The organism is Stenotrophomonas sp. FR024 (genome assembly GCF_047500745.2).
GTDB classification, from domain to species: Bacteria; Pseudomonadota; Gammaproteobacteria; order Xanthomonadales; family Xanthomonadaceae; genus Stenotrophomonas; species Stenotrophomonas maltophilia_A.
Genome location: NZ_JAXAXM020000005.1, coordinates 110092 through 284600, shown reverse-complemented (window position 1 = coordinate 284600; position 174509 = coordinate 110092). Strand labels below are relative to the sequence as shown.

167 protein-coding genes and 1 pseudogene (1 of these 168 running past the window's edge) are annotated in these 174509 nt (G+C 65.1%); 82 read left to right on the top strand and 86 right to left on the bottom strand.

The genetic code is table 11. The features are described 5' to 3' along the window. Positions 1–63: 63 nt before the first annotated feature. Positions 64–705 carry a TetR/AcrR family transcriptional regulator gene (locus ACMZ91_RS08455; protein WP_414576608.1) on the bottom strand — a complete coding sequence of 214 codons (642 nt, stop codon included), beginning with the start codon at positions 703–705 and terminating at the stop codon, positions 64–66. Between the two features lie 123 nt (positions 706–828). Between ACMZ91_RS08455 and ACMZ91_RS08450 the strand changes: the two genes are divergently transcribed. Then, a complete protein-coding gene (locus ACMZ91_RS08450) occupies positions 829–3117 on the top strand; it encodes a TonB-dependent receptor (RefSeq protein WP_277778378.1) in 2289 nt (762 codons plus the stop codon). A 17-nt stretch (positions 3118–3134) separates the two neighbouring features. Further along, positions 3135–4049 (top strand): tyrosine-protein phosphatase, encoded by a 915-nt coding sequence (locus tag ACMZ91_RS08445; protein WP_277778379.1) that lies wholly within the window; start codon positions 3135–3137, stop codon positions 4047–4049. Between the two features lie 53 nt (positions 4050–4102). Here ACMZ91_RS08445 and ACMZ91_RS08440 read toward each other — a convergent pair whose 3' ends face one another. From ACMZ91_RS08440 to ACMZ91_RS08425, 4 genes are all read right to left on the bottom strand, one after another. After that, entirely contained in the window at positions 4103–5767 is a 1665-nt protein-coding gene (locus ACMZ91_RS08440; protein ID WP_277778380.1) for a tyrosinase family protein, read from the bottom strand. 276 nt (positions 5768–6043) lie between these two features. After that, a complete protein-coding gene (locus tag ACMZ91_RS08435; RefSeq protein WP_032127215.1) occupies positions 6044–6301 on the bottom strand; it encodes a hypothetical protein in 258 nt (85 codons plus the stop codon). Beyond that, positions 6298–7650 carry a TFIIB-type zinc ribbon-containing protein gene (locus ACMZ91_RS08430; RefSeq protein ID WP_414576605.1) on the bottom strand — a complete coding sequence of 451 codons (1353 nt, stop codon included), beginning with the start codon at positions 7648–7650 and terminating at the stop codon, positions 6298–6300. The genes ACMZ91_RS08435 and ACMZ91_RS08430 overlap by 4 nt, the downstream gene beginning before the upstream one ends. A 21-nt stretch (positions 7651–7671) precedes the next feature. Further along, entirely contained in the window at positions 7672–8811 is a 1140-nt protein-coding gene (locus ACMZ91_RS08425) for an SPFH domain-containing protein (RefSeq protein WP_414576603.1), read from the bottom strand. Between the two features lie 251 nt (positions 8812–9062). On the opposite strand from ACMZ91_RS08425, the gene ACMZ91_RS08420 reads away from it, so the two are divergent. Both ACMZ91_RS08420 and ACMZ91_RS08415 read left to right on the top strand, forming a co-directional pair. Continuing rightward, positions 9063–9371, top strand: a complete 309-nt coding sequence (locus ACMZ91_RS08420; protein ID WP_152906899.1) for a Pepco domain-containing protein — start codon at positions 9063–9065, stop codon at positions 9369–9371. Positions 9372–9375: 4 nt separating this feature from the next. Beyond that, positions 9376–10635, top strand: a complete 1260-nt coding sequence (locus ACMZ91_RS08415; protein ID WP_414576601.1) for a phage exclusion protein Lit family protein — start codon at positions 9376–9378, stop codon at positions 10633–10635. A 61-nt stretch (positions 10636–10696) separates the two neighbouring features. Here the strand turns inward: ACMZ91_RS08415 and ACMZ91_RS08410 are convergent, their stop codons facing one another. From ACMZ91_RS08410 to ACMZ91_RS08385, 6 genes are all read right to left on the bottom strand, one after another. Beyond that, entirely contained in the window at positions 10697–11989 is a 1293-nt protein-coding gene (locus ACMZ91_RS08410) for a transporter (RefSeq protein WP_032127219.1), read from the bottom strand. Positions 11990–12035: 46 nt separating this feature from the next. Continuing rightward, positions 12036–12785, bottom strand: coding sequence for a hypothetical protein (locus ACMZ91_RS08405; RefSeq protein ID WP_414576599.1), 750 nt, complete (start codon positions 12783–12785; stop codon positions 12036–12038). Positions 12786–12798: 13 nt separating this feature from the next. After that, positions 12799–13503, bottom strand: coding sequence for a C39 family peptidase (locus ACMZ91_RS08400; protein WP_049401488.1), 705 nt, complete (start codon positions 13501–13503; stop codon positions 12799–12801). Between the two features lie 99 nt (positions 13504–13602). Beyond that, positions 13603–14919, bottom strand: a complete 1317-nt coding sequence (locus tag ACMZ91_RS08395; protein ID WP_277778385.1) for a FapB/FapC family functional amyloid domain-containing protein — start codon at positions 14917–14919, stop codon at positions 13603–13605. 43 nt (positions 14920–14962) lie between these two features. Continuing rightward, positions 14963–15580 carry a FapB/FapC family functional amyloid domain-containing protein gene (locus ACMZ91_RS08390; RefSeq protein WP_121503352.1) on the bottom strand — a complete coding sequence of 206 codons (618 nt, stop codon included), beginning with the start codon at positions 15578–15580 and terminating at the stop codon, positions 14963–14965. After that, a complete protein-coding gene (locus ACMZ91_RS08385; protein WP_049422221.1) occupies positions 15577–16107 on the bottom strand; it encodes a FapA family amyloid fibril periplasmic chaperone in 531 nt (176 codons plus the stop codon). Before ACMZ91_RS08385 ends, ACMZ91_RS08390 begins: the two co-directional genes overlap by 4 nt. A 396-nt stretch (positions 16108–16503) precedes the next feature. On the opposite strand from ACMZ91_RS08385, the gene ACMZ91_RS08380 reads away from it, so the two are divergent. Then, a complete protein-coding gene (locus tag ACMZ91_RS08380) occupies positions 16504–17859 on the top strand; it encodes a sigma-54 interaction domain-containing protein (RefSeq protein ID WP_414576596.1) in 1356 nt (451 codons plus the stop codon). Here ACMZ91_RS08380 and ACMZ91_RS08375 read toward each other — a convergent pair whose 3' ends face one another. The 5 genes and pseudogenes from ACMZ91_RS08375 to ACMZ91_RS08355 all read right to left on the bottom strand — a co-directional run bounded on the left by ACMZ91_RS08375 (position 17860) and on the right by ACMZ91_RS08355 (position 20684). Next, positions 17860–18168, bottom strand: a complete 309-nt coding sequence (locus ACMZ91_RS08375; RefSeq protein ID WP_106468122.1) for a DUF6958 family protein — start codon at positions 18166–18168, stop codon at positions 17860–17862. Beyond that, complete coding sequence (locus tag ACMZ91_RS08370; protein ID WP_414576595.1) at positions 18161–18583, bottom strand: GFA family protein; 423 nt, start codon at positions 18581–18583, stop codon at positions 18161–18163. The genes ACMZ91_RS08375 and ACMZ91_RS08370 overlap by 8 nt, the downstream gene beginning before the upstream one ends. 15 nt (positions 18584–18598) lie before the next feature. Next, positions 18599–18697: pseudogene (locus tag ACMZ91_RS08365) on the bottom strand (GFA family protein); the annotation flags it as partial. Positions 18698–18765: 68 nt separating this feature from the next. Further along, positions 18766–19647 (bottom strand): TolB family protein, encoded by an 882-nt coding sequence (locus tag ACMZ91_RS08360; protein WP_257471206.1) that lies wholly within the window; start codon positions 19645–19647, stop codon positions 18766–18768. Next, positions 19644–20684 (bottom strand): hypothetical protein, encoded by a 1041-nt coding sequence (locus ACMZ91_RS08355; RefSeq protein WP_414576593.1) that lies wholly within the window; start codon positions 20682–20684, stop codon positions 19644–19646. Before ACMZ91_RS08355 ends, ACMZ91_RS08360 begins: the two co-directional genes overlap by 4 nt. Positions 20685–20775: 91 nt before the next feature. On the opposite strand from ACMZ91_RS08355, the gene ACMZ91_RS08350 reads away from it, so the two are divergent. Beyond that, on the top strand, positions 20776–21702 hold the full coding sequence (locus ACMZ91_RS08350) for a LysR substrate-binding domain-containing protein (protein WP_414576591.1): 927 nt from the start codon (positions 20776–20778) through the stop codon (positions 21700–21702). Further along, complete coding sequence (locus ACMZ91_RS08345) at positions 21699–22166, top strand: helix-turn-helix domain-containing protein (protein ID WP_414576589.1); 468 nt, start codon at positions 21699–21701, stop codon at positions 22164–22166. The genes ACMZ91_RS08350 and ACMZ91_RS08345 overlap by 4 nt, the downstream gene beginning before the upstream one ends. A gap of 43 nt (positions 22167–22209) precedes the next feature. On the opposite strand, the gene ACMZ91_RS08340 is transcribed toward ACMZ91_RS08345, so the two are convergent. Beyond that, positions 22210–24687 (bottom strand): aminotransferase class V-fold PLP-dependent enzyme, encoded by a 2478-nt coding sequence (locus tag ACMZ91_RS08340; RefSeq protein ID WP_414576587.1) that lies wholly within the window; start codon positions 24685–24687, stop codon positions 22210–22212. 237 nt (positions 24688–24924) lie between these two features. Between ACMZ91_RS08340 and ACMZ91_RS08335 the strand changes: the two genes are divergently transcribed. Further along, complete coding sequence (locus ACMZ91_RS08335) at positions 24925–25350, top strand: VOC family protein (protein ID WP_414576585.1); 426 nt, start codon at positions 24925–24927, stop codon at positions 25348–25350. Further along, complete coding sequence (locus tag ACMZ91_RS08330) at positions 25347–25577, top strand: hypothetical protein (protein ID WP_121503346.1); 231 nt, start codon at positions 25347–25349, stop codon at positions 25575–25577. The genes ACMZ91_RS08335 and ACMZ91_RS08330 overlap by 4 nt, the downstream gene beginning before the upstream one ends. A gap of 7 nt (positions 25578–25584) precedes the next feature. Here the strand turns inward: ACMZ91_RS08330 and ACMZ91_RS08325 are convergent, their stop codons facing one another. Together ACMZ91_RS08325 and ACMZ91_RS08320 are read right to left on the bottom strand one after the other, a co-directional pair. Further along, positions 25585–26280 (bottom strand): HAD family hydrolase, encoded by a 696-nt coding sequence (locus ACMZ91_RS08325; RefSeq protein WP_414576582.1) that lies wholly within the window; start codon positions 26278–26280, stop codon positions 25585–25587. A gap of 34 nt (positions 26281–26314) precedes the next feature. Further along, the gene (locus ACMZ91_RS08320) at positions 26315–27244 is read right to left on the bottom strand and encodes a LysR family transcriptional regulator (RefSeq protein WP_414576580.1); all 930 of its coding nucleotides are present in this window, start codon (positions 27242–27244) and stop codon (positions 26315–26317) included. A 116-nt stretch (positions 27245–27360) separates the two neighbouring features. On the opposite strand from ACMZ91_RS08320, the gene ACMZ91_RS08315 reads away from it, so the two are divergent. Next, on the top strand, positions 27361–28398 hold the full coding sequence (locus ACMZ91_RS08315; RefSeq protein ID WP_134951284.1) for a zinc-dependent alcohol dehydrogenase family protein: 1038 nt from the start codon (positions 27361–27363) through the stop codon (positions 28396–28398). A 77-nt stretch (positions 28399–28475) separates the two neighbouring features. On the opposite strand, the gene ACMZ91_RS08310 is transcribed toward ACMZ91_RS08315, so the two are convergent. Together ACMZ91_RS08310 and ACMZ91_RS08305 are read right to left on the bottom strand one after the other, a co-directional pair. Next, a complete protein-coding gene (locus ACMZ91_RS08310) occupies positions 28476–29216 on the bottom strand; it encodes a DNA/RNA non-specific endonuclease (protein ID WP_049461082.1) in 741 nt (246 codons plus the stop codon). Between the two features lie 288 nt (positions 29217–29504). Then, complete coding sequence (locus ACMZ91_RS08305; protein WP_414574383.1) at positions 29505–30809, bottom strand: hypothetical protein; 1305 nt, start codon at positions 30807–30809, stop codon at positions 29505–29507. Positions 30810–30961: 152 nt separating this feature from the next. Here ACMZ91_RS08305 and ACMZ91_RS08300 point away from each other — a divergent pair, with 152 nt between their 5' ends. The 3 genes from ACMZ91_RS08300 (at position 30962) to ACMZ91_RS08290 (ending at position 34276) form a co-directional block, all read left to right on the top strand. Further along, complete coding sequence (locus ACMZ91_RS08300) at positions 30962–32536, top strand: S15 peptidase family protein (RefSeq protein ID WP_049461085.1); 1575 nt, start codon at positions 30962–30964, stop codon at positions 32534–32536. An 87-nt stretch (positions 32537–32623) separates the two neighbouring features. Next, entirely contained in the window at positions 32624–34075 is a 1452-nt protein-coding gene (locus ACMZ91_RS08295; RefSeq protein ID WP_049461088.1) for a S41 family peptidase, read from the top strand. A 48-nt stretch (positions 34076–34123) separates the two neighbouring features. Further along, complete coding sequence (locus ACMZ91_RS08290; RefSeq protein ID WP_157805904.1) at positions 34124–34276, top strand: hypothetical protein; 153 nt, start codon at positions 34124–34126, stop codon at positions 34274–34276. A gap of 12 nt (positions 34277–34288) precedes the next feature. Here ACMZ91_RS08290 and ACMZ91_RS08285 read toward each other — a convergent pair whose 3' ends face one another. From ACMZ91_RS08285 to ACMZ91_RS08260, 6 genes are read right to left on the bottom strand one after another with little or no spacing between them, the layout of a single operon-like run. Then, positions 34289–35308 (bottom strand): sugar kinase, encoded by a 1020-nt coding sequence (locus tag ACMZ91_RS08285; protein ID WP_049461090.1) that lies wholly within the window; start codon positions 35306–35308, stop codon positions 34289–34291. Positions 35309–35318: 10 nt separating this feature from the next. Beyond that, positions 35319–36506, bottom strand: a complete 1188-nt coding sequence (locus tag ACMZ91_RS08280) for a GDSL-type esterase/lipase family protein (protein ID WP_049461092.1) — start codon at positions 36504–36506, stop codon at positions 35319–35321. A 14-nt stretch (positions 36507–36520) separates the two neighbouring features. Continuing rightward, positions 36521–37273 (bottom strand): SDR family NAD(P)-dependent oxidoreductase, encoded by a 753-nt coding sequence (locus ACMZ91_RS08275; RefSeq protein ID WP_049461094.1) that lies wholly within the window; start codon positions 37271–37273, stop codon positions 36521–36523. Between the two features lie 60 nt (positions 37274–37333). Beyond that, on the bottom strand, positions 37334–38638 hold the full coding sequence (locus tag ACMZ91_RS08270; RefSeq protein ID WP_049461096.1) for an MFS transporter: 1305 nt from the start codon (positions 38636–38638) through the stop codon (positions 37334–37336). Beyond that, entirely contained in the window at positions 38635–40863 is a 2229-nt protein-coding gene (locus ACMZ91_RS08265; protein WP_414576578.1) for an oligoalginate lyase, read from the bottom strand. The genes ACMZ91_RS08270 and ACMZ91_RS08265 overlap by 4 nt, the downstream gene beginning before the upstream one ends. Beyond that, positions 40860–42299 carry a polysaccharide lyase 6 family protein gene (locus ACMZ91_RS08260; protein WP_414576576.1) on the bottom strand — a complete coding sequence of 480 codons (1440 nt, stop codon included), beginning with the start codon at positions 42297–42299 and terminating at the stop codon, positions 40860–40862. The genes ACMZ91_RS08265 and ACMZ91_RS08260 overlap by 4 nt, the downstream gene beginning before the upstream one ends. Before the next feature lie 241 nt (positions 42300–42540). Here ACMZ91_RS08260 and ACMZ91_RS08255 point away from each other — a divergent pair, with 241 nt between their 5' ends. The 3 genes from ACMZ91_RS08255 to ACMZ91_RS08245 all read left to right on the top strand — a co-directional run bounded on the left by ACMZ91_RS08255 (position 42541) and on the right by ACMZ91_RS08245 (position 46948). Then, positions 42541–45432, top strand: coding sequence for a TonB-dependent receptor (locus ACMZ91_RS08255; protein WP_414576574.1), 2892 nt, complete (start codon positions 42541–42543; stop codon positions 45430–45432). Between the two features lie 102 nt (positions 45433–45534). Next, positions 45535–46278, top strand: a complete 744-nt coding sequence (locus ACMZ91_RS08250) for a FadR/GntR family transcriptional regulator (protein ID WP_005409753.1) — start codon at positions 45535–45537, stop codon at positions 46276–46278. Positions 46279–46456: 178 nt separating this feature from the next. Beyond that, positions 46457–46948 carry a hypothetical protein gene (locus tag ACMZ91_RS08245; RefSeq protein WP_329810045.1) on the top strand — a complete coding sequence of 164 codons (492 nt, stop codon included), beginning with the start codon at positions 46457–46459 and terminating at the stop codon, positions 46946–46948. A gap of 144 nt (positions 46949–47092) precedes the next feature. Here the strand turns inward: ACMZ91_RS08245 and ACMZ91_RS08240 are convergent, their stop codons facing one another. After that, complete coding sequence (locus tag ACMZ91_RS08240; RefSeq protein ID WP_049461108.1) at positions 47093–48739, bottom strand: fatty acid--CoA ligase; 1647 nt, start codon at positions 48737–48739, stop codon at positions 47093–47095. A gap of 129 nt (positions 48740–48868) precedes the next feature. On the opposite strand from ACMZ91_RS08240, the gene ACMZ91_RS08235 reads away from it, so the two are divergent. Beyond that, positions 48869–49543, top strand: coding sequence for a response regulator transcription factor (locus ACMZ91_RS08235; protein ID WP_049461109.1), 675 nt, complete (start codon positions 48869–48871; stop codon positions 49541–49543). A 4-nt stretch (positions 49544–49547) separates the two neighbouring features. Here ACMZ91_RS08235 and ACMZ91_RS08230 read toward each other — a convergent pair whose 3' ends face one another. From ACMZ91_RS08230 to ACMZ91_RS08215, 4 genes are read right to left on the bottom strand one after another with little or no spacing between them, the layout of a single operon-like run. Continuing rightward, on the bottom strand, positions 49548–52877 hold the full coding sequence (locus tag ACMZ91_RS08230; protein WP_414576572.1) for a hybrid sensor histidine kinase/response regulator: 3330 nt from the start codon (positions 52875–52877) through the stop codon (positions 49548–49550). Between the two features lie 36 nt (positions 52878–52913). Beyond that, positions 52914–53390, bottom strand: a complete 477-nt coding sequence (locus ACMZ91_RS08225; RefSeq protein ID WP_071228297.1) for a MaoC family dehydratase — start codon at positions 53388–53390, stop codon at positions 52914–52916. Continuing rightward, on the bottom strand, positions 53387–54265 hold the full coding sequence (locus ACMZ91_RS08220; protein WP_049461116.1) for an alpha/beta fold hydrolase: 879 nt from the start codon (positions 54263–54265) through the stop codon (positions 53387–53389). Before ACMZ91_RS08220 ends, ACMZ91_RS08225 begins: the two co-directional genes overlap by 4 nt. 32 nt (positions 54266–54297) lie before the next feature. Beyond that, on the bottom strand, positions 54298–56484 hold the full coding sequence (locus ACMZ91_RS08215; RefSeq protein ID WP_495497660.1) for a TonB-dependent receptor: 2187 nt from the start codon (positions 56482–56484) through the stop codon (positions 54298–54300). 197 nt (positions 56485–56681) lie between these two features. Here ACMZ91_RS08215 and ACMZ91_RS08210 point away from each other — a divergent pair, with 197 nt between their 5' ends. Then, positions 56682–57686, top strand: a complete 1005-nt coding sequence (locus ACMZ91_RS08210; RefSeq protein ID WP_414576569.1) for an extracellular catalytic domain type 1 short-chain-length polyhydroxyalkanoate depolymerase — start codon at positions 56682–56684, stop codon at positions 57684–57686. A gap of 58 nt (positions 57687–57744) precedes the next feature. Here the strand turns inward: ACMZ91_RS08210 and ACMZ91_RS08205 are convergent, their stop codons facing one another. From ACMZ91_RS08205 to ACMZ91_RS08195, 3 genes are all read right to left on the bottom strand, one after another. Further along, positions 57745–58569: an AraC family transcriptional regulator gene (locus ACMZ91_RS08205; RefSeq protein ID WP_414576567.1), complete on the bottom strand. Its 825-nt coding sequence runs from the start codon at positions 58567–58569 to the stop codon at positions 57745–57747. 75 nt (positions 58570–58644) lie between these two features. After that, positions 58645–58767 (bottom strand): hypothetical protein, encoded by a 123-nt coding sequence (locus tag ACMZ91_RS08200; RefSeq protein ID WP_256200927.1) that lies wholly within the window; start codon positions 58765–58767, stop codon positions 58645–58647. Between the two features lie 133 nt (positions 58768–58900). After that, positions 58901–59827 (bottom strand): hypothetical protein, encoded by a 927-nt coding sequence (locus ACMZ91_RS08195; RefSeq protein ID WP_414576565.1) that lies wholly within the window; start codon positions 59825–59827, stop codon positions 58901–58903. 205 nt (positions 59828–60032) lie between these two features. Between ACMZ91_RS08195 and ACMZ91_RS08190 the strand changes: the two genes are divergently transcribed. The 3 genes from ACMZ91_RS08190 to ACMZ91_RS08180 all read left to right on the top strand — a co-directional run bounded on the left by ACMZ91_RS08190 (position 60033) and on the right by ACMZ91_RS08180 (position 62824). Further along, positions 60033–60194 (top strand): hypothetical protein, encoded by a 162-nt coding sequence (locus ACMZ91_RS08190; protein ID WP_162292259.1) that lies wholly within the window; start codon positions 60033–60035, stop codon positions 60192–60194. Between the two features lie 75 nt (positions 60195–60269). Next, positions 60270–60971, top strand: coding sequence for a lasso peptide biosynthesis B2 protein (locus ACMZ91_RS08185; RefSeq protein ID WP_414576563.1), 702 nt, complete (start codon positions 60270–60272; stop codon positions 60969–60971). Between the two features lie 11 nt (positions 60972–60982). Next, positions 60983–62824, top strand: coding sequence for an asparagine synthase-related protein (locus ACMZ91_RS08180; protein WP_414576561.1), 1842 nt, complete (start codon positions 60983–60985; stop codon positions 62822–62824). Here the strand turns inward: ACMZ91_RS08180 and ACMZ91_RS08175 are convergent. Genes ACMZ91_RS08175 through ACMZ91_RS08160 form a run of 4 tightly spaced genes read right to left on the bottom strand, consistent with a single transcriptional unit; the run spans position 62821 to position 68756 of the window. Beyond that, the gene (locus ACMZ91_RS08175) at positions 62821–63531 is read right to left on the bottom strand and encodes an ABC transporter ATP-binding protein (RefSeq protein ID WP_414576559.1); all 711 of its coding nucleotides are present in this window, start codon (positions 63529–63531) and stop codon (positions 62821–62823) included. The genes ACMZ91_RS08180 and ACMZ91_RS08175 overlap by 4 nt on opposite strands. A gap of 12 nt (positions 63532–63543) precedes the next feature. Further along, positions 63544–64899, bottom strand: a complete 1356-nt coding sequence (locus ACMZ91_RS08170) for an ABC transporter permease subunit (RefSeq protein WP_414576557.1) — start codon at positions 64897–64899, stop codon at positions 63544–63546. Continuing rightward, positions 64896–66359 (bottom strand): DUF3526 domain-containing protein, encoded by a 1464-nt coding sequence (locus ACMZ91_RS08165; RefSeq protein ID WP_414576555.1) that lies wholly within the window; start codon positions 66357–66359, stop codon positions 64896–64898. Before ACMZ91_RS08165 ends, ACMZ91_RS08170 begins: the two co-directional genes overlap by 4 nt. A 6-nt stretch (positions 66360–66365) precedes the next feature. Further along, entirely contained in the window at positions 66366–68756 is a 2391-nt protein-coding gene (locus ACMZ91_RS08160) for a TonB-dependent receptor plug domain-containing protein (RefSeq protein WP_414576553.1), read from the bottom strand. 113 nt (positions 68757–68869) lie between these two features. Here ACMZ91_RS08160 and ACMZ91_RS08155 point away from each other — a divergent pair, with 113 nt between their 5' ends. Then, positions 68870–70522: an ABC transporter ATP-binding protein gene (locus ACMZ91_RS08155; protein WP_414576552.1), complete on the top strand. Its 1653-nt coding sequence runs from the start codon at positions 68870–68872 to the stop codon at positions 70520–70522. A gap of 33 nt (positions 70523–70555) precedes the next feature. Here ACMZ91_RS08155 and ACMZ91_RS08150 read toward each other — a convergent pair whose 3' ends face one another. Continuing rightward, positions 70556–71803, bottom strand: coding sequence for an arsenic transporter (locus tag ACMZ91_RS08150; RefSeq protein ID WP_414576550.1), 1248 nt, complete (start codon positions 71801–71803; stop codon positions 70556–70558). Positions 71804–72048: 245 nt separating this feature from the next. Between ACMZ91_RS08150 and ACMZ91_RS08145 the strand changes: the two genes are divergently transcribed. The 3 genes from ACMZ91_RS08145 to ACMZ91_RS08135 all read left to right on the top strand — a co-directional run bounded on the left by ACMZ91_RS08145 (position 72049) and on the right by ACMZ91_RS08135 (position 73950). Continuing rightward, positions 72049–72261 carry a hypothetical protein gene (locus tag ACMZ91_RS08145; protein ID WP_414576548.1) on the top strand — a complete coding sequence of 71 codons (213 nt, stop codon included), beginning with the start codon at positions 72049–72051 and terminating at the stop codon, positions 72259–72261. A gap of 24 nt (positions 72262–72285) precedes the next feature. Then, positions 72286–72807, top strand: coding sequence for a hypothetical protein (locus tag ACMZ91_RS08140; protein WP_256200923.1), 522 nt, complete (start codon positions 72286–72288; stop codon positions 72805–72807). A gap of 114 nt (positions 72808–72921) precedes the next feature. After that, complete coding sequence (locus ACMZ91_RS08135) at positions 72922–73950, top strand: SEL1-like repeat protein (protein ID WP_329810055.1); 1029 nt, start codon at positions 72922–72924, stop codon at positions 73948–73950. A gap of 55 nt (positions 73951–74005) precedes the next feature. Here ACMZ91_RS08135 and ACMZ91_RS08130 read toward each other — a convergent pair whose 3' ends face one another. The 3 genes from ACMZ91_RS08130 to msuE are packed head-to-tail and all read right to left on the bottom strand — an operon-like array spanning position 74006 to position 76696. Then, positions 74006–75040 carry a methionine synthase gene (locus tag ACMZ91_RS08130; protein WP_049422263.1) on the bottom strand — a complete coding sequence of 345 codons (1035 nt, stop codon included), beginning with the start codon at positions 75038–75040 and terminating at the stop codon, positions 74006–74008. Between the two features lie 38 nt (positions 75041–75078). Continuing rightward, positions 75079–76056: a DUF1852 domain-containing protein gene (locus ACMZ91_RS08125; protein WP_414576545.1), complete on the bottom strand. Its 978-nt coding sequence runs from the start codon at positions 76054–76056 to the stop codon at positions 75079–75081. A gap of 58 nt (positions 76057–76114) precedes the next feature. Then, positions 76115–76696 carry an FMN reductase gene (gene msuE, locus ACMZ91_RS08120; protein WP_049461152.1) on the bottom strand — a complete coding sequence of 194 codons (582 nt, stop codon included), beginning with the start codon at positions 76694–76696 and terminating at the stop codon, positions 76115–76117. A 176-nt stretch (positions 76697–76872) separates the two neighbouring features. Between msuE and ACMZ91_RS08115 the strand changes: the two genes are divergently transcribed. Both ACMZ91_RS08115 and ACMZ91_RS08110 read left to right on the top strand, forming a co-directional pair. Then, entirely contained in the window at positions 76873–77787 is a 915-nt protein-coding gene (locus ACMZ91_RS08115; RefSeq protein WP_132810143.1) for a LysR family transcriptional regulator, read from the top strand. Further along, on the top strand, positions 77787–78656 hold the full coding sequence (locus ACMZ91_RS08110) for a methylenetetrahydrofolate reductase (RefSeq protein ID WP_134951246.1): 870 nt from the start codon (positions 77787–77789) through the stop codon (positions 78654–78656). Before ACMZ91_RS08115 ends, ACMZ91_RS08110 begins: the two co-directional genes overlap by 1 nt. Here the strand turns inward: ACMZ91_RS08110 and ACMZ91_RS08105 are convergent. Beyond that, positions 78638–79744 carry a serine hydrolase domain-containing protein gene (locus ACMZ91_RS08105; RefSeq protein ID WP_414576543.1) on the bottom strand — a complete coding sequence of 369 codons (1107 nt, stop codon included), beginning with the start codon at positions 79742–79744 and terminating at the stop codon, positions 78638–78640. The genes ACMZ91_RS08110 and ACMZ91_RS08105 overlap by 19 nt on opposite strands. Positions 79745–79982: 238 nt before the next feature. On the opposite strand from ACMZ91_RS08105, the gene ACMZ91_RS08100 reads away from it, so the two are divergent. Then, positions 79983–80510 carry a DUF6622 family protein gene (locus ACMZ91_RS08100; protein ID WP_134951248.1) on the top strand — a complete coding sequence of 176 codons (528 nt, stop codon included), beginning with the start codon at positions 79983–79985 and terminating at the stop codon, positions 80508–80510. A 75-nt stretch (positions 80511–80585) separates the two neighbouring features. On the opposite strand, the gene ACMZ91_RS08095 is transcribed toward ACMZ91_RS08100, so the two are convergent. The 4 genes from ACMZ91_RS08095 to ptsP form a co-directional block, all read right to left on the bottom strand. Beyond that, a complete protein-coding gene (locus tag ACMZ91_RS08095; protein WP_049463443.1) occupies positions 80586–81839 on the bottom strand; it encodes a carbohydrate porin in 1254 nt (417 codons plus the stop codon). 14 nt (positions 81840–81853) lie between these two features. Further along, positions 81854–83560, bottom strand: a complete 1707-nt coding sequence (locus tag ACMZ91_RS08090; RefSeq protein WP_414576542.1) for a PTS fructose transporter subunit IIC — start codon at positions 83558–83560, stop codon at positions 81854–81856. Between the two features lie 74 nt (positions 83561–83634). Beyond that, positions 83635–84591, bottom strand: coding sequence for a 1-phosphofructokinase (gene pfkB, locus ACMZ91_RS08085; protein WP_049463437.1), 957 nt, complete (start codon positions 84589–84591; stop codon positions 83635–83637). Then, positions 84588–87098: a phosphoenolpyruvate--protein phosphotransferase gene (gene ptsP / locus ACMZ91_RS08080; RefSeq protein WP_414576540.1), complete on the bottom strand. Its 2511-nt coding sequence runs from the start codon at positions 87096–87098 to the stop codon at positions 84588–84590. The genes pfkB and ptsP overlap by 4 nt, the downstream gene beginning before the upstream one ends. A gap of 156 nt (positions 87099–87254) precedes the next feature. Here ptsP and ACMZ91_RS08075 point away from each other — a divergent pair, with 156 nt between their 5' ends. The 3 genes from ACMZ91_RS08075 to ACMZ91_RS08065 all read left to right on the top strand — a co-directional run bounded on the left by ACMZ91_RS08075 (position 87255) and on the right by ACMZ91_RS08065 (position 90256). After that, positions 87255–88268: a LacI family DNA-binding transcriptional regulator gene (locus ACMZ91_RS08075; protein WP_277778422.1), complete on the top strand. Its 1014-nt coding sequence runs from the start codon at positions 87255–87257 to the stop codon at positions 88266–88268. 115 nt (positions 88269–88383) lie between these two features. Continuing rightward, entirely contained in the window at positions 88384–88707 is a 324-nt protein-coding gene (locus ACMZ91_RS08070; protein ID WP_277778423.1) for a Rap1a/Tai family immunity protein, read from the top strand. A 244-nt stretch (positions 88708–88951) separates the two neighbouring features. Continuing rightward, entirely contained in the window at positions 88952–90256 is a 1305-nt protein-coding gene (locus ACMZ91_RS08065) for an NADH-quinone oxidoreductase subunit D (protein WP_414576614.1), read from the top strand. Positions 90257–90265: 9 nt separating this feature from the next. On the opposite strand, the gene ACMZ91_RS08060 is transcribed toward ACMZ91_RS08065, so the two are convergent. The 5 genes from ACMZ91_RS08060 to ACMZ91_RS08040 form a co-directional block, all read right to left on the bottom strand. After that, positions 90266–90922 carry a TetR family transcriptional regulator gene (locus tag ACMZ91_RS08060; protein WP_414576537.1) on the bottom strand — a complete coding sequence of 219 codons (657 nt, stop codon included), beginning with the start codon at positions 90920–90922 and terminating at the stop codon, positions 90266–90268. Between the two features lie 56 nt (positions 90923–90978). Beyond that, complete coding sequence (locus ACMZ91_RS08055) at positions 90979–91554, bottom strand: TetR/AcrR family transcriptional regulator (RefSeq protein WP_240792136.1); 576 nt, start codon at positions 91552–91554, stop codon at positions 90979–90981. 76 nt (positions 91555–91630) lie between these two features. Continuing rightward, on the bottom strand, positions 91631–93160 hold the full coding sequence (locus tag ACMZ91_RS08050; RefSeq protein ID WP_414576535.1) for a TolC family protein: 1530 nt from the start codon (positions 93158–93160) through the stop codon (positions 91631–91633). A gap of 2 nt (positions 93161–93162) precedes the next feature. Beyond that, positions 93163–96210, bottom strand: a complete 3048-nt coding sequence (locus ACMZ91_RS08045; RefSeq protein WP_414576534.1) for an efflux RND transporter permease subunit — start codon at positions 96208–96210, stop codon at positions 93163–93165. Further along, positions 96207–97295: an efflux RND transporter periplasmic adaptor subunit gene (locus tag ACMZ91_RS08040; RefSeq protein ID WP_223276796.1), complete on the bottom strand. Its 1089-nt coding sequence runs from the start codon at positions 97293–97295 to the stop codon at positions 96207–96209. The genes ACMZ91_RS08045 and ACMZ91_RS08040 overlap by 4 nt, the downstream gene beginning before the upstream one ends. 347 nt (positions 97296–97642) lie before the next feature. On the opposite strand from ACMZ91_RS08040, the gene ACMZ91_RS08035 reads away from it, so the two are divergent. The 7 genes from ACMZ91_RS08035 (at position 97643) to ACMZ91_RS08005 (ending at position 106635) form a co-directional block, all read left to right on the top strand. After that, a complete protein-coding gene (locus ACMZ91_RS08035) occupies positions 97643–98761 on the top strand; it encodes an AraC family transcriptional regulator (protein ID WP_223224614.1) in 1119 nt (372 codons plus the stop codon). Between the two features lie 175 nt (positions 98762–98936). Then, positions 98937–99347, top strand: a complete 411-nt coding sequence (locus ACMZ91_RS08030; protein WP_012511082.1) for a hypothetical protein — start codon at positions 98937–98939, stop codon at positions 99345–99347. Positions 99348–99612: 265 nt separating this feature from the next. After that, positions 99613–100293: a DUF3313 family protein gene (locus ACMZ91_RS08025; RefSeq protein WP_414576531.1), complete on the top strand. Its 681-nt coding sequence runs from the start codon at positions 99613–99615 to the stop codon at positions 100291–100293. 120 nt (positions 100294–100413) lie between these two features. Then, complete coding sequence (locus ACMZ91_RS08020; protein ID WP_414576529.1) at positions 100414–101100, top strand: RNA polymerase sigma factor; 687 nt, start codon at positions 100414–100416, stop codon at positions 101098–101100. After that, positions 101097–102140: a FecR family protein gene (locus ACMZ91_RS08015; protein WP_414576527.1), complete on the top strand. Its 1044-nt coding sequence runs from the start codon at positions 101097–101099 to the stop codon at positions 102138–102140. The genes ACMZ91_RS08020 and ACMZ91_RS08015 overlap by 4 nt, the downstream gene beginning before the upstream one ends. Positions 102141–102248: 108 nt before the next feature. Continuing rightward, complete coding sequence (locus tag ACMZ91_RS08010; protein WP_414576525.1) at positions 102249–104705, top strand: TonB-dependent siderophore receptor; 2457 nt, start codon at positions 102249–102251, stop codon at positions 104703–104705. Positions 104706–104751: 46 nt separating this feature from the next. Further along, positions 104752–106635, top strand: coding sequence for a PepSY-associated TM helix domain-containing protein (locus ACMZ91_RS08005; protein WP_414576523.1), 1884 nt, complete (start codon positions 104752–104754; stop codon positions 106633–106635). A 22-nt stretch (positions 106636–106657) separates the two neighbouring features. Here ACMZ91_RS08005 and ACMZ91_RS08000 read toward each other — a convergent pair whose 3' ends face one another. From ACMZ91_RS08000 to ACMZ91_RS07985, 4 genes are read right to left on the bottom strand one after another with little or no spacing between them, the layout of a single operon-like run. After that, entirely contained in the window at positions 106658–107695 is a 1038-nt protein-coding gene (locus ACMZ91_RS08000) for an alpha/beta hydrolase (protein ID WP_414576521.1), read from the bottom strand. Beyond that, a complete protein-coding gene (locus ACMZ91_RS07995; protein ID WP_168356089.1) occupies positions 107692–108168 on the bottom strand; it encodes a (R)-mandelonitrile lyase in 477 nt (158 codons plus the stop codon). The genes ACMZ91_RS08000 and ACMZ91_RS07995 overlap by 4 nt, the downstream gene beginning before the upstream one ends. 25 nt (positions 108169–108193) lie before the next feature. Next, on the bottom strand, positions 108194–109180 hold the full coding sequence (locus ACMZ91_RS07990) for an aldo/keto reductase (RefSeq protein ID WP_049422287.1): 987 nt from the start codon (positions 109178–109180) through the stop codon (positions 108194–108196). An 11-nt stretch (positions 109181–109191) separates the two neighbouring features. Next, positions 109192–110421 carry an MFS transporter gene (locus ACMZ91_RS07985; RefSeq protein ID WP_414576519.1) on the bottom strand — a complete coding sequence of 410 codons (1230 nt, stop codon included), beginning with the start codon at positions 110419–110421 and terminating at the stop codon, positions 109192–109194. 169 nt (positions 110422–110590) lie between these two features. On the opposite strand from ACMZ91_RS07985, the gene ACMZ91_RS07980 reads away from it, so the two are divergent. Both ACMZ91_RS07980 and ACMZ91_RS07975 read left to right on the top strand, forming a co-directional pair. Beyond that, complete coding sequence (locus ACMZ91_RS07980) at positions 110591–111478, top strand: LysR family transcriptional regulator (protein ID WP_006367409.1); 888 nt, start codon at positions 110591–110593, stop codon at positions 111476–111478. A gap of 319 nt (positions 111479–111797) precedes the next feature. Next, on the top strand, positions 111798–112031 hold the full coding sequence (locus tag ACMZ91_RS07975; protein ID WP_049422290.1) for a metallothionein: 234 nt from the start codon (positions 111798–111800) through the stop codon (positions 112029–112031). A gap of 24 nt (positions 112032–112055) precedes the next feature. Here ACMZ91_RS07975 and ACMZ91_RS07970 read toward each other — a convergent pair whose 3' ends face one another. The 3 genes from ACMZ91_RS07970 to ACMZ91_RS07960 all read right to left on the bottom strand — a co-directional run bounded on the left by ACMZ91_RS07970 (position 112056) and on the right by ACMZ91_RS07960 (position 113537). After that, a complete protein-coding gene (locus tag ACMZ91_RS07970; protein ID WP_134950739.1) occupies positions 112056–112607 on the bottom strand; it encodes a cysteine hydrolase family protein in 552 nt (183 codons plus the stop codon). Between the two features lie 3 nt (positions 112608–112610). Further along, the gene (locus tag ACMZ91_RS07965) at positions 112611–113249 is read right to left on the bottom strand and encodes a DUF6766 family protein (protein ID WP_257470664.1); all 639 of its coding nucleotides are present in this window, start codon (positions 113247–113249) and stop codon (positions 112611–112613) included. A 99-nt stretch (positions 113250–113348) separates the two neighbouring features. Then, positions 113349–113537, bottom strand: coding sequence for a hypothetical protein (locus ACMZ91_RS07960; RefSeq protein WP_080355380.1), 189 nt, complete (start codon positions 113535–113537; stop codon positions 113349–113351). Between the two features lie 148 nt (positions 113538–113685). Here ACMZ91_RS07960 and ACMZ91_RS07955 point away from each other — a divergent pair, with 148 nt between their 5' ends. From ACMZ91_RS07955 to ACMZ91_RS07925, 7 genes are all read left to right on the top strand, one after another. Beyond that, positions 113686–114849 (top strand): zinc-dependent alcohol dehydrogenase, encoded by a 1164-nt coding sequence (locus tag ACMZ91_RS07955; protein WP_107431976.1) that lies wholly within the window; start codon positions 113686–113688, stop codon positions 114847–114849. Between the two features lie 10 nt (positions 114850–114859). Further along, positions 114860–115366: a hypothetical protein gene (locus ACMZ91_RS07950; RefSeq protein WP_049463406.1), complete on the top strand. Its 507-nt coding sequence runs from the start codon at positions 114860–114862 to the stop codon at positions 115364–115366. 102 nt (positions 115367–115468) lie between these two features. Then, positions 115469–116410, top strand: coding sequence for an acyl-CoA dehydrogenase middle domain-containing protein (locus ACMZ91_RS07945; protein WP_277778436.1), 942 nt, complete (start codon positions 115469–115471; stop codon positions 116408–116410). Next, positions 116398–117156 (top strand): PIG-L deacetylase family protein, encoded by a 759-nt coding sequence (locus ACMZ91_RS07940; protein WP_049463403.1) that lies wholly within the window; start codon positions 116398–116400, stop codon positions 117154–117156. Before ACMZ91_RS07945 ends, ACMZ91_RS07940 begins: the two co-directional genes overlap by 13 nt. Then, the gene (locus ACMZ91_RS07935; RefSeq protein WP_049463402.1) at positions 117153–117740 is read left to right on the top strand and encodes a class I SAM-dependent DNA methyltransferase; all 588 of its coding nucleotides are present in this window, start codon (positions 117153–117155) and stop codon (positions 117738–117740) included. The genes ACMZ91_RS07940 and ACMZ91_RS07935 overlap by 4 nt, the downstream gene beginning before the upstream one ends. Then, a complete protein-coding gene (locus ACMZ91_RS07930; RefSeq protein ID WP_277778437.1) occupies positions 117737–118429 on the top strand; it encodes a glycosyltransferase family 2 protein in 693 nt (230 codons plus the stop codon). Before ACMZ91_RS07935 ends, ACMZ91_RS07930 begins: the two co-directional genes overlap by 4 nt. A gap of 157 nt (positions 118430–118586) precedes the next feature. Beyond that, entirely contained in the window at positions 118587–119015 is a 429-nt protein-coding gene (locus tag ACMZ91_RS07925) for a BLUF domain-containing protein (RefSeq protein WP_049463400.1), read from the top strand. A gap of 112 nt (positions 119016–119127) precedes the next feature. Here the strand turns inward: ACMZ91_RS07925 and ACMZ91_RS07920 are convergent, their stop codons facing one another. Beyond that, positions 119128–119520: a response regulator gene (locus tag ACMZ91_RS07920; protein WP_049463399.1), complete on the bottom strand. Its 393-nt coding sequence runs from the start codon at positions 119518–119520 to the stop codon at positions 119128–119130. 324 nt (positions 119521–119844) lie between these two features. Between ACMZ91_RS07920 and ACMZ91_RS07915 the strand changes: the two genes are divergently transcribed. The 4 genes from ACMZ91_RS07915 (at position 119845) to ACMZ91_RS07900 (ending at position 122253) form a co-directional block, all read left to right on the top strand. Further along, positions 119845–120063, top strand: coding sequence for a hypothetical protein (locus ACMZ91_RS07915; RefSeq protein WP_049422351.1), 219 nt, complete (start codon positions 119845–119847; stop codon positions 120061–120063). Between the two features lie 297 nt (positions 120064–120360). Continuing rightward, positions 120361–120768 (top strand): BLUF domain-containing protein, encoded by a 408-nt coding sequence (locus ACMZ91_RS07910; protein WP_414576611.1) that lies wholly within the window; start codon positions 120361–120363, stop codon positions 120766–120768. Continuing rightward, positions 120765–121526 carry a DUF72 domain-containing protein gene (locus ACMZ91_RS07905; protein WP_049463396.1) on the top strand — a complete coding sequence of 254 codons (762 nt, stop codon included), beginning with the start codon at positions 120765–120767 and terminating at the stop codon, positions 121524–121526. Before ACMZ91_RS07910 ends, ACMZ91_RS07905 begins: the two co-directional genes overlap by 4 nt. Further along, the gene (locus ACMZ91_RS07900; protein ID WP_049463395.1) at positions 121519–122253 is read left to right on the top strand and encodes a DNA-formamidopyrimidine glycosylase family protein; all 735 of its coding nucleotides are present in this window, start codon (positions 121519–121521) and stop codon (positions 122251–122253) included. The genes ACMZ91_RS07905 and ACMZ91_RS07900 overlap by 8 nt, the downstream gene beginning before the upstream one ends. Before the next feature lie 39 nt (positions 122254–122292). Here ACMZ91_RS07900 and ACMZ91_RS07895 read toward each other — a convergent pair whose 3' ends face one another. The 4 genes from ACMZ91_RS07895 to ACMZ91_RS07880 form a co-directional block, all read right to left on the bottom strand. Continuing rightward, positions 122293–122790, bottom strand: a complete 498-nt coding sequence (locus ACMZ91_RS07895) for a YciE/YciF ferroxidase family protein (RefSeq protein ID WP_049463394.1) — start codon at positions 122788–122790, stop codon at positions 122293–122295. 312 nt (positions 122791–123102) lie between these two features. Next, entirely contained in the window at positions 123103–123525 is a 423-nt protein-coding gene (locus tag ACMZ91_RS07890; protein WP_049463393.1) for a low affinity iron permease family protein, read from the bottom strand. Further along, positions 123522–123776, bottom strand: a complete 255-nt coding sequence (locus ACMZ91_RS07885; protein WP_049463392.1) for a hypothetical protein — start codon at positions 123774–123776, stop codon at positions 123522–123524. Before ACMZ91_RS07885 ends, ACMZ91_RS07890 begins: the two co-directional genes overlap by 4 nt. Before the next feature lie 125 nt (positions 123777–123901). Then, entirely contained in the window at positions 123902–124180 is a 279-nt protein-coding gene (locus ACMZ91_RS07880) for a hypothetical protein (RefSeq protein ID WP_049463391.1), read from the bottom strand. Between the two features lie 179 nt (positions 124181–124359). Here ACMZ91_RS07880 and ACMZ91_RS07875 point away from each other — a divergent pair, with 179 nt between their 5' ends. After that, a complete protein-coding gene (locus ACMZ91_RS07875) occupies positions 124360–127008 on the top strand; it encodes an excinuclease ABC subunit UvrA (RefSeq protein WP_414576515.1) in 2649 nt (882 codons plus the stop codon). 1690 nt (positions 127009–128698) lie between these two features. Here the strand turns inward: ACMZ91_RS07875 and ACMZ91_RS07870 are convergent. Beyond that, positions 128699–129652 (bottom strand): alpha/beta fold hydrolase, encoded by a 954-nt coding sequence (locus ACMZ91_RS07870; protein WP_049463389.1) that lies wholly within the window; start codon positions 129650–129652, stop codon positions 128699–128701. 169 nt (positions 129653–129821) lie between these two features. Here ACMZ91_RS07870 and ACMZ91_RS07865 point away from each other — a divergent pair, with 169 nt between their 5' ends. From ACMZ91_RS07865 to ACMZ91_RS07855, 3 genes are all read left to right on the top strand, one after another. Further along, positions 129822–130391, top strand: coding sequence for a TetR/AcrR family transcriptional regulator (locus ACMZ91_RS07865; protein WP_071228241.1), 570 nt, complete (start codon positions 129822–129824; stop codon positions 130389–130391). 61 nt (positions 130392–130452) lie between these two features. Next, entirely contained in the window at positions 130453–130929 is a 477-nt protein-coding gene (locus ACMZ91_RS07860; RefSeq protein ID WP_414576512.1) for a nuclear transport factor 2 family protein, read from the top strand. A 272-nt stretch (positions 130930–131201) separates the two neighbouring features. Further along, positions 131202–132122 (top strand): MBL fold metallo-hydrolase, encoded by a 921-nt coding sequence (locus tag ACMZ91_RS07855; protein WP_257470676.1) that lies wholly within the window; start codon positions 131202–131204, stop codon positions 132120–132122. Positions 132123–132236: 114 nt separating this feature from the next. On the opposite strand, the gene ACMZ91_RS07850 is transcribed toward ACMZ91_RS07855, so the two are convergent. The 3 genes from ACMZ91_RS07850 to ACMZ91_RS07840 form a co-directional block, all read right to left on the bottom strand. Continuing rightward, complete coding sequence (locus ACMZ91_RS07850) at positions 132237–133118, bottom strand: RNA polymerase sigma-70 factor (protein ID WP_049422314.1); 882 nt, start codon at positions 133116–133118, stop codon at positions 132237–132239. A 75-nt stretch (positions 133119–133193) separates the two neighbouring features. Beyond that, entirely contained in the window at positions 133194–133598 is a 405-nt protein-coding gene (locus ACMZ91_RS07845; RefSeq protein ID WP_125893221.1) for a cupin domain-containing protein, read from the bottom strand. Positions 133599–133653: 55 nt separating this feature from the next. After that, the gene (locus ACMZ91_RS07840; RefSeq protein ID WP_414576509.1) at positions 133654–134133 is read right to left on the bottom strand and encodes a carboxymuconolactone decarboxylase family protein; all 480 of its coding nucleotides are present in this window, start codon (positions 134131–134133) and stop codon (positions 133654–133656) included. Positions 134134–134222: 89 nt separating this feature from the next. Here ACMZ91_RS07840 and ACMZ91_RS07835 point away from each other — a divergent pair, with 89 nt between their 5' ends. From ACMZ91_RS07835 to ACMZ91_RS07780, 12 genes are all read left to right on the top strand, one after another. After that, positions 134223–134531 (top strand): sigma factor-like helix-turn-helix DNA-binding protein, encoded by a 309-nt coding sequence (locus tag ACMZ91_RS07835; protein ID WP_087922603.1) that lies wholly within the window; start codon positions 134223–134225, stop codon positions 134529–134531. Next, positions 134528–135559, top strand: coding sequence for a LysR family transcriptional regulator (locus tag ACMZ91_RS07830; RefSeq protein ID WP_414576507.1), 1032 nt, complete (start codon positions 134528–134530; stop codon positions 135557–135559). The genes ACMZ91_RS07835 and ACMZ91_RS07830 overlap by 4 nt, the downstream gene beginning before the upstream one ends. A gap of 128 nt (positions 135560–135687) precedes the next feature. Beyond that, on the top strand, positions 135688–136455 hold the full coding sequence (locus ACMZ91_RS07825) for an SDR family oxidoreductase (RefSeq protein WP_049463381.1): 768 nt from the start codon (positions 135688–135690) through the stop codon (positions 136453–136455). 22 nt (positions 136456–136477) lie between these two features. Then, positions 136478–136993: an Ohr family peroxiredoxin gene (locus tag ACMZ91_RS07820; protein WP_049463379.1), complete on the top strand. Its 516-nt coding sequence runs from the start codon at positions 136478–136480 to the stop codon at positions 136991–136993. A 126-nt stretch (positions 136994–137119) separates the two neighbouring features. Then, complete coding sequence (locus ACMZ91_RS07815; protein ID WP_032127302.1) at positions 137120–137452, top strand: hypothetical protein; 333 nt, start codon at positions 137120–137122, stop codon at positions 137450–137452. 367 nt (positions 137453–137819) lie between these two features. Next, entirely contained in the window at positions 137820–138467 is a 648-nt protein-coding gene (gene paoA, locus ACMZ91_RS07810; protein ID WP_049463378.1) for an aldehyde dehydrogenase iron-sulfur subunit PaoA, read from the top strand. Beyond that, a complete protein-coding gene (locus ACMZ91_RS07805) occupies positions 138464–139414 on the top strand; it encodes an FAD binding domain-containing protein (protein WP_414576505.1) in 951 nt (316 codons plus the stop codon). Before paoA ends, ACMZ91_RS07805 begins: the two co-directional genes overlap by 4 nt. Then, positions 139414–141618, top strand: a complete 2205-nt coding sequence (paoC, locus tag ACMZ91_RS07800; RefSeq protein WP_049463376.1) for an aldehyde oxidoreductase molybdenum-binding subunit PaoC — start codon at positions 139414–139416, stop codon at positions 141616–141618. Before ACMZ91_RS07805 ends, paoC begins: the two co-directional genes overlap by 1 nt. Before the next feature lie 9 nt (positions 141619–141627). Continuing rightward, the gene (locus tag ACMZ91_RS07795) at positions 141628–142689 is read left to right on the top strand and encodes an XdhC family protein (RefSeq protein ID WP_049463375.1); all 1062 of its coding nucleotides are present in this window, start codon (positions 141628–141630) and stop codon (positions 142687–142689) included. Then, a complete protein-coding gene (locus tag ACMZ91_RS07790) occupies positions 142665–143288 on the top strand; it encodes a nucleotidyltransferase family protein (RefSeq protein WP_049463374.1) in 624 nt (207 codons plus the stop codon). Before ACMZ91_RS07795 ends, ACMZ91_RS07790 begins: the two co-directional genes overlap by 25 nt. After that, positions 143285–143506 carry a hypothetical protein gene (locus ACMZ91_RS07785; RefSeq protein WP_049463373.1) on the top strand — a complete coding sequence of 74 codons (222 nt, stop codon included), beginning with the start codon at positions 143285–143287 and terminating at the stop codon, positions 143504–143506. The genes ACMZ91_RS07790 and ACMZ91_RS07785 overlap by 4 nt, the downstream gene beginning before the upstream one ends. A gap of 104 nt (positions 143507–143610) precedes the next feature. Next, positions 143611–144342, top strand: a complete 732-nt coding sequence (locus ACMZ91_RS07780) for a hypothetical protein (RefSeq protein WP_049463452.1) — start codon at positions 143611–143613, stop codon at positions 144340–144342. A 17-nt stretch (positions 144343–144359) separates the two neighbouring features. On the opposite strand, the gene ACMZ91_RS07775 is transcribed toward ACMZ91_RS07780, so the two are convergent. The 3 genes from ACMZ91_RS07775 to ACMZ91_RS07765 form a co-directional block, all read right to left on the bottom strand. After that, on the bottom strand, positions 144360–144806 hold the full coding sequence (locus tag ACMZ91_RS07775) for a hypothetical protein (protein WP_223224612.1): 447 nt from the start codon (positions 144804–144806) through the stop codon (positions 144360–144362). Between the two features lie 24 nt (positions 144807–144830). After that, complete coding sequence (locus ACMZ91_RS07770; RefSeq protein WP_049401575.1) at positions 144831–145187, bottom strand: hypothetical protein; 357 nt, start codon at positions 145185–145187, stop codon at positions 144831–144833. Between the two features lie 458 nt (positions 145188–145645). Further along, on the bottom strand, positions 145646–146401 hold the full coding sequence (locus ACMZ91_RS07765; RefSeq protein WP_100437624.1) for a tetratricopeptide repeat protein: 756 nt from the start codon (positions 146399–146401) through the stop codon (positions 145646–145648). Positions 146402–146612: 211 nt separating this feature from the next. On the opposite strand from ACMZ91_RS07765, the gene ACMZ91_RS07760 reads away from it, so the two are divergent. The 5 genes from ACMZ91_RS07760 (at position 146613) to ACMZ91_RS07740 (ending at position 151114) form a co-directional block, all read left to right on the top strand. Then, positions 146613–146891, top strand: a complete 279-nt coding sequence (locus ACMZ91_RS07760) for a hypothetical protein (protein WP_223224611.1) — start codon at positions 146613–146615, stop codon at positions 146889–146891. Between the two features lie 39 nt (positions 146892–146930). Beyond that, positions 146931–147278, top strand: coding sequence for a hypothetical protein (locus ACMZ91_RS07755; protein ID WP_223224610.1), 348 nt, complete (start codon positions 146931–146933; stop codon positions 147276–147278). A gap of 279 nt (positions 147279–147557) precedes the next feature. Further along, positions 147558–149684, top strand: a complete 2127-nt coding sequence (locus ACMZ91_RS07750) for a hypothetical protein (protein WP_049463372.1) — start codon at positions 147558–147560, stop codon at positions 149682–149684. Between the two features lie 363 nt (positions 149685–150047). Continuing rightward, the gene (locus ACMZ91_RS07745) at positions 150048–150485 is read left to right on the top strand and encodes a DUF4124 domain-containing protein (RefSeq protein ID WP_080356585.1); all 438 of its coding nucleotides are present in this window, start codon (positions 150048–150050) and stop codon (positions 150483–150485) included. A gap of 44 nt (positions 150486–150529) precedes the next feature. After that, positions 150530–151114: a hypothetical protein gene (locus tag ACMZ91_RS07740; RefSeq protein ID WP_414576503.1), complete on the top strand. Its 585-nt coding sequence runs from the start codon at positions 150530–150532 to the stop codon at positions 151112–151114. Positions 151115–151138: 24 nt separating this feature from the next. Here the strand turns inward: ACMZ91_RS07740 and ACMZ91_RS07735 are convergent, their stop codons facing one another. The 6 genes from ACMZ91_RS07735 to ACMZ91_RS07710 all read right to left on the bottom strand — a co-directional run bounded on the left by ACMZ91_RS07735 (position 151139) and on the right by ACMZ91_RS07710 (position 157071). Beyond that, positions 151139–151510, bottom strand: coding sequence for a DUF3653 domain-containing protein (locus ACMZ91_RS07735; RefSeq protein WP_049463370.1), 372 nt, complete (start codon positions 151508–151510; stop codon positions 151139–151141). 1079 nt (positions 151511–152589) lie between these two features. Beyond that, positions 152590–153036 carry a DUF1579 family protein gene (locus ACMZ91_RS07730; protein ID WP_049463369.1) on the bottom strand — a complete coding sequence of 149 codons (447 nt, stop codon included), beginning with the start codon at positions 153034–153036 and terminating at the stop codon, positions 152590–152592. A gap of 353 nt (positions 153037–153389) precedes the next feature. Beyond that, positions 153390–153692 (bottom strand): ArsR/SmtB family transcription factor, encoded by a 303-nt coding sequence (locus ACMZ91_RS07725; protein WP_265350077.1) that lies wholly within the window; start codon positions 153690–153692, stop codon positions 153390–153392. Between the two features lie 86 nt (positions 153693–153778). Continuing rightward, positions 153779–155197, bottom strand: coding sequence for a DHA2 family efflux MFS transporter permease subunit (locus ACMZ91_RS07720; protein ID WP_134950574.1), 1419 nt, complete (start codon positions 155195–155197; stop codon positions 153779–153781). A 277-nt stretch (positions 155198–155474) separates the two neighbouring features. Beyond that, positions 155475–156329: a DUF8832 domain-containing protein gene (locus ACMZ91_RS07715; RefSeq protein WP_049463367.1), complete on the bottom strand. Its 855-nt coding sequence runs from the start codon at positions 156327–156329 to the stop codon at positions 155475–155477. 280 nt (positions 156330–156609) lie between these two features. Further along, positions 156610–157071, bottom strand: a complete 462-nt coding sequence (locus ACMZ91_RS07710; RefSeq protein ID WP_049463366.1) for a DUF6265 family protein — start codon at positions 157069–157071, stop codon at positions 156610–156612. Between the two features lie 89 nt (positions 157072–157160). Between ACMZ91_RS07710 and ACMZ91_RS07705 the strand changes: the two genes are divergently transcribed. Next, positions 157161–158009, top strand: a complete 849-nt coding sequence (locus ACMZ91_RS07705) for a helix-turn-helix domain-containing protein (protein WP_049463365.1) — start codon at positions 157161–157163, stop codon at positions 158007–158009. A 40-nt stretch (positions 158010–158049) separates the two neighbouring features. Here the strand turns inward: ACMZ91_RS07705 and ACMZ91_RS07700 are convergent, their stop codons facing one another. From ACMZ91_RS07700 to ACMZ91_RS07690, 3 genes are all read right to left on the bottom strand, one after another. Further along, complete coding sequence (locus tag ACMZ91_RS07700) at positions 158050–158922, bottom strand: pirin family protein (RefSeq protein WP_049463364.1); 873 nt, start codon at positions 158920–158922, stop codon at positions 158050–158052. 165 nt (positions 158923–159087) lie between these two features. Then, positions 159088–159981: a LysR family transcriptional regulator gene (locus tag ACMZ91_RS07695; RefSeq protein ID WP_049463363.1), complete on the bottom strand. Its 894-nt coding sequence runs from the start codon at positions 159979–159981 to the stop codon at positions 159088–159090. Between the two features lie 89 nt (positions 159982–160070). Then, the gene (locus ACMZ91_RS07690) at positions 160071–160496 is read right to left on the bottom strand and encodes a DoxX family protein (RefSeq protein WP_049463362.1); all 426 of its coding nucleotides are present in this window, start codon (positions 160494–160496) and stop codon (positions 160071–160073) included. Positions 160497–160798: 302 nt separating this feature from the next. On the opposite strand from ACMZ91_RS07690, the gene ACMZ91_RS07685 reads away from it, so the two are divergent. Further along, complete coding sequence (locus ACMZ91_RS07685; RefSeq protein ID WP_134950580.1) at positions 160799–161407, top strand: FMN-dependent NADH-azoreductase; 609 nt, start codon at positions 160799–160801, stop codon at positions 161405–161407. 89 nt (positions 161408–161496) lie between these two features. On the opposite strand, the gene ACMZ91_RS07680 is transcribed toward ACMZ91_RS07685, so the two are convergent. Further along, positions 161497–161976 carry a GNAT family N-acetyltransferase gene (locus ACMZ91_RS07680; protein ID WP_049463360.1) on the bottom strand — a complete coding sequence of 160 codons (480 nt, stop codon included), beginning with the start codon at positions 161974–161976 and terminating at the stop codon, positions 161497–161499. Positions 161977–162108: 132 nt separating this feature from the next. Between ACMZ91_RS07680 and ACMZ91_RS07675 the strand changes: the two genes are divergently transcribed. Next, positions 162109–164304 (top strand): AsmA family protein, encoded by a 2196-nt coding sequence (locus tag ACMZ91_RS07675; RefSeq protein ID WP_414576498.1) that lies wholly within the window; start codon positions 162109–162111, stop codon positions 164302–164304. Between the two features lie 71 nt (positions 164305–164375). Further along, positions 164376–164861, top strand: a complete 486-nt coding sequence (locus ACMZ91_RS07670) for a TspO/MBR family protein (RefSeq protein WP_049463358.1) — start codon at positions 164376–164378, stop codon at positions 164859–164861. 16 nt (positions 164862–164877) lie between these two features. On the opposite strand, the gene ACMZ91_RS07665 is transcribed toward ACMZ91_RS07670, so the two are convergent. Continuing rightward, positions 164878–165171, bottom strand: coding sequence for a hypothetical protein (locus tag ACMZ91_RS07665; protein WP_049463357.1), 294 nt, complete (start codon positions 165169–165171; stop codon positions 164878–164880). A 252-nt stretch (positions 165172–165423) separates the two neighbouring features. Between ACMZ91_RS07665 and ACMZ91_RS07660 the strand changes: the two genes are divergently transcribed. The 3 genes from ACMZ91_RS07660 to ACMZ91_RS07650 are packed head-to-tail and all read left to right on the top strand — an operon-like array spanning position 165424 to position 170517. Beyond that, the gene (locus tag ACMZ91_RS07660; RefSeq protein WP_049463356.1) at positions 165424–167661 is read left to right on the top strand and encodes an ATP-binding protein; all 2238 of its coding nucleotides are present in this window, start codon (positions 165424–165426) and stop codon (positions 167659–167661) included. Continuing rightward, positions 167658–168125, top strand: coding sequence for a response regulator (locus ACMZ91_RS07655; protein ID WP_049463355.1), 468 nt, complete (start codon positions 167658–167660; stop codon positions 168123–168125). The genes ACMZ91_RS07660 and ACMZ91_RS07655 overlap by 4 nt, the downstream gene beginning before the upstream one ends. Further along, a complete protein-coding gene (locus ACMZ91_RS07650; RefSeq protein ID WP_134950582.1) occupies positions 168118–170517 on the top strand; it encodes a response regulator in 2400 nt (799 codons plus the stop codon). Before ACMZ91_RS07655 ends, ACMZ91_RS07650 begins: the two co-directional genes overlap by 8 nt. A 2-nt stretch (positions 170518–170519) precedes the next feature. On the opposite strand, the gene ACMZ91_RS07645 is transcribed toward ACMZ91_RS07650, so the two are convergent. The 3 genes from ACMZ91_RS07645 to ACMZ91_RS07635 are packed head-to-tail and all read right to left on the bottom strand — an operon-like array spanning position 170520 to position 172520. Beyond that, on the bottom strand, positions 170520–171212 hold the full coding sequence (locus ACMZ91_RS07645) for a Rossmann-fold NAD(P)-binding domain-containing protein (RefSeq protein WP_049463450.1): 693 nt from the start codon (positions 171210–171212) through the stop codon (positions 170520–170522). A 13-nt stretch (positions 171213–171225) separates the two neighbouring features. Then, positions 171226–171900, bottom strand: a complete 675-nt coding sequence (locus ACMZ91_RS07640) for a ChrR family anti-sigma-E factor (RefSeq protein WP_049463353.1) — start codon at positions 171898–171900, stop codon at positions 171226–171228. Next, positions 171897–172520, bottom strand: coding sequence for a sigma-70 family RNA polymerase sigma factor (locus ACMZ91_RS07635; protein ID WP_049463352.1), 624 nt, complete (start codon positions 172518–172520; stop codon positions 171897–171899). The genes ACMZ91_RS07640 and ACMZ91_RS07635 overlap by 4 nt, the downstream gene beginning before the upstream one ends. Before the next feature lie 135 nt (positions 172521–172655). Here ACMZ91_RS07635 and ACMZ91_RS07630 point away from each other — a divergent pair, with 135 nt between their 5' ends. From ACMZ91_RS07630 to ACMZ91_RS07620, 3 genes are all read left to right on the top strand, one after another. Then, complete coding sequence (locus ACMZ91_RS07630; RefSeq protein ID WP_049463449.1) at positions 172656–173423, top strand: hypothetical protein; 768 nt, start codon at positions 172656–172658, stop codon at positions 173421–173423. Between the two features lie 82 nt (positions 173424–173505). Continuing rightward, the gene (locus tag ACMZ91_RS07625; RefSeq protein ID WP_414576494.1) at positions 173506–174456 is read left to right on the top strand and encodes an acyl-CoA desaturase; all 951 of its coding nucleotides are present in this window, start codon (positions 173506–173508) and stop codon (positions 174454–174456) included. 1 nt (position 174457) lies between these two features. Next, on the top strand, positions 174458–174509 hold the 5' portion of the coding sequence (locus tag ACMZ91_RS07620; protein WP_049463350.1) for an NAD(P)/FAD-dependent oxidoreductase. Its footprint extends 1226 nt past the window's final position; the window shows 52 of its 1278 coding nt (coding positions 1–52); its start codon is at positions 174458–174460; its stop codon lies beyond the right edge, outside the window.

Here is a 174509-nt window from a genome sequence, read left to right as displayed (position 1 = left end):
GCCGGCCGCTGGCCGGCAACTTCGTGACGCCGGGGTACTGCAGATGCCGGCCAGCGGCCGGCACTACTCCATCACACGACCAATCGTATCGGCCAGCAGCGCCCGCACCCGTTCCGGCGGCAGGTCGGGATCGCGCACGGCGCGCATCGCCAGACCTTCCACCAGCAGCCGCAGCAGCAGGGTTCGGCTGGCAATCCGCTCTTCGTCCACGGCGCGGCCCAGATTGACGTCACGCTGGCGCAGCCAGGCATGGATCGCGGTGCTGGTCTGTTTGTCATGGGTACGCAGCACCCCTGCCAGCATCGGGTCGCGATGCGCCTCGGCGTTGATTTCCGCATACAGCGCCACGCTGGCAATGGCATTGCCGTGGATCGGCAGCACCTCGCCGCGCGCCCATTGTTGGTAGCACTCCAGCAGCCCATCAATCAGATCGGACGCCACCGGCATCTCGCTGATCGAGGCCTGGTCGTGGCGCAGCTGGCGCTCGATCAGGGCCAGGATCAGGGCGCGCTTGTTGGCGAAATAGCGGTACATCAGCCCCTGGCTGATCTCGGCCTCGGCAGCGATATCGCCGATCGAACCGGCATGGAAACCGCGGGTGATGAAGCACTTCTGGGCAGCATCGAGGATGCGCCGGCGCTGGGCTTCGGCATGGGCGGCGGCAGGGGCGTCAGCGGGTGCGGCTAGGGCGGTTTTCGGCGTCATTGCATGAAGTCGGGGCGTCCAGAGGCGGGATAGTACGTCACAAAAGGTGTGAATGAACGGTCATTCATTTGTAATTCCCGCCTCCCAGACTGCGCCGGCCTTCTCCTTCCGCGAATGAGTCCGATGCGCCACGCCCTGCTGCACCGCCCGCTGCTCACCCTCGCCATTGCCGCCGCACTGCCGGCGCTGGCCCATGCCGAAGACAGTCCCAGCGCCGACGCCGAGGCATCCGCCGATGCCGCGCGCACCGTGGTCGCCCTTGACCAGGTGATGGTGACTGCGCAGAAACGCGCCACCAACCTGCAGGAGACCCCGATCTCGGTATCGGTGGTCGATGCCGAAGCGCTGAAGGACCGCAGCGCGATTTCGCTGGGCAGCTTGTCCGATGGCTCCATCCCATCACTGCGGGTCACGCCGTTCGCTACCCGCAGTTCTGCGCTGAACATCGGCATCCGTGGCATCGGTGCCTCCGGCGACGCCAACCAACCGGCCCGCGATGCCGGCGTCGGCATCTACGTCGACGGGGTGTTCATGGGCCGCGCGCAGGGGCTGGGCAGCATGCTCTACGACGTGGAGCGCATCGAAGTGCTGAAGGGGCCGCAGGGCACGCTGTTCGGCCGCAACACCGAAGGCGGTGCAGTGAGTATCGTGACCAAGCAGCCGACCGGTGAATTCGGCGGCAGCGTCAGTGCCGGTGTGTCCAACTTCAGCGGCTACAACAGCGCGCTGCACCTGGACCTGCCCAAGGTGGGCGATGTCAGCTTCAAGATCGATGCAGTGCAGGCCAGGCGTGGCGGCACCACCGACAATCCGATGCGTGGCGAGCGTGACTTCAACAGCTACGACAAGCGTGGCGCGCGCCTGAGCGCGCTGTGGCAGCCGAGCGATGACTTCTCTTTGTTGTACGCGTTCGATCGCTCCTATGATGCCACCACGCCATATCACACCCAGGTGCTGGTGCCAGCCGCCTACCTCAGCCCCCTGCAGAAGGCCGGCGCCAGCCAGGACCGCCGCGACAGCGCCATCCTGGGCGGGCCGCAGGAAGACAACATCGGACGGACCAGTGGCCATCTGTTGAACCTGTCGTGGACGCTGAACGACAACCTGGAGTTGAAGTCGATCAGTTCCTACCGTGAACTCACCCAGGGGCAGTTCGACATGGGGCTGCTCGATGCGATTTCGGCCTATGGTGGCGCAGGCACACCCTTCGGGCGTTACAGCCTGGCCCAGGTCTACCAGCACCAGTACAGCCAGGAATTCCAGCTGATCGGTAACATCTCGCAGGTGCAGTTCCTGGGCGGTGCGTTCTATTACCACGAGACCGCTGGTGACAATGCGCAGACCCCGAACATGCTGGTCTGGGGGCCGGGTGGCAACAGCTACACCGTGAATCCGGCGACCAACCCGCTGGATCTCTCGCGGGTACGCATCGATCGCGCCAGCAAGGCCTGGACCGACAGCCTGGGCGTCTTCGGCCAGGCCACGTGGACCCCGGAAGCGATGCAGCGGCTGCACCTGACAGCAGGTGGCCGCTATACCCGCGATGACAAGAAGGGCAGCCTGTACATCGTCAATGGTGCGGCGACCAACCTTGCGTTCAAGGATCGCTGGAGCCGTTTCGACCCGATGGTCAATATCGCCTACGACCTGGGCGAGCACGCGATGGTCTATGCCAAGTACAGCACCGGCTTCAAGGCCGGCGGTGCCAACTCGCGCTCGACCAACTACAGCGCGTTCGGTCCTGAAGAAGTGACGGCCTATGAGCTGGGCTTCAAATCGCAGTTCTGGGACAACCGCGCGCGCCTGAACCTGGCGGTGTTCGATTCGACCATCGCGCACAAGCAGATGGACTTCTCGCTGCCGTTCGACCCGAACAGTGGCGAGACCCGCACCACCATGGTCACCACCAATGCATTGAGCGATGGCAAGTCGCGCGGCGCGGAGCTGGAGTTCAACGTGATGCCGGTGGACAACCTCACCCTCGGCCTCAACTACGCCTATACGAAGATCGACGCGCAGACCGCGACGGACCCGTTCGGTGCAGGGGTGCAGGTAACGGTCCAGCCGCTGCTGGCGCCGAAGAACGCCGGCAGCCTGTCGGTCGACTACCTGGTGCCGTTCGCGAACTTCTCGGCACTGAAATTCCATGTGGACGGCAACTGGTCCGATGGCTACTACACCAGCGAGTACGACCAGATGCTGACCGACGGCTCGTTCGTTGTGAACGCACGGGTGGCGCTGGTGGATGTGCCGGTCAACAGCACTGGCACCACCATGTCGTTCTCGTTGTGGGCACGCAACCTGCTCGATGAGCAGCACCTGTTCTACAAGATCAACAGCGCGGCGCTCGGCCAGAGCGGCATCTTCAACGACCCGCGTACCTTCGGCCTGGAAATGGCCGTCAACTTCTGATTCGAACGGAGAATTCCATGAAGCACCGCTCTACCGAACTTGTCCTGGCCGTGATGCTCAGCCTGCCGATGGCTGCGACGGCTGCGATGGCTGCGACGGCTGCTGCCGCTGATGCGCCGCAGGTCGCCGCCGCGAAGCCGACGGCCGTTGCGAACGTGAAGCCCGTCGCTGCCGATGCGCAGCGCGTGATCCCGCTGCAGGGCGCCTGGAACGTGCGTACCTTCGCCGGCCTGCAGGGCCGCCACGCTCCGATTCCGGCCGATGCGTTCGTGCGCACCGCAGACCTCGGCCGCCTTACCGATGCCGACCGTGATGCCCTGGCCGCGGCCGGCGTGAAGCTGGATATCGACCTGCGTACCGCCGATGAAGAGGCGCAGTCGCCGGACCTGCTGGCCAGGGATGATCGCTTTGCCTACCAGCGCATTTCGCTGATGGGCACCGAGAAGATGGACCTGCAGAAGATGATGACCAGTTTCCCGGATTCGCTGGGCGAAGCCTATGTGCAGTGGCTGGGCCACAGCCAGCCGCAGTTCAAGCAGGTGTTCCAGCGCATCGCCGCGCAGCAGGACGGTGCCGTGCTGTTCCATTGCACGGCCGGCAAGGACCGCACCGGCATCATCGCTGGCCTGCTGCTGGACCTGGCGGGCGTGCCGAAGGCCGAGATCGTGCACAACTACGCGATCTCCGCGCACTACCTGGAAGGGCAGCCGAAGGACAGCGCGATGAACGCGCAGATCATGGCGCTGGTCAAGCAGAATCCCGAGATCGCCCGCAAGATGGCCGGTATGGCCGGTACCGCACCGGACAACATGGAACAGTTCCTGGCGGCACTGCACAGCCAGTACGGTGGTGCAGAGGGTTACCTGAAGTCGATCGGGGTCAGCGAACAGGAGATCCAGCAGTTGAAGGTACGGCTGGGGCAGGCTGGCTGAAGACTGCCAGGCTGAAGGCAGGTGCCGGACAGCCCGGCACCTGCCGTGCGTCATCACGGCTGCGGTGGCGCTACCAGGATGGCGGCATCCAGCACCGGGAATGTCTGCGGTGCCTGGCCGGACGATGCAACCAGGCGGATCTCCAGCGTGGTCGTTCCCCCATCGGCGGCATTCAGTGCCTGCAGGGCCCCCAGTTTCTGCGGCAGCGGCACCGCGAACGTGGTTGGGTGGCTGTGATCCATCCCGGCCATGGTCGGCCCGAAGAACGATACGGTGCCGGCGTAGTACGGACTGTCGGCCGCCACGGAGGCGGTGCCCGCAGGTGCGTTGATCAGCACGTCGAACTCGCGCGTATTGTTCAAACCGCGTGGTCGCTCCAGGGTCACTTCGGCAATCAACTGGCGCGGGCCCGATGTGGTCAGATGCGCGCGCACCGCCTCACTGGGGACAGCCACGCGGACGGCGCCATCGGAGCGTGTGCCGCGCACCAGCCGCACCGCGCCGGCAGCTGCTGGCAGCGTGACCGCCTCCAGCATGTCGTTGCGGCGCGCGTAGACGTAGTCGTAGTCGAAGGCCGTGGTGGAGAAGAACGCACTGGCCGGACGCTCGCCAACGGGCTTGCCCTGTGCATCGACGAAGAACCGGAACGGTTCGTTCATGAACTGACGCCGCTGGTCGACGTTGATGGGCATGATCGGCTTGCCGCGGGATTGCTGCAGCTGGTTCCACACCTCCCACAGGCGGTCCATGTTGGCGTGGTGCAGGTAGAAGATCGGATCGAGTGGTGACAGGAAGTTGGTCATGTTGCCGTAGGGGCCGGGATCGACCGCACCGACGCCACCGATGCAGTTGTGCACCTTGTTGTGCGGGAATCCTTCCAGTACCGAGAATTTCGTGGCGCCGTCAGGCTGCACCACGTGCGAGGCCGTGCGTGAGCTGGTAAAGCTGCGACTCACATCGTCGTTGTAGAACTCGACCGGCGACAACCCCGCATGAATGGTATCGGGAGACACGGCCGAAGCGGTCTTTGCATCGAAGCCGGGATTCTCGCGCCAGAGGTAGCGGGCGCCGCAGGTGATCGCATAGGCCGCATTGCCCGAGATGCCGGTCTTTTCCGCGACGCTGTAGCCGGTTACATCGTTCCAGACATCGTCTGCAGTGAGGTAGCCGCGGAACTTGAGCTGGCCGCGTTGGCCTGCATCCAGCGTGTCCCAGTAGCGCTGCAACGCCGGGCGCATGAACCGGGTGAAGACCGCCAGGTTGCGCGTATACGGCGCATAGGCGCTGTCAGTGGGCGTCAATACGCCGTCGAACATCGCCGGGGGAATCCGTGGCAGCTCGGTCCAGTCCCAGTAGGGCATGGCGAACTGCGGATCACCACTGAGCGTGCGTATGGTCTGTTCGAAGTAGCCGACATAGCCCCGGTGCCAGACATAAAACCACCAGTTGCCGTGCGGGCAGTCCATCAGATGCACGAAGGCGTTGCGGAACCAGTTGCGTGGATCGTCTGCCGGCAGTGCCAGCATGGCCTTGATGCCACGCGCGTAGCTGGCCAGCATGCGCTGGCCTTCGGGGCTGGTGACGTTGTAGCGGTGGTAGCGCGCCTGCGCGGCCTTTCCGGCCGGTGCGGCGCCGCTGGCCCAGGCTCCGGGCGCCACCAGTGACGCCAATGAAGCGCTGGCGGTGGTGGCAAGAAAATCACGACGTGTGTAGCGCATAGCCTTCCCCCTGGTGATTGGTTGAACCGCGTTGGGTTACAAATCACTGGCAGGACCGGCGGCAGCGTGGCGGCCGGCCCGACGGGGACATCCAGCCCCGCCGCTTCCACCGGCAGGTGCAACGATGGCAGGGGTGGAAGCGGCGGTAGTATAGGCATGGCAAACAGAGCTGATCTGCGAAGCAGGCCACAGTCGCAGGCGCGTACACATCTGCCCGGCTGAAGCTGTTCACCGTCGTCGTTGCGGCGTTGTCGATCAGCCAGGCATGGCCTGGCTCTACTGGTCGGGTTTCACCCTTGCCACCCGTTTCCGGTACTCGTACACGTTGTCACCGCGTATGCGCTTTTCCTCGGTGCCGGTGACCCGGCCCACCTGCTGGTCTGAACCGGTCACGGGCTGCGCCTCGATTTCGGTCTCGTGCTCGAAGGAATGCGATTTGTCGGTGTTGCGGTAATAGCGGTACAACGCCCAGTACAGCGCGGTTGCGCCGGCCGGACCTGCCGCCAACAGCCAGAGGCCACTGTCGTCGCTCATGTCGATGCCACCAGGAAGGCAATTGCGAGGGCTTCAATGACGGTGCCGGTGGCAAGGGCCGCCAGCAGCATCTTCCATTGCTGCACGGGCACGCTGCCCATGGTTTCGCCGGTACGGCCGTTCACCGCGATGTAGTGCAGCATGCCGCCGTTCTTGCCAGGCTGATGGTACGAGTACAGCCAGACCGGCAGGTACATCGACACCCAGCGGGTGCCATGCACCTCCAGCTGTTCCTGCTCCCAGCGCACGCCGCGGTTGTAGCGCTTCACCGAGCCTTCCACCTGGGCGCGGGCAATCGACAGCAGCTGGTCTTCCAGCCGCGGCCGCAGCTTTTCCACATCCAGGTTGCGCTTCTCCGAAGTGAAGCCGGCCAGGTAGGAGGCGTTCCATTTCACCGCGTTCTTGGTATCGAACGGCAGGATGGTGTTGATGATGTTGTTGGTGTTGGCGCGGGTATCCAGATTGCCGCGCTCGGCCGAGGATTCCAGCGGAAGATCGTCGACGGTGAAATCGACCTGGCGTTCGACCTGGTAGACATCGGCGTCGTAGAGGGTGCGCTTGTTCTTCTCGCTGCCGACGGTGTACTCACGCGTCTTGATCTCGCCCTTGCCGGCCACTGCCGCGCTGACATTGCTGTCGACGATCATGTAGGGCAGGAACACGCCCACCACGTTTTCAGGGGTGAACTGGTCCTTGAACGCCTTCAGCGCGAACATCCGGCGCTTGTCGACGAACTGGCGGATGCGCGCGACCGCATCGTCCTTCTTGATGTGGAAGGGCAGCACCGCATCGGGTACCGCGCCATTGGCAATCTGCTCGTTGACGCCGAAGACGTGGCGGCACCAGTGGCAGCGCGCCGTCATCGTGCTTTCGGTGTTGACCGTGACTTCTGCGCCACAGCCCGTGCACTTGAAGGTCATCAACGCCGAGGTGTCGGCATCGATGTCGCGTGCGCCGGAGGCGATGACTGTGCCGCGCAGCTGGTCGATGGCCTCGCCCAGCCCGAACTCCTCCTCGACGCGTGCGCCATGCCATTCGTGACGGCAGTACAGGCAGACCAGGATATCGGTACCGGCCTTGGGCCGGATGTCGGTGGCGCCGCACTTCGGGCAGCGGTTGAGGCCGTCCTTCAGCTCGCTGGCCGACGTATCGATGGCCACAGGATCCGGCGCTTCCACTTCATCGCGGATGGCCTGCGGCAGCTTCGAGGTGTCCAGCGGGAAGCTGCCGGGCAGGGGAGGGACGTCGTGCGGCGAACCGGGCCCGTCCAACGACGCCGCCGGCAAGGGCGGTGGCGTCGCGGGCGCGGATCCGGGCAGCGGCGGCGGGCCGTTTCGGGGATCGGACATAGGGATTGTGCGTCCTGCCGGTTACAGGCCCAGTGCCTTGGCCTTGAGCGCGTCATAGTCGCTCTGGGTGATCAGGCCCAGGTCCAGCATTTCCTTGGCCTTCTTCAGCTTGGCGACCGGGTCATCCGCGGCCGGAGTGACCGGCTGCTGCATGCCACCGACACCGAACATGCCCGAGGCCATGCCGACGCCGACCAGGCCGGCCGCGCCGCCGTTCTCGCCGGCCGACTGGATGCCCTGGGCGACACTGGCCTGCAGGTTGGAATTGCCGCGCGAACCGGACAACGCATCGGCGCGCTGCACGGTCTTCAGCAGTTCGCGGGTATTGGCGTCGTATTCAATCGAGACGATAGCGGTCTTGACGATGGCCAGGCCGCGGTCCGACTTCCACTGGTAACCCTGTTCGACGGCGGCCGACAGGCTCTGCGCGAAGCCCAGCGAGTCCTGCTGCAGCTTGGTGATGCGGTTGCCCTTGCCCGGGTCGTTCGTATACAGGCTGAAGGCCGGCGCCAGCGAACCGACCACTTCATTGAACAGCTGGCTGGCGGCGGCGTTGTCCAGATCGGTGAAGTCGAATACCTGGCCAGGACGCAGATAGCTGGCCGGCACGAAGTTCTTCACGAACAGGATCGGGTCGACGATCTTCAGCGTGTACGAACCACGCGTGACCGCGCCGACCTGGGTATTGAGGAAGCCGTCGTCCCAGTAGATTTCCGATTGGGTGCCGAAGCGGTTGTCCGGCAGTTCCTTCAGCGAGACGAAGTAGGCTGCCTGCTGCGAGCCCGGCTGGCCGCCGAACTTGAAGCGCTCCCAGCTCTGCTTGATGAAGGTGCTGACCAGGCCGTCGCCGGCGAAGATCGACTGCGAGTTCAGGTCGTCAGAGCGCCACTCGTAGCCGCCCGGTTCGGCGACGAACGCGGTGATCGCGCCGTCCTGGAACAGCAGCAGGCCATAGCCCTCCGGCACGATGATCTTCGAGCCGTTGGTGATGATGTTGGACGAGCCGCTGGTGTTGGAGCCGCGGCCGGCGTTGGTGCCCTGCGGCACCGCCGCGAACAGGGCCGCCGTGGACGGCAGGCCCGCCGGCACGGTGTAGAAGTCCTTCCACTGGTCGGCCAGCACACCGCCAACCGCACCCTTCACCGCCTGTACCAGACCCATGACCAACTCCCTGTGATTCGAGGGCAGGCACCATGCCTGCCGAGCTGGACTGAATATAGCAGTGGCCGGGGGCGGCTGTGGTGCCGGTGGGTGAATGCCGTCTCTGCCTTCGACCGCTTGTGCCGCGAATGGCTCAGCAGGTCCGGGCAGTAGATTGATCTGGCGTCAGGGCGCCCCACCGGGACATAATCAGCCTGCCTCGAGCGAGGCAATATGAAATTCAGAGTATCAACGGACGAACAGGGGGATTCATGGATGTTATTCGCGTTCTGGTTGAAGAGCCTTCCGAAGGCAATGTAAGAAACGGCCTGGCGTCGATGCGTTCGGGCATGGCACGTGTGGTTGAAGTAGGTGCCATGGAAATGGATGATAGTGTCCGGAAGATGGCCGAACATTTCTCGAAGATGCTGGAGGACGGCTTTTTGGCCTCGACTTCAGTCGTTGTGGATGAAATCGAACTTTCATTGGCCGTAACCGCAAGCGGCGGCGTTGAGTTGCTCGGGAAGTTCTCTGCTGGGACCCAGGCAGGGCTTAAGCTCAAGCTCAAGCGGAAGGGCTGATGAGATGAGTACTGAGGCCAGCAGTTTCATCGAGCGTCGGAAGCGGGAGCAGGATCATCCTCTAGGCAAAGTGCGCCCGGAGCTGATCGCGGAGATTGCCGAGGAACTGGAACTACCTGCGGCAACTGGCTTGCCAGATGCCGCCTGTCGGGTGCAGATGGTTCTTCAGGATCTGCGGCCCCTGCTTCCAGAGTCCATCATCAGCCGCCTTGACGATGGTCGGATCTCAGCTGCGGAAATCTACGAGTACAACCCAGCCGTATACGTCCAAACGTTCCAGGACGGGAGTTACGGCATCGTGATGACATCAGCGCTCCCCGAGTATCTCTATCGGGTCGCAAGGCCTCTTTCCAGTGCGCTCATTCGCCTTGAAAGCAATCCTTCCAAGGGGCTTGAGCTCGACGAGTTGGCGCGCATCCTGGGCGAGATTGTCTGGTGGCAGTGCGATGGTAGTTTCGGCCCTGACTACGAAATCTCAAAGCATCAGCGCGTCTATGCCAGCGAGCTCGCCATGCGTGCTCAGCGTTTTCTGGTTGCACATGAACTCGCGCATGTGATGTGCGACGTTGAGGATAAGCTGCGAGAGGCGCGGCCAGAAGCCGTCGGGCCCGTGGAGGAGGAGCTTGTTTGCGACTACATCGCGGTGCAGCTCTCGATGCACGCCAGTTCGGCGCGTGATGATGATCCGAATTTCCACATGCTCAACTATGCAGCTGCGGAGTTCGCGCTACAGTCGTGGTCCTTGCTGGAACGCTTGGGCGATCATGCGACTGATGCGGGCTCTCATCCTGCTCTCCCAGATCGGCTTGGGGCGATGCGACAGGCACTGCGCGATTGCTGTGAGGATGAAGCGACGTTCGAACAGATCGTATTGGTTGCAGATCTGATCGATCGTGCATTCGCTCGGGCTGCTGATCTGTTGCCAGACATCGAAGTGCGGTTCTCCGCCGAGGCCGATGCATTCGCATGCGACATCCATGCACTTCTTGATGAGTGCTCGCTCGAAGACGTCCCTGACTACTCCCGATTCCGGGAAGAGATCAGGCCCATTCTTGGGCGTGGCTATCCAGTAAAGCTCGTCGAGGCGGTGCTGAGTCCGGTGATCGATGGGTTCTTCCTCGCAAACCGATCGGGATCGCCTGAATTCTCTGATGAAGAGATCAAACGGCGCTTTCGCCGGATGAAGCTCCTCTATAGTCTGCAGGGCAATTATTCAAAGGCGATGGACACACTTCTGGAGTGTGTATTCAGCCGATACCGATAATGAGGGCAGGTCAGCCGTCCCAGCCATGCCGATGACTGGCTGGGACGAGTTGTTCAAGTAGCTACAACATGTACGGAATCTTGAACGCCAACGTGAAGTCCGGCGCATCCGGGGTCAACCCGATGCCCAGCAGCGTCACCAGCGTGGTGTGCTGGTTCAGCGCATAGGTCACGCCCAGGTTAAGTGATGCCGCATTGGCATCACTGCCGATTACCTTCATCCACTTGCCGCCCTGGAAGCGGGTGGAAGCGCGTGCGCTGATGCGGTCACTGAAGGACAGGCTCAGGCTGGTCCGCTCGTTGAATGCGAAGGCCACGCCTGCGCCGAAGTACACCGAGCCGCCCAGCTTCACATCGCCAGGGTTCACCGTGTCCGGATTACTGTCGATGTCGTTGAACCCGCGCGGGATGGAGTGCACGTAGCCGATGTTGGCAAACAGGATGGCCGGGTCGGCGGTCTTCACCATCGACAGGCCCAGGTTGGCCTGCCATACGCCATTGCCAGTGGGTTGCTCGCGCGGCACGGCGAAGCGGATGTAGTCGTCGTCATCGCGCTCGATCACCTTCCAGTCCAGGCCGTAGGGTGCGCGCCCGGTGGGGGCGGTGACGCCGGCGGTAAGCACGGTCTCAGGGCGCCAGCCGCGTTCGCCGAACAACCGGTAGTTCGCACTGAGCCCGATATCACCCAGGCCGTTGCCGTTGGTCTCTTCCTGTGCAATGGCGGCCGCTGCTCCGCCGGCGCCGCCCTTCTGGTATACGGTGCGCCGGGCCAGGTAGGGCACGTCCAGGTTGAGCGTCAGGTTCGGGCTGACACCCCAGCGGGCCGCCACGTTGTAGGTCAGCGAGTCGGACTCCACGTTCTCGATGGCGATATTGCCGAGGAAAATGGCGTCCAGCGCGAGGAAGCCGTTGAGGGTGAGCTGCTTGCGGTCGTAGCGGGCGTAGGTGAGGCTGTTCTCGATGGTGAAGCGGCGGGAGAACAGGGCCGATTGCTGTTGCTTCACGTCGTCCACGCTGCGCCGCGACTCCTGCTTGGCCTGTTGCGCCTCGGCGGCGGTACTGGCGTAGCCCTCGCTGCTCGGCGGGACCGCGGCGGCCGCCGCCTGCGCCAATGGTGCGGCCGGGGGGGCCGTGACCGGGCCAACCCGCCCGCTCAAGCGCGCCTGCATAGCCTGGACCTGCATGTCCAGTTCGCGCAACCGCCGCACTTCCTGTGCGTAGTTGGCCTTCAGCTGTTCCAGCTGGTTGGCCAGGGCCTGCACGTCAGCGCCATCGTCGGACGTCGGCGGTGCGGCAAGGGCGGTGCCCGCCAGCGCCGCCAGCGCCAACGGGGTGATCCTCATCAGGGTGTGCATGTTGGTGTCCTGCGTTGTGGAGCGTTTCCCCCAATGCCAGGCCCTGTTACTGGCCTGGCCCCATGCCGCGGTTCAACGCAATCGCCTGGGCCACGTTCTGGCTCAACGGCAGGTTGCTGCCCACGGCGTTGCGCACCAGCTCCAGCCGCAGCTGGTTACTGGCGATCTGGCCGTCACCGGCGAGGGCGATACCCTGGCCGACGCTGCCATTGCGGATCCACTGCTGCACCAGCCCCTGGCCATCCACCTGCAGCAGCAGGCGTGCCTGGTTGCCTTCCAGCATGGCGGTCGCGCTGGCGCCGGCCTGCTGCGCGGTGACGTTGCCTGCGCCATCAGAGAGAACGGCTGGCACGCCACCCTCGCGGACGGTCAGCGTGGTGACGTTGCGCGCGACATTGCCATCGCCGGCCACCTGCACGCTCTGCACCAGGCCGCTGGCGTTGGCCAGACCGCTGCTGTCGATGCTGCGTCCGTTGGTATCAGGCAGCGGCGCATCGGCTGCCGTGACATGCACGCTGGGTTGGAAACTCAGCTTCGGCGCGCCACCACCACGGAAGTCCATGCCCAGGGTGAGGCTGCCCTGCAGCGTCGCGCCGTTGCTGGTCTGCCACTGCGACACCATGGTGACCCCGAACCAAGCAACGTTGTTGCCACCCACGGTGTAGCGCCCCCGCATCAGGCTCAGTTCCGGGTCCTGAATTTCCTTCAGGCCGCGACCGGGAGCACCCTCTGCCGCCTGCAGAGGCAGGGAAGGGAAGGCCAGCAGCAGAGCCATCATCATCGGTTGGCGGAACATGGTCGAACCTCCTTCAGAACAGGTCGGCGTGGCTGAAGCCGAAGTCGACCAGTTCGGCATCGGTGATCGGCCCTTGCCGCGCGTAGAGCGCGCGGGCGCTTGGCCGTTCGCTGGGTTGCAGAAGAGCGGTGTTGCGATCGAAGTCGCTGCCGATCACCACGAAGACCGCGCGCGATGGCCAGGCGGCCAGGAACTCCGGAAGGGCCAGGCTGCGGTTGCCCAGGATCGGGTCGGCCACTTCCACGATGCCGTTGCGCACCTGCTTGAGCACCACGAAATGGCGGAAACCGCGCACGTCCATCAACACCAGTCCTGGCACGCGAAGGGTGCGCAGTCGTGTTTCATCGATGCGGTAGCCCCGACCGCGCATGCCCAGCGATTCCACGTAGCGCTTGATGTCGAGCAGCGAGAAGCCGCGCTCGGCTACCAGAGCGGGATCGGAGACCCCCATCATTCCCTCGATCACCGTCGCCTCGTCGGTATCAAGGTGGTAGGCGTGGCGCAGGATGGTGGCCAGCGCGGCGGCCCCGCAGCTGTAATCGGTGTGCTGCCGCACCACGTTGCGGTAGCGCCGCTCCTGCATGCTCTCCACCTTCTGCTGCAGCAACGCGCCATTGGGCAATACGCCGCTGAAGCGCACCTCGCCCGCCCACGCGGAGGCGGTACCCAGCAACAACAGCATCGCCAGCAGGCGCATCGAGAGGCGGCAACGGCTCATCACGTTCTCCGGCAGCAGGGGGGAGCCCCTGTCCCAAGGGGGAGGAGGAACAGGGGCTCCCGGGGACCCGGCCATTGGCGGACGGCCGGGGTGTTGCGCTTACTCGCCGCTGCCGCCACCGCCGCCGGTGCTGGGCTGGGCGACGGCCAGGGCCAGGCTGTTGGCCTGCAGGTTGCCGGTGCCCGCAGCAACGTTCACGCCGATGTTGCCGGAGGCGCCGGAGAAGGCACTGCCGGACAACGCCGAGGTGTTGGTGGCGTTGACGTTCACCCAGCGCGTGGTGCTGACCGTGCCGCTGAGGCTGGCGTACAGATCGGCCACGCCCAGTTCGACGAACTGGCTGGTGCCACTCTCACGCGTATCGAAGCCCAGGCCGCCCACTCCCGGCCGGTTGGGGTTCATCGTGGCGTTCTGGATCTCGTTGTCCAGGTCGATGTGGCCGGTGCTGTTGCCACCCGGATGTGGCAGCTCGCCATTCCATGTATCCAGATAGTAGTTGGCCATCTGGTAGGCGTTGCCGGTGCCGCGGTAGGTGCCCGCGCCATAGGCCAGCGTCAGGCCGCTGACGCCGCCACGCATGCCGACCTGCACGGTATCCGTGTAGGACTGCACGAAGCCGGCATTGCTGACCGTGTTGCCGGTGGAGACCTGGTTGGAGCTGATGCTCGACTGCGCCACTGCGGTGGTCGCTACCGAGGCCGCGAGCGCGTTCTTCTGCTCGTTGTTGTTGCCCGAGGCGATGTTCACGCCGATGTTGCCCGAAGCACCACCGAAGGCGTTGCCGCCGAGACCTGCGGCGTTGGTGACGCCGGAGTTCATGGTGGCGTTGCCGAAGCCGGCCTGGTTGACGAACACCTCGGCGTCGGCCATGCCGAAGCTGAAGGACGCGTCGGCAGCGGACAGCGACGCGGCATTGTCCTGGGCGTTGTTGTCGCCCGACACCACGTTGAAGCCGAGGTTGCCCGAAGCGCCTGCACCGACACTGTCGCCGATGGAGGCACTGTTGGTGACCAGGCTGTTGCTGGTGACGTTGTTGCTGATCGACTGGCGGTTGTCGATCACGGCAATGGCCGCCGAGTCGAGGTCGATGTCGCCGGTGATGTTCGGGTCACCGGAGAAATTGATGTCGGTGCTCAGCCGCAGGTCCTTCTCCAGGTTCACGTCGACGCCGTGGTTGTTCTTTTCCTTGCGTTCGTCGGCCTGGATGTTGCTGTGTTTCTGCACATTGACATTGACGGTGCGGTTGCGTACGTCGTTGTCGGTGTGGTTGTGCGTGTCGTTGCGGGTTTCGCTGACGGTGTGGTTGTGATTGATGTTCGCGTTGGCGTTCTGGTTGTCCCAGCCATTGGCCGCAGCGGCGGTCGAGGCAGTGGCAATCGCCATGGCGAGCATGGTCTGTTTGACGGTCGCTTTCATGGTGCCCTCTCTCTCATCAGGTGGTGCATCGGTTGGGTGGTTGTCACGGGCGGTCCTGCACGACCAGGCCCAATACGTTGGCCGTGTCGTTGCCGTTGCCCGCGATCTGATTGAGTTGCAGGACCCCGTCGAATCCCCGCAGTGCGGTGCTGGCTACACCTGCGCTGCGGGTGCCCGTCGCGACGCCGTGACCGGTGTCGTCCCGCCCCCCTGCCAACGCGGAACCCTCGGCAGCCAAGGCCGTATCGTCGGTTTCGCGTATGCCCTGTCGGGCCAGCGTCGCGCTGACGACGTTGAGCGTCGTGTTGGCGATGCCGCTGGCCTGGTTGATGGATGCGATGCCACTGGCACCGGCCAGTGCGTCACCGCCAATGAATGCAGTGGCCTGCAGCGGTCCGGACAGCACGCGGTTGCCCTGCTGCAGCTGCCGCGCATTGATCGCGACATCGGCGCGATCACCCTTGGCGATACCCCGTAGGTTGGCCTGCACGTTGAGGTCGCCGGCGGCCTGGTTCACGGCGATGGCGCCATTTGTTCCGGCGAGTGCGTGGCCGTCGATGCGGGCCACGTCGAGATAGGCGAGCATGCCGCTGTAGTCATCGGCCCGGGTCGCCCAGGGCGCGGCAGCGAGCAGCAGAAGCAACCCGTGCAGCGCCTTCATTTTCCACCTGCCGGGGCCGTGCCCTGCAGCGGGAACTGGGCCAGTGCGCCGCGCACGGTATCGGCGATACCGCGGGTGCTGCTGCCGACCGCTCCGAGCGGCCCACTCATGGCACCCCCCAGATTGCTGCCGACCATGCCGTCGCCACTGCGGCCCAGCGTGCCGCCCAGGGCCTGCTGGGTGACCCGTTCAACGGTGGTGCCACCCGGCGCCGTGATGGACGCGGCCTGGCCGGCGCCCATGCCGGCATAGTCCTCATCGCTCAACTCGTCCATGCCGGTTGTTGTGCCGCCGGCACCCAATGCGGTGGCGATCTCGCGCTGCGGCTTCGGGTCGGCAATCAGCGCCATGCCCGGCGGTGCCATGCGATATGCCGGGCGCGCGGATACATCCCGCAGCAGGACGATCTCGCCCGGTTGTGCCTTCACGCCTTGGCGGGCGCCGGATGCGGATGCGCCCGCGCCAACCGACAGCAGGGCCACTGCCAGTGCTGCGGCCAGGCCGCGAATCAGGGTGGAGCCGTCCATGCCGATCTCCCGCGATGGGTGCGGCGGAACCACGCATCAACCGTGCCAACTTCGAAGTGCCCACCGGCCAATGTCGGCACCGTGCCGCACCTGACCGGGCTGCTGCCACGCTGTTACAGGCACGTCGTGGAATTGTTGGGATTTCGAAGCCCCAGGCACTGCAGGGCAAGGGCGGCGGGCGACTGTCGCATCCGTGTTACAGGTGGCGTCGCGGTCTGCAACGGTGCCGCTTCAGCCAGGAATTTCTTGACGCACTGCTCATTGCGCCGCCGTTTAGGGAAGCGCTAGGATCCGCCCAACAAAGGCCGCCCCGGTGGCCGTAGAGGTCCCGGCGGGGGGCGGCACGCCGGTGATTGCCTGACAGTCCGCCGACGGTGTCCGGATGCTGGGGGAAGCATGGCAGCGGTCCCGGAGGCTTCAACGTCACGTTGCGTGCTCTGGTTTGGCGAGCCGTTGGCGAACGAGCGCAGTGCGCTGGCGGCAGCAGGCTGGTATGTGCGCAGCATCCGTCCCGATCCCGCCATGGCGATTGGCCTGCGCGGGCGCGATCGCTTGCTTGCCGTGCTCGATCTGCGCCACCTCGATGCGGTCGCGCTGCAGCTGCTGGTACCGTGGATCGAGCAGCACCAGCATCTATCCTGGCTGGCGGTACTGCCACCGGGTGCCGGACCTGCTTCAGCGGCCTGGCTGCCGTTGCTGCAGCGATGCCGTGCCCGCTTCACGCTGCCGTTCGGCCTGCAGGATCTGGTCTGCGCAATGCGCCAGCAGTTCGATGCGGATGATCCGCCTGTCGACGCAACCTGCAGCGGGCAGGGACCGCACGCATTGATTGGTGAAAGCGCTGCGCTGCATGCGGTGCGCACGGTGCTGCACAAGTTCGCGCCGGTGGAGCTGCCGGTGCTGGTCACCGGCGAAACCGGTACAGGCAAGGAACTGGCCGCACATGCGCTGCATGCGTTGTCGGGGCGTGCTGGGAGGCCTTTCATTGCGGTGAACTGTGGTGCGATTCCGGCCAACCTGGTGCAGTCGGAGCTGTTCGGCCACGAACGTGGCTCGTTCACCGGTGCCGACAAGCGGCAGATCGGCGTGTTCGAATCCGCGCACGGCGGCACGGTGTTTCTGGACGAAGTCGGTGACCTGCCGTCGGAGGCACAGACCAGCCTGTTGCGTGTACTGCAGGAAGGCACCTTCGAGCGCGTCGGCAGCAGCCAGCCGTTGCGGGCGGATGTGAGAGTGCTGGCTGCCACCCACGTGGAGCTGGAACACGCGGTGGCGCAGGGCCGGTTCCGCAGCGATCTCTACTACCGTCTGAACGTGCTGCGCCTGCTCATGCCACCATTGCGTGAGCGCGGTGCCGATGTGCAGCTGCTGGCCGAACACTTCCTGCGCTGTTTCCGGCAGCGCCACAGCGTGCGTGCACGCGGCTTTGCGCCGGCCGCACTGCAGGCCATGCGGCGTTTCGAATGGCCCGGCAACGTACGCGAACTGCTGAACCGTGTGCAGCGTGCGGCGATCATGGCCGAGGGCGAGCTGATCAGCGAGCGTGACCTGGAGCTGGGCGCATCGGTGGCGGTCCTGCCTGGGGCGATGCTGCACGATGCGCGGGGCCAGGCCGAGCGCGATGTGCTGCTGCAGACCCTGCGCCAGACCGGCTACAACGTTTCCGAGTGCGCGCGGCAGATGCAGATCTCGCGGGTGACGGTGTATCGCCTATGCCGCAAGCACCGGTTGGAGCTGCCTGCGCAGCGCTGATCAGCCGGCCGCCAGGTGCTTGAACAGGCGCAACGGCTTGCCCGTGACGCGCTCTATCACGCCCTTGGCTTCCAGGTCCAGCTGCACGGCCTTCAACCACCAGCCGGCGGTGGCGCCTGCCGGGAACAGGGCGGCGGGCAGGTGCGGCAGCAGCGCCTGCTTGGCCTGCGCAACGGTCAGGCCTGGCGGTTGCGCAGGCAGGGCCTGCAGCAAGGCATGGCGCATGGCGAGATACTTGGCACGATCCACGCGCTGGATGTGCCCGGGCGTGGTGATGCTCTCGATCTCGATCCGCTCGGGCTCAGACATGGCTATCTCCCGCGACTTCGATGCGTGGGCTGCGGAAGCCCATGGCGATCCACGCCTGCATCAACCGTGCATGGAACCGCAGCGACCGGGTCTGCAGGTTCGGCACATCGTCCGGAAGGACAGACGCATCAGGAAGATCACTGACCATCGTCCGCATCTCCACGGCGGGTCTTGCCGATGCGGGCCACAACAGGCCATACAGGCTCAGCCAATGGCCGCCACTGAACTCCAGGAACAGCGGCGTATTGCAGCAGCCCGCCAGGACGCGGCGGCTGCCGCCCCTGCTGGACAAGCGCAACGCACGCAGCATGGAATGTTCGGCGTCGATGCTGACGCGATCCTTGCGGTGCATTACGAAAAGCGTCTGGCCGTGCGGGCCCAGTACTTCGGGTGCTCGGGGCAGCGACTGCAGCATGGCGCCGGCCTTGCGGCAGCTGTCGCAGCAGCATTCGACGGTGGCAATGGGTTGGCCCGTGGCGGTCAGGCGGACCTGGCCGCAGGCGCAGGCAAGGGACTGTTGGGAGGGCATCTGCATTTTCTCCTGGGGTACTCATCCTCTCGACGAACCGGGGCGCCGGGAATCGACAACATCCGCCTTCAAGGGCGCTTCATCCGGTAGTGGATGCGGTACAGGTCCAACCCTGCACCGTCCGCACGCCGCGCCGAATAGGTCAACGTGCCGGGTTGCGAGCCATCCAGCATCGCGCCGTAGCTGTTGCCGGAGGTCTCGTTCAAGGGCGAGGGCAATGCATGGCCCGCGTCATAACGGCCTCCACGTTCGTAAGCAATGAACTGGCGCACCGGTGCGCTGCCGAAGTCGAGAGCGCGGGCAAAGACCACAGTACGGCCATCCCCGAGGAAGGTGGCATCGAACTCCTGCGCCGAGGTATTGAGGTCTCCGGGCAGTGGCCGCGCGGGCTGCGCCTCACCACGGACGATCGCTGCGACGTAGAGGTCATGGCCACCCGCACCGCCTGCACGATTGCTGGAGAACAGCAGCGTGGCTGCGTCTGGTGAGAGCATCGGCGCGAACTCATCGGCCGCGCTGTTCACTGCGGGGCCAAGATTGACCGGTTCCCCGAATCGGCCGTCGCTCCCCACGCTGACCCGATACAGATCGTCACCACCCTGGCCGCCTTCTCGATCCGAACAGAAATACACCACGCGGCCATCGGCGGAAAAGGCGGGATCGAAGTCACGTCCCGGCGTGTTGAACGGCACCGGCGTCGCCGGCCGCCAGCGCTGCCCATCGTTACGGGAGACCCAGATGTCATACCCACCCGGACCGCCGGGCCGGTTGCGGCTGAACCACAGTGCGGTCTTTCCGTCCGGGCTCAAGGTCAGTCGAATCTCGTCGTACTGCGTGGATGCAATGCCCGGAGCAAAGCGCTCGGCCGGGCCGACGATCTGCAGCACCCTGGATGGAGACGCGCCAGGCGATGCAGACACCAGCAGCATCACGGCCAGCAGCGCCTTCATGCCTGTCGCTCGAAGTCGCTGACCCAGTTGGTTTCCCAGCTGCGTCCACCATCGGTCGAGGCCGCCTGTTCCCAGCGCGCCGAACGCGGGGTAATGCGTGACCAGATCACCCGCGTCTGGATCGCTCGTCCGTCGTGCTGGTCCTCGCCGAAGAAGCGACCGACACCGGCCTCGAAACCACCGCGCAGCGGCGCGCCGATCCGGGTCGGTTCCCGGCCATCCAGCCACCAGCTCAGCCAGTGCCGCTCCGCCGCATTCCAGGCGCGGATGCCCATGCCTCGCAGCGGCGCTCCAGGCATGTCCATCAGGTTGTCACCCACGTTGCCGAATCCTCCCAGCACCGGCCAGTTGTGCAGGGTGCCGTCGAACGCGTCCCACGCATCGCTGCCTGCCAGCCGAGCGCGCAGGCGACGATGGCGCACATTCCAATGGCCCACCAGGAAATCAAAATCGCCCGGTACATCCGGCAGCTTCGGAAGCGGAGAGGGGACCGCAGCTGTGCGGCGGAACCAGTTGCGCCAGTTCACTTCCCAGTGCGCACCGGCATCGTCGGAGAACGCCTGTTCCCACCACGGCTCCTCGCCGTGGATGTCATGCCAACGGAACCAGACCTCGATGGGGCGCCCGTCGATCCGGTCGGTGCCGCGGAAGCTGCCGGCATCGCCCTTGAAAGCGCCGCGCACGGGGGCTTCGATATAGGCAGGGTTGCGGCCATCGATCCACCAGATCGACCACGTGGAAGACACCGGATCGAATGCACGCACGCCCAGGCCCCTGTAGGGGCCCGAAGGCAGCGCCATGATGTTGTCATCGATGGTGCCGAGCCCGCCCAAGGTCAGCCAGACCGCACTGGCGCCGGTGAAGGACTCCCAGCGAGTGTCACCTGCCAGGCGTTCCTGCAGGCGTTGGTGCCGGACCTGCCAGTTGCCCTGCAACCATTTCCAGTCTTCGCTGTGGCTGGCCAGGGCCCACCCGGAGGGCAGGGCGGCGGACGCGGCCGTGGCGGCCAGGGTGACCAGAAACTGCCGTCGATCCATATGCGTGATCCCTTACCGAAGGTGCCCCCATCGTTGCGGGTACGAAGGGGATTGACCACGCAGATATCGGGGCTCAGGCTAAGCCACACTTATGGTCACCCAACGCCAGCTGCCATCGCTTGCCGCCATCCGCGCCTTCGAGGCGGCGGCGCGGCTGGGCAGCTTCGCGCGTGCCGCCGAGGAGCTCGACACCACTGCGGCATCGGTGAGCTATCACGTGCGGCGGCTGGAGGCCCAGACCGGTACCTGCCTGTTCCTGCGCCACGCACAGCACGTGGAACTGACGGTGGTGGGTGCCAGCGTCGCGCGGGAAGCCACCCGGGCATTCGACGCACTACGCGCCAGCTTCATGCGCGCCGCTGGCATGGATGCGGCGCGACTGCGCCTGTCCGTACTGCCAACGCTGGGCACCAGTTGGTTGACGCCGCGGCTGGGTACGTTCCGCGCCCGCCATCGGCAGCTCCTGCTGGAACTGGATCTGTCGGCAGAGCCGCAGGATCTTGCCGCCGGCCACTTCGATGCCGCCATCCGCAACGGGAATGGCGAGTGGCCTGGGTTGCAGGCCACGCCCTTGTTCCCCAGCGTTTTCATGCCGTTGTGTGCGCCGGCGCTACTGCCGGCGGCCCGTGGGCTGGGCAGCACCACGCTGGAGATTCCCCTGCTCGGTCGGCCGGACTGGTGGGCCCTGTGGTTCGCCGCGCACGGGCACCTTCCACCGCCGGCACCAGGGAGTCTGGTCACGCCCTTCGCCGTCGAGCATCTGGATGTCGGTGCCGCGATCGCAGGGCAGGGCATCGCCATCGGTTCGCCGATCCTGTTCCAGGCCGAGCTGGAGAGCGGGCGCCTGGTGCAGGCGCATCCGGGTGTCGCCAGCGACGGTCGCAGCTTCTGGTTCGTGGCGCCCTCGGCGCGGAGTGGGAGCGCCAAGGTCATCGCATTCCGTGACTGGTTGGTCGAACAGGCCGCCGAGGCACGGCACGCGGCACGCCATCATCTGGCGCAAGCGGTGACGCCGTGAACCAGGGCCCCGAACTGCTGCGACGCCTGCTGCGTGCCAAGGACCGGATGGATCGGGCCAGCCATGAGGAATGGCCGGTCGCGCGCCTGGCCGAGGTCAGTGCGGTGTCGCCGGCGCACTTCGCCCGCTCGTTCAAGCAGGCATTCGGGCTGCCGCCGCACCGGTATCTTCTCAGTCGGCGCATCGAACGGGCCGTGGCGATGTTGCGTGACACCGACCTGCCGGTCACCGAAATCGCCGTGCAGACCGGGTGGAGCAGCCTGGGCACCTTTGGCCGCATCTTCCGTGACATCACCGGTGACAGCCCGGGCAATGTGCGTGAGCGTGAGCGTGAGCGTGCAGGCCAGGCGGCGTCGGCCAGCGTGCCGGAATGCCACGCGCGTGCCGCACAGCGGCCGGACCTTAAGATCGCAGTTTTGGAGAAGCGTCGCCGCGAGGCGGTTGCCAGCGAACACTCCGCGTAAGCAACCTCCCGCGATGCGCCTGAGGGAGTGCCCTCGTAGAGCGTCAGGCTGGTACGGTACCGGCGATCAGCGTGTCAGCCGTCTCCGCTGGCGTCTCCTCTGCCGGGTCCTCCAGCCCGGAGACATCAGTATCCAGCAGGCAGCTGGCGAACAGGCAGAAGCGGTAGGCGTCGGCGAAATTGGATCCGAGCCCGAATGAAATCCTGACCGCACCACAATCTCCCTTCTCGAGGATCTTCTCGTCGAAGGTCTTGCAGTCGAGGATCTTCCCGGTCTTGTCCAGTTCGCAGTGTTCGGCGCCTGCAGTCGCGTAGGTCGCCTGCTGCACGGCGCCGAGGTTGCAGAAGCAGCCGTTGCGCAGGGTTATGCCGAAACGCTCTGCGGCGCGCTTGATGCGTGCGTGCGGCATGATCGAGCCATAGCAGTCGAAGAAGTTCAACATCAGTGTTGCGCCTTTGAGCGCGGGAGGCGGCCCATAGATCCGGCACAGCGGCAGGTCACCCTTGATGCGGTGGCGAAGGGATGACAATCGCGCGTCTGTCCACGCCGCCAGGGCGCTTGAGCGCTTGGCCAACGCTTCTACGCCGCCCATCGCGGCGATGAACTCGAAGCCTCTGGCGATCGCCGGGAAGGCCGCATAGTTGGGCGTACCCACTTCGAAACGCTGGCCGGCGTCGCGGTAGAGCAGGCGGTCGGTGGGCGACCACGGTCCCGAGTAGTAGCAGACGCCTCCGCCCGCGAAGGAGGGTGGCTTTAGCATGCCGAGGGCGGCCCGCCGGGCGAGCAGGCAACCTGCGCCGGTGGGGTAGCCGAAGATCTTGTAGAAGGACGCTACGACAAAGTCGGGACGATGGATCGTGCAGTCCAGCCGTGATTGCGGAACCCAGGCCGCCGCATCACACAGCACCCACGCGCCCTGCTGCTGGGCCTTCCCTATCCACGCCAGATCGTGGCGGACGCCGGTCGCATTGGACTGCGCAGGGAATGCCAGCAGGTGCGGCGCACCGCGCTGGAGCCGTTGCAACGCACGCTCCATCAGCCCGTCATGCAGCAGCAGGTCATCGTCCAGGGGGATGTACTTCACCATCGCCCCCTTTGAGGAGGCGTACTCCCGCAAGCCATGCACCGATGTGTGGTTGTCCTTGGTCAGCAGTAGCTGCGAACCCTGCTGGAAGGGGAATGATTCGGCCACCAGCCGGATCGCACTGCTGGCATTGGCGGTAAAGATGATCTCGTACTCCTCCGGCGTGCATCCGAAGAAGGCGTAGATCTCATCGCAGGCCTTCTGGTAGGCAGCATGGGACGCCTTCGATCCACTGTGCGGATTACCGAGAATGGTCTTCTTGAGCGCCTGGTAGTCCTGCTCAAGCAGGCTGTCAGGTGGCAGCGTTCCGCCAACATGATCCAGGTAGGTCACTTGTTGCTCATCCAGCCGCGCGTACTCCTGCTGGCGCATTGCCTCGACCTGGTGCTCGGGATAAGCGGGATGGTCGGCGAGGAACTGCACCTTGGCATCGTGGAAGGCTGCCACGGCCTGCGCGCAGGATGGAGCTTGCGAGCCCACAGGGCACGGTGACGTCGTCAGGCGCGAGAGGTTGCGGAACTCGAGCAAGGGCCTGAAATCAGCGGGCGGAATGACCGTTGGCAGGGCCACGCCCGTCGGACCCACCGTGCCGCGTATCAGCCAGGCCTCCACCCGATAGCACTGGTCGGGGACCTGTACATGGATCGCCTCCATCATCGCATCGAGGTAGCGTTCCCGGCTGGGGGTATCGCACTGATTGAACTCCTCCAGCAGGATGCACGCGTTGAAGAGGAACTCGCGGGCATCAGCTTCGCCAAGCGAGAACGCGAGCGGGCGCAGCGCGGCGCATTCGCCGTCGCTGCGGTCCAGCCCCTCGATCGCGAAGGCGCGCGTGATGGGGGACGGATCGGTCAGACTCAGGGCCGCATCCATCAATCGCGATGGCATGCCGAAGTGCCTCTGCGACTGCTGGCGTGCCAGTTCAAACAACTGGTTGTAGTGGAACGCCGTAGCGTAGACCCTGCCTCCTGGGCGAAGTACGCGCCTGAATTCGCGTGCAACCCGGGCCTTGTCGGGAGGGAACATCAAGCCGAAACCACACACGATGATGTCGAAGCTGTTGTCCGCGAAGGGCAGCGCGGCCATGTCGACGTCGGAAAGCAGTGGGACGTCATGTTGAAGCTCGGCGCTCAATACGCTCCGGGCCACGTCCACCGCGATCGCCGACAGGTCCGTGGCGACCAGATTGAGGCCCAGAGGCTTGGCCAGGTCCTGGTACAGGTTGGCCGTTATTACCCCTGTTCCGCAGGCGACCTCCAGGATGTCGGCAGCACCCGGTGCGGCACGGATGTCCGCAGCGATCTCCTGCGCCAGCAATTTTCCGTAAGGACGGAATATTCGTGGGCTCAGCACGCGCTCATAGAATTCCATGAAGGTGCTGAGCGACCAGTTTCGTTCGGATACCACCTTGCATTGGTGCGGCGAGACATCCTGCATGGCGCGCTCCAGGGAGGTGCAGAAGTGCAGCGGGTTGGGGAGTCGCGGCCGTTATCGCACGCCTGCTGAAACGCTTTGAGTGATTGATATCACATAATGCGCACTTAATATTTCTGGAAAATGCGGACTATCACGCATTCCCGCATTCATGGGGACGGTCGCCGGCCGATACCGCAGTTTTGGAGAAGCGCTGCCGGCAACGGATTGCTAACGTGGACCGCACCTGAGGGAGGTCCCATGACAAACACTGTGAACACGGTCGGCCTGTATGTACGCGACCAGGACGAGGCGCTTGAGTTCTACGTCGGCATGCTTGGCTTCGAGGTGCACACCGATGTGCGCAACGGCAGTTACCGCTGGTTGACGGTACGCAGTCCAGGCCAGGAGGGCTTGCAGCTGGGCCTGTTCGTGCCTGGCCCGCCCACCCACGACGCGGCCACTGCTCTGGCACTGCAACAGCTGGTGGCGAAGGGTGCGATGCCGCCTCTGGTGCTGGCGGTGGACGACTGCCGGGCGCGCCATGTGGAATGGCAGGCCAAGGGCGTTGAGTTCACCCAGGAGCCGATCGAGCGCTATGGCGCCGTGGACGCCGGATTCCGCGATCCATCAGGCAATGGCTGGAAGATGATCGAAGCCCGCTCCGAGACGAGGCGCCAGCAATGAGCCGCGGTGGCTGGGCACGGCCCGTGCACCGTTGGACCTCGATCGTGTTCACCCTGGCGGTGATCGCCAACTTCGTAGTGCGCGCGATGGGACAGGGCGAGCCTGCGGCGTGGCTCACCTACTCGCCGTTGCCACCCCTGTTCCTGCAACTGTTCACCGGCCTTTACCTGTTCGTGCTGCACTACGCCGGAAGGCGCCGCAGCGCCGCACTCGGCGCTGCGGGCTGAGGCGAGGTCAGGCGACCGCGTCGACCGCATGGGCGGCAAGCAGCGCGGGCAGGTCTTCCATGCGCTGGAAGATCACCTGTGCACCCGCCGCACGCAGGGCCTCCGGCGTACTGTGGTGCGGACCGCCTTCACTGAAGCCGAACACGGTTGCGCCAGCGGCCACACCGGCCGTTGCACCGGTAACAGTGTCCTCGATCACCGCGCAACGCTTCGGGTCCACGCCCAGCGCAGCGGCGGCGGCCAGATAGACATCCGGATGCGGCTTGGTGTGCGGCATGTCCTGGCCGCTGAACACGTGGGCCCCGAAGGCATCAAGGATGCCGACCTTGCCCAGCTGCAGCTTCACCTTGTGCAGATCGGCGCCGGACGCGCAGGCAATCCGGCCGCCGGTGAGCACCGCGATCGCACGCACCGCCTCGGGCGCACCCTGGATCGCAACCAGGTCACGTTCCAACGCGCGGTTGCGCTGCTGGCGGAACTCTTCCAGCCATTCCTCGGTGAACGGTTTGCCGGTGCGTTCTTCGATCAGGCCGGCCAGATGGGCCACGGACCGGCCCAGGAACACCTCACCGGCCTGCGCCGGGGTCAGCGGCCAGCCGCGCTCGGTCAGCATTACCGAGAGCACGCGGGCGACCAGCGGCTCGGAATCAACGAGTACGCCATCGCAGTCGAACAGCACGGCATCGAAGGGGAAACGGGACATCTACAGCTCCTTGAAACAACAGCCATGGGGGCGATCAGCGGGTATTTTCCCACGGTGGAGACGGAACGAACGCCTCGACCAGCGCATCCACTGCGGCACGCACCTTGGGAGCAAGGTCGCGGGTGATAGGCCAGAGCGCATGCAGGGGCGCGCCCGCGCTACCCGTGGCAGGGAATACGGCCACCAGTGCGCCGCTGCGCAGCGCGTCCCCCACCAGCCAGGTGGTCGCTTCTGCAATGCCCAGCCCGGCCAGCAATGCGCTACGCAGCGCATCGCCGTCACTGATGCGGTGGCGCCCTTCAATGCGGTGCTGGACAAGCCCGCCGGAGCCGTCCGGCACCGTCCAGGGCAGCGCGTGCCCCTGCCGGCCGAAGGTGATGCAGTCGTGTCCGGCAAGATCCTCGGCGCGCACCGGGACGCCACGTGCCGCCAGGTATCCGGGTGCAGCGCATATCACGGCATGCTGGCGGCCGAGCGCCCGGGCAGAGAGCGAGCTGCTGTCGTCAAGCGGCCCCAGGCGGACGGCCAGATCGACGTTTTCCTCGAGCAGATCAACCCTGCGGTCGGTGAAGCTGACATCGAGCTGCAGCCGCGAATGGCGTTGCGCCAGTCCGATCAGTACCGGCATCACCCAGCGCTGCCCGAACGCTACCGGCAGGCTGACCCGCAACAGGCCGGAAACCTCTTGCCGCCGCGACGCTGCGTTGGATTCGGCTTCGTCCAGTTCGGCCAGGATGCGCCGGCAGACCTGGTAGAACTCGGCGCCCTCGACAGTGAGCGCCAGCCTGCGCGTGGTGCGATCCAGCAACCGGGTGCCCAGTCGCCGCTCCAGCGTGGCCACACTCTTGCCAACGGCCGATTTGCTCAGCCCCATGCGCAGACCGGCTGCGGTGAAGCTGCCGGCGTCCACGGCCTGGACGAACACACTGATGCCCTGCAGGCGCGCCGCACTGTAGCTGGTCATATGCGTCAATTGGGGAATTTATGGATTCAGTGTATCGACAATATCCCGTCACTGAACACCTCAATGCGTCAATAGACTTTCCTGGCGCACTTCCGCGCGCCAATGAGTGATTTCCCATGTCTGTTTCGACCATGAAGGTCTGGGAGCTCGATGCCCCGGGCCTTGCTCACCTGCGCTGCGTACGGCGCCCCATTCCCAGGCCAGGCCCTGGTGAGGTACTGGTCAAGGTCGGTGCCGTGTCGCTCAACTACCGCGATCGCCTGGTGATCGACGGCGGACTGTTGTCCGGTCCGCTGCCACACCCGTTTGTTCCCGCTTCGGACATGGCCGGCGTCATTGTCGAAACCGGAAGCCCAGCGCGACGCTTCAGCGTTGGCCAGCGGGTGATGGGCAATTTCTGGACGCAGTGGCTCGATGGCGCGCCTCCGCCCGAGATGCTGCAGCACGGACTGTCCCTGGGCGGTCCGCTGCCGGGCGTGCTGGCGGAGTATGTGGTGCTGCCGGAGGACGTGGCAGTCGCTACGCCCCCCTCGTTGTCTGACCTGCAGGCCAGCACGTTGCCGGTGGCGGCGCTGACGGCCTGGTTTGCACTGGTCGAGGCCGGCCAACTCGCTCCTGGCCAGACCGTGCTTGTGCAGGGGACCGGTGGTGTTTCCTTGTTCGGGCTGCAGTTCGCCCAGCGGCTGGGAGCCCGGGTAATCGTGACTTCACGCAGTGACAGCAAGCTTGCCCTTGCAGAACGGCTGGGTGCATGGGCGTCGATCAACACGCGGCAACATCCTGCATGGGGCGCGCGAGCGATGGAGCTGAGCGGAGGGCAGGGCGTCGATCATGTGCTTGAGCTGCTCGGAGGCGGCAACCTCGCCCAGAGCGTGGAGGCGCTCGCAGTGGGCGGGCACATCCTGCAGATCGGCTTCCTCGAGGATCCCGACCTGCACATGCCGGCGGTTCCTCTCATGCTGCGCCGCGCGACGCTGAAGGGGGTTTCGGTTGGCCATCGCCAGGCCTTCGAGGCGATGAACGTCTTCATCGAACGCGAGCGCCTGCAGCCTGTCATCGACAGCGTGCATCCGTTCGCCGGCCTGCCTGCGGCACTGGCAGCACTGCAGCAGGGGCCGTTCGGCAAAGTGGTGGTGCAGGTGGCAGAGCACTGAATCCAAGTGCGCCGTACCTGTCCAGGCGAAGTGCGCCTGTGCGGCCGGAATCGCGACCGCACGGGCGTCCTGGCGGATCAGCCCAGATCACAGCCCGCCGGCTGCGGCCAGGTGGTGGCCGGCAGCATGTTCTTCAACGAAGCGGGCGCGTTGATCGCCACATAGCTGGCGCCCAGCAGCTCCTCCAGGTCGGCGATGGTCACCAGATAGCTGTCGAGGCTGCCCAGATTGGCTTCGTTGGGAATGATCCAGCTGATCGCCTTGGCGGTGCCGGTGTTCGGGTCACGGGTGATGATGGTCTTCCAGAAGAACTCCGGCGTCGGGATGCCGTGGCTGGAAAGGAAGTAGTCGTTGGAGGCGTCGCCGTAGACCACGCCACCATAGACATCCACCGGCGCGATGTCGCGGTAGCACTCGGCCACGTTCTCGGCCTTCACCCAGACGCCCTGATTGAAGCTGGAAACCTGCGGAACGATGTTGGTCATGTAGTTGGCGCGACGGATGTAGGTCGCGTTGTAGTCCATGTGGTTGGAGGTCACCAGATGGCCGCGGTCATAGCCGCTGCGGATGCTGGCATACGACGCGGTGCTGTTCTGGCCGAGGCAGCCGGCCGGCAGGTCCGGGTCTTTGTAGAAGCTGGACGGGCGCGCGGCGGAGCCGGTGTCGGCGGTGAGCGTGTATTCGTAGCGGGTGGCGCTGTGGATGCTGCAGTCGTAGGTGAGCACGAAGCCGCCCTTGTTGAGGGTGACGACCTGGGCCTGGGCGGCACCGGCGAAGGTACTGAGGACGAACGCGAAGAAGAAACCTGCAAGGCGCATTGCGATTCTCCAGCAGAAGTTCAGGGCGCAGCCGTCCGCTACGACCGGGCCGGAGCGAGGTCATGTGAGGACACTGCGTAGTCGGGTAGTGCGGAATGCGTGGGACGTGACCGCGATGACAGGGCCGCGGAGGCCGTGCGGTGTCGTAAGCGTCACAAGCTGTCGTCTTTCGGTCAATGGCGAAACGACGAAGCTGTGACAGCGCGCAAGCACTGGAGATGTGTCAGATCATGTGGCGCGTGGATGAAACGCAGGCGTGCTAGGACGCCGCGCTGCCTGCAGCGGTGGTCAGGGGTTCGTCTTCAACATGTAGTCGCCCTTGCGTGTTCCCGGCACCAGCGACCATCCCGGCTTCAGGCTCAGCGACCACCCCGGCCCCTCCAGTGGCGGTTCAGCACTTGCCGGGGCCTGCACGAATACGACCTTCCAGTCGCTCTGCAGCAACGCACCGTCGGTGACATCCAGGCTGCCCCAGATGTCGGACAGCCGCATTGCTGGATACACCATGCCTTGGCCTGGCAACGGCTGCATGGTGTTGGGATCGAACTGGATGCGCATGTTGCGCAGATCCAGGCGCACGACCGGGCCTGTCACGAAGCGCGCACGGTTGTGTTCCAGCTGCGCAAGGCGCTGCTGCTCGCGCAGCGTTTCGGCTTCGTGCAGCTCCGGCCCGTCATAGCGCGCGGCAGCCGCTCCCAGCGCGGTCGCGTCCAGCTGCAATGGGGCCTGCGTCACTTCGGCCAGACGCGTGCCGAGATCGCGAGCCTGGTGGGCGAGGTCGCCGCGCCAGCCAGGTGCCGCCTGGTCCAGCAGCAGGCCATAGGCCGGGCCGGTGGCATAGGCGAAAGAGCGGACGAAGCTGCGATCACCCACGTGTGCGCGAAGGTCATGCAGTGCCGCCTGGATACGTGTCGACGGCGTCGGATTGCCGACGAACACGCCGGTGTACTCGGCCAGGCCCTCGTTCAATTCCAGCGCCGCTTCTTCCTGCGCAGCCGCAGGGAACCGGCGGTAGCGCTCGGCGCGGAATGCGAGCGCGTCCGTCATCGCAGTGTGCTGCGCTACTGCATCGGTGGATTCGAGTGCGTCCGCAAGCGCGCGCCATTCCAGCTGCAGCCAGTAGCGTCCTTCAAGCGTATCGAGGTGTTCGTTTCCACCTGCCGCCGGTGCGATGATGGGCAGCGCCGGCTGCAGGCGATGGAACATTTCGTGAGCCAGCAGCGTGCTGCGTCGGGACGCGTCCTGCGGCAATGGCCAGAGCAGCTGCGTCCAGCGTGTGCCGGACCAGTCCACGGCGGTGTTGGCGACGATCGCATCAGACGGAAGCTGGCCTGCGAACACATTGCCGCGCTCCTTCAGCGCACCTTGTGCGTCTGACTGCGAGGCGATGACCTGCCGGCTCTTTGGATCCACCAGCATCATCGGCCCGCACAGGGATTGACCCCACAATCGACCCCGGTCTCCGTTGCAGAGCTGTTCGGCGCGCCGGAAGACCTCGCGGGCCGCCGCATCGGAGAACGCCTGCTCGTTGGCCATCACGGTTCGTTGCGCACATAGCGCCAGTACAGCGAAGAGCAGGAAGCGTGACCTCATGACGTCCATTCATCCTTGGGGCCCAGCTCTCATAGCATCGATCCCATAGGCCGGCAATGCAGCAAACGTCATGTTGCGTCGCAAGGTGCCACCCACCATTCGCACTGGTACGGTCCAACCCGTTGCACCACCACCGACGGGGACAGACGACGATGCGCAAGGTATTGCTGCTGTTGATCCTGCTGACCGGACTGGCGCCCACCGCCTGGGCCGCTACGGTCAAGACCACCCACCGGACCATTCCCAGCTGGGATGGAACGCCTCTCGGGGCCTTCGTCATCGAACCGCAGGACGCGGGCAGCGGGCGCTATCCACTGCTGGTGATGCCCAGCAGTTGGGCGGTACCCAGCGTGGAGTATGTGGGGGTGGCGCAGTCGCTGGCGCGGCGCGGCTATGTGGTGATCAGCTACAGTTCGCGGGGTTTCTGGGAGTCTGGCGGCAGCATCGACATCGCAGGGCCAGCCACCGTCGAAGATGTCAGCGCCCTGATTGATTGGGCGCTGGACAACACCCGGGCCGATCCCGCCCGGATCGGCGTTTCGGGCATCTCCTACGGCGCAGGCACCAGCCTGCTGGCGGCGGCGCGCGATCCACGCATCAAGGCCGTGGCGGCGCTGAGTGGCTGGGCCGATCTGCAGGCCTCGCTGTACAGCAACGACACCCCCAGCGCGCAGGGCATCGCCTTGCTGGTGGCAGCCGGCCTGGCCACCGGCCGCCCGGGACCGGAACTGACGACCATCAATCGCAATGTACTGGTCGGCAACTACCAGGGCGCGGTGGATTCGCTGTTGCCGGTGGCGGCGCAGCGCAGCCCCGGGGCCAGCATCGATGAGATCAACGCCAACCAGCCAGCGGTGTTCCTCGCCAACGCCTTCAACGACAGCCTGTTCCCGCCGGGCCAGCTGGTCGATTTCTTCACCCGGTTGAAAGGCCCCAAGCAGTTGCAGTTGCGCCACGGCGATCATGCGCTCAACGAAGCCTTTGGCGCTCTGGGTGTTCCCAACGAGGTCTACGATTCGGTGGGCGACTGGTTCGACCATTACCTCAAGGGTGAAGCCAATGGCATCGACCGCCAGCCTGCAGTACAGCTGAAATCGCAGAAGGGCAGCTGGAGTACCTATCCGAACTGGCAGGCGACCAATGCCGGCGCTGTCAGCTATGCGCTGAGCGCACCCAAAGGGCTTCTGCTGCCCACGGGCGGCCTCGTCGCGAGCGGCAGCAGCACCGGCTGGAGTTACCGGATCGGCAGCGGGCTGCTGACCGCCGCCAATTCCGGCGTGGCGATGGCCTCCGGTGCATTGCAGATGATCAACCTGCCGCCCGGTGCCTATGTGCCCTTCGTGGGCCGCAACGCCGCAGGTGTCTGGCAGGGGCCGATCCAGTGGAGTGCGCAGCGCCTGGATGGAACGCCGGAGGTACGCTTGACCGTCACGCCCAGCCGCGCCAACACCACGCTGTACGCCTACCTGTACGCCGAGGATGTGCTGGGCAACGGCCAGCTGATCAGCCACAAGCCCTATACGCTGCGTGGTGCCACGCCGGGGCAGGCGAAGACCATCGACCTGCGGTTGGAAGCCAGCAGCTGGAACCTTCCGGCCGGCAGCCGCCTGACCCTGGTGGTGGACACCGTGGACCTGCGGTACGCGGGCATCAGCCAGCTGGGTGGCACGGTGACTTTCAGTTCGCCGGCCAATGCGCCATCAGTGTTGAAGGTGCCGTTGCATTGATGGAAGGCCGCGCCCGTTGCGGCGGGCGCGGTACGTCAGGCAGTAGAACTGCGAGACTGGCGTTTGTTCCGGGGAAGGGAAGAATCCATGGTCATTGCATGGCTGTTGCTCGGTGCAGCGCTTGCGGCACCTACCGCGCAAGGCGCGCCGATCGACTGGTCGGATACGCTGTTGAAGGATCTGGACGCTGCCGACGCCGCCATGCGCGGCAGCCATCCGGGCGCCGTGGACCTGCGCAATCCTGGTTTCGGCGCACAGCTGGACGATGCCCTGGCGCTTGCACGCTCGCGCGCGGAACGGGTCGCCAGCTCCCCGGGCTACTGGTGGGCGATGAAGGGCTATGCGGCCTCCTTCAATGATGGCCATGTCAGCCTCAATGCGCTTGCCGATGCTCCCGATCTTCCAACGCAGTGGCCCGGCTTCCTGACCGGCTTCGATGGCGACGCACAGGTGGTCATGACCGTGGATGGTGGTCCGGGCCATCCGCCGCTGGGGGCTCGAATGCTGGCCTGCGATGGCATCGATGCGCAGACGCTGGCTGTACGCCGGGTGGGTGACTTCAACGGGCGCTGGAACCTGCAGGCCAGCCGCATCCAGGGTGGCGGTGAAGTGCTGCTCGAACAGGGCAATCCTTACGTGCCTGCATTGCGTACCTGCGTTTTCCAGGTGGGCGGACGCGAGACATCCTATGCACTGCGGTGGCAGCCGCTGCAGGCAGCACAGCGCAAGGAGCGCTTGGCTGATACCCGGCGCAGCTTCCGTCCCCCCAACGGCTGGCACGCGATGCCCGATGGCAGTTACTGGATCACCACCAGCAGCTTCAATGCCGACCCTGCGGAGCAGAACTTCAAGGAACTGACCGCGCTGCTTGAACAGCTTGCTCCGCAAGCCGAAGGGCTGCAGCAGGCACCGACGGTGGTGCTGGACGTGCGTGGCAACACTGGCGGTGCTTCGCAATGGAGCATCGAACTGGCGCGATTGATCTGGGGCCGGGCCGCTGTCGACGCGCTGCCCGACCGCAGCTGGGTAGAGTGGCGGACCTCGGAGGGCAACATCGCCCAGCTTCGCGGCTTCCTGCAGAAGCTGGAACAGGCGCCCGACGCGTCGCCTGAGCTGCGTCGCATGCTGGAATCGGTGACGGCAGGCATGGCGCAGGCTCGCGGCCGGGGTGAGGCTTTGTGGCGCGAGCCATCCGAGGCCAGCGCAGATCCAGCATTCGCCGCAAGCCAGGCCGGACCTGTGCGCAAGGGCAGGGTCCTGGTTGTGGCCGATGCTTCCTGTGGCTCGGCCTGCCTGGATGCATTGGACCTCTGGAAGCGGCTGGGCGCGGTGCAGGTGGGCGTCGAGACCTCCGCCGACAGTCTGTACATGGACGTGCGGCCGGAGCGGTTGCCCAGCGGGCTGGCCAGGATCTCGGTGCCGATGAAGGTGTTCCGTGGGCGGGTACGTGGTTCGAATGAACCGCACGTGCCCGATCATCGCTATACGGGCGACATGCGCGACACCCGGGCGCTGGAAGCGTGGCTGCTGACGCTGTAGGTGCGCGCAGGACCTCGTGCAGGGCTGAATTCCGCAGGAGAGGATCGCATGAACATCCCGCCACCCAGCGCTGCCAGGCCGCCATCGCGGGCAGGAGCCTTCCGTCGTTGGATGCTGACACCCGGTGCATTGCTCGGCGTGGCGCTGCTGATGTACATGGTCGGCGTACGTGTACCGCTGGCCAGGCTGAGCGGCCTGTAGGGCGGAGCGAGATCAGCGCCGGACGTCAAACTGCTCGCTCTCCAGCAGCGCCCAGACCTCGGCCTCGCGCACGGGACTGAAGTCTCCGGGAATGGAGTGCTTCAGCGCACCTGCCGCCAGACCGAAGCGCACGGTGCTCTCTGCATCGAATCCGGACGCCAGCCCGTGCAGGATGCCTGCCGCGAACGCATCGCCGCCGCCGATGCGATCAACGATACCGGGCAATGGCCGCGAGGGAGCCTGCGCACGGGTACCGTCGCGTCCCAACAGCAGCGCGCCCAGGATGTGATGATCTGCACTCACCACGTCGCGCTGGGTGCAGGCCAGCCACTGCAGGTGCGGGAGGGCCGCGAACGCGGCCGCTGCAGCCGCCTCGGTCCGCGCGATGGGGCTGTCCTCGGCGAAGCGCAGTCCCAGCACCAGTTCGATATCGCGATGGTCGGCAAAGACGATATCCGCCTCTGCGAACAGCTCCCGCAGGATGGCGGCGGCGTTGCCGCCCCAACGCTGCCAGAGCGAAGGTCGGTAGTTGCCGTCGAAGGACACTCGCACGCCTGACCTGCGTGCGGCCCGTGCAGCGCTCAAGACGGATTCGGCCACATTGGCACCCAGCGCGGGACTGACGCCGGAAAGGTGCAGCCACTGCGCATCACGCAACAGCGTTGGCCAGTCATAGTCGGCAAGTGCAGTGTTGGCGAATGCCGAACCTGCCCGGTCATACACCACTTCACTGGCGCGCTGCAGCGCGCCAGTGGCCAGGAAATACAGGCCCATGCGGTCTCGGTCGACTTCACGCACACCTGCCACGCCCACACCATGCCGCCGCAGCTCGGCCACGGCATGCCGGCCCAGCGCGTTGCCGGGCACCGTACTGACCATCTGCACATCGTGGCCGAAACAGGCCAGTGAGACCGCCACATTGGCCTCGGCGCCCCCCACGTGGACCTGCAGCTGCGGTGTCTGCAGCAGCAGTTCACGACCGGGTCCGCCCAGGCGCAGCAGCAGTTCACCGAAACAAACGACGCGGCTCATCGGTTCTCTCTCATTCGGTGGGGGTGCAGCCCAGCATGCGCAGATCGATGGCATCGGCCATGCGCCGGTAGCCTTCGTCATTGGGGTGCAGGTGGTCGCGGGTGATGTCGTTGGGCAACGATTCCACGGCCTTCGGGTCACGCAGCGCGGCATCGAAATCGATGATGCCATCGAACCCGGTCTTCCCACCGCGTGCCCACTGGTTGATCGAGGTGCGGGTCGCTGCGGACACGGGCTCGTAGCGCTCGGAACCACCGAATGGGGTCAACGTACCCAGCCAGGCGCGGATGCCGTGCGCATGCAGTCGCGCTGCAACCTGCTGATAGCCCAGCAGCATGTCCGCCGCACTGCGTCCAGGCAGCGGCTGCGTGCCACCACCGTGGCGGATGTCATTGATGCCCTCGAACAGGATGACCTGATCGGCATCGGCCACCGCGATCACATCGCGATCCAATCGTGACAGGGCGCTGTGGCTGCGGCCATGGTCAAGCAGCTTGTTGCCGCTGATGCCCTGATTGAGTACCACGAACCGGTTCGGGCAGGCTTGCTGCAGGCGCTGCGCCAATCGCTCCGGCCACTGGTTGAAGGTTCCGCGACGGGCGGTGGCACCTTCCGTGATGGAATCGCCGAGTGCCACGATCACCTGGGGACGATCAGCGCGCTGCACCATCACGGCCGAGAACACGTTCTGCTGGTAGCTCAGCCGCACGCTGTCGGCAACCGATGTCTTCCTGCCGTCCGCTACCCGCACTTCGGTGCGGCGCACGGCGGGATGGGTAGGCTGCGGGAAGTAGGCCGTTACGCTGATCTCCTGCAGCGCCGCCACCGGCATCGGTACCGGGTCGCTCAGCAGCGCGGCACCCACCGGCACCTCGATGACCGCGCGGCCATCCACCGTTACCGGCAGAGGGGCGGAATCGCCGTTTTTCACTCCTGCGCGCAGGTCCTCGACCCGTAACGGCGCCGTGCCGAGTTCGTTGCTGATGCGCAGCCGCAACGCGTCGCCACGGCTGCCGATGCGCATGTCCTGGCGCACGGTCTGCGCGGCGAACCGTACGGGGGCCTCGGCGGTGCCATCCTTGCGGTCCGGTGCCGGCGAGGCGGTCCACGCGGTGACCCAGACCGGTGCGGCCAACGCGCCGGGCGCAGCTGCGGCGGAACAGATCGTCAATGAAAGCAGGAGCGTCCAGCGCTGCATGGTCAGGATTCCAGTCAGGAGAAGTAGGTGCCGCCGTTGACGTCCAGATTCGCACCGGTGATGAACGCCGCCGCATCCGAGGCCAGGAATACGGCAGCGTCGGCGGCTTCGTCCGGTGCCCCTTGGCGGCGCAGCGGGGTAGCGCCAGCAACGGCCGTGCGTACTTCCGGCTTGGTGAACTCGTCATGGAAACGGGTGGCGATCATGCCGCAGCACAATGCATTCACGCGGATGCCCTTCGGCCCCAGCTCCTTGGCCATGGCACGGGTGAAGGTCATTACTGCCGCCTTGGCGGTGGCGTAGATCGATGCCCCCGGGCCGCCGCCATCACGACCTGCCTGCGAGGCGAAGTTGACGATGGCCGCGCCGTCACGCATGTGCGGCACCACCGCGTGCGTGGTCAGGTAGGTCGAGGTCAGATTCAGGTCCATCACGGCGTGGAAGAACGCCGGGTCGATGTCAGCCAGCGGCCGCCGCTGCACCATGCCACCGGCCACGTTCACCAGCAGGTCGATACGCTCGCCGAACGCGGCCTGTACCGCAGCGACCAGGCCGGCCACGGCGGCGGCATCGGTGACGTCGGCGCGATGCACGATGGCCTGGCCACCGGCCGCCTGGATCTGTGCCAGCGTTTCTTGGGCACTGGCTTCATCATGGGCGTAGTTGATGCAGACGCGTGCACCGGCGGCAGCCAGTTTGATCGAAACGGCGCGGCCGATATCCCGGCCACCACCGGTGACAATGGCCACCTTGTCCTGGAACGACATGCGGAAAACTCCTTGGTTTGCGGGGGAATGGATGTACTTGGAAAAGAAGGAGACCCAGGCTCAGCCGCCGCGACGGTCGAGCTTCTGGATAGGTCCGGTCCACCACCACAGCGCAGCCAGCGACAGCGGCACCAGCGCGGCAACGAGGATGAAGATCGGGGCGTAGGAGTGGCGGGTCAGCACCGGCACCAGCCAGGTGGTGATCAAGGTGCCGGCGACCGCCGCCAGGCCACCCAGGCCTGCCAGCGTGCCCACCGAACGGCCGTCGAACAGGTCGCCGGGCAGGGTCTGGATGTTGCCGATGGCTACCTGGAAGCCGAACAGCACCGCAGCGATCGCCAGCACCGCCAGCAGCGGCTGGTTGGCCAGCACAGCACCCAGCAGGGCAGGGGCCATGATCACGCACCCCAGGGTGATGGCCAGCTTGCGGGCGCGGTCCACGCTGTGTCCGGCGCGGATCATGCGACCCGACAGCCAGCCGCCACTGAGGCTGCCCAGCATCGCGCCGACGAAGGGTACCCAGGCGAAAAGGCCGATCTGCTTGATGTCGAAGCCGAAGGTTTCAGCGAGATAGATCGGCAGCCAGGACACGAACAGCCACCAGATAGGATCCAGCAGGAAGCGGCAGGCGAGCATGCCCCAGCTCTGGCGATGGGCCAGCAGCTCGCGCACGCTGGCTTTGGGCGCCGCCTCTGTCTGCTGCCCGGCCTGGTCTTGCTGGATCAGCCGGCGCTCGGCATCGCTCACCCACGGATGCTTGTCCGGCCCGGCGCGGTAGACAAACAGCCACGGCAGCAGCCACAGGAAGCCGATCGCACCGACCAGCACGAAGGTGCCGCGCCAGCCCAGCCACAGATAGAGGCCGGCGATGGCGGGTGCGGAGACGATCGCGCCGATCGACGCACCCGCGTTGAACACGCCCTGCGCCAACGCGCGTTCGCGCGCAGGGAACCACTCGGCATTGGCCTTGACCGCGCCGGGCCACGCACCCGCTTCGCTGATGCCGAGCATCGCCCTTACCAGGCTGAAGGAAAGCATCGAATGGGTGATCGAGTGCAGCGCGATCGAGATCGACCACACGCTGATCGACAGGGCGAACCCCAGGCGCGTGCCGATCATGTCGAACAGGCGCCCGAACAGGAACTGGCCGGCGGCGTAGAACAGCATGAACACCGTTACCAGCAGGGCATAGTCGTCCTTGGTCGCGCCCACTTCCCTGGCGATCTCCGGCCACATCACCGCCAGTGCATTGCGGTCGATGTAGTTGATGACCGTAGCGACGGCGATCAGGCCCACGATCAACCAGCGCACTGCTGAACGCACCGGCACCTTGCGCAGGTTGGCCACCACGGCAGGGCCGTTCATTCTCCGTCACCCTTGCTGCGGTCCATGCGCGCATGGCTGCCGCTCCAGCGGTAGGCATGGCCGTCCACGCTCACGCTGTGCTCGCCCTTGGCGCTGCTGTCGTCGGCCACGCCGAGGGCGATGCGTGCACCGCTGGCCAGGCGCAGTTCGATCACCTCTGCATCGCTGCCCCGGCTGCGCACGATGTCCTTGATGCGGCTGTCCGCGCCGTGCACGTACTCGGCGGTGCCGTTGTACTCGCCATGCGGCTCCAGCACGCTGAAGAAGGTCACGTCCTTCTGGCCTTCCACGCGCTGCAGCAGGGCCGGTTCACGGCGCAGGTTGAACTCCGGATCGTTGGCACCACTTTCCACCAGCAGCGCCTGTGCCGGCGCACTGCTGCCGAATCGGTAGGTGTAGAAGCGCCCATCCAGCAGCCACGCCAGGGAACGCGGTTCGCTGCCGGGCGTGCTGCGTGCATCCAGCCACAGGTGCTGGTAGCCGTTGTCCTTGCCCAGCACCGGGCGCTGGGCAGGGAAGTGTTCTGCCTCGAAACCGGTGGTGACGATGTGGCCGTTGAAGTGTAGCGGCAGGTCGTAGCGCGCGGCCTTGCCGCCGTGTACCTGCAGCAGGTCCAGCACCACCGGCAGGCCCAGGTCGGGGTGGCGCAGCAGCGCCTGGGTGCGGGTGAACACCACGCCGGGGTAAGCATCGCGCATGGTCGCCGAGGCAACCTGGGTATCGGCATCGGCCTGGAAGAAGCGCACCTGCGGGGCATGCTCCTCGCCGCGCTTCCAGTCGCCCTTGAAGTGGCTCTGTTCGTCCACCACCAGGGTGTTGTGGGCCACGGTCTGTTTGGCCCAGCTGCGGTTCTCGGCCAGGTAGATGCCACCCCGCTTGGCTTCCACGTTGAGGAAGCGGGCAGCGCCGTAGTCGGTCACCACCGGATTGCCGTTGTCGTAGAACAGCCAGTTGAGTTTGTCGAAGTGGCCATGGCCCATGCCCTGCATCGTGTCCTTCTGCACCAGCGCCTGGCCGCGTTCGCCGTTCATGCGCAGGATCGCCAGGCCACCGCGGTCGCCGTCCGGGCCATCGCGCAGCAGCATCGGACGGTAATCGAAGGGCTTGGCCTTGTTGGCGGCCAGTGCTTGCGCCACCTGTAGTCCCTCGGGGGACAACAGCAGGCGTTTCTGCTGCTGGGCCACCGACAACAGGCGGTCGTCACCGGTGCGCGCATAGGCAATGCCGATACCGGCCACCAGTTCCTCGGTATCGATGCCCTTGTCCAGGATGGCATCGTTGATCGGGAAGAACAGGCCGTCATAGCTGGACTGCACCAGCACATCCACGGCCTTCAGCAGCACGCCGTCGCGGCGCGCGAAGATCCTGTGCTGCGGCTCGTTGCGTTCGATGGCGTTGGCGAACAGCAGGAACGGTGCCAGTGCGTAGCGCTGGTAGTACGGGCCTTCCTCGTAATAGCCATCGGGCGAGAACAGCAGGTCGATCTGGCGAAGAAAGCCGAACTGATCGTTCTTCTGGCTGCCGCGCAACGATTTCTCCACCAGCTCAGGGTCGCGCAGCACGTAGCCGGTCATGCCAGTGGCGGCCACCGCCCAGGTGGCGTGGTTGTGGATCTGGTCGTAGTTCTTCGGCTCGCTGACGAGGAACTCAGCCATCGGCCGGAACACCTTCGATTCGATGGTGTCGCGGTCCTCGGCGGACAGCGCGTCGCGGATCGCGTCGTAGCCCTGGATGGCGTTGACCAGCCACACCGAATCGTTGAGCACCTGCCAGAACACGCGGCCTGGAATCTGTCCGCGGCCTTCGGGGTGCGGGCCCAGGGTGGGGTAGAGCTTGGCATACTGCAGCAGCATGTCGCGCGCGTAGTCGACATAGACCTTGTCGCCGCTCAGCCGGTACAGGGTGCCGGCCGCCAGCAGGGCCTGGTAGTTGCGCTTGTGCTGTTCATGGGTGCGGCCGCCGCCCTTGTCCTTCGGTACCGGCACGTCGATGCCGGCCTTCATCATCTTCTTCAGCGATTTTTCCGTGCGCGCCTGTTCCTTGGCGAACCACGGGTAGCGGCCGCCTTCGCTGGCCATCCGCTGCCACTGCGCTGCGGTCACCAGCACCGGCGCGGTGTCGGCCTGCCTCGCTGCGGCAGCGGGGGCTGCGAACAGCGGCGCGGCCGGCAGCAGGGCAAAGGGGGTGGCCAGGGCCAGGGAGACGAACAGCGGCTGCAACCTCATCGATCAACTCCATTGCGGGTGCGTGACAGGGCAACTTCGCCCACCTTGGGATACCAGTCGACGCCGGTCGCCTCGCGCGCGGTCATCGCCAGGGCAGGATCGGCGCCCACGGCGGGCAGGGCGGGCGCGGCCACCCACAATCCGCTGGCAGCCTGCTGCAGGCTGACGCCACGCCCCTCTACGCCGCCCGGGAATACGGTGCTGGCTGCCGGTGACTGCACGTTGCCACTGAAGTCGATGCCGGCCAGCGAACTGGCGGCATTCGGCGGGTTCCTGCTGGTGCGGTTGACGATCAGGTTGGCGCTGAAGCGGCTGTTGCTGGCGGCGACCACGATGCCCTTGGCTTCATCATGGCCGACGCCGAAACTGATCTTCGCCACGTCCACGAAGGTATTGCGGTTGATCGTGGCATTCACCACCGGCGCATAGCCGGACAGCGGCGGATCGGCCTGCGCGTCCATCACCGCCAGCGCGGAACGGTTGCTGGAGCCGGCCAATCGTTCGAAGTAATTGTTGCTGACGGTCTGGTCGGCATTGATGATGCGCACGCCGCCGGTGCCGGTCTTGTCGTCGCCCAGGAACACGTTGTCGATCACCCGGTTGCCGTTGCCATGGCGTAGCGTGAGCGCGCCGGCCGAACGGTAGAACACGTTGCCGCGGTAGGTATTGCCGCCGGACTTGTTGCTGATGATCTCGGTCTCGCCGTCGCAGCCTTCGAACCAGTTGTTCTCCACCGTACTGTTGGAATCGCTCAACGAAGTGTCGCTGGTGCCGACGCGGAGGGTTTCGCCGCCGTTGACGCCCAGCGCCGGGCGCGGTCCGAACCAGTTGTGGTCGATGCGGTGCTGATTGTCCAGGCCCTGGGTGGCATCGCGCACCACCACTACCGTGGGCCCGGCGTTGGTCTTGCCGCGCAGCTGGCTGTGATCCAACCGGTTGTTGCTGCCATACAGCGATACCCAGTAGTCCTGGTCGCTGGCATCGGGGTTGGTGTAGTCATCGATCACCAGGCCGGTCACCCGGCTGTGGCGGGCCACCGCCTTGCTGGATTCGCGGAACGCCACCACCGCATCACCCGGCGTATAGCCGTTGCGGAACACCAGGTTGGACACCTGCAGGTAGCTGCCCGCCAGGCGCAGGTCCGAACGTCCGCTGAGGACGACCTTGCCGGCGGTCTGCGCGCGCAACACGATCGGCGCGGCTGCCGTGCCCTGGCCTTTCAGCAGCAACCGCGCATCGGTCCAGGTGCCGTCAGCCAACACGATCTCATCGCCGGGCTGGAGCGCCGAGGCGGCGGTAGTGAACTCAGCGACATCGTGGACGAGCCAGCTGGCTGCACTTGCCGCTGAAGTGGTCAGGCACATGGCCAGACCAGTGGTCAGGCAAAACAGTGCTGGATTGTTGAGCGGATGTCGAGCAAGCGGACGAATGCGCATGAAATCCTTCCAGAGACGGCCGGGCCGTCGTTTCAGGGTGGGTCTGCATACCACTTCCGGGTCCGTTGTAAGCCAGCTTTCGCGCAAAGTCATGCTGCATGAGCACATTAAATTGCATTCAACTGGTATGGATGAAAGGCATTTGAACATTCGCATACCAATTGGTTGACATTTTCATGTCGCCGTGCCGAAGCTGCGTCCCACGCCTGGCATGCAGGCGATCCTTTGGGAGGAGGAAACCATGCGGCGACCCGCCGGAGCAGTGCACAGCATCTCGTTGTCCCCCACACCCCTGATCGTGGCGCTGCTTGCCGTGCTGGCGGGCATGCCCGCGGCCCAGGCGCAGTCCAGCAAGGACGCGTCAGGGCAGGATCCCACCACGCTGGACCAGGTGCAGGTCACCGGCATCCGCGAATCAATGCAGAGTTCGATCAACAAGAAGCGCGACGACACGGTCATCGCCGACGTGCTCTCGGCTGATGACATCGGCGACCTGCCGGCACCGTCGCTGGCCGATGCGATCGAGACCTTGACCGGCGCCGCCTCGACCCGCGACAAGACCGGCGCCTCGGAGATCTCCATCCGGGGCCTGGGCGCCTTCCTCAGCAGCACCAACTTCAATGGCCGCGAGATCACCAACGGCAGCGGCGACCGCTCGGTGAACTTCAACATGTTCCCGGCCGAGCTGATCAACACGGTGGCCATCTACAAGACCCAGCGCGCCGACATCATCGAAGGCGGCGTGGCCGGCACCATCGGCCTGGAAACAGTGCGCCCACTGGAGTACGGCAAGCGTGCAGTGCAGCTGGACCTGCGCGGCAGCTGGGCGGAGTACGACAGCAAGTACCGTGACAAGGACGGCATCGGCTATCGCGGCACCGCCAGCTACATCGATCAGTTCGAGTTCGGCAACGGGCAGAAGCTGGGCATCTCGCTGGGCTTCCAGCGCCTGGACGGCACCGATCCGGAAGAGAGCATTACCAGCGGTTCCACCTGGTATGCCTGCGATGGCACGCAGAACGTGGGCAATGCCAACTGCAACGAAGTGTCCGCGCAGGCCATCGCCAACGGCGCGCCGTACTACCTGGTGCCGAGCAGCCGCATCTACCGGCTCAAGCAGGAGCGTAACGACCGGCAGAGCGAGTTCGCCGCGCTGCAGTGGCGGCCAAATGATGTGGTTGAAGTGAACCTCGATTTCGAGCACACCGAGCGCAACTGGTATGAGAACCGCAGCGATCTGAGCCTGTCCAACGCACGACGCGGCATCACCCAGCGCGAGGTTGACGAAGACGGTATCGTGCGCCACCTGCACGGCAGCACCTCGATTGATTCCACCTCCAACCGCTACTGGCGTGGCGAGGAGTACACCGGGGGTGGCCTGAACCTGATCCTGCGCCCGACCCCGGCCTGGGAGCTGTCTACCGATCTTTCCTACTCGCACACCAATCGCCTCGACAGCGAGCGCATGACCCGTCTGCGCGCCAACCAGCGCGATGTCAACAATGCCGTCGTGCCCGGTATCAGTAGTGGTGCCACCGGCTACGTGGACTATGACTGGGACTGGCACGGCGAAGTGCCCAGTGTTGCCCTGGCGCCGAACTTCGACCCCAACAACTGGGACGCCTACACCGGCGCGGCGCGGGTGACCTCCAGCGCCACCGAGAATGACCACAGGATCAAGGCCGGCCGCTTCGATGCCAGCTTCATGCCGGAGTCCGGTTTCTTCACCCGCATCAAGGGCGGCGTGCGCGCCAGCCAGGCCGACTACCGCCTGCGCGACAACACCCTGGTAACCGACTACGACCAGCGCGTGGCGGCCGACAAAGCGAAGATCATCGCCGCCAACCAGGCCTGCCGTGCACCCTTCCCGCAGGATGACTTCATGGATGCCGCCAGCGGCAACACGATCTCCTCGTGGGCGTACTTCGATCCGAACTGCCTGTACCAGTCGTTCCGCGGCAGCCTCGACAGCGGGCTGGATCCGGGTTTCCAGGATCCGAACAATGTCGATATCACCGAGAAGACACGCGCGCTCTATCTGATGGGTGAGTTCAGCAGCACCCTGTTCGGCTTGCCGGTGACCGGCAACCTCGGCCTGCGCTGGGTCAAGACCGATGTTCGTTCTGAAGGCGTGCGTACCGGGCTGCGCATCGAGGACAACGGTGACGGGACGATCCGCCTGCAACCCACCGGCGAGTACAGCACGCAGGTGTTCAAGGCGGGCAACGACAAGCTGCTGCCCAGCCTCAACGCGGCCTTCGAGCTGCGCCCGGACGTGTTGCTGCGGGTCGGTGCATATCGCGCGATGTCACGGCCGGACATTGCCGCGCTGGGTGCCGGGCGCACCATCAACGTGAGCAGTGATGCCACCTACGGCAACCTGGCCGACGCGCTGGATGACATCAGCGCCAGCGGCAACCCCGCCGCGCAGCCGCTGATGTCCTGGAACGGCGACCTTTCCCTGGAGTGGTACCCGAACCCGGACACGATGCTGGCCGGCGCGGTGTACTGGAAGCAGTTCAACGGCGGCACTGGCACTGCGCTGGTGCCGGAGACCTACACCATCGACGGCCAGAGCGTGACCGTGCCGGTGCGGCAACAGGTAACCACCGACGAGAACAGCACGCTGACCGGCTTCGAGCTGACCGCCACCCATCGACTGTCGTACCTGCCCAAGCCGTTCGACGGGCTGGGTTTCAAGCTGAGCTACAACTACGCCGATGCCGACTATCAGACCCAGGACTCGCGACTGGGCGAGCAGCTGGCCAGCGATGGCACGATCATTCCGGCCATCGTGCCACCGGCTGGCCTGAGTGGTTTCTCGCGGCACGTGCTGTCCGGCTCGATCTACTGGGACGTCGGGCGCTTCAACATCCAGGCCATCGGCAAGTTCCGCTCGCACTACTACCAGGACTTCACCGGCAACACCGCGCAGCAGAACCGCTACTACGATGACAACACCAGCGTGGACCTGCGCCTGCGCTACCGGGTGAACAAGCAGTTGTCGCTCTCGCTGGAGCTGATGAACCTGACCAACGAGCCGCGCGTGGCCTACCAGCCGCTTTATGGGAACTTCCGCGAAGTGGTGACCTACGGGCGGCGTGCGTATTTCGGTGTACGATACAAGTTCTGAACAGGGCGGCGCGGCCAGTGGCCGCGCCGTCGCTCCAACCGGACCCTTGCCGGCCGCGGTGGCAGGGCAGGGACCCGGAAGGAATCGCCAAGGGTCAGCCGCATGTCCGCCAACCGCCTTTACCAGACCATCGCTGCCAAGCTCCGCAAGCTGATCGAGGACGGCGAATTTCCGCCGGGCTCGCGGCTGCCGGGCGAGCGTGAGCTGGCCGAACGGTTCGGTGTCAGCCGGGTCACCATCCGCGAAGCCGAGATCGCACTGGAAGCACAGGGGTGGATCGCCATCCGCATCGGCTCGGGCGTGCATGTGAAGCCGCGCCCGACGCAGGCTCCGGGTGGGTTACCGGATGTCAGTGCCTTCGACCTCACCGCCGCCCGCGCGGTATTCGAGGCCGAGGCCGCCGCTCTGGCTGCCAGCAATCTGGATGATGCCGGCATTGCCGAGCTGCAGGCGTTGGCCGAAGCGCTGTGCCGTCGCGACCTGAGTGACGCGGAAGCCGGCGAGTACGACCGCCGTTTCCACCTGGCCATCGCACGGCTTTCCGGCAACCCGGTGGTGGAATTCTTCGTGCAGCAGATCTGGCGCATGCGCAGCGAACTGCCGCGGGTGACCGAGGTCTATGCCCGGGTCTGCCATGATGATGGCGCCAGCCGTGCGGACGAGCACATGGCGATCTTCGAAGCCCTGCGCGCGCGTGATCCGGTGGCCGCGCGCAATGCGATGCGCCATCACTTCCAGCGCCTGTTCGAAGCCATGCTGCAGGCGACCGAAAGCCAGGCGCTGGAGGAGATCCGCCGCCGTACGCAGCAGGACCGCGAACGGTTCATGGCAACGACGCGGATCTGAGCGCCGCGTTCAACACAATCGGCGCTGCGACCTTCAGCAGGGCAGCTCGCGCTCGAAGCCTGATGGATATGAGAAATGGGCATGACTGCGCCGATGCCCAGCCTGTCCGCAATGCCTACACTGCCCGCGGGTCATAGACGGCCCGTTGAGAAAGCTGCATACACACAAGGAGCAGGGTATGAAGTTCTCGCTGTTGGGCGCGGCGCTGCCATTGGTGCTGGCACTGAGTGGAGTCCCCGGTGGAAGCGTCAATGCAGGACCGATCGCGGGCACCGCGACCGCCACTGTAGTTGCGAAGGCCACGTACGCGTCGGATTCGCTGGAAGCCGGCTACATCGTCGATTGGATCAAACGGAATTCGCCCGCCTACGCGCCGGCGTTGCAGACGGGCGAACTGGCCATCTCGCACAGCTATCAGTCTGCTGGCAGCCTGAAGCCGGCCGGTGCGGCGGGCCCGCCTGTTCCATTGCCTGCACGTGGTGTGGAGGGCGAGGTCATCTCGATCTCCAATACCTTGCCGAGCGGTGCTTCCGAGTCGTGGACATACCGGTGGTCGAGTGGGGCGTGGAAGCTGATCAAGTACAGCTTTGATGCATGCCAGGGCCCGGCCAGCATCGGTGCGAAGGGATCCGGCACGGAGATCGCTGCGAAGGGACCCTGCATCGACTGAGGGTGACCGGTCCTGGCAGAGCTGAAGCAGGTCTGCTGCAGAGCAGTGGTGTCTCGGGAGATCATCGTCCCGGGGCGCCGCTCCATACTTTGGCGTGCCCTGCATCGTGTCCTTCGAGCATTGACCTCGGCGATCGGGCGGAGATCACCCACGGCCCGAGCCAGTCGCTGGGTCATGCAACCCACGCAGCTTCTTCTTGTTGATCTTGCCCACGCTGGTCCGCTCGATCGATTCCACGAAACTGACCCGTTCCGGAATCGCATACCGTGAGATGTCCCCCGAGCGGCTTCGCGCAGCGACCAGTTCGATGATCTCCGCTTCGGTCACCTCACTGCCAGGCTGCCTGACCACCAGCGGCAACGGCCGCTCGCCCCATTTCGTGTCGGCGATGCCGATCACCGCGACTTCGCTGACCGCCGGATGCAGGGCGATGATGTCCTCCAGGGTGAGCGAGGAGATCCACTCACCGCCGGTCTTGATCACATCCTTGATCCGGTCGGTCACCCTCAGGTAGCCGTATTCATCGATGTTGCCGATGTCCCCGGTATGCAGATAGCCTCCTGCCCACAGTGCTGCAGATGCATCCGGATCGTGCAGGTAGCCCTGGGTGAGCCAGGGTGCGCGCACGACGACCTCTCCGGTGGCGATGCCGTCGTGGGCGACATCCTTCATGTCCGGATCGACGATGCGCAGGTCCACCAGCGGTACCGGTATGCCGGCCTTGGTGCGCAGCGACAGCACCTCATCGGCATCGGTCGCGCTGTCCACGTCGATCTGGGCGATGGTGAGCAGAGGGCAGGTCTCGGACATGCCATAGCCGCCGAAGATGTCGATGCCCCGCGCCAGCGCACGCTGCGCGAGCGCACGCGGCAGGGCGGCACCGCCGATGATCACCTTCCAGCCCTCCAGGTCGGTCTGCGCCGCGTCCGGATGCTCCAGCAGCATGTGCAGGATGGTTGGCACGCAGTGCGAGAAGGTCACCTTCTCACGGGCGATCAATGCCAGCAGCGTCGCAGGCAGGTAGCGCCCCGGATAGACCTGCCTGATGCCCATCGCCGTAGCCACGTAGGGCAGGCCCCACGCGTGCACATGGAACATCGGGGTCATGGGCATGTAGACATCGTCACGATGCAGGCGGCCTTGACGGGGGGCACCGCCAAGCGCGGCCATCGCCGCCAGCGAATGCAACACCAGCTGCCGGTGGCTGAAATACACGCCCTTGGGCAACCCGGTGGTTCCAGTGGTGTAGAACACCGTGGCACGGGCGTTCTCGTCGAAGTCCGGGAAGCGGACGATCGGCGTGGCATCGCGCAACCCCGCTTCGTACTCGGTGGCGAAGCCTGGCGGCAGCGGACCGCCTGCATCGTCCAGCAGGATGCGCGTGCGCAGGTCCGGCAGCTGCTCGTCGATGGCGTCCAGCAGCGGCAGGAACTCGCGGTTGGCCAGGATCACCCGCGCCCCGCTGTGGTTCAGCGTGTAGGCGATCTGCTCTGGGGCCAGGCGCACGTTCACCATCATCAGCACCGCACCGATCATCGGCACGGCGAAGTAGGCCTCCAGGTAGCGGTTGCTGTCCCAGTCCATCACCGCCACCGTGTCGCCGTGGCCGACTCCCAGCGAGGTCAACAGGCCGGCCAGCTGGCCGATGCGCGCCTGCAGGGTGCGGTAGTCGAATCGGACCTGGTCGCCGTAGACGATCTCCTGTTCAGGGCTCACCGCCAGCGGCATCAGCAGCAGCTGCTTGATCAGCAGTGGATAGGCATTGGCATCGGGAGTGGGGGCGCATGACATGGCATTTCCTCGTGGGCGGCGTTGCGGTCGCCGGCCTTCTCCGCACTACTCTAGCAAGCCCTTCCTGCTGCACCAGCGTACCTAGGTACCTGTTCGCGCGCGCACCCGATTTGATAATCTCGCCAGGACATGCCCACCCTGCTCATCGCCGACGATCACCCTTTGTTCCGCGCGGCACTGCATCGCGCGGCGGAAGAGGCGGTCGCCGATCTGCAGATCAGCGAAGCTGATTCGCTGGACAGCGTGCTGGAGGTGATCGAGAACCAGTCGATCGATCTGATGCTGCTGGACCTGCACATGCCGGGCAACCACGGACTGGCCGGGCTGGCCACGATCCGTGCGTTGCAGCCGGGCCTGGCGATCATCATCGTCTCCGCCAACGAGGAGCCGCAGGTCATCCGGCGTGCCATCGACCTTGGCGCCGCGGGCTATCTGCCCAAGAGCTCGGGTTTGAACGAGCTGCAATCCGCGCTGCAGTCCGTGCTGGAGGGCGAGCGCTGGATCCCGGCGCTGCTGCGCGAACCGGTGGCACGGGTGGCGACGTTCAGCAGGGATGCCGACCTGGCCGCACGCCTGGCCAGCCTGTCGGCACATCAGTACAAGGTGCTGGGCCTGGTGGCCGAGGGCCTGCTCAACAAGCAGATTGCCGACCGGCTGGGCGTACAGCTGCGCACGGTCAAGGCGCACATGACACGCATCATGGAGCGGCTGGGCGTGCGCAACCGCGCGCAGGCCATCCGCGTGCTGCACGAAATGGGATTGGCCGATCCGTCCCGGCAGATCGAAGAACGGCCTGAGCCCTGACCGGTCAGGGCGTGGTGCTGGCCGCCAGCAGGTGGTTGATCGCCCAGCGCAGCGCCAACGGTTTGAACGGCTTGTTGAGCAGGGACAGCCCAACGCCGCGCACCGCCTCGCGCGTCTCGCTGCCGGCATCCGCACTGAGGATCACCGTCGGACGCGGCCCATGCATGCCTACCAGCCGCTTCCACAGCGCAACACCGGTATCGCCATCATCCAGGTGATAGTCGAACAGCCACAGCGCCGCCTCGTGCGCTGACGGTCCGATGTCATCGGCTTGGCCTGCCGCGATGACATCGCAACCCCAGGAAAGCAGCAGCTGCCGCATCGCCTCCAATGCGTCCGGGTCGTTGTCGACCACCAGCACGCGGACTCCCTTGAGCGCGCTGCTGCCGACTGCCGGCGGCGAGCTGCGCGGGGTCGCAGGGGGTGCTGCGCGTTGCACGCTGATCGAGAAGGCCGAGCCGTGCTCGGGCACGCTGCGCAGGTGCAGGGGTGCGTGCAGCAGGTCGGCGATGCGGTGCGCGATGGTCAAGCCCAGGCCCAGTCCCTGGCCGTTGCTGCGATCGACCCGGTGGAATTCCTCGAACACCACCGCCTGCTGCTCCGGAGCAATGCCGGGGCCGGTGTCATGCACACCGATCAGCAGTGCCTGTCCCTGGCGGCGCACACCGAGCAACACACCGCCATGGCGGGTGTAACGAATGGCATTGGCCAGGAAGTTCTGCAGCACCCGGCGCAGCAGCAGGGGGTCGCTATGGACCCAGGCCTGGCTCCGCACATGGCGGAACTGCAGGCCGCGCGCCGCCGCCAGTACCGCGAACTCCTGCGCGAGCGGATCGAGGACGGTCGACAGCGCGAAGGGGCGCGGATCGGCGACCAGTCCACCCGCCTCAAGCCGGGAGATATCCAGCAGCCCGGACAGCAGGTCGTCGGTGGAGTCCAGCGCACCACGGATCTGGCGCAGGAAACTGTCGAGGAACTCCGATTCGATGTGCTGCGACATCGCATCGGTCAGCAGCTGCGCCGCATGCAGTGGCTGGATCAGGTCGTGGCCGACCGCCGTCAGGAAGCGTGTCTTGGCAACGTTCGCGCGCTCGGCTTCGTGCACTGCCTGTTCCAGCCGTGCGGTGCGGTCCTGTACGCGGCGCTCCAGGGTTTCATTGCTGCGCTTGAGCGCTTCCTCGGCGCGGCGGAAGGCGGTGACGTCGGTGAAGGTGGCCACGTAGCCACCGCCGGGCATTGGATTGCCACGGATCTCGACGATGGTGTTGTCGGGGAAGATCCGTTCGGACAGATGCGGCGTGCCACGCCGCATGTGTGCGGCGCGACGCTGCAGGGCCTTGTCGCGAGAGTCACCAGGGCCGTCGCCGATCTTCAGTTCGGCCAGCGCCCACGCTGTCAGATTGACCACCGGCTGCCCGACCTGCAGCAACTCGGGCGGAAACTTGAACAACGCGGCGTAGCGGCTGTTCCAGGCTACCAGCTGCAGCTGCGCGTCGACCACGCTGATGCCCTGGCTCATGTTTTCCAGCGCCGCTTCCAGCAGGCGCTGGTTGAAGCGCAGCGCCTGGGTGGCTTCGCCTACAGCACGGGTTACCGCATCCAAGGGCGCGGCACCGCCATCGCGAGCGGCCTCCACCAGCAGGCGCGCCATGCCCGCGCCGACCACGGCGCTCAGTTCGCGTTCGATGGTGATGACCCGGTCGTCGTCCAGCAGCTGCCCGGCATGCCCATCCATCAGTTGCCGGGCCCGCTCCTGGCCGAGGAAGCGTCCGGCCGTCCTGCGCAGCGAGGCTGCTGCCACCGCATCCCGTCGTCGCGGCAACGAGGGACGCACCGCGCGCGACACCAGCGCAACCGTCAGCAGGTTGACCGCCAGACTGGCGCCCATGCTGATGGCGATATGGCCCGACTGCAGGCGCAGCGAGACCACGGACAGCCAGTGCAGGTCATCGGGCCCCGAGGCGGGGGGCGTGGCAGGGATCACCATCGGCAGCAGCACCAGCCACAGCCAGGCCAACGACCCCAGCACGATGCCGGCGATGATGGCCGGTGAGGGCGTGCGCGGGCGATACACCGCCAGCAGGACCGCCGGCGCCAGCTGCGAGAGGGCGGTGAAGGACATCAGGCCGAAATCGCTGAGTGCCTCGGTGTCGCTCATCGCCCGGCTGTACAGCCACGACATCAGGAACACGGCGAGGATGCCGGCACGGCGGAAGGCCAGCACGCGTGGACGCAGGTCGGCCGCCGCGGCACCGCCGGCAATACCATCCAGCAACCGTGAGCCGAAGCCATGGTTGCCGAGCATGATCGACAGGGTCAGCCCGGACAGGATCATCATGCCGGTGGCGGCGCTCAGGCTGCCGAGATAGGCCAGCAAGGCCAGCAGGTGGTGGCCACCGGCCTGCGGCAGCGCCAGCACGTACAGGTCAGGCGACACCGATGCGGGCAGCTGCGCGGCACCGGCCAGCGCCATCGGCACCGACGGCAGCCCGATCAGCAGCAGGTAGACCGGGAACAACCAGCGTGCCGTCCTCAGGTCCGAGGTCTGGCGCAGCTCGACCACGCCGACATGGAACTGGTGCGGCAGGGTAAACGCGGAGATCGCCCCCAGCGCGACCATGGTCAGATAGTCCGGCATGATGGCCGGTGGCGGCAGCTGCGCCATCTTTTCCAGCAGCGGCGTGTCCGCCTGGCGCACCGACAGCGCCGCATAGAGGCCAATGGCGAGCAGCGCCACCAGCTTCAATACCGACTCCAGCCCCAGGGCGACCACGATGCCACGATTGGGCTCGGTGGCCGATGCCTTGCGTGCACCGAACAGCAGGGTGAACGCCGCCATTGTCAGGGCGAACCAGAACGACATGTCCAGCTGCGCGGCAGCAGGCGCGAAACGATCGCCCAGCAGCGCGCCCAGGCCCTGACTGACGGCTTTCAGCTGCAGGGCGATGTAGGGAATGATGCCGAACAGTGCCACCAGAGTGATGGTGAAGCCGAGGCCGCGATCGGCACGCAGTCGTGCGACGACCAGATCAGCGATGGTGGCACTGTTGTGCTGCTTGGCCAGCCGCCCCAGGCGGAGCAGGAACGGCAGGCCGAACGCAAAGATCAACGCCATGCCGGCCAGGGTGGGTGGAATCGGGAAGCCCCATTGCAGTCCCTGCGAGGCCGCGCCGTAGTAGGTCCACGCGGTGCAGTGCACGGCCAGCGACAGCGCATAGATGAGCGGCCATGCCTTCGAAAGCCGGTGCCCCCGGCGCTCACCCCACAGCGCCACGCCAAACAGCAGTGCGGTCCATGCAATGCAGGCGAAGAGGACGATGGAGGGCGTCAACATCGCTCCAGTGTAGGGAGAGAACCGGGCAGGGTGGTGCTAGGGGACGACCACGATCAGTGACAGCTGCTCAGCGACCAGTGCCAGCTCGCCATCGGCAACCCGCTCGACGGCCTTGCGCTGGGTCAGCAGCCACTGGCCGGGCTGGCGCGCGTCCAGTGACAGCAGCTGCGAGCGTACCCGCACCCCCGACCCGCTGGGTACCGGCGCCAGGAAGCGGACCTTGTTGAGGCCGTAGTTGAGCACATGGGCGATGCCGGGGAAGCCGGTGAGGGCGACCACATCGTCCTGCACGGTGAGCGAGAGCAGCAGGAAACCGTGCGCGATGGTCTGCCCGCCCGGCAGCTGCGTCTGCGCGCGGCCTGGATCGACGTGGATCCAGTTGTGGTCGCCGGTGGCGTCGGCAAAGGCATCGATGCGCGCCTGGTCCACGTGGGTCACGCCACTCACCCGCTCGCTGGCCGCCCACTGCTGCAACGCCTGCAGCGCGGGAGGCAGATTGCTCTCCGCACTCACGCCACACGCTCCAGCAAGGTCAGGATCGCGTCACGTGCCTCTGGCTCGGACAGCATCGGAGCGTGTCCCACATCCGGCACTTCCACCAGGCGGGCACTTTCCGAGGTGGCCGCCATCTGCCGCGCGACATCGGCCGGCAGGATGTCGGACAGCGCACCGCGCACCACCAGTACCGGCACCCGTGCGGTAAGCCCACGAACCGCACGCCACAGCACTGGCCGCAGCAACCACAGCAGCCAGGGACGTGTCGTCCGGATCACGGCCGGATCGTAATCCAGCTCCAGCAGTCCATCGCTGCGCGGGCGGAAGGTGCGCACCGCCATCTGCCGCCAGTCGTCGGTACTGAAGCGAGGGAACGCGGCCTTGCCGATGGATTCCACGTAAGCGGTGGCCTGCACCAGGTCCATCGGCGGCACCGGCTTGCCGGCGTACTTGCCGATCCGTGCCAGCGCCTCACGCGGCACCTTGGGGCCGGCATCGTTGAGCACCGCGCCCGCGATCCGCTCGGGCGCGCGCGAGGCGAGGGTGATGGTCACCAGCACGCCCAGCGAGGTGCCGACGAATACCGCCTTGGCGATGTTCTGCGAGCGCAGCAGCGCAACCATGTCATCCGCATAGGCACGTGGGTTGTAGCTGGACGGGTCATATGCGCGTTCCGACCCTGCGCGACCGCGCAGGTCGACCGCGATCACGCGCCAGCCCTCGGCGGTGAGCACATCGGCAAGCGCATCGAAATCGGCGCCATTGCGGGTCAGCCCGGGAATGCAGACCACCGTGCCACGCGCTGCCTGCCCCGCATCGGGTGCATGGTCGCGCGCGTGCAGGCGCAACCCATCATTGCTGTTCCAGTACAGGTCGTCGTAAGACTGCGTCATGCAGAAGCTTCCTGGAGATCGTAACGGATGCGCTAGAAATCGTAACGGACGCTGAGGCTATATTGGCGTGGTGGACCATAGAAGCCAATCAGCGTGCCGACCGCCGGGATGTTGTAGCCGGTGGTGCGGTATTCCTTGTCGGCCAGGTTGGTGCCCTGCAGCGAGAAGGTCCACGCATCACTCAGGCGCCAGATGACGCCGGCATTGACCAGCCCGTAACCCTGCTGGCGGATCACCGGACTGAGATCAGTGGTCGGCCACACTTCGCTCTGATAGCTGTAGCTCACCCGCGCTGACAGGTTGCTGCCGTTGGCCAGCTCGGTGCGGTATTCCACGTTGAACGCACCGGAGAATTCCGGTGCATTGGTGAACTTCATCTGCCTGGCCACATTGACGCCACGATCCATGTACTCGTCGTACTTGGTATCCAGCCACGCCAGGTTGCCGGAAATCAGCCAGTGCTGGCTGGGCAGGTACTGGTACTCGACTTCCAGGCCTTTGACCGTACCTGCGCCGGCATTGGTGAAATCACCGAAGAAGGAGTCATCGACGCCATCGCCATTGGTATCCAGGCCGGTGAACACCGACAACTGGATGTCCTTGTACTTGTTGTAGAAGGCCGACAGATTGAGGAACAGGCGCTGGTCGAGGAAGGCCATCTTGCTGCCGACCTCGTAGCTGTCCACGGTCTCGTCATCGAACGGCTCGGCCGAGCGTGGCACGGCCACCGCGTTGGCGCGGATGTTGTAGCCACCGGACTTGAAGCCACGCGTGGCCAGGCCGTAGACCATGATGTCCGGAGTGATCTGGTAGTCCAGCGAGACCTTGGGCGAGACGTTCTTGAAGTTGGTCTTCTTGTCGAAGTCCGCGGTCACCGCTACCGGGCGGCTGAAGGCCGGGTCGGCGTACAGGCGGTTCAGCACGATCGCGCGCTTGTCCTCGTCGGTGTAACGGGCGCCTACATCCAGCTTGAGTTTGCTGGTCAGGTCGAAGGTCCAGTCCGCGTACAGCGCGATGCTGTCGGTCAACACCTTGCCCTGGTTGTCGGCGAACTGCGCACTGAAGTAGTTGTTCTGGATCTGCCCGCCGGCCTCGCCACTGAACTGGTACAGGCCGACCACGCCGCGCACGCGGCCGCCGGCATCGTAGTTCAACTGCACCTCGTTGCTGACCTGGTCGTCGTGATAGGTGCCGCCCACGTCGGCCAGCTTGACCGGCGCGGTATCGAAGTCGATGTTGGCCTCGCTGTCCGATTCACGCTTGGCGACCACGTACTTCAGCGCAATGTCCTCGTTCGGCCGCCAGTTCACCGTGGCCGAGGCACCCTTGCTCTCCACGTTGTTGAGGTTGCGCATGCCCGAGCGGATGTCATAGCGGCTGTCCATCGGCGGGTATGCGCGCAGGAACGGATTGGGCGCCAGCATCTTCGAACCGCGCATGCCGGACTGGTCATCGATCCAGTCCAGTGCGAACTGCACGTCGAAGTCATCGCCCGCGTACGCGCCGACGTTCAGTCGTGCGGCATTGATCTGCTTGTCACTGACCGGCTGGCCGTTGAAGGTGTTCTCGCCAAACCCGTCGTGGTTCATGCTGGCCACCGCCACACGGGCGCGCAGGCCACTGTCGGTGCCGCCAATCGGGCCGCCGATGGCCGCCTTCGCATCCAGCTGGCTGTAGTTGCCCACGGTGATCTGGGCGAAGCCCTCGGTCTGGGTGGGCAGGCCGCGCGAGATGTACTTGATCGCGCCGCCGATGGTGTTCTTGCCGTAGAGCGTGCCCTGCGGGCCGCGCAGCACCTCGATGCGCGAGACATCGAACACATCCAGCAGCGCACCCTGCGGGCGCGCGATGTAGACGTCATCCAGGTAGATGCCTACGCCCGGATCGGCGCCCCAGGTGGGATCGGACTGGCCGATGCCTCGGATGTAGGCGGTGACCGTGCTGCTGGCGCCACGGGCGGCGTAGATGGTGAGGTTCGGCACCTGCGCATCGAGGTCGCTGATGTCCTGGACATTCATCTTGTCCAGCGCCTCGGAGGTAAAGGCGGTGACTGCAACCGGCACCTCCTGCAGGGTTTCCTCACGCTTGCGCGCGGTGACCTTGATGCTGTCCAGGTTGGTCGGCGAAGCGGATCTGCCTGCCGTCGGTGATTCCTGTGCCAGTACCGGCCCCGTGGCCAGCAGCGCGCCGATCATGAGACTCAAACAATTCCGTTTCATTCGGTCCTCCCCCAGGCATGAGCGTGCGGATGGCCCATTGCCACCCCTGCAGCCAAGGCTAGCGGTGTCATGGGCAAGCAGCGAGTGGACCTAGGTCCAGTCGGCAGCGGCCCGTGGATGCGGATACTGGGCGCGCCCCCAACCGGAAGCGGTCCCCGGTACTCCTTCATCCACGACTCACGCACGAGGATCTGGCCATGAAATCCGGAATCGATTCGATCAAGGCGGTACTGCTGGTGATGTGCAGCTGGCTGGCGATGGCGGGCAGCGCGGTTGCCGCTGGCCCGGCCGGTCATTGGGATATCGGCCTGTACGGCAATCTGTTCGGCGCCCGCGAGTACCAGGTCTGGGTGCCGGCCGGCTACGACGCGGCCCAGCCACTGCCCCTGCTGCTGGTGCTGCACGGCTGTGTGACCGGGCCGAACCTGATGGGCGAGGCCTCCGGCTTCAACGATGTGGCCGACACTGAGGGGTTCATCGTGGTCTACCCCCGGCAGAACGTCACCTCCAATCCGGCCCGCTGCTGGAACTGGCAGCTGCCGATCAACCAGGCCCGCGACAGCGGCGAAGCCTCGATCCTGGCCGGCATCGTGGACAAGGTGAAAGCGGGCTACAGCGTGGATCCGCACCGGGTCTATGTCACCGGCATTTCCGCGGGCGGCGCGATGACCTCGATCATGCTGGCCTGCTATTCGGATGTGTTCGCTGCCGGCGCGATCCATTCCGGTGGCATGTTCAAGGGGGCGACCACGATTTCCGGTAGCGCCTATGCGTTGCTGGCCGGCAGCATCTATTCGCCGGACAGCAATGGCCGTCTGGCCTGGCAGTGCTCGGGATCGCCGTCGCCCCGACCGCTGCCGGTGCTGGTGTTCCATGGCAGCGCCGATCTCACCGTCAATCCGGTGAACGGCCAGCAGGCCGTGCGCCAGTTCCTGCAGACCAACGATCTGGCCGACGACGGCCTGGACAACGACTCGGTGAAGTACGTGCCGACCAGCACCTATCACGGCCAGGTGCCGGGTGGACGTGCGTATACGGTGGATACCTACGCCTACGGTGGCAGGACGCTGGTGCAGCACTATGTGGTGCAGGGCATGGGCCATGCGTGGAGCGGCAGCCAGTCCGGCCTGCCGTTCACCGACCCAAAGGGGCCGGATGCCACGCTGATCACCTGGCTGTTCCTGAAGGATCAGCAGCGCTGAGTGATCGCTGCGCCCGGGCGCAGCCTGGGCGTGCCCTTGCCAGCCGCCGGGCGCACGATCAACCGCAGGCGGGCCACGCCCGCGGTTGATCGCCTGCGTCGGGCGCCTGCAGCCAGGCCCCGCGTTCGGCGAGGAAGCGCTTGGGCGGGGCGCCGACCGCCTTGCGGAACATGGTCACGAAGGCGCCAGCGCTGTCGTAGCCAAGGTCATCGGCAATGGACTGCACCGTCCTGCCCCTTGCCAGCATCGGCAGGGCAACCATCACATGCATCTGCCGCCGCCAGCGCCTCACGCTCAATCCGGTTTCAGCGCAGAACAGGCGGGACATGTTGCGCTCGCTCATTCCAATCCGGCCGGCCCACAGGTCGAGCGTTGCGCGCTCGGCCGGTGCAGCCAGCATGGCATTGGCCAGGGTGCGCAGTCGCGGCTCGGAAGGCATGGGCAGGTGAAGCCACTCCGGCGGCGCCGCAGCAAGCTCATCCAACAGCACGGTCATCAGCCGGGCATGGGCGCTGCCGTCCTCGTACTGCAGCGGCAGGCGTGCGGTGCGTTGCAGCAGGGCATGCATGAACGGGGTGATCGCCATCGCGAAGCAGTGGGCTGGCAATCCCGGAACCGCCTCGGGATTAACGAACACGACGAACCCATGGGGTTTTCCGCTGCTGCTGGCGCGGTGGGTCAACCCGCCGGGAATCCAGATCGCCCCCTGCGGCGGCACCACCCAAAGGCCGGCTGGCGACTCCAGTGTGATCAGGCCATGCGTGGCCACCAGCAGCTGCGCTTTCCGATGCGAATGAAAGTCCATTTCCCACGCATCCGGGATCGGGTCCAGTTCGAACACCATGACCGTCTGCGCGACCCGATCCGGGTAATCGGCGCCCACGTCATTGCGCCCGGCAACCGCCTTGGTCACGCCTGCACCTGCGCAACCCTGGTCGGCCGGGCGCCACAGCGTGCCTCACTCCTCATCACGGGCCTGCCCGGGTTCATGTCGGTGCCAGACGCAGATGAATCCCATCAGGACGTGAATGATGGGCAGACTGCTGTGTGTTGCTTCAGTGGCGGGGGCGGTGTCATTCATGCGGGCATCCTCTGGAACCGAGGAGGGGAAGCGTATTCGGCGGGCCGGAGACCGTCATTCGACAGTTCCGCCAGGTGATTCACCAATCCGGCCATATCGACCGCACGACATCGAAGCGGCTGGACAGCCTGGCCTACAAGGCCGGAACCGTGAGCCTCTGCAGGTCGAGCTTGGCCCTCAGAGCGTAGTGCTTGCGGGTGACCGGCACGACGCAGGTCAGGCGAGGATCGACATAGTCCTTGAACAGCGGTGGACGCGGGGAAGACAGGTAGAATCCGCGATCCTGCTTGACCGCCGCCGGCAGCAGAACCTCGCTGAGGTCGCTGTCGGAGGCATCGGTGACGAGGCAGGGCGCATGGCGGAACCCGAGCCGGCGCAGCAGGTACAGGCGATGGGAGCCATTGGTCAGCACCATGCGCCTGCCGAACCGGGTGGCGCTGATCAGGTTGTCACTGAAACCCAGATAGATGACGACGGCGTGGCTGGCTGCGCCGAACGGCTCGTAGTCGGCGATGGCAGCCGGATCGAGGGTCGCCACATCGAGGAAGCGCAGGTCGTTCGAGGTGGACGCGAACGTGTAGCTGCCATCGGACTGGGTGAACCGCACTTCCGGATGTGCATGGCTGCCGCTGCGGGCGACAAGCTGCATGACCTCCTGCGCGGTGGGTGAGGCAGTCACTGCAGCCGCCAACTGGTCGATGTGACGAAGATTGATGCATTCCTGGAAGACCACCAGTCGATCGATCTCGACCATCTGCCAACTGCGCGGCAGAACACTCGTCATCCGGTGCATCGAGGGTTGTCGCAGCGCCTGCTCAGCCAGCGGCAGCATCTCATCCGGTAACGCATGGACATTGATGGCGTCGGCCTCACCGGCTTCCTCCTGCCGCAGCCTCAGCACCTCGGCACGTGCCGTCCGCCATTCCTCCACCAGCGCAGCCTCGTCGAAGCGTCCCGGTGGGCAACGCTCCCGTACGAAACGGATGAACTTCGGCAAGGGAAACATCCCTTTCAGCAGAAGCGTGGGATCCAGGCCGTCGTCTCTGATCTCGCTGCTCATCCCTCTCGCCTCTCGTAGGTCATATCGACAACGGGCCACTGGCGTCATTCGTCACGCCAAAATAATATGTTATATCGTAACATTCAGGTGCCTTGGCGGCAATCGCCCTGCAATGTCGCGGCGATGGTGGCTTGGCTGCTCCGTATCCAATGCAACGCGATCCAACGCAATGCGCGGGTACATCCACTGACGATAGGAGATGTTCATGAACGAGCTGATTGAGCTGGGTGTAGTGGCAGGACAGCAGAACCCTGAGGATCAGGGCATGGGTGGCGAACTGATCGAGCTGGGCTCGGTGGTTTCGGAAACGAAGGCGCACAACCACGGCACGTTGTGGGATGGCGTGTTCCCGACCACGTCGCCCTGATCTGCCGCGCAATGTCGCATCTGCGGTGCATGCCTTGCATGCACCGCTTCTCCGGTTCCGGCGCAGGAGCGCATGATGGAGCAGGCTGCCGCCCCGTATTTCCTGTCAAAGCACGCCCACGTCTGTGTCACCGGCGATGCGATGGTGATTCTGGACCAGGCCACGGGAAAGTATCTCTCCCTTGAAAAACGCGGCGCCGCAGGCCTTGGCAAGCTCGTTCTCGATTGGCCCCTGCAGTCCGATGACGCAAGCACGCCCAGGCTTCTGCAGGCATTGATCGACCGCCGCCTGATCACCGCGGATCCGCAGCAGGGGAAATCCGCTGCCAGCCCTGCCATTGCGCTGCCTCGGTACTGGGCGCGCGAAGGCGCGCCGCGTGGCCGTCCACCCATCATGGCGCGTGACCTGCGTCGATTCATCGCCTCGTGCGCCTATGCCGCCTGCAGCAGAACGTTCCTTCCTTTCAGTTCCACGGTGTCGGCCGTGCGCCGTCGGGCGGATCGCGGCCACAGCAGGCCGGTAGGCGCTGAAGAACTAGCCCTGCGGGTGCGGGTGTTCGACTGGCTTCGGCCCCTGGCTTTCAGGAAAACCGATGAGTGCTTTCTCTACTGCCTGGCGATGCGCGGATTCCTGTCGAACTACGGCATCGCTCCGGCCTGGGTGTTCGCGGTCAGAACCCAGCCGTTCGCCGCGCATTGCTGGCTGCAGCACGGCGATCAGGTGTTGACCGACATTCCCTTCAACCTGCGCCGGATGGTTCCCATCCTGGTGCTGTAACGAAACCTGCCATGTACCGATACATCGCCGTGCTCTGGAACACCCACTCGGAATCCGCGACGGCGCAGGCGGAACGCATCGTGGAAAGGATCGGCGCCAGGCTGCCCGGCATCGCCTGCGTGTTGAACGACAATGGCGCGGCGATCCATGTGCAGAGCGACAACCACGGTTATTTCGAATGCGATCGCTCGAACTCGCTGGTGGTACTGGGCAAGCTGTTCCACAAGACGTTCGGCGAAGGCAAAGTGCCTTGCTGCGTGAACCTGGATCCCGCCACAGCGGACGCCGCCTGCAGCAGCCAGGGCCGCAGCATCGTAGAACACTACTGGGGCCGCTACGTGGCGTTCGGCTTCCAGCAGGAAACGTCGAGCTGGTTCGTCCTGCGCGATCCCACTGCGGAGATCCCGTGCTACATGACCACGGTGGGCCAGTTGACGCTGGTCTTCTCCAACATGGAAGACTGCCTGATGCTGGGTCTGCGTGAATTCAGCGTTGACTGGTCCTTCCTGTCGTACTCGCTGCTGTACCCGTTTCGTGATGGCCTGCAGACCGGCTTCCAGGAGGTCACGGCGGTCGAAGCGGGCGAAGCGGTTTCAATCCGTAATGGTGAGCCGGTGGGCCGGCGCTGCCAGTGGGACGTGGTGCGGCTGGCCCGCGACGCGCCGATCGAAGATCTTCAGGAAGCCGTGTCGCTGGCGCGTTCCACGCTGCTGGGCTGCATCGGTGCACTGGCCAGCCCGCACCGGCGCATCCAGCTGCAGCTGTCAGGCGGGCTGGATTCCTCGATCATCCTGGCCGGCCTGTTGCAGGCGCCGTCGGCACCGCAGGTGACGTGTGTCCATCACTACGATGAGGGCATCGGCGCCGACGAACGGCTGTTCGCGCGGATGGCAGTGCAAGGGGCCAGTGATTCCTCGGGCAGGCGTTGCGAATACATCGAGTACCGAAGGCAACCTCACTGCGCGCTGGAAGAGATCATGACCTTCCCGCGTACAGCCCGGCCGGCGCATTGTTCCGGCTATCTTCTCCACCGCCGTGACGTGGCCTTCGACGGTGACACCGTGCAGTTCACCGGTGTTGGCGGTGATGCGGTGTTCCTGCGTTTCAAGGGCAATGCCGCTGCGATCGACTACGCCTGGCGGCGCGGCATCGACCGGGATTTCTTCCGCGTCGCCTTCGAAACCGCGCAGTCCGGCGACTCACTGTACGGGGTGCTGAAGGATGCGATGGTCCATGGTCTGCTCAAGCGGCCAGGCAGCATCAATGGCCGTTGGGGCAAACCCTGCCCATGGGTGCGGGTGGACCGCGCCGAACAGGATGGCCTGCAGCCGGCCTGGTTGCGGCACGCGCAGGCGCAGGGGCATCGCGTATCACCCTACAAGCTGGCCCATATCGGCCGCATGGTGTTTCCGACCAGCGTCCTTGATCCCTTCGAAGGTGCAGGCCACTGGCATGGCGTATCGCCGATCAGTGCGCAGCCGCTTGTCGAACTGTTCGCGCGCATTCCGCTGCACCTGCTCATCGCGGACGCGGAAGACCGCACCATCGCGCGGCGTGCAATGAAAGGCCTGTTGCCGGAGGTGCTGGTGTCGCGGAAGGTGAAATCCTATCTGGATGATCACTCCGTGGCGGTCACCCAGGGGCACCAGCAGTTCATCAGGAATCTTCTGGTCGATGGAATGCTTTCCAGGCGCGGCTATCTCGACAGCGCGCTGGCCGATGCGGGCATCCAGCAGGTCGGCCCGGACCACTCGTCGCAGGTGCTCGGCATCTTCGGCCCGCAGATCAACATCGAAGCGTGGCTGCGTCGCTGGTCCGGCCAACGTGGCGCGCAGGCGGCCGCCGTGGCCTAGGCGCTGCGGCTCATTTCTTCCAGGTACAGGCTCTCAAGATCGTTCGCGGTGATCGTGCTGGCATCCAATGTCCTGCGCAGGCGACCGGCCCGCATCAGGCCGATCGTGGTCGCCACCTCACGGGCACGGAACAGATCGTGGGTGGCCATCAGGATCGCCGTGCCGCGATCGCGTTCCCGCACGATCAACTCATGGAATTCGGCTGACGCCGTTGGGTCCAGGCCCGAGGTGGGTTCATCCAGCAACAGAGCCCTGGCTTCCTTGACGATGGCCAGTGCGATGCCGACCTTCTGCCGCATGCCCTTGGAATAGAGGCCCACGCGTCGCCCGAATGCGTCGGTCGCCAGGCCGGCGGACCTGAGTGCGTCCTTCAACCGCGCTGGCGAGCGTTCCTCGACACCGGCCAGGCGGGCGAAGTAGTCCAGATTCTCGTAGCCGGTCAGCTCGTCGTACAGCGCCACGGTCTCGGGGATGTACAGCAGCCGCCGGCGTACCTCCTGCGGCTGCTGGTGCGCACTGAGACCGTCCACTTCGGCCGCACCGGAGGTGGGTTTCAGAAAGCCAAGAAACAGCTTGATGGTGGTCGACTTGCCGGCGCCGTTGGCGCCCAGCAGGCAGAATATCTCGCCCGGCTTCACCGCGAAGCTGACGTCATCCAGCGCCCGATGTGCACCGTGTTCCATGACCAGGCTTTTTGCAGACAGCATGTGGACGTCTCCTCAGGGCGTTGCCAGCCGGCTGCGCAATGCACCGGCTGAAAGCAGGACAAGCAGTGTGGCAATGATCAGTGCGGTGAGATCGGCGAGGACACCACGTTGGGCGACGCCGGCTGTTTCGTGGAACTGGAAGCGGGGCAGGGTGTCGTACTCTTCGAAGGTCTGCGGCGCGTCACGATCCAGATAGGCCTTGTGCAACAGCCGCCGCGCCTGCCAGAAGGAGTGGACCTGCCCCTGGAAGTCGAGCGCGCGGTCGGCATCCGAGCCTGCGATGCGGTCGAGCGCGTCCTGTGTCGCGACGGCCGGCAGCAGCAGCCGCACCTTGTCCAGAACCTGGCGATGTGCGGCCTCGGCCTGCGCATGCGAGGCGATCAGGCGTTCCAGTTCCCGGTCAGCTGCAACCCGATCGGCGTAGGCCTGGCGCACAGTGTCGGAGATGACGGGGGACGGCGAATTCACTGGCGCCGACGTCGCATGCTCGCGCCGCTGGCGCGTGGCGATGTCGGACTGCATCGCCTTTACTTCGGTGGCGAACTGCATCTGTGACGGCGGCGGCGCGATCAGATTCACCGTGGCCAGCGCCAGCGACGGCGCCATGACCACGATCAGCAGCCACAGCGCGCCGGCGGCGATGGCCGCCTCGGTGGTGCGCCTGGCAAGGCAGCCGATCAGCAGTGCAAGGGCCAGCCAGAACGCGCCGTACAGGAGGACGGTCAGGGCCAGCATGGCCAGGCCCGCAGGACTGCGCGCGCCGGCCCCGATCGTCACCGCCAGGAGGATGGCCAGTGCGGGCAGCAGCACCACCAGGCCACGGGCCAGCACCTTGACCACCAGCAGACGCGTTGCCGACACCGGCTGTGACAGCACCAGCGCCGCGATGCCGCGCTCGCGCTCACGTGACCACAGATCGTGGGTGGCCACGAGAATGACCAGCGGCAGGAGGAAGACGATGACGAAGGCGAGGTCGAACCGTCCCGCAGCCCGTGCCGCTGGATTGCCGATGTCGGCCCAGACGTGCTTGAGCAGCAGGGTCGGATCGCCCAGCGCGACCACATCGGCGGTGTAGGGGTAGTCGTCTGCCTGGCCGATCGACAGCGTTGCCATGGCGGCGGGCGCCAGCACCGGCTGGGCGCGGGGCAGCACCGAGGGCGCCTTGCCGACGAATGCCCGGCTGCGTTCCTTCGTCTGTTGTTCTTCCTGCTTGATCAGGGCGATGGCCGCCTCGCGCTGGTCCACCCACGCGCGGCCGTTCCACGCGGCGTAGGCACCCAGCCCGAGCAGCAGGACAAGCAGCACCGGCAGCGCTCGATCGCGCAGCAATCGGCGGATCTCATAGCGGGCAATCGACACAACGTTCATGGCGATCTCCCCAGCTTCCGAGCGGAGATGAGCACCACCACGCAACCCAGCATCAGCCAGACCAGCAGAATGACGAGATTTCCGCGCTGCGCGGTAGCGGTACCGGCCAGGGTCTGTTGCGGCGGCCGGTAGTGCACTGAACGGGTGATGCCGGCGATGTCGGCCACGTGCTTCCCGCCTTGTGGTGCCTTGTGCAGTTTCACTTCCTGGTTGAGTGCCTGGATCAACCGATAACGGTAGTCCTCCACGCCGCGCAGGAACGCCAGATGCGCCGGGAAATCCGTGCCGGCGAAGGCGCGCGACCAGGACTGCAGCGCCAGCGTCGGCGAGGCAAGACCAAACAGGCGCTGGGTGGCGTCCTGCTGCTGGTAGGTGGCATGCAGGCGATCGAAATGGCGGTTGTAGACGCGCGTCGAGTTGGCCTCGGCAAACTCCAGCGCCACGCCGCGGAAGTTCAGCGGCAGGTCGTCAACGCTGTCGACCCGGTAGCGTGCCATCAACGCCGCCCGCAAGGCATCAAGTCGTTTGTCGGCCGGGTCATGGCCATCCGCGCCGTTCTCCGCTTCTTCGGTCACGCCGGTCCTGAACGCCGGTGCCGAAGGGGTCGGGTACAGGGATTCGGCAACCGCAGGCGCCACCCTCGGCAGCAGCAGCGTGGACACCACCCAGAAGCCGAGCAGCACGACCAGTGACGTCCGTGCCGAGCCGGCAAGTGCCGACACCCCCACGGTAAGTGCACAGAACACCAGCAGATAGAGCAGGTAGGCGGCCGCCAGTGCGAGCAGGGCGGCAAGATCCGTGGCGTCGCCGTACTGGATGGACAGCCCCGGAAGACTGATCAGCAGCATGGCCATCACCAGCAGCAGCGAGGCGGCCGCCAGGGCAATCAAGTGTCCACAGATCAGCACGCCGGCCGAGGCGCCGGTACCGAGTTCCTGGCGCAGCGTCTCGCGGGCCACATCGCCGGACAGTGTGGCGAACCCGGCGAGGACGATCAGCAGCGGCGCCACCACCTGCAGCGCCCACGCCGCAGAGAAACCCTCGAAGCGGCTGAGTGCGGTGCCACCATCCACGGCACGGTGCCGGGCCGGGTTCTGCGCGTGGCCTTCGATGAACACCGAGGTTCCCAGGTAGTCCGTCAGCCCCGGGTCCAGTGCAGCCAGTGGCCGCACAGGGGCAGCAATGGCACGCCCCACATGTGCGGCGCTATGCGGGTCGATTGTGCCCTGGCTGTCCCAGAGCCGCGCCTCTTCCTCGCTCATTGCCTGGCGCTCCTGCGCCTGCAGGGTCAGGCGTGCAGCACCACTGAGCACCGATGCTCCCGCAATCAGCAACAGGGCAAGGGCGAGCCATAGCACGCGCCGCTCGCGCCACATCAACGTGAGCTGGGTTGCCGCAACAGCAAACGCCTGCTGGATGGCCATGACGGACCGGGACAGGGCAGGGGCTTCGGTGCGCATGGCGGCTTACCAGCGGTGCGTCAGCGTCATGGACAGGAAGCGACCCAGCGCTGTTGCATTGGTGGGGTCATAGCCGGTGTTGATGCTGTTGACGATGAACGGCGGATCCCGGTCGAACAGGTTCTGCACGTTGAACGCAAGCGAGGTGCCACGCTGCGGGTCCGCCGATGCACCGAAGTGGTAGGCGAGGTTCAGATCTACGGTCGTCCAGGAGCTGACGTGGGGCCGGGCGACATTGGCGGGGTCGCGATAACTGTCCACGTAGTTCACGAAGATCCCCGCCGCGGCCTGCTGCCGGCTCAGCGCGATGCCACCGCGCATCTTGAGGTCCACCGGGTAGTACACCGAATTCACCGCATCCACCTCGGGCGACGTACTGGTCAGGCGCCGCTTCGACTCGATGATGTACTGCCCGGCCAGGTTCAGCCCGATGTGGGTCTGGCCGGCATCGAAGCCATAGGATCCGCTGAAGTCGACACCACGCTGCCGGGTGAAGGCGTTGTTGCGGAAGCGGTTGTCGAGGATCACCTGGCTGTTGGTTTCGTCCGTGCCTGGCGGCAACGCATATGGCCCCACGCGCGAGACGAACAGTCCCAGGCCAGACACGCCCAGCTGGCGTGCCTGCTGGATCTGCTGCTGCGTGGGATTGGTGGTCAGGATGTCTGCGTAAGGTGCGGTGGACTGCAGGAACAGCGACGGGAAGCTGCCGCCGAAGCCGCTGCCGATACGGTCGGCGTATTCGATGTGGTAGTAGCTCGCATCAATCTTGAGCCCCGGCAGCGACGGCGGCGCGAACGAGAAACCGCCGGTCCAGGTCTTGGCCCGTTCGGGGCCCAGATCGGGATTGCCATTGGAGAGCATCATCAGGATGGTGTTGCCATTGGCTGCACTCGGGTTGGGCACGTTCGCCACCACCACGGTGTTGTTCAACTGCATGTCCTGGTACACCGGCGCCCGGTAGGAGCGGCCGTAGCTGGTGCGGAACGAAAGCCCCTGGGTCGCCTCCCACAGCAGGCCGAACTTGGGGTTCAGCGTGGAACCGAAATCGCTGTAGTCGTCATAGCGCGCTGCGGCGGTCAGGGACAGGCTGCGCACGCCCGGCAGATGCTTCAGCAGCGGAACGTTGAGCTCGGCAAAAGCGGACCTCACGGTACGCTGCAGGTCGAGCGGCTTTTCCAGGCCGCGGTGATCGATCAGTTCATAGCCATCGCGGCGGTAGCCCGCGCCGAATGCCGCGCGAACCCCACCGGCGGGCAGGCTGAACAGCTCACCGTCGGCGACCAGGTCCAGGTAACGCGATTCGGAGTTGGTATTGGTGGGTGGCGCGGTACTGGCCGAGCTGCCGGTGATGGTGGTGCGCTGATAGGACACATCGCTCCTGCCGAACCCCGAATCCAGGCGCGCCTGCCACTGACGCGGAAGGTCCAGTGTCAGGCCGGCGAACAGGTCGAACTGGCGCGTGTGCGGGAACAACCGGGTTTCGTCGGCCGTGCCGGAAATGGTGGTGTCCATCTCGCGCTTGGCGAACGAGCCGGTCACGTTCAGGGTCAGCACATCGCTGAGCTGCTGCACGCCGTCCACGTACAGGCTGTGGCGCTTCGAACCGGGGTAGAGGTCGTACGGCTTGACCCGCACGTTCTTCGAGAAATCCTTGTCCACCGCCGGCAGGTTGCTCTGCTTCAGGAACTCGTAGCTGGCCAGCACATGGCCACCATCCCACGACCAGCCTGCCGACTGCGAGGCCTGGTATTCCTCCATGCCGCCGGTGGTCACGGCGCCGTAACGCACAGCGGTCTCATACCCGGTGAAGTCGCGGCGCAGGATGATGTTGACCACACCGCCGACCGCATCGGTGCCATAGATGGCCGAGGCACCATCGGTGAGGATCTCAACGCGTTCCACCGCACTCAGCGGTATCAGCGAGACATCCACGTACTGGTAGCGGTTCGACGAGGTCACGCGGTGGCCGTTGATCAGGGTCAACGTGGTGCCGGTTCCCAGACCGCGCAGGTTGATGGCGGTGCCCTGGCCGAAGTTGTTGCCGGTATCGCGGTCGACGCCAAGGTTGGCGACGTTGGCACCATTGGCGCCACCGCCGAAGTTCTGCGGCAGTTTCTCGAACAGCTGCTGCACGGTGGCCACGCCGGTGCGGTCGATGGCCTCCTTGTCGATCACGATGATCGGGGAGGCGCCTCCGCCAATGGCATCGCGGATGTTGCTGCCGACCACCAGCACCTTGTCCAGGGTCGCGGTCGGCGCCTCGGGCGCTGCGCCTGCGGCCCGCGAACGCCGGGCATCGCCGGGGTTCTGGGCGATCGCAGGCACGCTGGCCAACAGTGCAGCGGCAATGCTGAGGGCCATGAGCGCGCGTGGCATGGCAGCGGATACGTTCGTCATTCCCCGGTCCATCGATCCCATCCGAAAGTGGCCTGCGACGTGGCTACGTCGCTCCTGAATGGATATGTTATAGCATATCATTGTGGGGTTGAGTCCACGCTGGAACCAGGCCGATGAAGAAGACTGCTGTTCCGCCGCCCGTCGCTGAAATCCTGGGCACGTACTGGAAGGCTGACCGCAGGCTGCTGCTGCTCATCGCCGGCAGTGTCGTGCTGTCCAGCCTGGCCAATGTTGCGGCGCCCTATCTTTTCTCACGCCTGATCGACCGTCTGCCCATCGACGGGGTCGGCGCTCTCGCGGGCGGCTTCCTGCTGTATGCGGTCATGCTTGGCGCTGGCAGCGCCCTGCAGAACACCGTGCAGTACCTGTCGTTCCTCAGCGGCGAGAATCTTGGCTTCATCACCAGTACCCGCTACTTCGCCCGTCTGCTGAAGAAGACCAACAGCTTCTTCCTGGAGTACAACGCCGCCGAGCTGCAGGTTGCAGGGGAGAAAGGCCGTGGCGCGCTGAAGATCGTGGTGCAGCTGGGGCTGGTGGCCTTCATTCCCAGTGCGCTGCAGATCCTGCTGACGCTGATAACGCTGGGTGCGTTGATCAACCTGCAGGTGGTGGCCATCGTGCTGGCCTACGGCACGGTAGCCGTCACGCTTTCCGCCATCGCTACCCGGCGCGCACGCATCCATCGCGAAGCTGCGGTCGAGGCCGGCCAGCAGAACGCGCGCTTCGTCGGCAATGCCATGAATGCCATGGAGACGCTGCGCCAGTTCGGTGGCAGCGCCTGGATGGTGCAGCGCTTCGAGCAGAAGGCCCAGGAGGTGCGCGACAGCTGGCGCGCCTACGTACTGCAGCGGATCGGCTTCATTGCGCTGCTGGGCATCGGCCTGGCGGTCGAGTTCATCGTTACCTTCCATCTGTTGCTGCCGCGCTACCAGAGCGGCGGTCTGAGCGTCGGCGACATCGTCCTGTTCAATCTGCTGCTGCTCCAGCTCAACATGCCGTTCGAGATGATCGCCCGTTCGATCGATGACGTCGCGCGCTCGTGGAGCATGCTGGCTCCGCTTTCCACCTTGTGGGCGGCGCCCGAGGAGCAGCAGGTGGCCGATGCCCAGCGCTTTGCGGGTGAAAGCGGCCGGCTGGCGTTCGAGCGGGTCAGCCACCGCTATGGCAACGGTCGCGGGGTAAGCGATGTGTACTTCGCGGCCGAACGTGGCGGCATCAATTTCCTGATCGGCCCGACCGGGGCAGGGAAGTCGACCCTGTTCAAGCTCGCCCTGAAATCGATCGATCCGCAGCGTGGCCGGATCCTGGTCGATGGCCTTGACCTGTCCCGGATCGACCGTGCGGCCTGGCATGCCGCTGTCGCGGTGGTTCCGCAGGATGTCATCCTGCTCAACGAAAGCCTGGCCGACAACATCCTGCTCGGGCGCGCGCGTGATGATGATCGGCTGCGGCATGCCGCACGCAAGGCTGCGATCCTGCCGTTGATCGAGGCGCTGCCCGAGGGGCTGGAAACCACGGTGGGCGAGCGGGGCCTGAAGTTGTCCGGCGGGGAACGCCAACGCATCGCGATTGCCCGTGCACTGTATGGCGAGCCGGCGATCCTGTTTCTGGACGAGGCAAGCTCCGCGCTGGATGAGGCCACTGAACGCGAGATCATGGACCATATCCGCGCACTGGCGAACGATGTAACCGTGGTGGCCATCACCCATCGGCGCGGTATCGTGAGCCCGACTGACCGGGTGATCGAGCTGGAGAGTGATCGCTGAGCAACTTGGTCATGGCGACCGAACCACGCCCAACTAGAGCAGCAACAGTGCCCCGATCAGCGCAGGCGGCATCACCAGCGCGCCGACGCGCAGGAAGTCGAGCGCGCTGACATGCTCGCCCTCGCGGCGCAGCGCCACCAGCCACAGCATCGTGGCCAATGAGCCGGTCACCGACAGGTTGGGGCCCAGGTCCACGCCGACCAGCAATGCGGCGCGGGTCTGTGCCGGCAGATCGGCCATCTGGCCCAGCGAGCCTGCGGCGAGGCCGACCGGCAGATTGTTGGCCACGTTGCTCAGCAGCGCGGCCGCGCCACCGGCCAGCCAGCTGGCCTGGTGCGGGGAAGTCTGCGCAACGGCCTGCAGCGCGCTGGCTGCCGCCTGGATGACACCGGTCTGGGCCACTGCTTCCACCAGCACGAACAGGCCGGCCACCAGCGGCAGTACGCCCCATGACACATGGCGCAGCAGCGGCAACGGGCTGCGTCGTTGGCGCATCGCCACCAGTGCCACACTCAGCGTGCCTGCGCAGAACGTGGCCAGGCCGAGCGGGCCGTTCAGTGCGGAGGTCACCAGCAGCACGGTGCCGGTGAACAACACGCCCAGTGCGCTGAGCCGGCCGCCTTCGGTCAGCGGGCGATGCGCCGGCGCCGCCACCAGCGGCTGCGCGATCTCGCGCCGATGCACCCAGCGCAGCACCAGATAGGTGGCGCCGATCGCGGCCAGCGACGGCAGCGCGAACTGTGCCAGCCACTGCATCAAGGGCGGCATGTGCTGGCCGTACACCACCAGGTTGGCCGGGTTGGAAATGGGCAGCACGAAGCTGGCCGCATTGGCGATGAACGCACAGACGAACAGATAGGGCAGGGGGTTGGCACGGGCCGCCTTGCAGGCTGCGTAGACCGCCGGGGTCAGCACCACCGCCGTGGCATCGTTGGAAAGAAACACGGTCACCAGCGTGCCGACCAGGAACACGAGGTCGAACAGGCGTCGTCCCGAGCCGCCTGCGTGGCGGACCGCGTACAGCGCCAGCCAGTCGAACAGGCCCTCGCGCCGGGCCAGCTCGGCCAGCACCATCATGCCGACCAGGAACAGATAGACATCGCGGCCCTCGGCCACCGCGTGCAAGGTCCTGCCGAACGACACCGCTCCCAGCAGTGGAAGCAGAAGGGCAGCCCCCAGTGCCCACACATATTCCGGAATGCGGAACGGCCGGAACAGCAGGCCGACGGTGGCAACGGCCACGGCCGCCCAGATGAGGAAAGAGGAGTAGGAAACGAGCATCGGGCGGGGTGTCTCAGCGGCGCCGACGCGTACCTCGCAGGAGCGCGCCCGCTGCAATCACGGCAGTTCGGGGAAGGCGGCATCATACTCCGTGAGCCGCGCCCGAGCTGTGGAGCCCAGCCCATGCTTGTCTGCTTGCCGCGTGCCCCAGGCACCCACGCTCCGCGAACGTTTTCTTCGGGCGCTCTTCACCGTCGCTCCGCTTAGAGTGAAGGCCACTCAAAGTGTCACGCATGGAATCAACGATGTCCGAATACCGGGACTGGATCTTCAATGCCAACGGCCGAACCCTGGTGGCCCGGGTGGAGCTGGATGGCGACGGCGGCGGCACCATCAACCGCTGCCAGTTGACTCCGGGGCCCGCGCAGTCCGGGCTGTGCATCAAGGTAGCCTCGCAGGCCGAAGCCGCAAAGAAGCTCGAAACCGAGGTGGAGAAGCTGCTCGGCCCAGAGTGGTGAGAGGGCTTCGCTACGGCAGAAGCGTTGAGAGGTCGCCAGCGCAAATCCGCAATCTCATTCCATGCGACGGCCGACCGTATTCTTCGGGCCATGCATTCACCCTCCAGCCCTCCCGATTTCATGACCGCTACCCGGCCCTCCGGCTGGGTGCAGAGCGGTGACCGCTGGGACCTGTGGTGGAACGGCCGCTGTGTGGCCAACGTCGTGCCGCATGCCGTGCTCGGGGTCCGCCTGTTCCTCGCCGCGCGGAAATCACCCCAGCCCAAGGTCGTGGCCGCCGTGAATGCTCGCCAGGCCAAGCGCTACGCCGAGCGCTGGTGTGCCGCCCGGCTTTGCCCGCAGTTGCGGTTGCGCGATGCGGTGGCGCGGCTGGTAGATACCGGTGCTCCATCACCTCCGGCGCCTACGCGGGAGCAGCGGCAGCAGGCCCGCCGCCTGGCCGAGGCCGGGTCGCGCGAGATGGGCCGGATCAAGGAGGCGCTGGCGCTGAGACGGACCCCTGCGATGTCGCGAGCGCAGGAGCAGGCACGCCCGCTACCCAGATAGAACCTCGGCCACGTGGTCCTGCGCGCACCTATAATGCCGCCCCCGGCCCCGATCACTTGCTGATCAAGGCAGCTGCCGGGTCTACCTGCGGCATCCATCTGGAGTTGATCAAGAATGCAGACGTTCACGGAAGAATGGATTGGCGCCCTGCGGCGCGTCGCACTCTGTGCGGGACTGGCTGCCCTGGCCTGCAGCACGCCTGCGCTTGGCAATGACAACGCAGCCGAGCGGGATCGCGTGATGGCTGCGGCGAAGACCGGCAACGCGGAAGCCCAGAATGAACTTGGGGACAGGTATCTGCGCGGCGCAGGCGTCGACAGGGACGCAGCGAAGGCAGCGGACTGGTACCGCAAGGCGGCCGATCAGGGCTATGCGCCGGCACAGTCCATGCTGGGTGTGCTGTATCTGCGAGGCAATGGCGTGCCGAAGGATTCCGCTCAGGCCCTGCACTGGGTACGCAAGGCTGCCGATCAGGGCAATGCGGACGCACAGTCCGATCTCGGGATCATGTACCTGCAGGGCCTGGGCCCGCAGCAGGATGATGCCCAAGCTGTCCTGTGGCTCCGCCGAGCCGCTGAACTCGGCTCGCCGGCCGGGCAGTACAGCCTTGCCAATCTCTATCAGAAGGGACGCGCCGGCCTCACGAAAGACGAGGCCCAGGCCATGCAGTGGTATGCCAGGGCAGCCGTGCAGGAGCTCGGCCTAGCGGGAGTCAAGGAGGCCCGTCTGGAGCTGTGCCTGAATCGCAAGGAGAACGAGGTGTGGTGTGCCGAGATGGACACGCCCGGCGCGTTTGGCCCGGTTGAAGCATTCACAGCGGCTGCCGATGGCGGTGATGTGGAGGCGCAGACCAGGCTCGCCCTGATGTATGCCAAGGGTATCAGCGTACAGAAGGATGAGGCCCGATCCGCCGACCTGTATCGCAAGGCGGCAATGGCGGGCTACGCGCCTGCACAGGCCGAGCTGGGATACCTGTACTCCATCGGGCGCGGGGTGCCCAAGGACCAGGAAGAGGATATCTACTGGACCTGTGAGGCTGCAGCGCAGGGAAACCGCAGGGCGATCCGCAATCTGGCCATCAAGCAGACCTACGATCTGTTCGATCCGAAGGAGTGCCCCGAGCGGCGCGCGCGCAAGCGCTGAGTGCCGATGCGTCCGGACCCCGCACAGAGGTCCGGACGCAGATCGCTTGCAGCGGTTACGCCGAGAGCTCCTCGCGCACGATCCTGGCCCCTTCGCTGAGCGCACGCAGCTTGCCCCGTGCCACGTCACGGGCCAGCGGCGCCATGCCGCAGTTGGTGCTCGGGTAGAGCTTGTCGGCATCCACGAACTGCAGCGCCTTGCGCAGGGTGTTGGCCACTTCCTCAGCCGTCTCCACCGTGCTGGAAGCCACGTCGATGGCGCCCACCATCACCTTCTTGCCGCGCACCAGCTCGATCAGATCGATCGGCACGTGCGAGTTGTGGCATTCCAGCGAGATGATGTCGAGGTTGGAGGTCTGCAGCTTCGGGAACGACTCTTCATACTGGCGCCATTCCGAGCCCAGCGTCTGCTTCCAGTCGGTGTTGGCCTTGATGCCGTAGCCGTAGCAGATATGCACGGCAGTCTCGCACTTCAGTCCTTCGATCGCACGCTCCAGTGCGGCCACGCCCCAGTCGTTCACTTCGTCGAAGAACACGTTGAAGGCGGGCTCGTCGAACTGGATGATGTCGACGCCAGCGGCTTCCAGCTCCCTCGCTTCCTCGTTGAGGATCTTCGCGAATTCCCAGGCCAGCTTCTCTCGGCTCTTGTAGTGCGCGTCGTACAGGGTGTCGATCATGGTCATCGGCCCGGGTAGTGCCCACTTGATCGGCTGCGTGGTCTGCCGGCGCAGGAACTTCGCATCCTCCACGAACACCGGCTTGGGGCGGCTCACGGCGCCGACCACGGTCGGCACGCTGGCGTCGTAGCGGTTGCGGATGCGCACGGTTTCGCGCTTCTCGAAATCGACGCCGTTGAGGTGCTCGATGAACGTGGTAACGAAGTGCTGCCGGGTCTGCTCACCGTCGCTGACGATATCGATGCCCGCGTGCTGCTGTTCCTGCAGGGACAGGCGCAGGGCATCCTGCTTGCCTTCGGTCAGGCCTTCATCCTGCAGCTTCCAGGGCGACCAGAGCTTTTCGGGCTCTGCCAGCCAGGAGGGCTTGGGCAGGCTGCCGGCGGTGGAGGTAGGGAGCAGTTTCTTCGTCGACATTGCGTTCTGTGTCCTGGGGCGAATGGAGAATCGGTGGATCAGCGGGCAGCCCACTGCTCAAGCACGGCGCGATACGGCTTGATGAAGTGCTCTTCGGTGAATTTGCCCTGCTTGACCGCCAGCTGGCTGCGCTCTTCGCGGTCGTAGACGATGCGGGTGGAGGAGTAGTCCTGGTGCTTCAGGCTGGGCTGGTAGACCTTGCCGGCCACGGAATTGGCGTTGTAGATCTCCGGCCGGTAGATCTTCTGGAATGCCTCCATCGTGCTGATGGTGCCGATCAGTTCCAGGTTCGAGTAGTCGCCCAGCAGGTCGCCCTGGAAGTAGAACGCCAGCGGCGCCACGCTGCCCGGCGGCATGAAGTAGCGCACCTGCAGGCCCATCTTGTCGAAGTACTGGTCGGTGGGGGAGAACTCGCCCTGGCGATACTCCACGCCCAGGATGGGATGGTGGTTCTCGGTACGATGGTAGGTCTTGCTGCTGGAGACGCTGATGCAGATCACCGGCGCCTTGCTGAAATTGGCGCGGTAGGCCTCCGATTCCAGGAAGTGCTGGAACAGCTTGCCGTGAAGATCACCGAAGCCTTCCGGAATGCCGAAGGTGGCCTTTCCCTCGTTGCTGGCCGGCAGTACCACGCTGAAGTCGTAGTCGCGCACATAGGACGAGAAGTTGTTGCCGACGATGCCCTCGGTGCGCGCGCCGGTGTGCGTGTCGACGATGGTCGGGCGCAGCACTTCGATCAGCGGGAACGGATCGCTGCCGTCGGCTCCATCGATGTGCATCTCCACCGAGATGATGTCCAGCTCAACGCCGTAGCGGTCCGCACTCGGGTTGTCCCAGTGCGCCAGGTCGTTGAAGCGGTTGTTGATCATGCTGATCGTGTTGCGCAGGTTCTCCTGGCGGGACTCGCCGCGAGCCAGGTTGGCGAAGTTGGTGGTGATGCGCGTGCCGTCAGCGGGCTGGTAGTCCTCGTTGAAAGGGATGCGCGTGATGCTGAAGGTGAAGTTCTCGGTCGTCATGGGCGGCGTTCCGGGTTGCGGGGGTGACATCCGAATGCGGGTCGCTGGCATTCGGCATTCAAAGGACTGCAGCGGTCTCGGCAGTGGCAGGCGCTATGCGATGGGACAGGGCAAGCAGGGGCATCGCCCGCTGCACCGCCAGCCGTGCGCGCTGGATCAGAGCGTCGTTGTGCACGCGGCCCTCGGCGAAATCGCGGTCGGTGGCGTAGACGCCGAGGGGCAGGGTGCGCGCCTGGAAGAAGCTGAAGAGCGGCCGCAGCTGATGATCGATCACCAGTGCGTGGCGCTCGCTGCCGCCGGTGGCGGCCAGCAGGATGGGGGTGTCGACCAGCGCATCCTGGTGGATGAAATCGAAGAAGTGCTTGAACAGGCCGGTGTACGAACCGCGGTAGACCGGCGTGGCCACCACCAGTACGTCTGCCTGTTCAACGGCCACCAGCTGCCGCTCCACAGCCTCGGGCAGCTGCGAGCGCCACAGCGCACCGGCCAGCTGCGGCGCCAGTTCGCCCAGCTCGATCAGGTGCGGCTCGCAGGCAACGTCCTCGCCGATCAGGTCCAGCAGGTGCTCGGCCAGGGTTGCAGCCCTGGAGGGGCGCTGCAGTCCGCCGGAAACGGCGACGATACGGAGGGGGCGGGTCATCTGTTCGCTTTCAGCAGGAGGGGGAGCTCCTTCGGGCGATCTGCGGGGGCGCAGTCCTGCAGGCCGGCGAGGTGACCGGGCTGGCAGGCAACCGAAGGCATGACCCGATCCTAGTCATGCCCTTCCATGACGTAAAATGGTATTACTTCACTAATCCATGAGCGGGATTCATCGTCATGCTGGAACGGATCCACCTCAGCATCGTGCAGCAGGTCGAGCAGCAGGGCTCGTTGACCGCCGCCGCGGGCGTACTCAACCTGACCCAGTCTGCCCTGAGCCACAGCATGAAGAAGCTGGAACAGCAGCTGGGCACCGATGTCTGGCTGCGCGAAGGCCGCAGCCTGCGCCTGACCCAGGCCGGGCAGTACCTGCTGGCGGTGGCCAATCGCGTGCTGCCGCAGCTGGACCTGGCCGAAGAGCGGCTGGGCCAGTTCGCACAGGGCGAGCGCGGCGCACTGCGCATCGGCATGGAATGCCATCCCTGCTACCAGTGGCTGCTGAAGATCGTCTCGCCGTACCTGGCCGCTTGGCCGGACGTGGATGTGGACGTAAAGCAGAAGTTCCAGTTCGGCGGTATTGGCGCGCTGTTCGGCTACGAGATCGACCTGCTGGTCACGCCGGACCCGCTGCTGAAGCCGGGCCTGAAGTTCGTGCCCGTGTTCGACTACGAGCAGGTGCTGGTGGTGGCCAAGGACCATGCACTGGCCAAGGTGGACCACGTAAAGCCGCGCCAGCTCGGCCAGGAAGTGCTGATCAGCTACCCGGTGCCGTTCGAGCGCCTGGACATCTACAACCAGTTCCTGCTGCCGGCCGGCATCACGCCGCGGCGCCACAAGGCCATCGAAACCACCGACATCATGATGCAGATGGTGGCCAGCGGCCGCGGTGTGGCCGCCATGCCGCGCTGGCTGGTGGAGGAGTACGCGGCGCGCATGGACGTGGTGCCGGTGCGCCTGGGGGCGAAGGGCATTCCCAAGCAGATCTACCTGGGTGCGCGTGAGGCCGATACCGGCATCGACTATCTACAGGCCTTCGTCGAACTGGCGCGTAACAGCACGCCGATTGCCGGCAATGTGGGCGGAGCGCGTTGATGCCGGCCGGTACCTCATCGCAGGCGGACGCCTTCATCAACGCCTTTTCATTGGAAGTCAGCGCGAAGGCCATGCCGGCACTGCGCGCCGAGGCGGCCCGCATCCGGCGCGGCACGGTCATCTCCATTCCCTGGCTGGCCAGCGAGGACGACGATGCACGCCTGGCCGCCGCACGCACGGTGCGCGAGCTCGGCTTCGCGCCGATGCCGCATCTCTCCGCCCGCCGCATCGGCTCGCACGCAGCGCTTGAGCGCTTTCTGGAGCGCGCCACCAGCGAAGCCGGGATCACCCGCTGCCTGCTGGTCGCGGGTGACCTGGCCACACCCGCCGGGCCGTTTGCCGACAGTGCTTCAATCATCCAGACCGGTCTTCTGGAGCACTCCGGGATCAAGGTCGTTGGTATCGGCGGGCACCCGGAAGGCCACCCGGTGATGAGCGCTGACGATCGCTGGGAGGTGCTTGGGCGTAAATGCCAGGCCATCGAAGCGCGCGGCATGGCCCCCTTGGTCGTCACCCAGTTCGCCTTCGATGCCGATATCGTGCTGGCCTGGCTGGATGCGCTGCGCGCCCGTGGCATCACGGTTCCGGTACTGGTGGGCGTGCCGGGCCCGGCCAGCATTGCGCGGCTGGCGCGCTACGCCGCGATGTGCGGCGTGGGTGCCAGTGCATCGATGCTGGCGCGGTACGGCATCTCGATCGGCCGGCTGCTGGGAACGGCAGGGCCGGAGGTGTTCATGGATCGCCTGCTGAGTGGGCTGACGGACGCCCATGGCCCGGTCAGCCCGCACTTGTTCCCGTTCGGCGGTATCGCGCCATCGCTGGAGTGGGTGGAGCAGTATCGGCGGAGCATTTACAGCAGCGGCGGCTGAAAATCCGGGCAGCGGCGCATCCCAAGATCGAGGCGCTCTGCAATGCGCTGGGGATTGATGTCTCCGGCACGATTGATCAGGACCACGACCGTTCTTCGTTGCGCAGGAACGTGCCGCAAGTACCCAGTAAAGCCTGCGGTTCCGCCTCCGTGACCGACTACATTGCCGTCATCGGCAACCTGCCAGCCGGCCCCCCAGCCCGCCTTGCTTCCGTTGGAAAGAACCGTGTCGCACCACATGCGCCTCAGCGCACCATCAGGTAGCAGCCGACCCTGGTCCAATGCCACAGCAAGGCGTGCCATGTCATCGATGCTCGCCAACAGGCTGCCGGCCGCCCACGCCGAACCCGCAGCAGTGGGCGGTGGGTCGTGCCACCGGCCATCCTGGAATAGATGCCCCTGGGCAATCCGGCGCCGATCCTCTGAGCGGCGCGGTCCCGCGTCGCGCATGCCTAGCGGCGACAGGATCTCTTCCTGGAGAACGTTCCAGTAATCCATGCGGGTTGCATGTTCGATGGCCAGACCGAGCAGAATGTAGTTCGTATTGGAATAGGCATGCCGCGTACCTGGCGCAAACTCCAGCGGCATCTGCTCCACCCCTGCCAACAGTTCACGGGGTTGCGGACTCGTCGGCATCAATCGCAGGAAGTTGTCTTCATTCAAATAATTGGGAATGCCGGAGGTATGGCTCAGCAGCCGCAGCAGTGAAGTGGATGCCCACTCTGAAGGCAGTCCCTCCACATACAGGCCGATGGGCGCCGTGACGTCGAGCAACTGTCGCTGCTGGAGCCGGAATACCAGCAGCGCCGTGAACACCTTGGTAATCGATCCCAGCTCGAACACGGTATGGCGATCAATCGGTGAGGGCCGGGTGTCGGTGCGTCGGCCCGCCGTGGCTAGCGCGGCGATGCGCCCATGATCTACCAGAACGGCCGCCAGGCCAGGCTGCTGCTCGGCCCGCAGCAGCGCGGCCAGCGAACTGCAGCTGCCTGAAGTACGCCGGCTCGCCAGTGCAGACCGGGCAGACAGGCCGCAGCCGGCAGCCAGTAGTGCTGCACACAGGTGGCGCCGGACAGGATCGTTGCGCATGGCGTATCAGCTCGCAGCGGCATTGTGGCAATGGTATCGCGGGTCGAGCAGGCCGAGCGGATGAGGCGGGTGTCCCGGGTGGGTCCGCACTGTGGCTGTTGGCAGCGTGGCACGCCGCCACATCACCTACGAAGGCTGACAGCTGTCACTGGCTGCAACCTTGGGGGAAGCGAATAGTGAGCGCCAAGGCGAGGGCGCCTCGCCACCACTCAGCCACCACTCACCAAGGGGACCGCTCATGAACATGCTCCAGCAACTCGCCGCACAGACGCCGATCTGGGTCTGGCTGCTCCTGGCCTTCCTGATCACCCGCGGCATCGCCGCCATGAAGCCAGGGGAGACCTCGCTGCAGAAGCTGGCGATCGTGCCCGCCCTGTTCGCCGCCTGGGGTGCGTGGTCGATCAGCCATCGCTTCGGCACGTCGCTGACTGCCTGGAGCGAGTGGCTGGCCGGCATCGCCACGGGTGCCGCGCTGGCCTGGCCGCTGCTGAATCGGCTGAAGCTGACGCTGGACCGCAGCACCGGCAAGCTCTGGCGCAACGCGGACTTCAGCCTGCTGCCGCTGCTGCTGATCACCTTCCTGGTCAAGTACGGCTTCGAAGTCGCATTTGCGGTGTCGCCGTCGCTGACCGCCAACGCCGGCTTCAGCGCCGCCTACCTGCTGCTGGCAGGCGGATTCACCGGCCTCTTCATCGGCAAGTACTGCCGCTATCTGGCCTCGTTGCGACTGGGTGAGGCAGGTAAAGGGGTTGGGGTGGCAGGCTGAAACCAGCTCCGTCGTGACGCGTCACATTAATAGCCCCAGAGGGTAGTGCCGGCCGGTGGCCGGCACCCCTTGTCCCTACAGACTCCAATCAACCCGCATGCCCGCAATCAGCGCATTTGGCAGGTCACGTTGGCGTGCGGGTTCATTGAACTGGTCCGGATGCACGATGTAGTGCAGGTTCGGCGCGACCCGGAGCTGTGGGGTGAGCTGGATGCCATAGCTCAGTTCCATCATCACCTGGCTCCCGTGCGGCGTGCCGCTACCGCCGGCCGCGGCGCGGGCAAGGCGCAGGTTCTCCAGCGCGATGCTGCTGTACTTCTGCTGGGTCACAACGAAAGCGATGCTGTCCTGCGGCCGGCTGGTGAACGTGCCTTTCTGCACCATGCCAGCCTGCAGGAAATGATCCTCGATCAACTGGCCGGAGGTGCCCTTGAGCGCCGCACCGAACAGGGTCAGGCCGCGGCCGCCACCATCACTGGTGAGCTGTTGCTCGAAGCGGGCGAACGCACCGGATCGGCCGCGACGGGACGCATAGTCCTGCCCGCTGAGCAGCGCCGGGCTGCCGTTGGCATCTCGCAGCGGATCCAGATAGGTCGAGTTGTCCTGCCAGCCACCGAGTTCGTAGCGGGCTTTCAGTCGTGCCGAAGCAGGGCTGCGCCAACCGAGCGTGTAGGGCACGATCCAGCCGGTGGCCTGGTTCGTATTCCACTTCAGGCCGTGCTGGCCATCCTCCGCCTGGCTGGGATCGACCTGGTAGGCGCCGACGCGCACATAGACATCGGGCGTCACCCAGGCCGTGGCATCGGCCATCCAGCTCGATACCGGCCACCAGGTGAAATTGCTGGTGCGGAACACGTAGGTCGGGTTGCCGCAGGCCGAATTGCCCTGGAAGTACTGGCACAGCTCCGAACCGAGGTGATGGATGTTGGCGACGCTGCGCCCGGCCTCCAGCACCAAACGGTCGTTCAGCAGTTTCTGCTCAAGCGTCAGGTTGGCCAGGCGCGTGCCCTGGCCGCCGTAGATTTCCTGCACCGAGGTGCTGTTGCCAGTACGGCTGTTGGCCAGGTTGGTGCCATGGCGGTTTATGCCGTAGGCCTTGATCGTCGCGCCCCGCCAGCCAAACGCAGCGTCCAGGTTCACGTCGGCACCGAACATCAGCTGGCCGGCATACGCCGTGCCGCTGCGCTTGCCGCCGTCGAGCGTGGCAGCCGCTTCACCGGTGTACGCCAGCTTGGGGGTGAGGACGTCGCTCGCGTCGGCGGCTGCGGCCACGGACGGCAGGGCCAGCAGGATCGCTACCGGCAACAGGCGGCGGGAAGAGCAGGTCATGGGCGAGGTTCCTTTTACAGGGTGGGAGCCGTGACCGGCTTCTTGAGGACGCGCAGCGCGACAGCGGTGACGGCCACGCCGGCCACCAGTGCCAGCAGGTAGACGCCAAGGTGGGTGACCGCGTTCGGGATCGGCAGCACGAACACACCACCGTGCGGCACCTTCAGCTCGACACCTGCGGCCATCGAGATCGCACCGGCCACGGCCGAGCCGAGAATCAGCGCCGGAATGGTGCGCAACGGATCGCGTGCGGCGTAGGGGATCGCGCCCTCGGTCACGAAGCTGAGGCCGAGCACGCCCGCGGCACCAGCGGTGCCGCGCTCCTCGGCAGTGAAGCGGTTGCTGAACAGCCATGTGGCCAACGCGATGCCCAGCGGCGGCGTCATGCCGCCGATCATCGTCGCAGCCATCGGCGTGTAGACCTGGCTGGAAATCAGTGCGGTGGAGAACGCGTAGGAGGCCTTGTTGACCGGCCCGCCCATGTCCACCGCCATCATTCCGCCCAGCAGCAGGCCCAGCAGAATCGCGCTGCTGCCCTGCATGCCGCGCAGCCAGTCGGTCAGCCAGGCCAGCAGCCCGGCAACCGGCGTGCCGATCACGTACATCATCAACAGACCGACCAGCAGCGTGCCCAGCACCGGCAGGATCAGCACCGGCTTGAGGCCTTCCAGGCTGCGCGGCAGGCGCAGCGCACGATTGATCCAGTGCACACCGTAACCGGCGATGAAGCCGGCCAGGATGCCGCCGATGAAGCCCGCATCCATGTTGACTGCCACCAGCCCGCCGATCATGCCCGGCGCGATACCCGGGCGATCGGCGATGGAGTAGGCGATGTAACCGGCCAGCGCCGGCACCATCAGCATGAAGCCGGACTTGGCGCCGATCTGGAACAGCGACCAGGCCAGCGTGCCCTTGTGTGCATCGTCGAAGGCATAGATGCCGCCGAGCGCGAACGCCAGTGCGATCAGCAGGCCACCGGCAGTGACGAACGGCAGCATGAACGACACGCCGGTCATCAGGTGCTTGTAGGGGCCGGTGGCTCTGGCCTTTTCGGTGGTGCGGCCTGAAGCCGGCGTACCCGCCTGCACGCCGGCCTCGACCAGCGCCTTGCGGATCAGGTTCTGGCCGTCATTGATCGCCGGCTTGGTGCCGCTCTTGAACAGGCGTTTGCCAGCAAAGCGTGACAGATCGACTTCGCGGTCGGCGGCGATCAGCACCAGGTCGGCGGCAGCGACTTCTTCGTCGCTCAATGCGTCCTGCGCGCCGACCGAGCCCTGGGTTTCCACCCGGATCGCGTGGCCCAATGCCTTGGCGGCTTGCTGCAGGCCTTCGGCCGCCATGAACGTGTGGGCGATGCCGGTCGGGCAGGAGGTAACGGCGACGATGTGCTTGCTGGCGTCCGCGGCGGGCGCGGTTCCGGACGTCGCGGCAAGCTGCGCCAGCACGGCAAGCGGGTCGTCCAGCACCTCACCGAGGCTGGCGCGTACGATCTGGGCGCTGCCGAAGCGCGCGGCATCCGCCTCGCCGTCACCCACCAGCAGCAGCTGCGTTGCGGCGGCGGCCTGCGTGGCGGGCAGTGCTCCGGTCACGCCCTGGTCGCTGCGGATTTCGATCGCCAGTTCAGCGCCTTGCTGGCGGGCGGCGCGGCGCAGCGCTTCGGCGGCAAGAACCGCCTCGATGCTGCGTTCGCCTGCGGCGATGACTACGGTGGAAGCTTGCATGGGCACTCCTGGAATTCTTCGGGTTCGTCCTTGCGGGAGGGGGCGGGCCAGCCGCAGCTCCCTCTGCAGGGGTTTCAATCCAACCGCTCGATCAGTACGTCGCCGGTCCACGCGCGCACCTGCGTCGGGTCCAGTCGTCGCGCGTCGCCGCTCTCCAGCCGGCTCATCGAGAACGCCGTCGCCAATCGGGCGCAACCCGTCAGATCCAGGGAGGGCTCCAGCAAGGCGGCGGCGATGCCGGCGACCATGGCATCGCCAGCACCGACCGTGCTGCCGCGTGCCAGTCGCGGCGGTCGCGCGATCAGGGCGCCGCTGCGATCAATGAATAACGCGCCGTCGGCGCCCATCGAGATCGCCACAAGCGCAACTCCGCGTTCAACCAAGGCGTGGCCTGCGGCCCGCAGGGCGCTGCGATCCGGCAGCGGCGTACCGGTCCAGGCCTCCAGTTCGTGGCGGTTGGGCTTGATCGCGTAGGGCAGTGCGCCCTGTGCGCCGCTCAACGCCGCGGCCAGCGCGTCGCCACTGGTATCCAGCAGTACGCGCGCACCGGCGGCGCTCGCCTGCGCCTGCAGTCTCGCCCATGCATCGGCTGGCAGCCCGGACGGCAGGCTGCCGGACAGCACCACCGGCAGGTCCGGCTGGAGCAGGGCGTCGAGTCGGCGCGATACCGCGTCCAGATCGGCATCACGCAGTGACAGGCCGGGCAGGTTGATGTCGGTGGTCTCGCCGTTGGCCTCTTCGACCAGCTTGATGTTGGTGCGGGTGCGGCCCGCAATGCGCAGGCAAGCGTCTGCGATGCCGCGCTCGGCGAACAGTGCGCTGAACACGCCGTCGTTGCCATCGCCGAGCACGCCCAGCGCGGTGGTCGGCACACCCCAATCGGCCAGGCAGGCGGCCACGTTGATGCCCTTGCCGCCGGCGTCGTCGCGGGTGCTGCGGGCACGATGCACATGGCCCGGTTGCAGGTGCGCCAGCCGCACGGTCTGGTCGATCGCCGGGTTCAAGGTAACGGTGACGGCGCGGGCGCTCATGCGCGCACTCCATCGAGCGCACGTACCTGCTCGGCGGTTTCGCAGTCGAGTGCACTATTGGCCAATGCCTGCAGATCGGTCATCGCGTTGCCACGCAGGCGTGCCTTCACGGCCGGGATGTCGTTCGGGGTCATCGACAGTTCGTCCACGCCCAGGCCGGCCAGTAGCATTGCGCCGAAGGGATCGCCGGCCAGGCCGCCGCAGACGCCAACCCAGCGCCCATGCAGGCGTGCACCTTCCACCGTGGCGCGGATCGCGCGCAGCACGGCCGGATGAAGGCTGTCGGCCTCGGCGGCGAGTTCCGGGTTCTGGCGGTCGATCGCCAGCACGTACTGGGTCAGGTCGTTGGTGCCGATCGAGAAGAAGTCGGCATGGCGGGCCAGCACATCGCTCTGGGCCGCAGCGGCGGGGACTTCAATCATGATCCCGATCGGCACTTCGGGTGCCTCGAGCGCGGCGCGCAACCGTTCGCAGATGGCGCGCAGTGCGATCAGCTCCGGCACCGAGGTGATCATCGGGAACATGATGGACAGGCGTGCGCCGTCCTTCGCCGCGCGATACAGCGCACGCAGCTGCGGTTCCAGCAGGTCGGGGCGGCGCAGCAGCAGGCGCGCACCACGCACGCCGAGGAACGGATTTTCCTCCCGCGGCAACTCCAGGTGCGCGACCTGCTTGTCGCCACCGATATCAAGCGCACGCACGATCAGCGGGCGGCCGTCGAGTGCCTTGGCCATTGCCACATACGTGGCGTACTGCTCATCCTCGCTGGGCGTGCTCCCGCGCTCGAGGAACAGGAACTCGGTGCGCATCAGGCCGACGCCTTCCGCGCCTTGCTCCAGTGCCAGTGGCACCTGCTCGGGCAGGTTGACGTTGGCGCCGATGTCGATGCGGTGGCCGTCAGGGGTCTGTGCCGGCTGCGCGCGTTGCGCCGCTTCACGCTCGCGGATCTGCTGCTGTTCGGCGATCCACGCACGGGCCGAGGCGAGATCGGCCTCGGAAGGAGACAGATAGAGGCGCCCGCTGCTGCCATCGATGATCGCCTCGCTCCCCGCGCTGATCGTCAGCAGCTCCGCGCCCGCGGCGACCAGCGCCGGCAGGCCCAGCGTGCGCGAGAGGATCGCGGTGTGCGAGGTCGGCCCGCCCAGCGCGGTGGCGAGGCCAAGCACGCGACCGGTATCGAGGTTGGCCGTGTCGGACGGCGACAGATCAGCAGCGAGCAGGATGCAAGGATGTGCAGGCAGGTCGGCAAGGCCGCCACCCGCCGCGGACGGATCAAGCTGTGCCAGTACGCGCCGGCCCACGTCACGCAGGTCGGCGGCGCGCGCGGCCAACACCGGGTTGCCCAGGGCAGCCAGCCCGGAGGCGATCTGCTCGATGGCCTGGTGCCAGGACCATGCAACTCCATGGCCTTCGACCATCAGCTGGCAGGTACGGGTAATCAGATCGGTGTCGACGAGCAGCGCGGCCTGCGCCTTGAAGATTGCCGCATCCGAGGCGCCGAGCCGGCGCTGGGTGTCGTCCTGCAGTGCGGCCAGCTGCTGGCGGGTGCGGCTGAGCGCCTCCTGCAGGCGTGCGCCGCCTTCGCCGAGCGGGGTGGGGCGGTCAGCAACGTCGGCATGCGTGCTGGCCAGCACATGCACCGGGCCGATCGCCAGGCCTGGGCTGGCGCCGATGCCGACGATCGCCGCCTGTGCGTCGGGCGGATTCCAGCCCGCAACCGGCGCGGCCTTGCGCTGCGCCGCGCGCTCGGCATCGGCCCTTTCCTGTGCCACCAGCCCGTCCATGACCTTGCGCAGTGCGGCCAACAGGGCAGGGGCATCGGCGCCCTCGGCAGACACGCTGACCGCGTCGCCATGGCGCAACCCGAGCTGCAGCAGCGCCACCAGGCTCTTGGCATCGGCAGCCTGATCGCCCGCTCGGACCTGTGCGCGGGCCGCGAAGCCGCGCGCTGTTTCAGCCCAGCGCGTGGCCGGGCGTGCGTGCAGCCCGTTGGGATAGGCGATGGTCCAGTCGAAACGCTCGGCCAGGTCAGTCACCGGCACAGTGGGGGCCGTGGTCGCAACATCGCCGGTCAGCGCGCTGATGATCTCGCTCGCATCTGCCGTGGTGAACAGGCGTTGCAGCGTTGCGTCATCCTGGATCAGGCGGGTCAGCCGGCGCAGCAGGGTGATGTGGGTATCGGACTGGGCGGCAATGCCGACCACCAGGCGGGTGACCTGGCCCGGATTCCACTCCACGCCTTGCGGGAACTGCAGCACGGCAATGCCATCGCGGCGCACTAGGTGACGATCCTCGCCCAGCCCGTGCGGAATGGCCACGCCATGGCCGAGGAAGGTGTTCGCCAACGCCTCGCGACGCCCCATGCTGGCCTCGTAACCCGGCGCAACGCAGCCGGCAGCGACCAGCATCTGCGCCACCTGGGCGATGGCGTCGGCCTTGTCGAGTGCCCGCGCATCCAGGCGGATCAATTCCCGGCTGACGGGGGCTGGGGAGGTCAAGGGCTGCAAGGTGGGCTCCGGGAAGGGGGTGCTGTGGCGTATTGGGAACGTTCCCAGTCTTCATTTCAATGTGCACTGCACAAAAAGCCAATAGTCCTTTGGCGTTAGCATTGCCCTGAATGGCCATCCGGCCTCGAACAGCGACAGTTTCCGGGAACGGTTCCAATGAGCATCAGCATCAACGACGTCGCGCGCGTGGCGGGGGTCTCCAAGTCCACGGTGTCGCGCGTGCTCGGCGGCGGCCCGGTCAGCGAGGCCGTGCGTGGCCGGGTGGAGGCGGCGATCCGCCAGACCGGCTATCACCCCAACCTGCAGGCACGGCGCCTGCGTGCCCGGCACACCGGCATCATCGGGCTGATCGTGGCGGACATCCGCAACCCGTTCTTCACGGCGCTGATCCGAGCGGTGGAGGAGATGGCTTATCGTGAAGGCCTGCGCGTCACCCTCTGCAACACCGACGAGGACCCCGAGCGCGAAGCGCTGTATCTGCAGTTGATGCACGAGGAGCGCATCAGCGGACTGATCTTCGCGCCCACCCGGACCACGGTGGGGCGGCTGGAGCGGCTCGCACTGGACTATCCGACGGTGCTGGTGGACCGCGCCGCACCCGGCGGGTCGATCGACAGCGTGGTGCTCGACAATCCGGCCGCGATGGCGGGCCTGGTCGAGCATCTGGTCGCGCGTGGCTATCGCCGCATCGGCGGCCTGTTCGGCAGCACCAGCACCACCGCAGCCGAACGTCGCGACGGCTATCTCGCTGCGATGCGTACACATGGGCTTCAGCCGGATTACCGCGAGGTTGAACCTACGGCTGAAGCGGCCATTGCAACGGTCGAACAGTGGCTGGCTGGCCCATCGCGGCCGGAGGCGCTGGTCGCCAGCAACAGCCTGCTGCTCATGGGAGCGTTGAAGGCCGCCCGCAGTGCAGGCCTGGCAATTCCGGACGCGCTGGCGCTGGCGGGTTTTGACAACGAACGCTGGACCGAGCTGGTCGAACCGGGCATCACCGTGATCGAACAGCCGGTCGAAGAGATGGGGCGCGCTGCGATGTCGCTGTTGCTTGAGCGCCTGCATGCGCCGGAGCTGCCGGTACGCCGGCTGGTGATGACGGGCCGGTGCGTGGTGAGGGGATCAACTGCATGGAATCCAGAAGGACGACAACCAAGGTCCAAGGCATGAGAGGACATCAAGGCCGACAGGCGGGTCGTCGCATGATTCGGCTGCTTATGCTTGGAGCCTGCTTCCTGACCGGATCCTTGCTTGCGGATACATCACCACCGAAGCGCACCTGCTTGTGAGCGGCGCGGAGCTGATCACGCTACTGCAGGGAAAAGGGGCTGACGGATTCTGTGCCAGCGAACAGTGCCGGAGTCTGTCCATCGCCCGTGCCAATGCCTACATCCAGGGTGCTGCCGATACCAGTCGTAGCCAGTGGTGCGGCCAAGGCCAGATCCTTCCACATGAACTGGCCGATCGTGTCACCTCCCATCTTCAGCAATTGCCCCAGGAGCGCTTGCGACAGAATGCTTCTTCGCTGGTTGTGGAAGGCCTGCGAACAGCGTTTCCTTGCGAACGCCGGGCATTGCACGGTGGCATCGGACAGTCCAGGGGAAATTGACCCAGCCTCGTTGAAGTGATTTGCCAGGCTTGTTCCCCCCGCAACCGGGGGTTGGCAGCAAGCGCCGCCGTCGAGAAAATCCGCGTTTTGACTGCAGATTGCTTCGGCTCGGGAACAATCCCAGCGCTCCACATTCCAGACCAAGCAGTCCATAACCGGCCTTCCACGTCGAAGTAGCATCGACGCTTGGAGCATTGAGCACTTCCGCTGAATGCGTTCGGTCTACGGAAGCTATTGGATGAACATGAAGCGGACGACGGCGGGCGGCCCCGCTCCCATGCGTGGTGATCGGCGGGATACCGAGATCCGGAACTACGTGATGAACCTCGGCCCCCAACATCCTGCGGCACATGGGGTACTGCGCCTTGTGCTTGAGATGGATGGCGAGACCGTTGTGCGCGCGGATCCGCATGTGGGCCTGCTGCACCGGGGTACCGAGAAGCTGGCGGAGTCCAAGCCATTCAACCAGTCCATCGGCTACATGGATCGGCTGGACTACGTATCCATGATGTGCAACGAACACGCCTACGTACGTGCGATTGAAACCCTTCTGGGAATCGAGGCGCCCATCAGGGCACAGTACATCCGCACGATGTTCGATGAGATCACCCGTATCCTCAATCACCTCATGAACATCGGAACGGGCGCGCTGGACCTGGGCGCCATGGCCGTGATGCTCTATGCATTCCGGGAACGCGAAGAGCTGATGGACTGCTACGAGGCGGTATCCGGCGCTCGAATGCATGCCACGTATTACCGGCCCGGCGGTGTGTACCGTGATCTGCCTGACCAGATGCCGAAGTACAAGGAGTCACGCTGGAAGAAGGGGAAGGAGCTGCGGCGGCTGAACGCCGCGAGAGAAGGGTCGCTGCTCGATTTCATCGAGAATTTCACCCGCGAATTCCCAAACCGCATTGATGAGTACGAAGCCCTCCTCACCGACAACAGAATCTGGAAGCAGCGCACGGTGGGCATTGGCGTTGTGACCCCGCAGCAGGCCATGGACTGGGGCATGACCGGGGTGATGCTGAGAGGCTCGGGCGTGGCGTGGGACCTGAGGAAGAAGCGCCCCTACGCGAAGTACGATGCCGTTGACTTCGACATTCCAGTCGGCAGCGCCGGTGACTGCTATGACCGCTACCTGTGCCGGGTCGCGGAGATGCGGCAGTCCAACCGCATCATCCGGCAATGTGTCGACTGGCTTCGCGCCAACCCCGGCCCGGTGATGGTCCAGAACTTCAAGGTGGCGCCGCCGTCCAGGCAGGAGATGAAGTCCGACATGGAAGCGCTGATCCATCACTTCAAGCTCTTCAGCGAAGGCTACCAGGTGCCGGCAGGTGAGACCTACGCAGCGGTCGAGGCGCCCAAGGGCGAGTTCGGTTGCTACCTGATCTCCGATGGCGCCAACAAGCCGTTCCGGGTGCACCTGCGTGCTCCCGGCTTCGCTCATCTCTCTTCTCTGGATGAAATCGTCAGGGGCCACATGCTGGCGGATGTCGTCGCCATGATTGGCACCTACGACATTGTGTTCGGCGAAGTGGATCGATGAGGAACCGGCTCAGCCCACGCATGGGCTGAGCCACGCTCCGGCGGCCGCGAAGGGAACAGCCATGTGCAGCCTGAGCAGGTCTTCCACGGTGCGTGCCCCGCCCATCTCCAGGTCGAGGATGCCGGGCTCCAGGATTGATCCCAGCAGAACACCGACCGCGATCGCATGAAGGCTGCGCGCCGCAGTGGCTGTATCAACGCCCTCACGGAGCTGGCCCAGTGCTCCTGCACGCTGGTATACAAGCTCCAGCATGCGGATCTCCGGCATCGCGCACGCCGCGAGCACGTCGCCTATGCCGCCCAGCTCATGTGATGCACCAGAGCGCAGCAGAAGCTCAACCGTTCGGCGAACGCGTGGGGTGCGGCGCGTGTGATCAAAGACCCTGACCAGGTCCGCAAACAGAAGCTTGAACGGGTCACTGCACTGCCGGATGGCGGCTTCCCGCAGTCCTTCGGGTGCATCTGGCCGCCCTCGCGCGGAAAGTTCACCCAGCAGGTTCTGACGGGACCCGAAGTGCCAGTAGATCGCGCCGCGCGAATGGCCGCACTCGGTGGCGATCAGCTCCAGCGTGGCGCCCGCGGGCCCATGGCGCAGCAGGCACACCAGTGCGGCATCGAGGATCCTCTCGCGCGTGGCCTGTGCGTCCTCCCTGGTTCTTCTAGCCATGGCACGGTTGCATCCCTGCTGTTCGATGAGCGCGCGGTCGCGCGTCCTGATCGTCCTTAGACAAGGCGATGGGACGGACCATGGCCACAGCGCTGCACCGGGATCTGCGGCGTTTGAATGTCGATCTTCGGCTCATTGGCGGGGGCAGGGCAGGACAGTGAGCCAAGCCACAGACCATCGGCGGCGAGACGCGCAGACTTCAGCGCGGGATCGTCCGCCTCGGACGGCTCGGTGGCCAGCTTCTTCTTCATCCACTCGATCCACTGCGACGCGGGTGCTTGGGTCAGGTCCAGGCGGATGATCAGGGCCGAGAGCATTGCAACGTCGTGCCGCCTGCAGCCCTCGACCACCGATTCCACGTAGGCGTTGGTGAATGCGCCGGAGCGGAGCCCGTTGGCACGCATTCTCCGTTCCACATCCTGATTGAAGTTCTGCAGCCAGCACGAGAAAGTGGCGTCGATGAGATCCTGCTTGCAGTAGAAGTGATGGAACATCGCGCCACGGCTGACGCCCGAGCATTCGAGAATCTCACTGACGGTCACCGAAGACCGACCATTGCGGACGATAAGCGCTGCCGTTTCGCGGATGAGTATGCCGGGCACACGCACGGACGAACTGTGGGTAGCGTTCAAGAGAGTTTTCCTCATGTAGCGGGCGACGAACGATCCGCCAGGCCGGTACGGCCTGGCGGGTTGCCGTTCGAGCCAGTCAGTGATGCGCCGCAGATGCTTCGCTTTCGGCGCTCTTCCGGGAAGCGATGGGCCTGCCGATTTCAATCTCAGGGTCCCCCTTCTCGGGCTGCCATGCCCCCAGCGCCAGCTGCACCTGCACGTGGGCCATCAGCAGCCCGGCCTGTGCCGCCGCAAGCTCTCTGCGCGCCTTTTCGTGCAGCGCCTGCTGCTGCAGGCCGGCATCCTTCGGCTCGATTCCGGCGTCCACGCGGGAAGAGGCATAGGCCGAAGATCTGCTGCTGAGTGCCTCGGCATTTACCGCCTGCTGCATCCTGACCTGGGAACTCGTCCACGCATGCAGGGAGTCCTCACTCTCCTTCAGCGCCGTCAGCACGGTCTGCTCGAAGGCATGCCAGTTCTGATCACTGCCGGCGCGAGCGGCTTCCTCCCTGGCCTTCTTCCGGCCAAAGCTCAGCCACTCCCACTGAAGCTCCGGGCCGGCCGAGAAGCGCTTTGCACTGGAATCGCCCAGCGAACCGAACGGTGCAAGGATGCCGCCGAAAACATTCAGCGTGAGGCGCGGAAGGTGCGCGCGCTCGGCGAGTACGACGTTGCCAAGGCTTGCTCGCAGTAGTGCATCGGCCTTGGCGACGTCTGGCCGCCGCGCCAGGAGGTCGGTCGGCTGCGCAAGCGATGCAAGATCCGGTGGGGCCGGCAGTGGAGCCGGGGCCAGCAACGCCTCCCAGGCGTCATCCTGCGCGGTCGGCGAGCGGCCTGCAAGAACCGCCAATGCGGCCCTGTCCGCCTGCAGCCGGGTAGCGGTTGCCGCCTCCTGCGCCACCAGCTCGGCGTGTTCGGATTCGACCGCAAGTGCCTCCCTGCGATCGACCAGCCCGGCCGCATACCGGGCCTTCACACGCACAACGCGCGCCTTGCTCAGCTCAACCTCCCGCTCAAGAGAGGACAGGTTGATCTGGTCCATCCTGAGCAGGAAGTAGTTCTTCGCAACCTCGGCCTGGAGCACTGCGGCAGCTGATCTCGCGTCAGCCGCCGCCGCATCGGCCTTGCGATCGGCCATGGCTGCGGCGGTGCCAATGCGCCCAAACAGATCCAGCTCCCAGGAGAACATCTGTCCGGCGGATAGCAGTCTTTGGGAAGGGGGGCGGGGAAGATCCTGGCGATAGGGATCCGCTTCGATCTGGGCGGACTGCATGGCTTCGGCCTTGACCTGCAGCGCACCGCTCGGCAGATAGTCCTTGCGCGCTGCGCCTGCCAGTGCGCGCGCTTCCACCACGGCGGCAAGGGCAGACTTCAGGTCATGATTCCCGCGCATGGCCAGGCTGACCAGCGCATCCAGGTTGGGGTCGGAGAAGTCCTTCCACCATTGCCTGTTGGGCGTCCCGGGGAGGACATCCGCATCCAGCGCCGCCGGCGTGGGGGCCTGGCCCACATGATGCCGGGCTGCGGCGTCAGGGATCTCGGTCCTGGGGGCCACAGAGGCGCAGCCAGAAGACAGGGCTACAAGCACAGCAATCGACAGGCAGGCAACTCGATTTCCAATAGACATGATCATGCCTCCTCGGCCGAGTGAATGCGGTAGAGCGCGGCATACAGCGCTGGAATGAGACCCAGCGTGATCAGCGTTCCAAGGGCAAGGCCGCCGATCATCACGATCGACATGCTGGTCCACATGGAACCGCCAAACAGCAGCAGCGGTACAAGGCCGAGAATGCAGACCATCTTGGTCATGACGATGGGGCGCAGGCGCTTTGCTGCAGCCTCTTCAATGGCCTGGAGAGGAGGCAAGCCATCGCGCTGGCCTTCGTCGATCGCATCGATGAGCAGAATCGCGTTGTTGACGATGATGCCGGCAAGTGCGAGCAGCCCCAGTGTTCCGATGAAGGTCAGGCTGGTGCCACTCAGCTTGAGTGCCAAGGTCGCGCCGATGACCACGAACGGAATGCTCGCCAGGACGATCAGGCTCTTGCGGATGCTCTCGAACTGCCATACGAACAACAGGAACATGGCAGCAAGGCAGAGCGGGAGCAGCTTCTCGATGCCTTCGTTGGCACTCTTGCTCTCTTCGATCTCGCCACCGAGTTCAACCCGCACGCCCTGCTTGCGGAATTCGGAAAGAAGTGGCTCGACCTTGTCCGCGATCCCCTGGGCCGTCAGCTCGGAGCTCTTTGCAAGCACGGTGACCGCGCGCGTCTGGTTCACTCGCTGGATTGAAGACAGCTGCGGCGCCAACCGAAGCTTGGCCACCTGGCCCAGGGGCACGCTTCCGCTGCCATCCGCCTTCTGGATCGGGAGTGCCTCAAGCTGGCCGATATCCGTGCGCAGTGCCGCCTCTCCGCGGAGGATGACCGGGAGAACGGTGTCGCCCTCACGATAACGGGAGATCGTTGCGCCGGTCAGCAGCATGTCCATGCTCTTGGCGATGTCCGCGCTGCTGATGCCTGCGGCCTGGGCCTTGGGCTGATCGACGTCCACATCAAGCTGGACAACCTGGCGTTCGGCATCGCTGGATACATCCACCATTCCCGGCGTGTCCTGCAGCGTGCGCAGCAGCTTCTCGGCGGCAATCCGATGTGCGCCGTCGCTGCTGGAGATGCGGAACGTCGCAACGCCGGCATCCGAAGATCCCATCGAGAACCGCTTGGGCTCCACCCGCACGTCCGGGAAGTGTGTTGCCATCACAGAACGCAGCCGCTCAATGGCCGCTTCATGCTTGACGCCCTTCGCAAGGGACAGCACGGCATACGCGCGGTGTCCTGCGGGAGTAGGGGGATTGAGTGCCAGAATGAAGCGTGGGCCACCATCGCCCATGTACAGGGCGTGGCTGGAGATCTCCGGAACGAGCTTCTCGTCGGCCAGTACCTTGCTGATCTGGTGAGCAACCGCCATCGTATTGGCCGGACTGGAATCCGGGGACAGCTCGATGGCCATCTGCAGCTGATGGCGCTCGGACGGCGGCATCAGCTCGTTGGGGACGGTGGTGAACAACCAGCCGGAGGTTGCCAGCAGTGCAACCATTACGCCGATGTAGATGGCCTTGTGCCCCAGGATCCAGCGGACCTTGCCGCGGTACCAGCCCGTCAGCCGCTCGACCGCGCGTGCGGTGCGACTGAGTTCGGCATGGTGATGGGCAAAGTACTTGCACAGCAGCGGAATCAGGGTAACGCCGATGACCAGCGACAACAGCAGCGCGATGGCCATCACGATGCCGAGGCTGCGCAGATACTCGCCGGTTTCCGTGCTGGAGATGGCCAGCGGCATGAACGCGAGGATGATCGCCAGCGAAGAAACCAGAAGCGGCACGAACATCGTGCTGCCTGCGTGAGCGGCAGCCTGGTCCGGCGACTCACCCAGCGAGAGTCGCCGCTCCATGTCCTCGGCAACCACGATCGCGTTGTCAACGAACAGACCCAGGGCAATGATGATTGCACCCACCGAGATCATGTGCAGATCGATGTTGAGGATCTTCATGATTGCCATCGTCCCCAGCACCGTGGTCGGCACGATGGCGCTGACGATCAGGCCGGTCCTCATTCCAAGGAACAGCACGACCACCGCCATGACGATGGCCAGGGTCTCCAGGAAAACCTTGGCAACACGCAGCAGCTGGGTGGAAACAACCTCGGCCTGATCCGTGATCTGGACAAGCTGCATGCCGGCCGGCAGCGTTTCCGAAAGCCGTTCAACGTCGCCGCGCAGCAGATCGGCGAAGCTGACCACGTTGAGTCCTGGCGCCATGGAGACCGCTATCACCACGGCCGGCGTGCCATTGACGAATGCACCCGTCATCGGCGGGTCCTGGGTCACCCGTTCCACTCGCGCAAGGGCACCCAGCGGCACCGAGCCACCCTTCGGCAGCGGTATCGGCGTGCTCTTCAGCTGGGAGGGGTTGTCGGCGTCACCGCTCACGTTGAGCGTAATCTCCGAACCTCCGATCTCGACGTAGCCCGCCGGCGCAATCACATTGCGCCTGGAAACCGCATCGGCAATCACATTGGGGTTGAGCCCACGCGCAGCCAGGGAAGGCACGTCCAGGATGATCTGGACCTGCTCGTCCCTCACGCCGTGCAGCGAGACACGTTCCACCCCGGGCAGCCGGAACAGTTCATCGCGCAGGCGGCGGGCTTCTGCCCGAAGCTCGCCTGCGTTATAGCCATCGCCGGTCAGGCCCATGGTCATCACCGCAACCCGACCGAATTCGTCGTCCACGACCGGGCCAATCGTTCCCTCGGGAAGCTGGCTCTGGATGTCCCCCATGCGTGAGCGCAACCGTTGCCACACGATGGGAATTTTCTCCGATTCCACGGTGGGATAGAGATCAACGTAGGTGAACGCAAAGCCTGGACGGACAGTCGTCCGGATCCGCTTGACCTCCGGCATGCCACGAATGCTCTCCTCGATCGGGCGAGCGACCAGCTGCTCGACCCGGTCCACGCCGGCGCCCGGCATGAAGCTGAGTACCGTCGCCGTGCGAATGGTGATGGGGGGCTCTTCAGTGGACGGGAAGTCCAGCGCCAGAATGAGGCCGGTGAGGACGATCGCTACGATCGCCAGCAGGGTCAGGCGGGGACGCGCCAATGAGAATGAGGAGAGGCTCATTGTTCTGATCCCATCTTCATGTCGACAGGCTTGATCTGCGTGCCCGGGCGGATGGCCTTGGCACCCGCAACCACGACGCGCTGACCGGCGGAAATCTGCCCGCTCACCTCGATCCAGTCACCGTGATACTGACCCAGATCTACCTCCGCCAGCTCGGTCGTCTTGCCATCCTTTGCCAGCCGAAGCACCTGGCCCTTGCCGCCAACGGCAGACGGCAGAACAGCCCGAAATGGCACTTGAAGCCTGGCTGGGCCTGTATCCGTTCCAGTGATCCGGACCGACCAGGTCGAACCCACGGTCGCCGCCTCGGGCACTGCGATGTATGCGGTACGCACGCCGCCTGCATCAACGCGGCCGTCGACACGGAGCACCTTGCTCGCCACGGTGTCCGAGCCGCTGATCAGGTTGACCACCTGCCCAACAGCCAGAGGAGCTGTGCCCGGAATCGCGACAGACAGCTCGCGGCCCGCACCATCGACCTGGATGGCGACAGCGCCCGGGCCCACGGACTGTCCAACTTCAACGTTTCGGGCAGCCACGACTCCGTCAAACGTTGCCTTCAGCGTGGCTTCCCCTTGCGACCAGCCGGCGAGCTCGTGCTGCGCGCGGGCATTGCGGACGGCCGCATTCGCAGCCGCCAGTTCGGCCTTCGCGGCGGTCATCTCCGCCGGGCTGAGCGCATCAGCCTTCTGCGCAACATCCAGTCGCTCGACGCGTCGCTGGACCTCGTCCAGTGCGGCCTGCGCGCGTGCGACGTCGCCGGCAGCGGACGCCTCCTGCGCTGCAAAGGGGACCGGATCCAGTCGAGCAAGCACCTGTCCCTTGCGTACAACGTCACCCGGTTCAACAAGTACCGCGGAGACCTTTCCGGAGACCGGGAAGGACAGCTGTCCTCGCTGCGTGGCACGCACGGTGCCGATGTAAGCGCGCTGATCGCCAGCAGCCTGTCGAACGGAGGCGACATACGCGGTGCGGGCTTCTGCCGTCCCGCTCTCTGGTGTATCGGAACATCCCGTCATCGCGGACAGGGCAATGGCCAGCGCGCTGAGACGAGGCACCAATGACCAGGTCATATGGGTTTTCACGTTCGATTCCTTGTATGGGTGGTCAGTTCCACAGACCAGCGCGGTGTGGTCAGGTCTGCAGGCGGCGTAAATTTAGGGGGACACCTGGACCACGAACAGGACACTTCCGGACATGCCGGGGCTCGTACAGGTCATCTGGGACAGGCGGCGCACTCAAAGCGGCCATCCGGACAACGCAGTCCCACCTGAAGCCAGTCAGTCACATCGACGCTGGATCATCACCCGGACCCATCAGGAGCATTACCGGACACGCGGGGGGCCGTTTAGGCCACGCGCGGTCTCCTGCATTGAAATCAGTCCCCCACGGGATGACTATGGGGACTGCGAAACGCCCCTTCGAAAACGTGATGGCTGCCATCTCCAAGAATCTGCCGACCTCCATGGACTGGCGTGAGCCCGGTGAGGAACTCGCGTTGGACGCGACGTCTCTGAACCCCTCCGACGATCCAGGCTCAACGCACGAATCGCAGATCGCAGAAATCGTGCCGACCGGAGCCAGGGCCATCCTTGGGCTTGTTGAAGAACGGGGTTTCTCGCCGGAAGAGCTGTGCCGCGGGCTTGGTTTCACGTACCGCGATCTCTCGATGAGAGATGTAAGGCTGTCCTACAGGCAGATGCGCAAGCTGTTCATGCGCGCAGAACGATTGCTGGACGAACCTGCATTGGGCCTCGCCCTGGGAGCCCGGCAGACACCCATCTCCTGGGGTGTTCCCGGCCTGGCGATGCTCACCTGCGAGACCTATGGGGAAGCCCTGAACTATGGGCTCAGCCACCAGCAGGCAATCGGCGCCATGCTGATTCACACGATCGAGGAAGCGGGTCGTGAAATCCGGATGGAGGTCCGATTCCGGCGCTTTGATATCCAGCTGGAATCCGTTCTTGTGGAGGATGCATTCGCTGGGTTCGTCGCCGTCAGCAGGTACCTGATTGGCCCCTCCTTTGCACCGCTACGGGTCGACTTTTCCCTACCCAAGCCCTCCGATCCGGACGTCTACCGGCGGTTCTTCCAGTGCCCGGTGCGCTTTGATGCAGGGATCAACCGCCTGACCTTCGACTCACACTGGTTGAGTGTGCGGCTGCCAGGCTTCGACCGGATCAACTCGAAGATCGTACGCGACCAGCTCGACACGCTGCTGCCAATGCGGGGCGTGCGCAATGAAATTGTCGAATCGCTGTCGAGCCACCTGCGGTGCGACATCGAGACGACCACCCGGCAGAGCGAACTCGCAAGCCTGATCAATGTAAGCGAGAGAACGCTCAGGCGCCGGCTCAATCGCCAGGATTCGAGTTATCGGGAACTCCGCGATGAGGCCCGGTATGAGCGGGCCCGCGATCTCCTGCTGAACTCAGAGCTGAGCATCGCCGAAGTTGCAGACGCGGTTGGATACTCCGACGCCCGTGCATTCCGCCGCGCATTCAAGCGTTGGGCGGGTTGCCTGCCAACCGAGTTCCGGGAATCCAGGTAGACAGCATCCACCTTGGTTCCAGCACGACGGGTAGCCATCGGTAGAGACCGGGCCACCCAATGACGTCGGGGCTGCCGCCGGGCCGTGCTGCCGGTGGTGGTTGCGCGTCTGTAGTCCATTGCACCAGTGCGTGTGCAGTCCTCTCCAGCCACCCCTCCTTCACCTGGGTAGAACCATGAAGCGCATACGGCTGTTTGAATCGAAACTCGCGGCGAGATTCCTTGAGGTCGATCGATTGGCGCGGGAAGGCGCTACGTTGAAGAACGTGGCTGAGAACATGCGCACGATCACCATTGCGGTGACGATGCTGATCGTGGTGGGGCTGCTGATGGACGTTCCGGCGTCCGTCATTCGTGTGGCGGCCATCGCATGGGGGTGCTGGGCACTGGTCTATGCGCTGCTTGCCGCAGCACAAGCAGGACTTCTCTTTGTCCTGCTGCTTGGCGAGGTGGCCCTGTTGAAGCACATTCTCATCCGGATTGGATTTCTCAGAGGCGCCATTGCCACAGGATTCGCGGTGCTTGTCGTGATCATCATGGCAGTGTCGTGCGTGCTGTTCGATCCGAAGCACATGTTGCATTGGTGATTGCCGACATCCTGCCGACACCCTGCAATCGTCGGGCCCGGCATTCCGGACCGGCCAAGGCGAGCCCCGCACATGGGGGAGGTTCGACCTCGATTGATTCCGTTCCACTCAACCTGCGAAAGTCATGCACTCTGCAATTCCCTGCTGCCGTAGTCATTCATCAGGCGGCGATCGAACTGCCACTCTGGCCAGAACATCCGGTTCCGGAAGCGTCGCGAAAGGCAGCTTGTGGCGGCGGGTTCCTCGGCTCCTCGCAGGAGTGGGAATGCTGTTGCTGGCCGCATGCAGCCCGGTGCATGTGGTCAGGTCAAACCAGGCCAGGACCTATGCAGGTCTCAGCATCCACGGGGAGCGTCGGATGGAGATCGTGCCAGCGGGTAGCACGCACGGGCACTACCAGACGGTGACTCTCGCCCCCGTCCTGCTGATGCCAGAGGTAGCTGCAACGCTGAGCCCGGGCGTCGGTGATCGCCTCAAGGCTGCCGTAAGCAGTCAGCTGCAGCGGCAGATCGACAGGCGCCTGGGCTGGAGCGGGGCAGGGCGGCCGGGAACGGGGCTGTTGCTGCTTGCAAGGATCACCTCGGTGAAGGAGGTGTCTGTCGGCCTGAACATTGCCACATCGGTCCTGATGGGACCGGTGAGCAAGGGGCAGCTTTCCCTCGAGATCGAGGCGATCGACGCAGGCACTGGCAGGCAGGTAGCACTGCTGCTGCTCGCCGACGAAGCCGATATGAGGGACATCCGGAAAAGCTACACCCCGGACGGTCATGCCAAGGCGCTTGCAGGCCGGTTCGCGATTGAGGCGGTGGAGTTCATCGCGCCAATGGTGCGATCACGGCAACTTCCCGGAGAGCGCAACTGCCGTGCGCTTCACCCCGGTTCCCAGGCCTCATCCGAACCGCGGCTGCGGGAAAGGGAGGGGGTAGGGAGTTCCAATTGCAAATGACTCTCACTACACTTGCGGCATCCAACCCCTTCCGTCGCCTATGGCGGCCAGAACTCCGGCTCCCAACGTGAATTCCCCGCCCCACCTGTGCAGACCGCAGGCATTTGCCCTGAGGGTGATGTGTCCACGCTAGGCCGGGGCACGGACAGCAACGCGGAACAGGCCTCGTCCACGGAGGCGGGCATTCCGGAAGACGCCTCGCCAATGGGCGGGAACCTCCTTGCGAAAGCCTATGCCCGCTGGCGCGGGCCCATTCTGCGCAGCCTTGCGCGTGTCAGAGGTGCGGACGGTGAGGACGCCCTGCACGACGGTGCAGTCAAATGGCTGGCGGCAAACCCTGCACTGGCCTCGTGCGACCAGCAAGGCGCCTATTTCCGGCGAACGGTGATGAACACCGTGGCCGATGAGTATCGTGAGCACACCGCAGGCCGCCGTCTCCAGACCCTGCCACTGGCAGATGCCGAGGATGCGGGCCAAGCCATCACCAGCGATGAATCACAGTGCCCGTTGCAGCTCAGCGCCCAGCGGCAGCGCCTGGAACGCCTTCGAGAGGCACTGGCCGAGCTGCCGGAACGTCAACGCGAAGCCTTCGTGCTCTGCCGCTTCGATGGGCTGACCCAGGAGGACGTGGCCGCTCGCATGCAGATCTCCCGCCGCATGGTGGTCAAGCACCTGTCGCGAGCGGTTGCCTACTGCGAAGTGCGGGTACGCTATGCGTCTCTGACACAGATGCAGGAACTGCATCGTCCGACCAAGGCGGGCGAGGCGTTGGCGCCTGCCATCGATGCTGATTTTCCCTGCCGATGACCGATCTCCCTTCTGCCGCAGGTTCCGACCCGTTTGCCCTGCATGAGGCGGCGGCCGCGTGGCTGGTACGGCGGCAGGATACGGCCTGGCAACCGAAGGACGAGGCAGCCCTGCAGAACTGGCTGGCCGAGAGCGAAACACATCGACAGGCGTTCGCCGATGTGACCAGAACCTGGCAGGACCTTGGCCAGCTGCCACGCCCCGTACTGGCCTCGGACGCGCATGCGGTGATCACCCCAGCAGTACCTGCACCTGCCGCTCTACGGCGGGGCAGGGCGGCGCGGCGTGCACGATCGTGGCGCCTGCCACGCGTTGCGGCGGCTGCGGCCGTGGCGATGCTGGCCTTGGGGTACGTCGGCTACGGTTGGTACGCCGCGCCCAGCTACGTACAGGACGTGGCCACCGGCGCGGGCGAGATACGTGATCTGCAATTGCCGGACGGCTCACGGATTTCGCTCAATGCACGCAGCACGCTGGCCGTGCATTTCTATCGATCCCGCCGTGAAGTGGTGCTCAGCCAGGGCGAGGCGTTCTTCGAGATCGCCCCGGCGGCGGACCGGCCCTTCACCGTTGATGCCCAGCGCAGCCGGGTGACGGTGGTCGGCACGGCCTTCAATGTGCGCAATGGGCCGGGCGAAGTCGTGGTCAAGGTGCTGCATGGGCACGTGCGAGTACAGCCGGATCGCGCCGAAGGTGCCTCGCCGGTCAGCCTGCGCGCCGAACAGGGCCTGGCCGTTACCACGCTCACAGCCGCCTACCGCTCCATTGCCGCCAGTGCAGACAGCGTTGGCGGCTGGCGCAACGGGCGCCTGGTGTTCCGGCGCACGCCGCTGGACGAAGTGGCGCAGGAGGTGGGGCAGTATCTGGGCCATCCCGTTACGCTGGGACAGCCAGGGCTGAAGTTCCTGCCGGTCTCCGGCTACGCAGCCACCGATGCCCCGGCCACCTTCCTGGAAGCACTGCCGGATCTGTTGCCGGTGCAGGTGACCCGCAATGCCCAGGGCGGCTACCGCATCGACGAACGGCCTGTGACCCGCTGACGCCGGAACGAAAATTTCTTCCGGCGCGGGTTCCCACCCCACCGCCATTTTCCGTTTACCCCAGTGAGGCCAGTAGCGGCCAAGCATGATGGAGCGGTAATGGGGTACATGAAGATCAAGCGCGCACTTGTTGCTGGCGCGTTCTCTACGGGGGTACACGCCAAGCGGCTGCCGTTGCTGGCACTGTGCATTTCCAGCGCGCTGGCAGCGCCGGCCATTGCACAGTCGCAGCCGGCTGCACGCGTGCAGTTCAATATTCCGGCGCAACCGCTGGATGCCGCACTGCGCCGCTTTTCCGAGCAGTCCCGGCAGCAGGTGCTGTTCAGCGAATCGGCGGTGGCGGGCCGTCGCGCTCCGGCCTTGACCGGCAGTTACACGCCGCAGGAGGCACTGGCGCGCCTGCTGGAGGGCAGTGGCGTGCGTGTCAATGCCACCCGTCCGGGCGTGTTCACCCTGGCGCAGGACGCAGCAGCGCCTGCGCGCAGCAAGGATGCCCAGACCACCCTGCAGACGGTGAACGTGACCGCCAATGCCCCAAGCGATGGCGCTTACACGGCACGTGAGCTGAGCCTGGGCAAGCTGGGGCAGAGCATCCGCCAGACCCCGCAGTCGGTCAGCGTGATCACCCGCCAGCAGCTGGACGACCGCAACCTCACCACGCTGGACGAAGCGCTGGCACAGACCACCGGCGTGACCAAGACCGCCCGCAACTTCGGCAACCACAAGTTCTCGATCCGCAGCTTCACCGTGGACGACAGCAACTATCTGGTCGATGGCGTGGCCGGCATTGTCTATGCCCCGGTGGGCTGGCTGCCGATCGACACCGCCGTGCTGGAACGGGTTGAAGTGCTGCGCGGTGCCGGTGGCATGATGCTCGGCGCGGCCGACCCCAGCGGGGCGATCAACATGGTGCGCAAGCGCCCGCACGACCAGGCTCATCTGGATCTGGCCGCAACCGTGGGCTCGTGGGACAACTACCGCGTCGAGGTGGATGGCGGTGGCCCGCTCAATGCTACCGGCAGCGTGCGCGGCCGACTGGTCGCCGCCTATCAGGACCGCGACTACTTCCAGCGGGGCACCTCATCGAAGACGCCGGTGGCCTATGGGGTGATCGATGCCGATCTGGGCACGGATACCACGCTGACCTTCGGTCTGCGCCATCAGGCCAGTAACACCGACGGCTACTGGCTGTTCGGCCTGCCGCGCTACACCGATGGCGGTGCGCTGGACATCAAGCGTTCCACCTCGCTCATCCAGGACTGGAATCGGCAGGAGGGCTCCGTCGACGAAGCCTTTGCAGAGGCGGAGCACCGCTTCAACGAACGCTGGAAGGCACGCCTGTCGGTGAACCGCACCGAGTCGGACCTGGACCAGCGTGTCGCGGTTCCGCTGGGCGGGGTGGACCGGGCCACCGGCATCGGCTCGCGCTTCTATGACATCTATTTCAACCGCTCGCGCGTGCGCAGCGATGGCATCGACCTGCACACCACCGGCAGTTTCGACGCCTTCGGCCGCAGCCATCAGCTGCTGCTGGGCGCGATGTGGTCGCGCCAGCGTACCCGCCAGAGCTCGGCGGACCTGGCCATCGACGTGCCGATTGATGTCTACGCACCCGACCACAGCGCCATCGCGCAGCCGCTGCAGCCCGCGTGGGACTGGTCAGAAAATGCCCGCGCCCAGCAGAGCGGCGTGTACAGCAACCTGCGCCTGCAGCTGGCAGAACCGCTGCACCTCACGCTGGGTGGCCGACTGAGCTGGGTGAAGTACCAGTCCAGCGATGGCTTCACCGGCGCCAAGAGCCGCGACTACGAACAGAAGCACGAATTCACCCCGTACGCCGGCCTTGTCTACGACCTGGGTCCGCAATGGTCGGTCTATGCCAGCTACGCCGATACCTTCCAGCCGCAGAGCTCGTACGTCACCGCGTCCGGCTCGGTGCTGGATCCGGCCATCGGCGCCAACTACGAGCTGGGCGTGAAGGGTGAGTTGAACGATGGCCGCCTGAATGTCTCCGCCGCAGTGTTCTCCATCCGCAAGACCGGCAACGCCGTGGTGGACGAATCCGACCCGGGCAGCTGCCGTGGCTCGCTGGCGTCGTCCGATTGCTACCGCAATGGCGGCAAGCTGCGCAGCAAGGGCTTTGAGCTGGAGGCCAGCGGCGAACTGGCGCCGGGCTGGCAGATGATGGCGGGCTATACCCACGTCACCAGCCGCGACGATGAGGGCGCGACCATCAGCGCCGAGACGCCCCGCCACCTGCTGCGCCTGTCGACGTCCTACCAGCTGCCGGGCAAGTGGAACGCGTTCTCTGTGGGCGGTGGTGTATCGGCACAGAGCAGCTACTCCTATCCGGCCTACGACGACCCGGACTGGCGCATGGGCGCAGCGGGACGTGCCGTGTGGGACCTGCGCGCCGGCTACCGGATCAATCCGCGCTGGAGCGTAGGCGTCAACGTGGCCAACCTGTTCGACACCCGCTACTACGCGATGATCAGCCAGATCCGCCGCGGCAACTTCTTTGGCGAACCCCGCAATGTGATGCTGACGCTGCGCGGCTCGCTGTGATCTTCCGCAACCGGCGGGGCAACGGCCTGCCCGCCACGGGGCAGGCATGAAAGCGGGCTTCCGGCAGAGCATGTCGTGGCTGCACACCTGGTGCGGCCTTACCTGTGGCTGGCTGCTGTGCGCGATCTTCCTGACCGGCACGCTCAGCGTGTTCCGTGAGCCGATCACGCGATGGATGGAGGCCGGCCCCGTGCCGGCCTCCTTGCCGGCGGTCGACACCGCAACGCAGGCGGTGCGTGCGCAGCACTGGCTGGCTGCAAATGCCGCTGATGCCCGGTCATGGCAGATCCGTTGGCCTGCCCAGCAGGGTTGGCCACTGGAGCTGTCGTGGGAGGATGGCGACGGCACCGCGCACGAACGCTGGGTGGATGCCGGCACAGGCATGCCACAGCCTCCACCTCGTCTTCGGGAAACCGAAGGCGGGCGCCACTTCATGTCCTTCCACTACACCCTGCACGGCGGCATGGCCGGCTACTGGCTGGTGGGCTGGATCACCGCCTGCATGCTGCTGGCGCTGGTGTCCGGCGTGGTGGTGCATAAACGCATCTTCAAGGACTTCTTCACCTTCCGCCCGGGCAAGGGACAGCGCAGTTGGCTGGATGCGCACAACCTGAGTGCCGTGCTGACCCTGCCGTTCCTGTTCATGATCGGCTACACCGGGCTGACGTTCTTCTACAGCAGCTATCTGCCGTGGCCAGTGCACGTTGCCTATGGCGATGCGGAAGGCGCCTATGCGCGCTACGAAGCCGAGCTGTCGCCTGCGCAGCCGGCTCCGCCAGGCATCCTGGTATCCACCGCGCAACTGCCAGACCTGCAGCAACTGCTGGAACGCGCGCAGGCCATCAGCGGGCAGCCGCCGGCATTGATCATGGTCCAGGCGCCCGGCACCGTGCACAGCGTGGTGGAGGTGATCGGTCGCAAGCCCGAGGGGCGCGCAGACAGGCATCTGCTGACCGAGGCCAGCCGCGCGGTGTTCGATGCTGCCAGCGGCACGCTGCTGCAACAGCATGGCGCACACCCGCATGCCATTGGCGCTGTGCAGGTGCATGAGACGATCGAAGCACTGCACAAGGCCGATTTCGGCGGCTGGCCAATGAAGTGGCTGTACTTCATCAGCGGCCTGCTGGGCACGGCGATGATCGCCATCGGCACGCTGCTGTTCTCGATCAAGCGGCGCAAGCGCAGTGAGCATGAGTTCGGCGCGGCCACGGCAGGCATCTATCGCTGCGTGGAAGCCTTCAACGTGACATCGCTGGCTGGGGTGGCGCTGGCAAGCATCGTCTACCTGTATGGCAATCGGTTGCTGCCATTGGAAATGAGCGGTCGCAGCGCATGGGAAATACGCATTTTTCTTACGGCCTGCGCCGCCTCGGTGCTGCACGCGCTTTGGCGCCCACCTCGCCTGGCCTGGATCGAGCAGCTGTGGCTGGCCGCAGCACTGTGCCTGGCGCTGCCGTTGGTGAATCTGGCAACCACCGGGCAGGGGCTGCTGATGTACCTGCAGCGGGGCGCATGGCAGCAGGCTGGGGTGGAGCTGGTCGCACTGGCCTTCGGGCTGATGCTGGCAAGGATGGCCCTGATGCTGCAGCGCCGTTGGCCAGGGGCGCAGGAGGCGGCGCGCCCTGCCAAGCCTCCGGCCGGGCGGGAGCCGGCCTATCGCTGGCAGGTGGCGAGCCGTGTGCTGGCCGCCTCGCTGGGCGGCTACGTGTTCACCGCCGTTACCGCTTCGGCACTGGCGTTGTTGTTGCCCGCGCTGGTGGGGGTAAGGACGTCCGCTTCGGTCCTGGCCAGTTCACTGCTGGGGTTCGTGCTGTTGATTGCCGTTGCTGTGGGCGTCTTCAGTGCCCGCAGTGTTGGGAGGGTGTGGCTGAGTCTGGCGGCGGGGAGTGCCCTGATGGGGTTGCTGGTGGCGATGCTGCGGACGGGGTGAGGCCAGGGGGGGCGTTGGCCTGTCACATGCTTCCGTCCAGCCTCTTCCGGAAGAACGCCCCCAGCGCTGCAAACGGAATCAGATCGGTGCGGTCGTACAGATCCACATGGCCTGCACCCTTCACCCACAGCAGTTCCTTCGGTTGTCCCGCCAGCCGGTAGGCCTCCTCACTGAATTCCTTTGAATGCGCCTGATCACCCGCAATGAACAACATCGGACGCGGGGAGATGGTCTCGATGTCGTTGAACGGATAGAAGTTCATGAACTTCACGTTGCTGGTCAGCGTCGGGTGGGTGGTGAGCTGCGGTGATGAACCAGTCGGCGTGAACTCGCCGCGCGAAGTGCGGTAGAAGTCGTAGAACTCGCGCTGGATCGGATGAGTATCTGCCTCAAGCCTATGCACCGTGCCGGAGGTGTACTGTGCGGCGCCGCCCTCGGCTTCGACCCAACGCTGGCGCGCGGCAGCAGCAATCACGGCCTTGCGCTGCTCAACGCTCTGCGAGCGGTTGAGGGCACTGCGGTTCGCAGCGCCCATGTCGTACATGCTGACGGTAGCAATGGCTTTCATGCGCGGGTCGATCTTGGCCGCACTGATCACGAAACTGCCACTGCCGCAGATGCCAAGCACGCCGATCCGTTCGCGATCCACCTGTGGCTGCGTGCCCAGGTAATCGACGGCTGCACTGAAGGCCTCGGCATAGATGTCCGGCGCAACTGCATTGCGGGGCTCGCCCGCACTTTCACCCCAGAATGACTGGTCGATAGCCAGGGTCACGAAGCCTTGTTCAGCCAGCTTCTGTGCGTAGAGATCCGCACTCTGCTCCTTCACTGCGCCCATGGGATGGCCCACGATGATCGCGGGCAATGCTTGCCCAGGCCTGTGGTTCTTCGGTACGTACAGATTGCCGACGATCTGCATGTGGTACTGGTTGTTGAAGTGCACTTTTTCGCTGATGAGCTGGGTGCTTCGATAGAAGTTGTCGGCGTCGCGGGTCATGTCCTGTCCAATTGCAGTGAAGGGGATGGTCGCGAGGACCAGAGAAAGCAGCAGCGTCTTCATTCGCTCATCTCCGAATACTCTTCGTCGCTTACTTTCTCCAGCCACGTCACCGGGCTGCCATCCACCGCCTCGGCAATCGCGATGTGGGTCATCGCCACTGCGGCACTTGCGCCATGCCAATGCTTCACGCCCGGGGCGATCCACACGGTGTCGCCCGGACGAATCTGCTGGCGTGGCTGACCCCACTGCTGCACCCAGCCCACGCCTGCGGTCACGATGAGGGTCTGGCCCAGCGGGTGGGTGTGCCAGGCCGTGCGTGCGCCGGGCTCAAAGGTGACCGTTGCACCTCCTACGCGTGCCGGCGCAGGGCGTTGGAACCCGCCATCGATGCGCACGTTGCCAGTGAAGTAGTCAGCGGGGCCCGCCACGGACGATGCGCTGCCAGCAGGCGTTATGCTCAGATCATCGCTGGCCGGGCCGCCGCCGGTCGCAGGCGCAGCCATGGATATCAACGTACCGAGAAGCATGGACATGGGGAGTACTCCAGGAGTTGGGGGATTACCAGGCGTAGGCATTGGGCGCCTCGCCACCGGGGCCAGGCCAGATCGCATCCAGTCGAGCCAGTGAAACATCTGAGAGCTTCAGCGCAGGGGCCTTCAGGTTCTGCAAAAGCTGGTCCACCGTGCGCGGCCCGCTCAGCGCGGTGGTCACCACCGGGTTGTGCAGCAGCCAGGCCAGCGCCACGTCGGCGGGCGCCTCACCCAGTTCATCGCAGAACGCTTCATACGCTTCCAGCTGCGGGCGCAGCTGTTCGATACGCTGCAGGAGGTGCGGGGTAGCGCGTCGGCCATTGGCGACATTCTTCAGCACGCCGCCCAGCAGGCCCATGCCGATCGGGCTCCAGGGGATCAGGCCGAGCCCGTGGTAGCGCAGGGCCGGGATCACTTCCAGTTCCACCGTGCGCTGGGTCAGGTTGTACAGGCTCTGCTCGGCCACCAGGCCGAAGGTGTGCCGCGCGGTGGCCACGCCCTGTGCGGTGGCGATGTCCCAGCCGGCAAAGTTGCTGCTGCCCACGTAGGTGATCTTGCCTTCGCGGATCAGCTGTTCCATGGCCTGCCAGATTTCTTCCCATGGCGTGGCCCGGTCCACATGGTGCATCTGGTACAGATCGATGTGGTCGGTCTGCAGTCGGCGCAGGCTGGCCTCGCAGGCGCGGCGGATGTGGTACGCCGACAACCGGCGATCATTCGGGCCCAGCCCCATCGGCTGGTACACCTTGGTCGCCAGTACCAGACCATCACGCTTGCCACTGCGCTTGAGCCAGCGCCCGATGATCTCTTCAGACACGCCGAAGCCCTGCGCCATGTCCGGCGACTGCGGTCCGCCGTAGACGTCTGCGCTGTCGAAGAAGTTGATGCCGGCGTCCACGGCGGCATCCATGATGGCGAAACTGGTTGGCTCGTCGGCAAGCTCGCCGAAGTTCATGGTGCCAAGACCCAGCCGGCTGATCTTCAGGCCCGATCGGCCCAGACAGGTGTAGTGCATGGGGGACTCCTTCAGGTATGGACAGGCAGGCGATGGTGCTGCGCCGAGCGCGCAGCGATGCAGGACGTGACCACCGAGCCCAACAGCAGGACAGCGCTGAACCAGAACGTGGCGCGGTAGCCCTGGTGGTCCAGCAGCAGGCCGCCCACGGTCGCACCGACGGCGATGGCCATCTGCACCACGGCTACCATCAGGCCGCCACCGGCCTCGCCGTCATCGGGCAGGGTGCGGGCCAGCCACGACCACCAGGCCACGGGCGCCGACGTGCCAAGCAGGCCCCACAGGGCGAACAACACCGCCACCCTCGGCAGCGTGTTGCCGAGCAGGATCATGCACACCGCCACCACGGCCATCAGTGCGGGCAGCAGCACCAGTGTGCGGAAGAGTGCCTTGTGCACGAAGGGCTCGATCAACAACGTGCCGGCCAGGCCCGCAGCACCCATCAACAGCAGCAACAGCGACAACGTCGAAGGTGATACGTGCAGCGTGCCTTCCACGAACGGGCGCAGGTAGGTGAACAGCGAGAACTGGCCCATGAAGAACAGGCTCACGCCCACCATGCCCCACGCCACCGGCGGGCGCTTCAACAGCGCGAACACATTCCAGGAAGCGCGCCCGGCGGTCGCCTTCATCGATGGCAGCGCGGCGATCTTCCACAGCAGGGCCACCACAGCCACCGGCACCAGCGAGAAGAACGCACCGCGCCAACCGATGATGGCGCCGAAGTAACTGCCCATCGGCGCCGCAATGACCGTGGCAAGCGCGTTGCCGCCGTTGACGATGGCCAGTGCGCGGGGCACCTGGTGCGAAGGAACCAGGCGCATGGCGGTGGCGGCCGACATGGCCCAGAAGCCACCGATGGCCACGCCGATCAGCGCACGGCCCAGCATGAACACCGGGAAGCTGGGCGCCAGTGCCGCCAGCGTGCCCGAGAGGATCATCGCGGTAGTGAGGCCCAGCAGCAGCCATTTGCGGTCCAGCTGTCCGGCCAGTGGCGAGACCAACAGGCTGGTGACCAGGGCGAACCCGCCGGACACCGCGATGGCCTGTCCGGCCTGGCCTTCACTGACGTGCAGGTCGGTGGCGATGGGCGTCAGCAGGCTGACCGGCATGAATTCGGAAGCGACCAGCGCGAAGGCGCCGAGTGACAGGGCCAGCACCGCACCCCATTCCCTGGGAGATGCCGAGCGGACAGGCGCGGCCGTGCTCGCCCCGGTCGGGGGGAGATTGAGTGAACACATGAAGGTTTCCAGGCCCAAAAAGGGCGATGACGGCGGAAAGCTCCGGCGGCCGGAGCTCCCCTGGTGGGGAAGGGGGCCAGTCTGGACCACGCAGAGGTACTTGATTAGATAATCAATTTCGAATGGGTCAATTAGTTGCGCTAATCAATCCCTGTGACACACTGCACGCATGGCACGACGCAACTTCAATGACCTGCTGGCTTTCGTGACCGTAGCGCGGGAGGGCAGCTTCACCCGTGCGGCAGGTGTACTCGGGGTTACCCAGTCCGCACTGAGCCAGGCCATCAAGACCCTGGAAGAGAGTCTCGGCATCCGGCTGCTGACCCGCACGACGCGCAGCGTTTCGCCGACCACGGCAGGCGAGCGCCTGCTGCAGTCGATCGGCAACCACTTCGACGACATCGAGATGGAGCTCGAAGCACTTACTGCATTGAGGGACACGCCAGCCGGGCAGGTCAGGATCACCAGCGGCGACCACGTACTGCGCACGGTGCTGCTGCCCAAGCTGATGCCGCTGCTGCACCGCTATCCGGACATCCGCATCGAATTCGACGTCAGCTATGCACTGCGTGACATCGTTGCCGACCGCTTCGACGCCGGTGTTCGCCTTGGCGAATCCATCGACAAGGACATGGTCGCCCTGCCCATCGGCCCACGCCTGCGCATGGCCACCGCAGGGACGCCGGGCTACTTCGCTGCGCACGGAATGCCGAAGGTGCCGGGCGATCTGACTGGTCACCGGTGCATCAACATCCGTCTTCCCACCAGCGGTGGACTGTATGTGTGGGAGTACGAGAAGAAGGGTCGCGAGATCAATGTGCGCGTGGATGGCCCGCTGGTGTTCAGCACGTCACCGCACATGGTCGATGCCGCGCTTGATGGCCTGGGCCTGGTGCATCTGCCCGTTGATGAGCTGGCACCCCATCTGGAAAGCGGCCGCCTGGTGCGGGTACTGGAGGACTGGTGCCCGCTGTTCCCCGGCTATCATCTGTATTACCCGAGCAGACGGCAGCCATCCCCGGCGTTCAGCCTGGTGCTCGAGGCATTGCGGGTCTAGGTCGATGTTGCCTCGATGACCGTCCGGCATCACAGCCGCGATGGGCTCACTGGAACAGGATCGCCGCCCTGCAGCCGGCCCTCGCGTGCGGGTTCTTCGCTACCGATCCGGAAACGTGCCGCATCCCAACCGATGCAGAACACGGCAAGAGTTTGACCAGGCGGAACGCACGCCTGGACAGCCCACCCGTCAACTGGGCGGGGCACGTTCTAGAGTACCTTGCAATGCGTATTCTGGACCTTCTGGACACACTGCGTTCACGGTCACCGACACCCGCGCTCACCACACTGCACCTTCCTTACGCACGAAGAGGTGCCACATGGCCACCTGTGATGTATGCGGCAACAACTACGACAAGAGTTTCACCCTGCAGCAGGGCGGACGCAGCGGAACCTTCGATTCGTTCGAGTGCGCGATTCATGCATTCGCGCCGCGCTGTGCACATTGCGACTGCGCGGTGATCGGGCATGGCGTTGAAGGAAAGGGCCAGATCTTCTGTTGTGCACATTGCGCCGGTCATGCCGGTGTACAGGGTGTAGCGGACCGGGCCTGAACTGCCTCGATTTGATCCTGCCGATTACGCAGAAACCAGCGACGAAAGTCGGACGACCCGGGCTGCGCCCGAGTCTGCCAGCACTGCCAGTGCATGCCGTTTCTGCGAGGGCATCGCCGCCACAGCTTCCAATGCCACCACGACCTCGAACTCCCTGGCGTTGGCGTCCAGCGCCGTGGCCAGGACACACGAGTCGGCCGTCATGCCAGTGAGGCAAAGACGGCGTACTCCCAGCTTGGCCAGCAGAATCGGCAAGGGACTGGCGAGGAACGCCGAGTGCTTGGGCTTGAGCACGAAATAGTGGCCGGGCAGGGGGGAGAGGGTTGTGGCAATTCGGGCAGCCGTCCCCCCGTCCCGCTGGCACTGCTCCACTTGCTGGCGGAAGTCCCGCTTCCAATCTGAGAAGTTGTCATTGGCATAGATGACTGGCCACCCTTGGTCATCGAAGTGGTCTCTCAGGCGGCGGATCTGCCGGGCCGCGTTCTCTGCCGCTGGCGCCAGCGCGTCTGCACCTGGGAAGTCGAAACGACTGAACATGTCGATGATCAGCAGGGCGGTAGAAGGGCGGCGTGCCATGCCTCAATCTCCTGTCTGCGCATGCGGCGCTTCGACCGGCTTGGACTGTGGCGAATCCTTCTGACGCAGGAAGATGGTCAGCACAACCAGAGACAGCACGGCCAGAAACTCACTTTGCCAGTTCTGCATCGATTCGAACCAGAACGTGCTGCTGGCCAGGTGCTCGAGAAAGCCCGGCACTGGCAAGCCCTGCAGCCGCTGCTCGGCCTGCTCGGCGCGCCAGCTTCCCAATGCGTGCAGCGTAAAGCTGGCCAGGAACAACAGGCCGAAGGCGATGGCAAGCGAATGGCCATAGATGATTTTCCATGCGCCACCACGCCTCACGGGCCAGGGCGTGGGCCCCCGCTCGACGCGATTCTGTTCCTGCGCAGGGTCCAAGGGCCGCGATTCGGCCGAACCGCGCTGGCGAAGGCTCACTGTCAGAAGGACATACATCCCCATCTGCAGGAATTCGCTCTCCCAGTTCTCGAATGTGGCGCTGACGAAATGCCCGGTTGCCAGGTAGTGCCAGAGATCGATCGGCGTGCGTCCGTGCTGCAGCAGCTCCTGGTTGTGCACGTGATGTCCCGCAATTGCCTGCCCACCAATGAATACAACGGTGAGCACAAGCAGCACCAGCGAGAGACCGTTGCGCTTCCACATGCAACACCTCGTTCAGGCTGTTTCAATGGCCATGATGAAGCTTGCGCCGCCAGCGGGCCATGAGCTGTGAATCCGGCGCATCCAGTATGTGAGGCGGTCTCAACGTTTCCCTGTTGGATCGGGATCAGGACGCTCGTAGTCCTCGGGTACAGCCTTGGGCCCATCGCCATCGTCGGGCATGTCGTGCTCCTTCCATCTGGCTCGATCATTGCGCCGCTTGTCCGGCGTATGTGCCTTCGACTGATCATCCACGTCCGTGGTCGGATTGAAGGGGAGCTTGTCGGTCATGGGTTGCTCCTGCAGCAGGAGGTTGAAGCGTGCGGCCAGTGCGGTTAACGCGGTGACGTCGCGAAATGAACACCATGCACACCGGGATGTCACCGCAGGGGGAGGGGGGTGTTGCGATGCTGGAACCCCCTCTTGCTGGAGAACCGCGATGCAGGCATTGACCTACCACGGCCGCAAGGATGTACGCGTCGAGACCGTGCCGGACCCGGTACTGGCGGCTGATGACGATCTGATCCTGCGTGTTACCGCTACCGCCATCTGCGGCTCGGACCTGCATCTGTATCGGGGCAAGATTCCGGATCTGCACGATGGCGATGTTCTCGGCCACGAATTCATGGGCATCGTGGAAGAGGTCGGCAGCGGCGTCACCCAGGTCAAGCCGGGGGATCGGGTGGTGATTCCCTTCGTGATCGCCTGTGGTGAGTGCTTCCACTGTCGGCTGGCCGAGTATGCCGCTTGCGAAACCACCAATACCGGCAAGGGCGCGGCGCTGAATCAGAAGGGCCTTCTGCCGCCGGCCGCGCTGTTCGGATACAGCCATCTGTACGGTGGGGTTGCCGGTGGCCAAGCGGAGTTCGTGCGCGTGCCCAAGGCGAATGTGGGCCCGCTACGTATTCCGGAAGGCGTGGCCGACGAGCAGGTCCTGTTCCTGTCCGACATCCTGCCCACCGGCTACCAGGCCGCGCTGAACGCAGGGGTGAAGCCGGGCTCAACGGTGGCCATCTTCGGTGCGGGCCCGGTCGGGCTGATGAGCGCGGCCTGCTGCCGCCTGCTGGGGGCCGAGACCATCTTCATGATCGATCATCTTCGGTACCGCCTTGACTATGCGCGCCGCGCCTACGGGGTGACCCCCATTGATTTCAGCGAGATCGAAGACCCGGCCGATTTCATCCTCGCCCAGACCAGTGGACGGGGTGTGGACGCCTGCATCGAGGCGGTGGGCTTCGAGGCCGAGGGCAGTGCGCTGGAGTCAGCGTTGACCGCTGTAAAGCTGGAAGGCAGCAGCGGCGTGGCGATCCGGCAATGTATTGCAGCTGCACGCCGCGGCGGGGTGGTCAGCATCCCAGGCGTCTACGCCGGCTTCATCCATGGCTTCCTGCTGGGTGACGCGTTCGACAAGGGGCTGACGTTCAAGATGGGGCAGACCCATGTGCAGGGACTGATGCCGGAACTGCTCGACGCAATCATGGAAGGAAAGCTGGACCCGGGCGACATCATCTCGCACAGGATGCGACTGGCCGATGCGGCGCAGGGCTACGCGATGTTTGACGCCAAGGACGACGACTGCCGCAAGATCGTATTGACACCCTGAGCATGCCGCCATGAGCGCGATCGTCATGGCATGCGTCTATGCGCTCTGGTTGGCCGCCGGTTGGCTCGACTTCCATTTCCACCGGCGTACCGACCTGCCGCACACCTCTGCGTTGCGGGAAAGCGCATTGCACGGGCTGCAGCTACTGCTGATTGGTAGTGGCGTGCTGGCATGGCTCCTGCTGGAGAATACCCGGTCACTCGTCGCGCTCCTGGCGCTTCTGGTGATCGCACACGCGATCACCGGCTATTTCGACACCGTCAGCGCGGACGGCCGCCGGCGTATCAGTCCAGCGGAGCAGCACGTGCACAGCGTGCTCGATGCCGCGCCCTGGGTTCTGCTGGGCTGGGTCGGCTGGCACGCGCAGCCGCGGTGGTCGCTGAGCGTGGATCCTGCGGCGCTTGAGGCCTGGTGGCTCGTGCTGTTGCCGGCGCTGGTACTGGTGGTGCTGCCATGGCTGTGGGAATTGCAGCAGTGCCTGCGCGTGAGGCAGCAACGGCGTGGGACAGGTGCGTGAGGATCACTGCGCGGGGCATTCATGTGCCCGCCACACCTCCAAGACAGTGATATGACCGCCTGCCGCCTACGTTCATGACATATCTTCATTGCAGAAGCCCTCATGCAGGATGCGACGCCGCCATCATCGTTGATCAACCGCGCCCGCCAGGTGTTCGTCCAGCAGCCTGAACTGCCATTACCGGGATGCGGGCAGACACTGGATCGTTGGAGGGCGCTTGCGGCGTTGGGGGGCGAAGATCTCTGCCTGGCCAAGGTGCTGGAGGCGCACTACGACGCGCAGGCGATCATGGCCGAGTTGAAGGCACCGTTGGCTGCTGAAGGCCAACTGTGGGCTGTGTGGGCGGCAGAAGGCCCGGCGAGCACACTTCGCATCGACGCCGAGGGCAGACTGCGCGGGGACAAGCCTTGGTGCTCGGGCAGCGCCTGGGTGGATGCCGCATTGGTCACGGTTCGCAGTGCTCAGGGGGTGTGGCTGTGCCAAGTCGCAGCGGAGCACTGGGGTACGCTGTCGGGTGAGCCATGGCCCGCCGTCGGCATGGCCGGGATTCCGTCCACCACCGTGCGCTTTGATGCCGCGCCAATGGTGATATTGGGGGCTCGCGATGACTATCTGCAACGACCGGGCTTCTGGCATGGAGGCGCGGGTATGGCGGCGGTATGGTTTGGCGCAGCGGTCGCGTTGGCCGAACGCATGCGATCAGCCTGCACCGAGGGAAATCGTGCACGTCTACTGGGTGAAGTGGACCTCGCGCTGGCGCCGGCAGCGGCGCTGCTTCGCGAACTGGCGGCACGCATCGATGCCGAGCCCGAATCGGCGCATCGCGAGGACGTGGTGCGGATACGTTGCGTGGTCGAGCGTGCGGCTACGCGCGTGCTGGATCTGGCGGGTCGGGCCCTGGGCCCGGCCCCCATGTGCCTGGAAGATGCCCATGCCCACCGCTGCGCTGACCTGACCGTGTTCCTTCGCCAGAACCACGCCGACCGCGATTGGGAATGGCTGGGTGGGCGGCGGGCGGCCCAGGAGGCGACATGGGCGCTGTAGCCAAAGCACCGCTGCAAGGCGAAGGAACGCAGGAACAGGCGTGGCTGCGCTGCAATTGGCTCTGGCAGCAGCCGATTACGCCGGCAAGCGCGCTGTGCACCGGGCATGACCGCCTGGTGGTGGTCGCGCCGCACCCGGACGACGAGATCCTCGGCTGTGGCGGACTGCTCCATCACGCAGTGGGGCAGGGCATGGAGGTGAGCGTCGTTGCCGTGACCGACGGCGAAGCATGCTATCCGGGCGAGCCGTGGTGGACGCCAGGGCGCTTGCGGTCGGCACGGCGGGCGGAGCTTGCCGCGGCCCTTGGCGAACTCGGCATCCCGGCCGGTTCCATATTTCACCTGGGTATCGCCGACGGCGCGGTCAGCACGCACGAACAGGGCCTGGAAGGCTGGCTGCAACAGCATCTGCAGCCGCGTGACCTGATCCTGGCGCCATGGCGGTTTGATGGCCACCCCGACCATGAAGCGGCAGGGCGTGCTGCCTGCCACGCCGCCCGGGCGGTGGGGTGCCGCCGTCTGGAGTACCCGGTCTGGGGATGGCACTGGCTGGATCCGGCCTGTGCACATATGGCGTGGGAGGTGCCCAGACTGGTCGACATTTCAGCAGTAGCGGCCGCGAAACGAAACGCGATCGCGCATTTCCGGACGCAGACGGGCGACGTGCCGGGCTTGAACAGCCCTCCGGTGCTGCCCGCGCATGTACTGACCCGATTCTTCCGAAACTACGAGGTTTTCCTGGCATGAGCGCGCAACCGTACTTCGATGACCTGCATGAGCAGGAGGACCCGTTCGGCTACCGAAGCCGATGGTATGAAGAACGCAAGCGTGCACTGCTGCTGGCAAGCCTGAGCCAGCGTCATTTCACTCGCGGGTGGGAGCTGGGTTGTTCCAATGGCGTACTGACCGAGGCCCTGGCCGCCCGTTGCGAGCGACTTCTGGCAACCGACATCAGCCCGCGTGCTGCGTTCCAGGCGCGCCGCAACCTGGCCCACCTGCCGCACGTGCAGGTCCACTGCGCCAGCCATCCCGAGCAATGGCCGCCGGGCCGCTTCGATCTGATCGTCTGCGGCGAAATGGGCTACTACCTGGGAGCCGGCGCGCTGCGCGAGCTGCGCACCGGTATCGGGGAAGCGCTTCGTGATGATGGACTGCTGGTGGCCTGCCATTGGCTGCCCTCGTTCCCGGGGCGCGCGAGCCGCACCGAGGTCGTGCATCGATGCCTGGGTGAAGGCCTGCAGGAGGCCTTCCACTATCGCGACGCGGACTTCGTACTGCAGGGCTGGACGCGCGGCGCGATGTCGTTGGCCCGACTGGAGGGCCTGCGGTGATAGGCGTGCTGGTTCCGGCCCACAACGAGGCAGCCAGCATGGAGCGGTGCCTGCAGTCGATCAGGAGGGCGGCCCTGAATCCCGGGCTGGGTGGCGAAGCGGTGGAGGTGATTGTTGCGCTGGACGATTGTTCGGACGCCACGGAATCCATCTGCGCCCAGCAACGGGTTGATACGCTGCGGTTGGATGCACGCTGCGTCGGCATCGCCCGAGCCGCCGCCGCCGCCGAGCTGCTGGGCCGGGGTGCAAGATGGCTGGCGAGCACGGACGCGGACAGCGAGGTACCTCCTGAGTGGCTGGTCGCACAGCTTGAGGGACGCCGGGACGTCTTCTGCGGGCTGGTGGACATCGCAACGAACTGCAGCGCCGAGGAGCGCCTGCGCAAGGCGTTCCGGAGGCGGCAGCAATGGGAGGACGATCATGGGCGTATCCACGGCGCGAACCTGGGTGTTTCCGCCCAGGCCTATCGTGCGGCAGGCGGCTTTTCGCCACTGCACTGCGGGGAGGACGTCCAGCTGGTGAGGACATTGCAGCGTCTCGGCGCTGATGTGCGGTGGGCGGGGGCGCCGCTCGTCATGACCAGTGCCCGCCTGGCAGGGCGCGCGACAGGCGGGTTTTCAGCCTATCTGGCGGAGATGGGCGGGTTGGGCGCCGCACCGGCGGCGGGCCAGCCGATCCTGTTGGCTTGAAAATCAGCCGCTTCGGCGTGCCATGGCGGGATGCAACGGAAATGCTGTTAAAAACACCGGTTCGCCGGGCGATATGTGACCAATTCACGTTTGGCGTTTACGGTCTCTCAACGACACCAGCCTTAGATTGAGCGACCGGGAGAGCAGGAGCGCCACCATGCCGAACAGAGCCATTGTGTATGTCAGCGAAGCCGTCGCTGGATTCACGTCCGCGCGCTTGGAAGCACTGATGGAAGATGCGGCCCGCTTCAACCGATCAGCGGGTGTGACCGGCGTGCTTCTATTCGACGGCCGGCACTTCCTGCAATACATGGAGGGCCCCGCCGACGGGCTGGATGTGGCCTTCTCCCGCGTCAGTGGCGCCGGCAGTCACACCGACCTGATGGAGCTTGCTCGCGGGCGTGTCGGGCAACGGCGGTTGCCGTTCTGGCCAATGCGCTGCCTGCCAGTCAGTGCGGATGAGCTGCGGATGATCGCCCTTGCTGACTGGACCAGTTTCATCCAGCGGGCGGCGACGAACCAGGCGGGAGCTACCGCGATGGAAAAGCTCCTCTCGATCGTCGAACCCTATGCTAAAGCGGCCTGACTGGTCGATGCGTTGCTGTAGGCCGACCCTCCCGAATTTCGCAGGGCGGCGCAGGACAAGTGAAATGGGTTTTCCCTTGCTGACACACCACTGAGTTGACTGCGACGCAGGATCAGTGCGTGGTCAAGGGCGTGCAGGCATCGCCCATCACGCGTTGGACGGCCTGCTGCAACTGGGCGATGTGGAACGGTTTGGCCACGAAGGCCGCGCTTCGGTGGCGCTGCGGCACCAGTTGGTCGTAGACCGCAGACACAAACAGGAACGGGATGCCAAGCTCGGCCAAGCGATCGGCAACCGGAAAGACCACGCCGTCACGAAGCTCCACATCCAGCACGGCGCCATCGAACGTCTGCTTCTCCAACAGCCCCATCGCATCAAACACGCTATACGCATGGGTTACCTGGCCCCCTCCGTCTTCGAGCGCCTGCTCCATCAGTGCGGCCAGATCGAACTGATCTTCCACCAGCAGCAGGTTGCACCTGCGCCAGCTCATATCGGGTTGCATGCGCGCATGCCTGTATTGCCTCGGGAACTGCAGTGTGTGCTGTGCTGCATCAACGCTGCGCGTGTGGAATGTCAGCCCGGTGCGAAGCTGGGAAGGTGTCGCCAATGCTGTCGAGGTGGCGTGGAAAGAGCGCGGCGTTCCTTGACGGCATTTTGGCAGCGGCCATGGATTATTGCCGCCATCTTCGACACTGGAGCTTCTGCCATGCATCGACCTGGAACCGATCCCGCTTCGCCACGCGTGCTGCGTGTCGAGAGCATGTCCCTAGACTGCGGTGGCACCGCCGTTGTTGTAGAGCTTGACCGCACACCCGAACGGGTGTGGATGAAGTCGCTGAAGCGAGCCGTTCAGGCCAACACCGCCCTGGAGGGGGCGCAGGCCAAGTTCGATGGCCGTTTTGTGTATTTCGTGGGCATGGAGGAGAGTGGGAATCGCGTCCAGCATCACGTGATGCAGGCGCTGATTTCGGCGGAACCGGGCCGCGACCCGGCCAGGCCCAAGGGTTTCCCGGGCGCAGCACTCTCCAGCTCGATGACCGCCTGAGTGCGACCTGGGCCGATACGGCATTCCGCCTTGATTGCCACTGTCAGCCCATGCCGGCCGCCCTCGCGGCTGAAGCCCGCCATGTGCTGGCACGCGTGCGCACATCTGAAGCGCACGTTGCGTGTAGACGCGATGCGCAGCGGCCACGCCACAGCTCGACGCAACCTCCACACCGGTGTCACCGCGCGTACGATGCGCGTCGCTAAGGTAGGGCTGTCTGCAACAGCCGGTGGTGTCATGCCTCTTCGCGCAATTGCCTATGTAAGTGAAGCGTCCGACAGCCTGACTGCGGAATGACTGCAGCAGCTTGTGATGGACGCGGTGCTGTTCAATGAATCCGCCGATGTCACCGGTACGCTGTTAATTGATGGCAGCCGCTTCCTGCAGTACCTCGAAGGCCCCGAGGCTGGGGTCAACGGCGCGTACAAGCGGATCCTGGCAGCCGGCAGCCACAGCGGCGTGGTTGAGCTCAACCGGGGGAGGGTGGGGCGGCGGCAGTTCCCCCATTGGCGGATGTGCTGCGTGCGGGTGGATGAACTGGCGCTGGGAAAGATCGCCATCTCCGACTGGACAGGCTTCGTGCGCAGCGCATCGGCGCTGGCTTCAGGCACCAGCGCGCTCGATCGCCTGTTGTGGGTGACGCAATCAAATCTGGAAGGCGTTGCCAGCCGCGCTATCGAACCTGACGGCTGGGTGGCGCGATGAATACAACTCCGTCGCCGTCTGGTCCGGTACGCATCGGTTGTGCCGGCTGGTCCCTGTCCCGGTCGGCGCAGGAAGCCTTTGGGCAGGGCAATAGCGTTCTTCAACGCTATGCCACCCGCCTGCCCATGGTCGAGATCAACTCCTCGTCCTATCGTCCGCACTTGCCCAGTACCTATGCGCGGTGGGCTGCGAGCGTACCGGACCATTTCCGTTTCGCAGTGAAGATGCCGCGCTCGATCAGCCATGAACATCGGCTTCGCGATGCAATGCCGCCGCTGCAGCGGTTCCTTGATGGGGTGCTGGCACTGGGTGACAGGTTGGGTCCGCTGTTGCTCCAGTTGCCACCCAGCCTGGCATACGAACCGGCGACGGCGGAGAGCTTTCTGCAGGGTCTGCGCGAACGCGTCCAGGTCGATGTGGCCTGTGAGCCGCGCCATCCCAGTTGGTTCACTACGGAAGCGGACGCCCTGCTGAGCGACCATGGTGTTGCACGGGTTGCCGCGGACCCGGCACGGGCGCCCTCAGCCGCGATTCCTGGCGGGGACCGCTCCTGGAGCTATTGGCGCTGGCACGGCCAGCCACAGATCTATCGCAGTGCGTACTGTGAACAGACCCTGGCGGAGTTGGCGCAACGGCTGCGGCGCGAAGCCGACACGCAACGATCAGTCTGGTTCGTACTGGACAATACCGCGCTGGGCCACGCCACAAGCAACGCCCTGCGCCTGCAGGCCTTGCTGCAGGAGGACGAGCATGCCTGAGGGCCCATCCATTGTCCTGCTGTGCGAGGCTGCGAGGCATTTCAAAGGGCACGTCGTCCGCGCGGTTTCAGGGAACAGCCGGATCGATCTGTCGCCACTTCAAGGACGCAGGGTGAAAACCGTTCGAAGCTGGGGCAAGCATTTCCTGTTGGAGTTCAGCCACCAGACCCTGCGCATCCATCTGATGATGTTCGGCAGCTGGCGCATCGACGAACGGAAGCCAACCCCTGCGCGGGTGTCCCTGGGGTTCGACAATGGCGAGCTGAACTTCTATGCCTGTTCCGTAAAGCTCATTGGCGAGCCATTGGACGACGTCTATGATTGGCGCGCGGATGTGTTGAACGATGCCTGGGATCCGAAGCTGGCTCGGCGCAAGCTGAAGGCAATGCCGGACGTCCTGGTCTGTGACGCGCTTCTGGACCAGACCGTCTTCGCCGGCGTCGGCAACATCATCAAGAACGAGGTGCTGTTCCGCATAGGCGTGCACCCGGCCACTCGCTTGGGCAACCTGCCGCCGCGCAAGCTCACCGCCTTGATCACGCAGGCACGCGCCTACAGCTTCGATTTCCTGGAGTGGAAGCGCCGCTTCGCGTTGAAGAAGCACTGGCAGGTACATACGCGCAGGATCTGCCCGGTCTGCGGTGGCCCGATCAGCAAGCTGTACATGGGTACCACCCGGCGGCGCACCTTCTTCTGCCCGAACGACCAGGTGCTGTACGAACCCTGAGGCCGCCTTCCATGGCGGCCGGGCTGCATTCCCCGCGGCTCAGGCAGCCTGCGCGGCCTTGGCGTTGCCGCCGCCCTTGGCCAGCAGGGTGAGCTTTTCATCGGTCGCCTTCTCTTCCTCCAGCGTCTCCAGCAGCAAGGGGAGGGCATCCTTGTAGCCCAGCTGTTTGGCCAGCGCGGCGATGGTGCCGTAGGACGCAATTTCGTAATGCTCGACCTTCTGCGCGCCACCAATCAGCGCGGCATCACGCACAGGGCCCATGTCGATGCTGTCAATCACCTCCTTGCCTTCCTCTACAAGACCCTCCATCGCCGCGCACTTGATGCGCTTCAGGCGGATGCCAAGCACCTCCACCACCTGGTCGATGCGCTCGATCTGGCCCTGGGTTTCTTCCAGATGCGTTTCGAACGCCGCCGCCAGATCCGGATTCTCGGCCGCACGGGCCAGGCGCGGGAGGGCCTTGGTCAGCTGCTTCTCGGCGCTGTAGATGTCCGAGAGTTCGTGGATGAACAGGTCTTCCGCCGTCTTGATAGCCATAGTGGGCTCCGCGTTGAGTGGAGCGCTCAGCGTAGGCGTCGCCCGGTTGCGCCAAAGCAGGGGCCAGGTGAAGGCTGCATGGGAACGTCAGCAGAAAGCCTGCGCGCCGTCTTCACGAAGCGGCGCCCGTCACCGTGTGTGGCTGCATTTCGCTGCCGGCAGGCCTTCGGCATGGCTTCACGATGGCATCGTAGCTTGGGGCTGCTTGCGTCCCCGGTCGATGGCCTCCGTCGGAACAGCGCTGCAAGCCCTGCCGGGCAGCGCCTTGCACCAGGACATCCCCACGCGGGTCTGCCGCCGTCGCGGCCCCCTTCAGGCCTCGGCGGCCGCGTCCGCATCGCAAGGCATGCAACGCTCTTTCTTGAACTTGATGTCTGCAGCGGTCTTCGCCAGTGCCTCGTAACGCTGGCGTATCTCTTCAAGGTGAGCGGGCTCCATCGATTCCAGGTTCAACAGCTCCTGGTTGGCATCCTTGCTGACCCGGATCAGTTCATCCAGCTTGATGTGCAGCGCGGCCGTATCGGCGTTCTGCGTATGCTGGATCAGGAACACCATCAGGAAGGTCACGATGGTCGTCCCCGTATTCACCACCAGCTGCCACGTATCATTGAAGTGGAAGGCCGGCCCGCTGGCGGCCCAAGTGATGATCACCCCCAGCGCGGCGACGAATGCGCCCAGGCTGCCGGACAATCGTGCCGTTGCGGCCGCCACACGGGCAAAACCGCGCCCGATCACGCGTCACCTCCCGCGGCCTCCTTATCCGTGCGGCGGTCTGGCAGCGTGACCCGCTCCCCAAGGCGCTTGGCCTGCTCTTCGGGGGTTGGTGCAGCAACAAAGGGAGAGATCGGGTCACTGGCGGGGAAGGTTTCCTGCAGCGCTTCGTCATGGTTGCGGCGGTTGTGCAGCTTCGCCTGCAGTGGACTGACAGGATCGGGATTCTGCGCTTCCGGGTCCGGGTGGGGAAGGTCTTTCTGATCACGTTGCATGGTGCGGTCTCCAGGTTGGGTGCCACGGCTCAGGTGGCGCGCCCAGCATAGGAACTGCATCGTGAGCGGCCCCATCAAGGGCGGAGCAACGTGGCGTCAAGCCTTCAGGCAAAGCGCGTTAACAATCAGCAGGGCGGGGGTGTTCGGGGTCGGCCGCGACGGCGCCAGGCCATCACCTGGCCCACCACGGCCGTCAACAGCAACATCGCATTGGTCACCACGAAGACGGTGCTGCCCAGCATCGCGCTGTACACGGTAAACAGCGCGGACGCGGTCATCTGGCCCACGAACAGCCACTTCGATACCGCCTCGGGGTTTGGCGACTGCCACTGCTTCACCATCTGCCGGATCAACGTCGCCATCAGGACCGCCGTGGCGATCCAGCCAAGTACATCGGGATGCATGATCGCCTCCTATCGTGCAGATGACTCACGCTAGCCCTTGGCCGCGCAACGGCGTAGCAAGGGGGGTGAAGGTGGCATTCCACCTCCTGCGCCCTCACACCATTCACTCCGCAGCAGCGAGAATGGCCTACCGGGCGCGCCCATTGCGCGGCCCGCCCGCCGAATGCAGGAACGCTGAAATGTCCAACACCCCCTTTGGTGAATCGTCATGCGCTGCCGCCGCCAGCGGTTGCGTCGAGGTGCGTGGTGCCCGCGAGCACAACCTCAAGAATGTCGACGTTTCCATTCCGCGTAACGCACTGGTGGTGTTCTCCGGCGTATCAGGCTCCGGCAAGTCATCGTTGGCCTTCGGTACCGTGTTCGCCGAAGCGCAGCGGCGCTACTTCGAATCCGTCGCGCCCTATGCAAGGCGCCTGATCGACCAGGCGGGCGTGCCCGATGTGGATGCCATCGACGGGCTGCCGCCGGCAGTGGCCCTGCAGCAGCAGCGCGGCGCCAGCAATGCGCGTTCATCGGTGGGCAGCGTGACCACGCTGTCCAGCCTGGTGCGCATGATGTACTCGCGTGCCGGTGCGTACCCGGCCAACCAGCCCATGCTGTACGCCGAGGACTTTTCGCCCAATACGCCACAGGGCGCCTGCAGCACCTGCCATGGCCTGGGGCATGTCTACGAAGTAACCGAAGCGCTTATGGTTCCGGACCCGTCGCTGAGCATCCGTGAGCGCGCCATCGCTTCCTGGCCGCCGGCATGGCATGGCCAGAACCTGCGCGACATCCTGGTCACGCTCGGCTACGACATCGACATACCGTGGAAGAAGCTGCCGAAGAAGGACCGGGACTGGATCCTGTTCACCGAGCAGGCCCCCAGCGTGCCGGTCTATGCCGGGTTCACGCCCGCCGAGACCCGCGCCGCACTGAAGCGCAAGCAGGAGCCCAGCTACATGGGCACCTATACCGGCGCGCGCCGCTACGTGCTGCACACCTTTGCCAATACCCAGAGCGCGCTGATGCGCAAGCGCGTGTCGCGCTACATGGAAGGCCGGCTGTGCCCGGCCTGCCACGGAAAACGCCTGAAGCCGGAGGCACTCTCGGTCACCTTCGCCGGCGTGGATATCGGTGAGTTCATGCGGCTGCCGCTGGACCAGCTGGCGGCGCTGCTGGAGCCCATCGCACAAGGTGATTTCGGCGCGCACAGCAAGGGCGCTCGCACCAGCAGGAGCGCGACACCCCGCGATCGCGCCCGGAGGGCCACGAGTGGCCAGGCGACTCACGAGGGTGCCCCCGACGTGCGGCTGACCTCCGCCCTGTCCGAAGAGAAGCGCTTGGCAGCACAACGACTGGCAGGCGGGGTCATGGCCCGTGTACGGCAATTGCGTGACCTGGGCCTGGGGTACCTCTCGCTGGACCGCGCCACGCCAACCCTGTCGGCCGGCGAACTGCAGCGCCTGCGGCTGGCCACCCAGCTCAGCTCGTTGCTGTTTGGCGTGCTGTATGTGCTCGATGAACCCTCGGCCGGCCTGCATCCTGCCGACAGCCAGGCGCTGTACGACGCGCTTGAGCGGCTGCGCGACGGCGGAAACTCGGTATTCGTGGTTGAACATGACCTGGAGTTGATGCGCCGCGCACAGTGGCTGGTGGATGTGGGCCCACAGGCGGGGGAACACGGCGGGCGCGTGCTCTACAGTGGCGAGCCCGATGGCCTGCGCCACGTCCAGGAGTCGCGCACGGCCCTGCATCTGTTCGATCAGGTGCCGGCGCCTGCCAGCCAACAGCGCAGCGCCAACCGCTGGCTGGAATTGAAGGGCATCCACCGCCACAACCTGCGGGGCGTGGACGCGCAGGTGCCGCTGGGGCTGCTGACGGCGGTGACCGGTATTTCCGGCTCCGGCAAGTCCAGCCTGATGGCGCAGGCGCTGCCCGAGCTGTTGCTGCTGCACCTCGGGCATGAGCCCGCGGACGACAGCGCCGATAGCGCGCCCACCGACGGCCCGACCGTGATTGAAACGACGCGGGGCACATTGGCAGGCGATGTAGGCGCCATCCAGCGGGTGGTGCAGGTCGACCAGAAGCCCATCGGCCGCACGCCACGCTCCAACCTGGCCACCTATACCGGGTTGTTCGATCACGTACGCAAGCTGTTCGCCGCGACACCCGCCGCGCGCCGCCGTCGTTTCGATGCGGGTCGCTTCTCGTTCAACGTGGCCAAGGGCCGGTGCGATACCTGCGAAGGCGAGGGCTTCGTCAGTGTCGAACTGCTGTTCATGCCCAGCGTCTATGCGCCGTGCCCCACCTGCCACGGCGCCCGTTACAACGACGCCACGCTGAACGTGCAATGGAATGACCGCAACATCGCCGAGGTTCTGCAGATGACGGTTGACCAGGCGCATGCGTTCTTCAGCGAGGAAGAGGCCATTGCCCGGCCGCTGCAGTTGCTGCAGGAGATCGGGCTGGGCTACCTGCGGCTCGGCCAACCGGCCACCGAGCTTTCCGGTGGTGAAGCGCAACGCATCAAGCTGGCCACCGAACTGCAGCGCAGCCAACGCGGGCGCACGCTGTACGTGCTGGACGAACCCACTACCGGCCTGCATGCCTCGGATGCGGACAGGCTGCTGGTGCAGCTGCAGCGGCTGGTGGACGCGGGCAATACGGTGGTGATGATCGAGCACGACATGCGCGCGGTTGCACAGGCGGACTGGGTGATTGATGTCGGCCCCGGCGCTGGCGGGGCAGGGGGCACCATCGTCGCGAAGGGAACGCCGCAACAGGTGGCGCGCGCCAAAGGCAGCAGAACGGCGCCGTTCCTTGCCAGGGAGCTGGCTCTTATGTAGAGCCGAGCCATGCTCGGCTGACGAAGAATCCACGCACGTGGTTCCAGCACTGCACTCATCAACAGATGCGGGCTATGGACAATCAGGGCATCCACTGCAGTGCAGGTTGTACTCAACGGGCTCGGCGGTGATTCCAGACGCATCCTTCAAGGTAATCCGCTCCCTCCAGGTCAACGGGGGAGGGGGAATGACGGGAGGCGGGTAGAGCACGATGGGGTAGAAGCAGGCCCATGTGTAGTTGAGCGGGGAGGGCATCTTGTCCGGCAACGTTTCCGTGGCAGGTTCGCAGGGCCCGCTCGGGCACACCGGGCGCTCCAGCGTCAACTCTATAGGGAACTTCGGAACTCCCTTGTACGCAACCGGAACGGAAAATGGCCTGAAATAATTTTCAGTTCGATCTGCGATGCCGGTAACTTCAAAGGCCTCCGTCAATACGGAAACGCCAAGTGCTGAAACCCGCTCGATGGGCATGTAGAACAGGTCGTTCTCAAATCCCGTGTCTTCACCGCCCCGGCCGTGAATGACGCCAACGGCCGCATTGTTCGAAAAGACCGGCCCACCGCTGTCACCTTCGACGCTGAGAGGGCCTGGAGAAAGGTTGCGTGCACGGATGTACCTGCCTATGGCCCCTTTATGATTGGACCTTGAATTCATATCCTCAATGGTCCCGCATGCGTAGTGGCCATGAATTCCACTCTTGCAGATCACATCCCCCATCGGCCTCAGATACATTGAACGTTCGCGAGTAGGTGTGTGCCGTGGGGTTGCCAGTTATCGGCTGGCTGTGCAGGGAGAATGCGAACGCACCGAGGGCGGACAATGTCAGGGCACGCATGGATAGCTTCGTGCGCAGATTGATCATGGCTGCTCCTTTGCCTGACGCATCAAGTGAATCGTCATGAGTGGGCCAGTACAGGCATCCGGAATGGACGCAGCAAGACTCGAACGGAGCGATTCACCGCCATGCCCCCCTCCGAATGATGCGGCGATTCCGAATTCCATTATTTCCCCCGATCGTTCATCCTGCACGCCTACGGGAGCGCCCCGCTTCATGGCCAGCGAGTAATTGTGAGGCCATGCTGCAAGATATGCCGTGCCACCTGGATCCACGAAGTAGACACAGCCGTTGATTGGCCTCAACACCCCCCTGAGTAGCCCGGTTGCCAGGACCGCCCCCTGCTCAGGTGAGAGTCTGACAAGCACAAGTGATCGGCCCTCTTTGGCGCCAACCGGCATGATCGCGGCGATGCAGGAGGCAATCATCAAATAAAGGAGAGCCGCAAGCTTTGCTGAAGACCTGCAAGATACCGTGCACATCCCCACCTCCATGTCACAGCTGATTGTTGGCCCGCCCGGAATCCACTCGCATCTTCAACAATTACGTTACAGCGAGATTGACGGTATTGACTTTCCCTGGACTTAACCGTGACCACCTTCACGAACGCGTGTTTTCAGATTACCCGCTCGCTCCCTGTAAAGCCGAGTTATCTTGCGAACGAGGGGTAGAGGATTACTGCCAGGTACCGAGGTTCTGGCATGGCCATTTCCACGCCCTTGCAGCCGGGCCCGGATGAAATTCTGCATCGTCCGAATCCGCACGGGGGCGACTCTGACCGGGAACGGACACGCGACGGGGCAGAAACACTCTGATGTGAGACGGGCTCCGGCGCGATGCCGGAGCCCCGGTTACTCACTTCTCCTGCAGGAAGTTCAGCAGATCCTGGTTGACCTTGTCCTTGTGGGTGTCGGTCAGGCCATGCGGCGCGCCCGGGTAAACAATCAGCCTGGCGCCCTTGATCAGCTTCGCCGACTGGCGGCCGGAGATGTCGATCGGCACGATCTGATCGTCATCACCGTGGATCACCAGCGTCGGCACATCAAACTTCTTCAGGTCGGCGCGGAAGTCGGTGGCCGAGAACGCGGCGATCGAATCGTAGGTGTTCTTGTGGCCACCCTGCATGCCCTGCGCCCACCACGCATCGATCAAGCCCTGAGACACCTTCGCGCCCGGGCGGTTGAAGCCGTAGAACGGGCCCGACGGGATGTCCTTGTACAGCTGCGCGCGGTTGTCCATCTGCGCCTTGCGGATGCCATCGAACACTTCGATCGGCAGGCCATTGGGGTTGTCGGCGGTCTTCAGCATGAGCGGCGGCACCGAGCTGATCAGCACCGCCTTCTTCACCCGGCCGGTGCCATGACGGCCGATGTAGCGCGCCACTTCGCCGCCGCCAGTGGAGAAGCCCACCAGGGTGACATCATGCAGGTCGAGCGTGTTGATCACCGTGGCCAGGTCATCGGCGTAGTGATCCATGTCGTTGCCATCCCAAGGCTGGCTGGAACGGCCGTGGCCACGACGGTCATGCGCGATGACGCGGTAGCCGTGGTTGGCCAGGAAGATCATCTGCGATTCCCAGCTATCCGAGTTCAGCGGCCAGCCGTGGCTGAAGGTAACGACCGGGCCGTCCTTCGGGCCCCAGTCCTTGTAGTAGAGCTGCACGCCATCAGCGGTGGTGATGTAGCTGGCGGTGCGCGCGATGCTGGTGACTGCCGCCGGCTTGGCCGGTTCGGCGGCCTGCGCGGACAGGCCGGCCTGGACCGAGAGGGCGAGGGCGGCAACGGCCAGGGAACGGGCAAAGGTGTTCATGCGGGGCGTCTCATGGGTGGGTGGTGAGACGTACTTTGCGGCCGAAATCGGGCGCCTGGATGATGACATGTACGAATTTCTTGATAGATCGTCCTGAGCAAGCGTGCCCACGCGAAAGGCCGTCGTGCCGCCTGTTGACAGGGTAGAATGATCATTCTACCTTGGCGCCGTGAACACAACTACCTCCGATACCCAGCAGAAGATCCTGGCCACGGCCGAGGCGCTGATCTACCAGAACGGGATCCACGCCACCGGCATGGACCTGCTGGTGAAGACCTCCGGCGTTGCCCGGAAGAGCATCTACCGGCACTTTGAAAACAAGGACCAGGTGGCCGCTGCGGCATTGAACGCGCGCGACGTGCGCTGGCTCACCTGGTTCCAGCAGGAGTGCAACAAGGCCGACACCCCGGAAGCGTGCATCCTCGGCATGTTCACCGTGCTCAAGGGCTGGTTCCAGTCCGAGGGCTATCGCGGCTGCGCCTTCATCAACACCGCAGGCGAGGTCGGCGACCCCGATGATCCGATTCGCCACATCGCCAAACATCACAAGCAGAAGCTGCTGGATTACACGCTGGAACTCACCACGCAACTGGATATCCAGCAGCCGGACGCACTGGCGCGGCAGCTGCTGGTTCTCATGGAAGGCGCCATCACCGTCTCGCGCGTGATGGGTGACTACAACGCCGCAGACACTGCAAGGGATGTTGCAGAAGTGCTGTTGGAGCAGGCCAGGCGCTGACGCCTGAGTCATCAAAATCCGTCGAAGCACCCCGTTCATCCATTTGATTGGAGGCCCCACCGTGTCCACTGAAGCACCCCGTCCGCCACTCCCCCCGTTCACCCGTGAATCGGCCATCGAGAAGGTTCGCCTTGCCGAAGATGGCTGGAACTCCCGCGATGCCGACAAGGTTTCGCTGGCCTATGCGCTGGACACCGAGTGGCGCAACCGTGCCGAGTTCACCCATGGCCGCGAGGAGGCCCGGCAGTTCCTGGCCCGCAAGTGGAACAAGGAACTTGAGTACCGGCTGATCAAGGAGCTATGGGCCTTCACCGACAACCGCATTGCCGTGCGCTACGCCTATGAGTGGCATGACGACTCCGGCAACTGGTTCCGTTCCTATGGAAACGAGAACTGGGAATTCGGCGCCGATGGATTGATGCAGCGCCGCTTTTCGTGCATCAACGACATGCCGATCAAGGAAAGTGACCGCAGGTTCCACTGGCCGCTGGGGCGCCGCCCCGATGATCATCCGGGGCTGTCTGATCTGGGTATGTGATTCGCATTGCTTCCTGGAATGCAACATCACGTCCCCCTCCACGGGCCTACCGCGGCAACGGTGTGCTGCCTAGGCTGATCGCACACGGCACAAGCCGTGTTCCGGGCCCACCGCGTGCGCAGTGGCCCGCCTTCCCATGAACCCTGCAGCGCTGGCCTGCCAGGCATCGTGCCCTGGCAACGCCACGCCCTGCGCCGTGGGAAAGCGCCCGGAATCGTTCCGCGCCAGCCTTGCATCGCTTCCCGCCCAATGCCCCTTCGTGGAGATCCCTCATGTTCAGTCTGGAAAACACCGCCGCGCCCATTGCCCCCGCCCTCGATGAACTGGTGCCCTCGCGCTACGCCCTCAAGGTGGGCGACGTCGAAGTGCTGGTGATCAGCGATGGCGTCCTGCCGTTGCCCACCCAGATGCTCGGCCACAACGTACCGGCCACCGACCGTGCCGAATGGTTCGAAGAGATGTACCTGCCGCAGGATGCCTTCGACTGGGCATTGAACGTGATGGTGGTGCACAGCGGTGATCGCACCATCCTCATCGATGCCGGCCTGGGCATGGACCCGGACCTGCAGCTGCCGCGCGCCGGCCAGTTGATCCGCCGCCTCGGTGCCGCCGGTATCAACCTGGGCGAAATCACCGATGTGGTGATCACCCACATGCACATGGACCACGTCGGTGGGCTGCTGGTTGAAGGCGTAAAGGAACAGCTGCGCCCGGACCTGAAGATCCACGTGGCCGCGGCAGAGGTGGAGTTCTGGAAGTCGCCGGACTTCAGCCGTACCAACATGCCGCAGGGGTTCCCCGATGCGCTGCGCGCTACGGCCAAGCACTTCTGGGCCGAGTACAGCGGCTACGTGCACACCTTCCAGGACGAACAGCAGATCGCGCCGGGCGTGACGGCCCGCCGCACCGGTGGGCATACCCCGGGCCACTGCGTGGTGCGCGTGGCGTCTGCCGGGCAGGCCCTGACCTTCGCCGGTGACGCGGTGTTCGCGGTCGGCTTCGACCAGCCGAACTGGCACAACGGCTTCGAGCACGACCCGGAGGAATCCGCGCGCGTACGCATCGCCCTGCTGAAGGAACTGGCAGGCACCGGCGAAATGCTGGTGGCCACGCATCTTCCGTTCCCGTCAGTGGGCCGGGTGTCGCTGGAGGGCGAGACCTTCCGCTGGGTGCCGGTGTTCTGGGACTTCTGATCGGGTCCTGCGGCCGTTGCGCAGGCAGGCGTTCACGATCGGGGCGCATCGGCGCCCCGGTCGAATCCCGCAAGAACGAGGTCGCAATGGATGCCATCCACGCGGGGCGCGGATCTACTGGATGGAGGTGGGTAGTGCCAGCCGCTGCAGCTTGTGCGGGTTGCGCTGAACCAGGATCTGCGTGATCCGTTCGCCATCGGTCTCGAAAGCCATCGCCGCTTCCAGCTCACCATCGAAATAGCGCAGCAGTCCCAGCCGTCCGTTGAGCATGGCCGGCACCATCCGCAATTGCGCGCTGCGCCGCAGGTGCGGGGCATACAGCAGCTGGGCAATGCGTGCGCCCCCGACCATCGGCTTGGGGAAGCTGGTGACGATGCCGCCGCCGTCACCCACCAGCTCGGCCGACTCGGCCATCAGCGCCTTCATCGTGCGGAAATCGCCGCTGGATACAGCCTCGGCGAAACGGCGCAGCAGTTTCTGGTGCACCTCCTGCGGGACGTTGTAGCGCGGGCGCTCCTGCCTGAGCTGCAGGCGTGCGCGATGCACGATCTGCCGGCAGGCGGCTTCTGTCTTGTCCAGGGTGCGCGCGACCACCGCGTAGTCCTGATCGAACACGTCGTGCAGCAGGAAGGCCGCACGCGCATCCGGCGCCAACCGCTCCAGCACGCTGAGGAAGGCGACCGACAGATCGCTGGCGGTTTCCAGCACATATTCAGGCGTGCTGGTGTCATCGGTCAGCAGCGGCTCGGGCAACCACATGCCGACATAGTGTTCGCGCGTATGCCGTGCCAGGCGCAGGCCATCAATGGCGCGACGGGTGGTGGTGGCCACCAGCCAGGCTTCGGGATTCTCGATCTGTGACGGGTCGGCGCCATGCCAGCGCAGCCAGACATCCTGCACCACGTCCTCGGCTTCGTGCGAAGACCCAAGCATGCGGTAGGCCACGCCGAACAGGCGCGGGCGGAGGCGGGAGAACAGCGCAGTGGAATCGTCCATGCCAGCGTAGACGGGACAGGTCCCCGGATTGTGACACCCGGGGACCTGTCGTTGTTGCCAGCGCCGGACGTGAGATCAGTGCGGTGGCAGAACTGCCGGCTTGCCGATGTCCTTGATCAGGAACACCACGAACTTCGCCGGCTCGGTAGCGCTGGCGTTACGACCCACGGTGTGCAGATCGGCCGGGCCTTCATGGAAGGCCTCGCCCGGGCCGAGGGTGACTTCCTTGCCGCCGGCCACGCCCATCACGATCCGTCCTTCCAGGACGTAGACGAAGCCATGGGCATCGTGTCGGTGCACCGGATCGGCGCCACCCGGCGGGTATTCCACGGTAAGGATCAGCGCCTCCTTGCCGGGCTGCTCCGGCAGGGCGCGGGTCATCACCTCGTGCACCAGGGGCTCGGGCGCAGCAGGGGGCGGGGTGGCGGCAGCGCTGCACAGTGGCAGCAGCGCAAGCAGGGCCAGAACAGAACGACGCATGGCAGGTCTCCAGTGCGGTAGGGGAGGGCCGCTGCATGGGGCAGCGGCGGAACGATCAGGCCAGGCCGGCCTTGTCCAGGCCAAAGGCCGCGTCCAGGGTGCCGGGCGTGGTACGGAAGGCGACGTTGGCGCGGTTCCAGGCGTTGATCGCCATCACCGCGTGGGCCAGGTCGACGATCTCCTGCTCGGACAGCTGGCCGCGCACACGCGCGTACAGCTCGTCGGGCACACCCTGCGCCGGCAGTTGAGTCAGCGCCTCGGTCCAGGCCAGGCAGGCGCGCTCGCGCGGGCTGAACAGCGTCGATTCACGCCATGCCGCCAGGTGATGCAGGCGCAGCGGGCGCTCGCCGCGCAGGGTGGCCTCCTTCACGTGCATGTCCAGGCAGAAACCGCAGCCGTTGAGCTGCGATGCACGGATGTTGACCAGATCGATGATGGCCGCTTCGATCGAGGCGGTATGGGCGGCATGCGAGTACAGGCCGAGCTTCTTGAACAGTTCCGGCGATTGCGCGGCGTAATCCAGACGTGCGGTCATGGCGTGTTCCTGTAGCGAGTGAAGGACACAGCGAGGCTAGGCCTGCGACCGCACTGCCGGTAGGCCGGGGCCGGGCCGCATGCTGTTGCATGAAAAACACCAATGGCCTGTCACAGCGGCCGATGCTCGGCCGTCTGCCGGGCATGGACACCTCAACGCACCTGCGCACCGCATTCCGCCCTGCCAGTGAGCAGGTCTGGCAGACCTTCCTGGCTGCACTGCGCGAATTGCCGCCCGATGCACGTGCGGTGCTGTTGCTGCACGACGTGCTGGGCGCCGGGTTCGAGGACATCGTGCCCCTGCTGGGGCTCGACCTTTCCGCGTGCAGACAGCGCCTGGCGCTGGCGCGGAACCACCTGCACGCACACCGTGCCCGCCTGGAGCCAGGCCGCCCATGAACACCGCACAGCCCAGCCCGGCCAGCGACGGCCACGATGCGCTCAATGCATCCTTCTCCACCAGCTACGCCGGCGTGCTGGCCTTCATTGCAGTGGCGGCCGAGGGCAGTTTCGCCCGCGCGGCCGACCGCCTCGGCATCGGCCGTTCGGCCGTCAGCCGCAGCGTGCAGAAGCTGGAAAGCCAGCTGGGCGTGCGGTTGTTCCTGCGCACCACGCGTTCGACCACGCTGACCCGCGAAGGCGAGCTGTTCCTGGAAGGCTGCAACCCAGGCGTGAACTGCATCCTGCAGGCGCTGGAGGAAATGCGCGACCTGCGCGAGGGCCCGCCGCGCGGGCACCTGCGCATCAGTGCCAGCCACGGCTTCGGCCGGCGGGTGATCGCCCCCCTGCTGGCCGCCTTCCGCGCCGAGTACCCGCAGGTCTCGGTAGAACTGCTGTTGGACGAGCAGGCCCCCGACCTGGCTGGTGACCGCATCGACGTAGCGTTTCGCGACGGCCTGCTGGAAGACAGCCAGGTGATCGCCAAGCAGCTGGTGCCGATGCAGCTGGTCGTGTGTGCATCTCCGGCGTACGTACAGGCGCATGGTCTGCCGGCGTCGGTGGATGCGCTGTCCACCCATGCCTGCATCGGGCGGCGCCTGCCGGGCGGACGCATGCAGCCCTGGGAATTCCGGGTCGACGGCACCGATGTGCACCTGCATCCGCCGGCCGCACTGGTATTCAACGATGCCGATCTGGCCCTGCAGGCCGTCATCGACGGGCTGGGCATCGCCCAGCTGCCCAGCTATCAGGTGCGTGAAGCGCTGTGGGCGGGCAGGGTGGTGACCTGCCTGGATCGGCATGCGCCGCTCGATCGCGGCCACTACCTGTGCTACCTCAGCCGCCGCCAGCTTCCCAAGCGCGTGCGGGCCTTCATCGACTTCAGCACGCAGCGGGTGCGCGCGCTCGAGCTGGATGTGATCTCGCATTGGGAAGCGCGCCAACAGGCCACGCCCATGAAGCCAGGCGCACAGCCGGCCTGGGCCTGAAGCATTGGTGCGTGCCGGGCAACAGTGCGCGCCCCAGCGCGGACCTACTGCCCCGCGCCCACGCTGCCTACGATTCCAGCATGCCCGGCCACAGCCGGTCGCCCCTTCTACATTCCAGGAGACACGTCATGAAATTCCTCGTCATCGGTGGTACCGGCCGCATCGGCAGCAAGGTGGTGGAGCGCCTGCGCACCGCCGGGCATGACATCGTGGTGGCAGCGCCCTCCACTGGGGTGGATGTTCTGACCGGCGAAGGCTTGGACGCCGCCATGAAAGGCGTCGACGTGGTGGTGGACCTGGCCAACTCGCCCTCGTTCGAAGACGCGGCAGTGCTTTCGTTCTTCGTGACCGCTGGCCACAACATCCTGACCGCCGCCGCCCGTGCCGGCGTACGCCACCACGTTGCGCTTTCCGTCGTAGGCACCGACAAGCTTGCGGCCAGCGGCTACTTCCGCGGCAAGATCGCCCAGGAGCGCCTGATCCGCGATTCGGGCCTGCCGTACACCATCATCCATTCCACGCAGTTCTTCGAGTTCCTGCCGGGCATCATCCAGTCCGCCGGCAATGGGGCGACCCTGCGCTTACCCGTCGCCGACGTTCAGCCGATTGCCGCCGAGGATGTTGCCGAAGCGGTGGCACGCATCGCGCAGCAGCCACCCCGCAATGACGTAGTGGAAATTGCGGGCCCCCAGCGCGCCGCGATGGCGGATCTGGCCAGGCAGTATCTGCAGCGGACCGGCGACCCGCGGCAGGTCGTGGCAGACGCCGAGTCCCTGTACTTCGGTGCGCCGCTGCAGATTGATACGCTGGTGCCGGTGGGGCAGGCGTGGCTGGGGCAGGTCGGCTTCGAAGCCTGGCTGCAGCAGTCCGGCCTGTTGCAGCGGCAGCCCGCCTGAGCGACGAATCGATCGCCTGCCAATGACCGAGCTGAAGCCACCTTCGCCCGCCATGCTGGACCGCTACCAGGGCGACGACGTGCAGCCGCTGTACACCGGCCGCGTGCGGGTGACCGGCGGCCAGGCCCAGCACGGGCGCGCGTCCGGCGTGGTGCGATCGGACGACGGTGCACTGGCGGTGGACCTGCGGCTGCCGCAGGAACTCGGAGGGCCTGGCGGCGGATCGAATCCCGAGCAGCTATTGGCCGCAAGCTACGCCGGTTGCTTCCACGGCGCCATGGTGCTGGTGGCCGGGCGTGCCGGCCTGCTGCTGCACAACCCCAGCGTCGAAGTGGCGGTCACCTTCGCCCGTGACCCGGCAGATGGGCTGTACCTGCTGTCTGCCGAGATCGTGGTCCATCTTCCCGGCATGGATGCGAACCTGGCCTGCGAACTGGTGCGCAACACCGAACGCGTCTGCCCGTACGCCAAGATGTTCCATCGTGGCATCAGCCATGTGGTGCATGTGCGAGTCGGCCCGCAGGCTCCGCCACTGTAGAGTCGAGCCATGCTCGACTATTGCCCTGACGTCCGCTTCCGGCCAACGGATGCCCTCCTGATGTAAATACGGCTAAGCTGCGGATCGTCCACGCGTGGAAACGCCAGATCCCCTCAAGAGGCTGCCATGGAACCGCACTATCAGCTGCTGGCGAGCGTGCTCATGGGGGTGTTTGTCTTCCTGTTCTTTCTTGCACGTGACTACTTCAAGAGCCTCGGCTGGATGCTCGGCCCGTTCGACCCCAATCTAGGGTATCCCTCTGCAGCCAAGCTCATCTCAGCAGCCAACAAGACCATGCTCGTGATTGGGGCGCTCCTGTTGATCTGGGCCTTCATCGGGCCTTCTCCGTACCGCAGGAACTGGGAACTCGAGGCCATGGGCCTGGCCCTGGGGGCGTTGGCCTGCTATGTGCTGCTCATCCTTCTGGCGTCTTCCCGCAGTCGATCCACACGGCAATGAATCCAGCATCACGCACGGCCGTGGCAGCTCGCCCGGACCACAGCGGTTGCTGACCACCGACGCAGCACCGTATCCGAGCGCCGCATGGCGCAGTTCCGCAGACAGGCCCATGGCGCGCCGTGGGCCTGTCTGGGCGGCTTTACCTGGGCATCAATACGCTGTCCACCAGGCGCACGTTTGCCAGAGGCGGCGTTGAAGATGACCGGCCAGCAGGCTCGGCCGACGATGCCGGCACACCCTGGACAGGCTTCACAGATCTGTACTACCCAGCCGGGCATAGTGCCCCTTGGGTAGTCTGAGCGCGTCCATCCAGCCACGGGGTTTCCCCGAACGCCAGGAGGTCACTGTGCCAAGTTGGGACGAAGGAATGAAGTTGACGCGTCGCCAGGTGATCGCCGGCGGCGCCACGACCATGGCGATGTCCGCCGCACCGGGGGCGTCATCGCTCGCCGCCGAACTGGCGGCATCCCCGCCGCCCAGGCCGCCGGTCATCAGCTCGGTGGCGTTGACCGTCAACGGCACGCATCGTGAGCTCGAGCTGGACACCCGCACGACGCTGCTCGACGCCCTGCGCGAACATCTGAAACTGACCGGCACCAAGAAGGGCTGCGACCACGGTCAGTGCGGTGCCTGTACCGTGCTGGTCAACGGTGAACGCATCAATGCCTGCCTCAGCCTGGCGGTGCAGCACCAGGGCGATGCCATCACTACCATCGAAGGCCTCGGAACCCCTGATGACCTGCATCCGATGCAGGCCGCCTTCATCAAGCATGACGGTTACCAGTGCGGGTACTGCACGCCGGGGCAGATCTGTTCGGCGGTGGCGGTACTGGACGAGATCAAGCGCGGTGTCCCCAGCCATGCGCAGGCCGATGTCAGCGCACGGCCCCACGCCACCAACATGGAGATGCGTGAACGCATGAGCGGCAACCTCTGCCGCTGCGGCGCGTATTCCAACATTGCCGAGGCGATGCAAGAGGTCGCTGGCGCGACCTCTGGAAGGGGGCGCTCATGAAGGTCTTCAGTTACGAGCGCGCGAAGTCTCCTGCCGAGGCCGCCAAGGCCGTCGCCGGCACCGAGGGCGCCAAGTTCCTGGCGGGAGGAACCAACCTGCTCGACCTGATGAAGCTGGAGGTCGAGACGCCCGCGCACCTGGTCGACGTGCAGGACATCGGCCTGGACAGGATCGAACCTACAGACGACGGCGGCCTGCGCATCGGCACACTGGTCACCAATACCGCGCTGGCCTCGCATGAGCGCGTGCGCCGCGACTACGGTGTGCTGACCCGCGCGATCGTGGCAGGCGCGTCCGGGCAGCTGCGCAACAAGGCCACCACCGGCGGCAACCTGCTGCAGCGCACGCGCTGCCCGTACTTCTACGACCCCCATCTGCCCTGCAACAAGCGCCTGCCCGGATCAGGCTGCGGCGCGCTCGAAGGGTTCTCCCGGCAGATGGGCGTGATCGGCACCTCGGACAGCTGCATCGCGACCTATCCGGGCGACATGGCGGTGGCCTTGCGTGTGCTGGACGCCTCGATCCAGACCATCAAGGGCGATGGCAGCACGCGCAGCATTCCGATTGCCAATTTCCATCGTTCCCCTGGCGACACGCCGCAGCAGGACAATGTGCTGCAGCGCGGTGAGCTGATCACCCACGTCACGCTGCCGGAGCCGCTGGACGGCCGGCACGTGTACCACAAGGTGCGTGACCGCGCGTCCTATGCGTTCGCACTGGTGTCGGTCGCCGCGGTCGTGCAGCGTGACGGCTCGGCGCGGTTCGCGTTCGGCGGGGTCGCACCGAACCCGTGGCGCATCGAAGCAGCCGAACCCCTGCTGCGCGACAGCGTCAAGGCCGCGACCCGGCAGGTGTTCGCCGGTGCCCGTCCAACGCAGGAGAACGCGTTCAAGATCGCGCTTGCAGAGCGCACCCTCGCCGCCGTTCTGGCCGAAGGAGAGCGCTGATGCCCCTCGAATTCAACGCCCCCGCCGGCGAAAACCTGTTCGACAAGGCCAAGGTGGTCGGCAAGTCGACGCCGCGCATCGACGGCCCACGCAAGACCACCGGCACCGCCCCCTATGCCTACGAGCGCCATGACGTGGCGCCAAACCAGGTCTACGGCTACATCGTCGGCGCGGGCATCGGCAAGGGGCGCATCATCTCGATGGATGCCTCCCGTGCACGTGCCGCCCCCGGCGTACTGGCGGTGATCACCGCACCGGAGACCAAACCGGTCGGCACATCCAACTGGAACAATGCGCCATTGTTCGGCGGGCCCGAGGTCGCCCATTACCACCAGGCCATTGCCTGCGTGGTGGCAGAGACCTTCGAGCAGGCCCGCGCCGCTGCGGCGTTGATCCGCACCCGCTACGAGCGCGGCAAGGGGCGCTTCGATTTCCCAGCACTGGCACCGTCCGCGCCGCTGGCAAAGGGGCGCGGTGGCAAGCCCGACCGGCAGACGCTCGGCGATTTCGACAGCGCCTACGCGAGCGCGGCAGTCAAGCTCGACGAGACCTACCACACAGCCGACGAAAGTCATTCGATGATGGAGCCGCACGCCACCATCGCCGCATGGGAAGGCGACACGCTCACCCTGTGGACCTCGAATCAGATGATCGACTGGGCCAGGCAGGGCATGGCCGCGATCCTCGGTATCGATGCTGGCAATGTGCGCGTGGACTCGCCCTATATCGGCGGCGGCTTCGGCGGCAAGCTGTTCATCCGCGCCGATGCGGTGCTGGCTGCACTGGCCGCCAGGCAGGTCGGGCGGCCGGTGAAGATCGCGCTGCAACGCCCGTTGATGCCCAACAACACCACGCACCGGCACGCGACCATCCAACGTGTCCGGATCGGTTGCGCGAAAGACGGCAGGATCTCCGCCATCGCCCATGAGAACTGGTCGGGCAATATCAACGGCGAGGACGGCGAGAACGGCACCCTGCAGACGCCCAAGCTCTATGCAGGCGCCAACCGCCTGGTGGCCAACTACATCGCCACGCTCGACATGCCCGAAGGCAATGCAATGCGCGCGCCGGGCGAGGCGCCGGGCCACATGGCGCTGGAAGTGGCGATGGACGAAATGGCCGAGAAGCTGGGCCTCGACCCGATCGCGTTCCGCATCCTCAACGAGCCCGAGGTCGTGCCCGGCGATCCGTCCAAGAAGTTCTCCGACCGCAACCTGGTGCGCTGCCTGCGCGAGGGCGCGGAGCGCTTCAACTGGAACAAGCGCAACGCCAAGCCGGCGCAGGTAAGGGAAGGGCACTGGCTGGTCGGCATGGGCGTGTCCGCGGGCTATCGCGGCGCGCCGACGATGAAGTCGGCGGCGCGGGTACGGCTTGACGGCCAGGGTGGGGTGATCGTGGAAACCGACATGACCGACATCGGCACCGGCTCCTACACGATCATCGCGCAGACGGCAGCCGAGACCATGGGCGTGCCGCTGGACCGGGTCCAGGTGACCCTCGGCGACTCGCGTCATCCCGCCTCAGCCGGTTCCGGTGGCCAGTGGGGCGCGGCAAGCTCCACCGCAGGCGTGTACGCGGCGTGCGTCAGTCTGCGCCGCAAGGTGGGCGAGAAACTGGGCTTCGACGGCGATACGGCAGACTTCGCCAATGGCCGTATCCAGGCGGGTGGGCGGACCATCGACCTGGCCGAAGCGGGCACACTGTCGGCAGAGGACGGCATTGCCTTCGGCAACTTCAAGCAGGGCTACGATGTCGGCACCTATGCAGCGCATTTCTGCGAGGTCGCCGTGCATGCCTACACCGGAGAGACGCGCATCCGCAGGATGCTTGCCGTATGCGATGGCGGCCGGATCCTCAACCCGCTGTCCGCACGCAGCCAGGTCATTGGCGGGATGGTGATGGGCGCAGGCGCGACCCTGATGGAGGAACTGGTGGTCGACAAACGGCTTGGTTTGTTCGTCAACCACGACCTTGCGGGCTACGAGGTTCCCGTACACGCCGACATTCCGCACCAGGACGTGGTCTTCCTCGACACGCTGGACCCGGTGATCTCGCCGATGAAGGCCAAGGGCGTCGGTGAGCTGGGCATCTGTGGGGTCGGCGCTGCGATCGCCAATGCGGTCTACAACGCCACCGGCGTGCGCGTGCGCAACTATCCCATCACCCTGGACAAGCTGTTGCCCGGCTTGCCCGACGTGGGCTGACCCTTGCGCATGGACCGACCCGTGGCCTCACCCGCCCTGGAGGCCTCTGCGGCAGAGGGAGTGGAGCCCAGGGATCCTGCCGTGCACCTGTCCGCAGCGCAGGGCTTCCTCGCCGAAGGCAGCCCGCGTAGCGTGCTCGAGGCGGCCTTGACGCGCGTGCGCGCAGGGGAGCACGCCGTGCTCGCGCTGGTGCTGGAAACCGATGGCTCTACCTACGCCGGTGCCGGCGACATGGTGCTGTTCTGCAACGGCAGCCAGGTCGGCTGGCTCAGCGGCGGATGCCTGGAGCCCGAGCTCGCGCGACGCGCGGAGCAGGTGAGCGCGGCAGGGCAGGTCGACTGGATCGAGATCGACACCCGCAGTGACGACGACCTGTTGAGTGGGTCCGCGCTCGGCTGCCGCGGCCGGCTTCGGATTGCGCTTCTGCCATTGCGTGCCATGTCCGGCATCGACGACGTGATCGAGGCTTGGTTGCGCGACGGCGTGTCACTCCAGCGCGACCTTCGCACGTCGGGGCAGATCGCTTTCCGCGCCGGCAATTGCGAGCAGGCATGGCAGCTGCATCCGATGGACGGGGCGCAGCCCTTTGGCGAGGGCGCATGGCGTTTGCCGTTGCCCCGGCTTCCACGGGCTTTGGTGCTGGGTGGCGGTCCAGAAACGCCCTTCCTGGTTCCGTTGCTGCGGGGACTGGGATGGCGGGTCAGCGTGGCCGAACGACGAGCTCGCTGGTCCTCAGCGGGGCAGGGCGCGGATGCACAGCTCCAGGTGCGCCCGGCCGAGGCCCTCTATGCCGACGCGTGCGACGTGGTGCTGGTGATGCACCACGATTTCGAACTGGACCGGGAGGCGCTGGTGGCCTTGGCCGATACCGAGGTTGCCTTCATTGGGCTGCTGGGGCCCCGGCGAAGGCGCGAGGACCTGTTCAAGCTGCTGACTCCGGATCAGCGCCACCGCCTGTCCCCGAGACTACGATCGCCGGTCGGCCTCAACATCGGCGGCCGAGGGCCGGAGGCGATTTCGCTCAGCATCGCCGCGCAGCTGCAGCAATGGCGAAGCACCGCCGGCACATGACGGCCGCGCATGCAGTCGTCGTGCTTGCTGCGGGCGGGAGCACCCGACTCGGCCAGCCCAAGCAGCTTCTGACCCGGCAGGGCGAGGGCCTTGTACATCGCGTAGTGCGGTTGTCCTTGGAGCTCGCGCCATCGCAGGTGTTGGTGGTGGTGGGCGCGAACGCACAGGCCGTGACATCCAGCATTTCCGGACTGGATGCGACTCCGGTAACCAACCACCACTGGGAAAGCGGCCTGGCCAGCAGCCTGCAGGTCGCAGGCACACACCTGCTGCCCACGGTGGCCGCCGTGATGGTCGTGGCATGCGACCAGCCCGCGATCGAGCACTCCCATCTGCAGGCGTTGCTTTTGGGTGCCCGCGCCTCGGCATCAGGGTGCGCGGGCACTTGTCACGGAAACGCGCTTGGCATTCCTGCAGTAGTGCCGCGTGCATGGTTCAACGCTGCGGGCGCAACCGGTGACCGCGGCTTCGGAGCGCGCTTGAGGCAGCTTCCCATCGATGCCGTGCATGCCCTTCAAGCGCCGGAGCTGGCCCTGGATATCGACACGCCAGAAGATCTCGCGCGTGCTCGCCTTGCGGGCTGGATCGATGCTGAGTGAGTCGCACCCTCGAGCGCTTGCGCAATGACGTTGCCGCCAACCTCGGCGTGCTGGCGGCTGCCGCTGGTGTTGCACTGGCCGGGAGCGGCTGGCCGGACATCGCAGCGGGTGCAGTGATTGCGCTGTGGTTCCTCCGATCTGCGCTGAACGTGATGGGCCAGGCGTGGCCGGCGTGGCGTGCAGCGGTGAAGTCGTCAGGCGAGCGGGGCACAGGTTGAGCGCCGCCGTACCTTTCCAATACCCGCTGCCGGACCTGCTCAGATAGCTCTGGCTCGGCTAGGATGATGCCGCCGGCATGCGCGCCGGCGGGGCAGGGGACGCAATGGACATGCAGGCAGGGGGCGGAGTCGATTCGCCGGACCAGACGAAGCAGCAGGAACTGACCTTCCGTTGGCTTTACCAGCGGGTACAGCGGCTGGCTCAGCACAGCATCTACCCCAAGGCCGGCCGGCTGGAGAGGTGGTCGTTGCGCGTGGGCGCGCTGGCGGCCGCCATCGGCATTCTCGGCAGCCAGCTGCCTGATCGATGGCTTCCGCTTACGGCCGCGCTGCTTCTGGTCAGGGTGTGCCTGGCGGTGGAGATCGGAGGCTTTGTCATCGGCGGATTTCTCGCGGCCCGCCGCGGAATCCGCCAGTTCGTGCAGCCACGGCTGTCGCACGCGCAGGAAATGGACGGCGAGTTTGCCCAGTGGCAAGCGGTGATCGCCGAGCTTCGAGGATTCCCCAGGGTCGAGCGTGAGCGCCGCCTCAAGTACGTCACCCACCTGCGCACAAGCATGATCGAGCGCATGGGGCTGATCTACGGCGGCCTGCAACGCCTCGGGCCATTTCCGCTGCTGATCGCCCTCTACCTGCAGTTTCGGCAGTGGAAATGGGGCGACTGGAGCAGCGCTTTTGACGTCGGCCAGCTGGGCGCATTCCTCATCTACGCGCTCGTACTGCTCTACCTCACAGGATGGCTGTTGACCGGCCTGCGCACGCGCCTGGACACCTACGTCGCACTTCTCGAAGGCTCCATACAAGAGCCCGAACCGGCCGAGACCGCGCACCTGTAAAGCCGAGCCATGCTCGGCTACTCCGCCGCACATCGCGCCCCATCGGGCACTACACCAGCGAGCTTCCCCAGCACCCGATCCATCAGAACAGGCTCCGGCACGCCAATCAGCACCTGTTCCAGATAGTCCATTGGCTGCAGCTGCCATTGAAGAAACCCCCGCAACTGCAGAACTTCGGGCGCCCGCTGCTCCGCATCCAGCGACGTCTGCATCAGCACGTGCTCTGGGCGATTCTCCAGCCACAGCACCGGAACGCCTCTGCAGTGAACCTGAAAGCTGCCGTGTTCTTTACGTTCCACGAAGTGGAATCCCTGCCATTGCCGAGCGTCCACGAACTGGATCGTCTGGCGGCGCAGATTTGAGAAGCGATAGCCAGGGATCGTCTCGAACGCGAGAGGCGAAGGTAGGGGGGGCACAGGCCACTGGCACTGCGCCGTAACCACTGCAACCATGGACAGCGCCATGGCCGCCCAGCGGCAGCAGGCCACTCAACCCTCCGGGCGCACTCGATCGATGGCATGCGCCGTGAGTCCCAACCCGGCCATGATCAGGCCCTCCATGACGCGCGGGCCAACGTATTGCTCCAACTCACCGTTCTCGCGGGCGCGCTGTGCGGCCAGCAGGATTTCCAGCACCACGCGAAGACCCGCCAGCGAGCAGTCGGTGTCGGCCAGGGCGATGCGTCGGCCCGGCATTTGGTGGCGCTCTGGCCAGGGCTGACCATCGGAGGCGGCACCCGAACCGATGCTGTGCAGCAGGGCGACGAGCGTGTTCGGATCCAGCACGGGGCCGTTGGCGGGCGCGTCGTGGATCGCGTGCGGGGCAGGGGAGTGGGGCTGGGTCATGGCTGGGCTCCTTGCATGCATGCAGAAGCCGCCACCGATAAAGGTGGCGGACGGTGCGAGGTTCGAAACCCGGTCTACGCTAAAACCGGCAGGCACAAGGCCTCCGCGCACCGCCCGCCATAGCCGGCCGACGGATTGCCAGCCGGCACCACCTGATGGGTGATGCCGGCTGGCAAGCGTTTACTTCAGCGTAGAACCGGGGTTTCGAATCCCGGCCACCGATGCACGGTGGCACGGCAAGGAATACGCGGACCTATGCGTGATGCCAATGCAGTAAGGCCGATGCCGACACCACTTTCAACATTTTCAGAATCGTTGCATACCGCGCAATGAGACTGGAGCCTTGCGCTGCAATGCTATCGGCGATATCGGTGGTGCAGGCCTGCGAACTGTCGGTATCCGCCCGGCGGAGCCGTGAGCGAGGCGGATGCGACAGGATTGCCAAAGCCCGACAGGCGTCAGCAGCCCTTCATCGCGGCCTTGGTCCGCTCCAGCCAGGCCGCATTGTGGCTGCGCGCATGCCGCGACCAGTGCTGGGCATCGTCGATGATGCTTGCGAACAGGCTGCGGGCCTGCTCGCGATCGTCGGGTTGCGGCTGCGCTATCAGCCATTCGGCGTAGAGGCAGCGAGCGGCCGCATCGTTTCCGCATTCCACGGCGCGCTCGAATGCGGCGCGGGTGCCGGGCGCCTGGGTAACTGCCAGTGCCTGCGCGTAAAGCAGGGTCTGTTCCGGCTTGCGGCGCACATCCGGATGGCGGGCGAACAGGCCGTCCAGCGTCTCCACCGCCAGCGCGGCGTGCCCGGACTCAAGGCGGGCTCGGGCGAGGCCGGTCAGGATGTAGGGATCGTCACCCAGCGGCGAGCTGGCCGCCTGCTCGAGCAGGGTTCTGGCTTCCTCGGCCTGGCCTGCATCCAGTAGCGTCATGCCAAGACGAGCCCGATTCTGCACGGTGGGCGTGCGCGCCAGCTCGGCGCGAGCGTTACGCAGGTCCTGGCCCGGGTCCATGAGCTGCTTGGCGGAGCGGATGGCCTGCCGGGCGCCGCGCGAGTGGCGGACTTCCGGGAAGTAGATCGCCAGGAAGTAGACGACGCTGCCGAGCAGCGGGAACGAGAAGAGCAGGATGAGCCAATAGAGGCTCTGGCCCGAGCGGATGGCATGCACCGCGAAGTAGATGGCCGCCAGTACGTGGAGTCCGATTCCGATATAGGGCATGTGCGCCGCCTCGTCCTTGTGGGGGCTGGAACTATAGTGGGGGAGGGGTGGGGTGCCAATGGGGTGGGGCGATCGAGCGTGACGCGTCACGTTAATAGGGTTGGATTCTGCGAGGTAGGGCGCTGCATGTCACTATGTGAGGGTGCTGCATTGATGGAGGGCAATACATGGAACGTACGCAAAAAGCACTAGCGATGGCCAATGTCGCTGGTTGGGATCGGCGCTGGTCACGTTTGGCTTGGTTCAAGGGGGCTTTTATCTGAAGGCGTATTGGGACCACTTCGGCCTGGATCCCTTTCAGTTTGTGGCAGTGAGTGAGCTTGCGCTGGCAGGTTTAGCGGGCATCGGTTTGGTGTTGTTCTTCATGCTCGTGGCCCTGCTGCTTGGCGGCTGGGTTGAGGGCAAACTGACAACGCACACGCCCAAGGCCAGTCCGTTGATATGGCTGGTCTTGACGATCTTCCTTGTGGGCACGGCCGCGTTGATGTGATGGGCGAAGGGCTGGCCGCTTCTGATAGGCACAGCTTTGATGGCCATCTGCGCAGTGATCGTGCGCGTGTCGGCGGTGTTGCCGGCCTTCTTCAAGGACTCACCATGGCTGGTCTATGTCCTAGCGATGCTTGTCTATGTATCGTTTTCTTCGAACTGGCTTGGTTCTGAGCGCACCAAGAAGATCGCTGCCGATAGCAGCGAGCACACGGTGGCTGTGACTGTTGACGGAAAGGTGCAAGGCGGCCTGATACTGGCGGGTCGCTTTGGTGATAGTTATGTGTTTTGGGACTCAGGGCAGAAGCATGCATTACTTGTGCGTGCGGACGATGTCAGCAGATTGGAGGTTGCGCGTGGTTCTTTAGCGCCTGCAAAGTCAGCCCAGTAGCGATTAGGAAGATCTACCAGGGGTATGGCTCTGGATCGACCGAGACATTGAGTACCCGTTCGCGCTTGGCGTTTTTGCCCTAGATTGCCGTATGCGGTGGCCGAGCGCTCCCTTGGATGCACTCCAGTGACGACTCCCCGCTTCGGTGAACTAGTTAGTTAGCTCCCCGTGCGAACCAGTGGAATGACGATCTCCGGATGCGGTACCGTTTGTCTTAATTAAGACTGAGCTAACCGAGTAATGTCTGAAACGATAGCGTCAAACGCCCAAGGTAAGCCCATGCTGTGCGAGGTCCAACGCATCATCGAGGACTTCGATGCACTATACCCGTCACAAGACGTGGGTGCCGCCGTGGAGGCCATCGGCATCGCGACGCACGGCAAAGGCCTTTCGCAGTGGTCGGACCTTATCCACAAGCGCTTGGGCGCCTTGAGCGCTCCCGACCAGTACGGGGTGCGAGAGCATCTCCGCGACCTCACAACCGAAGTCGTATATGCGCACGCGCTATTTGATCAACCGCTCGAGCCGGTATTGAAAACTTTGGGGGCGGCTAGCTCGATCTCCGCGCCGCCCGATACTCGCAAGACCGCGGCGCCGATCGACTGGACAGCCTTGATCCAGGCCGCGCGCGTGCAGTCGTTATTGACCCAGTGGTACGCTGACAACTTGGACATGCGCTACCCGCGCGAGTTTGCGGTTGCGCGCGCCGCGCGCCGCCTAGCTGACCGCGGTTTCCCGGTGGAGCACGAGCGCACGCAACTTCGTCTTTCGCAGCAAACTAACGATCGGTTGATCGCGCGCTTGGAGGAATTGATCGGCGATCTAGGTGGACTAAGCTTGCTCCGAGAGTTGTTCCGAAAGGCCATTGCAACGTATGACGCCGACTCGGAGCGGTACATGATCGTCAGGGATACGAGGGTTGGGCGTCCGCGTGAACCAGACTTCCCTTGGGGTTACCTCATCGCCTTGAGCGCCAAGCACGTCTGCCGCCGCAACAGTCGCAGACCTGGCAACGAGGCTTGGGAAGAGCTTATCGGCCTAGCAACGGATTTTGCCGCCCTTCATGACGTCCAGGACTACACACCGCCGATCTTTGCGCAGATCCCGACCGACAAGCTCGTTGCGACGTTGACGAGACGAGCGCTCTACGACTCAATTTACACCTTTCCGCAACTACGCTCGAGCGATGTGCTGCGCATGCTTCGGCCGTTGCTGGCCGAGATTCCCGCTGACAGAACTTACGGTCCTGGTTGGACGAAAAATGACGTATTCTCCGTCATCGAGCAGCTATACCGGGCCATAGGAGATTGCCGCGGTCCGGTCTCTCTTGACCTTCGGCACATCGCCAAGACCGTTCCGGGCGTGGCGCCTGTGCTAGCCAAGCACATCCTGTTTGACGTGCTCTCGCACCCTTCCACGGGCCCAAACTCGCAGTTCTTCCGTCCCACCGACCAGACCGTGCGCGGCGCAGATCCGCTAACTGGCCCAGGCAACAGCCTGTACCTGCGCCCATTGATCCGGCTGGATGGCAAGCGCGCTATCGTCATAGATCGATCCGTGGCCGGGCCGGGCATGGTGGAGGCAGTGCTCAGTGCCGTGCGCGGGTACGAAGGTGCCGACACGTTCCAGGGCAAGGTGATTGGCGCAGGGGCCGAGGCGCTCATTCGACTTGAGTTCGCACAGCACGGTATTGCGATTCATACCGGCGACTACGACACGCCAAAGGTCCATGGCGAGTGCGACATCGTTATCGACGAGGCTGGCAACCTGGCATTCATTGAGTCCAAGGCCAAGGCCCTCACTCGAAACGCCGCCAACGGCAATGATGTCGACGTACTGCTCTCGCTCGCCGGCAGCGTGGTTGCGGCGATGGAGCAGTCTTTTGGGCATGAGATGCAGTTACGAAAGCACGGCGAGCTTGAGCTTTACGATAAGGAAACACGGAAGGTGAATCACACCTTGACCTGGAGAGGCCAGACCGTCGATCGCATCGCTTTGTCCCTGTACGACTTTGGTTTTTTCCAGGATCATACTGCGATCTCAAAGCTGATGTGGCCGATGTTGAATGCTCGCTACGGAGCGATCGACCCTGCAATCCAGAACACCTTCAAGGGTCAGTTTAAAAAGTTGAACGAGAAGGTGTTGCCAAAGCTCACCGGACACCTGCAGATTTGGGAAGAGCTTGGCTTTCAGGGGGAGGACCCCTTCGCATTCGGCAACTGGTTCCTGAGTGCCCCGCAGCTTTTTGGGCTGCTCGATGGGATCCAAGGGCCGGCCGAATTCTTCGAGCGACTCGGTTTTCTAAGAAACCTGACATATCAAAGCTACAACTTCCACCACCAACTCAAACATGCCTTATCTCTCAAGGCGGAGCGGGATGTTCGCGCCGACGGAGAAAGGCCTTGAGTAAGAGCGAGACCAGGCAACTTGGGAGAGCTTCCGCTTGGGGCCGGCAAAGCACACCTGGACGGAACAGGCTCGTAATTGTCGGGGGAACTTACAGGCAGGCAAGAGCCGAGCCAGAGCCGCAGCCATTGCCAAGCAGAGCCAACGGCGCAGCCAGAACGGATCGAGCAGAGTGGGGCGGTCATCAATGGGAACGCCATCGCGCGTGGGGATAGGGCGCTCGGCAGCTTCCCGGAAACGCCCTCATTCCAGAGCAGCAGCCACATGACCACGCCAGCGATCCCCACAAGGCTGTGACCCCGCCCGTACTCGCCAACCTGAAGGCTAAGGAGGTAAGCTTCGGCCCAGCTACAGAGGGAAGTCATGGTCACAAGGATTGCGGCAGCAGCGGTGCTGTGCGTGATGGCTGCGCCAGTAGGCGCTCAGCAGATTTACAAGTGCGTCACCAAGGGCCGCGTTGAGTACCAGTCGATGCCATGCGCCAATGGTGAGGCGGCGAAAACGTGGAATGTTGAGGTTGCCCCGCGCTCTGCCGAATCCGCAGCCAATGAGCGTCGCCTGGATATGATCAGGCAGCAGAATTCTGCCGCTGTCACGCCTCAACCGGCACCGCGCCCGGCTCCGGTCTACAGAAATGGCGGTGGTGGCGGCCAGCTACATCACGTTTCGCAGTACAAGGACGCCAACGCGTGCGAGGCAGCACGTGCCGAGCGTGAGCGCGTTTTCCGGGCCTATGGCACCAATCGCCCATTTGACGTTGGGCGACGCATGGACGACATGGTTTGGCGTGCATGCAAGTAACCAAAGCCGTGATTCTTTGGACTCACAGTGACAGGAGGGCCTAGGTGGCGGAAGATTTCTCGACCAGCAATCTGAACGAAGCCAAGTTCCATGCGAGCTTGATGATTCGCACGGTGGCTTTCTCGACGTCAGATTCAGTGGGGGCGTTAAGCTCGTATGTGACCGCCGCAGCCGGAGCTGCGTTTATTGCCGCCATCTCCACCGGCTCCTCAATAGCAGCCGCCCTTGGCGCAAACGTCCTTGCCGCATGGCTTTTCACGTGTGTTGTCACGATGGTGATCGGGTTCGCCGCTAAGGGAGCAGGTACTGGCGTCCAGGCTGCGAAGGCTGCGTATGAGATGGGAGCCAAGGAAACGGACCGCCTTGGCGGTTCGGCTTCCTACGACATTTCCCCCTTACCAATTGACGTTCAACGGCTGGTTCTTAAGGCCGCGCCATTCGGCGAGAGGTGGATCGCGCGGAATACGCTTGCCATGGACAGATATGAAGGCGCTCTCTCCATTGCACTCATGAGCAATCTGCAGAAGCGGCTCGTTTTCCTGCAGATATCCGTCCTGCTATTTGGCGGCGGTTACATTTCACGGATGGTGTGGTGGGTGTTCGAGCACGGAAAGATCCCCGGGGTGTAGGGGCAGCGCCCCTACGGAAGCGCCTCACACGCGCTGGCGGGACCTCGGCCCACGGCTCATGTAGACCACATTGCAGGTTTCGGCGCCGGAGCCAGGATCACCGACGCCCAACCGCCGTTCTCGGCGAATCCTGAGGACTTCGGCAAGGTAGATCACGCCGGATTTCGCCGTGGCGGATCCCGTGGGGGCCGGAGCCGATCGCGCAGCCAAGTCTGCGCGAGCCTCGGCCATCATCAGTCGCCATTCCCGCGCAATGTTGCAGATCAGGGACCACCAGGCCATATCGCAGGGTTCCAGCTGGTGACCTTCGGGAGTGAACATGTGTCCAGCTTGGAAGCCGAAACCGGCCCAAGGGCCGGTTAGGTCAGTTCGGTCATGCGGATCGATTTCGATCATGCTGCAAGCTCTTCCTTGTCGGGGGAGCCTGCAGGGAGGCAAGAGCCAAGCCAGAGCCGCAGCCATTGCCATGCGGAGCCGACAAAGCCGACCGCCGACCGATACAACATTTCGCATAATGTATATTATGTTCCATTCGAGGCTGGAGTGGGTGGCACGCGTCTTGTGCCGATCCACCTAATTGAAGGCGCTTGTCCCTAGATCACGCCCCTTCTGGATTCGCAAGAAAATTCTGAAGGCTTCAAGCGTGTCAGTGTCCCTAACTGATGGCATTTATGCCTAGATCGCGCCCCTCCTTGATTTCTAAGGGTTCTCGAGGGACCCAGTCCATCCAGTGACAACAATCAGGGCCAAATTCGCTTCAAATTTGACCCTGGTTCGTGTCAGGGCCGGCCAAATAGCCAGATTTCACCCTTATTCGTGTCACTAGCCGGGATCGCAGCCAAGCGGTCATTGCTTCGACCGCTTGCGTTTCGGCCTGACATCCGTAGCGACGCGAACTTCTTTGGATCGCTTGAGCGCCACTTCCAGCCTGGCTGTGGTGGCCGCTGATTGGGCGGCCTGGATATCCTGACGCAGCTGCTTCTCAAGGGCCCGGTGTTGTTCGGATGTCTTGCTTAGCTGCACTTGGAGTTCCTTGACCTCTTGGCGGGCACGATCACATCGCTGAGCGCCCGATTCTCGACAGATCTGACGTACTCGGTCCAGTCCTCCCGCTCAGATTTCGCCGTTTCCAGGGCTTCTTGAAGCCGAATATCCAGTTGCTGTCTCGCCGCCTCAGTTCGATCGGCTCTCCGAAGCCCGGTGTCCCGTTGCTCTGTGAGCTCTGAGATCTGCAGGCGGAGTTGGTCAACCAGGTGCTGGAGTTCTGCAGCTTGCGTAGTGGCAATTCTCTCACCTGTGAGAGCATCGTCGCGCTCTGAGCGCAAGTGAAGCCGCAGGCCATGCGAAGTCTCCTGTACTGCCACCCTACTCTGCTGATAACGTACGCGCGATAAATCTTCTGTCCGCTTCCGGCCAGGAGCAGTCGTTCGCAGCAGACACTCAGGGCGAGCGGCGAAGCGGCTTCCCTATTGTTCTCACAGCTTCTTCTCGAGAACGATCCTGACAAAGGGACTCCAGTGATCACCATCCAGTTGTGTCCATTCGCCAGTCAACTGTGATCCATCATCGCTGAAGCATCCAACGAAACGCTGGCTTTTCCCTTTAATCGTGTAGTTGCGCTCGTCGATCCTGGATACGAAATCATTCGTGCTGCCGTCTGGGTCGTAACTTCGGCTAAAGAACTCGCCGGTGGTACGGTTGATCCCGATTATTTCGATCGACTGAACGCGCTGCGATCCCATCATGGCGTCCACCTCATGCATCAGGAACTGCCCGTTCGGCAGCCATGAATAGATGTCAGTCGCATGCGACATGCCCCCTGCGCTACCATCGGGCTCGAGCGCAATGATTGTGGTCTGCCATGCCCCGTTGAGGACATCGAGGCTGCGGTGATGGTCGGAAGGGAAGCTATGCTGAACCATGAAGTTCTCCTGTGAGTGTCAATTCGACGAACCAGAGCGGTAAACCTCGACATTCCGGCACTTTTTTTGTTCCCGGACTGGGAAACACACTTGTCGCCGACCCGAGCTAAGGACACTTCCCCGCAGCAGCAGCTCCAATCGCTGATTCAGAGCGTACGCCCCGACGCACACCAACATCACCGGCCCCTTTCGGCCAGAACCGGTCATCTGCCCTACCCCTGATAAACATCCCTAATCCACGGCTGACCTTGAGCCCGTAGCGGCCCATGACTTTGAGACAGACTACGCCAATGGTCTAAGTGCCCAGGGTCAGTGAAGCTAGCCTGCCCTCATTTCGGATGCCTTAGGTCACTTTAAGTCGATGCATCGTCCGCGCAGAAGATCCGATGCATCGCACCCAGCAAAGCTGCAACGCGTCGGTCTGCCATGCGGTAGATGATCGACCGTGATTCCCGTCGGGTCGCTACCAGCTTTCGTTGACGGAGTTCGGCCAGCTGCTGTGAGAGTGCCGGTTGCCGAATGCCGGTCGCTTCCTCGAGTCCGCCCACCGTCAGTTCACCTTGGGCGAGCTGGCATAGCAGCGATAGGCGCGAAGGTGTGGCCATGAAGCGCAGCAGCTCGGCTACTTCAGGCACGCGCTCCTTCCCTGCGTGGATCCATTGGATCCACGCTTGATTGAAGCCCTCCCGATTTCATCATGGTTGAGTCAGCGGACGCACCGCATCCGCTGACCTCAGCCCATCTAGCCCACTGGCACATCCCTCTTCGAACCGTTGGATCCAACGAGCACCACTGCAGCCAGAGCGGCCAGGCCGGCAGCAATTGCCGCACCCAAGAACGCAGCCTGGAAACCCGTCAGCGTACCTTCCGCACTTTGGCCTGCAACAGAGCTGGAGCCCCATGTAGAAAGCGCAACCATAGTAGCGAGACCTATGGCAGAGCCAATCTGGTAGGTTGTATTGATCAGGCCCGAAGCCAGGCCGGTTTCCTCGGGTTTGGCGCCAGCCATGCCTGCCATTGTCGTCGGAATATACGCCAAGGCCATCCCGAACGCGGCGAGGAGAGAAGCAGGAAGAACGTGCGTCACGAATGAACCATCCGGCGGCAGATTCGCAAACATCAGGAGCGCTCCACCCATAAGCACCAATCCGATCACAAGGTTTGCTTTCACGCCAAACCGCCCAATAAGCCTACCGGAAAGGCCAACCATCACGATCATGATCGTGCCGGTCATCGGCAGAAGTGCCAAGCCACTGGCTAGCGCAGAGAGACCAAGGATCTGCTGGAGGTAGAGGTTCAGGAAGAACCAAAGTGGAATCCAAGCGGCGCCAAGAAGCGCCATTACAAGGTTGCCCGCCGCCAGGTTTCGTGCTTTGAAGATGCTCATGGGAAGAAGCGGCTCGCGCCTCACGAACTGCGCGACCAAGAAGACGGCGAACAGAACGAGTGATACACCCAGCATTGCCAGAACCTGCGGAGAATAGAATCCAGCCGTTTCAATGGTAACGATGGCAAAGACAAGACTGACAAGCGCAGTCGTCACACTGATCGCCCCAAACCAATCAACTGCGCCGGCGTTGCGCGGAGACTTGCGGAGCACAGCCGGTATCAAGGCGAGCACCAACAGGCCGAGCGGTACATTGATCAGGAAGGTCCAGGGCCAAGTCAGCCATTCGGTGATGACGCCACCTAGAAACACACCCGCAGATCCGCCGGCAGCAGCAGCGGCACCCCAGAAGCCGAATGCCTTGCCAAGTTCGGCACCATTGTGTCCAAAAAGACGCATGAGGATCATCAATGCGGACGGCGCGATGAGTGAAGCGCCAACGCCCTGCAAGGCGCGGCCGGCAAGCAGCATCTCCTGACTTTGTGCCAGCCCCGCTACCAGGGATGCGGCGGTAAGTATGAAGAAGCCGCTCGCAAATATCCTCCGCGCACCGAAGAGGTCACCCAGTCGCCCGCCCAGGAGCAGCAGACCGCCAAATGCGATGACATAGGCATTGAAGATCCAGCTAAGCCCACTGGCGCTGAAGCCCAGTTCAGCCTGCATTGCGGGTAGGGCCACGCCGATGATGGATGTATCAAGAATAACGATAAATTGGGCAGTACAAAGAAGAGCTAGAGCGGCCCATCTTTTCGGGTCAGGTATGTTCTTCTGCATTGAGACTTCCAAGTATCAAGTGCTCGCCAATTGCGATTGATGGTGAGTGTCAGACTTACAACGTTGACAGAGTCAACAGTGGGAATCATGCGCGCAGGTATGCGCATCAATGTTGATGCCCCCCCCTGCCGACAGGTCAGGGCAAGCGTTCGCTTGGGTGACTGGCCAACTGGGCCCGTAGCTTCCAGCAACGTGCATCTAGGCAATCCGGCCACGCTCAAACCTGCCGCGACAGAGGGCCTGTCAAAGCGTTGCTTCAGCAAGACCCCGGCTCGTGTCAGGAACTCTCAGCAACATTGACGACCAACGGAACCGTTCGGATCTCACCGCTACCCATGAACTGGATCCAAAGCGCATATTGGCCCGGTCTAGGAGGATTCGCGTGGAGCATCATCTGTGCTGGGATAGGGCCAGCTTGAACATGCCCTGCTCTGTGGGAACCGTGCGCGCCCTCGGGTGTATTGATCGACATTGCGTGGGCGTGGACGTAAGCAAGGTCATGAGTTCCGACGAACACCGCGTGAGCCGGGACGCCAAGGTACAGGCCCAGGTCCTGGGCAGGTTCTCCGTCCTTGAGAACCGTTAGTTTCAGCATGCTCTCCTTGCCCGCTTGCAACCCCTTCTGATCCAGTTGCACTGTATAGGGGCCGTCGGCTCCTTCACTGGATGACAGGGGAGGCTCGGTTCCAGAGGCGCCGGTTGCTGCATCCACTGAAACGTCGAAGCGAACCACCTGCTGTCCAAGCCCAGCAGGAACCGCGTCAGCAAAAACATGGTAAAGGCCCGGCTTCGGGAAGTTCATCGCCACCCGGAAGCGACCATCCGGCTCCGGTTTGCCCGGATGCTCGTGCAGGAAGCTGGAGAAGTTGCTGTCGGTTGCCAGAACATGCAGATCCTGCGTCAACTCCTCTTCGAACTTCGTTATGCGCTTACCCGTGGTCTTTTCGGAGAATGTGATAAGTAACTCGCGGGAAAGAGGGCCCGTTTTTTCAATGGAAATTTCGGCAGTCACCTTCTCGGTTGATCCCGGAAGTGCGAAGTGCCCTCTCAGCGCTCTCTCGGACGCCGCGGATGGCAGCGCGGCCGTACCGATGGCGGCCATGCCGAATGCAAGAAGATTTTTGATGAACATGGGGATCTTTCTCCATAGAAAATTGACCAGCTGCGTGCCAACGACTGACCGTGGCATCCGGCCTCGGCCGGCCTCGCCAGATCAGATGTGTGAACGTTGATTGCCTGGCTAATTGGCACATCAAATACTTTCAGCGCTGACAGCGTGGCAATGTCAATACGATCCATGGAAGCCTTTCTTTTCCATCTGCTTGGATTCATGTTCGGAGAATGCGGGTCTCAGGCGACGTCCAGTTCCCGCCTCCCCTGCTACCGCGGCAGTAGGAGTATTCGTCGCGACGTCATGAGCTGCAGAGTCGATAGTCAAACGGAATACGCAGGATCTTCCCATCATCTCCCGGTCCCGAAATGCTCGCTTGCAATGACGCTCCATCACGCCGGTACTCGATGCGCTTCGGGAAGTCATTCTGCAGATTCTCGAGCACCACCCAGTTCGCGCCGTGCTCGGCAATGACGAACGTGGTTGCCGCCACGCCATTTGGCTGCACATGCAGGCCAGCCGCTTTGCCTGCAGGCACCAGACGCATGTACTCGAATGCCTCCATATCGCCGCAGCTCAACGTGCGCGACATACCAAGCAACGCGCCGCCTGCCTCGGGCAGCCAGACCTCATCAAGCCTGCGCTCCTCGGTACCGCCACACCAATGCCCGGCCAGCCAGTCGAACCTGGCCGGAGCAGCGGTGACTGCACTGCTTCCCAACGCCAGCCCTGCGCCCAGCACCACCAACGTCGACTTCAACATACCCTGACCTCCTGGATCGGTTGGACGCAGGCTAGCGCCCCAGCCCCGGGGACGCTTGTAAAAATGCGCAGGATGACGTCCGATGCGGCATGGACTACCGCGAGCACCCTGCCCCCGACGACCTGCGCCGTCATGTCCAGTGCCTCTGGTGGCTGCGGGACGAAGCCCCAGGCCATGAGGTGCAGGTCATCTATCCCGATGGCCGGTGCGAGTTGCTGGCGGAACTTGGCGTGCCGCTGCATCTGCACGGGGCAGATGGCCGGATCCGTTCCGATCTGCCGTTCTGTTTCGCCGCACAGCAATGCGGCCCGATCCGCCTGCGGGCCGTCGGCCCGGTGTTCTGCATCGGCGTGCGGCTGCAGCCGGCCGCAAGCGCCTTGATCGCCGGTGCCCGCCTGCCCGGTCTTCGCGACCAGGCACCGGACCTGTACACGCTGGATGCCTCCTTTGCTGAGACCTTCAGTGCGGCCGCACGCGCAAGCGCGGCAAGCAGTACGCCCGAGCCGTTATGGCAGGTGCTGCGGGAATGCTGTGCCAGTTTCACCCTGGACGAGCGCATCGAACAGGCCGTTGCGGAGCTGGATGCAGCGGAAGGCGACCTGCGCATCGCCGAACTGGCGCGGCGGCTTGGCATGTCCCTGCGTGGCTTGCAGTCGCGTTTTCTGGCGGCCGTGGGCATGACCCCGAAAGAATATGCCCGAGTATGCAAGCTGCAGGCTCTGTTGCACACGTTGGATGGAGAAGCCACCAGCATCGCCTCCGCCGCTGCGCGCCACGGCTACAGTGACCAGGCCCATGCCACGCATGACCTGGTGCGATGGACCGGCGTCACGCCCGCTCGGCTGGTCCACGCGCTGCGCGGTGATCGCGGCAGCGACGATGCACTGCGGCTGGCTGCCGCCTTCGTGCGCGGAAGCAGTAGCGGCCACGCACGATAGCCGGACCCCACCCTCCTGCCCTGCTCCAGAGCCGACTCCATCAGCCAGCGCTTCCCGCCACCCGGATCTGCTCCCCCAGCTCCCGGATACGCGCTTCACCTGCCTCCAGTGCCTGCGGGCTGGTATGGACCGAGTAGTAGCCTGTTGCCAGCGGATACGGATGCCGTGCTGCGGTACCGAACACGAACTCGGTGTCCTCGCGGGCGAAGAACGCGACCTCCTGGCCGCCTTCCTCGAAGACCACCAGTTCACCTGCACCGATCGCTTCGGGTACACGCAGCGAGCCCACGCTCACCGCGGTCCAGGCCACGTCATGTCCCGGCGGCGGTTGGAACCGCCACGATTCTCCCGCCCGCAGTTTCACCGAAAAGTAGTTGATCGGTGCCGGGGCATCGATGGGGCTGCGGGCCGTGCCGTACGCTCCCAGCAATACGGTCACCGGGCCTGCGCTGCGGATCTCGCCAGGAGAGAAGTAGCGGCTGAAGGGCGCGCCCAACTCCAGTGCGGGCGGCAGCGCAAGCCACAGCTGGAAACCGCGCAAGCGATCAGAATCACCGAATCCGCCGCCGTGCCATGCGCCACTGCCGGCCTGCATCCACTCGATCCAGCCGGCCTCGATACTGCCCTGACGCCCCTGGTCGTCTTCATAGTCGACGGCCCCTTCCAGCAGCCAGGTGAGCGTGGCGATGCCCGAGTGCGGATGCAGGCCAAGCGCAGGGGCTTCGGCGCGCGAAAGATCGCGGGCGTCGATGAGATCGAGGAAGACGAAGGGCTTGAGACGTTCGCCCAGATCGGAAGGGCTCACCAGCCGGGTGATGGGCCCGTGGCTGCGGCCGCGGGTGCGATGCACGATGCGGCGCACGGAGGCGACCGGAGAGATCGCGGTGGATTCGGAAGGGTGGACGGCGAGCATGGCGTGGTCTCCTTGGAAGCAGGTTTCGAACGTCGCGACGACGTCCTACGCTCAAGGTAGGCACTGAGCACTCATGGCAGTAGCCCGCCAGTTCGGATTTCATTCCTCCATCGTTGGAGCAATAGCTGCCACGCGTGGAAGCGGCAGCGCCTCCCGCTCAGGTGCTTACCAGTTGCCCTGCATCAGATGGGTCGTGGCGAAGTCGACAAACGCGCTGGCGGCGCGTGGCAACTGCCGCCGGCTCTGGTAGACCACGAACAGCTCCAGGCCATCAATACGGTAGTCGGGCAGCACCTGGACCAGCGTCCCTTCCCGCAGCGGTTGCGCCACCATCGCCTCGGTCAGCAGCGCGATGCCCATGCCGGCCACGCAGGCCTTGGTCAAGGCAAAGGCCGAGTTGGCGCTGAATCGCCCGCGCACTTCGACCTCGGCGGGTCCATCCGGCCCCATCAAGCGCCACTGCGTGCGCCCTGAGCCCGAGGGCACGGCGATGCAGTCGTGCGTGGACAGGTCCTCCAGTGCGCTGGGCGCTCCCCGTGCCTCCAGGTAGGCCGGGCTGGCCACCAGCACGGCACGGTTGTTGCCCACCCGGCGCGCGATCAGTGTTGGCCCGGTGACTGCACCTGCACGAATCGCAACATCGATGCCGTCAGCGACCAGGTCGGCGCGCGCATCATTGAGCACGAACTCCAGGCGCACCCGCGGATGGGCCTGCAGGAATGACTGCACCCACTCCAGCTGGAACCAGTTGAAGAAGTCCACCGGCGCGGCAACGCGCACCTTGCCCACCGGCACTTCACTACCCTCGGAAAGCTCCAGGGTAGCGTCCGCCAGCGCCTCGATCTGCTCCACGCTGCGCGCGTACAGGCCCTCACCTGCATCGGTCAGGGTCAACTTGCGGGTGGAACGATGCAGCAGCCGGACACCCAGCTGCGCCTCCAGCTGCTGGATGCGCCGGCTGGCGGTATTGGAGGGCATGCCGATCCGGCGGGCGGCCTCAGCGAAGCTGCCGGCCTTGGCCACCTGTACGAACAGGGCCACATCATTGAGATCGATCACCCGCGGTCTCCATGCAGACGACCCCCGGTACGGAGGCCCCTGCATTGTGTTGCAAATGGTGTCGCCGCGCTCGGCGCAGCGCCCTTCCCTCATCGGGCCTTGCGCGCATCCAGGCTGAACCGGCCTGCGCCGTTGGCGGCCAGCATCAGGAATGCACCCGCAATGGATACATTCTTGAGGAACATGATCATCTGCGTCTGGTCAGCGACGTTGTTGTGGAACAGGAAGGCGGTAGCCAGGGTGAAGCCCGCCAGCAGAACGGCGACGATCCGGGTCTGCCAGCCGGCAATGATCGCCAGCGCGCCACCGATCTCCGCCAGGATCACCAGCGGCAGCAGCAGCGCGGGAACACCAACCGAGGCCATGTACCCCGCCGTGGCCTCGTAGGCGCTCAGCTTGCCGAATCCCGACAGCAGGAACAGTGCGACCAGCAGGAGGCGGCCGAGCAGTTCGACTGCGCCCTGCAGGCGGGTGGAGGACGAGGCACCAAAGGTGGTTGTGGAATAAGTGGACATGTCTGCATTTCCGGGAGGCGTGTTGAAACAAGAGGGACGGTGGCAGCGGCAGGAACGACGACATCATCATTGCCAGCGGGACGCACTCTAGGCGCCCCTTCCACCGCCCACTAGCCGCCCCAGGGGGAATTCACCCGTCCATTCATGGACGAATCCACCCACAGCGGGATTGCTCCCATCCGTGGACGAATGAAATCCGCTGCAATCGGCTAGTGGGGCCCAATGCCCCGAAATAGAGTGCAGCCGTGGCCCATGGCAGTGCGTTCGCCGGGCCCGTCCTACCCTTCACTACGAGAACCGCCATGAAGCTCCTGCACATTGATTCCAGCATCCTGGGCCAGCAGTCGGTCAGCCGCCAGCTCACCGCCCAGCTCATCGAAGCTGCCCGCAAGCAGCATGGCGACGTGAACGTGACCTACCGCGACCTCGCCCTGGCACCGGTCGAACACCTTGCTCCGCCCCACCTTGCCGCTGCCCAGGGCGCCCCCATCGAAGTGGATGCCCTGCAGCAGGACGTGGCGCTCGGTGCCGACGATCTGGATGCCTTCCTGCAGGCAGATGTCGTCGTCATCGGAGCACCGATGTACAACTTCAGCATTCCCAGCCAGCTCAAGGCCTGGATCGACCGCATTGCGATTGCCGACAAAACCTTCCGTTACACCGCACAGGGGCCGGAAGGCCTGGCGGGCGGCAAGCGGGTGCTTATCGCCTCCACCCGCGGCGGCATGTACGCCGGTGATGTGCCGGGTGCGGCCATGGACCACCACGAAACCTACCTGACCAGCCTGTTCGGCTTCCTCGGCGTCACCGACCTGCAGTTCATCCGGGCCGAAGGTCTGGCAATGGGCGACGATGCGCGTGCACAGGCACTGCGGCACGCCCAGCAGGACATCGAGCGCGTCTTCGCCTGATAGCTGTGCCGTCGGCGATACACATCGCCACGGCATTTCAATGCCATTCCGCCCGACGCACCGAAGCCGATGGACAGCGATATCGCTGTCTACAGGAACCGGTGCATCACATATACATCAACCAACCCCAGCGACAGATGCCGGAACGCCGCAGGTAGCGTACCGACCACGGCGAAGCCCAGCTTCCGATACAGCTCAATCGCTGGCGCATTGGTACTGACCACGTAGTTGAACTGCATGGCCAGAAAGCCTTCCGATCTGGCTCGATCAAGACTGTGCTCCACCAGCGCCCGGCCAATGCCGCGACCTTGTACCCGAGGATCGACCACATAGGTGGCGCTGGCCACATGCGCCCCCAGGTCCGGGTAGTTGGCGCCCATCTTGTACATTCCGACCACGCGCCCTTCCAGAACGGCCACAAAGGCCGCCTGCACTCCGAACCAATGGCTCCGGAAGGTGCCGGCCTCGAAGGTGACGGCGAACGGGAGCGAATCCTCCATCGTAATGGCCGCCTTGAAGATCGCCCACATGGCGTCGAAGTCACCGGCGGTGGCAGCTCGGATTTCCATGCGATTCCTCGCGGATCGGCGTAGTGGGCAGGCGGACACTAGCAGAATCCAGCAAGCGCCCCGTACCCGCTTCACGCGCCACCGCCATCGGTTCGGCAATAGTTGAGTGAATTCCGGCCCTTAGAGCAGTTCATGCCCCCTACTTCCGCGCGCACTCCACACCGGTTCCACCGATGGCGCGTCGCTGGCTACGTTCTACTGGGCGTGTACGTTCTCTACCTGCTCGCCGGCAACATCTTCCTCAACACCCCGCTGTTCGATCAGGTCACCAACCGCAAGCCGCACAAGTTCGTGATGACCACCGGCCCGGCCATCACGCTGCTGCCCGGCCACGTCATTGCCTGGAACGTGCATATGCGCGGCCACGTCAACCACACCGTCTACGTACTGCACGCCGAACGCGCCAGCGCCCGGCTGGCCGTGCTGCCCCTGTTCCGTCGCGAAGTGCGGGTTCCCCGATTGCAGGCCACAGGCGTGTCGGCCGAAATCAATCGCGTCGAGGATGCCATTCCGTCGCCCCCGCGCGGCGACCAGGGTTGGACCCTGCGTTTCGACGCCATCCACAGCGACAGCATCCGCAGCGCCCGGCTCGGCAAGCTGCTGATCATCGGCAAGGGCCAGGGCACGGTCGGGTTCCTCAAGCAGCTGCGCGGCGGCCCATCGGAACTGTTCGATTCCGAGGTCTCGTTCAGCAAGGCAGACACCAGCTATGACGGCGTGCAGCTGCTGGGCGACATGAATCTGACTGCGCGTTTCAGCTATCCGCGCCACTATCGCGATCAGGCGCCCGGCCTGGCCAAGTTGAAGCTGCTGCATGCGCAACTTGATTTGGAAGCGCGCAGCCAGGGGCTGCGCATGGATACGGACGCCACAACGCCAAAGATCTCCAGCGCGCCCGTGCCCGGACGCCTGCAACTAGCGGTCCACCTGATCGACGGCCAACTGCAACCCGGTGACCGCGCGCTCTGGCAGGTGCCGCTCTTCCTCGGCGATGGCGCGCCCAATCGCGGTGTGCTGGCCCTGCGGCTCAATGTGGCCAACGACCTGCGCCTGCAGGCCCGCCTGCCGCCACGCCCGGATTCGGCCGCCGGCATCGATGCCGACCTGCACATCACCGGGCGCGAGATTCCCTTCCAGCACCCTGCCCAGCTGCTGGAACGCAGCTCCGGCACCGTGCGCGGCGAATGGACCTTCACCTCGCTCAACTGGATCCCTGCCCTGTTCGTGCGCAAGCCGTGGCTGCAGCTGGATGGCGGCGGCACCCTGAAAGCAGATCTGCGCCTGCGCAATGGCGAACTGATCGAAGGCAGTACCGTGGACATCCCTTCGGCTGCCGCCGTGGCCGAGGTAGCTGGCGTGCGGCTGGCCGGCACGGCCAGTGCGCATGGCGAGCTGAAGGCCGGCAGCCCCACTCAGGCACAGTTGGCGATCCGGCTGCCCCGCTTCACCGCTCGCCCAAGCGATGCGAAGGATGTACGCCTGTTCGACGGTCGCGACCTGGCCGTGGACCTCACCGGCGATGGCCGCCTGCAGGAACTGCGCAAGGGCGTTCGTGCGCGGCTGCGCTTCAGCCAAGCGACCATCCCGGACCTGGCCGCCTACAACCGCTACCTTGGTTCCCAACAGGTGCGCCTGCTGCGTGGCACCGGCAGCCTCAGCGGCGACGCCACGCTCGACACCGATGGCCGCGTCGGCCATGGCACCGCGCGGTTGCTGGGTCGCAATGCCAGCGCCAAGGTGGCGGGCCTGGACATGGGCGGCGATGTCGACGTGAACGCGACGCTTCGCCGCGGGGACTTCAACCAGCGCCACTTCGATCTGTCCGGCACCACCGTGGAACTGCGCAATGTGCAGGTGGCGGGCACCGATTCCAGCAGCGCGTGGAAAGGCCGTGCTGTGTTCAAGCGGGGCCGCATCGACGCGCAGTCCCCGTTCCAGGTGGACGCTACCACCGATCTGACCCTGAGCGATGCACGCCCCTTGCTGGCCGTGTTCGCCAAGCGCACCGACTACCCGCGCTGGACGCTGTCCCTGCTGGATTCCGGCCAGGTCGATGCACAGGCCACGTTGCGCTGGCGCCCGGGTCATCTGCTGATCGACGGACTGCAGGCCGAGAATGATCGCCTGTCGGTACGTGCGCGGCTGGATCTGCTGGAGCAGCGCAAGCGGGGCGATCTCTATCTGCGCTGGGGGCTGTTGGGCGCGGGCATCGAGCTTGATGGCGAACAGCGCCAGTGGCATCTGGCCAAGGCGCGTGAATGGTTCGATCAGCGCCCTTCGCTGTTGCCGGCTGCCGAACGTGGAAGCCCCGCGGGTTCCTCCGACTGATCGCCACGGGCTGCATCCATTTGCCGCTTCCGTTCGTATGAACGGATAAACGCAGGAAGGAGCGGTACGGAATGAAGCGGCGTTCACAGGCTCTGGGTCTTCTGGGATGGGGCGTGATCACCTTTGCGGCGGCCGCAGTCGGCGCATGGGCATCGACATCCGCCGCCAGCTTCTACGCCACTCTCGCCCTTCCCGCCTGGGCGCCGCCTGCCAGCGTGTTTGGCCCGGTATGGAGCCTGCTCTACGCCATGATGGCCATTGCGGCGTGGCTGGTCTGGCGCGAACGCGGCTGGCGCAACGCGCAACCGGCCCTGGTGCTCTATCTGGTGCAGCTGGCCGTCAATGCCCTCTGGAGCTGGCTGTTCTTCGGCTGGAAGCTGGGCGCGCTGGCCTTCGTCGACATCCTGATACTGATCGCGCTGGTGTGCGCAACGATCGTTGCATTCGCCCGCCTCCATCGCGGTGCGGCGGTGATGCTGCTGCCTTACCTGGCCTGGATATCGTTCGCCTCGGCGCTGAACTTCGCGGTGTGGCGCACCAATCCCGGGTTGCTGTGACCCCGTATCAGTGCTCTCAGGCCTGTGCGACGCGCTGCGGCTGCCATGCACGCAGCAACGCCGGCTTGAACGCCTGCTGGCCACAGCCCGTTGGGCATCGCACCACCCGCGCGGCGGTGTGGCTGACCAGCCCCTGCCCCTCCTCGGCCTTGAACACCGTTTCGCAGCTCATGCACCGCGCAACCAGCGAGTACAGGTGGAGCAGGCGCCCGCTGGCCGGATCCTGCAGGGCATCCACATCCAGCAGCTCAAACTGGCAGCTGTCGGCAAGCATGCGGTATGGCGTTGAAGGCAAGCTCTGCAGGTTCACGGGGCGTGGTCGCTCAGGAATGTGCGTTCACCTTAGGCAAGTCGGTGTCGAGTGCGCGTGCAGCGCACATGTACCTTTCGCGAAACATGCAAGTGCTGCTGGAATGTTCATATGAAGAATTCAGGTTTGAATGAAACGTTCTTCACACGCACGTACCGGTATGCGAATGCACGATTTTGCGTCACCATCCGTGCATGCCGGATGCAACGCTGGGCCATTCCAGCCATCCACGAATCATGAGTCCCGCCTTTGATGCCTTCTGCCGAGTCCACGCACGACACTGCCTTGTCCAGTTGCGCGCGCGAACCGATCCACACCCCCGGCGCGATCCAGCCCTACGGCGTGCTTCTGGTCGTTGAACCGCAGTCCCTGCGGGTGCGCGAGCGCGCCGTCAGTCATCCCGGCCTGCTGCAGCAGTTCGGCGAACCGTTGATGCAGCATGTCAGCGAGGTACTGGGCGGCGTGCTGGCGCCCTTCCAGGCGCTGTTCCAGCAGGCCACGGTGGGCAGCAGCGCGCATGTCGGCGCCGTGCACCTGGATGGCCACGGCCGCCATCAATTGTTGGTGCATCGCTCCGCCACCGATCTGCTGATCGAGCTGGAGGCGCCGGTTCCCGGCCAGCCTGGTTCGCTGGAAGAATTGTATCCGTCGATCCGCGAACTGATGACCGGCATCGAATCGGCTACCACCGTGGAAGATCTGTGCCAGCTGGCGGCCGCGCACATGCGCCGGCTGACCGGCTTCGATCGCACCCTGGTCTACCAGTTCGATCCCGGCTGGAACGGCATCGTGGTCGCCGAGGATGGCAACGGCCTGTTGCCGTCCTACCTGGACCTGCGCTTCCCCGAGTCGGACATTCCTGCGCAGGCCCGCGAGCTGTACCGCCGCAATCGGGTGCGCCTGATCGCGGACAACAGCTATACCCCTACCCCGCTGATGCGGGCCGAGGACCATCGCGACGCGCCGGCTACCGACCTGAGCCTGGCCGTGCTGCGCAGCGTTTCGCCCGTGCACCTGCAATACATGCGCAACATGGGCACCGGCGCATCGATGTCGGTGTCGCTGGTGCACGAGGGCCAGCTGTGGGGCCTGGTGTCCTGCCACACGGTGCAGCCACGCCGCCTGCCCTACCACGTGCGCACTGCCTGCGAGTTCATGGGCCAGATCCTGTCACTGCAGATCGCCCTGAAGGAGCGTGCACGCGCCATCGAAGAGCGCGTGGCGCGCCGTTCGGTGCTGGTCAAGCTGCTGGCACGCATGGCCGGCGACGAGGATTTCATGGCTGCGCTGCGCCACGATGAAGCCAGCCTGCTGTCGCTGACCGGCGCTGCCGGTGCGGCCATCGTGCACAAGGGCGACTGCATGCGCGTGGGTGAGTGCCCACCCGCCAGCGACGTGCTGGCCCTGGCTGATTGGCTGGCTACCCAGCAGACCGGGCAGGAAACGTACTGCAGTGACCATCTGGCAGCCGACTGGGCGCCCGGCGCGCGCCTGTCCGATGTGGCCAGCGGCGTACTGGCGGTGTCCATTTCGCAGCTGCACGACAGCTATCTGATGTGGTTCCGCCCGGAAGTGGTGCGCACCGTGCGCTGGGGTGGCGACCCACGCAAAGCGGCGGCGCCCGGCGTGGCACTGTCCCCGCGCAGTTCATTCGAAGCCTGGAAAGAGACCGTGCAGCAGCGCAGCCTGCCGTGGTCCGACGCCGACTGCGATGCCGCACACGAAATGCGCACGGCCATCGTCGATATCGTGCTGCGCAAGGCCGAGGAAATGGCCGAGCTCAACGAGCAGCTGGTCCGCAGCAACAAGGAGCTCGAAGCGTTTTCCTATTCGGTCAGCCACGACCTGCGCGCGCCGTTCCGCCACATCGTCGGTTATTCGGAGCTGCTGGGCAGCTCGGCCGGCGAACGCCTCAACGATACCGAGCGCCGCTTCCTGGATACCATCGTGGAGTCGGCCAAATCCGCTGGGACACTGGTGGACGATCTGCTGAGCTTCTCGCAGATGGGCCGTTCCACGCTCGGCCGGGTACGGCTGGATATGGCGGCGCTGGCCGAAGATGTGCACCGGAGCCTGGCTTTGGACTACGCCGGACGCGATGTGCAATGGACGCTTGCGCCGCTGCCGGAGGTGGAGGCCGATCCCACGATGTTGCGTCTGGTCTGGCAGAACCTGCTGGCCAACGCGATCAAGTTCACCCGCGAGCGCGAGCAGGCCGTTATCGAGGTCGGTCACGAGCGCAACGTCGACGAAGACCACTTTTTCGTGCGTGACAACGGCTGCGGCTTCGACATGCGCTACGTGGACAAGCTGTTCGGTGTGTTCCAGCGCCTGCATCACGTCGAAGAATTCGAAGGCACCGGCATCGGCCTGGCCAATGTACGCCGCATCATCGGCCGCCATGGCGGCCGTACCTGGGCCGAGGGCGAGCCCGGCAAGGGCGCCACAATTCATTTCACCCTACCCCGTTCCACAGGAGATCACCCATGAGGGACCTGCGGCCGATCCTCCTGGTGGAGGACAGCCCCAAGGATGCCGAGCTGACGCTGGCCGCGTTGTCGCGCTGCCAGTTGCTGAACGATGTCATCCATGTACGCGATGGTGCCGAGGCGCTGGATTACCTGCGCTGCGAAGGCAAGTTCGCCGGCGCCATGCACGGCGGCCCGGTAGTGGTGCTGCTGGACCTGAAGCTGCCCAAGGTGAACGGCCTGGAAGTGCTGGAACAGGTGCGCGCTGACTCACAGCTGAGCAGCACACCGGTGGTGATGCTGACCTCCTCCCGCGAAGAGCAGGATCTGGTGCGCAGTTACGAACTGGGCGTGAACGCATTCGTGGTCAAGCCAGTGGACTTCAAGGAGTTCTTCGACGCCATCCAGGGGCTGGGCATGTTCTGGGGCATCACCAACCAGCCCCCGCCGCATCGGCCCAACGGCTCGGGGCAGCACAATGCGTGATGGATCGCGCCGCAGCGAGCGCCTGCGCATCCTCATGCTGGAGGACAGCGCGCTTGATGCGGAGCTGATCAGCGCACAGCTGCAGCGTGCCGGCCTCGATTTCGAGGCCGAGCGTCTGTGGACCCGCAATGCCTTCATCGAGGCAATTGAGAATCGCGCCTTCGATGTGATCCTGGCCGATCATGTGCTGCCCGGATTCGACGGCGATGCGGCCCTTGCACTGGCACGCGAGCGGATTCCGCAGACCCCTTTCATCTTCGTCTCCGGCACGCTGACCGAAGAACTGGCGGTGCAGGCACTGACCCGCGGCGCACGCGATTACGTAGTCAAGCAGCGCCTGCAACGCCTGCCGGATGCGATCCGACGCGCCCGCCAGGAGGCGTACGAGCGCACCCAGTTGGCCCACGCGCAGGCCGCCCTGAATGACAGCCAGGCGCAGCTGCAGCAGGTCACCGATGCCGTCCCTGCGCTGATCGCCCAGCTCGACACGGCGCATCGCTACCGCTTCGCGAACAAGGCGTTCCTGGACTGGCACGGCGTCAGCCTGGCCGAACTGCTGGGTCGCGCGGCACGGGATGTCAGCGGCATTTCCGCCTTCGAGCACGCCCTGCCCAGCCTGGAGCGGGTACTGCAGGGCGAGCGCACCAGCTTCCAGGTCGAACTGGTCCACCGCAGCGGCGAGTCACGATTCGTGCAGATGGACTGCGTACCGGAACATGCGGCCGATGGCAGCGTGGTCGGCTACATCTGCATGGGCAGCGATGTTTCACTGTTGAAGCAGGCCGAACTGGCGCTGCGCGAGGACAACCAGATTCTCGAGCGACAGGTGCAGGCACGCACCGCCGAGTTGAGGGCCAGCAAGCGGCGCCTGCAGGCGATCTTCGAATCCAGCTTCCAGCATCAGGTGCTGCTGGATCTGTCCGGGCGCGTGGTTGATGCCAATGACGCGTCACTGGCCGCGGTGCTTGCGGACAAGAAGGACACCGTTGGCGCGCGCTTCGGCGAATCGCTCTGGTTTGCCACAACCGATGGCATCAGTGCGCTGATCGACCAGGCCGTCGCCGCAGCCGTACAGGGCCGCAGTTCGCTGCATGCACTGGAACTGGAACTCCCGACCGGGCGGCGCAGCTTCGACTTCTCGTTCCGCCCGCTGCTGGATACCGAAGGCGTGGTCACCGCCGTGGTTTCCGAGGCGGTGGAAACCACCGCGCGGCTTCAGGCAGAACACGCACTGCGCCAGTCGCAGAAGATCGAGGCGGTCGGCCAGCTCACCGGCGGCATCGCCCATGATTTCAACAACATCCTGACGGTCATCTCCGGCAACGTCGAGCACGCCATGCTGCTCAATGAACGCGCCGGAGAACCCGGGGCAATGGTCAGCCGTGCACTGGACAATGCACTGAAAGGCGTCGGCCGTGCCGCCAGCCTGACCCAGCGCCTGCTGGCGTTTGCCCGTCGCCAGCCGCTGCACAGCCAGGCCGCCAACCTCAACGAACGCCTGCTGGACATGCACGACATGCTGCAGCGTGCACTGGGTGAGCTGGTGCAGCTGGAGATCCGCAACGCCGAGGACATCTGGTGCGTGGAGATCGACATCAGCCAGCTGGAGGCCTCCGTACTGAACCTGGCGGTCAATGCCCGCGATGCGATGCCGCATGGCGGCCGGCTGGTGATCGAAGTCGACAACAGCCACCTCGACCACGACTACGCCGCCCTGTTTCCCGATGCAACGCCAGGCGAGTACGTGATGTTGCGGGTGCGCGACAATGGCCACGGCATGGACGCAGCGACCCTGGCGCGCGTGTTCGAGCCGTTCTTCACCACCAAGCAGGTTGGCCGCGGCACCGGGCTTGGCCTGTCCATGGTGCATGGCTTCGTCAAGCAGTCCGGTGGCCACGTGCTGATCGACTCGGTGGAAGGCGGCGGTACCAGCATCACCATGATGTTCCCGCGTTCGGCGCTGGCGCTGCCCTGCGAAGCACGCACCCCACAGACCGGCCTGGCGGGTTACTCACCGCGCGAGGAAACCATTCTGGTGGCCGAGGACAATGACGATGTCCGCGCCCACACGGTGGATGCGCTGCGGCTGCTCGGCTACCGCGTGCTGGAAGCCCACGACGGACCCTCCGCACTGCGGCTGCTGGAACGCCCCGACACCAAGGTGGATCTGCTGTTCTCGGACGTGGTGATGCCCGGCATGTCGGGCTGGGAACTGGTGCACGAAGTACGTGAACGCTGGCCGGAAGTCGCCGTCCTGTTCACGTCGGGCTATCCACGCGACCACGACCAGGTGGGCAGCCAGGGACGCGCCGTTTCATTGCTGCCAAAGCCGTTTACCCGCAGTGATCTTGCAGCGGCGGTGCGCACCGCGCTGGAGGCGACGCCGCACTGAGGTCAGGACGCCGGATCGCGCATGCCAGCGGCGATCCGGTTGATGTCCGCGCACTCCACCGTGGCCGGCGGATGCTCCCTGGCGGCCAGTGCAATCATCGCCTGGCCCAGGGCCAGATTGCTGGTCATCAACGAAGGCGCAATCGCACCGGCCAGCTTCATCAACGGCGCGCCGCCCCAGTACAAGGGCTTCAACAGGGCATGACGGGTGCCGGTTCCCGCGACCGGCCTGACGCCACCCGGGCGCAGCATCACCGAGCGCAGCGGCAGGGCCTGCAAAGCAACTTCGGTCTCGCCCTTGACCCTCAGCGGCATCAGCCGGCTCTGAGGGTCTGCACCCGCACCGGATACATACAGAAAGCATCCCTCGGGATTCGCGACCGCCCAGGCACGGGCCACCGCCAGCGTGGTGTCCACGGTAACGCGTCGGTACTCGGCCTCGGCGGTGCCGACCGGTGGCGCACCGGCGCAGTAGAGGCATGCATCGAACCCGGCAAGCTCCTCCACCCGCTCCTGGATACGCAGAAAGTCCGGGACAATCAGTTCGCTGCCGGTGCCGCTCAGACTGCCGGGGTGACGGACCAGCGCGGTCAGGCGGGAAACCTGCGGTGAGCGCTGGCAGGCCAGCACCACACCCTGCCCGACCAGGCCTGCGGCACCGGTCAACAGAATCCGTAATGCACCCGTCCCGACCATCATCGCACCGGCCTCAGAGTTTCACGAAACGCTGGATCTTCCGCGCCAGCCAACCGCTGAACACCAACGGCGCATCCAACGCAGACACGCAGATGCACGGCACACCCGGCGCGGTCACCGGCTGGTGCTCCACCTCCTCGTCCAGATCCGCAACGTCACCCGGCGCGAACAGCCCCAGCGCGTCGTTGTAGGAACCGCGCAGGATCTGGGTCAGCTCGCTGCGGCCATGGCTGTGCATGGGCAGGCACTTGCCGGGGGCGATCTTCAGCATGATCAGCGAGGGCATCTGTTCGGCCCGGATGCAGTGCACCCCCGGCGCCATCCAGCGCCAGCGCAGGTCACCCAGCGAGGTGCCAAAGTAGGGATGCAGTGACGCCGGCAGATGATCGGGATCGGCCTCGGGCCGCTCCTTCGGCATAGGGCGCAGGGATTCCGCCATGGCCATCGGCGTTTCCGTGGCCAGCTGCATCAGCATGGCATCGCGCAACTGTTCACGCCGCGTGTCGGTTGCAGGCGGCTGGGTCTGCTCCAGCAGTACCGAACCGATCGCCTCAGCATCGCGCAGGCGCTGACGGCAATGCGGGCACTGCTCCAGATGAGCACCGGCCACGATGCTCAACGGCGCCGGCAGCGCACCCGCGGCATAGCTCATCAGCGTGGATTCGTGCAGGTGGTGGTGCGGATTCACAGCACACCTCCCACTTTCGCCTGCAGTTGCAGGAAGGCACGGCGCAGGTGCGATTTGACCGTCCCCAGCGGCATGCCCAGCGCTTCGGCGATCTCGCTGTGGCTCTTGGCCTCGAAATAGGACATCCGCACCAGCCGCGCCTGCACCGCCGGCAGCTCGTTGATGCGCTGGCGCAGACGCGCCTGGTCGGCGAACTGCTCGGCGCTGCTGCGCTCGATCACATCCAGCGTCGCCGCGTCCTCCACCGCCGCCTGCACCTGCATCCAGCTGCGCTCACGGCGCACTCGATCGATATGCAGGTTGCGGGCGATGCGATACAACCACGTACTCAGCGCACCCTGCGCCGGATCGAAATCGGCGGCCCGCAGCCATAGGCGCAACAGGCATTCCTGCGCCAGCTCCTCGGCTACGGCATCGGGTGCGCCCAGGCCGCGCAGGTACACGCACAACCGCGGCATGAAGTAGTCGTAGATCCGCATGAAACACTCGCGGTCGCGCAGCCGCGCTACGCCGTCCATGTCACCGGTCCAGTTCGTCGGCTCGCTGCTCGGCTGCTGGGAACTGGACACGGTGCGTGCGGTATCGAAGTTGAGGAGTGTGCTGGCGGCGTCAGGGTACATCTGCGTTCGCGGCGGGCAAGTGAAGGTCTGTCCTCTGTACGCGCAGGGGCAGCCATTGGATGCAGTCGGCACTGCGCATCCAACCGGGCGCCCCCGCCGTATGACCTGAGAGATCTCCGCTTCCGGATGAACACCATGCGCACTGCCTGGCTGCTGTTGTGCCTGCCCCATGCCGCGCTGGCGGCACCCTGGTTGCGAAATGAGGGTGTAGCCACCTCCGCGCAGGGCGACATCCTCTACCGTGAAGTGCACTGGCGGCGCGAGGCAACGGAGGGTGCCGAGCGCTGGGTGCTGTACCAGTGCCCGGATGGCCAGCCCTTCGCCCGCAAGCATCTGCCCGCCAGCGCCCGCCCGCAGGCACGGGGCTATTCGCTGCAGGACCGCCGCAGCGGCCAGACCGCCGAAGTCGACGCCACTGGCGACTCGGTGTCGATTGCCTGGAAGGAAGATGCCGCCAGCCAGCCGCATCAGCGCCGGCTTGAACTGCCGCCGGACGCGGTGATCGATGCAGGGTTCGACGCCGCGGTGCGCCTGCACTGGCCGGCGCTGCTGCGCGGCGAACGCATCAGCCTGCCCTTCCTGGTGCCGGGGCGGCAGCGCTACTTCCCGGTGCAGGTGCGGCGCATCGGTCCGGTACGTTGGCAGGGTATCGATGGGCAGTCGATCGACGTCAGTCTGGACACCTGGTACGGCGGCATCGCCCCGCGTCTGTCACTGGTCTATGCCAGCACGGACCGCCGCCTGCTGGAATTCCGCGGCACCAGCAACCTGCGCGATGCCCGCGGCAGCTACCCGCAGGTGACGGTGCGCTTCAGCTCGCCAGCTGCCGAGCAAACTGCCGCGGAATGGCAGCAGGCCTGGACGCGTCCTCTGGTCGACCGCTGCGCCGTGACGCCCAGGTGAAGTCGAGATTCTTCGCGTCGCAGCGCATCCATTGCACGCGCTGCTGCGTACAGGTAGACACGACACCCGCCGAGATCCCCCAATGGCCTCTGTAGCGCCCCTCCCCCATCGACGCTCGCGCCTGCTGCGTACGCTGCAGCGCTGGATCGACACCGGCAACGTCGCAGAGACCACCGGCGAACAGCCCGGCCGCATCGACTGGTTGCGCGCCGTGCCATTCGCACTGATGCACCTGGCCTGCATCGCTGTGCTCTGGGTCGGAATCTCATGGACAGCGGTGATCGTCGCCGCAGTGCTCTATGCGGTGCGCATGTTCGCCATCACGGCGTTCTATCACCGCTATTTCTCGCACCGGAGCTTCCAGGCATCGCGGCCGGTGCAGTTCGTGTTCGCTGTCATCGGCGCCTCCAGCGTGCAGCGTGGGCCGCTTTGGTGGGCCGCCCATCATCGCCATCACCATCGGCATGCCGACCAGCCGCTGGATCCGCACTCGCCACGCGAGGGCGGCTTCTGGCGCAGCCACATGGGTTGGTTCCTGACCCGCGAGGCGTTCGCCACCGATCTGTCACGGGTACCGGACCTGGCGCGCTTCCCCGAACTGCGCTGGCTGGACCGTTTCGATACGGCCGTACCGGTACTGCTGGCCGCAGCGCTGTATGCATTGGGCGCCGGGTTGGAGCGCTGGGTACCGGGCCTGCACACCTCCGGCCCACAGCTGCTGGTGTGGGGCTTCTTCATCTCCACCATCGTGCTGTTCCATGCCACGGTCACCATCAATTCGCTGGCGCATCGATTCGGCCGCCGCCGCTTCGATACACGCGATGACAGCCGCAACAACCTGTGGCTGGCGCTGCTCACCTTCGGCGAAGGCTGGCACAACAATCACCACTTCTTCCCCGGCACTGTCCGCCAGGGCTTCCGCTGGTGGGAAGTGGATTTGACCTGGTACGGACTGCGCGCGATGGCGGCGCTGGGCCTGGTCAAAGGTCTCAAGCCCATCCCCGAGTGGGTCCTGGCCAAGGCGAGGTACTGACATGCGCATCGCCGTCATCGGCTCGGGTATCGCGGGGCTGGCCAGTGCCTGGT

Coding starts and splice junctions, on each gene's coding strand:
- ACMZ91_RS07845 (WP_125893221.1), bottom strand. CDS start 133,598: ATGCGTCGTTCTGTTCTGGCCCTGCTTGCGCTGCTGCCACTGTGCAGC.
- ACMZ91_RS08340 (WP_414576587.1), bottom strand. CDS start 24,687: ATGCAGGATGTCTCGCCGCACCAATGCAAGGTGGTATCCGAACGAAAC.
- ACMZ91_RS07835 (WP_087922603.1), top strand. CDS start 134,223: ATGAAAAACACCAATGGCCTGTCACAGCGGCCGATGCTCGGCCGTCTG.
- ACMZ91_RS07900 (WP_049463395.1), top strand. CDS start 121,519: ATGCCTGAGGGCCCATCCATTGTCCTGCTGTGCGAGGCTGCGAGGCAT.
- ACMZ91_RS08325 (WP_414576582.1), bottom strand. CDS start 26,280: ATGTCCCGTTTCCCCTTCGATGCCGTGCTGTTCGACTGCGATGGCGTA.
- ACMZ91_RS08215 (WP_495497660.1), bottom strand. CDS start 56,484: ATGAAACGGAATTGTTTGAGTCTCATGATCGGCGCGCTGCTGGCCACG.
- ACMZ91_RS07850 (WP_049422314.1), bottom strand. CDS start 133,118: ATGGACGATTCCACTGCGCTGTTCTCCCGCCTCCGCCCGCGCCTGTTC.
- ACMZ91_RS07680 (WP_049463360.1), bottom strand. CDS start 161,976: ATGGAAATCCGAGCTGCCACCGCCGGTGACTTCGACGCCATGTGGGCG.
- ACMZ91_RS08330 (WP_121503346.1), top strand. CDS start 25,347: ATGAGCCGCGGTGGCTGGGCACGGCCCGTGCACCGTTGGACCTCGATC.
- ACMZ91_RS07920 (WP_049463399.1), bottom strand. CDS start 119,520: ATGCAACCCGATATGAGCTGGCGCAGGTGCAACCTGCTGCTGGTGGAA.
- ACMZ91_RS07720 (WP_134950574.1), bottom strand. CDS start 155,197: ATGCAGAAGAACATACCTGACCCGAAAAGATGGGCCGCTCTAGCTCTT.
- ACMZ91_RS08400 (WP_049401488.1), bottom strand. CDS start 13,503: ATGAGCCGTTGCCGCCTCTCGATGCGCCTGCTGGCGATGCTGTTGTTG.
- ACMZ91_RS08235 (WP_049461109.1), top strand. CDS start 48,869: ATGCCCACCCTGCTCATCGCCGACGATCACCCTTTGTTCCGCGCGGCA.
- ACMZ91_RS07885 (WP_049463392.1), bottom strand. CDS start 123,776: ATGCAACGTGATCAGAAAGACCTTCCCCACCCGGACCCGGAAGCGCAG.
- ACMZ91_RS08370 (WP_414576595.1), bottom strand. CDS start 18,583: ATGCTGCAGTCGCTGCCCCGAGCACCCGAAGTACTGGGCCCGCACGGC.
- ACMZ91_RS08065 (WP_414576614.1), top strand. CDS start 88,952: ATGAAGCGGACGACGGCGGGCGGCCCCGCTCCCATGCGTGGTGATCGG.
- ACMZ91_RS08440 (WP_277778380.1), bottom strand. CDS start 5,767: ATGCGCTACACACGTCGTGATTTTCTTGCCACCACCGCCAGCGCTTCA.
- ACMZ91_RS07655 (WP_049463355.1), top strand. CDS start 167,658: ATGAGGGACCTGCGGCCGATCCTCCTGGTGGAGGACAGCCCCAAGGAT.
- ACMZ91_RS07840 (WP_414576509.1), bottom strand. CDS start 134,133: ATGACCGCACGTCTGGATTACGCCGCGCAATCGCCGGAACTGTTCAAG.
- ACMZ91_RS08305 (WP_414574383.1), bottom strand. CDS start 30,809: ATGAGGTCACGCTTCCTGCTCTTCGCTGTACTGGCGCTATGTGCGCAA.
- ACMZ91_RS07870 (WP_049463389.1), bottom strand. CDS start 129,652: ATGAACACCTTTGCCCGTTCCCTGGCCGTTGCCGCCCTCGCCCTCTCG.
- ACMZ91_RS08315 (WP_134951284.1), top strand. CDS start 27,361: ATGTCTGTTTCGACCATGAAGGTCTGGGAGCTCGATGCCCCGGGCCTT.
- ACMZ91_RS08280 (WP_049461092.1), bottom strand. CDS start 36,506: ATGCAGCGCTGGACGCTCCTGCTTTCATTGACGATCTGTTCCGCCGCA.
- ACMZ91_RS07795 (WP_049463375.1), top strand. CDS start 141,628: ATGGACCGACCCGTGGCCTCACCCGCCCTGGAGGCCTCTGCGGCAGAG.
- ACMZ91_RS08360 (WP_257471206.1), bottom strand. CDS start 19,647: ATGAAGGCGCTGCTGGCCGTGATGCTGCTGGTGTCTGCATCGCCTGGC.
- ACMZ91_RS08105 (WP_414576543.1), bottom strand. CDS start 79,744: ATGCGCAACGATCCTGTCCGGCGCCACCTGTGTGCAGCACTACTGGCT.
- ACMZ91_RS07815 (WP_032127302.1), top strand. CDS start 137,120: ATGGAACCGCACTATCAGCTGCTGGCGAGCGTGCTCATGGGGGTGTTT.
- ACMZ91_RS07950 (WP_049463406.1), top strand. CDS start 114,860: ATGAGCGCGATCGTCATGGCATGCGTCTATGCGCTCTGGTTGGCCGCC.
- ACMZ91_RS08350 (WP_414576591.1), top strand. CDS start 20,776: ATGGTCACCCAACGCCAGCTGCCATCGCTTGCCGCCATCCGCGCCTTC.
- msuE (WP_049461152.1), bottom strand. CDS start 76,696: ATGACCCGCCCCCTCCGTATCGTCGCCGTTTCCGGCGGACTGCAGCGC.
- ACMZ91_RS07880 (WP_049463391.1), bottom strand. CDS start 124,180: ATGCATCCCGATGTACTTGGCTGGATCGCCACGGCGGTCCTGATGGCG.
- ACMZ91_RS07915 (WP_049422351.1), top strand. CDS start 119,845: ATGAAGTCGCTGAAGCGAGCCGTTCAGGCCAACACCGCCCTGGAGGGG.
- ACMZ91_RS08295 (WP_049461088.1), top strand. CDS start 32,624: ATGGTCATTGCATGGCTGTTGCTCGGTGCAGCGCTTGCGGCACCTACC.
- ACMZ91_RS07745 (WP_080356585.1), top strand. CDS start 150,048: ATGGTCACAAGGATTGCGGCAGCAGCGGTGCTGTGCGTGATGGCTGCG.
- ACMZ91_RS08005 (WP_414576523.1), top strand. CDS start 104,752: ATGAAAGCGGGCTTCCGGCAGAGCATGTCGTGGCTGCACACCTGGTGC.
- ACMZ91_RS08255 (WP_414576574.1), top strand. CDS start 42,541: ATGCGGCGACCCGCCGGAGCAGTGCACAGCATCTCGTTGTCCCCCACA.
- ACMZ91_RS08375 (WP_106468122.1), bottom strand. CDS start 18,168: ATGTCTGAGCCCGAGCGGATCGAGATCGAGAGCATCACCACGCCCGGG.
- ACMZ91_RS08240 (WP_049461108.1), bottom strand. CDS start 48,739: ATGTCATGCGCCCCCACTCCCGATGCCAATGCCTATCCACTGCTGATC.
- ACMZ91_RS08320 (WP_414576580.1), bottom strand. CDS start 27,244: ATGACCAGCTACAGTGCGGCGCGCCTGCAGGGCATCAGTGTGTTCGTC.
- ACMZ91_RS07855 (WP_257470676.1), top strand. CDS start 131,202: ATGTTCAGTCTGGAAAACACCGCCGCGCCCATTGCCCCCGCCCTCGAT.
- ACMZ91_RS08045 (WP_414576534.1), bottom strand. CDS start 96,210: ATGAGCCTCTCCTCATTCTCATTGGCGCGTCCCCGCCTGACCCTGCTG.
- ACMZ91_RS07715 (WP_049463367.1), bottom strand. CDS start 156,329: ATGTTCATCAAAAATCTTCTTGCATTCGGCATGGCCGCCATCGGTACG.
- ACMZ91_RS08425 (WP_414576603.1), bottom strand. CDS start 8,811: ATGGGTCTGGTACAGGCGGTGAAGGGTGCGGTTGGCGGTGTGCTGGCC.
- ACMZ91_RS08390 (WP_121503352.1), bottom strand. CDS start 15,580: ATGAAGGCGCTGCACGGGTTGCTTCTGCTGCTCGCTGCCGCGCCCTGG.
- ACMZ91_RS08130 (WP_049422263.1), bottom strand. CDS start 75,040: ATGTCGACGAAGAAACTGCTCCCTACCTCCACCGCCGGCAGCCTGCCC.
- ACMZ91_RS08450 (WP_277778378.1), top strand. CDS start 829: ATGCGCCACGCCCTGCTGCACCGCCCGCTGCTCACCCTCGCCATTGCC.
- ACMZ91_RS07875 (WP_414576515.1), top strand. CDS start 124,360: ATGTCCAACACCCCCTTTGGTGAATCGTCATGCGCTGCCGCCGCCAGC.
- ACMZ91_RS08125 (WP_414576545.1), bottom strand. CDS start 76,056: ATGACGACCGAGAACTTCACCTTCAGCATCACGCGCATCCCTTTCAAC.
- ACMZ91_RS07820 (WP_049463379.1), top strand. CDS start 136,478: ATGACCGAGCTGAAGCCACCTTCGCCCGCCATGCTGGACCGCTACCAG.
- ACMZ91_RS08135 (WP_329810055.1), top strand. CDS start 72,922: ATGCAGACGTTCACGGAAGAATGGATTGGCGCCCTGCGGCGCGTCGCA.
- ACMZ91_RS08220 (WP_049461116.1), bottom strand. CDS start 54,265: ATGACGCAGTCTTACGACGACCTGTACTGGAACAGCAATGATGGGTTG.
- ACMZ91_RS07670 (WP_049463358.1), top strand. CDS start 164,376: ATGAAGCGGCGTTCACAGGCTCTGGGTCTTCTGGGATGGGGCGTGATC.
- ACMZ91_RS08110 (WP_134951246.1), top strand. CDS start 77,787: ATGCCGGCCGGTACCTCATCGCAGGCGGACGCCTTCATCAACGCCTTT.
- ACMZ91_RS08100 (WP_134951248.1), top strand. CDS start 79,983: ATGAACATGCTCCAGCAACTCGCCGCACAGACGCCGATCTGGGTCTGG.
- ACMZ91_RS08210 (WP_414576569.1), top strand. CDS start 56,682: ATGAAATCCGGAATCGATTCGATCAAGGCGGTACTGCTGGTGATGTGC.
- ACMZ91_RS07940 (WP_049463403.1), top strand. CDS start 116,398: ATGGGCGCTGTAGCCAAAGCACCGCTGCAAGGCGAAGGAACGCAGGAA.
- ACMZ91_RS08160 (WP_414576553.1), bottom strand. CDS start 68,756: ATGACGAACGTATCCGCTGCCATGCCACGCGCGCTCATGGCCCTCAGC.
- ACMZ91_RS08395 (WP_277778385.1), bottom strand. CDS start 14,919: ATGAAAGCGACCGTCAAACAGACCATGCTCGCCATGGCGATTGCCACT.
- ACMZ91_RS08015 (WP_414576527.1), top strand. CDS start 101,097: ATGACCGATCTCCCTTCTGCCGCAGGTTCCGACCCGTTTGCCCTGCAT.
- ACMZ91_RS07825 (WP_049463381.1), top strand. CDS start 135,688: ATGAAATTCCTCGTCATCGGTGGTACCGGCCGCATCGGCAGCAAGGTG.
- ACMZ91_RS08245 (WP_329810045.1), top strand. CDS start 46,457: ATGAAGTTCTCGCTGTTGGGCGCGGCGCTGCCATTGGTGCTGGCACTG.
- ACMZ91_RS08155 (WP_414576552.1), top strand. CDS start 68,870: ATGAAGAAGACTGCTGTTCCGCCGCCCGTCGCTGAAATCCTGGGCACG.
- ACMZ91_RS08010 (WP_414576525.1), top strand. CDS start 102,249: ATGAAGATCAAGCGCGCACTTGTTGCTGGCGCGTTCTCTACGGGGGTA.
- ACMZ91_RS08435 (WP_032127215.1), bottom strand. CDS start 6,301: ATGAGCGACGACAGTGGCCTCTGGCTGTTGGCGGCAGGTCCGGCCGGC.
- ACMZ91_RS07780 (WP_049463452.1), top strand. CDS start 143,611: ATGGACATGCAGGCAGGGGGCGGAGTCGATTCGCCGGACCAGACGAAG.
- ACMZ91_RS08250 (WP_005409753.1), top strand. CDS start 45,535: ATGTCCGCCAACCGCCTTTACCAGACCATCGCTGCCAAGCTCCGCAAG.
- ACMZ91_RS08150 (WP_414576550.1), bottom strand. CDS start 71,803: ATGCTCGTTTCCTACTCCTCTTTCCTCATCTGGGCGGCCGTGGCCGTT.
- ACMZ91_RS08410 (WP_032127219.1), bottom strand. CDS start 11,989: ATGCACACCCTGATGAGGATCACCCCGTTGGCGCTGGCGGCGCTGGCG.
- ACMZ91_RS08195 (WP_414576565.1), bottom strand. CDS start 59,827: ATGAGCAGCGAGATCAGAGACGACGGCCTGGATCCCACGCTTCTGCTG.
- ACMZ91_RS08300 (WP_049461085.1), top strand. CDS start 30,962: ATGCGCAAGGTATTGCTGCTGTTGATCCTGCTGACCGGACTGGCGCCC.
- ACMZ91_RS08075 (WP_277778422.1), top strand. CDS start 87,255: ATGAGCATCAGCATCAACGACGTCGCGCGCGTGGCGGGGGTCTCCAAG.
- ACMZ91_RS07755 (WP_223224610.1), top strand. CDS start 146,931: ATGGCCATCTGCGCAGTGATCGTGCGCGTGTCGGCGGTGTTGCCGGCC.
- ACMZ91_RS08230 (WP_414576572.1), bottom strand. CDS start 52,877: ATGTTGACGCCCTCCATCGTCCTCTTCGCCTGCATTGCATGGACCGCA.
- ACMZ91_RS08380 (WP_414576596.1), top strand. CDS start 16,504: ATGGCAGCGGTCCCGGAGGCTTCAACGTCACGTTGCGTGCTCTGGTTT.
- ACMZ91_RS07905 (WP_049463396.1), top strand. CDS start 120,765: ATGAATACAACTCCGTCGCCGTCTGGTCCGGTACGCATCGGTTGTGCC.
- ACMZ91_RS08030 (WP_012511082.1), top strand. CDS start 98,937: ATGAAGCGCATACGGCTGTTTGAATCGAAACTCGCGGCGAGATTCCTT.
- ACMZ91_RS07965 (WP_257470664.1), bottom strand. CDS start 113,249: ATGTGGAAGCGCAACGGTCTCTCGCTGGTGCTGCTTGTGCTCACCGTT.
- ACMZ91_RS08090 (WP_414576542.1), bottom strand. CDS start 83,560: ATGCAAGCTTCCACCGTAGTCATCGCCGCAGGCGAACGCAGCATCGAG.
- ACMZ91_RS07710 (WP_049463366.1), bottom strand. CDS start 157,071: ATGTTGAAGTCGACGTTGGTGGTGCTGGGCGCAGGGCTGGCGTTGGGA.
- ACMZ91_RS07705 (WP_049463365.1), top strand. CDS start 157,161: ATGGACTACCGCGAGCACCCTGCCCCCGACGACCTGCGCCGTCATGTC.
- ACMZ91_RS08025 (WP_414576531.1), top strand. CDS start 99,613: ATGCTGTTGCTGGCCGCATGCAGCCCGGTGCATGTGGTCAGGTCAAAC.
- ACMZ91_RS07650 (WP_134950582.1), top strand. CDS start 168,118: ATGCGTGATGGATCGCGCCGCAGCGAGCGCCTGCGCATCCTCATGCTG.
- ACMZ91_RS08355 (WP_414576593.1), bottom strand. CDS start 20,684: ATGGATCGACGGCAGTTTCTGGTCACCCTGGCCGCCACGGCCGCGTCC.
- ACMZ91_RS07700 (WP_049463364.1), bottom strand. CDS start 158,922: ATGCTCGCCGTCCACCCTTCCGAATCCACCGCGATCTCTCCGGTCGCC.
- ACMZ91_RS08290 (WP_157805904.1), top strand. CDS start 34,124: ATGAACATCCCGCCACCCAGCGCTGCCAGGCCGCCATCGCGGGCAGGA.
- ACMZ91_RS07735 (WP_049463370.1), bottom strand. CDS start 151,510: ATGATCGAAATCGATCCGCATGACCGAACTGACCTAACCGGCCCTTGG.
- ACMZ91_RS07730 (WP_049463369.1), bottom strand. CDS start 153,036: ATGGTTCAGCATAGCTTCCCTTCCGACCATCACCGCAGCCTCGATGTC.
- ACMZ91_RS07990 (WP_049422287.1), bottom strand. CDS start 109,180: ATGCACTACACCTGTCTGGGCCGATCGGGCCTGAAGATCAGCCGGCTG.
- ACMZ91_RS08420 (WP_152906899.1), top strand. CDS start 9,063: ATGGATGTTATTCGCGTTCTGGTTGAAGAGCCTTCCGAAGGCAATGTA.
- ACMZ91_RS08060 (WP_414576537.1), bottom strand. CDS start 90,922: ATGGCTAGAAGAACCAGGGAGGACGCACAGGCCACGCGCGAGAGGATC.
- ACMZ91_RS07790 (WP_049463374.1), top strand. CDS start 142,665: ATGGCGAAGCACCGCCGGCACATGACGGCCGCGCATGCAGTCGTCGTG.
- pfkB (WP_049463437.1), bottom strand. CDS start 84,591: ATGAGCGCCCGCGCCGTCACCGTTACCTTGAACCCGGCGATCGACCAG.
- ACMZ91_RS07970 (WP_134950739.1), bottom strand. CDS start 112,607: ATGGCACGCCGCCCTTCTACCGCCCTGCTGATCATCGACATGTTCAGT.
- ACMZ91_RS07645 (WP_049463450.1), bottom strand. CDS start 171,212: ATGGTCGGGACGGGTGCATTACGGATTCTGTTGACCGGTGCCGCAGGC.
- paoC (WP_049463376.1), top strand. CDS start 139,414: ATGCCCCTCGAATTCAACGCCCCCGCCGGCGAAAACCTGTTCGACAAG.
- ACMZ91_RS07960 (WP_080355380.1), bottom strand. CDS start 113,537: ATGACCGACAAGCTCCCCTTCAATCCGACCACGGACGTGGATGATCAG.
- ACMZ91_RS08095 (WP_049463443.1), bottom strand. CDS start 81,839: ATGACCTGCTCTTCCCGCCGCCTGTTGCCGGTAGCGATCCTGCTGGCC.
- ACMZ91_RS08000 (WP_414576521.1), bottom strand. CDS start 107,695: ATGAAGACGCTGCTGCTTTCTCTGGTCCTCGCGACCATCCCCTTCACT.
- ACMZ91_RS08415 (WP_414576601.1), top strand. CDS start 9,376: ATGAGTACTGAGGCCAGCAGTTTCATCGAGCGTCGGAAGCGGGAGCAG.
- ACMZ91_RS07935 (WP_049463402.1), top strand. CDS start 117,153: ATGAGCGCGCAACCGTACTTCGATGACCTGCATGAGCAGGAGGACCCG.
- ACMZ91_RS07955 (WP_107431976.1), top strand. CDS start 113,686: ATGCAGGCATTGACCTACCACGGCCGCAAGGATGTACGCGTCGAGACC.
- ACMZ91_RS07895 (WP_049463394.1), bottom strand. CDS start 122,790: ATGGCTATCAAGACGGCGGAAGACCTGTTCATCCACGAACTCTCGGAC.
- ACMZ91_RS07685 (WP_134950580.1), top strand. CDS start 160,799: ATGAAGCTCCTGCACATTGATTCCAGCATCCTGGGCCAGCAGTCGGTC.
- ACMZ91_RS07945 (WP_277778436.1), top strand. CDS start 115,469: ATGCAGGATGCGACGCCGCCATCATCGTTGATCAACCGCGCCCGCCAG.
- ACMZ91_RS07805 (WP_414576505.1), top strand. CDS start 138,464: ATGAAGGTCTTCAGTTACGAGCGCGCGAAGTCTCCTGCCGAGGCCGCC.
- ACMZ91_RS08310 (WP_049461082.1), bottom strand. CDS start 29,216: ATGCGCCTTGCAGGTTTCTTCTTCGCGTTCGTCCTCAGTACCTTCGCC.
- ACMZ91_RS08170 (WP_414576557.1), bottom strand. CDS start 64,899: ATGAACGTTGTGTCGATTGCCCGCTATGAGATCCGCCGATTGCTGCGC.
- ACMZ91_RS07925 (WP_049463400.1), top strand. CDS start 118,587: ATGCCGAACAGAGCCATTGTGTATGTCAGCGAAGCCGTCGCTGGATTC.
- ACMZ91_RS08180 (WP_414576561.1), top strand. CDS start 60,983: ATGTACCGATACATCGCCGTGCTCTGGAACACCCACTCGGAATCCGCG.
- ACMZ91_RS08385 (WP_049422221.1), bottom strand. CDS start 16,107: ATGGACGGCTCCACCCTGATTCGCGGCCTGGCCGCAGCACTGGCAGTG.
- ACMZ91_RS08200 (WP_256200927.1), bottom strand. CDS start 58,767: ATGAATGACACCGCCCCCGCCACTGAAGCAACACACAGCAGTCTGCCC.
- ACMZ91_RS07985 (WP_414576519.1), bottom strand. CDS start 110,421: ATGTGTTCACTCAATCTCCCCCCGACCGGGGCGAGCACGGCCGCGCCT.
- ACMZ91_RS08185 (WP_414576563.1), top strand. CDS start 60,270: ATGGAGCAGGCTGCCGCCCCGTATTTCCTGTCAAAGCACGCCCACGTC.
- ACMZ91_RS08175 (WP_414576559.1), bottom strand. CDS start 63,531: ATGCTGTCTGCAAAAAGCCTGGTCATGGAACACGGTGCACATCGGGCG.
- ACMZ91_RS07980 (WP_006367409.1), top strand. CDS start 110,591: ATGGCACGACGCAACTTCAATGACCTGCTGGCTTTCGTGACCGTAGCG.
- ACMZ91_RS08115 (WP_132810143.1), top strand. CDS start 76,873: ATGCTGGAACGGATCCACCTCAGCATCGTGCAGCAGGTCGAGCAGCAG.
- ACMZ91_RS08405 (WP_414576599.1), bottom strand. CDS start 12,785: ATGTTCCGCCAACCGATGATGATGGCTCTGCTGCTGGCCTTCCCTTCC.
- ACMZ91_RS07765 (WP_100437624.1), bottom strand. CDS start 146,401: ATGCCCTATATCGGAATCGGACTCCACGTACTGGCGGCCATCTACTTC.
- ACMZ91_RS07975 (WP_049422290.1), top strand. CDS start 111,798: ATGGCCACCTGTGATGTATGCGGCAACAACTACGACAAGAGTTTCACC.
- ACMZ91_RS07660 (WP_049463356.1), top strand. CDS start 165,424: ATGCCTTCTGCCGAGTCCACGCACGACACTGCCTTGTCCAGTTGCGCG.
- ACMZ91_RS07690 (WP_049463362.1), bottom strand. CDS start 160,496: ATGTCCACTTATTCCACAACCACCTTTGGTGCCTCGTCCTCCACCCGC.
- ACMZ91_RS08165 (WP_414576555.1), bottom strand. CDS start 66,359: ATGCGCACCGAAGCCCCTGCCCTGTCCCGGTCCGTCATGGCCATCCAG.
- ACMZ91_RS07770 (WP_049401575.1), bottom strand. CDS start 145,187: ATGACCCAGCCCCACTCCCCTGCCCCGCACGCGATCCACGACGCGCCC.
- ACMZ91_RS08265 (WP_414576578.1), bottom strand. CDS start 40,863: ATGAGGTTGCAGCCGCTGTTCGTCTCCCTGGCCCTGGCCACCCCCTTT.
- ACMZ91_RS08285 (WP_049461090.1), bottom strand. CDS start 35,308: ATGAGCCGCGTCGTTTGTTTCGGTGAACTGCTGCTGCGCCTGGGCGGA.
- ACMZ91_RS08455 (WP_414576608.1), bottom strand. CDS start 705: ATGACGCCGAAAACCGCCCTAGCCGCACCCGCTGACGCCCCTGCCGCC.
- ACMZ91_RS08445 (WP_277778379.1), top strand. CDS start 3,135: ATGAAGCACCGCTCTACCGAACTTGTCCTGGCCGTGATGCTCAGCCTG.
- ACMZ91_RS08260 (WP_414576576.1), bottom strand. CDS start 42,299: ATGCGCATTCGTCCGCTTGCTCGACATCCGCTCAACAATCCAGCACTG.
- ACMZ91_RS08050 (WP_414576535.1), bottom strand. CDS start 93,160: ATGTCTATTGGAAATCGAGTTGCCTGCCTGTCGATTGCTGTGCTTGTA.
- ACMZ91_RS07630 (WP_049463449.1), top strand. CDS start 172,656: ATGCGCACTGCCTGGCTGCTGTTGTGCCTGCCCCATGCCGCGCTGGCG.
- ACMZ91_RS07830 (WP_414576507.1), top strand. CDS start 134,528: ATGAACACCGCACAGCCCAGCCCGGCCAGCGACGGCCACGATGCGCTC.
- ACMZ91_RS07995 (WP_168356089.1), bottom strand. CDS start 108,168: ATGTCCATGCTTCTCGGTACGTTGATATCCATGGCTGCGCCTGCGACC.
- ACMZ91_RS08335 (WP_414576585.1), top strand. CDS start 24,925: ATGACAAACACTGTGAACACGGTCGGCCTGTATGTACGCGACCAGGAC.
- ACMZ91_RS07675 (WP_414576498.1), top strand. CDS start 162,109: ATGCCCCCTACTTCCGCGCGCACTCCACACCGGTTCCACCGATGGCGC.
- ACMZ91_RS08190 (WP_162292259.1), top strand. CDS start 60,033: ATGAACGAGCTGATTGAGCTGGGTGTAGTGGCAGGACAGCAGAACCCT.
- ACMZ91_RS07625 (WP_414576494.1), top strand. CDS start 173,506: ATGGCCTCTGTAGCGCCCCTCCCCCATCGACGCTCGCGCCTGCTGCGT.
- ACMZ91_RS07635 (WP_049463352.1), bottom strand. CDS start 172,520: ATGTACCCTGACGCCGCCAGCACACTCCTCAACTTCGATACCGCACGC.
- ACMZ91_RS08145 (WP_414576548.1), top strand. CDS start 72,049: ATGTCCGAATACCGGGACTGGATCTTCAATGCCAACGGCCGAACCCTG.
- ACMZ91_RS07775 (WP_223224612.1), bottom strand. CDS start 144,806: ATGGCGCTGTCCATGGTTGCAGTGGTTACGGCGCAGTGCCAGTGGCCT.
- ACMZ91_RS08430 (WP_414576605.1), bottom strand. CDS start 7,650: ATGTCCGATCCCCGAAACGGCCCGCCGCCGCTGCCCGGATCCGCGCCC.
- ACMZ91_RS07750 (WP_049463372.1), top strand. CDS start 147,558: ATGCTGTGCGAGGTCCAACGCATCATCGAGGACTTCGATGCACTATAC.
- paoA (WP_049463378.1), top strand. CDS start 137,820: ATGAAGTTGACGCGTCGCCAGGTGATCGCCGGCGGCGCCACGACCATG.
- ACMZ91_RS08275 (WP_049461094.1), bottom strand. CDS start 37,273: ATGTCGTTCCAGGACAAGGTGGCCATTGTCACCGGTGGTGGCCGGGAT.
- ACMZ91_RS08270 (WP_049461096.1), bottom strand. CDS start 38,638: ATGAACGGCCCTGCCGTGGTGGCCAACCTGCGCAAGGTGCCGGTGCGT.
- ACMZ91_RS08035 (WP_223224614.1), top strand. CDS start 97,643: ATGGCTGCCATCTCCAAGAATCTGCCGACCTCCATGGACTGGCGTGAG.